General features: G+C 59.6%; 174 protein-coding genes, 1 tRNA gene, 2 other RNA genes and 3 riboswitches (2 of these 180 only partly in view). Of the genes, 92 read left to right on the top strand and 85 right to left on the bottom strand.

Annotation, left to right across the window (positions count from 1 at the left end; translation table 11 throughout):
- The 5 genes from K3G63_RS07640 to K3G63_RS07620 all read right to left on the bottom strand — a co-directional run.
- A protein-coding gene (locus K3G63_RS07640) for a glycoside hydrolase family 3 C-terminal domain-containing protein (protein ID WP_220613455.1) crosses the window boundary here: on the bottom strand, positions 1–309 show its beginning. Its footprint begins 1,971 nt before the window's first position; only the first 309 of its 2,280 coding nucleotides appear in the window; the start codon lies at positions 307–309; its stop codon lies beyond the left edge, outside the window.
- Positions 310–540: 231 nt separating this feature from the next.
- Positions 541–1,644 carry a glycosyltransferase gene (locus K3G63_RS07635; RefSeq protein ID WP_220613454.1) on the bottom strand — a complete coding sequence of 368 codons (1,104 nt, stop codon included), beginning with the start codon at positions 1,642–1,644 and terminating at the stop codon, positions 541–543.
- Between the two features lie 8 nt (positions 1,645–1,652).
- A complete protein-coding gene (locus tag K3G63_RS07630) occupies positions 1,653–2,282 on the bottom strand; it encodes a polysaccharide deacetylase family protein (RefSeq protein ID WP_259404301.1) in 630 nt (209 codons plus the stop codon).
- A gap of 68 nt (positions 2,283–2,350) precedes the next feature.
- On the bottom strand, positions 2,351–3,478 hold the full coding sequence (locus K3G63_RS07625) for a glycosyltransferase family 1 protein (RefSeq protein ID WP_220613453.1): 1,128 nt from the start codon (positions 3,476–3,478) through the stop codon (positions 2,351–2,353).
- Positions 3,479–3,552: 74 nt separating this feature from the next.
- Positions 3,553–5,043 (bottom strand): oligosaccharide flippase family protein, encoded by a 1,491-nt coding sequence (locus K3G63_RS07620; RefSeq protein WP_220613452.1) that lies wholly within the window; start codon positions 5,041–5,043, stop codon positions 3,553–3,555.
- A 141-nt stretch (positions 5,044–5,184) separates the two neighbouring features.
- Here K3G63_RS07620 and K3G63_RS07615 point away from each other — a divergent pair, with 141 nt between their 5' ends.
- The 7 genes from K3G63_RS07615 to K3G63_RS07585 all read left to right on the top strand — a co-directional run bounded on the left by K3G63_RS07615 (position 5,185) and on the right by K3G63_RS07585 (position 12,131).
- Positions 5,185–6,264 (top strand): hypothetical protein, encoded by a 1,080-nt coding sequence (locus K3G63_RS07615; RefSeq protein WP_220613451.1) that lies wholly within the window; start codon positions 5,185–5,187, stop codon positions 6,262–6,264.
- Complete coding sequence (locus K3G63_RS07610; protein ID WP_220613450.1) at positions 6,261–7,718, top strand: O-antigen ligase; 1,458 nt, start codon at positions 6,261–6,263, stop codon at positions 7,716–7,718. Before K3G63_RS07615 ends, K3G63_RS07610 begins: the two co-directional genes overlap by 4 nt.
- A gap of 50 nt (positions 7,719–7,768) precedes the next feature.
- Positions 7,769–8,545: a TatD family hydrolase gene (locus K3G63_RS07605; protein ID WP_220613449.1), complete on the top strand. Its 777-nt coding sequence runs from the start codon at positions 7,769–7,771 to the stop codon at positions 8,543–8,545.
- Positions 8,546–8,859: 314 nt separating this feature from the next.
- A complete protein-coding gene (locus K3G63_RS07600) occupies positions 8,860–9,915 on the top strand; it encodes an asparaginase (RefSeq protein ID WP_259404300.1) in 1,056 nt (351 codons plus the stop codon).
- Positions 9,916–9,984: 69 nt separating this feature from the next.
- Positions 9,985–10,072, top strand: a tRNA-Ser gene (locus tag K3G63_RS07595).
- A gap of 254 nt (positions 10,073–10,326) precedes the next feature.
- A complete protein-coding gene (locus tag K3G63_RS07590) occupies positions 10,327–10,890 on the top strand; it encodes a hypothetical protein (protein ID WP_220613448.1) in 564 nt (187 codons plus the stop codon).
- Between the two features lie 536 nt (positions 10,891–11,426).
- Positions 11,427–12,131: a RibD family protein gene (locus K3G63_RS07585; RefSeq protein ID WP_220613447.1), complete on the top strand. Its 705-nt coding sequence runs from the start codon at positions 11,427–11,429 to the stop codon at positions 12,129–12,131.
- Between the two features lie 243 nt (positions 12,132–12,374).
- Here the strand turns inward: K3G63_RS07585 and K3G63_RS07580 are convergent, their stop codons facing one another.
- Together K3G63_RS07580 and K3G63_RS07575 are read right to left on the bottom strand one after the other, a co-directional pair.
- Complete coding sequence (locus tag K3G63_RS07580; RefSeq protein ID WP_220613446.1) at positions 12,375–12,668, bottom strand: hypothetical protein; 294 nt, start codon at positions 12,666–12,668, stop codon at positions 12,375–12,377.
- Between the two features lie 237 nt (positions 12,669–12,905).
- Positions 12,906–13,457, bottom strand: coding sequence for a fasciclin domain-containing protein (locus K3G63_RS07575; protein ID WP_220613445.1), 552 nt, complete (start codon positions 13,455–13,457; stop codon positions 12,906–12,908).
- 194 nt (positions 13,458–13,651) lie between these two features.
- A riboswitch (Fluoride riboswitch) is annotated at positions 13,652–13,725 on the top strand.
- Between the two features lie 39 nt (positions 13,726–13,764).
- Here K3G63_RS07575 and K3G63_RS07570 point away from each other — a divergent pair.
- The gene (locus K3G63_RS07570) at positions 13,765–15,048 is read left to right on the top strand and encodes a voltage-gated chloride channel family protein (RefSeq protein ID WP_220613444.1); all 1,284 of its coding nucleotides are present in this window, start codon (positions 13,765–13,767) and stop codon (positions 15,046–15,048) included.
- 97 nt (positions 15,049–15,145) lie between these two features.
- Here the strand turns inward: K3G63_RS07570 and K3G63_RS07565 are convergent, their stop codons facing one another.
- Entirely contained in the window at positions 15,146–15,331 is a 186-nt protein-coding gene (locus tag K3G63_RS07565; protein ID WP_220613443.1) for a hypothetical protein, read from the bottom strand.
- A 269-nt stretch (positions 15,332–15,600) separates the two neighbouring features.
- Positions 15,601–17,688 carry an ExeM/NucH family extracellular endonuclease gene (locus tag K3G63_RS07560; protein ID WP_220613442.1) on the bottom strand — a complete coding sequence of 696 codons (2,088 nt, stop codon included), beginning with the start codon at positions 17,686–17,688 and terminating at the stop codon, positions 15,601–15,603.
- A 306-nt stretch (positions 17,689–17,994) separates the two neighbouring features.
- Here K3G63_RS07560 and K3G63_RS07555 point away from each other — a divergent pair, with 306 nt between their 5' ends.
- Positions 17,995–18,297, top strand: a complete 303-nt coding sequence (locus tag K3G63_RS07555) for a hypothetical protein (protein ID WP_220613441.1) — start codon at positions 17,995–17,997, stop codon at positions 18,295–18,297.
- 72 nt (positions 18,298–18,369) lie between these two features.
- Here the strand turns inward: K3G63_RS07555 and K3G63_RS07550 are convergent, their stop codons facing one another.
- Complete coding sequence (locus K3G63_RS07550; RefSeq protein WP_220613440.1) at positions 18,370–19,548, bottom strand: LacI family DNA-binding transcriptional regulator; 1,179 nt, start codon at positions 19,546–19,548, stop codon at positions 18,370–18,372.
- A 336-nt stretch (positions 19,549–19,884) separates the two neighbouring features.
- Here K3G63_RS07550 and uxuA point away from each other — a divergent pair, with 336 nt between their 5' ends.
- The 21 genes from uxuA to K3G63_RS07445 all read left to right on the top strand — a co-directional run bounded on the left by uxuA (position 19,885) and on the right by K3G63_RS07445 (position 55,816).
- The gene (uxuA, locus tag K3G63_RS07545; protein WP_220613439.1) at positions 19,885–21,138 is read left to right on the top strand and encodes a mannonate dehydratase; all 1,254 of its coding nucleotides are present in this window, start codon (positions 19,885–19,887) and stop codon (positions 21,136–21,138) included.
- A 41-nt stretch (positions 21,139–21,179) separates the two neighbouring features.
- The gene (locus K3G63_RS07540) at positions 21,180–23,288 is read left to right on the top strand and encodes an alpha-glucuronidase family glycosyl hydrolase (RefSeq protein ID WP_220613438.1); all 2,109 of its coding nucleotides are present in this window, start codon (positions 21,180–21,182) and stop codon (positions 23,286–23,288) included.
- A gap of 31 nt (positions 23,289–23,319) precedes the next feature.
- Entirely contained in the window at positions 23,320–24,132 is an 813-nt protein-coding gene (locus K3G63_RS07535) for an SDR family NAD(P)-dependent oxidoreductase (RefSeq protein ID WP_220613437.1), read from the top strand.
- A gap of 56 nt (positions 24,133–24,188) precedes the next feature.
- Positions 24,189–27,290: a TonB-dependent receptor gene (locus K3G63_RS07530; protein WP_220613436.1), complete on the top strand. Its 3,102-nt coding sequence runs from the start codon at positions 24,189–24,191 to the stop codon at positions 27,288–27,290.
- A gap of 12 nt (positions 27,291–27,302) precedes the next feature.
- Positions 27,303–29,252, top strand: a complete 1,950-nt coding sequence (locus K3G63_RS07525) for a RagB/SusD family nutrient uptake outer membrane protein (protein WP_220613435.1) — start codon at positions 27,303–27,305, stop codon at positions 29,250–29,252.
- Positions 29,253–29,452: 200 nt separating this feature from the next.
- Complete coding sequence (locus tag K3G63_RS07520; RefSeq protein WP_220613434.1) at positions 29,453–31,414, top strand: sialate O-acetylesterase; 1,962 nt, start codon at positions 29,453–29,455, stop codon at positions 31,412–31,414.
- Between the two features lie 171 nt (positions 31,415–31,585).
- Positions 31,586–33,772 carry a glycoside hydrolase family 3 N-terminal domain-containing protein gene (locus K3G63_RS07515; protein ID WP_220613433.1) on the top strand — a complete coding sequence of 729 codons (2,187 nt, stop codon included), beginning with the start codon at positions 31,586–31,588 and terminating at the stop codon, positions 33,770–33,772.
- 386 nt (positions 33,773–34,158) lie between these two features.
- Positions 34,159–35,799: a sodium:solute symporter gene (locus K3G63_RS07510; protein WP_220613432.1), complete on the top strand. Its 1,641-nt coding sequence runs from the start codon at positions 34,159–34,161 to the stop codon at positions 35,797–35,799.
- Between the two features lie 120 nt (positions 35,800–35,919).
- On the top strand, positions 35,920–37,794 hold the full coding sequence (locus tag K3G63_RS07505) for an endo-1,4-beta-xylanase (RefSeq protein ID WP_220613431.1): 1,875 nt from the start codon (positions 35,920–35,922) through the stop codon (positions 37,792–37,794).
- Positions 37,795–38,182: 388 nt separating this feature from the next.
- The gene (locus K3G63_RS07500) at positions 38,183–39,709 is read left to right on the top strand and encodes a xylulokinase (protein WP_220613430.1); all 1,527 of its coding nucleotides are present in this window, start codon (positions 38,183–38,185) and stop codon (positions 39,707–39,709) included.
- Positions 39,687–41,018 carry a xylose isomerase gene (xylA, locus tag K3G63_RS07495; protein WP_220613429.1) on the top strand — a complete coding sequence of 444 codons (1,332 nt, stop codon included), beginning with the start codon at positions 39,687–39,689 and terminating at the stop codon, positions 41,016–41,018. The genes K3G63_RS07500 and xylA overlap by 23 nt, the downstream gene beginning before the upstream one ends.
- Positions 41,019–41,277: 259 nt before the next feature.
- A complete protein-coding gene (locus tag K3G63_RS07490) occupies positions 41,278–42,873 on the top strand; it encodes an alpha-N-arabinofuranosidase (RefSeq protein ID WP_220613428.1) in 1,596 nt (531 codons plus the stop codon).
- Positions 42,874–42,931: 58 nt separating this feature from the next.
- Positions 42,932–44,047 carry an endo-1,4-beta-xylanase gene (locus K3G63_RS07485; protein WP_220613427.1) on the top strand — a complete coding sequence of 372 codons (1,116 nt, stop codon included), beginning with the start codon at positions 42,932–42,934 and terminating at the stop codon, positions 44,045–44,047.
- 106 nt (positions 44,048–44,153) lie between these two features.
- Entirely contained in the window at positions 44,154–46,799 is a 2,646-nt protein-coding gene (locus K3G63_RS07480) for a glycosyl hydrolase 115 family protein (RefSeq protein WP_220613426.1), read from the top strand.
- Between the two features lie 719 nt (positions 46,800–47,518).
- Positions 47,519–48,688 (top strand): poly(R)-hydroxyalkanoic acid synthase subunit PhaE, encoded by a 1,170-nt coding sequence (locus K3G63_RS07475; protein WP_220613425.1) that lies wholly within the window; start codon positions 47,519–47,521, stop codon positions 48,686–48,688.
- Positions 48,689–49,747 (top strand): class III poly(R)-hydroxyalkanoic acid synthase subunit PhaC, encoded by a 1,059-nt coding sequence (phaC, locus tag K3G63_RS07470; protein ID WP_220613424.1) that lies wholly within the window; start codon positions 48,689–48,691, stop codon positions 49,745–49,747.
- 62 nt (positions 49,748–49,809) lie between these two features.
- Positions 49,810–50,706: an alpha/beta fold hydrolase gene (locus K3G63_RS07465; protein WP_220613423.1), complete on the top strand. Its 897-nt coding sequence runs from the start codon at positions 49,810–49,812 to the stop codon at positions 50,704–50,706.
- Between the two features lie 22 nt (positions 50,707–50,728).
- Positions 50,729–51,475, top strand: coding sequence for an acetoacetyl-CoA reductase (phbB, locus tag K3G63_RS07460; protein WP_220613422.1), 747 nt, complete (start codon positions 50,729–50,731; stop codon positions 51,473–51,475).
- Between the two features lie 242 nt (positions 51,476–51,717).
- Positions 51,718–52,362 (top strand): (2Fe-2S)-binding protein, encoded by a 645-nt coding sequence (locus K3G63_RS07455; protein WP_110977375.1) that lies wholly within the window; start codon positions 51,718–51,720, stop codon positions 52,360–52,362.
- Positions 52,363–53,346 carry a xanthine dehydrogenase family protein subunit M gene (locus K3G63_RS07450; RefSeq protein ID WP_220613421.1) on the top strand — a complete coding sequence of 328 codons (984 nt, stop codon included), beginning with the start codon at positions 52,363–52,365 and terminating at the stop codon, positions 53,344–53,346.
- Positions 53,347–53,476: 130 nt separating this feature from the next.
- The gene (locus tag K3G63_RS07445) at positions 53,477–55,816 is read left to right on the top strand and encodes a xanthine dehydrogenase family protein molybdopterin-binding subunit (protein ID WP_220613420.1); all 2,340 of its coding nucleotides are present in this window, start codon (positions 53,477–53,479) and stop codon (positions 55,814–55,816) included.
- 90 nt (positions 55,817–55,906) lie between these two features.
- On the opposite strand, the gene K3G63_RS07440 is transcribed toward K3G63_RS07445, so the two are convergent.
- On the bottom strand, positions 55,907–57,409 hold the full coding sequence (locus K3G63_RS07440) for a S8 family serine peptidase (protein ID WP_220613419.1): 1,503 nt from the start codon (positions 57,407–57,409) through the stop codon (positions 55,907–55,909).
- 322 nt (positions 57,410–57,731) lie between these two features.
- On the opposite strand from K3G63_RS07440, the gene K3G63_RS07435 reads away from it, so the two are divergent.
- The 4 genes from K3G63_RS07435 to K3G63_RS07420 all read left to right on the top strand — a co-directional run bounded on the left by K3G63_RS07435 (position 57,732) and on the right by K3G63_RS07420 (position 61,728).
- Positions 57,732–58,922, top strand: coding sequence for an XdhC family protein (locus K3G63_RS07435; RefSeq protein ID WP_220613418.1), 1,191 nt, complete (start codon positions 57,732–57,734; stop codon positions 58,920–58,922).
- Positions 58,923–58,931: 9 nt separating this feature from the next.
- A complete protein-coding gene (locus tag K3G63_RS07430; protein WP_220613417.1) occupies positions 58,932–59,525 on the top strand; it encodes an NTP transferase domain-containing protein in 594 nt (197 codons plus the stop codon).
- Positions 59,526–59,621: 96 nt separating this feature from the next.
- On the top strand, positions 59,622–61,079 hold the full coding sequence (locus K3G63_RS07425; protein ID WP_220613416.1) for an MFS transporter: 1,458 nt from the start codon (positions 59,622–59,624) through the stop codon (positions 61,077–61,079).
- Positions 61,080–61,212: 133 nt separating this feature from the next.
- On the top strand, positions 61,213–61,728 hold the full coding sequence (locus K3G63_RS07420; RefSeq protein ID WP_220613415.1) for a DinB family protein: 516 nt from the start codon (positions 61,213–61,215) through the stop codon (positions 61,726–61,728).
- Positions 61,729–61,806: 78 nt separating this feature from the next.
- On the opposite strand, the gene K3G63_RS07415 is transcribed toward K3G63_RS07420, so the two are convergent.
- Both K3G63_RS07415 and K3G63_RS07410 read right to left on the bottom strand, forming a co-directional pair.
- On the bottom strand, positions 61,807–63,465 hold the full coding sequence (locus tag K3G63_RS07415; protein WP_220613414.1) for an amidohydrolase: 1,659 nt from the start codon (positions 63,463–63,465) through the stop codon (positions 61,807–61,809).
- 338 nt (positions 63,466–63,803) lie between these two features.
- Complete coding sequence (locus tag K3G63_RS07410) at positions 63,804–64,577, bottom strand: AMP nucleosidase (RefSeq protein ID WP_220613413.1); 774 nt, start codon at positions 64,575–64,577, stop codon at positions 63,804–63,806.
- 187 nt (positions 64,578–64,764) lie between these two features.
- On the opposite strand from K3G63_RS07410, the gene K3G63_RS07405 reads away from it, so the two are divergent.
- Entirely contained in the window at positions 64,765–65,223 is a 459-nt protein-coding gene (locus K3G63_RS07405; RefSeq protein WP_220613412.1) for a type I restriction enzyme HsdR N-terminal domain-containing protein, read from the top strand.
- Positions 65,224–65,378: 155 nt separating this feature from the next.
- On the opposite strand, the gene K3G63_RS07400 is transcribed toward K3G63_RS07405, so the two are convergent.
- The 4 genes from K3G63_RS07400 to K3G63_RS07385 form a co-directional block, all read right to left on the bottom strand.
- Positions 65,379–67,283 carry an LTA synthase family protein gene (locus K3G63_RS07400; protein ID WP_220613411.1) on the bottom strand — a complete coding sequence of 635 codons (1,905 nt, stop codon included), beginning with the start codon at positions 67,281–67,283 and terminating at the stop codon, positions 65,379–65,381.
- A 273-nt stretch (positions 67,284–67,556) separates the two neighbouring features.
- Positions 67,557–68,156, bottom strand: a complete 600-nt coding sequence (locus K3G63_RS07395; RefSeq protein ID WP_220613410.1) for an SMI1/KNR4 family protein — start codon at positions 68,154–68,156, stop codon at positions 67,557–67,559.
- A gap of 170 nt (positions 68,157–68,326) precedes the next feature.
- Complete coding sequence (gene ald, locus K3G63_RS07390) at positions 68,327–69,454, bottom strand: alanine dehydrogenase (protein ID WP_220613911.1); 1,128 nt, start codon at positions 69,452–69,454, stop codon at positions 68,327–68,329.
- Between the two features lie 282 nt (positions 69,455–69,736).
- Positions 69,737–70,510 carry a DUF1573 domain-containing protein gene (locus K3G63_RS07385; protein ID WP_220613409.1) on the bottom strand — a complete coding sequence of 258 codons (774 nt, stop codon included), beginning with the start codon at positions 70,508–70,510 and terminating at the stop codon, positions 69,737–69,739.
- A 225-nt stretch (positions 70,511–70,735) separates the two neighbouring features.
- Here K3G63_RS07385 and K3G63_RS07380 point away from each other — a divergent pair, with 225 nt between their 5' ends.
- Entirely contained in the window at positions 70,736–73,159 is a 2,424-nt protein-coding gene (locus K3G63_RS07380) for a thiamine pyrophosphate-dependent enzyme (RefSeq protein WP_220613408.1), read from the top strand.
- Between the two features lie 89 nt (positions 73,160–73,248).
- On the opposite strand, the gene K3G63_RS07375 is transcribed toward K3G63_RS07380, so the two are convergent.
- A complete protein-coding gene (locus K3G63_RS07375; RefSeq protein WP_220613407.1) occupies positions 73,249–73,830 on the bottom strand; it encodes a hypothetical protein in 582 nt (193 codons plus the stop codon).
- Positions 73,831–73,947: 117 nt separating this feature from the next.
- On the opposite strand from K3G63_RS07375, the gene K3G63_RS07370 reads away from it, so the two are divergent.
- Positions 73,948–74,949 (top strand): acyl transferase, encoded by a 1,002-nt coding sequence (locus tag K3G63_RS07370; RefSeq protein ID WP_220613406.1) that lies wholly within the window; start codon positions 73,948–73,950, stop codon positions 74,947–74,949.
- Between the two features lie 80 nt (positions 74,950–75,029).
- Here K3G63_RS07370 and K3G63_RS07365 read toward each other — a convergent pair whose 3' ends face one another.
- The 4 genes from K3G63_RS07365 to rnpB all read right to left on the bottom strand — a co-directional run bounded on the left by K3G63_RS07365 (position 75,030) and on the right by rnpB (position 81,971).
- The gene (locus K3G63_RS07365) at positions 75,030–76,208 is read right to left on the bottom strand and encodes a sigma-54 dependent transcriptional regulator (protein WP_220613405.1); all 1,179 of its coding nucleotides are present in this window, start codon (positions 76,206–76,208) and stop codon (positions 75,030–75,032) included.
- Between the two features lie 146 nt (positions 76,209–76,354).
- On the bottom strand, positions 76,355–78,778 hold the full coding sequence (locus K3G63_RS07360) for a glycoside hydrolase family 2 TIM barrel-domain containing protein (RefSeq protein WP_220613404.1): 2,424 nt from the start codon (positions 78,776–78,778) through the stop codon (positions 76,355–76,357).
- Positions 78,778–81,414, bottom strand: coding sequence for a cellulase family glycosylhydrolase (locus K3G63_RS07355; protein ID WP_220613403.1), 2,637 nt, complete (start codon positions 81,412–81,414; stop codon positions 78,778–78,780). Before K3G63_RS07355 ends, K3G63_RS07360 begins: the two co-directional genes overlap by 1 nt.
- Positions 81,415–81,496: 82 nt before the next feature.
- Positions 81,497–81,971, bottom strand: an RNA gene (gene rnpB / locus K3G63_RS07350) — RNase P RNA component class A.
- 91 nt (positions 81,972–82,062) lie between these two features.
- On the opposite strand from rnpB, the gene K3G63_RS07345 reads away from it, so the two are divergent.
- Positions 82,063–82,203, top strand: a complete 141-nt coding sequence (locus K3G63_RS07345; RefSeq protein WP_220613402.1) for a hypothetical protein — start codon at positions 82,063–82,065, stop codon at positions 82,201–82,203.
- A 138-nt stretch (positions 82,204–82,341) separates the two neighbouring features.
- Here the strand turns inward: K3G63_RS07345 and K3G63_RS07340 are convergent, their stop codons facing one another.
- Together K3G63_RS07340 and K3G63_RS07335 are read right to left on the bottom strand one after the other, a co-directional pair.
- Positions 82,342–82,842, bottom strand: coding sequence for a GAF domain-containing protein (locus K3G63_RS07340; RefSeq protein WP_220613401.1), 501 nt, complete (start codon positions 82,840–82,842; stop codon positions 82,342–82,344).
- Positions 82,843–83,219: 377 nt separating this feature from the next.
- Positions 83,220–84,305, bottom strand: a complete 1,086-nt coding sequence (locus tag K3G63_RS07335) for a PAS domain-containing sensor histidine kinase (protein ID WP_220613400.1) — start codon at positions 84,303–84,305, stop codon at positions 83,220–83,222.
- A gap of 139 nt (positions 84,306–84,444) precedes the next feature.
- Here K3G63_RS07335 and K3G63_RS07330 point away from each other — a divergent pair, with 139 nt between their 5' ends.
- Complete coding sequence (locus tag K3G63_RS07330; protein ID WP_220613399.1) at positions 84,445–85,086, top strand: BLUF domain-containing protein; 642 nt, start codon at positions 84,445–84,447, stop codon at positions 85,084–85,086.
- A gap of 367 nt (positions 85,087–85,453) precedes the next feature.
- Here the strand turns inward: K3G63_RS07330 and K3G63_RS07325 are convergent, their stop codons facing one another.
- From K3G63_RS07325 to K3G63_RS07305, 5 genes are all read right to left on the bottom strand, one after another.
- Positions 85,454–87,316, bottom strand: a complete 1,863-nt coding sequence (locus K3G63_RS07325) for a M1 family metallopeptidase (RefSeq protein ID WP_220613398.1) — start codon at positions 87,314–87,316, stop codon at positions 85,454–85,456.
- 105 nt (positions 87,317–87,421) lie between these two features.
- Positions 87,422–88,336: a metallophosphoesterase gene (locus K3G63_RS07320; RefSeq protein ID WP_220613397.1), complete on the bottom strand. Its 915-nt coding sequence runs from the start codon at positions 88,334–88,336 to the stop codon at positions 87,422–87,424.
- 88 nt (positions 88,337–88,424) lie between these two features.
- The gene (locus K3G63_RS07315; protein WP_220613396.1) at positions 88,425–88,856 is read right to left on the bottom strand and encodes a hypothetical protein; all 432 of its coding nucleotides are present in this window, start codon (positions 88,854–88,856) and stop codon (positions 88,425–88,427) included.
- A 97-nt stretch (positions 88,857–88,953) separates the two neighbouring features.
- A complete protein-coding gene (locus tag K3G63_RS07310; protein WP_220613395.1) occupies positions 88,954–90,063 on the bottom strand; it encodes a Smr/MutS family protein in 1,110 nt (369 codons plus the stop codon).
- A 127-nt stretch (positions 90,064–90,190) separates the two neighbouring features.
- Positions 90,191–91,189: a YfiM family protein gene (locus K3G63_RS07305; protein WP_259404296.1), complete on the bottom strand. Its 999-nt coding sequence runs from the start codon at positions 91,187–91,189 to the stop codon at positions 90,191–90,193.
- 185 nt (positions 91,190–91,374) lie between these two features.
- Between K3G63_RS07305 and K3G63_RS07300 the strand changes: the two genes are divergently transcribed.
- Positions 91,375–94,272, top strand: coding sequence for an alpha-amylase family glycosyl hydrolase (locus tag K3G63_RS07300; protein ID WP_259404295.1), 2,898 nt, complete (start codon positions 91,375–91,377; stop codon positions 94,270–94,272).
- 133 nt (positions 94,273–94,405) lie between these two features.
- Here the strand turns inward: K3G63_RS07300 and K3G63_RS07295 are convergent, their stop codons facing one another.
- The 4 genes from K3G63_RS07295 to K3G63_RS07280 form a co-directional block, all read right to left on the bottom strand.
- Positions 94,406–95,254, bottom strand: a complete 849-nt coding sequence (locus tag K3G63_RS07295; protein WP_220613394.1) for an N-acetylglucosamine kinase — start codon at positions 95,252–95,254, stop codon at positions 94,406–94,408.
- 546 nt (positions 95,255–95,800) lie between these two features.
- Positions 95,801–96,868: a SusE domain-containing protein gene (locus K3G63_RS07290; protein WP_220613393.1), complete on the bottom strand. Its 1,068-nt coding sequence runs from the start codon at positions 96,866–96,868 to the stop codon at positions 95,801–95,803.
- Positions 96,869–96,962: 94 nt separating this feature from the next.
- Positions 96,963–98,561, bottom strand: coding sequence for a RagB/SusD family nutrient uptake outer membrane protein (locus K3G63_RS07285; RefSeq protein WP_220613392.1), 1,599 nt, complete (start codon positions 98,559–98,561; stop codon positions 96,963–96,965).
- Positions 98,562–98,572: 11 nt separating this feature from the next.
- Entirely contained in the window at positions 98,573–101,590 is a 3,018-nt protein-coding gene (locus tag K3G63_RS07280; protein ID WP_220613391.1) for a SusC/RagA family TonB-linked outer membrane protein, read from the bottom strand.
- 959 nt (positions 101,591–102,549) lie between these two features.
- Here K3G63_RS07280 and K3G63_RS07275 point away from each other — a divergent pair.
- The 11 genes from K3G63_RS07275 (at position 102,550) to phhA (ending at position 114,726) form a co-directional block, all read left to right on the top strand.
- Positions 102,550–103,956, top strand: a complete 1,407-nt coding sequence (locus K3G63_RS07275) for an alpha/beta hydrolase (RefSeq protein WP_220613390.1) — start codon at positions 102,550–102,552, stop codon at positions 103,954–103,956.
- 281 nt (positions 103,957–104,237) lie between these two features.
- Complete coding sequence (locus K3G63_RS07270) at positions 104,238–105,653, top strand: anthranilate synthase component I family protein (protein WP_220613389.1); 1,416 nt, start codon at positions 104,238–104,240, stop codon at positions 105,651–105,653.
- 84 nt (positions 105,654–105,737) lie between these two features.
- A complete protein-coding gene (locus tag K3G63_RS07265) occupies positions 105,738–106,304 on the top strand; it encodes an aminodeoxychorismate/anthranilate synthase component II (protein ID WP_220613388.1) in 567 nt (188 codons plus the stop codon).
- 98 nt (positions 106,305–106,402) lie between these two features.
- The gene (gene trpD, locus K3G63_RS07260; protein WP_220613387.1) at positions 106,403–107,416 is read left to right on the top strand and encodes an anthranilate phosphoribosyltransferase; all 1,014 of its coding nucleotides are present in this window, start codon (positions 106,403–106,405) and stop codon (positions 107,414–107,416) included.
- Between the two features lie 141 nt (positions 107,417–107,557).
- Entirely contained in the window at positions 107,558–108,373 is an 816-nt protein-coding gene (trpC, locus tag K3G63_RS07255; protein WP_220613386.1) for an indole-3-glycerol phosphate synthase TrpC, read from the top strand.
- Positions 108,373–109,026, top strand: a complete 654-nt coding sequence (locus K3G63_RS07250) for a phosphoribosylanthranilate isomerase (RefSeq protein WP_220613385.1) — start codon at positions 108,373–108,375, stop codon at positions 109,024–109,026. Before trpC ends, K3G63_RS07250 begins: the two co-directional genes overlap by 1 nt.
- 87 nt (positions 109,027–109,113) lie before the next feature.
- Entirely contained in the window at positions 109,114–110,310 is a 1,197-nt protein-coding gene (gene trpB, locus K3G63_RS07245; protein ID WP_220613384.1) for a tryptophan synthase subunit beta, read from the top strand.
- Positions 110,311–110,410: 100 nt separating this feature from the next.
- Positions 110,411–111,190, top strand: a complete 780-nt coding sequence (gene trpA, locus K3G63_RS07240) for a tryptophan synthase subunit alpha (protein WP_220613383.1) — start codon at positions 110,411–110,413, stop codon at positions 111,188–111,190.
- 168 nt (positions 111,191–111,358) lie between these two features.
- On the top strand, positions 111,359–112,372 hold the full coding sequence (aroF, locus tag K3G63_RS07235) for a 3-deoxy-7-phosphoheptulonate synthase (protein WP_220613382.1): 1,014 nt from the start codon (positions 111,359–111,361) through the stop codon (positions 112,370–112,372).
- 445 nt (positions 112,373–112,817) lie between these two features.
- Entirely contained in the window at positions 112,818–113,552 is a 735-nt protein-coding gene (locus K3G63_RS07230) for a phenylalanine 4-monooxygenase (protein ID WP_220613381.1), read from the top strand.
- A 415-nt stretch (positions 113,553–113,967) separates the two neighbouring features.
- A complete protein-coding gene (gene phhA, locus K3G63_RS07225) occupies positions 113,968–114,726 on the top strand; it encodes a phenylalanine 4-monooxygenase (protein ID WP_259404294.1) in 759 nt (252 codons plus the stop codon).
- A 245-nt stretch (positions 114,727–114,971) separates the two neighbouring features.
- Here the strand turns inward: phhA and K3G63_RS07220 are convergent, their stop codons facing one another.
- The 6 genes from K3G63_RS07220 to K3G63_RS07195 all read right to left on the bottom strand — a co-directional run bounded on the left by K3G63_RS07220 (position 114,972) and on the right by K3G63_RS07195 (position 121,132).
- A complete protein-coding gene (locus K3G63_RS07220; RefSeq protein WP_220613380.1) occupies positions 114,972–115,457 on the bottom strand; it encodes a DUF962 domain-containing protein in 486 nt (161 codons plus the stop codon).
- Between the two features lie 217 nt (positions 115,458–115,674).
- A complete protein-coding gene (locus K3G63_RS07215; protein ID WP_259404293.1) occupies positions 115,675–116,535 on the bottom strand; it encodes a dienelactone hydrolase family protein in 861 nt (286 codons plus the stop codon).
- Positions 116,536–116,668: 133 nt separating this feature from the next.
- Positions 116,669–117,982 carry an AarF/ABC1/UbiB kinase family protein gene (locus K3G63_RS07210; protein WP_220613379.1) on the bottom strand — a complete coding sequence of 438 codons (1,314 nt, stop codon included), beginning with the start codon at positions 117,980–117,982 and terminating at the stop codon, positions 116,669–116,671.
- Between the two features lie 135 nt (positions 117,983–118,117).
- Complete coding sequence (locus K3G63_RS07205; protein ID WP_220613378.1) at positions 118,118–118,753, bottom strand: TetR family transcriptional regulator C-terminal domain-containing protein; 636 nt, start codon at positions 118,751–118,753, stop codon at positions 118,118–118,120.
- Positions 118,754–118,996: 243 nt separating this feature from the next.
- Positions 118,997–120,319, bottom strand: coding sequence for a deoxyribodipyrimidine photo-lyase (locus tag K3G63_RS07200; RefSeq protein ID WP_220613377.1), 1,323 nt, complete (start codon positions 120,317–120,319; stop codon positions 118,997–118,999).
- Between the two features lie 99 nt (positions 120,320–120,418).
- The gene (locus K3G63_RS07195) at positions 120,419–121,132 is read right to left on the bottom strand and encodes an SDR family NAD(P)-dependent oxidoreductase (protein ID WP_220613376.1); all 714 of its coding nucleotides are present in this window, start codon (positions 121,130–121,132) and stop codon (positions 120,419–120,421) included.
- 201 nt (positions 121,133–121,333) lie between these two features.
- On the opposite strand from K3G63_RS07195, the gene K3G63_RS07190 reads away from it, so the two are divergent.
- Entirely contained in the window at positions 121,334–124,783 is a 3,450-nt protein-coding gene (locus K3G63_RS07190) for a pyruvate carboxylase (RefSeq protein ID WP_220613375.1), read from the top strand.
- Positions 124,784–124,846: 63 nt separating this feature from the next.
- Entirely contained in the window at positions 124,847–125,584 is a 738-nt protein-coding gene (locus K3G63_RS07185) for a hypothetical protein (protein ID WP_220613374.1), read from the top strand.
- Between the two features lie 65 nt (positions 125,585–125,649).
- Here K3G63_RS07185 and K3G63_RS07180 read toward each other — a convergent pair whose 3' ends face one another.
- Positions 125,650–126,054 (bottom strand): META domain-containing protein, encoded by a 405-nt coding sequence (locus K3G63_RS07180; RefSeq protein WP_220613373.1) that lies wholly within the window; start codon positions 126,052–126,054, stop codon positions 125,650–125,652.
- Between the two features lie 144 nt (positions 126,055–126,198).
- Between K3G63_RS07180 and K3G63_RS07175 the strand changes: the two genes are divergently transcribed.
- Entirely contained in the window at positions 126,199–127,530 is a 1,332-nt protein-coding gene (locus tag K3G63_RS07175) for a M20/M25/M40 family metallo-hydrolase (RefSeq protein WP_220613372.1), read from the top strand.
- A 232-nt stretch (positions 127,531–127,762) separates the two neighbouring features.
- On the opposite strand, the gene K3G63_RS07170 is transcribed toward K3G63_RS07175, so the two are convergent.
- From K3G63_RS07170 to K3G63_RS07135, 8 genes are all read right to left on the bottom strand, one after another.
- Positions 127,763–128,617, bottom strand: a complete 855-nt coding sequence (locus tag K3G63_RS07170) for a transporter (protein WP_220613371.1) — start codon at positions 128,615–128,617, stop codon at positions 127,763–127,765.
- Between the two features lie 191 nt (positions 128,618–128,808).
- Positions 128,809–131,280, bottom strand: a complete 2,472-nt coding sequence (locus tag K3G63_RS07165; RefSeq protein ID WP_220613370.1) for a M1 family metallopeptidase — start codon at positions 131,278–131,280, stop codon at positions 128,809–128,811.
- 184 nt (positions 131,281–131,464) lie between these two features.
- Entirely contained in the window at positions 131,465–134,629 is a 3,165-nt protein-coding gene (locus tag K3G63_RS07160; RefSeq protein ID WP_220613369.1) for an efflux RND transporter permease subunit, read from the bottom strand.
- A 66-nt stretch (positions 134,630–134,695) separates the two neighbouring features.
- Complete coding sequence (locus tag K3G63_RS07155; protein ID WP_220613368.1) at positions 134,696–135,790, bottom strand: efflux RND transporter periplasmic adaptor subunit; 1,095 nt, start codon at positions 135,788–135,790, stop codon at positions 134,696–134,698.
- Positions 135,791–135,911: 121 nt separating this feature from the next.
- Positions 135,912–137,198: a TolC family protein gene (locus K3G63_RS07150; RefSeq protein ID WP_220613367.1), complete on the bottom strand. Its 1,287-nt coding sequence runs from the start codon at positions 137,196–137,198 to the stop codon at positions 135,912–135,914.
- 221 nt (positions 137,199–137,419) lie between these two features.
- Positions 137,420–138,769 carry an ATP-binding protein gene (locus K3G63_RS07145; RefSeq protein WP_220613366.1) on the bottom strand — a complete coding sequence of 450 codons (1,350 nt, stop codon included), beginning with the start codon at positions 138,767–138,769 and terminating at the stop codon, positions 137,420–137,422.
- Between the two features lie 102 nt (positions 138,770–138,871).
- Positions 138,872–139,549 carry a response regulator transcription factor gene (locus tag K3G63_RS07140; RefSeq protein ID WP_220613365.1) on the bottom strand — a complete coding sequence of 226 codons (678 nt, stop codon included), beginning with the start codon at positions 139,547–139,549 and terminating at the stop codon, positions 138,872–138,874.
- A gap of 175 nt (positions 139,550–139,724) precedes the next feature.
- Positions 139,725–140,066 carry a tetratricopeptide repeat protein gene (locus tag K3G63_RS07135; protein WP_220613364.1) on the bottom strand — a complete coding sequence of 114 codons (342 nt, stop codon included), beginning with the start codon at positions 140,064–140,066 and terminating at the stop codon, positions 139,725–139,727.
- A 74-nt stretch (positions 140,067–140,140) separates the two neighbouring features.
- Here K3G63_RS07135 and K3G63_RS07130 point away from each other — a divergent pair, with 74 nt between their 5' ends.
- The 4 genes from K3G63_RS07130 (at position 140,141) to K3G63_RS07115 (ending at position 143,560) form a co-directional block, all read left to right on the top strand.
- Positions 140,141–140,881 (top strand): electron transfer flavoprotein subunit beta/FixA family protein, encoded by a 741-nt coding sequence (locus K3G63_RS07130; protein ID WP_220613363.1) that lies wholly within the window; start codon positions 140,141–140,143, stop codon positions 140,879–140,881.
- 93 nt (positions 140,882–140,974) lie between these two features.
- A complete protein-coding gene (locus K3G63_RS07125) occupies positions 140,975–141,952 on the top strand; it encodes an electron transfer flavoprotein subunit alpha/FixB family protein (protein WP_220613362.1) in 978 nt (325 codons plus the stop codon).
- 200 nt (positions 141,953–142,152) lie between these two features.
- Positions 142,153–142,776 (top strand): bifunctional nuclease family protein, encoded by a 624-nt coding sequence (locus K3G63_RS07120; RefSeq protein ID WP_220613361.1) that lies wholly within the window; start codon positions 142,153–142,155, stop codon positions 142,774–142,776.
- Positions 142,777–143,014: 238 nt separating this feature from the next.
- Positions 143,015–143,560 (top strand): YfiT family bacillithiol transferase, encoded by a 546-nt coding sequence (locus K3G63_RS07115; protein WP_220613360.1) that lies wholly within the window; start codon positions 143,015–143,017, stop codon positions 143,558–143,560.
- A 177-nt stretch (positions 143,561–143,737) separates the two neighbouring features.
- Here the strand turns inward: K3G63_RS07115 and K3G63_RS07110 are convergent, their stop codons facing one another.
- Both K3G63_RS07110 and K3G63_RS07105 read right to left on the bottom strand, forming a co-directional pair.
- On the bottom strand, positions 143,738–144,547 hold the full coding sequence (locus K3G63_RS07110; protein WP_220613359.1) for an ABC transporter ATP-binding protein: 810 nt from the start codon (positions 144,545–144,547) through the stop codon (positions 143,738–143,740).
- A gap of 80 nt (positions 144,548–144,627) precedes the next feature.
- Positions 144,628–145,359 carry an ABC transporter permease gene (locus tag K3G63_RS07105; RefSeq protein WP_220613358.1) on the bottom strand — a complete coding sequence of 244 codons (732 nt, stop codon included), beginning with the start codon at positions 145,357–145,359 and terminating at the stop codon, positions 144,628–144,630.
- 105 nt (positions 145,360–145,464) lie between these two features.
- Here K3G63_RS07105 and K3G63_RS07100 point away from each other — a divergent pair, with 105 nt between their 5' ends.
- The gene (locus tag K3G63_RS07100; RefSeq protein ID WP_220613357.1) at positions 145,465–146,175 is read left to right on the top strand and encodes an SDR family oxidoreductase; all 711 of its coding nucleotides are present in this window, start codon (positions 145,465–145,467) and stop codon (positions 146,173–146,175) included.
- A 5-nt stretch (positions 146,176–146,180) separates the two neighbouring features.
- Here K3G63_RS07100 and K3G63_RS07095 read toward each other — a convergent pair whose 3' ends face one another.
- A complete protein-coding gene (locus K3G63_RS07095; RefSeq protein WP_220613356.1) occupies positions 146,181–146,906 on the bottom strand; it encodes a GIN domain-containing protein in 726 nt (241 codons plus the stop codon).
- Between the two features lie 67 nt (positions 146,907–146,973).
- Here K3G63_RS07095 and K3G63_RS07090 point away from each other — a divergent pair, with 67 nt between their 5' ends.
- The 8 genes from K3G63_RS07090 (at position 146,974) to K3G63_RS07055 (ending at position 155,649) form a co-directional block, all read left to right on the top strand.
- Positions 146,974–147,666, top strand: a complete 693-nt coding sequence (locus K3G63_RS07090; RefSeq protein ID WP_220613355.1) for an SDR family oxidoreductase — start codon at positions 146,974–146,976, stop codon at positions 147,664–147,666.
- A 109-nt stretch (positions 147,667–147,775) separates the two neighbouring features.
- A complete protein-coding gene (gldA, locus tag K3G63_RS07085; RefSeq protein ID WP_220613354.1) occupies positions 147,776–148,684 on the top strand; it encodes a gliding motility-associated ABC transporter ATP-binding subunit GldA in 909 nt (302 codons plus the stop codon).
- 98 nt (positions 148,685–148,782) lie between these two features.
- Positions 148,783–149,508: a gliding motility-associated ABC transporter permease subunit GldF gene (gldF, locus tag K3G63_RS07080; protein ID WP_220613353.1), complete on the top strand. Its 726-nt coding sequence runs from the start codon at positions 148,783–148,785 to the stop codon at positions 149,506–149,508.
- Between the two features lie 73 nt (positions 149,509–149,581).
- Entirely contained in the window at positions 149,582–151,300 is a 1,719-nt protein-coding gene (gldG, locus tag K3G63_RS07075; RefSeq protein WP_220613352.1) for a gliding motility-associated ABC transporter substrate-binding protein GldG, read from the top strand.
- 242 nt (positions 151,301–151,542) lie between these two features.
- Complete coding sequence (kaiC, locus tag K3G63_RS07070; RefSeq protein ID WP_220613351.1) at positions 151,543–153,252, top strand: circadian clock protein KaiC; 1,710 nt, start codon at positions 151,543–151,545, stop codon at positions 153,250–153,252.
- A 41-nt stretch (positions 153,253–153,293) separates the two neighbouring features.
- On the top strand, positions 153,294–153,611 hold the full coding sequence (locus K3G63_RS07065) for a circadian clock KaiB family protein (RefSeq protein ID WP_220613350.1): 318 nt from the start codon (positions 153,294–153,296) through the stop codon (positions 153,609–153,611).
- Between the two features lie 9 nt (positions 153,612–153,620).
- Positions 153,621–153,947, top strand: a complete 327-nt coding sequence (locus K3G63_RS07060; RefSeq protein ID WP_220613349.1) for a circadian clock KaiB family protein — start codon at positions 153,621–153,623, stop codon at positions 153,945–153,947.
- The gene (locus K3G63_RS07055; protein WP_220613348.1) at positions 153,940–155,649 is read left to right on the top strand and encodes an ATP-binding protein; all 1,710 of its coding nucleotides are present in this window, start codon (positions 153,940–153,942) and stop codon (positions 155,647–155,649) included. Before K3G63_RS07060 ends, K3G63_RS07055 begins: the two co-directional genes overlap by 8 nt.
- 26 nt (positions 155,650–155,675) lie before the next feature.
- Here the strand turns inward: K3G63_RS07055 and K3G63_RS07050 are convergent, their stop codons facing one another.
- Positions 155,676–156,122: a BLUF domain-containing protein gene (locus K3G63_RS07050; RefSeq protein ID WP_220613347.1), complete on the bottom strand. Its 447-nt coding sequence runs from the start codon at positions 156,120–156,122 to the stop codon at positions 155,676–155,678.
- A 283-nt stretch (positions 156,123–156,405) separates the two neighbouring features.
- On the opposite strand from K3G63_RS07050, the gene dnaN reads away from it, so the two are divergent.
- Positions 156,406–157,530, top strand: coding sequence for a DNA polymerase III subunit beta (gene dnaN, locus K3G63_RS07045; protein ID WP_220613346.1), 1,125 nt, complete (start codon positions 156,406–156,408; stop codon positions 157,528–157,530).
- 149 nt (positions 157,531–157,679) lie between these two features.
- A complete protein-coding gene (gldC, locus tag K3G63_RS07040; protein ID WP_220613345.1) occupies positions 157,680–158,018 on the top strand; it encodes a gliding motility protein GldC in 339 nt (112 codons plus the stop codon).
- A gap of 75 nt (positions 158,019–158,093) precedes the next feature.
- Here gldC and K3G63_RS07035 read toward each other — a convergent pair whose 3' ends face one another.
- The 5 genes from K3G63_RS07035 to K3G63_RS07015 all read right to left on the bottom strand — a co-directional run bounded on the left by K3G63_RS07035 (position 158,094) and on the right by K3G63_RS07015 (position 164,018).
- A complete protein-coding gene (locus tag K3G63_RS07035) occupies positions 158,094–158,612 on the bottom strand; it encodes a hypothetical protein (protein WP_220613344.1) in 519 nt (172 codons plus the stop codon).
- A 217-nt stretch (positions 158,613–158,829) separates the two neighbouring features.
- On the bottom strand, positions 158,830–159,366 hold the full coding sequence (dcd, locus tag K3G63_RS07030) for a dCTP deaminase (RefSeq protein ID WP_220613343.1): 537 nt from the start codon (positions 159,364–159,366) through the stop codon (positions 158,830–158,832).
- Between the two features lie 89 nt (positions 159,367–159,455).
- Positions 159,456–160,328: a hypothetical protein gene (locus tag K3G63_RS07025; RefSeq protein ID WP_220613342.1), complete on the bottom strand. Its 873-nt coding sequence runs from the start codon at positions 160,326–160,328 to the stop codon at positions 159,456–159,458.
- A gap of 245 nt (positions 160,329–160,573) precedes the next feature.
- Positions 160,574–161,902, bottom strand: a complete 1,329-nt coding sequence (gene hemL, locus K3G63_RS07020; protein ID WP_220613341.1) for a glutamate-1-semialdehyde 2,1-aminomutase — start codon at positions 161,900–161,902, stop codon at positions 160,574–160,576.
- Positions 161,903–162,020: 118 nt separating this feature from the next.
- Positions 162,021–164,018, bottom strand: a complete 1,998-nt coding sequence (locus tag K3G63_RS07015; RefSeq protein ID WP_220613340.1) for an ABC transporter substrate-binding protein — start codon at positions 164,016–164,018, stop codon at positions 162,021–162,023.
- Positions 164,019–164,339: 321 nt separating this feature from the next.
- Here K3G63_RS07015 and K3G63_RS07010 point away from each other — a divergent pair, with 321 nt between their 5' ends.
- From K3G63_RS07010 to dgt, 6 genes are all read left to right on the top strand, one after another.
- Positions 164,340–165,017 carry a TetR/AcrR family transcriptional regulator gene (locus K3G63_RS07010; RefSeq protein ID WP_220613339.1) on the top strand — a complete coding sequence of 226 codons (678 nt, stop codon included), beginning with the start codon at positions 164,340–164,342 and terminating at the stop codon, positions 165,015–165,017.
- Between the two features lie 76 nt (positions 165,018–165,093).
- On the top strand, positions 165,094–166,821 hold the full coding sequence (locus tag K3G63_RS07005; protein ID WP_220613338.1) for a peptidase domain-containing ABC transporter: 1,728 nt from the start codon (positions 165,094–165,096) through the stop codon (positions 166,819–166,821).
- Positions 166,822–166,913: 92 nt separating this feature from the next.
- Positions 166,914–168,314, top strand: a complete 1,401-nt coding sequence (locus tag K3G63_RS07000) for an HlyD family secretion protein (RefSeq protein WP_220613337.1) — start codon at positions 166,914–166,916, stop codon at positions 168,312–168,314.
- A gap of 128 nt (positions 168,315–168,442) precedes the next feature.
- Positions 168,443–169,825, top strand: a complete 1,383-nt coding sequence (locus tag K3G63_RS06995; protein WP_220613336.1) for a TolC family protein — start codon at positions 168,443–168,445, stop codon at positions 169,823–169,825.
- A 122-nt stretch (positions 169,826–169,947) separates the two neighbouring features.
- Positions 169,948–170,634 (top strand): DUF1361 domain-containing protein, encoded by a 687-nt coding sequence (locus K3G63_RS06990; RefSeq protein WP_220613335.1) that lies wholly within the window; start codon positions 169,948–169,950, stop codon positions 170,632–170,634.
- Between the two features lie 83 nt (positions 170,635–170,717).
- Positions 170,718–172,139 (top strand): dGTP triphosphohydrolase, encoded by a 1,422-nt coding sequence (gene dgt, locus K3G63_RS06985; protein WP_220613334.1) that lies wholly within the window; start codon positions 170,718–170,720, stop codon positions 172,137–172,139.
- A 50-nt stretch (positions 172,140–172,189) separates the two neighbouring features.
- Here the strand turns inward: dgt and K3G63_RS06980 are convergent, their stop codons facing one another.
- Positions 172,190–175,426 (bottom strand): AsmA-like C-terminal region-containing protein, encoded by a 3,237-nt coding sequence (locus tag K3G63_RS06980; RefSeq protein ID WP_220613333.1) that lies wholly within the window; start codon positions 175,424–175,426, stop codon positions 172,190–172,192.
- A gap of 321 nt (positions 175,427–175,747) precedes the next feature.
- Between K3G63_RS06980 and K3G63_RS06975 the strand changes: the two genes are divergently transcribed.
- The gene (locus K3G63_RS06975) at positions 175,748–176,062 is read left to right on the top strand and encodes a DUF6686 family protein (RefSeq protein ID WP_220613332.1); all 315 of its coding nucleotides are present in this window, start codon (positions 175,748–175,750) and stop codon (positions 176,060–176,062) included.
- Between the two features lie 753 nt (positions 176,063–176,815).
- Complete coding sequence (locus K3G63_RS06970; RefSeq protein ID WP_220613331.1) at positions 176,816–178,024, top strand: DUF4153 domain-containing protein; 1,209 nt, start codon at positions 176,816–176,818, stop codon at positions 178,022–178,024.
- A gap of 241 nt (positions 178,025–178,265) precedes the next feature.
- On the opposite strand, the gene guaA is transcribed toward K3G63_RS06970, so the two are convergent.
- The gene (gene guaA, locus K3G63_RS06965; protein ID WP_220613330.1) at positions 178,266–179,798 is read right to left on the bottom strand and encodes a glutamine-hydrolyzing GMP synthase; all 1,533 of its coding nucleotides are present in this window, start codon (positions 179,796–179,798) and stop codon (positions 178,266–178,268) included.
- Positions 179,799–180,277: 479 nt separating this feature from the next.
- On the opposite strand from guaA, the gene K3G63_RS22770 reads away from it, so the two are divergent.
- From K3G63_RS22770 to K3G63_RS06940, 6 genes are all read left to right on the top strand, one after another.
- Positions 180,278–180,409: a hypothetical protein gene (locus K3G63_RS22770; RefSeq protein ID WP_259404291.1), complete on the top strand. Its 132-nt coding sequence runs from the start codon at positions 180,278–180,280 to the stop codon at positions 180,407–180,409.
- Between the two features lie 250 nt (positions 180,410–180,659).
- An RNA gene (gene ffs / locus K3G63_RS06960) (signal recognition particle sRNA small type) lies at positions 180,660–180,757 on the top strand.
- A 202-nt stretch (positions 180,758–180,959) separates the two neighbouring features.
- Positions 180,960–181,616: a fructose-6-phosphate aldolase gene (fsa, locus tag K3G63_RS06955; protein ID WP_220613329.1), complete on the top strand. Its 657-nt coding sequence runs from the start codon at positions 180,960–180,962 to the stop codon at positions 181,614–181,616.
- Between the two features lie 104 nt (positions 181,617–181,720).
- Positions 181,721–181,924, top strand: coding sequence for a fructose-6-phosphate aldolase (locus K3G63_RS06950; RefSeq protein ID WP_220613328.1), 204 nt, complete (start codon positions 181,721–181,723; stop codon positions 181,922–181,924).
- Between the two features lie 111 nt (positions 181,925–182,035).
- Positions 182,036–182,743, top strand: a complete 708-nt coding sequence (locus K3G63_RS06945) for a cell division ATP-binding protein FtsE (RefSeq protein ID WP_220613327.1) — start codon at positions 182,036–182,038, stop codon at positions 182,741–182,743.
- A 208-nt stretch (positions 182,744–182,951) separates the two neighbouring features.
- Positions 182,952–183,842, top strand: coding sequence for a glycosyltransferase family 2 protein (locus K3G63_RS06940; RefSeq protein ID WP_220613326.1), 891 nt, complete (start codon positions 182,952–182,954; stop codon positions 183,840–183,842).
- A gap of 95 nt (positions 183,843–183,937) precedes the next feature.
- Here K3G63_RS06940 and K3G63_RS06935 read toward each other — a convergent pair whose 3' ends face one another.
- Complete coding sequence (locus tag K3G63_RS06935) at positions 183,938–184,861, bottom strand: hypothetical protein (protein WP_220613325.1); 924 nt, start codon at positions 184,859–184,861, stop codon at positions 183,938–183,940.
- 164 nt (positions 184,862–185,025) lie between these two features.
- Between K3G63_RS06935 and K3G63_RS06930 the strand changes: the two genes are divergently transcribed.
- The 3 genes from K3G63_RS06930 (at position 185,026) to K3G63_RS06920 (ending at position 188,288) form a co-directional block, all read left to right on the top strand.
- Entirely contained in the window at positions 185,026–186,183 is a 1,158-nt protein-coding gene (locus K3G63_RS06930; RefSeq protein WP_310794567.1) for a DegT/DnrJ/EryC1/StrS family aminotransferase, read from the top strand.
- A gap of 99 nt (positions 186,184–186,282) precedes the next feature.
- Positions 186,283–187,092 (top strand): M48 family metalloprotease, encoded by an 810-nt coding sequence (locus K3G63_RS06925; protein WP_220613324.1) that lies wholly within the window; start codon positions 186,283–186,285, stop codon positions 187,090–187,092.
- A gap of 170 nt (positions 187,093–187,262) precedes the next feature.
- Positions 187,263–188,288: a Gfo/Idh/MocA family protein gene (locus K3G63_RS06920; protein ID WP_259404290.1), complete on the top strand. Its 1,026-nt coding sequence runs from the start codon at positions 187,263–187,265 to the stop codon at positions 188,286–188,288.
- Positions 188,289–188,365: 77 nt separating this feature from the next.
- Here the strand turns inward: K3G63_RS06920 and K3G63_RS06915 are convergent, their stop codons facing one another.
- Positions 188,366–189,115 carry a LytTR family DNA-binding domain-containing protein gene (locus K3G63_RS06915; RefSeq protein ID WP_220613323.1) on the bottom strand — a complete coding sequence of 250 codons (750 nt, stop codon included), beginning with the start codon at positions 189,113–189,115 and terminating at the stop codon, positions 188,366–188,368.
- Positions 189,112–190,257 carry a sensor histidine kinase gene (locus K3G63_RS06910; protein ID WP_220613322.1) on the bottom strand — a complete coding sequence of 382 codons (1,146 nt, stop codon included), beginning with the start codon at positions 190,255–190,257 and terminating at the stop codon, positions 189,112–189,114. The genes K3G63_RS06915 and K3G63_RS06910 overlap by 4 nt, the downstream gene beginning before the upstream one ends.
- Positions 190,258–190,425: 168 nt before the next feature.
- Here K3G63_RS06910 and K3G63_RS06905 point away from each other — a divergent pair, with 168 nt between their 5' ends.
- Entirely contained in the window at positions 190,426–191,181 is a 756-nt protein-coding gene (locus K3G63_RS06905; protein ID WP_220613321.1) for an EcsC family protein, read from the top strand.
- An 88-nt stretch (positions 191,182–191,269) separates the two neighbouring features.
- Here K3G63_RS06905 and K3G63_RS06900 read toward each other — a convergent pair whose 3' ends face one another.
- Positions 191,270–191,701, bottom strand: a complete 432-nt coding sequence (locus tag K3G63_RS06900) for a DUF4890 domain-containing protein (RefSeq protein ID WP_220613320.1) — start codon at positions 191,699–191,701, stop codon at positions 191,270–191,272.
- 357 nt (positions 191,702–192,058) lie between these two features.
- Positions 192,059–192,151: riboswitch (SAM riboswitch) on the top strand.
- A 372-nt stretch (positions 192,152–192,523) separates the two neighbouring features.
- On the opposite strand from K3G63_RS06900, the gene K3G63_RS06895 reads away from it, so the two are divergent.
- Positions 192,524–193,978 (top strand): amino acid permease, encoded by a 1,455-nt coding sequence (locus K3G63_RS06895; RefSeq protein ID WP_220613319.1) that lies wholly within the window; start codon positions 192,524–192,526, stop codon positions 193,976–193,978.
- A gap of 81 nt (positions 193,979–194,059) precedes the next feature.
- Here the strand turns inward: K3G63_RS06895 and K3G63_RS23040 are convergent, their stop codons facing one another.
- The 17 genes from K3G63_RS23040 to pseB all read right to left on the bottom strand — a co-directional run bounded on the left by K3G63_RS23040 (position 194,060) and on the right by pseB (position 218,598).
- Positions 194,060–195,571 (bottom strand): TSUP family transporter, encoded by a 1,512-nt coding sequence (locus tag K3G63_RS23040; RefSeq protein WP_220613318.1) that lies wholly within the window; start codon positions 195,569–195,571, stop codon positions 194,060–194,062.
- 269 nt (positions 195,572–195,840) lie between these two features.
- A complete protein-coding gene (locus K3G63_RS06885; RefSeq protein WP_220613317.1) occupies positions 195,841–197,547 on the bottom strand; it encodes an NADPH-dependent assimilatory sulfite reductase hemoprotein subunit in 1,707 nt (568 codons plus the stop codon).
- Between the two features lie 4 nt (positions 197,548–197,551).
- Positions 197,552–198,325 (bottom strand): DUF2490 domain-containing protein, encoded by a 774-nt coding sequence (locus K3G63_RS06880; RefSeq protein WP_220613316.1) that lies wholly within the window; start codon positions 198,323–198,325, stop codon positions 197,552–197,554.
- Positions 198,326–198,336: 11 nt separating this feature from the next.
- Entirely contained in the window at positions 198,337–201,264 is a 2,928-nt protein-coding gene (locus K3G63_RS06875; protein ID WP_220613315.1) for a TonB-dependent receptor, read from the bottom strand.
- A 414-nt stretch (positions 201,265–201,678) separates the two neighbouring features.
- Entirely contained in the window at positions 201,679–203,517 is a 1,839-nt protein-coding gene (locus K3G63_RS06870) for an assimilatory sulfite reductase (NADPH) flavoprotein subunit (protein ID WP_220613314.1), read from the bottom strand.
- A gap of 50 nt (positions 203,518–203,567) precedes the next feature.
- Complete coding sequence (gene cobA / locus K3G63_RS06865; RefSeq protein ID WP_220613313.1) at positions 203,568–204,371, bottom strand: uroporphyrinogen-III C-methyltransferase; 804 nt, start codon at positions 204,369–204,371, stop codon at positions 203,568–203,570.
- A gap of 104 nt (positions 204,372–204,475) precedes the next feature.
- Positions 204,476–205,762 (bottom strand): sulfate adenylyltransferase subunit 1, encoded by a 1,287-nt coding sequence (locus K3G63_RS06860; RefSeq protein ID WP_220613312.1) that lies wholly within the window; start codon positions 205,760–205,762, stop codon positions 204,476–204,478.
- Between the two features lie 96 nt (positions 205,763–205,858).
- Positions 205,859–206,770 carry a sulfate adenylyltransferase subunit CysD gene (gene cysD / locus K3G63_RS06855; protein WP_220613311.1) on the bottom strand — a complete coding sequence of 304 codons (912 nt, stop codon included), beginning with the start codon at positions 206,768–206,770 and terminating at the stop codon, positions 205,859–205,861.
- 175 nt (positions 206,771–206,945) lie between these two features.
- On the bottom strand, positions 206,946–207,722 hold the full coding sequence (locus K3G63_RS06850) for a phosphoadenylyl-sulfate reductase (protein WP_220613310.1): 777 nt from the start codon (positions 207,720–207,722) through the stop codon (positions 206,946–206,948).
- Positions 207,723–208,034: 312 nt separating this feature from the next.
- A riboswitch (SAM riboswitch) is annotated at positions 208,035–208,126 on the bottom strand.
- A 304-nt stretch (positions 208,127–208,430) separates the two neighbouring features.
- Complete coding sequence (locus tag K3G63_RS06845) at positions 208,431–209,921, bottom strand: lipopolysaccharide biosynthesis protein (protein WP_220613309.1); 1,491 nt, start codon at positions 209,919–209,921, stop codon at positions 208,431–208,433.
- A 126-nt stretch (positions 209,922–210,047) separates the two neighbouring features.
- Entirely contained in the window at positions 210,048–211,493 is a 1,446-nt protein-coding gene (locus K3G63_RS06840) for a DUF7033 domain-containing protein (RefSeq protein WP_220613308.1), read from the bottom strand.
- 55 nt (positions 211,494–211,548) lie between these two features.
- Positions 211,549–212,841, bottom strand: a complete 1,293-nt coding sequence (locus tag K3G63_RS06835) for a hypothetical protein (protein ID WP_259404289.1) — start codon at positions 212,839–212,841, stop codon at positions 211,549–211,551.
- A gap of 64 nt (positions 212,842–212,905) precedes the next feature.
- Positions 212,906–213,946 (bottom strand): pseudaminic acid synthase, encoded by a 1,041-nt coding sequence (gene pseI, locus K3G63_RS06830; protein ID WP_220613307.1) that lies wholly within the window; start codon positions 213,944–213,946, stop codon positions 212,906–212,908.
- 46 nt (positions 213,947–213,992) lie between these two features.
- A complete protein-coding gene (gene pseG, locus K3G63_RS06825; RefSeq protein ID WP_220613306.1) occupies positions 213,993–215,525 on the bottom strand; it encodes a UDP-2,4-diacetamido-2,4,6-trideoxy-beta-L-altropyranose hydrolase in 1,533 nt (510 codons plus the stop codon).
- A 49-nt stretch (positions 215,526–215,574) separates the two neighbouring features.
- Complete coding sequence (locus tag K3G63_RS06820; protein WP_220613305.1) at positions 215,575–216,300, bottom strand: cytidylyltransferase domain-containing protein; 726 nt, start codon at positions 216,298–216,300, stop codon at positions 215,575–215,577.
- A 4-nt stretch (positions 216,301–216,304) separates the two neighbouring features.
- Positions 216,305–217,483 carry a UDP-4-amino-4,6-dideoxy-N-acetyl-beta-L-altrosamine transaminase gene (gene pseC / locus K3G63_RS06815; RefSeq protein WP_220613304.1) on the bottom strand — a complete coding sequence of 393 codons (1,179 nt, stop codon included), beginning with the start codon at positions 217,481–217,483 and terminating at the stop codon, positions 216,305–216,307.
- A gap of 95 nt (positions 217,484–217,578) precedes the next feature.
- Positions 217,579–218,598 carry a UDP-N-acetylglucosamine 4,6-dehydratase (inverting) gene (pseB, locus tag K3G63_RS06810; RefSeq protein WP_220613303.1) on the bottom strand — a complete coding sequence of 340 codons (1,020 nt, stop codon included), beginning with the start codon at positions 218,596–218,598 and terminating at the stop codon, positions 217,579–217,581.
- Between the two features lie 221 nt (positions 218,599–218,819).
- On the opposite strand from pseB, the gene K3G63_RS06805 reads away from it, so the two are divergent.
- Entirely contained in the window at positions 218,820–220,637 is a 1,818-nt protein-coding gene (locus tag K3G63_RS06805; RefSeq protein ID WP_220613302.1) for a hypothetical protein, read from the top strand.
- Between the two features lie 218 nt (positions 220,638–220,855).
- Here the strand turns inward: K3G63_RS06805 and K3G63_RS06800 are convergent, their stop codons facing one another.
- Complete coding sequence (locus tag K3G63_RS06800) at positions 220,856–222,190, bottom strand: glycosyltransferase family 4 protein (protein WP_310794566.1); 1,335 nt, start codon at positions 222,188–222,190, stop codon at positions 220,856–220,858.
- 177 nt (positions 222,191–222,367) lie between these two features.
- Here K3G63_RS06800 and ffh point away from each other — a divergent pair, with 177 nt between their 5' ends.
- Positions 222,368–223,717 carry a signal recognition particle protein gene (ffh, locus tag K3G63_RS06795; protein WP_220613301.1) on the top strand — a complete coding sequence of 450 codons (1,350 nt, stop codon included), beginning with the start codon at positions 222,368–222,370 and terminating at the stop codon, positions 223,715–223,717.
- Positions 223,718–223,811: 94 nt separating this feature from the next.
- On the opposite strand, the gene K3G63_RS06790 is transcribed toward ffh, so the two are convergent.
- Together K3G63_RS06790 and K3G63_RS06785 are read right to left on the bottom strand one after the other, a co-directional pair.
- The gene (locus K3G63_RS06790) at positions 223,812–226,475 is read right to left on the bottom strand and encodes a heparinase II/III family protein (protein WP_220613300.1); all 2,664 of its coding nucleotides are present in this window, start codon (positions 226,473–226,475) and stop codon (positions 223,812–223,814) included.
- Between the two features lie 493 nt (positions 226,476–226,968).
- Positions 226,969–227,445, bottom strand: a complete 477-nt coding sequence (locus K3G63_RS06785) for a nucleoside deaminase (RefSeq protein ID WP_220613299.1) — start codon at positions 227,443–227,445, stop codon at positions 226,969–226,971.
- A 548-nt stretch (positions 227,446–227,993) separates the two neighbouring features.
- Between K3G63_RS06785 and K3G63_RS06780 the strand changes: the two genes are divergently transcribed.
- Entirely contained in the window at positions 227,994–228,539 is a 546-nt protein-coding gene (locus tag K3G63_RS06780) for a hypothetical protein (RefSeq protein ID WP_220613298.1), read from the top strand.
- A 158-nt stretch (positions 228,540–228,697) separates the two neighbouring features.
- A complete protein-coding gene (locus tag K3G63_RS06775) occupies positions 228,698–229,309 on the top strand; it encodes a hypothetical protein (RefSeq protein ID WP_220613297.1) in 612 nt (203 codons plus the stop codon).
- A gap of 282 nt (positions 229,310–229,591) precedes the next feature.
- Here the strand turns inward: K3G63_RS06775 and K3G63_RS06770 are convergent, their stop codons facing one another.
- On the bottom strand, positions 229,592–229,921 hold the full coding sequence (locus K3G63_RS06770; protein ID WP_220613296.1) for a hypothetical protein: 330 nt from the start codon (positions 229,919–229,921) through the stop codon (positions 229,592–229,594).
- A gap of 477 nt (positions 229,922–230,398) precedes the next feature.
- A protein-coding gene (locus K3G63_RS06765) for a phage antirepressor KilAC domain-containing protein (RefSeq protein WP_220613295.1) crosses the window boundary here: on the bottom strand, positions 230,399–230,686 show its 3' portion. Its footprint extends 555 nt past the window's final position; 288 of the gene's 843 nt are visible here — the last part of the coding sequence; its start codon lies off the right edge, out of view — the gene reads right to left on this strand; the stop codon is at positions 230,399–230,401.

Raw genomic sequence — 230,686 nt, 5'->3', positions numbered from 1 at the left:
CTCGGGGCGTACGCCGTGGGGGCCGTCGGAGGTCATTACCTCCGGAATGCCCAGCCGCTTGATGCCGCCAGCCGCGAAGGCCGAGTTGGCGTGAATCATGGCAATCTTCTCCTCCAGGGTCAGCTGGCGCAGCAGCTGGTCGATTTTGGCTTCGTTGGCCAGCAGGGCCTGCTGGGCGTTGGCCGCCGCACCGGCGGCCGGGCGGGTGGTAGCAGAGGTTGATTTCGTTTGGGCGGAGGCCAGGGGGCTAGTGGCGCAGAACAGGGCGGCCATCAGCAGGGCCCGGGCCGAGGGTGGAATCAGGGACATAGCAGGAAGCAGTACGCGGTAAAACAGGCCGCTCCCGACCGGTGCCAGGCCCGGAGCGTAGCCAAAGGTATTGGACGGGGGTAGGAAAATCCAGGTTCGGAATATGGTTGCCAGGCTTCAAACCTAGTTTCCGAACTTAGCGCATACGCTTACGGCACACGTGCCCCGGCCTTGGCAGGCCCACGTTACTGCTCCCCTGCTAAACCCAGGCGGATAAAAAACAAGTAACTTTTAGCGGTACTGTCGGCCCTTCCAGGTAAAGGACAGCGGCAGCAGCCGGAACAGCACGAGGCTAGCGGCCAGAACCAAAGTATACACCTCGAACAGGGGTAGCAACTCCAGCGGGGGGCGGCGCCCCACCCGCCGAAAGCACACGGCTGCCAGCAGTCCCTGCAGCAGCAGCTTTCCCAGCCAGGCTCCCAGGGCCAGCTCTACCTGCCCCGTCAGGGCCAACCCTGCCAGCACCAGCGGAAACGAGCCGTACACGGCCAGGCACAGTTTCAGCCAGCCCGGTAGCTGCTCCACCCCACGCAGCCACCGCCGCCGCTGGTGCAGCAGCCCGCGCCAGTTGTACATGGGCAGCGACTCGGCCAGCACCTCGGGGCGAAACAGGTTGCGGGAGTGGTAGCCGCGGCCCAGCACGGCCCGGAACAGCTCGAAGTCCTCGGTGACGGAAAACGGCAGGGCCTCGTAGCCGCCCGTGGCCTCGTAGGCGGCGCGCGTGATGAGCATATTGTTGCCCATAGCCGTCACGGGCCGGCCCAAATCCGTCACTACCTGCACCAAACCCAGCGACATCAGCCAGTCGAGGCCCTGCAGGCGGTGGAACAGCCGGGGCCCGGTAACCAGCGTCAGGCCCGTGACGATGCCCACGTCCGGCCGGGCGTAGGCTAGCAGGCCCGATACCCAGGTGGAGGGCACGGCAATGTCAGCGTCGGTAATAAAGAAATAGTTGGTGGTAGCGGCGCGGGCCAGGTGGGCCAGCACGTTGGCCTTGCCCCGGGCCTGCCCGAGCGTATCTCGGATAGGTATCACCCGAAACGAGCCCTCGTAGCCCTGCATGGCAGCCGCGGCCACGGCGGCGGTGCGGTCCGTGGAGCCGTCGTCGCCGAGCAACACTTCCACCAGCGCCGGGGGGTAGTCCAGGGCCCGGATGGCCCCGAGGCAGCGGGCAATGGCCGCTTCTTCGTTGCGGGCGGCAATAAGAATGCTGACCCGGGGCAGAGGGGTAGGCGACGGGCTGGGCGTGGGGCCGGCGCGGCGTGCCAGCAGGGCCACGGCCAGGGCCAGCAGCCCCCCCCAGGTCAGCAAATACAGCAAAAGTAAGATGCTCATCCCCGGGCTTATAAGGCGGCGAACTGGTAGCCGCGCTCGGCAAAATGCTCCAGGTAGCGGGGCAGCACGTAGCGCAGGTTGCGGCTGGCTTTCAAGCTGTCATGAAACACTACAATGGAGCCCGGCCGCGACAGGCGCAGGGCCGTAGCCAGGCAGGCTTCAGGGGCGAAATCCGGGTCGTAGTCGCAGGTGAGTATGTCCCACATAATCAGCTGGTGGGTGCGGTTCAGCTCCCGGGCCAGGGGTGGGGTAATACGGCCGTAGGGCGGGCGCAGTAAGGGGCGGGCCTCGGGCTGCAAGGCACTGAGCAGCTCCTGGCACTGGGCCACGTCGCGGAGGTAGTGGGCGCGTGGGTGGCTCCAGCCGCTGATATGGTGGTAGGTGTGGTTGGCCAGTCGGTGCCCGGCCTCAAGCACCAGCCGGGCCACGGTGGGGTGGCGGCGCAGGTTGTCGCCCACGCAAAAAAAGGTGCCCTTGGCATTAAACCGGGCCAGCTGCTCCACCACAAACGGCGTTTCCTCCGGGATGGGGCCGTCGTCGAAGGTGAGGTAGAGGGTCGGCGGCGTGGTGGCCGGCATCTGCCAGCGGCACTCCGGGAACAGCTGCCGTACCAGGCCGGGCATTCGGTGTAGATGCATGAAAGCAAAAGGCAAAGAAACGGGCTAGGGCAGGGCACCGGGGGCCTTACCTGCCCGCAAGCTACGGCTTAGGCCACACATGCTTCGATTTCCAGCCACAGCCGGCTAGCACTTTCCTCCCACGAAAACCGCTCGGTGTTGCGGAGTCCGCGCGCCGTTAGCTCGGCCCGGTAGCTCTCGGAGGCCTGCACTGCCCCTAGTCCCGCCGCAATGGACGCCACCGAAAACGGGTCGACGAGGTGGGCGGCCCCGCCCGCTACCTCGGGCAGGGAGCTGCAGTTGGAGGTAATGACGGGCGAGCCGCAGGCCTGGGCCTCGATGACGGGAATGCCGAAGCCCTCGAAGTAGGGCACGTAGCAGGTGGCCAGGGCGGCGGCGTACAGCTCCGCCAGTTCGGCGTCGGTCACGCGGCCGGTCAGGTGCACGTCGTGGCGGTGGCGCAGCTGCTGGTACACGTCGAAGATGGGCCCGGCTTTCCAGGCGGTGCGGCCCACAATCAGGAGCTTGGTGGGCGCCTGGGTGGCGGTTTTAAACTCGTCGAAGGCGCGCAGCAGGTGCACCAGGTTCTTGCGCGGTTGCAGGGCTCCCACAAACAGAAAGTAGGGCCGGCCGGCGCTAAAGCGCGCCCGGGTGGCCTCCTGCACCGCCGCGGGCTGGGGCCGGAAATGGCGGTCGGCGGCGTTGTACACCACGCTTATCGAGTCGGGCGCCGCGCCGTACGTCTGCACAATATCCTGGCGCGTTGCCTCCGATACAGTTACCACCCGCTGCGAGGCCCGCACGTAACGGGGCGTAAAGTACTGGTAGTAGCGCAGCACCAGCCGGCCCACGTCCTGAGGGAAATGCTCGAAGGCCAAATCGTGAAACACCGTGACCCGGGGCACGCGGGTGCGCAGGGTGGTAAAGCCGTCGGGGCTGAGGAACACGGCGGGGCGGTGGCGGCGCAGCCACTGGGCCACGGCGCCCTCAAACCAGGCCAGCCACAGCAGCGGGTGCCGGGCCGGCGGGGCCAGCACGTGGGGCACCACGTTGGGCCCCAATACGTACCGCTCGTCGAAAGCCCGGTCGAAGAGGAAGTGGAAGGTGTGCTCCGGGTGCTGCCGCACCAGGCAGCGCAGCGTTTCCAGCGTGAAGCGCCCAATGCCTTCCAGCTTGTCGCCGGGGAGCAGAAAGCGGACGTTGACGGCTATTTCCAAGGGGGTGAGCTGGTGAAGTGCAGAAAGAGAGGCTTCCCGAAGAGAAAGGCAATCAGCCGATTTGCGTCGGCTGGCTACGCTGCGGGTGGCCGGCGCAGGTGCTGAAGTTCCGAAAGTTTCACTACTCCCAGCCCGACTACCAGTACGAGCAGCCACCCGCCCGCCAGGCCTGCTTCCAGCCACCAGGGCAGGCCGGCGTAAGTGAGCAGCGCGTACCAGCCGCAGCACAGGCCCCCGAACACCAACGCCAGCCGGAGCAGCATACTCCAGGGCGGCTGCACGCCCGTGCGGCGGGGCACTAGCCATAGGTAGCCGCCCGACACCAGCACGGCGCAGAGCAGGGTATTGGCCGCGCCGGCCAGGGCGCCGTAGCGGGGCATGAGCAGAAAGTTCAGGCCCACGTTCACGGCAATGCTGCCCGTCACGAGCCAGGAAACCGGCTTTTCGTGGTCGGTGCTGGTAAGCAGGGTGCTGTAGATGGCAAAGAAGGCGTGCACCAGCACGTTCAGAAACAGCAGCTGCAGGCACTGGGTCATGCGGGCTACCTCGGCGGGCGTGCTGTGCGCAAACTGAAAGAACAGCAGCTCGCCCCGAAACAGCCCGAAACCCACCACGAACAGCAGCGGTACCGTGACGACACGCTGGCCAAACCAGAGCAGCTCCTGCTGCTCGGCGGGGCGGCCCGTGGCGCGGGCAAACCGGGCAAAAAACAGGGGCAGCACCGTCCAGAGGTACATCATCACGGCATCAACCCAGCGGTAGGCCGCGGCGTAGTAGCTGGCCTCCTTGCCCGACACGAGCCGCTCTAGCATCAGCATGTCGATGCGCTCATTCAGGCCGTAAACCAGCGTAATCAGGGCCAGGGGCAAACTTTCAAGCAGTACCTGGCGGGCATGCTCCCACTGGGGGCGCAGGGCCACCCGGCCGTAGAAGCGCCGGATCAGGACCCCCAGCAGCAGAAACGTGAACCCCACGGCCACCGTGCGCGCCCCCACGTACCGGTCGAGGCTAAGGCCCACCGGCAGCAGGGCCAGCACCAGAGCTAGCAGCAGCAGCCGCTCCAGCACCGATAGTACCGCGTCAGTATTGAAGCGCTGGTGGGCCTGCAGCACTCCGCGCAGAAACAGGATGTACTGGGTCAGCAGTAGCCCCCCGGCCGTAACGGCCAGCAGCAGCAGCCAGTGGCCCCGGTAGCCCAGGCCCCAGCCCACGGCCAGCGTAGCCACCCAGAACCCCAGGCCCAGCCCCAGGCGCAGGGGCAGCAGCGTGGGGAAGTACTCCTGGAAAAAGCCTGGCGAAGCCGCTAGGCGCTTGGTAGTCAGCTGGGTAGTGCCCACGTCCGACACGGCTGCCATGATGGTAGCCAGGGTCAGCAGGGCCGTGAAGGTGCCGAACTGCTCGTGGCCCAGCCGGTCCTGCACTACGTTCTCCAGCACCACCCAACCCGGCTTGACCAGTAGGTTGAGCAGCACCACGAAGCTGATATTTCCTAAAAAGCGTTTGATGCCGTGGGGGTTAAAGCAAAGAAAATCCGTGCCCCGGACCAGGCCGGGTGGGGCGGGCAAGCAGGGCCGTTGCGTGCAAAACTAGGGAAAAAGCCGCCCCCGGCGGCACGCCATATGCGCATCCTGCGGCCATTTTTCCTCTATATTTGCTCGCCGCCCCCGCTTATCTTTCCCTTCCGGACGGGCGGCCTTGCTCGTATTATGTCAGAGTCGTATTCGCTGCTAGGGCTGTGGCCCATCATTAACCGTTGGAAAAAGCTAGTGGGCACGGCCCTGGTGCTGGCCCTGATTAGTAGCGCGGTGGTAGCCCTGGTGCTGCCCAATATCTATAAGTCTACGGCGGTTTTCTTTCCCACCAACCCCCAAACCACCGACCCCGACCGGATTGCCACCGAAGGCAGCAAGCTGGAGCTAGGTGGCCGCACCGAAGATCTGGACCGCATTATTACCATTGGCCAGTCGCAGCCCGTGGCGGAATTGATAATCAAGAAGTTCAAGCTGCACGCCCACTACGAGGTAGGGGAGCCCGGTACTGACGCCGCCGACGACGAGGCCCTGCGGGAGTTCAGCTCTAACCTCGATATTGTGCACAATGAGCGCGACGCTATTGAGCTGACCTTCCAGGACAAGGACAAGCAGCTGGCCGCCCGCATTGCCAACACCCTCGTGCAGGTAATTGACTCGGTGAACCAGCAGCTGACCCTGGAAAACCGCCGCAACGTGCTGGGTCTCTACCGCCAGCGCTACGAGTTTCTGGGCAATGAGTTTGAACGCTCCCGTCAGCAGCTGCTGCGGGCCCGCCGCCGCTACGGCATTTACGGCCTGGAGCAACAGTCGCGCTACCTGGCCCGCGAAATTATCAAGGTGGAAACCGACCTGCGCAAAGCCGAGGGTAGCGGGGCCGATGCCAGTAAGGTCGCCGGCCTGCGCCGCGCCTTGCGCGGGCTCACCGAGGCCGAACAGGGCAACGTCATCAACCTAGAGGACTACACTCAGGGCGTGGACTCATTGAACCTGTTTACCTCGCGCATGACCGACTTACAGGCCCGCCTGGTGAAGGCCCGTGGCGACTACGAAACCGCTGATGTAGCCCTGAAAGGCCGGCTTTCGTCCTTGTACCTGGTGCAGAAAGCCTACCCCGCTACCAAGAAAAGCAAGCCCGTGCGCTGGCTGATTGTGGTGGGCTCGGTATTCCTGACCCTAGCTCTGTCGGTGGTGGTGATTACGCTGCTAGAGCTGTGGCGGCGCACCCGTCGGCCCCTAGCCCCGCTGGGTTCATGAGCCAGCGCCTGGCCCAGTGGCTTCCCCGCTCCCCGGAGCAGCGGATATTTGCGGGCCTGATGGCGCTACTGCTGGGCGGGGGCGCGGCCATGCTGCTGCTGCGTACGCCCGTAGCCCTGCTGCCCTTGGCGGTCGGGCTAGGCCTGCTGCTCCTGCTCACGGAGTGGCGCCTGCTCTACTACCTGCTTTTCCTGACGCTGGCTTTCTCGCGGGAGCTGGCCCTGCCCGGGGGCCTGAGCATGGATGTGCCCTCGGAGCCCCTGCTGCTCGTGCTCACAGGCTGCGTTCTGGCCACCATACTCATGCGGCCCGCTGCCATTGCGGGTCGGGAGCTGCGGCACCCATTGGTAGTTATTCTGCTGCTGATGCTGCTGTGGTCGGCCGTGTCCACGGCATTTTCCGTGGATACCACTAAGTCCATTAAGTACCTGCTGGCCAAAACCTGGTACCTGGTGCCGTTCGGGCTGGGAACCTTGCTGCTGCTACGCCGCCCCACCGACGTGTGGCGGGTAGCCGGCATCTACACCGCCGGGGCCTGCCTGACGGTACTGATTGTGGCCGTGCGCCACGCGGCCCACGGCTTTAGCTTCGAGTCCATCAACGAGGCCGTGCAGCTGCTCTACCGCAACCACGTAATTTATGCCACGGTGCTGGCCCTGCTGCTGCCCTTTTGCCTGTACGGGGCCCGCAGTACCCGCGGGGCGGCCCGGCTGGGCTGGCGCGTGGCCATGGGCATTCTGCTTTTCGGCCTGATTACCTCCTACACCCGGGCTTCGGTGCTGTCGTTGCCCGTAGCGGGCCTGTTCTACGCCGTAGCCCGCCTGCGCCAGACGCGCCTGCTGCTGGCCGCGGTGGTAGCCCTGCTGGTGGCCGGCGCCACGTATTTTCTGAGTCAGAATAACTACATGCTCTACGCCCCCGACTTCGAGAAGACGGTGTTCAACGGGCAAAACTTCAGCAAGCACCTGGAGGCTACCTATAAGCTCCAGGATGTATCGGGCATGGAGCGGGTGTACCGCTGGGTGGCCGCCGGCCGCATGACGGCGGCCAAGCCCCTGGTGGGCAGCGGCCCGAGCACCTTCTACCCCGAATACAAGCGCTACACCGTGCGCAGCTTCCGCACCTACGTGAGCGAGAACCCGGAGAAATCTACCACTCACAACTACTTTCTGCTGGTGCTGGCCGAGCAGGGCTTTCCTGGGCTGCTGCTGTTCCTGATTTTGCTGGGCGCGGCCTTACTCACCTTTGAGCACCTCTACCACCGCACCCAGCCCGGCACCCAACCCCGCTACGTGCTACTGGCCTGTGGCATGAGCTTCGTGATTATTCTTTTCCACTTGCTGCTCAATGAGTTGGTGGAGGTAGACAAAATTGGCTCCTTCTTTTTCGTGAACCTCTTTCTGCTCATCCGGGTCGAAACCTGGAGCCGGGACGGCCTGCCCACCCCTGACTAGCGCGGCAGCGGGCCTGCGCTAGTCAGGGGCAATTTTACCACCTTTGCGCCATGCACCTCTCCGATTCGCACGCGCACGTTTATTCCGAGCAATTCAAGCCCGACCAGGACGCCATGCTGCTCCGGGCCTTTGAGGCCGGAGTCCGCACCATCTTCATGCCCAACATCGACCACACCAGCATCGACGCCATGCTGGAAGTGGAAGCCAAGTACCCCTCGCAGTGCTTTGCCCAGATGGGCCTGCACCCTTGCCACGTTACCCGGCAGTTTGAGAAGGAACTCTACGAAGTAGAAGCCTGGCTGAGCCGCCGGCCCTTCGCGGCGGTAGGGGAGTGCGGTATTGATTTGTATTGGGACAAAACCCACCTGGCCGAGCAGCAGGAAGCCCTGCGCATTCAGGTAAGCCTGGCCAAGCAGCACAACCTGCCCCTGGTGCTGCACACCCGCGAGGCCTTCCGCGAAGCCGCCGACATCATCACGGCGGCTCAGGATGGTTCGCTGCGGGGCGTGTTTCACTGCTTTTCCGGTACCCGGGCGGAAGCCGAGGAAGTAATCCGGCTAGGTTTCAAGCTCGGCATCGGGGGCGTAGCTACCTTTAAAAACGGCGGTCTAGACAAGGTTCTGCCGGGCCTGGAGCTGGAGCACCTGCTGCTCGAAACCGACTGCCCGTACCTGGCCCCAGTGCCCTACCGGGGCAAGCGCAATGAACCAGCCTACCTGCCCTTCGTGGCTCACCGCGTAGCCGAAATTATGGGCCAAGACCCCGAGGAAGTAGCCGAAGCAACCACCCGCAATACCTTGGCTCTGTTCGGGGAGGTAGCGAAATAGTGTGACTCAAGGGCCAGCTGCGTTGAACGGAACTGCCGCCCACCGGGGCTGGGGCACACCAAGGGCTGTTTTCTGCTTGGTTGGCCAGCGCTGCTGCCCGGGCAGCCTGGCTAGGGCAGCGGCGAAGCAGAAAGTTCTTGCGCGTTGCCTAGGGTAGCGAGTAGGGGAGACGCTGTTCGAAGGCGGCAGAGTCCGGAGCGACACCCGCGGCAACTCTCGGTCCGGTACTACTGTGGCCTGCTGCGCTTTTTCTAACTTGGCCGCCGCGCCGGCCCACCCCCGGCTGTTTCGTATCACGCTAATCCACCCTCCCGTTGCCCCCTGCTACCCTGCCCTCCGCCCCCGAAGCCGCCATTCTGGTTATTTACACCGGCGGTACCGTCGGGATGGCCTACAACCGCCGCGGCGAGTTGGTGCCGATGAACTTCGAGCAGATCCGCAAGAAGATGCCCGAGTTGCGCCAGCTGAACATGCGCGTGGAAGTTACCAACTTGGGCGAGCCCATCGACTCCAGCAACGTAACAGTGCAGGACTGGCTTCGGCTGGCCGCCCTCATTGAGGAAAACTATGCTCGCTACGACGGCTTTGTGGTGCTGCACGGCACCGATACTATGGCCTACTCGGCGGCGGCCCTCAGCTTCCTACTCGAAAACCTGGGCAAGGCGGTAGTATTTACCGGCGCTCAAGTGCCGGTAGGCCGCATCCGCACCGATGCCCGCCGTAACTTGGTAACAGCCCTGGAAATGGCCGCCGCCCGCCACCCCATGGCCGGGGCAGTGCGGGTGCCGGAGGTGTGCGTATTTTTCAACGACCTGCTGATTCGGGGCAACCGGGCCAAAAAGGTAGAAAGCCAGCAGTACAATGCGTTCCGGTCCGAAAACTACCCGCCCCTGGCCCGGGCCGGTATTGAGCTGGATTTCAATGACAAGCAGATCCGGCGCCTGCCTTCCGCCCCACTGCACGCCCACCAGCGCCTCGATGATCAGGTCACCATTCTGCGCCTGTTTCCGGGCCTGACCGAGCGCATGATGCGCGCCCAGCTCGACGCCGAGGAACTGCGGGGCTGCGTGCTGGAAACCTACGGCTCAGGCAATGCGCCCACGGCCCCCTGGTTTCTCAGGTGCCTGCGCGAGGCTACCGACCGGGGCGTACATCTGCTCAACGTCAGCCAATGCGAAGAGGGCCGCGTACTGCAGGGCCGCTACGAAACCAGCGCTTATTTTCGTGAGTTAGGCGTGCTTGGTGGGGATGATATTACGGTAGAAGCGGCCATTGCCAAACTCATGTTTGTGCTGGGCCTCAGGCAGAACCCCGCCGAAACCAGGCGCCTGCTTACCCAGGACCTGCGCGGCGAAATCACGATAATCTGACCCTCGGGGGCGCCGGGGCTTGCGTATTCCGAAAATCGGATGTTATTTTGCGCCACTTCCCCGCATCTTAGAGAGGTGTCCGAGTGGTCGAAGGAGCACGCCTGGAAAGTGTGTATGGGTCTCAAGCTCATCGAGGGTTCGAATCCCTTCCTCTCTGCACCACAGCCCGTTTCTGATTCAGAAACGGGCTGTTTGCTTTTTAAGGGTACGCGTAGGGGTACACCATATGGTCACGCTAGGCGCCTTTTTGCACCGGCTAGTTATCTTTAGTTTTCCCCGTTGGGTAAGTAGTTGCCAGCTCCTACCTACGGACAAGGGCCGCCGCATCATGTGTTGCAGCGGCCCTTTTCGTTTTCTGAATTCTGGATATTGACAATTCTAACCAGGGAGGAATCTCAATACATTTACCCTATGAAAGTATTTCATCTTAGCGGCAGCATTCTGTTTGCCTTCTTTTTCCTGAGTTCGTTTGTCTCAGACAAATGGATAAGGTATCCTATTGATACCCAATTGTCAGTTCAGCTGCCCGGCACGCCGGAGACAAGGGAAATAAATACCAAGGAGGTTGATTTTGAGCAGCACATCCGCGCCTTCACTCTACAGGATGGATCCGGCCAGTATACAATTATACGGGATGATATGACCCATGAATCAGACAACTATTTGACGCCAGTAGGACGGAGAGAATACTATCAAGCTGCCCCAATCGGCTGGCTTAGCACCGAGAAGGGAGAGTTGCTGAAACAATCTAAATTTTCAGTCTCGGGGGTAGAGGGGATAGAACTTACCTATAAGGTACCTGTAGCTGATAAAAGTCAGGTTCATATAAAATATGTTCGGATGCTGTTAGTGGGTAAAATAGCCTACGCTTTCCACTTCACCCCGTCTAACGTAAAAAGTCAGAAGAACAAAGAGCCGCGTAATACCTTCTTTGAATCAATTAGTTTGGAATCAGAGAAAGAGGCAAAGCAGTAGGTAGTTATTTACTGCTACCCAATGATTTACGGGCGTGGTGGGCGTTGCGCTTCCGTTGCTCCAGGGTACCGCCAATATGCAGGGTTACGTTGATGCGGCCGGTTTCCTGCTCGTCAGCAACAGTCAGGGCGGTGTGTTGCAGCTTGCAGGTACAAACTCCGCCTGCTTCCTGTAGGCAGCTATGAAATCCTTTCCGTCGAGGGCTTCCAGTTTGGCCTGGAGCAGATCGGTTTCAATGGCTCCTGGCACACCGGCAATCAGTTCGTGGGTTTGAGCTGTTATCTGGTTAGATTGGCCTTTGGCAGCGCACTTCTGTTGCTGGTATGCCTGCAGTTGCAGTTCGTGCCTCTCCCGTTCCTGCCAGCCGCGTAAGGCCAAATGAGGCGGTCAGGCCCAGCGGCGGGCTCAATCCCGCGTCTTCTTCCCCGCGGCCAGATTCTTCGCCTCTGCATGACGTTCCGCTAGGTGAAAACAACTTTTCAGACGGGCACTTCTGGTAAATATCCTAACGGCGTAATTTCCGTTGAAGGCCTACTATGAAACGACCCCACGTAATTTGCCACATGATGTCCTCGGTGGACGGAAAGATTCTGTCTGCTAACTGGAAGAACCAAGAGCTGACCGACACCTTTGCCGGCTACTTCGAGCAGTACCACGAAACCTTTACCAGCCAAGCCTGGATGTGTGGGCGCGTGACAATGGAGCGAGACTTTTCCGGCGGTGTGCAGCCCGACCTGCAACCCGCCCCGCAGCCTATTGCCCGTGAGGCCTTTATTGGGGATGCCAATGCCACTTCCTTTGCCGTAGCCGTGGATGCGCACGGCCGGCTTGGCTGGGATGCCAACACCACCGGCGGCGACCATATCGTGGAGGTTCTGACCGAGCAGGTTAGCGACGACTACCTGTACTATCTGCAGCGCCAACGCATTTCCTACCTCTTTGCGGGCGCGGAGGAAATAGATTTTAATGCCGCGCTGGAACAGTTGGCGGCCCTGTTTCCCATTAAAACGCTCATGCTCGAGGGTGGTGGCCACCTAAATGGTTCCTTGCTCAACGCAGGGCTGATTGACGAGTTGAGCCTGCTGCTGCTACCTATTGCCGACGGTACGCTGCAGTCGCCGACCACGTTTGAGGTGAGCGACTACCTGCGCAAAGGCCCGGCTACACGTTTGTACCTATCCGCAGTGCAGCAACTCGATAACGACGTAGTGTGGCTGAAATATAATTTCAAGGCGGCCTAAAAGCAGTAGCTGCCTTCTCGGGCGTCAGAGCCAGACCGGCCGGGCAGGAGGAAATACGCTGAGCCGTTCCGACGGGTGCCTTTGTGCGACTTGGCCGAAAGGGCGGTTCCGCAGGTAGAGCTTCTGTTTTGCCCTGAGTCCGGCCATTGTCTGACTACCGCGTAAAAAGCCCCGTCCAGATTCCTGAACGAGGCTTTTTGCATACTTTTTTGCAAACCAGAAGCCCAAACAGAATGGGTCTGCTCACACTGTCACGCTTTCTTCGATGGCCTCGCCAATGCTGATTTCTTCCAGCGGGGGCACCGGCGCAAAGCGCGACTCGTGGAAATTGGCTTCGGGGAAGCCGGGGGCTACCTCGGCATTATTGATTTCGTGGAGGGTGATGCCGTAGCCGCGGTGGGTATCGTAAATGCCGCGTACAGTGTAAATGGGCCCGCGCTTGGGCGTTTGGATGTTGGGGTTCTGGACCAGCAGCAGGGTAAAGTCGTCGTTGGTGCAGATAACTTCCTGCCCGATGTGGAATAGCGGCGGTTTCATGGCGGCAAAGATAAGGCAGTAACACTACCCGTTGGAAGACGCAGAACCGAGTACGTAGCATCGTGAATAGAAAGGATTAGGTAAGCCCGGCAAGTAGCAAGGCGCCCTGCCAACGTCATCGGCGTAATAGGGGTAGGCCAGTTCGGAGGAACGCGCGAAAAGCTCTTAAGCCGCGGCCTGCACACCCAAGCGCAGCCCCTCTGAAAAGCCTAAGTAGGAATACCTGACCTCTGGTGGCTACTTCGGGCCGGACGTGGAGGTAGGCAGCAGCACTGTGTCCACGGAATGAATTACGCCGTTTTCCGCTACGATGTCATCGTCAACGATAGTAGTGGTGTTGCCCTGGGCATCTTTGAGCACGATGGTGGCGCCCCGGCGCACAACGGTAAGGGTTTCGCCTTGCACCGTTTGCAGCTGCAGCCCGTCGGTGAGGTTGGCGGCCAAGTAGCTGCCGGGCACTACGTGGGCGGCAAGCAGCCGCGCCAGCTGCGACTTATTAGCGGGCCTTAGCAACTCGTTAAGGCGGCCGGCGGGCAGCTTGTCGAAGGCCGCATTGGTGGGTGCAAATACAGTGTATTTGGTGGTGCTGCGGGCCGCTTCTTCAAGACCGGCGGCCTTTACGGCTTTCAGCAGGGTAGTGTGCTGAGGTGAGAGCTTCGACATACCCAGAAGGTTGCCGTTGGCGGTAGCATTTACAGCCTCGCCGGTTTGAGCCCAAGCGTTAGTGGTGCCTAGCCCCAAGGTAAAGAGGGCGGCTATCAGGAAGGAAAAGCAGATTTTGTACGACATGCGGCCAGGGGGTAAGTGGGTAGAGAATAAGTTTTTACGAGAGACTACGGGCCTGGTTCCGTACGTCTGGTTGCACGGCTGCCCGCCCACCTGGCTTGTGCCGGGCTGCTGGGGTAGCTGATTGTCACTACCCCAGCAGCCCGAACAACTTACGCCGCGAGGGTACACCCGTAGCGGCCGCGCGTTATCTTTACCCTGCCTACGGTGATGGATTTCCACCGCGAACTGCCGGAGTTTCCCGCTCCGCGCTGATGATTCCTGCTAAACCGGCCGCGCGGCCGGCCTCATCGTCTTGTTCGCCCCTGCCATGTTCCGTCGTCCTGCCTTTCTGCGCCCGCTTCGCCCCCTCGATACCCCCGCTACCCTGTGGTTTGTGCTGCGCTGGCTGCTGCTCAGCGGCTTAGTGGGGGTAGCGGCTGGCTCGGCGTCGGCCCTGTTTCTGGTGGCGTTGGAGTGGGTGACGAACTGGCGCGAGCGGCACCCCTGGGGGCTGGTGCTGCTACCTGCGGCCGGCTTCCTGATGGGGTTGGCCTACCATCACTTCGGCAACCGGGTAGGGCGCGGCAACAACCTCATCCTCGATGAAATACACGCGCCTACGGCTCCCATTCCGCTCCGGCTGGTGCCCCTGGTGCTGGGTGGTACCTTGCTCACGCACTTGTTTGGGGGCTCGGCGGGCCGCGAGGGAACAGCCGTGCAAATGGGGGGCGCCCTCGCCGACCAACTCACCGGCCTGCTGCGCCTGCGCCCCCGCGACCGGCGCCTGCTGCTGATAGCCGGGATGAGCGCAGGGTTTGCCTCCGTGTTTGGAACGCCGCTGGCCGGAGCAGTCTTTGGGCTGGAGGTGTTTCTGCTGGGTACTATCCGCTACGAGGCCGTGCTGCCCGCTTTTCTGGCTGCCCTCAGCGCCGACTTCGTCACGCGGGCCTGGGGCGTGGGCCATACGCACTACCCCCAGCTGGCGGCGGCAGCCATTACCCCGCTGGGCCTAGCGTACACGCTGCTGGTAGGAGCATTGTTTGGATTGGCTGCCCGCAGCTTTGCTACCCTCACTCATTGGATAAGCCGCCAGTTTGCGCGCATTGCCTACCCACCGCTGCGGCCGGTGGCAGGCGGCGTGCTGGTAGTGGCCGCCGTGTGGGCTTTGGGTACCACCCGCTATAGTGGCCTGGGCGTGCCCGTTATTGTGGCGGCGTTTCAGGCCCCGCTGCCGCCCCACGATTTCCTGCTGAAGCTGGTGCTTACGGCTCTTACCCTGGGGTGTGGGTTTAAGGGCGGCGAGGTGACGCCGCTGTTTTTCATTGGGGCGGCGCTTGGCAGCGCGCTGGCCGTGGTGCTGCCGCTGCCGGTGGCCCTGCTGGCTGCTATGGGCTTTGTGGGAGTGTTTGCCGGCGCCGCTAATACGCCCCTGGCTTGCACCCTGATGGGCCTGGAGCTGTTTGGGGTGCAAGCTGCTGGGTATCTGGCCCTGGCTTGCGTGGTGGCCTACCTGTTCTCGGGCCACCGTGGTATCTACTCAGCCCAAATGATTGGGCAGGCCAAGCACCTGCGGCTGGGCCGGCAGCAGGGCAAGCGGTTGGGGGAGTTGTAGGGGGTAGCACGCACAGCCGAGTTGAATCCGCCGTGGCCTCCGGCTATTTGGCTTTGAATTTCACCGGATACGGCTTTAGGAGGTAGCATTTCGCCGGCTAAAACTCGTCGTCGGTGACGAGGAACTCATCCGCATGAGTTAGCTGCAGGACCATCAACACGGTGAATGACTGCTTATCGGCTGAGAACCCGGGCCCAGCTGTGATGGGCCCGGTTGCCTTACCCCCAGGGCTGTAGTCAATGGAGGTGTTCGGGCTCATGGGCTCAGCAGATTCTATCGTCAATTTTTTCAGGGTAGGGTCTACGGCCTACTGGCCGGCAGCTAGCCCAGAACTTCTTGCTATCAGTATCAGTCGGTAACTATCCGTGGGGCTTGCTGCTGCCCAACCGTGCCCGCCAGGAGCAAGCTAGCAGCAGAGCGTTCCCCCTCACTTCAGGGTGCATAGGAAAAGGTAGAGTATAGAGAAAAGCCACCACGGGCCGGCCTTCCGTCCAGGAAGGCTGGCCCGTGGTGGCTAAAGCACGGGATAGTGGGCGCTTAGTGCGGGCCCGCTTATTCTTTCATTACCCGTTGGGTGCGGTTGATGCCTTTGCCGCGCAGCCGCACCACGTAAAGGCCGGGCGGCAGGTGGGCCGTGTAGCGGTTCAGCTCGGCTTGCAACAGCCCCGCGGAGCCTTGCAGGTGCAGCATGGGCGGCCCTTGCGGCAGGGTTAGTTCCAGGGTGAGCGGCCCGGTGCCGGCAGGCATGGTTGGCAGTTGATATACCCGGTTGCCGGCGGTAGGAGCGGGGTACACAAACAACCGAGTGGTAGCTTCGTTGGCCGCCCGCACGCCCGCAAAGTTCAACCCGATCAGCACGGGGTCGTGGTCGGAGGAGCGGAAGGGGCTGGTAGCATCGGTAGCGGCGCCGGCCACGTCGTACTGCTGAAAAAGGGGCTCGAAGGAGTTAATGTTCCACTTGTGCACATCAATAAAGCCCACCAGGTTGGGCGTCACGATGCAATGGTCGAGGGAGCCGGTAAGGCCTTTGAACACGTAGGAGGCGCTGGTAGGCGGCGTAACAACCACCAGCTCAGCCGCCCGCATAATGTCAATGGGGTCTTCCTCATAGTTGGCGTTGTAGTCGCCGATGCAGAGCACGCGCTTGCTACCTGCCGGTATCACGGTGGTAGTAATAAAGTCGACCAAGCCCTGGGCCTGGACGCGGCGCCGGTCGTTGGAGCCGCCCTGGCCATCGTTCTGGTCGGCATTCGGCCCCGTACCGCTGCCTTTGGATTTGAAGTGGTTGATAACCACGGCTACTGTATCGGGGCGGGGCTTGCGGCGGGTAATGAACAGCTGGGCCAGCGGAGGGCGCTCAAACACGCCCTGGGCGGAGGCCACTAGCGCCGGCCCCAGCAGCCGCACTTCGGCGGGCTTATACAGAATGGCGCAGTGAATCTGGTCGGTGTTGTTGGGCTGCTGGGTGGCGCCGCCATCGTTCACGAAGGCGTAAGTGCCGGCGCCCATCGCCTGGTTTAGGCCGTTCACAAGGTCCTGAATAGCCGAAGCCGGTCCGGTCCCGTCGTTTTCAATTTCCGTTAGCCCTACCACATCCGCATTCATAGCAGTCAGGGCCGCAATGATTTTACTACGCTGGCGGGCAAAGTCAGGTAGGGTTTTGGCCCCGCGGGTGGTTGGGAAGCCGCCCCCAATTCCGTTGCCGTTAAAGTAATTGAGCACGTTGAAGCTGGCCAACTTCAGGTCGAGCGGCCCGAAGGCGGGCAGGCTCGGCCGTACTACCCTTACAACCGGCGCATCGGCTCCCGGCAGCGGCTGCACCCGCCACTGATTAAAGCCATAGCCCAGAATGCCGCTCAGCCGTTCCACTTTACTACCCACCCGCACCGTGCGAAACGTGGCATCGGTATAAGGAATGGGCTGGGGGGTAGAGGCTGAGCTGCCGTCATCGAGCAGAATGGAGCGGTCGAGGTTAGCGGCTTCGTAGGCCCGGATGGCGGCCAGGTTGCTGGTGCCGGTGCTGGTGGTGCCGGTAGCCGGATTGTCGTTGGGGTCAATAAACTGGGTAGGCTGGAACAGAGTGCCACCCGGCGTGAGCGTCAGTTCGCCGCGCCGCTGCAGGTTGTACACATCTGAAACCGTCAGCGGACCCGAAAACTGCACCCGCATGCCTTCGTACCGCTCCAGGCCCGCGGCCGAAAAGCTGGCATTCGGCAGCACGACAAAAGCAGGCAGCGGGTTTCCCGAAGACACTACCCTGACGGTTGGGTCCGTCAGCACGGCCTGGTCGAAAGAGGGTGCCGCGGCAGCTTCCTGCACCGTGCCCGTCACGCGCACCAGGTCGCCGGGTTTCACAGTAGGGTTGGCCTGCACTACAAACAACGCGTCGGAGGTGGCGGCAGAGGCATCGGAAGCGGCAGGGGCCTCCTGCACGTAAAATCCGCCCGGGTTCAGCCCCGTGTAGACGCCCGTCACAATGGCTTCAACGGTGTACGTGCCCGGCGTGGCTGCGGCCTTGCTTCCCTGAATCTGGCCGATGCGCGTAACCGCCGATTGCGCCGCGCCAGTTTGAGCACAGGCTACCCCCTGATTCCAGCCCAACCCAACCAACAGTAGCGCGAGTGATATACAATGCCTCATAGAAGAAGAACTAAGCAGGACGCCCTGAAAGCATCCAAATGGGGTATAAAAGTACTATTATTTATGGTGATAATTATATAATATTAAAAGAGTACGTTGGCTTTCTGTTGTAAGGAAGCCGCCACGGCACCATTTAGGCGCAAATCAGCCAGTAGGAAGGGTTTTGCTGGCCGCATGGGGTAGCAGACTCAAGGCATATTTGCATTATATAGACTTATTTGTTGACGTTTTATAATAAATCCCGTATAGGCAGTATGAAAGGTTGATTACCTGCCATACCGTATCCTTCAACCCAACTTTCTACCTATGAAACTGTCACGCACTTCCACCTGGTCGGCTCGCGCTTTTGCTTTGCTTTTCTTCGCTGGCGCAGCTCTTTCGTCCTGCTCTAGCACCAGCACCGATTCTCCATCTGGCACCGATGGCACTACCTCGGGCTCCACGAGCGGCTCTACTTCGGGCTCTACCAGCGGCTCTACTACCACCGGCACTAGCACTTCGGGCTCTACCACCACTGGTACTACCTCGGGTTCAACTACTTCCGGCACTACCTCAGGTACTACCTCCGGCTCCACTACTTCGGGCACTACCTCTGGTACTACGCGCTAAGCCCCGGCTACCCCCACCACTAGCTGCCTTGAGGCCGGAATGCATGCATAGCATGCGTTCCGGCCTCTTCCTTTATATATCTAGCTTGAAAAACTCGCTTTTAGCTTTCAACGAGGACTGCCGGATAACCAGGTCGCCGGTGATAACGAAGGTGCGGGGCTGGAAAGCCTCTTTTTCGCGCACCTGCTCCAGAAATAAGCGAGCCGCCTGCTGCCCAATGCGGTACGGGTGCAGGTTAACCGTCGTCAGGCCGGGCTCAATCATGGAGGCCATGAACTCGTCGCCGAAGCCTACCACCGCCATGTCTTCGGGCACGCGCAAGCCGCGGGCTTTCAGCGTTACCAGTAAATCGAAGGCGTTGGTGTAGTTGATGGCGAAAATGGCATCGGGCGGGTGGGGGAGGGCCAGCCAGGTATCCAGGGCTGCTACCGCCTGCTCAGGCTTGAAGTTGATGTGAATGCGCATCTCATCGCGCACGGGCAAGCCGTATTTCTGCAGGGCACTGACGTAGCCCGCCAGGCGGTTGCGGCTGATCAGCAGGCCCTCGGGCCCGGCCAGAATGGCAATGCGCCGGGCTCCTTGCTGAATCAGGTGCTCCGTTACGTTGAAAGCCCCGTTCCAGTCATCCAGAATCACCTTGGCCGTATCTACCTCGTTGCACACCCGGTCGAAGTGCACAATGGGGATGCCCCGAGTGGCCGGCTGCTTTACGTGGTCGAAATTCTCCGTTTCGCGGGAGTGGCAGATCAGCAGCCCATCGACGCGGCTGGCAATAAGCGCCTGCACGTTGCTGACCTCCATCTCATACGACTCCTTCGACTGGCAGATCATCACGCGGTAACCCGCCTCGGCCACTACCTGCTGAATGCCGCTGACGGCCGTGGCAAAAAACGGCCGCTCAATGTCCGGAATCACCACCCCAATAGTTTTGGTTTCGCTGCTTTTCAGGCTCTGGGCCAGCAGGTTAGGCTGGTAGTCAAGCTGGCGTGCTACTTCCAGAATAGCCTGGCGGGTGTTGGCATTGATATCCGAATGGCCATTCAGGGCCCGCGAAACCGTGGAGGGGGCTACCCCCAATTCCCGCGCCACGTCGCTGATGGTAGTCTGGCGGCGTTTTTTCTCGGGGAGGGGCAGGGTTTTCTCGTCGGTAAAGTGGTAGTTGCACGCCTTGCAGTGGTAGCGCTGCCGGCCCCGGATGAAGCCCGCCCGCATTACCGCATCGGCCGAGCGGCACTTAGTGCATTTAATCATGGAAAGGAATTGAATTATTCCAAAATTGGGCAGATGATCTGAAAAACCAAGAGCAAAACCCTTCTTTTTAATTCAAGGATAATCTACAGAATTTTTTTTACTGCATCCGTACTTGTTATTACCTATCGGAAACGTTTTCGAAAACGTTTCCGATATTTTTATTTAGAAATCAAGCATTTAGGCGGGTTTTGTGGTTGTTTTTCCTCTGGATTGTTCTTCTATCTTCGGTAGTAAGTACTCCCTAACTGCTGTGCTGGCCGAAAACTTGAACAGATAGGTTAGGGAAGCCGGATTGATTCAATAATTGCACTTTTTAGCTATAAGAGCGCGCATCTTATGCTGCACACTATGCGGTGGTTCGGGCCCCAAGACCCGGTTTCTCTTTTCGCACTTCGGCAGGCGGGCTGCTCCGGCGTCGTTACGGCTCTGCACCAGCTGCCCGTGGGCACAGTCTGGAGCCAGGACGACATTCGGGCGCGGCAGCAGCTGATAGAAGCCGACAACAACCGGTACTCGCCCCTGCACTGGGCCGTGGTGGAAAGCCTGCCCGTGCACGAGGATATCAAGAAAGGCCGTCCGGCCCGCGCCGAATACATCCGGAATTACCAGGAAAGCCTGCGTAATCTGGCGGCTTGCGGGATTAGCACGGTGTGCTACAACTTCATGCCTGTGCTGGACTGGTCGCGCACCAACCTGAACTACGAAATGCCTGATGGCTCGCGGGCCCTGCGTTTCGTGTGGGAAGATTTCGCCTTGTTCGACCTGTGCATTCTGCGCCGCCCCGGTGCCGAAAACGATTACGAAGAAGAGGTGGCTGCCGCCGCCCGCGCCAAATTTGCTACCCTAACGCCTGAGGAAGTAACTACCCTTACCAACGTAGTTTTGCTGGGCCTGCCTGGGTCCGAAGAAGCGTTTGAGCTGGAAGGCTTCCAGGAGTTGCTGAATGAGTACGCGGCTATTGATGCCGACGCGCTGCGCGAAAACCTCTACTACTTCCTGCGGGAGGTAGGGCCGGTAGCCGAAGAAGTAGGCATCAACCTCTGCATCCACCCCGACGACCCACCGTTTCCGCTGCTGGGTTTGCCCCGGGTGGTCAGCACCGAAGCCGACCTGGTGGGCCTGCTGCAAGCCTACGACTCGCCGGCCAACGGCCTGACGTTCTGTACTGGTTCCCTGGGCGTGCGGCCCGATAATGATCTGCCCGGCATCGTGCGGCGCCTGGGAAACCGCATTCACTTTATCCACCTGCGCGCCACCAAGCGCGAGGAAAACCCCCGCAACTTCCACGAGGCCGACCACCTGGAAGGCGACGTGGACATGTACGCCGTGGTGCAGGAGCTGGTGCGCGAGGAGCTGCGCCGGGCGCGCACCGGCGAAGGCAACCCCAGCCTGCCCATGCGCCCCGACCACGGCCACCAGATGCTCGACGACCTGGAAAAGCGCACCTACCCCGGCTACTCGGCCATCGGGCGCCTGCGCGGACTGGCCGAGCTGCGGGGGCTGGAGTTGGGTATCCGCCGCAGCCTGCAGGCCTCCACGGATGCTACCCCTGCGCTTGCCGCCGACTCCCACGCTACCCGCTTCGTTTAGCCAACCGCCTCACCCGACCTCCTTTCTACCCGTTCCCACCTATGCTACCCCGTTTTTACCTGCTGCTCGCGTTGCTCTGCCTTGGCCTTGCCCTCCCAGGGCGCGCCGATGACGGCTACCGCCTGTGGCTGAAGTATGATGAGCTGCCCGAGGCTGGCCTGCGCAAGGCCTGGCTGGCGCAGGCACGGGGTATTGTAGTAGAAAGCAACACAACTCCCACCTTGCAAACCGCTGCCCACGAGCTGCAACTCGGGCTCCAAGGCTTGCTGGGGCGCCCGGTGCCGGTAGGGGCGGCGCCGGGCGGCAGGGGCAGCATCCGGCTGCGCGTGGCCCCGGACCCCACGCTGGGTCGGGAAGGCTACCGCATCACGAGCCAGAAAAACGGGCTGGAAATTATGGGCCCCACCGATGCGGCCGTGCTCTACGGCTGCTTTGCACTGCTTCGGCAGGTGCAAACCGGCCAGATGCCCGAAAAGCTGAGCCTGAGCAGCCAGCCCCGCATTCAGTACCGCCTGCTCAACCACTGGGACAACCCCAACGGCACTGTGGAGCGCGGCTACGCGGGCTCTTCCATCTGGAAGTGGCTGGAACTGCCCGACCGCCTCGACCCGCGCTACCAGGACTACGCCCGCGCCAACGCCTCCATCGGTATTAATGGGGTAGTACTCAACAACGTAAACGCCAGCGCCCGCTTTCTCACCCCGGAGTACCTGCAGAAAGTGGCCGCTTTGGCCGGTGTGATGCGGCCTTACGGCATCCGGGTATACCTCTCGGTGTTCTGGGCCGCGCCCAAAGTCATTGGCGGCCTACCCACTTCCGACCCCCTGGACCCCAAGGTGGCGCAGTGGTGGAAAGCCAAGACCGACGAGATTTATAAGACCATTCCTGACTTCGGGGGCTTTCTGGTGAAGGCCAACTCCGAAGGCGAGCCGGGCCCCCAGGACTACGGCCGCCACCACGCCGATGGCGCCAACATGCTGGCTGGGGCCTTGGGCTCCCACGATGGGGTAGTAATGTGGCGGGCCTTCGTGTACAAGGCCAACTCCAAGGGTGACCGGTTCAAGGAAGCCTACGAGGAGTTCCAGCCCCTCGACGGCAAGTTCAGTCCCAAGGTGCTGGTGCAGGTGAAAAACGGGCCGATTGACTTCCAGGCCCGGGAGCCGTTTCACCCGCTGTTTGGGGCCATGCCGCGCACCCCGCTGGTGCTGGAAGTGCAGCTGACGCAGGAGTACCTGGGCTTTGCTACCCACCTCGTGTACCTGGGGCCGCTCATCAAGGAATGCCTCGAAGCCGATACCCATTCCCAAGGTCCCGGCTCTACCGTGGCCAAGGTAGTCGATGGCTCCCTGGAAAAGCACAGCCTCAGCGGCATTGCGGGGGTAGCGAATATTGGTTCTGACCGCAACTGGACTGGGCACCCGGTGGGCCAAGCCAACTGGTATGCCTACGGCCGCCTGGCCTGGGACCACACGCTCAGCTCGGCCGCTATTGCTGAGGAGTGGACCAAGATGACCCTGACGCGCGAGCCCAAAGCCCTAGCCAGCGTAACGCAGGTGCTGAATCAGTCGCGGGATATTTACGTGCGCTACACCACGCCGCTGGGTCTGCACCACATCATGGGCCAGAGCATTCACTACGGCCCCGAGCCCTGGCTGGAGAAAAGCGCCCGCCCCGACTGGACCTCGGTGTACTACCACAAGGCCGATGCCGAAGGCCTGGGCTTCAACCGCACCGCCAGCGGCTCCAACGCCCTGAGCCTCTACGCCCCCGGTGCCCGCCAGGTGTGGAGCAACCCCGCCACCTGCCCGCCCGACTACCTGCTCTGGTTTCACCACGTGGGCTGGGGGCAGCAGCTGAGCACCGGCCGCACTCTCTGGGACGAGCTGACCACCCGCTACTACACCGGCGCCGACTCGGTGCTCTGGATGCAGCAGCAGTGGGAGCAAGCCAAGCCCGCCCTGGACCCCGAGCTGCACGCCGATGTAGCCGCCCGCCTGCGCATTCAGCACCGCGAGGCCCTGTGGTGGCGCGATGCCTGCGTGCTCTACTTCCAGACCTACGCCAAGCGGCCCCTGCCCCCCACGCTTACCCCACCAACCCGCCCCCTGGCCGAGGTCAAGGAGCTGGTCGACATCTACCAACTGCGCTAAAACTTCTTCGCACAGCCTCATTTTTTCTCGCATGGCACACATCGAGCTCTTCGTTTCTCCGCATACCCAGCCCAACGGCCAGCATCAGCCCAATCCGTTTTCTTTGGAAGGTAAGCTGGCCCTCATCACCGGTGGCGGCACCGGCATCGGGCTGGAAATAGCCCGTTGCATGGCTACCGCTGGCGCTACCGTCATCATCACGGGCCGCCGCGAGTCCGTGCTCCAGGAAGCCGTGGCCGACTTGGGCGCTTCCGTGCACTACCTCACCAACGATGTGTGCGAGCTGGATACCCTGGAAGACCTAGTGGAGCAAATTGAAGTTACCCACGGCCCCCTGGATATTCTGGTCAACAACGCCGGCATCAACATGAAAAAACCGGCCCTGGACGTGACCGACGAGGAATTCAGTCGCATTATCCACACCAACCTGAACGCCGTGTTTGCCCTGACCCGGGTGTGTGCCCGCCGCATGGTGGAGCGCCAAAGCGGCGTGATTCTGATGATTTCCTCCATGGCGGCCTACTACGGCATCGATAGGGTAGTGGCCTACGCCGCTTCCAAGTCGGCGGTAGAGGGCATGGTGAAGGTGCTGGCCTCGGAGTTCTCCAAGCACAACGTGCGCGTGAATGCCATTGCCCCCGGCTTCATCGAAACCGAAATGAGCCGCACGGCTATGAACTCCGACCCCGACCGCCGCGACCGGGCCATGCGCCGCACGCCCATGGGCAAGTTCGGCCAGCCTTCTGATATCGGCCACGCAGCTGTGTTCCTGGCCTCCGAGGCCGCCCGCTACATTACCGGGGCCTCCCTGCCCGTGGACGGCGGCAATTCCATTGGCTTTTAGCGCCCGCTCCACCGGGCTACCTGCAACATCCCACAATTTTAAAGTTCCCACTCCTCATGCAATCAACTATACGAAAATCGGCCCTTGGGCTGGGTTGGCCGCTGCTTGCTGCTGGCCTGCCCCTGGCTGGCGCGCTGCTGGCCCCTACGCAAGCGCAGGCGCAATCGGCCCGCACCATCACGGGCCGCGTTACGGATCAGGCTACCGGCGAGGGTATCCCGGGCGTGACGGTGCTGGTGAAAGGCACCTCCGCGGGAGCTTCTACCGGCACCGACGGCTCCTTCTCGGTGCAGGCACCGGCTGGCGGCACTACCCTGGTGTTCTCGGCCATTGGCTACACGCCGGTAGAGCGGCCCATCGGCGCCAACACCACGTTCGACGTAGCGCTTGCCACCGATGCCAAGGCCCTGAACGAGGTAGTGGTGGTAGGCTACGGCACGCAGAAAGCAGAAGCCGTAACGGGCTCCGTGGCTTCTATTAATGGAGAAGCCCTGCGCGAAGTGCCATCGGCTAACATCACCCAGGCCTTGCAAGGCCGTTTGCCAGGGGTACAGTTTTCGCAGTCCTCCTCCCAGCCAGGCGCTACCACGCAAATTCGGATCCGCGGTACCCGCTCGCTTTCGGCCAGCAATGATCCGTTGGTAGTACTGGATGGGATTCCGTTCCCGGGGTCAATCGGTGACATCAACCCCAATGATATTCAGAGTGTGGACATCCTGAAGGATGCGTCTGCCACGGCTATCTACGGGTCTCGGGGGGCGAACGGCGTTATCCTGATAACCACTAAGGGGGGTAAAACCGGCCAGAAGCCACAAATCACCTATGATGGGTTTGTGGGCGCTAAAACCCTTTTCGCCAAGTACCCCATGATGAGCGGGCCCGAGTTTGTGGCGCTTCGAAAAGCGGCGGGCGTGTATACCAACGCCCTGGACGAGGCCGACGACGTGAATACCGATTGGCAGGATATGTTATACCGCACCGGCATCCAGTCGAACCACAACCTGGGGGTTTCTGGCGGTACTGAGAACGGCCGGTATAATTTCAACGCGGGCTATTACCAGGAAGAGGGCGTAATCCCTACCCAGCAGTACACCCGCTATTCCATGCGCGGCACCCTGGACCAGGGAGTGGGCAAGTACATCCGGTTGGGCTTCACGACCAATAACAGCTACAGCTTGTCGGAAGGCTCCAACGTGGGGCTGTACGGGGTGCTGAACTCCTCGCCAATTGCCAACCCGTACAACGCCGATGGCACGCTGAAAAGAACCATCCGGATGCCGCTGGATGAGCAGTGGGTGTACAACAGAGATGTGGTGGAGGCCAATAAAGACAGATGGTTGAGTGAAACCCGGTCGTTGGCCACCTACAATACTATCTTCGGCGAAGCTCAAATTCCGGGAGTGGATGGGCTGAAGTACCGGATTAACCTGGGCGTAAACTATCGGCAGAGCCAGGGTGGTGCGTATACCGGGCAGGGTATCAACTCGGCTACCCCCACTACGGCTTCTACGGCCTCCGTAAGCAACCAGGTCACTACCGACTGGACCGTTGAGAACATCCTGTCCTATGACCGCACCTTTGCGGAGAAGCACACGATAAACGTGGTAGGTCTGTACTCGGCCTCCGACACAAAATTCAACCGGTCGCGCATTGCAGCCCGCGATATTCCCTCCGACGACTTCCAGTACTACAACCTGGGGCTGGCCGCTGGCGAAATAATTGTAGCGCCTGGTGATCAGCAGTACACCAAAAGCGGACTGATATCCTACATGGGCCGGGTGATGTACTCCTACGACGACCGGTATCTGCTGACGGCCACGGTTCGTTCCGACGGGTCCTCGCGCCTAGCGCCGGGTCACAAGTGGAATACCTACCCTGCCGTGTCGGTGGGCTGGAACATAGCCAGAGAGTCGTTTATGCAGAATATTTCAGCCGTGAACATGCTGAAGCTGCGGGCCGGTTACGGCAGAACCTCAAACCAGTCTATCAACCCGTATTCTACGCTTGGACTGCTGGCCACCCGACCGTACAATTTCGGTCCTACTAACTACCAGACGGGTCTGTTTGTGAGCCAGCTGCCTAACCCCAACCTGGGGTGGGAGTACTCTAAAACCTGGAACTACGGCCTGGATTTCGCGGTCCTGAAAAACCGTCTGTCCGGTACCGTTGAATACTACATCACCGACACCGAGGATATTTTGCTTGGGCTGCCGCTGCCTCCCACTTCGGGCGTGGATAGCTACACGGCCAACATCGGTGCTACCCAGAACAAAGGCATAGAGCTTTCTCTGAACGGCACCATCCTGGAAAACCTCAATGGCTGGACCTGGGAAGCTGGGTTCAACATCTACGCCAACCGTAACAAGATTGTGTCGCTGGCCGGAACGCAGGACCGGGACGAAAACAACTGGTGGTTTGTGGGCAAACCCATCAACGTAATCTATGATTACGAGAAAATAGGGTTGTGGCAGGAAGAAGATCCGTACCGGAACATTCTGGAGCCCGGCGGCAACGTGGGGATGATTAAGGTGAAATACACGGGCGGATACAACGCCGATGGTACCCCTACCCGAGCCATTGGTCCCCAGGACCGTCAGATTCTGGACGTAAACCCCAACTTCCAGGGTGGTTTCAACACCCGGGTAGCCTACAAAGGGTTTGATTTAAGTGCCGTAGGTGCCTTTCAGAACGGCGGCCTGCTCAACAGCACCCTCTACGGCTCCTCCGGTTACCTCAACATGCTGAACGGCCGGCGCGGGAACGTGAAAGTAGACTACTGGACGCCCGATAACCGGGATGCCAAGTACCCGAAACCCGGTGGCCTGGCCAGCGGCGACAACCCGAAATACGGCTCTACCCTGGGCTACTTTGATGCTTCCTACCTGAAGGTACGCACCATCTCCCTGGGCTATAACTTCGACAACAACGCGTGGCTGAAGAACGCCGGGGTAAGCCGCTTGCGGCTGTACGTAACGGCCCAGAACCCCTTCGTAGTGTTCTCCCCTTACAAGAAGGAGTCGGGCATGGACCCGGAGACCAACTCATTCGGCGACGAAAATGCGGCCGTTACCACGTCGTACCCACGGCGCATCCTCACGCTGGGCACCAACGCCCCGGCAACCCGTACCTACCTGGCCGGTCTGAATCTTACTTTCTAAGCAAACAGGACAATGAAAAGTCTTAACATAAAATTCTTGATTGGAGCGGCCGTCGTCTCGATGTCTACGGCGGGGTGCTCAGATATTTTGGATGAAGAGCCCCGGAGTATCTACGAGCCGGGCTTCTTCCAGACGGAAAGAGGCGTTAGTGGGGGACTGACCTCCATGTACGCGCACTTGCGCTACATCTACGGGGATGCCTACTTCTATAACACTACCCTCACGGGCACGGATGAAGTAACCTACGGCCGGGACGCGGACGAGAACTTCCTGGCCATGGACTTCTCGGGCCGGGCGGCGCTGAATGCCAACAACAGCCGGGCCGACCGGCTGTGGACGGCGGCTTTCCCCAACATCAACACGGCTAGCGGCATTATCAAGAATGCCAGTGCAGTAGGCACTATCTCACCGGCGCTGGTTGCCGAAGCCCGGTTTTTCCGCGCCTTCGACTACTTCATGCTGGTGCAGACGTTTGGCGGGGTTCCGCTGGACCTGGGAGCCGGCGAGCTGGAGTTCAACACCAACCCCATCAGAACCTCGGTTCGCAATACCGTACCCGAGGTGTACACCAAAGCTATTTTCCCGGATCTGCTGCAGGCTGTTACCGACTTGCCGGCGAATCCGCGGGTGATAGGGGGGGCTACGAAAACGCTGGCCCGCCTGTACCTGGCCAAAGCCTACCTTACCTACGCCTGGTGGCTTGAAAACCCGAACAACATCCCAACCTTCCCGCAGGCGCAACGAACCGATCCGGCCGGCCGCACCCCCCAGTATTACTACCAGCAGGCGTACGATGTGGCCATAGCCGGCATTGAGAACCCCGGTCAGTTCCGGTTGCAGCCAACGTACTACGATGTAAACCTGGCGACCAATGACCGCAACGCGGAAATGATGCTGTTCGCGGACCACACCGAATCGAGCGAGCTGTACAATGGCGGCAGCCTGACCTTCGGTAACGGCGGGGCCCCGGACAACTTTGCGGGCTGGATGATGACCTGGAACTATACCAACATCCGCAGCGCCACCAATGCCAACGGAACCGGCCCGGTATCTTCCGTTCAGCGGGAAGCCGTGCAGCCCCTGGGCCGCCCCTGGACCCGTATGGCTCCTACCATCAACGCCATCGAGAACACCTTTGCCGACAAAACGAACGACTCTCGTTTCGATGGCACCTTTACCACGGTGTACCGCGGGAACTGGCCCAAGGGCGGAGTAGCTGCGCAAACCCTGTACAACGCCAACAACCTACCCGTAACCCCGGGTAGCCCCATCCTGACCTTCCTGCCTGCAGAGCCTACCACTGCTATTACCTACCCGACTGGGGCCGGTACGAGCAACATAGGCGCCGGAACGCTTCCCGGCCGGGCCGACTATGTGATTTCGCCGAGTGGCATCAGCAGAATTGTGTATCCGGGCCTTTGGAAGCTCGGCCCGTATCGTACGGACAATGGCACTGGTCTGGGGCAGCCCAACGCCGCCAGCACCCGCCCGTTCAACATTGCCAAATTCTCGGAGCTGTACTTTGTAGCCGCTGAGGCCGCAGTGAAAGGCGCAACGCCCAAAGCAGGCCAGGGGGCCAGAGAGCTGATCAACGTTATCCGGGCCCGGGCTGGCAAGTGGCGTTTCGACAACAACGGCAACGTGGCCAAGGTGCAGGACAACAGCGCGGCGATGGTAGCGGCCACGCCGGCCACTATCGACATCAACTACATCCTGGCGGAACGCTCGCGCGAGTACTACGGCGAAGGCTACCGCTGGTATGATCTGGTGCGCACCCAGAAGTGGAATGAGCTGGCTTCTACCTACCGCATCGGGGGCAACAACTACGGCGACCATACCCCCACTACCGTGACGCGCACCATTCAGCCCTACCACTACCTGCGCCCCATTCCGCAGGTCCAGCTTGACCGCATGGACGTATCGGCCGAAGTGAAAGCCGCCTACCAAAACCCGGGCTATTAATAGCCCGATGGAAAAGGGCTGAAAAGACAGGATGCTCCATACGCGCAGCCAATCTTTTCAGCCTTCTTTTCTGGCGATGCACCGCTTGCACAGCCAGAAAGACTACGTAAAGTAAGCCGTGATTTCACTCTGAAATCACGGCTTATTTATGAGGGGGTACTGCATCCCGGCCTGATTTACCCAATGACCCTGCTACCAGTATGATACATAATTCATTAAAGGCTTTGTTGCTGTTGGGTATAGTTGCCGCGCAGCCCGCCGCCGCGCAGGTGCGCCTGCCGCGCCTGGTGAGCGACGGGATGGTGCTGCAGCGCGAACAGCCGGTGCGTATTTGGGGCTGGGCCGCGAAAGGGGAGAAGGTGAGCGTGGCTTTTCAGGGCAAAACCTACCAGGCTACCACCGGCCCCGATGGGCAGTGGCGCGTGACACTGCCGGCCATGAAAGCGGGCGGACCCTACCAGTTAGACATAAAGGCCAGCAATGCACTGAGCGTGAAGGATATTCTGGTCGGGGATGTATGGCTCTTGTCGGGGCAGTCGAACATGGAGACGCCCATGAGCCGCCTGCGCGACAAGTACCCCACCGTTATTGCCGAGGCGGCCAACCCCCGCATCCGGCAGTACGAGGTGCCCCTGACCTACGCCTTCCAGAAGCCCCGTACCGATGTAACCGGGGGCAAGTGGATTGCCGCCGACCCGCAAACCGTGCTGCAGTTCTCGGGCGTGGGCTACTTCTTCGCCAAGGAAATCAACGCCAAGTACCAGGTGCCGGTGGGCCTAATCAAGGATGCCGTGGGCGGCTCCCCGGCCGAAGCCTGGCTGAGCGCCGACGCCCTGCGCCAATTCCCCGCCTACGAGCAGCAGGGCGCCAAGTACAAGGACAGCGCAATGGTAGCCAGCATCAAGCAGCGCGAAAGCGCCGCCGTAGCCGACTGGTACCGGCGCCTCTACCAGGCCGACCAGGGGGAAGCCCGGGGCCAGCAGAAATGGTCGGCGCCCGGGTACGATGCCAGCGGCTGGGCCACCATGAGCGTGCCCGGCTACTGGGCCTCGCAAACACCCCTGGGCCCGGTGAACGGGGTAGTGTGGTTTCGGAAGGAAGTGGAGGTGCCCGCCGGCATGGTAGGGCAGCCTGCCCGCCTGGAGCTGGGCACCCTGGTGGATGCCGACTCTACCTACATCAACGGGCAGCTGGTGGGCACCACGGGCTACCAGTACCCGCCCCGCAAGTACGAGGTGAAGCCCGGCGTACTGAAAAGCGGGAAGAACGTGATTACCGTGCGCCTGATCAACAACGGCGGGCGCGGCGGCTTTACCCTCGATAAGCAGTACCAGCTCACGGCCGGCGGCCAGACCCTGGATTTGCGCGGGCCCTGGCAGTACAAGCTGGGCGCTACCCTGCCGCCCACGCCGGGCACTACCACGTTCCAGTACCAGCCCGGCGGCCTGTTCAACGGCATGATTGCGCCGGTGCTGCCCTACGCCATCAAGGGCGTGCTCTGGTACCAGGGCGAATCGAACGCCGGGCGCCCCCAGGACTACGAAGCCCTGATGACCAGCCTGATTCAGGACTGGCGCAAGCAGTTTCAGCAGCCCGCGTTGCCTTTCCTGTACGTGCAGCTGGCCAACTTTATGGCCGTGAAGCCGGAGCCCGGTGAGAGTGGCTGGGCCGCCGTGCGCGACGCCCAGCGCCGCACCCTGGCCGTGCCGTACACCGGCATGGCCGTTATTACCGACGCCGGCGAGTGGAACGACATCCACCCCCTGGACAAGCAAACGCCCGGTCATCGCCTGGCCCTGGCCGCCCAAAAAGTGGCCTACGGCGAGAAAAAGGTAGTGGCCTCGGGGCCGCTCTACCAAACCATGCAAGTCAATGGCAACAAGGCTACGCTACGCTTCTCCAGCGTGGGTAGCGGCCTGGTAGCCAAGGGAGGCGAACCGCTGAAATATTTTGCCGTAGCCGGGCCCGACAAGAAGTTTGTGTGGGCCCAGGCCCGGATTGAAGGCAACACCGTGGTGGTCTGGAACGAGGCCGTGCCTACGCCCGTAACCGTGCGCTACGCCTGGGCCGATAACCCCGAGGGCGCCAACCTCTACAACAAAGAAGGCCTGCCCGCCTCCCCATTTCAGGCCAACGCATCGGCCGCGGCACCGGCCCAATAAGCCCTGCTCCTCACTCCCGCTGCTACCCTATTTGCCAGTTTAAACCGCGCTTTTAGTGCCCCGGCGAAAGTCCGGGTCGGCTTTCTTTCCTGGCTCCGCGAAGCCCTGGTATTCCGGTGGCCCTGCCACCGCTTTGCGCCATCGGCTCCTCCTTTCCACCCTTCCCACCGCATGAAAAAACGTCTACTCGTATCGGGTTTGCTGGCCTGCCTGGGCCTGCCCACGGTACAGGCCCAACAAGCCCCGGCCGCCTACCTCGACCCTCGCCAGCCCATCAACGTGCGGGTGCGGGACCTGATTTCGCGCCTTACCCTGGAGGAAAAGGCCGATCAGATGATGTACAACAGCAAGGCCATCGAGCGGCTCAACATCCCGGCGTACAACTGGTGGAACGAGGCCCTGCACGGGGTAGGGCGGGCCGGCGCCGCCACGGTGTTCCCGCAGGCCATCGGGCTGGGCGCTACCTTCGATGATGACCTAGCCCTGCGCGTTTCCACGGCCATTTCCGACGAAGCCCGGGCCATGTACAACGCCGCCGTGGCCAAGGGCTACCGCCAGCAGTACAGCGGCCTCACGTTCTGGACGCCCAACATCAACATCTTCCGCGACCCGCGCTGGGGTAGGGGGCAGGAAACCTACGGCGAAGACCCCACCCTCACGGGCCGCCTGGGGGTAGCCTTTGTAAAGGGCCTGCAGGGCCCCGACCCCCAGCACCTGAAAGTGGCGGCCTGCGCCAAGCACTTTGCCGTGCACAGCGGCCCCGAGAAGCTGCGCCACGAGTTCAACGCCGTAGCCTCGCCCCAGGATTTGCAGGAAACCTACCTGCCTGCTTTCAAGCAACTGGTTGATGCCAACGTGGAGGCTGTGATGTGCGCCTACAACGCCACCAACGGGGAGCCCTGCTGTGGCAACCAGTACCTGCTTCAGGACGTGCTGCGCAAGCAGTGGGGCTTCAAGGGCCACATCGTGTCGGACTGCTGGGCGCTGGTGGACTTTTACAAGGGACACAACGTGGTAAAAACGCCCGCCGAAGCCGCCGCCCTGGCCCTGGAGCGGGGCGTGAACCTGAACTGCGGCAGCGTGTACCCGTCTTTGCCCGAAGCGGTGCAGAAAGGCCTCACTACCGAAGCCAAAATGGACAGCTCCCTGGCCATTCTGCTGCGCACCAAGTTCAAGCTGGGCCTGTTTGATGCCCCCGGCAGCAGCCCCTACGATAAGCTTTCCGCCGACGTCATCAACAGCCCCCAGCACCGCGCCCTGGCCCGCGAGGCAGCCCAGAAGTCCATTGTGCTGCTGAAAAATAACGGTGTGCTACCCCTGCGCAAGGACCTGGCCAAGTACTTCGTGACGGGCCCTAACGCCGCCAACCTCGATGCCCTGCTGGGCAATTACTACGGCGTAAACCCCGAGATGAAAACCATTCTGGAAGGCTTGGTAGCCGGCGTAAGCCCCGCCAGCCAGATGCAGTACCGCCCCGGCGCCCTGCTCGACCGGCCCAACCAGAACGGCGTGGACTGGGTCAGTGGCACGGCCCGCACCTCCGACGCTACATTTGTGGTGCTGGGCATCAATGGGTTGCTGGAAGGGGAGGAGGGCGAGTCCATTGCCTCGCCCTCGTTCGGCGACCGGCTTGATTACAACCTGCCCCAAAACCAGATTGATTTCCTGCGCGGCCTGCGCAAAAACAACACTCAGCCCCTGGTGGCCATCATCACCGGCGGCAGCCCCATGAACCTGGCCGAGGTGCACGAGCTCTGCGATGCCGTGGTGCTGGCCTGGTACCCCGGCGAGGAAGGCGGCAACGCCATTGCCGACATCGTGTTCGGCAAGGTCTCGCCCTCCGGTAAGCTGCCCATCACCTTCCCCAAGAGCCTCGACCAGCTGCCCGCCTACGAAAGCTATGGCATGCTGGGCCGCACCTACCGCTACATGAACGCTGAGCCGATGTATCCCTTTGGTTACGGCCTGAGCTACGCCAAATTCGAGTACAGTGGCTTGAAACTGCCGAAGCGGGTAGCGAAAAACAAGCCCGTGGAAGTGGAAGCCACTGTGCGCAACACCGGTAAAATGGCCGGCGAGGAAGTGGTGCAGCTCTACCTCACGCACACCCCGCGCCAGGGCCAGCAGATTCCGCGCTACGCCCTCAAAAACTTCCGCCGCGTGCAGCTTCAGCCCGGCGCCAGCACCACCGTCAAGTTTACCCTCACGCCTGCTCAGCTTGCCCTTATTGATGCCCAAGGTAGAAGCGTAGCGCCCACCGCCCCCGTAACCATTGCCGTGGGCGGCGCCCTCCCCTCGGCCCGCAGCCAAACCCTGGGGGCCAGCCCACCTGCTACGGGCACGCTAGCCGTGCGGTAAGTGCCCGTTAACATCGGTCATCAGGCAGAGACGCAGCCGAACCACAGGTCGCCGCAGGCAAGCATCTCGCCCGGTAGAACAGCACTATCGGAAGTCGTACTCCATACCCAGAACGTGTCCTGCTTGATCTAGCGTCCGCGCAGCCGAAGAATTCAGCCTCTGGCTAATCAAAGAGGGTAGCAACGGAGCGGTAACGCTGCTTCGGCTACGGCTGCACCCCCTGGCTTCATGCGCCACATGCTCAGCAGGCCAACGGACCTGCCCTGGCAACCAGGCCAGAAAGATGCGGCCAGCAGCACCGTCGCGCAGTCTGATTCCTCTGCGCTACCCCTATTCAATGCCCCTTCTCCTCAACCACTTCACTCTTTTCCTTTCTCTTCCTCTCCGTGCAATTCGAACTAAGTTTTCTGGACTACGCCATCATCGTCGGGTACTTCCTGATTGTGTTTGCTATTGGCTTCTACTTCGCCCGCAAGGAGCGCACCAGCACCGAGTATTTCCTGGCCGGGCGGCACGTGGGCTGGTTTGCGGTGGGCGCTTCGCTGTTTGCTTCCAACATCTCCACGGAGCACTTCATTGGGCTGTCGGGCACGGGGTACGCCTCGGGTTTGGCGGTGGGCAACTTTGAGTGGTCGGCCAGTATCTGCCTCCTGATTCTGGGGTGGGTGTTCGTGCCGTTCTACCTGAAATCGGGGGTGTTCACCATGCCCGAGTTTCTGGAGCGGCGCTACAGCTCCACCAGCCGCTGGTACCTGAGCACGGTGTCCATCATTGCCTATGTGATGACCAAGATTTCTGTGCACTTGTTTGCGGCCGGCATTCTGCTCAAGCAGGTAATGGGCTGGGATATGTACACCTCCAGCATTCTGCTGGTGGTAGCCACGGGCATCTACACTATTGCCGGCGGCATGAGCGCCGTTATCTACACCGAGCTGATTCAAACGTTTATCCTGCTCATCGGGGCCATTGCCCTGACGTGGCTGGGCCTCGACAAGGTAGGCGGCTGGCAGGAGCTGGTGGCCTCGGTGCCGGCCGGGCACATGGAGATGTTCAAGCCCATGTCGGACCCCGAGTTTCCCTGGACCGGTGTCATCATTACGCCCTACATCGTGGGCATCTGGTACTGGTGCACCGACCAGAGCATTGTGCAGCGCGTGCTGGCCGCCAAGAACATCGACCAGGCCAAGTCGGGCACCGTATTCGCCGGCTTCCTCAAGATTCTGCCCGTGTTCATCCTCATCCTGCCCGGCCTAATTGCTTACGCCCTCCAGCACAAGGGCCTGCTCCTGCCCGGCCAAACCATTCAGCCCAACGACGTGTACCCGGTGCTGGTAAAAGCCCTGCTGCCGGTGGGCTTCCGCGGCCTGATTGTGGCTTCCTTGCTGGCCGCCCTGATGGCCTCGCTGGCCGCCTGCTTCAACTCGGCCTCCACGCTGATGACCATTGACATCTACCAGAAGTTTGTGCCCCAGGCCCCCGAAAAAAAGCTGGTGCGTTTTGGGCAGTATTCCACGGTAGCGCTGGTGTTTATCAGCCTGTTGTGGGTGCCCATCGTGAACAAGCTTTCCAGCCAGCTTTTCCTCTACCTGCAAAGCGTGCAGAGCTACATTTCGCCGCCCATTGCCTGCGTGTTCCTGGTGGGCCTGCTCTGGCCGAAAGCCAATGCCAAGGGCTCAGCGGTGGTGCTCTGGACGGGGTTTGCCCTGGGCATGGCCCGCTTCATCCTCGAAATCATTCATAAGAGCAGCCCTTTCACCAACCCCGTGTTGCGCAGCCTTATCGAGATGAACTTCATGCACTTCGCCATTCTGCTCTTCCTCGTGTCCATCTTCCTGCTGATTGTGGTGAGCTTGGCCACGGCCCCGCCGCCGGCCGAGAAGGTGAACGGCCTCACGTTCAAGTACGCCGGCAACGTGGGCGAAATGCAGGAATACCAGATTGAGCGCCCGGCCCACCGCCGCCGCAATGTGGTGGCCTCTGTGCTGCTGCTGCTCATGCTAGCGGTGCTCTGGCTCGTTTTCTCGTAACCCAACTGCTTACCCGGTGGCAGCCCCCAACTGCCACCGGCTCTTTTTCTGCCTGCCAGCACCACGGGCCTCACACTACCCGCGGATGCTGTTTCCAAACACCCACTTTTCTCTTTTATCATGTTCAACACCTCTACTCTTTTTGCCGGAACGCTGCTGGCCTTGCTCAGCAGCCAGGCCGCCTGGGCGCAGAACGCACCCGTGGTGCAGCAAGCCGAAACGGGCACCCTGGGCGCCGACTGGACCAGCCCCACCCAAGCGGGCGTGCAGTACGTGACCGTGACGCCCACGGCCACCATCAACGCCCAGAACCCCGGCACGGCAGCCCGCATCATTACCTACTCCGTGACGTTTCCGGGGGCCGGCTCCTACGACCTGTACGCCCGCGTGCGGGTAGGGGCCGCCGCCGCCAACGACGACAGCTTCTACTACGGCAACGGCTTTGGAACCAAGCTGCCCGCCGACGATACCAACTGGATTACCGTCAACCAGTTGAACTCCGTGGGCTATACCAGCGGCAACGTAGCCGTGGACGGAGCGGGCGGAGCCACGAACAACGTGTGGAAGTGGATCAACCTCTCGAAGTTTAACGGGGGCGAAGCGCCTATTAACTTCACGGTGGCGGCCGGCAGCCTCACCCAGACGTTCCAGATAGGAGCCCGGGAAGACGGCCTGGACATTGATAAGCTGGTGTTTGGCGCTACCGGGCTCTACTTCACCGTGGCCAACCTCGATGCCGGAACCCAGGGCTCCACCACGCCGCCCGTCACGTTTACGCCTACCGGTCCGGCGTTGGCAGCAGGCAAATCTAAGTTTCTGGGCGGAGTGTACAGCCAGCCGCAGAAGCCTTTCTTCAACGCCTACTTCAACCAGGTGACGCCCGAAAATGCCGGCAAATGGGGTAGTGTGGAAGGCACCCGCAACCAGATGAACTGGACCGAGCTGGACTCGGCCTATGCCCTGGCCAAAACGAAAGGCTACCCCTTCAAGATGCACACTCTCATCTGGGGGCAGCAACAGCCCGTCTGGATTGAAACCCTGCCTCCTGCCGAGCAGCTGGCCGAAATTACGGAGTGGTTTGCCGCCGTGGCCCAGCGTTACCCCAACCTCGACCAGATTGAGGTTGTAAACGAAGCGACCAACGACCTGCCCTTAAACGGCTCCACCGGCCCCAACGGCCCGAACACGCCCGGCAGCGGCGCCGGCAACTACTACGAAGCCCTGGGCGGTGCCGGTACCACCGGCTGGGACTGGGTCATCAAGTCGTTTCAGCTGGCCCGGCAGTATTTCCCCAACGCTCAGCTCTTAATCAATGATTATGGCGTAATCACCAGCAACGCCAACGCCCAGCGCTACCTGGGCATCATCAACCTGCTCAAAGACCGCAACCTGGTGGATGGGGTAGGAATTCAGGGCCACGCCTTCGAAACCCGCAACATTCCGGCTGCTACCCTACAGGCCAACCTCGATGTATTGGCTTCAGCCGGTAAGCCGCTCTACATCACGGAGCTGGATATTGATGGCGTGAACTCCTCCAACCAGCTCGACGATGCCGTGCAGCTGGCCGAGTATCAGCGCGTATTTCCTACCCTCTGGACGCACCCGGCCGTGAAAGGTATTACCCTGTGGGGTTACCGGCCCGGCCACTGGCGCACGGCCCAGGGCGCCTACCTCGCCAATGCCGACAATACGGAGCGCTCGGCCCTGGCCTGGCTGCGTACTTACGTGCGGGCCACTGTGCTTAGCAGCAAAGCCGCGCAGGCCTCCAACGTGCGGGTGTACCCCAACCCCGCCACCGATGGCCGCGTTACCCTCAGCGGCCTGACGCAAGCTGCCCAGGTACGGGTACTGGATCTGCAGGGCCGGGTAGTGCAGCAGTTCAGCGCCAAAGCTTCGCCTTATCAAGAACTGCACCTTGCCGTGGCACCCGGGTTGTACATAGTGCAGGTAGGGGAAAGTGGGCAATTACTTTCCTATAAAGTGCTGCTACAGTAAATTTTCGATAAATAGAACTATGTTTAAAAGAGGGCGGGAAGTAGCAAGCTACACCTGCCCTCTCTTATTTTACCTATTCAAAGATAATCTGCGAAAATAAAATTATCGACTATTGCCTATCGAAACCGTTTTCGGAAACGTTTTCGGTATTTTTATTTGGAAATAAGCCTGTTACAAGGGTTTTGGTAGTGGTTTTCGGAAAAGGCATTGGTGTATATTCGAGAGCGAAACGATAAACAAGCCCTAAATGCGCTACCGTGGTTGCCCTATAGATAGGTGATTTCGGTAGCTGATATAATAGGATTTTTTAAAGTGAGCTTACCGGTTTTGCCGCCGGCTGTTGCCTCCCACGCTGCTACCTAGGTAGCCCTCCTGAACTCCCACTCGCATGAACTACCTGCTCGGGTACGATATCGGCAGCTCCTCTATTAAAGTAGCCCTGCTCGATGCCGATTCTGGCCGCTGCCTGGCCAGCGTCACCTCTCCTAAAAAGGAAATGGAAATACTGGCGCCGCTGGCAAGTTGGGCCGAGCAGCGTCCGGAGCGGTGGTGGCAGGAGGTAGTGAATGCGACCCACGAGCTAAAGCAGGCCTATGGTTTCGATGCCACGCAGGTAGCCGGCATTGGCATTACTTACCAGATGCACGGCCTTGTACTGGTAGACAAGAACGGCCATGTGCTGCGGCCCGCCATTATTTGGTGCGACAGCCGCGCCGTGGAGTACGGCAACCAAGCGTTTGAGGGGCTGGGGGAGGAGTACTGCCTGCAAAACCTGCTGAACTCGCCCGGCAACTTCACAGCCTCCAAGCTCAAGTGGGTAAAGGAAAACGAGCCCGCCATTTTCGAGCAGATCCACAAAATTCAGCTGCCCGGCGACTTTATTGCCTTCCAGATGACCGGTCGCCTGTGCACCACGGTGTCGGGTTTGTCGGAAGGGGTGTTCTGGAATTTCCGGGAGCAGGCCATTGCCCAGGACTTGCTGGACTTCTACGGCATCAGCCGCGACTTGCTGCCCGAGGTAGTTGATACCTTCGCCGAGCAGGGTCGCCTGACGCCCGAAGCGGCTCAGGAGCTGGGCCTGCACGCCGGGACGCCTATTGCCTACCGCGCCGGCGACCAACCCAACAACGCCTTCTCCCTTAATGTGCTACAGCCCGGCGAAATTGCCGCTACGGCCGGTACCTCGGGGGTAGTATATGGCATCAGCGACCAGCCGGTGGTAGATGCCCGCTCCCGCGTGAATGCCTTTGTGCACGTGAACAGCACCCCAGCCCAGCCCCGCAACGGCATGCTGCTGTGCGTAAACGGCACCGGCATTCTGAACAGCTGGCTCCGCAAGGTAGTGGGCGAGCTTCCCTACGACGAGATGAACCAGCTGGCAGCGCAAGCCCCGGTAGGGGCGGAGGGGCTGCAATTCCTGCCCTTCGGCAACGGCGCCGAGCGGGTGCTGGAAAATCGCCCCACCACCGCTGAGCTGCGCGGCCTCAGCTTCAACATTCACGGCCGAAGCCATGTGCTGCGCGCCGCCCAGGAAGGCATCGTCTTCGCCCTGAACTACGGCATGGACATCATGCGCGAGTCGGGGGTGCAGGTGCGCAAGGTGCGCGCCGGTAACGCCAACATGTTCCTGAGCCCGGTGTTCCGCGAGGCCTTCGTGAACAGCGGCAACGTGGAGCTGGAGCTCTACAACACCGATGCGGCTCAGGGCGCGGCTCGCGGCGCCGGCATCGGGGTAGGCCTCTACGCCAGCCCCACCGAAGCATTTAGCGGCCTGGAGCGCATCCTGACCCTGGAGCCTACCCCTGCCCTGCAGGAGCAATACCACTCGGCTTATGCCCGCTGGCATGAGGCCCTCACCCAACAAATTCTTTCACCTACCACTACTTCCCACCATGTCGCTCAGCACGCTTTCTAAGACGGAGTACTTCAAGGGCATCGATACCATCAAGTTTGAAGGCCGTGAGTCGGACAACCCGCTGGCATTCAAATGGTACGATGAGAACCGCATGGTAGCCGGCAAGACGATGAAGGAGCACCTGCGCTTCGCCATCTCGTACTGGCACACCTTCACCGGCACCGGCGGCGACCCATTTGGCCCCGGTACTAAGCAGTTTTCCTGGGATGCTCAGGGCGACATTCTGGGCCGCGCCCACGACAAGATGGACGCTGCGTTCGAGTTCTTCACCAAGCTCGGCACGCCCTACTACTGCTTCCACGACATCGACCTGGTAGACGAAGGCTCCTCCTTGCGCGAGTACGAAAGCAACCTGCAGCGCATTGTAGAGTACGCCAAGCAGAAGCAGCAGGAAACCGGCATTAAGCTGCTGTGGGGCACGGCCAACGTGTTTTCGAACCCGCGCTATATGAACGGCGCTTCTACCAACCCCGATTTCGCGGTGGTAGCCCACGCCGGTACTCAGGTGCTGAATGCGCTGGACGCGACGATTGCCCTGAACGGCGAAAACTACGTGTTCTGGGGTGGCCGCGAAGGCTACATGACCCTGCTCAACACCAACATGAAGCGCGAGCTGGAGCACATGGGCCGCTTCCTGACCATGGCCCGCGACTATGCCCGCAAGCAGGGCTTCCAGGGCAAGTTCTTCATTGAGCCCAAGCCCGCCGAGCCTACCAAGCACCAGTACGACTTCGACGCTGCTACTGTAATTGGCTTCCTGAAGGAGTACGGCCTGCAGGACGACTTCATGCTGAACCTGGAAGTAAACCACGCCACCCTGGCCGGCCATACCTTCGAGCACGAGCTACAGGTAGCCTACAACGCCAACATGCTGGGCAGCATCGATGCTAACCGCGGCGACTACCAGAACGGCTGGGACACCGACCAGTTCCCCAACAACATCAACGAGCTGACCGAAGCCATGCTCATCATTCTGGAGAATGGTGGCATTACCCCCGGCGGCATCAACTTCGACGCAAAAACGCGCCGCAACTCCACCGACCTGGAGGACATCTTCGTGGCCCACATCGGCGGCATGGATACCTTCGCCCGTGCCTTGGTGGTAGCCAACGACATCCTGGAGAAATCGGCCTACCGCAAGTTCCGCACCGAGCGCTACGCCTCGTTTGACTCGGGTGAGGGTGCTGCCTTCGAGAAAGGCCAGCTAACCCTGGAAGACCTGCGCCGCATTGCCCACGAGCACGGCGAGCCGACCCTGCGCAGCGGCAAGCAGGAGTGGCTGGAAAACATCATTAACCAGTACATCTAAGCGACCTTACAAACGAAACTGGCCGGCCTTCCTAAGGGCGTGGGAACCCAAGGGGGAAAGGTCGGCCAGGATCGTTTGTTGCTTGTACCGGAAAATACAGAACGTCATGCTGAGCTTGTCGAACCGAAGGTCGGCATAGCCAAGCATCTCTACCACTTCGCTGGGGTGTATCCTAACGAAGCCGGTAGAGATGCTTCGGCAAGCTCAGCATGACGTTTTTTTGTGCCTGATCTTTCCCACGGTTTCCTACCTCCCGCCCATGTTCCAACCTTTCTCTCAACCTTTCTCCCTACCCCGCCTGTTGCGCCAAACCCTCGGCCTGGCTACTGGCCTGGTCCTGATAACGGCTGCTCCAACAGAGGCCCAAACCATCCCCGTAACCGTGCAGCCCGGCGACCCGAAAGTCGTCATCAGCAAGCACATTTACGGGCACTTTGCCGAGCACCTGGGCCGGTGTATTTACGACGGCTTTTGGGTGGACGAAAAGCTGAACGTACCCAAGCAGGGCCGCATTCGGATGGATATTGTGGAGGCCCTGCGCAAGATTAAGGTGCCTAACCTGCGCTGGCCCGGCGGCTGCTTTGCCGATACCTACCACTGGCGCGACGGGGTAGGGCCCGTGGCCCAGCGCCCCAAAATGCTGAACATGTGGTGGGGCAACAACCTGGAGGACAATTCCTTCGGTACCCACGAGTTTCTGGAGCTGTGCAAGCTGCTGAATACCGAGCCCTACCTGGCGGCTAACGTGGGCAGCGGCACAGTGCAGGAAATGGCCGGCTGGATGGAGTACCTCAACTCCAACGACGACACCCCGCTAGTACTGGAGCGCCGCAAAAACGGACATGCGGAGCCCTACGGCGTGTCGTGGTGGGGCATTGGCAACGAAAGCTGGGGCTGCGGCGGCAACATGACAGCCGAGTACTATACCGACGTGTACAAGCGCTACGCCACCTTCGCCCACAGCTACCCTGCCTCGCCGCCCCTCAAGAAAATCGTGAGCGGGGCCAACGGCGACGATGCCCACTGGACGGAGACGTGCATGAAGAACATCCCGCTCAATCAGATGTGGGGCCTGACCCTGCACCAGTACACCCTGCCCACCGGTAGCTGGACGGGCAGCAAGGGCAAGGCCACTGGCTTCGATGAGCAGCAGTACTTTAACACCTTGCGCAACTGCCTGAAAATGGATGCCGTGGTAACCAAGCACGCCGCCATCATGGACAAGTACGACAAGGACAAGAAGGTAGCGCTGCTGGTGGATGAGTGGGGCGTATGGACCGACGTGGAACCGGGCACTAACCCGGGTCACCTATACCAGCAAAACACCCTCCGCGACGCCCTGGTGGCAGGTACTACCCTCAACATTTTCAACAACCACGCCGACCGGGTGCGCGGCGCCAACTTGGCCCAGGCCGTGAACGTGTTGCAGGCCCTCGTCCTGACCGACAAGGAGCGGATGCTGCTCACGCCCACCTACCACGTCTTCGATCTGTACCAGGTGCACCAGGATGCCCAGCTGCTGCCCCTGCAGTTTACCAGCCCTGACTACGTGCTGAATGGCGAAAAACTGCCAGCCCTGAACGCTTCGGCCTCACGCGCCGCCAACGGTGCTGTGCACATTTCCCTGGTAAACCTCGATACAAGAAAGAGCCAGAAGCTGGAAACCACCCTACCCGGCGTCAGCTGGAAAACCGTGTCGGGCCGCATCCTCACCTCTGGTAACGTAGCCGACCACAACACCTTCGACAAGCCCAACAACGTGAAGCTGGCCGCCTTCAATGGCGCCCGCAAGCGCGGCGACAAGCTGAGCGTGGAAGTACCCCCGCAGTCGGTGCTGGTGCTGGAAGTAAAGTAAGTATTCTTTGAGGCAGCGGCGGCGTGCGCCCGGCTGCCAAATCACTCAGAACCGATTTATGAAACCTCAGAAAGCACTCGTGTGCCTTGTGCTAGCCGGCCTTGGTCTCGGCTTTGGGCCCAAAGCGGACCAGCCTTTGAAGGATGCCTTCAAAAAGGATTTCTACGTGGGCGCTGCCCTCAACTACCGCCAGATAAGCGGTCAGGACGCCAAGTCGATGACGTTGGTTAAGCAGCAGTTCAACACCATTAGCCCTGAAAATCTGCTTAAGTGGGAAGCCGTGCACCCGAAACCGGACACGTACAACTTCAAGCCCGCCGATGACTACGTGGCCTTTGGGCAGCAAAACAAGATGTTCACCATTGGCCACACCCTGATGTGGCACCAGCAAACCCCTAAGTGGGTGTTCGAGGATGCTGAGGGCAAACCCGCCAGCCGGGAGCTGCTGCTGAAGCGGCTGGAGGAGCATATCAACACGGTGGTGGGGCGCTACAAAGGCAAAATTGCCGGCTGGGACGTGGTGAACGAAGCCATCGACGACCAGCAGGGTGACCTGCGCAAAACCAAGTGGCTGGAAATCCTCGGGGAGGATTTTGCCGCCAAGGCCTTTGAGTATGCCCACAAGGCTGACCCCAAAGCGCAACTCTACTACAACGACTACAGCCTCTACCGTCCCGAAAAGCGGGCGGGCGTCATCAAGCTGGTCAAGAGCCTGCAGGCGAAAGGCATCAAGGTGGACGCCATTGGTATGCAGGGGCACTACGGTCTAACCAAGCCCAGCCTGGAGCAAGTGGAAGCCAGCATCGTGGCCTTCTCGCAGTTAGGATGTAAGGTCAATTTCACGGAGCTGGACATCGACGTGCTGCCCAACCCCAGCCGCCGCCAGGGCGCCGACATTGCCGAAACCTTCGCGGCCGATGCCAAATACAACGTGTACACCAACGGCCTGCCTGATTCGGTGCAGCAGCAACTGACCAAACGCTACGCCGACCTGTTTGCCCTGTTTCACAAGCACCGCGACGTTATCGACCGGGTTACGTTATGGGGCGTGACCGACGCCGACTCCTGGCTAAACGACTGGCCTATCCGTGGCCGTACGAGCTACCCTTTGCTGTTTGACCGCAATTTCCAGCCAAAGCCAGCGGTTAAGGCAGTGCTACAGGCGAGCAAGTAAGCTAGAATCAGAGGCGCTACCGGTTGCTGACGCGGCAGAATGTTGAACACTCGCTGCCGTAGCCACAGTTGCCGGATCAGTTTAATTTCATCTTCCAGATTATTCGATGTCGTTTCCATCCATCAATAGGTTGACCCGCTTCCCGCTCGCCCTACTGCTGCTCTTACTGGCCTACACGCAAAGCTGGGCCGACACCCCGACTGGCTTAGGTGAGCAATATGTTTCTGCTAGGAAGAGCAAAGGCAGCTTTGCCTTGGCCGCTTCCGGCAAGGTAGCGCCACTCTACGCCAGCGCCCAGGATTGGCCCGGCGTGTTGCGCGCCGCCCGGGATTTGCAGGCTGACGTGCAGCGGGTTACCAAAAATCAGCCTACCCTAACGACTGACCAGGCCCCCAAAGGCAAAGAAGTAGTACTGATTGGCACCCTGGGCAAAAGTCCGCTGATTGATGGGCTGGTGAAAGCCGGCAAGCTTGATGCCTCAGCCCTGACGGGCAAGTGGGAAACGTTTGTGGTGCAGACCGTGGACAAGCCGATGGCGGGCGTGGACCGGGCCTTGGTAATTGCTGGCAGTGACAAGCGCGGCACCATCTACGGCATCTATGATGTGTCGCAGCAGATGGGGGTGTCGCCGTGGTACTGGTGGGCCGATGTGCCGGTGAAGGAGCAGAAGTCGCTGTATGTAGCGGCGGGTCGCCATTCGCAGGGTGAGCCGAAGGTGAAATACCGGGGCATCTTCCTCAACGATGAGGCACCGGCCCTGAGCGGCTGGGCCAAGGAGAAGTTCGGGGGTATCAACTCGAAGATGTACGTGCATGTGTTTGAGCTGATTCTGCGCCTGAAGGGTAACTACCTGTGGCCTGCTATGTGGGGCAACGCCTTCAACGACGACGATAAGCAAAGCCCCGTGCTGGCCGACGAGTACGGCGTGGTGATGGGTACTTCTCACCACGAGCCCATGGTGCGCGCTCAGCAGGAGTGGAAGCGCTTCGGCTCGGGCCCCTGGAACTACCAGACCAACCAGAAAACGCTGGAAAATTTCTGGCGCCAGGGCATCGTGAACATGGGTACCAAGGAAAGCATTGTGACCATTGGCATGCGCGGTGACGGCGACGAGCCCATGAGTGAGGAAAGCAACATCTCGTTGCTGGAGCGCATCGTGGCCGACCAGCGCAAGATTCTGGCCGAAGCCACCGGCAAGCCCGCCGACCAGACGCCTCAGCTTTGGGCCCTCTACAAGGAAGTGCAGGACTACTACGACCGGGGCATGCGCGTGCCCGACGACGTGACGCTGCTTCTGTGCGATGATAACTGGGGCAACGTCCGCAAGCTGCCCAAGCTTGGCGAGAAGCCCCGTAGCGGCGGCTACGGCATCTACTACCACTTCGATTACGTAGGTGGCCCGCGTAACTACAAGTGGCTGAACACGAATCCGCTACCCCGCATCTGGGAGCAAATGCACCTGGCCCACGAGTACGGCGCCAACCAGATCTGGATTGTGAACGTGGGCGACCTCAAGCCCATGGAGTTGCCCATCAGCTTCTTCCTGGATTATGCCTGGAACCCCGACCAGATTAAGGCTACCGACGTGGCCGCCTACACCCAACGCTGGGCCGCGGAGCAGTTCGGGGAGAAATACTCCGCCGATATTGCCGACATCCTGGCCAAGTACGCCAAGTACAACGCCCGCCGCAAGCCCGAGCTGCTCGACCAGAAAACCTACAGCCTGGCTACCGGCGAGTGGGCCACCGTGGTAGCCGACTATAACCAACTGCTCACCCGCGCCGAAGCCATCAACCAGAAGATTCCGGCCGCCTCCCGCGACGCCTACTACCAACTGGTGCTGCACCCGGTGCAGGCCTGCGCCAACCTCAACGAGTTGTACTACACCGTGGCCCTGAACCACGATGCCGCCCAGAAAGGCCAGGCCAACACCAAAGAGCTGGCCGAAAAAGCCCGAGCCCTCTACGCCAAGGATGCGGAAATTACGAAGCGCTACCATGCCCTGGCCGGGGGTAAGTGGAACCACATGATGGACCAGACCCACATCGGCTACACGTACTGGCAGCAGCCCAACGAGCAAAAAATGCCCGAGGTGAAAACTCTGGCTACTACCACTGCGGCCGCCGCCCCTGCGCCTACCCCCGCCGCCACGCCCAAGCCTGCCGCAGTATCCGGGGTGGGTTTTGTGGAGACGGATGGCTACGTGAGCATGGAGGCCGAGCACTACACCAAGGCTGTAAACGCCGGCTCCGTTACCTGGCAGCACCTGCCCGACCTGGGCCGAACCCTGGGCGCCATGACCACTTTCCCGGTAACGGCCACCGCGCAGGCCGCCCCCGGCGGTGAGTCGCCGCGGCTGGAGTACCAGATTACCCTGCAACAGGCTGGCCCCATCACGGTACACGCCTACCTGGCGCCTACCCTGAATTTTACCGGCGGGCCAGGCTTGCAGTACGCCGTGTCCATTGATGATGAAGCGCCCCAGCTCATTAACCTCCACACTGGCATGGTGGCCGATAATGGCAACCGCCCCTGGGAAAAGGCCGTGGCCGAGAGTATCATCATCAAAACCTCTCAGCACAACGTAACCGCCGCGGGCCCCCACACCGTGAAGTTTTGGCGCGTGGACCCTGGCGTGGTGCTGGAAAAGCTCGTCATCAGTCGGGGCACGCTGCCGGCCACCTACCTCGGCCCGCCGGAAAGTCCGGCGGCCGGGCCCGCCGCGGGCAAAGGCAGCGTAGGCCGCCGCTAGCATCTGTCCGTATCTTCTTCAACCCTGTTCGGCCCCGTGCCGGGCAGGGTTGTTTTTTACTACATACGACGTATTTCACTTGGTCGTCATACGGAGGGTGGCCGAACCACCTGTGTCAGGGCAGTTATTGCGTTGTGCACAGGTAGTTCGGCCACCCTCCGTATGACGCTCTTTTTATTTTGGCTTACAGCTCCTGCACCTTGCTACCTCTGCCTACTTCTCTTACAAGTGCCTGCCTCAACTTGACCCTGTGGAGTTGCAAAACAACGATGCTACCTCCGGCCGCAAGGGCGTAGAGAATATAGAGTAGCGTTGTTGTAGTACGTGAGTTGGATTAACTCTCTAGCACGGATATTTATTTTTGATCAGCACAATTTTGCAGTTGCATGCTGGGCAATAGAGTGAGTGTTGTGTTCGAAGAAAATCGTGTGTTTTAATTTTTTATAGAGTTTAATAACTGACGAGGTTGATTATTAAGCTTTGATTAAATAGTTAGTGCCCTACGTGTTTATACGAAGTGTAAATCAGGATTTATTTCAGTAAACCAAGTATAAACATCTTCGCGGCTGAGCGTAAACAAATTACCGGTTTGTACACTCTGTACACGCTCTGGTATTACGGTTTAGCAAGCTCAAGTGTGTGCATTTGTGGTGTACATAATTTAAGTAAGTACGGCTGAGCTGCTATTTTAATTTCTGCAAAATCATTTTGCTCAACATATGGAACAGACGGCAACGTTTTTCGACACTTGGTATAACAGTACGACAAAGCTCGTCAATGACTGGCGCGAGGCAGCTGAAAAGCTAAGCGGTGAGCAAAAAAATATGTGGGATGAAACCGAGAAAATGCAGCAGAACTGGATGCATTCCTTTCAATCCATGCTGCAGAATATGCACCTGCCATTCATGGGAGGCGCAAGCGGTGCCAACCCATTTGCGCACACCGGTATGCAGGATGCCTTTTTCAGCATGCTGAAAAGCACCGATGTGTATACCCGCCTATTTCAGCTCTGGCAGCCCGTATTGCAGGCCATGCAAAACAACAGCTTTCAGAGCCAGGACTTCTGGAAACTCATTGATCAGCAAGGGTTCAAAACATTTGTAGACAAGCTCTTTGGCTTTGATGCCGTTACGCCGGTGCGCACCTTCATGGACCAGTCGACCCAGATGATGAAGCTGTGGATGAACTCGGCTACCGAGGCCGGGAAAAACTTCGGGCCGATGTTCGGCAACGGGCTGCCCTTCTTCGGCGCCCTGACGCAGCTGAACCCTCAGTCGCTGACGCAGTGGTATATGCAAATGGCCCAAACCGCCCAGCGGAGCCTGGCGCCTTTCTGGGGCTCTACCAACACGGGCCAGATGCCTTCCATGCAGTCGGCAGTGGGCATGATGGAGCAGTGGGGCAACTACATGACTAAGCTGAACCAGCTGCAAACCATGCTGTACAAGCACAGCGTTTCGGCCTGGGAGAAAGTCATGCAAACCATGGCTGACCGCGCCAAGGAAGGAAATGTGCCTACTGATTTTAATCAGTTTTATAACGAATGGTCGGCTATTAATGAGGCAGAATTTGTAACGCTGTTTAATACAGACGAGTATGCGGCCTTGCAGGGCGAATTAATTAAGCTCAACTCTGAAATGAACCAGGCCTACGAAAAACAAATGGAAGTTTTTCTGCAGCCCTATCCGGTGGTGTTACGCTCGCAGTTAGACGAGGTATATAAGGTAAACCATGAGCTTCGGGGTAGAATAAATAGCTTGGAAAAGCTGGTCAGTGAATTTCAGAATACTCAACTTAATAAGCCGGAAAATCAGGCTCAGCAAACCCCAGTAGAAATAAAAACGCCTAACGCGGAAGAAAATAAGCCCGGCAGAAAGGAGAATAAGTAAATGGATTTCCTGTCTCCGCAACGAGTACTGGAAGAGTTTGCTGCTACCACCACGAAGCTGGCCAAAGGCTTTGACGCGCTTAAGCAATTAGATGAGGTAGCGGTGGGGGTAGCGCCCAAGCAAGCCGTCTGGAAAAAGGACAAGGTGCAGTTGCTGCAGTACGTGCGCGAAACGCCTGCTACCGCCCGCACGCCCATCCTGATTGTGTACGCGCTGGTAAACCGGCACGACATGATGGATATTCAGGCCGACCGCAGCTTCATCCGCAACCTGCAGGCCGCCGGACTGGACTTGTACCTCATCGATTGGGGCTACCCCACGCCGGAGGACCGGTACTTCACCATGGACGAGTACATCAACGGCTACCTCGACGATGCCGTGAATGTTATTCGGGCCCGGACGGGGCAGCCGGCTATTACCCTGATGGGTATTTGCCAGGGCGGCACCTTCAGCGTTATTTACTCGGCCCTGCACCCGCAGAAGGTCAAGAACCTGGTGACGCTGGTAACGCCCATTGACTTTGCTACCCCCCGCGACCTGCTCTCGAAGTGGGCCCAGCACCTGGACGTGGATGCCCTAGTGGATGCCCACGGCAACGTGCCCGGCGAGCTGCTCAACGCCGGTTTTGCCTTGCTCAAGCCCCTGCTCAAAACCACCAAGTACGTTTCCATTCTCAATGCCGTGGACAAGCCGGAGCAACTGCTCAACTTTCTGCGCATGGAGCAGTGGATTGCCGACAGCCCCAGCCAGGCGGGGGAGTGTTTTCGGCAGTTTGTCAAGGAGCTATACCAGCAGAATAGGCTCATCAAAGGCACCCTAGAGTTGGGTGGTCGCACCGTGCGGCTGGCCGATATCACCATGCCTCTGCTCAACATTTATGCGCAGGAAGACCATTTGGTGCCCCCGGAGGCCTCTATTCCCCTCAACGACCTAGTAGGCAGCCTCGACAAGAGCCTGACCCGGTTTGCGGGCGGGCATATCGGGGTGTTTGTGGGCTCTCGGTCCCAAAAAGAATTAGCGCCTGGCATCGCGCACTGGCTACACGAAAGAGATACCTGATGTTTGATTTCATCCATGCATGGAAATCGTTCTGGCACCCCGCCAGCGAACCAGCCGCCCGAATGCCACTCACCGAAAACGACCCCGGTGAACAGATTCCCTACCCATACCCTGTAAAGAAGGTGCGGCTGCCCCAGCCAGAACTGGAAATTGCCTACATCGAGGAAGGTCCGCAGGATGCTGAGGTGCTGGTACTCGTTCATGGCATGGGCGGCGGCATTCCTACCTGGCGGAAGAACATAGAAGTGCTGAAAAAGCAGTTCCGCTGCATCGCCCTCGATTTGCCCGGGCACGGCTACTCCTCCAAAGGCGACTTCGCCTACACGATATCGTTCTACACCGACGTGGTGCTGGGCTTTATCAACGCGTTGGGGGTAGGGCCGGTCACGTTGGTCGGTCATTCCATGGGGGGCCAAACTGCTATTATGGCGGGCCTGCGGGAGCCGAACCTTATTCAAAAGCTGATTCTGGTGTCGCCGGCGGGTGTTGAGCCCTACACTTCGGTAGAAAAGCAGCTGCTGATCAATATGTCGGCCGGTGTGGTAGCAACGGGCAATGCCTTCACCAAAAACCGCCTCAACTTCCTGATTGGCTTCTGCAATAATGCCGAGCTGGCCGGCGACCTGGCCAAGCGGCTGGCCTTCTTCAAGGAAGATGCCGCAATGTTTAGCCGGGCCTTGCAGCGCTCAGTAGAAGGCATGCTGCTGGAATCCCTGAACCACTCCCTGACGGAAATCCGGCAGCCCTGCCTGCTGCTGGTGGGCAAAGAAGATAAGCTGAGCCCTTACCAATACCTGCGGGGCCAGGAGTATTACCAGATAGTAGAGCGTGAAGCCACCAAGATACCGCGTGGGCAGGTGGTAGTAGTGCCGCAGTGCGGGCACTTTGTGCAGTACCAATGCCCGGACGTCTTTAACACGGAAGTGCTGGAGTATTTGAAGGAAAAGAAAGCCGCGTAAAGAAATCTAACGAGCCCATCTCATGAGAAATCCCACTGGAAGAGTTGCCTTAATTACGGGAAGTACGGGAGGCATCGGAACGGCGCTGTGCAAGAAACTATGTGAGGAAGGCTTCCGGGTAGTCGGAAATTTTCGCTGCTGGGAGAAGGCGCAGGCCATGCAAAGCACCTTGCAGGAAGTAGGCTGTGAGGTAGATATGCGCCAGGGTGACGTAGCCGACTTTGATTCGGTGGGCCGCATGGTGCAGGCGGTGGAAAGCGAAATTGGCCCCATCGATATCCTCATTAACAATGCGGGTATTGCGAAAGACGTGCGCTTCACCAAGATGGAAAAAGCAGACTGGGACGACGTGATGAACACCAACCTCAACGGGGTGTTCAACTGCACCCGCCACGTCATCAATGGGATGATAGAACGCCGATACGGCCGCATTATCAATATCTCGTCTATCAATGGGCAGAAGGGCCAGTTTGGGCAAACCAACTACTCGGCCGCTAAAGCAGGTATCCACGGCTTCACTAAATCCCTGGCCCTGGAGGTAGCCAAGTACGGCGTCACGGTGAATACTATTTCGCCGGGCTACATTGAGACGGAAATGGTCATGGCCGTGCCGGAAAACATCCGGGAGCAGATTGTAGCGCAGATTCCGGTAGGCCGGATGGGCTACATTGAGGAGGTAGCCGATGCCGTTTCTTATCTGGTTTCCGAGAAATCCGGGTTTATTACGGGCTCGAATCTGAGCATAAACGGCGGCCAGCACATGTACTAGGCTCCGGTTACATAAGCGTACGCATAGCCAAAAAGCCACAACTGAGTTAATCGGTTGTGGCTTTTTGACTTGGCAAGCAACGCAGGCAACACGCTGTTTCACAGGTGCTCCACTGCTAGCAGTGGCTTCAATGACAAGATTTTATGAGCGTTTTAAGCTAACCTGCCCCGACAGTACGTAGTTGTAGTTGTGTTTGAAACAGGGTTCGGTACGTGGTGCGGGCTTTTCAACTTTCTACTTCTATGTCGACATTTCCTTCTCCCGATAACGAGGGCGAAAAGCCGGAGCCGCGCCCCGAGGACGGCACGCGCCGTTCCTTCATGAAACAGGCCGGCGGCATCCTGGGGCTGGCCCTGGCGCCGCCCTTCGTCAGCCAGGCCGAGCGCCTGGCGGCCTACTCCAAAACGGTGGAGGGCGTCACGACCATGCAGCTGAAAGTAAACGGCGCCGTGCGTACGTTTCAGGCTGAGCCCCGGGTAAGCCTGCTCGACGCCCTGCGCGAGTATCTCGACCTAACCGGCACCAAAAAAGGCTGCGACCATGGTCAGTGCGGCGCCTGCACCGTGCACGTAGATGGCCGCCGCATCACGAGCTGCCTGACCCTGGCCGTGATGAACCAGGGCAAGGAAATCACCACCATTGAGGGCTTGGCGAAAGGGGAGGAGCTACACCCCATGCAAGAAGCCTTTATTAAGCACGACGGCTTCCAGTGCGGCTACTGTACGCCCGGCCAGATTATGTCGGCGGTGGCGTGTGTGCGTGAGGGCCACGCCGGCTCCGATGCCGAAATTCGGGAGTACATGAGCGGCAACCTGTGCCGCTGCGGGGCCTACCCCAACATTGTAGCCGCCGTGCGCGAGGTGCAGCAAAAAGGAGGAAAAGTCTAGATGAACAACTTCAGCTACACCCAGGCCGGTTCGGCCAAGGAAGCCACTGGCATCCGCAAAGACAAGCCCCAGGCCGCCTACATTGCCGGCGGTACTACCCTGCTCGACTTGATGAAGGCCAACCTGGAGGAACACCCGCTGCTGGTTGACATCAACGTGCTACCCTTCAAAGGCCTTGAGCAAACCAAAGACGGATTGCGTATCGGGGCCCTGGAGCGCATGAGCGACGTAGGCGAAAACGCGCTGGTGAAGCAGCAGTTTCCGGCCATTTCCGAGTCGCTGCTACTGGCCGCCTCGCCCCAACTGCGCAACATGGCCAGCATTGGGGGCAACATTCTGCAGCGCACCCGCTGCGGCTACTTCCGCGACGCCGCATTTCCCTGCAACAAGCGCGTGCCCGGCTCCGGCTGCCCCGCCCAGCAGGGCGACAATCACAACCTGGCTATTCTGGGCGTGAGCGAAGCCTGCATTGCCACCAGCTACCCCGGCGACTTGTCGGTGGCCCTGGCCGCGTTTGATGCCGTGCTGACCCTGGAAAATGCCAAAGGCAAGCAGCGCCGTGTGCCCATCACAGAGTTTTATTTGCTGCCCGGCAAAACCCCGCACATTGAAACCGTGCTGGAGCCCGGCGAGCTAATCGTGTCTATTCTGGTACCCGCGGGAGCCTACACCCAGCGCTCTACCTACCTGAAAGTGCGCGAGCGGAGCAGCTACGCTTACGCCCTGACCTCGGCCGCCGTGGGCCTTGACGTGCAAGGTGGCTCCATTCGCTCAGCGCGTGTGGCCCTGGGTGGGGTAGGGGCCCAGCCCTGGCGTTCCCGCGAGGCCGAGCAGATTCTGACCGGTGCCCCCGCCACCGAAGCCACCTTCCGGGCGGCGGCGGCGGCGGCTCTGCGCGGAGCCCAGCCCCGGGAGCACAACCGCTTCAAGGTAGAGCTGGCCCAGAACACGCTGGTGCAGGCCTTGCAGAAAGTGGCAGGGTAGGGTGCCTTTTGAATAGGTAGGCGCCTGCTTCCAAGCGCAGTGGTTGCCTACCCCCAACTTCCTGCTGAACCCCGTGCCCGCGAGGCCGGAGCAGGCAGTTGTTCTCTTCGCTTTACGTCTAGACTTCCTCATGGATACCGAACCCGCATTCTTTGAAACCAACCCCAAGGCCGGCTCCGTGGGCCAGCCGCTGGACCGGGTCGATGGCCGGGCCAAAGTGACCGGGCAGGCCCGCTACTCGGCCGAGTTCAACAGCCTGCCCGGCTTAGTGCACGCGGTGCTGAAAACCAGCGAGGTAGCTAAAGGCCGCATTCAGAGTATTGATACCAGCCTGGCCCTGAAGGAGCCGGGGGTGGTAGCCATTCTTACCCACCAGAACCTGCCCCAACTGGCCAAAACGCCCAATAGTCCCGAGGGCAAAAAGGCCATTGGCGCCCCCATGGGTTTCCTACCCCTCACCACCGACCAAGTGCACTACGCCGGGCAGCCGGTAGCCATTGTGCTGGCTAACACCCTAGAACGAGCCCAACACGCGGCTGCCCTGGTGCGCGTGAGTATTGCCGCTGAAAAGCCCTTGGCTTCCTACGCCGACCCGCGCGCCGAACTGTTCGATCCGCAGAAGGTGCAGGATGGCAAAACTGAAGGCCATACGGTGCGCGGCAACCCCAAGGCGGCCTTCGCGGCGGCACCGGTGCAGCTCACCCACACCTACGAGCACGCCATCAACCACCACAACCCCATGGAGCCGGGCTCCACTACGGCCCACTGGGAAGCCCCGGACCGGGTAACGGTGTACGAATCGACGCAGGGAGTGACGCGCACGCAGAAGGCCCTGAGTGCCATGCTGGGCCTGCCTACTGAACAGGTGCGCGTAGTTACGAAGTACCTCGGCGGTGGCTTTGGCTGCAAGGGCTCTACTTGGCCCCACACCGTGCTGACGGTGCAGGCAGCTAAGGCGGTCGGTCGGCCCGTGAAGCTGGCCCTCACGCGCCCGCAGATGTTCACCAGCATGGGCCACCGTGAAGATCAGACCCAGACTCTGAAAGTGGGGGCAACCAAAGACGGTAAGCTCCTGGCCCTCCTCCACGAGAAAACCTCTACTACCTCGCCCTGGGACAACTACGCGGAACCCAACAGCCGGATTATCAATCTGCTCTACAATTGCCCCACGTTTGAATCAACGTACCAGCTGGCCCGCGCCGACGTGATGACCTCCACGTTTATGCGCGCCCCCGGCGAGGCGCCCGGCTCATTCGCCATCGAGTGCTCCTTAGATGATTTGGCCTACCAGTTAGGTATTGATCCTCTGGAAATCAGGCTCCGCAACTACGCTGAGAAGGACCCCAGCAACGGCAAACCCTGGAGCAGTAAAAGCCTGAAGCAGTGCTATGCCCGCGGGGCCGAACTGTTCGGCTGGAGCAAGCGCAACCCCCAGGCCGGCGCCACCCGCGACGGCCGCCTGTTGGTAGGCTGGGGCATGGCCACCGCTTCCTACCCCGTGCATAACAACCAAGGCACCGCCCGCGTGCGCCTCTACGCCGATGGGCACGCCGTGGTGCAAACCGGCGCCACCGACCTGGGCACTGGCACCTACACCGTCATGACCCAGGTAGCCGCCGATGCGCTGTGGCTTACTCCTGACAAAATCCGCTTTGAGCTGGGCGACACCAAGCTGCCTACCGCCCCCAACTCGGGCGGCTCGGTGGCAGCGGGTACGGTATCGTCGTCTATCTACATGGCGGCCCAAGATGTGTGGCAAAAGCTTATCAAGCTGGCTACCCAGGATAAGAAGTCGCCGCTGTACCGGGCCAAAGCGGCTGATGTAGTAGTAGAAAACGGCCGCATGGTGCTCAAGGCCAACAAAGCCAAGGGCGAAGACTTTGCGACCCTGATGAAGCGCAACGAAACCACCGACATTGAGGGCACCGGCAACGGTAAGTACGGCGCCGGCTACGAATCGGGCCTGGCCGCCGGCCCCGCCGACTCGGGCCACCAGGACGACATGGCTGGCCACTCCATGCACTCCTTTGGCGTGCACTTCTGCGAGGTGAAAGTGGACCCCGACCTGGGCACCGTGCGCGTTTCGCGCTGGGTGAGCGTGCACGCCGCTGGCCGCATCCTCAACGCCAAAACCGCCCGCTCCCAGATTATCGGGGGTAGCATTTTCGGTATTGGCAACGCTCTGATGGAAGGCACCTTCCGCGACCCGAACTTCGCGCGCTACACCAACTCCAACCTCGCCGACTACCACGTACCCGTCTGCGCCGACATACCGGACATGACCGTGGAGTTCATTGAGGAACACGACCCTTATATCAACGCCATGGGCGTGAAAGGCATTGGCGAAATTTCAATGGTAGGCGTGTCGGCGGCCGTGGCCAATGCCGTATTCCATGCCACTGGTAAGCGCATTCGCAGCCTGCCCATCACGCCGGATAAAGTTCTGGAAACGAAAAGGGTGCAAGCCTAAGCTGGCCAGCCCCAAGCAACAAAGCGCCCGTTCCCAGACCTGGGAACGGGCGCTTTGTTGAAAAGCAGTAGTATCTAATATGGCTACCAGTTAGAACGCCTGCGACACGGCGCGGTAGGCATTCACGCGGCCGTAGCCGTAGTAGGGGTCACGGCCGGGCTTGCCCAGGTCGTCGGCCGAGGCGCGCAGGGCGGCTCGTACCTGCGTGGGGTCCATCTGGCCTCCGTTCTTGCCCACGATTAGCGCGGCTACGCCCGCGGCGTGCGGTCCGGCCATGCTCGTACCCGCCGACCAGGTGTAGCGGCCCTGGCTGCTGCAGCTAAACACCATATCGAAGGCGTAGGTGTACTGGCGCACACCGGCTACGGTGCTGATGTCGTTGCCGGGGTAGGTAGCGTCGCCGCCCGGGGCGGCGAAGGTCACGTCGGAGGTGCCGTAGTTAGTGTAGGAAGCCACCCGGTCCAGATTAACACCCAGCGGGTTCAGCGCCCAACCCTCGGGGCCGGTAGCCGAAATCGAAATAACGTTGGTCGCGCCCGACGGAATGTGCACCAGGTCCTGGTCGCGCTGGCCGTTGTTGGCATCATTACCCGCGGAGGCAATAACCGTTACCCCCTGTTTGGTGGCGTAGGTAGTGGCTTTGTTGATGGCTACCAGCAACTCCTGAATTTCCTTGGTTTCGTTAACCCACTTATCATCGGAGGTATTCTCCGGCGTGCCGTTGTCGTCGCGGAACTTGCTGTTGCGCGGAATAGCAGCGCCCAGGCTCATGTTAATGACATCGGCCTTCTGGGACACGGCGTAGTAAATGCCCTGAATCATCCAGGAAAACGAGCCCGAGCCGCCGTCGGCCAGCACTTTCACCAGCAGCAGCTTGGCGTCGGGGGCTACCCCAATCACGCCAATGTTGTTGTCGACGGCGGCAATGGTGCCGGCCGTGTGGGTGCCGTGGCTGAAGCCCGCGCCCACAAACTGAGCCTTCTCGGTGGGCACAAATGAGGCCGCGCCCACAATATTCGCCTTCAGGTCGGGGTGGGTTAAATCAAAACCGCCATCCAATACGGCTACCAGCGCACCCTGGCCCCGGGCCCCGGTGTTCCAGGCTTCCGGAGCCTGAATAGCGGTGTGCCCCCACTGCAGCGGGAAGTACCGGTCGTTGTCGCCGCTGCTGGCGGGGTTGGTGTTATCGGCCTCTGCTACAGCTTCCGTCTCGCGCGAGGTAGGCGTATAGCCTTGATAGGAGAAATCGTGAATTACGGAGCGTACGCCGCTGATGCGCGCTGCTTTAGCGGCAAAGTTGGGGTCAGTGGAGGTAGCCAGGGCCAGGCCAGCACCCGGCAATTCCTGCGTGATAGTGCCATTGGCAGCCTGCGTTTGACTGGCCAGGTTAGCAGGCAATTCGTCCGTTGCGGAAAGGATGATGTAATTCTGACCCCGGCGTACTACGGCATCATTGGTAGCGGTGGCCTGGCTGCTGAGGCTGCTGGCGGCCGGTTCAGCCACTTTAATATCTTCTTTGGCGCAGCCAGCTAACAAAACCAGACCCAGGCTCATGAGTGAAAATGAGCGAAGCGTAAAGGATGATTTTAACATGCAGTAGAAGTTTAATGAGTGTCTAAGTTGCACAGAGGTAAGTAGAATGTTTGCACTGAAAAGAGAATAAATAAAATTTTACACATAGAATATGGACTATTTTAGATGCGTAAACTCCGCTTGGACTTTGTGGTTGTATGTACACCTCGTTCCGCGGGAGCTTTCCGGGTAGTAGCTACTAAAACGGCTACCCTTCAACTTACCCGGCTCCTGTCCCGTATTTTCTCTGCCCGCATACCTTCGGGTAGGCTGGATATTTCTCGCATTTGCATTCTGCACCTCGCGGCGGCTTGTCCGAAGCAGCAGGTGGCCCTCTTAACTTATGACCGAACTTCAGCGCCTCTTGCGTGCCTATGACGAACACCGCGCCGCCGGGCGGGCCTGTGCTCTGGCCTCGGTGGTGGATGTGGCCGGCTCGGCCTACCGCCGACCCGGCGCCCGTATGCTGGTAACCGACGAAGGACAACTCACCGGCGCAATCAGCGGCGGCTGCCTGGAGGGCGATGCTCGCCAGCGGGCCCGCCGTACCATTCAGCAAGGCCGCCCCACAGTCGTCACCTACGACTCTACCGACCCTGATGACGACCTACAGTTTGGGGCCGCGCTGGGCTGCCAGGGCATCGTGCAGATTCTACTGGAACCGCTTGATTTCCAAAATTCTGATAACCCCGTGGAGTTGCTGCGCCGCTGGGCCGAGGGGGTAGAGAAACCCGCTGTAGTAGCCACAGTGTTTGGGGTGGCTGGTTCAAGCTCCGAAGTGGGGGTAGGGCAGCGCCTGCTGCTCACGCACGACCATACCGCTCAAGGCACTCTGCCGGAACAGGCGGCGCTGTACCCGCAGATTCTGGCCGATGCCCGTGCTGCCCTGGCCGCCGGACAGCCGGCCACCCGCCACTACCCGGTGCAGGCCGGCACGGTGCGGGTAAGTCTGGAAATTCTGCGGCCCCCGGTGCGCCTCACGGTGTACGGAGCGGGCAACGATGTGCAACCCCTGGTGCGGCTGGCTGCGGGCCTGGGCTGGCGCGTGCAGGTAGTAGATGGCCGCCCAGCTCAGGCGCAGTCCAGCCGCTTTCCGGAGGCTGACGTGGTGCGGGTGCTACCCCTGGCTCAGGTGGAAACCGAGCCATACGACGGCAGCTTCGCCCTGCTGATGACCCACAACTATTACTACGACCTGGCCGTGCTGCGTCATTTGCTGCCCGATGCCAGCACCACCTACATTGGGCTGCTAGGACCACGCAAGAAGTACGAGCGGCTGCTCGACGACCTGCGCCAGCAGACGCCCGATGTCGCCGAGCAACTGCAGGGCCGCATTCATAGCCCCGTGGGCTTAAATCTGGGAGCTGAAACCCCCGAGGAAATAGCCCTGTCTGTTATAGCCGAAATTCAGGCGGTGCTTACGGGCCGCCCGGCTGGGTTCCTGCGCGACTCTCCGCATCCCATTCATCCGCCCCTGCGCGCCGACGGGCCATTGGTGGCCGATGGCCGCGTAGATGCCGTGTGCGGCTTGTAGCTTCCGCAGATGCACGCCGTTCTTTTGCTTGCTGCCGGGGCTTCCACCCGACTTGGGCGTCCTAAGCAACTCCTGCGGTATCAGGGCCAAACTCTGCTGCGCCGGGCGGCAGAAACGGCCGTAGCAGTGGCGGCGGGCAGCCCGGTAGTCGTCGTGACGGGTGCTCAGCACGAGGCGTTGCTGCCCGAGTTAGTTGGCTTGCCAGTGGTGGCCGCGCATTGCGCCGCGTGGCAACTGGGGATGGGAGCGTCGTTGAAATGTGGCTTGGCAATGCTAGATACCCTAGTGCCTTCCCCAACCAGCATCATCGTGCTGCTCTGCGACCAGCCCCACGTAACCCCGGCTTTGCTTCGGGAGTTCGTTGCAACACAGGCGGCAACTCGTCAGCCAATCGTTGCCTCTGCATACGGGGGCGTGCAAGGAGTGCCCGTACTTTTTGGGGCCGAGGCCGTGCCCTTGCTGCGCCAGTTACCCGAGGCCGCCGGGGCTGCTCAACTCTTGAAACGCCACCCGGAGCTAGTGGCCACCGTACCCTTTCCGGCCGGAGCCGTTGATGTGGATACGCCAGAGCAGTATCAGGCCTTGCTGGCCAGCAGCAAGTAGGAGCCGAGAGGGAAACGTAGAGGTAAACTGGGGCTGGCAACCGCAACCATAAAATCCCGTTATCTTGGCCGGTACCACACTCTGCCCTCCTTACGTATGAGCACTACCCCGGCCCCCACGGCGGACCCCTCCCTCGATACCATTCCCAAGGACGACAAGCGCATCACCCGCGGCTGGACGTTCTACGACTGGGCCAACTCGGTGTATCCACTGGTTATTACCAGCTCTATCTTTCCAATTTATTGGTCTAGTGTCGTTAAGGAAGTGACCCATACCGACAGCGGTAAAACGCCAGTTGATTTCCTGGGCTTTAGCATTCCCGGCACTTCGCTGCAAAACTATTCGGTATCGGCTGCCTTCCTGATTATTGCTCTCATCAGCCCGCTGCTCACGTCCCTGGCTGATTACTCTGGCCGTAAAAAGCTGTTTTTGCAAATTTTCTGCTACCTCGGGGCCGCGGCTTGTGCCGGTCTGTACTTTTTTGAGGCCAGCACTTTTACCCTGGGCGTCTTCACTTTTATTCTGGCCACCATCGGGTTTTCAGGCTCCATTGTCTTTTACAACTCCTACTTGCCGGTTATTTCCTCAGAAGAAAAGTTTGACTCCCTGTCGGCGCGTGGCTTCTCTATGGGCTACATCGGGTCTGTGCTACTCTTGATTATCTGCCTGGCCCTGATTCAGGGACCGGAGCTGCTGGGTGGACCTAAGGGCGTAGCTATGTTCGGTCTGAGCGTAGGGGAAGCCACCCGCCTAAGTTTCCTGCTAACCGGCATTTGGTGGGCTGGCTTTGCACAGATTCCGTTCTTCACCCTTCCCGCTGATCCTGGGCGGCCGGCCGGAGCGGCTACTGAATCCGGCTGGTTATTGAACGGCTTCCGGGAACTGGCAAAAGTCTGGAATGAACTCAAGGCCCAACCAAACTTAAAACGGTTTCTGCTGGCCTATTTCACCTATAATATGGGCGTACAAACCGTGATGTACGTGGCTACCCTGTTCGGTGATGAAGAGTTACACCTGGAAACGTCGGCCCTGATTTTTACCATTCTGTTGCTGCAACTGGTTGGTATCCTAGGGGCTTATCTTTTCTCTAAGCTTTCGGAACGCATTGGCAACACGCGGGCCTTAAGCTGGGCCGTCTTTATCTGGATGCTGATTTGCATAGCTGGCTACTTTGTGCAAGCTGGCTGGTCGTTCTATGCGCTGGCTGCCGTTATTGGCCTCACAATGGGAGCCGTGCAAAGCCTTTCCCGCTCGACCTATTCCAAAATTATTCCGGAGAATACGCCTAATCCTGCCGCGTACTTCAGCTTTTTCGATGTAACTGAAAAGGTAGGAATTGTAATTGGGCTAGTAGTATTCGGGGGCATTTCTCAGATGATGGATGGCAACATGCGCTACAGTATTCTGGCCCTCATTGTATTCTTCATCCTGGGCCTGCTTTTCCTGCTAACTCTGCGCGGCAAAAAGCTACGCGACGCCTCAACTACGGGAGCTGCACCGCTAGGTCCGCCGCCTGCTACTCCCAACGTGGGCATGCCGGCCTCGGCCCGGTAGCTACCTGCCCATCAGAGCCAAGAAACCCTCGCCGGATAATCTGGTGAGGGTTTTCTTTTGCTCAAGACCTTAACTATTCAAAGGCGTAGCGGTTACTGTGGCGCACGTTTTCTTACTTTCTAGCTCAACCAACATGACCGACACCCAGCCTACCCTGCAAGCAGCGCTAAGCCAGGAGCTCCAACAAGAACTGAAGCTAACCCGCCGGCTGCTGGAGCGCATTCCTACGGAGCAGTTTGCTTGGCAGCCTCATCCTAAGTCTATGAAGCTGGGCACGCTGGCTTCGCACATAGCCAACTTGGTGGGTTTCCTGGAAATGTCGTTGCAAGGCCCGGCCACCGACCTCCTGACGGTAACCATGCCCGATTCGCCAACTACCACAGACGAAGTGCTGCGCCGCTTCGACGTGAATGGAGAGAATATTCATAAAGCCCTGGGCCAGGTAGACGATGCTACATTCTATGGTTCCTGGTCGTTGCAGCGGGGCGAGCAGGTGCTGATGAGCATGCCCCGCGCGGCTGTAGCCCGCGTGATGGTGCTCAATCACCTGATTCATCACCGCGGCCAGCTCTCGGTGTATCTGCGCTTGCTGGATATTCCCGTTCCCGCTATCTACGGCGGCTCCGCCGACGAAGCTCCGCAGCGGTAGCCAGCTGTAAAGCAAACCCAAAAAAGCCCGTTTTCCAGCGTCAGGAAAACGGGCTTTTCGTTTTGTTTAGCGCTACTTTTATTTTCCGCCGAAAACTTGCTCGCCCGCAATCCAGGTTTGCTGCACTTTGGCTCCGCGCAGCTTTTCCTTGGGTGCTTGCAGCAAGTCGGTGTCGAGGATGACAAAATCGGCAGCCATGCCGGGGCGGATGCTACCCTTCTGCTTTTCCTCGAAGGCGGCGTGGGCGGCCCAGGTGGTCATGCCCCGCAGGGCATCTTCGCGGCTCAGGGCGTTTTCCATTTGGAAGCCCTGGGCGGGGTAGTTCTTGGCATCCTGGCGGGCTACGGCGCTGTGAAAGCCGAAGAGAGGATTAATGTCTTCCACCGGAAAATCGGAGCCCAGCGCTACCTGCCCGTATTGCTTGCGCAGGTCGTTGAAAGCGTAGGCGGTTTTGAGGCGCTCAGCACCCAGTCGCTCCCCGGCCCAGTACATATCGGAGGTAGCGTGAGTGGGCTGCACCGAGGGCACAATGCCGTACTGCCCAAACTTGGCTACATCTTCTTGGCTTACTACCTGCGCATGCTCGATGCGCCAGCGCCGGTCCTTCTGGCCTTGCAACGCCTCACCGTAAATATCCAGCAGCAGGCGGTTGCTGGAGTCCCCAATGGCGTGGGTGTTCATTTGAAACTTGCTGGCCGCCAGCTCTTTTGCCAGCTTGCGGAAATCGGCTACGGAGGAAAGCAGAAAGCCCGTTTCCTTCGGCCGGTCGGAGTACGGATGGATCAGGCAGGCCCCGCGGGAGCCCAGGGCTCCGTCGGCGTACACCTTAAAGGAGCACACCGTGAGCCTGTCTTTGAATACGGGGCCGTTTTTGAGGTAGTAGTCCTTGTTTTCCTTAGTGGGCGCGAGCATGGTGTAGAGGCGCACCTTCAGCTTTCCTTGCTGTTGCAGGGCATCAATGCGGTCTACGTTGGCTTTTTCCAGGCCGGCATCGGCCATGCTGGTAAGACCCACGGCCACACAGCGTTTCTGGGCATCCAGCAGGGCCACTTCGGCCTCCGCGGCCGTAGGCTCCGGAATCTTGCCCGACACCAGGCGCACGGCATTATCTACCAGCAACCCCGTGAGCTTGCCCGTGGCATCTTTCGTGATGGTACCGCCGCTGATGGGCGTGCGGGCCGTAACGCCGGCCAGGTCCAAGGCTTTCTGGTTGACGAGGGCCGCATGCCCATCGACCCGCGTGATGAAAACCGGCGTGTTCGGGAACAGGGCGTCCAGGGTATCCTTGGTCGGGAACTGCTTGCCGGGCCAGTCGTTTTGGTCCCAGCCGCGGCCCGTGAGCCAGGCCGCCTGGGGGTACTGCTGGCGCTGCTGCTGCAGTTTTTGCACTACCTCTTTCCAGGAGCCGGTACCTACTAAGTCAGCGTCGCGCAGGCCCAGGGCGTACCGGTAGAAGTGGCAGTGGGCATCATAAAAACCGGGGTAGATAAATTGACCTTTCGCGTCTACCTCCTGCTCGGCCTGAAACTTTCCGCGCAGCTCGTCCGCCGTGCCTACCCCCACAAACTTGCCATCCTTCACGGCAAACGCCTGAGCCTTGCTGAAGGCCGAATCGACGGTGTATACGGTGGCATTGTACACCAGCACATCGGCGGCCTGGCGGGAGGTAGTCTGGCAGGCCGTGAAGCCCCCAAGCAGCAGGGGCAATGCCAGCAACGGGCGGAAACGTAAGGTCATATATTGGGGAGTGGTTGTGGTGAGGCAGAGCCGGGGTTAGTCCGCCGCAGGCTGCAAGTTGAGGCAGAATTTCTAATGTTGGGCAGTCAGCAGAGCGCGTACACAGAATGTCCTGCTGAGTTTGTTTCATGCAGCATCTTTACCACCGCGTGTAGTCACTAGCCCAGGAGTAAGTTCTAAGCTATGGCGCGGTTCTCGTTGCTACCCTCGGGGAGTAGCCAAAAGGTGGAATGCTCGACAAGCGCAGCAGGAGGCGTATAGCCACCGGGGTGTGCACAAAAGAAAAGCCCCAATGCCCGAAGCAGGCATTGGGGCTTCTCGGAGAGTAGCGAAACCGCTTACTCGAAGCGCATGTGCTTCACCGATTCGCCGGAGTTTTTCAGCTCCAGCAAGGACTCGATGCCAATTTGCAGGTGCGAGTTCACGAAATCGGCGGTTACTTTTTTGTCGCTTTCCGAGGTTTTCACGCCTTCGGGCGTCATGGGGTTGTCGGATACCAGCAGCAGGGCGCCGTGTGGTATTTCGTTCACGAAGCCCACGGTGAAGATGGTAGCCGTTTCCATATCCACGGCCATGGCCCGGATCTGACGCAGGTACTCCTTGAAATTCTCGTCGTGCTCCCACACGCGGCGGTTGGTGGTGTACACCGTGCCGGTCCAGTAGTCTTTCTCGTGCTTCTTGATCATGGAAGACACGGCGCGCTGCAGGCGGAAGGACGGCAGGGCCGGAATTTCGGCGGGCAGGTAGTCATCCGACGTACCCTCGCCGCGAATAGCCGCGATGGGCAGAATCAGGTCGCCGAGTTTGGTTTTGTTTTTCAGGCCTCCGCATTTGCCCAGAAACAGCGCCGCTTTGGGCTTAACAGCCGAGAGCAGGTCCATGACAGTGGCCGCCATGGGGGAGCCCATACCAAAGTTGATAATGGTGATGCCGTTGGCCGTAGCGGTTTGCATGGGCTTATCTAGGCCGCGTACCTGCACGCCGAACTGCTCGGCAAACATATGCACGTAGTTGATAAAGTTGGTCAGCAGAATGTACTGGCCAAACTCATCCAGGGGTACGCCAGTGTAGCGGGGCAGCCAGTTCTCAACAATGTCGGATTTGGTCTTCATAGGGTATGGTAAATATGTGTTGCGTCAGGTGGGCTGCGCTGGTGGTGGCAGCAGCAGAAGGGCCGTTGCCGACTACGCACAGCCGGAAAATTGGGGTACAAAAAAACCGTCGGAACCCGCAAAAAGGGGTGCGACGGTACGGGGCGAAAAGCGGGAGTGAAAACCCAGGGCCGTACCTTTGGAGGTGATGCAAGAGTTGAACCTGCCGCCTTTCGAGTACAAAGTTACAAAATCCAGCGAAAATTTGCTAATCTGGGACGTTCTGCGCCGCCGCAACGTGGTGCTCACGCCCGAGGAATGGGTGCGCCAGCACGTAGTACATTACCTGATTAACCACCGGGGCTACCCCAAGGGCCTGCTGAGCCTGGAGCGAGGCCACCGCTACAACCAACGCCAAAAGCGCACCGACCTAGTGGCACTGGACGCTACCGGCAAACCCTTGCTGCTGGTAGAGTGCAAAGCCCCTTCCGTGCCCATTACCGCGGCTGTGGCGCTCCAGGCCGCCACCTATAACCAAACGATTGGCGCCCCGCTGCTACTGCTCTCCAATGGCCTCAGCCACTTTTGCTGGCGGGTAAACTTCGAAGCGCGCACCAACGAGCGGCTGCTGGAAGTGCCGATGTATGGGGAGGTAGTGAATGAGTGAGAGAAGGAGCTGAAGCGTCATGGACAGGAGACTCGTCAGTTCATTCTTCCTCTGCCTTGTGACAAATTTAAAGAACAGCCCAGCCCTTACTGCCAGCACAGGCGGCAAGGGCTGGGCTGTTTTCAGGGCGCGCCTTGTGCCCTCTTCATAACACGTTACCTCGCTGGGTTCTTGTACAAGCTGTTGTCAGCCAGGCCGTTTAGGAAGAACTGCACGCAGGCTTTCAGCTCGTCGCCGTACTGCTGCAGCTTTTGGGGGTTCGGGCTGGCTAAGGGGGTAGGGGGAAGCTGATGGTTTTGGTAGGGGTAGAGGCGGACCCGATTATCTACCGTTAGCTCCGTCACGAAATCAGCGTGAACCAGAAAATAGCTGCCCCCACTCAGGAACAGGGCGCGGCCAGTGGTGGTGGAATCAAATGCGGAGTAGCCGAAGGGAAGCAAATGGCCCTGCGCCGGCACACCGAGGTAGTCTAGCACGGTGGCTGGTATGTCGGCGTGCTGGGTGATGCGCTGAACATTGGCCGCCGGCAGTTTCCGGCCAGGGTGGAAGAGCAGCAGCGGGGTTTTGTAGCTGCCAAGCGTATTCTGATAGTCGGGCCGCAGGGTTTGGGAAGTGTGGTCGGCGAGCAGGATAAACAGCGTGTTGCGGTACCAGGGCTGTTTGGCAGCCGTCCTGAAGAACTGACGAAGCGCGAAATCAGTGTAGCGAATGGAGGCGTGAATGGGCAGCTGACCCGGCGCGAAACGGCTTTTGTACTGGGCTGGCACCGGAAAAGGCTCGTGGGAGGTAAGCGTGAACACCGTTGAGAAAAACGGTTGCGGCTGCCGGCTGAGCTGTTGGGCAAAATACTGGAGGTAGGGCTCATCGAAAATGCCCCAGTGGCCGTCGTAGTCGGGGCTTTGGGCGCCGCCGGGGTACTCCTGTAGGCCGTAGTACTGCTGCATGCCCGTAATGCCCGCAAACGTGTTGAAGCCCATGGTGCCGTTCTGGGCTCCATGAAACACGGAGGTAGCGTAGCCGTGGCGCCCCAGTATCTCACCCAGGCCATGCAGCTCATCGGTCTGGAAATTAGAGGTGATAAACGGACTCTCCATCAGGGAGGGCAACCCGGCCAGTACCGCCGGCAGGGCTTCAATGGAGCGGCGTCCGTTAGCGTAGTGCTGGCGGAAAAACAGCCCCTGCGTAGCCAGAGAATCGAAGAAGGGCGTGTAGCCTTGCCCCCCGTTCTCGATGCCGTTATACTCCGACGCGAAACTTTCTACCAGCAACACCACCACATTCTCAGGCCGCGTAGTAGCTCGGGCGGGCGGCTGGTGCGCAGCCAGGGCCGCCTGCAATGCCGCAGGGGTGGCAAAGTACAGGCGGCGCTCTGGCGGCTGGTAGCCCAGACTTTTCAGGAAAGTAAACGTGCTGTTCAGGGTGACGTGGCCCAGGATAGGCGGGGTCTGCACAAAGGCATGGCCCGTGCGCAGAGGCTTCAGCTGAAGGCCGCCCCGAATGCCTAGCACCGTCAGCCCGGCCACAAGCACAAATTCCAACCCCGGCCGCAGCCACCGGCGCGGGGTAGGCGGCTGGGGTTGGGCCGGGGCTTCAGGCCGGGGCATGGGGTAGCAGTACCACAGCAGCCCGAACAACAGCACAAAGGGAATCAGTAGAAACCAGTAGTGTCCGGCAAGTTGGCCCGCTTGGCGTTGGATGTCGCCGGTAATGGTAAACAGCTCGTTGCTGGTGCGGCGCCCGATAAACTTAAAATACTGCGTGTCAATCAGGTTCAGGGCAATGCCGGTTGCATTGAGGGTCAGGTACACGCCGCGCACAAGGCCTTGCCAGCCGCGTTCCGCCGACGGCACCACCGAGAGCAGCACAAACGGCAGATTCAGCAGCAGCAAACCGGCTATGTCAAACCGCAGGCCGTACACGAATGACCACACTGCCTGCCCCGTAGTAGATTCCTGAAATACGGCGTAGTTGGCCCAGTAAAAGCCCAGCCGCAGTATCGTGTACAGACCAAGCAGCAGAGCAAACCGCCGCAGAAGCAGGCGTAGAAACAGAGAAGGCATAAAAGGCACTAAACGAAGAGCAAAGGAACGCGAGAGAAACCTCATTCCTCTTGATTCAACATTCTACGGAGCCCCGTGCAGGCAGCTGCCCAGTAAGTAATGTCATCCTAAGCGGGAGCAAAGAGCCTTGGCCGGGTTGGTGGGGTAGTGAAAGCCGCCCTCGGCAAAGGTCCTTTGCTGTACCTCAGAACAACACTACCCGCTGAGTGCAGCCCGCAGGATGCTTCCCGCTGTTCTCAAAAGCAACGGGAAATTCCGGGCAGTTCTCCGCGACTAGAGAGGCTTCAGGCGCACCTGCTGCCCATCCGGCAGGTTCTTGATTTGCTGGTAAAAATCGGCCAGCCAAGCTAGGCGCGCGGTGGCTGCCACGGGCTTGGCGGCTGGCTTGTTCTTGCTGCTGGTAGCAATGCACACGGGCGGGTGCAGGCTCAGCAGCTGCTCCGGCTTCAGGACGCCGCCGCCCTGCTGAAACGTGCGGAGGGGCTCCATACCCAAGGCATCCAGCGGAAACTTCTCGGCCCCGAACAGGAAATGCTTAAAATCGACCTCCAAGTCAGCCAGCTCGCCGGTTTCCGTGTCCAGGAACAGCACGGCGTCGCCGCGAAGCAGAAACTGGTTGCCCACGCAGTCCTGGGCGAAGGGGATGTCGGTTTCCTGCACTTCGTCGTAGGTGCGCCAGAAGGCCAGCTCACCCTGCCAGGCGTCGGCCAGCGAATGCCAGGCAGGCTCCTCTACGCAGCCCCGGATATGCAGCCCGCCAAAGTAAGCGACTACCCCATTTTGCTCCCGCAGAAAGGTTTGAAGGTAGGAGGGAAGGCGGGCAAAGCTCACGAGGTCCGTCAGCTCGCCGCCAGTATATAAGATGCCTCTCATTGCTAGTGGCACGAAGCTCCAGCTTCGCGTATCATTGGGCGTTGGTAGTTGACCGGAGCGTAAGCCGGCCGTTCATCGAGGCGCGAAGCTGGAGCTTCGCGCTACAGAAAAAGCCTTTCCGACCAGCCGGCCGGAAAGGCTTTCCTACGTATTTCGGATAGATTACCGTTTTAGGCAACGGCTACTTCCATCACCGACTCCACCGTTTCCAGGGGTAGGCCCCAGGCTTCGGCTACGCCTTTGTAGACTACTTTGCCATTCACCACGTTCAGGCCGAGGCGCAAGGCCTCGTCGCGGCGGCAGGCTTCCTGCCAGCCCAGGTTCGCCAGCTTCACGGCGTAGGGCAGGGTAGCGTTGGTGAGGGCCAGGGTAGAGGTGTACGGCACGGCGCCCGGCATGTTGGCCACGCAGTAGTGCACAATATCGTCGATGATGAAGGTAGGGTCTTCGTGGGTGGTGGGCTTGCAGGTTTCGATGCAGCCCCCCTGGTCCACGGCCACGTCCACGAGCACGGTGCCGGGCTTCATGGTCTTGAGCATCTCGCGGGTGATGAGGTGCGGAGCCTTCGCCCCGGGAATCAGCACGGCGCCCACAATCAGGTCGGCGGTTTTGATGGCTTCGCGGATGTTGTACTCGTTGGAGTACTGGGTTACCACGTTCTTGGGCATGATGTCGTCCAGCTCGCGCAGACGGGTCAGGCTGATGTCCATGATGGTTACGCGGGCGCCCAGGCCAGCGGCAATTTTAGCCGCCTGGGTTCCTACGATGCCACCACCCAGCACCAGCACTTCAGCCGGCTTCACACCGGGTACGCCGCCCAGCAGAATGCCCCGGCCTTTCAGGGGCTTCTCCAGGTACTTAGCACCTTCCTGCGGGGCCATGCGGCCGGCTACCTCGCTCATGGGGATGAGCAGGGGTAGGGCGCGGGTAGGCAGCTCCACCGTTTCGTACGCCAGGCACACGGCCTTGCGCTCAACCATGGCGTGGGTCAGCTCCTCGCTCGAAGCGAAGTGGAAGTAAGTGAACAGCAGCTGGTTTTCCTTGATGAGCGGGTACTCCTGCGCAATCGGCTCCTTTACCTTCACAATCATTTCAGCCTTGCCATATACCTCCTCAATGGTAGGCAGAATGGTAGCACCGGCTTGCTCGTACTCGGCGTCGGCGAAGCCGCTGCCATTACCGGCGGTGGCTTGCACGAACACTTGGTGACCATGCTTGCGGAATTCAGCTACGCCCGCAGGGGTCAGGCCCACGCGGTTTTCGTTGTTCTTAATTTCTTTCGGTACGCCGATAATCATGGCTCGAAACAAGGTGAAGGTGGGGTGGATGAGGAATGCCCAGAAAAGGCGGGGCAAAGATAAGGTGAAAACTGACAGGTGAAGAGGTAAAAGGTAACAGGGGTAGGGCAGCATCCTCGGGGCGACAAATCAGCAGATCAGTAGCAGATAAAAACCTGACAGCCTCAGCCAAGTGGCTTCTAATCGGTTAACAATTAGAAGCCACTTGGCTGAGGCTGTACAGGCGTGAGGAATACTCGGCTAGTGAGGGGCTATGCTGCCAGAGTCAGCCGCACAGCAACCTTACTTAAAGGGCACCGAAGCGCCGCTTTCCTTTACCATGCTGCCAGCGTTCAAGTCCTGCACCACGGTGGCTTTCAGGGTCAGTTTAGCGTCGCCGGTAACGTCGTTGCTGGTAATGACCACGGGTTCGGCCTGGGCTCCGATTTTGCGCTGGCTGTACACCAACTCTATCACGGCGCTTTGACCGGGCTTAATGGGGGAGGGCACGTTTTTGTAGCCTACACAGTAGCATTGCGAGGTAATAGCGCCCAGCACTAGCTCCTGCTTGCCGGTATTTTTCACCGTAAAGCGAGCCACCGGCGACTGACCGGCTTCCATCTTGCCGAAGTCGTGGGTGGTGCGGTCCAGCGTTAGGCGCGCCGACTGGGCCAGCTGGGCGGGCGTCAGGGTAGCTTTTACCTGCTCCTTGTTCAGCACGTTGCCTTTGATGGTGAGCACCGTGCTAGGGGTAGTGGCGTTGCTGGTTACGGTTACGGTTTTGTTGAAGATGCCGGGGCGGCCAGCGCTGCTGTACACGGCCTTCACAATACCGGTTTTGCCGGGCAGCACCGGGGTCTTAGTCCAGTCGGGGGTAGTGCAGCCACAACTAGCCTGCACGTTGGCAATGATAACGGGCTGGTTGCCCACGTTCTTAAAGCGAAACTCGTGGGTAGCCATGGTACCCTCGGGCACGTTGCCGAAATCATGCAGTTCTTGCTCGAACTTGAGCACACCCTGGGCCTGAGCCGCGGCGGCTACCAGCAGAGCCACCAGAAAAGTGAATACGTGTTTCATAGAGGTAGAAGCTAGAAGTCGGGGGCTAGGCGGCGATACTGCGAAGGCGTCAGACGGTGTTCTAACTCCTGGCTTCCAGCGCCTAGCTTATCCCAAAGATAGCCACAAAAACGCCTACCCCTGCATCAGCCGTAAATCCGTACTTTTGGGGGCCTGCTTTCCGGGCGGCAGCTTCCCACCCACACTAGTGTCCGGCTCCTAACTCCACCCGCCTCTATTCTTTCTATGTCCACTGCCGAAACCGCCGCCGACGTGTACACCAGCGTCGCCTCCCTCAGCAAAGAAGACCTGCTCCACGACTATCGCCTGGGCTGGGAAAGCCGCCAGGCTTCCCTGGCCGGTCGTAAGGAAGTATTCATGGGTAAAGCCAAGTTCGGCATCTTCGGCGACGGCAAAGAAGTGCCCCAGCTGGCTATGGCCCGCGCTTTCCGGGCCGGCGACTGGCGCTCGGGCTACTACCGCGACCAGACGTTTATGTTCGCCATTGGCGAGCTGACCCTGCAGCAGTATTTCGCCCAGCTCTACGCCCACCCCGATGTAGAAGCCGAGCCCTCCACGGCTGGCCGCGCCATGAACGGCCACTTCGGCACCCGTCACCTCGACGAGGATGGTAACTTCAAAAACCTGGCGCAAAGCAAGAACTCCTCGGCCGATATTTCCCCCACCGGCGGCCAGATGCCCCGCCTCGTGGGCCTGGCTTACGCCTCTAAGCTCTACCGCCAAAACCCCGAGCTGCATCAGTTTTCGCAGTTTTCGGTGAACGGCAACGAGGTAGCTTTTGGTACCATTGGTAACGCCAGCACCTCGGAGGGCATGTTTTTCGAGGCCATTAATGCCGCCGGCGTGCTGCAGATTCCCATGCTCGTCAGCGTCTGGGATGACCACTACGGCATTTCGGTTCCCGCTGAGTATCAGACCACCAAGCAGAACATCAGCGAAATCCTGAAAGGCTTCCAGCGCGAAGGCGAGGGCCAGGAAGGCTTCGAGATTTTCCGGGTGAAAGGCTGGGACTACGCCGGTCTGGTAGATACCTACCAGCGCGCCGCTGAGGTGTGCCGCACCCAGCACGTGCCCGTGCTCATTCACGTACAGGAAGTTACCCAGCCCCAGGGCCACAGCACTTCCGGCTCGCACGAGCGCTACAAAAGCAAAGACCGGCTGTCGTGGGAGGAAGAACACGACTGCCTGCGCAAAATGCGCGAGTGGCTGCTGCAGGAAGGCCACGCCTCCGTCGAAGAACTCGACCGCATTGAAAATGAGGCCAAGGAAACCGTAAAAGTGGCCCGTGCCGCCGCCTGGAACGAATTCTTCAACCCCATCAAGCAGGAGCGCGACGAGGTAGTGCAGCTGCTTAATAAGCTGGTGGCTGAAACTGGCCGCGAAAACAGCCTGCACGAGCTGGTGGAAACTCTGGAACACAACTCGGCGCCTATCCGCGCCGATTTGGTTCGTAGTGTGCGCCGCGCTCTGCGTCAGGTGAGAGGCCAGCGTAGTGCTGCCCGCCGCGACTTGCAGAACTGGCTGGAGCAGGCCCTGGCCGAAAACGCCGACCGTTACAATTCCTACCTCTTCAGCCAGAGCGAAGAAGCCGCCCTCAACATCGAAGAAGTAAAGGCCCAATTCGACGCCAACGCCCCTCAGGTAGACGCCCGCGAAGTGCTGCAGGCCTGCTTCGATGCCAACTTCCAGCGCGACCCGCGCATCTTCGCCATTGGGGAGGACGTAGGCCGCATCGGCGATGTAAACCAGGCTTTTGCGGGCTTGCAGGAGAAATTCGGCGAGCTGCGCGTAACGGATACCGGCATTCGGGAGTGCACTATTGTGGGGCAGGGCATTGGCGCGGCCATGCGCGGTCTGCGGCCCATTACTGAAATCCAGTACCTTGACTACCTGCTCTACGCCATCCAGATTCTCAGTGACGACGTGGCGCCGTTGCAGTACCGCACCAAGGGCGGCCAGAAAGCTCCGCTGATAGTGCGTACCCGTGGCCACCGGCTAGAAGGCATCTGGCACTCGGGCTCCCCTATTCAAATGATTCTGGGCTCTATCCGGGGCATACACCTGTGCGTACCGCGCAACATGACCCAAGCCGCCGGCTTCTACAATACCCTGCTGCGTAGTGATGAGCCGGCCATCGTGATTGAGTGCCTGAATGGGTACCGCCTCAAGGAGCGCATCCCGTCCAACGTGGGCGAGTTTACCCTACCCCTCGGCCAGCCCGAAACCCTGAAAAAGGGCCAGGACATCACCATTGTGACCTACGGCTCCATGTGCCGCATCGTGCTGGATGCCGCCAAGCAACTGGAAGAAGTAGGCATTAACGTGGAAATCATCGACGTGCAGACCCTGCTGCCCTTCGACGTGGACCACGTTATTGCGGATAGCCTGCAGCGCACCAACCGCGTACTATTTGCCGACGAAGATGTGCCCGGCGGCGCTACTGCCTACATGATGCAGCAGGTGCTGGATGAGCAGCAGGCCTACCGCTTCCTCGACTCGCAGCCGCGCTGCCTTTCGGCCCAAGCTCACCGCCCGCCCTACGGCTCCGATGGCGACTACTTCTCGAAGCCCAACGCCGAGGACGTATTCGACGCCGTGTACGAAATCATGCAGGAAGCCGACCCCAAGCGTTTTCCGGCCATCTACTAATCTACTAGGTAGTAAAACGCCAGGCTCCCTGACCAGGGGCTACGTAGCAACCTGATTCAGGGAGCCTGGCGTTTATAAGAGCCCTGTGCCTAGCGAATGGTGATAGGGGACGTCAGGACGGTGTTGCTTTCGTGCAGGGCGCGGTCCACGATGTAAACCTTGAACCGAACCGAAAGAGGCATGGGTAGATCCGGGCGAAAGGACTGAATAGAGCCCTGGAAAATTTTCAGACCGAGGGTAAGGTCGCCTTTCAGGGGCGCTTTCCGGTCGCCCTGGCTTTCCGGAGTCAGCAGGGGGTAGCGGCTATTGAAGTTCAGGCCCGTCAGCGGCAGGTCGGAATAGGTGCCGTCAGTCTCCTGCACCTGCAAGGACATAAAGTAGTTGTTGTAGTACTTGTTCGGGATGGTGTCCCGGCCTACTATATTAAATTCATTAAACGGCGGGCTCGTTTCCCCGTTGTTCAGCCCCAGGTCTCCGTCGCCATCCTTAAACGCTACGGTTACTGCAACCGAGTCGTAGGTGCCAATAGCCCTGTCAAAGCGCTGCGTATAAATGTTCTTGAACTCAATCTCCGGGGTGTCGGAGTAATCAGGTGGGCTGATGCAGGAAACGGCCCCGGCCCCTGTGAAACCGAACAGGGCTACGCAGCAAAGAGTACGGAGTATGGTCATAGTAAAACAGGAAAGGGCGTGGAGGCAACAGGTACTGCCGTTGGGAAGGTACAACATCTCAACGAACGAAGTGCCGCCCGCATTGTTCTAGTTTTTTGCTAACCCCATGCTTCGCGAATGAGTTTCCGCGCCGATTATCTCCTGCAGCTTCCACACCTCACCGACGCTACCGCCCCTGCCGCGGCTCTGCGCCTGTTTCACTACCAGGCCCAGCACTGCCCGCCCTACCGCGAGTTCTTGGCGGCCCTGGGCTGCACTCCGGCCTCAGTGCAGCAGGTAGAGGCTATCCCATTTTTGCCCATTGAGTTTTTCAAAACCCACCAGGTGCGCACCGATGCCACGGAGTGGGAGCCGCAGGAGGTGTTCCTGAGTAGCGGTACCACCCAGCAGCAGCGCAGCCACCATTACGTCCGCGACCCGCAGTTGTACCGCCAGCACGCGGCCCGCATTTTTGAGCAGTATTACGGGCCGCTCACGGGCTGGACGGTGCTGGCGCTGCTGCCCTCGTACCTGGAGCAAGGCCAGTCGTCGTTGGTGGCCATGGTTGATTATTTCGCCCAGGTATCGGGGCAGCGGCAGGCTGCTTTCTTTCTGCACGACCATGCCGCCTTATTATCCGCGCTGCGCGAAGCCAAGCAAGACCCCAGCCGACGCGTGCTGCTGATCGGGGTGAGCTACGCCCTGCTGGATCTGGCGGCGGCCCATGCCGGCGACCCGGCCCTGCACGACCTCACGGTGCTGGAAACGGGTGGGATGAAAGGTCGCCGCCGCGAAATGATTCGGGAAGAGCTGCACGCGGAGTTGCAGCAAGCCTTTGGTCCGCGAGGCATTCACTCTGAGTACGGCATGACGGAGCTGCTGGGCCAAGCCTATAGCTTTGGCGACGGCCGGTTTCACGCTCCGCCCCAGCTGCGCGTGCTGCTGCGCGACCCCAGCGACCCTTTTTCGGTGTCAGATACCAGAAGCAGCGGGGCCATTAACGTTATCGACTTAGCCAATGTGGATTCCTGCGCTTTCATCGAAACCAAGGACCTGGCCCGTATGCATCCTGACGGCTCCTTTGAAGTACTGGGCCGCCTAGACAACTCCGACATTCGCGGGTGCAACCAACTGGTGTGACCCTTGAAAATACTTACACAAAAAGCGGCGTCAGAATCAAGTGATTCTGACGCCGCTTTTTGCTGCCAAAAACGGAGTGCCTATTTTCCCGCAAAAGCGCGGGCGTCGGCTTCCGAAATGGTGTCGTCGCTCATGATGACGAGGCGCTCGACCACGTTGCGCAGCTCCCGGATGTTGCCGCGCCAATCCAACGCCTGGAGGTAGGAGAGGGCGGCATCTTCGATGCGCTTGGGCTTAGTGCCGTAGTCGGCGGCAATGTCCTTGAGAAATTTCTCAATGAGGGCCGGAATGTCCTCGCGCCGGTCGTTAAGGGCCGGAACCTGGATGAGGATAACGGAGAGGCGGTGATACAAGTCTTCGCGGAAGTTGCGGTCGGCAATTTCCTGCAGCAGGTCTTTGTTGGTGGCCGCCAGCACGCGCACGTTCACCGAAATTTCCTTCTCGCCGCCCACCCGCGTAATTTTATTTTCCTGCAAGGCCCGCAGCACCTTGGCCTGGGCCGACAGGCTCATGTCGCCGATTTCATCCAGGAACAGCGTACCGCCATCGGCCTGCTCGAACTTGCCGATGCGCTGCTTTACCGCCGAGGTGAAGGAGCCTTTTTCGTGGCCAAACAGCTCGGATTCAATCAGCTCCGACGGAATTGCCGCGCAGTTTACCTCAATTAGGGGGCCGCTGCTACGGTTGCTGAGCTCGTGCAGCTGGCGGGCCACCATTTCTTTGCCCGCGCCGTTGGGGCCCGTGATGAGCACGCGGGCATCAGTGGGGGCTACTTTCTCGATGGCCTTGCGCACGGCCGTAAGAGCCGCCGAGTCGCCAATCATTTCCGAGTTTTTGGCCAGCTTCTTCTTGAGCGTTTTGTTCTCGGTAGCCAGCTTGGTGGTTTCCGCCGTGAGCTTGGTGCGGTCCAGGGCGTTGCGCACCGTCACGAGCAAGCGGTTCAGGTCTGGCGGCTTCTGCAGGAAGTCGAAGGCACCTTTCTTGGTGGCATCCACGGCCATTTCCACGTTGCCGTGGGCCGATACCATGATGAACGCTGCATTAGGTGCCACAATTCGGGCGCGCTCCAGCACCTCAATGCCATCCATCTTGGGCATTTTGATGTCGCAGAGCACCACGTCGTACTTGTCGCGGATCAGCATATCGAGGCCGGTAGGACCGTCCTCGGCCTGGTCGACCTGGTAGTTTTCGTATTCGAGAATTTCCTTCAGCGTGTGCCGAATGGCTTTTTCGTCGTCAATAATTAAGATGCGGGGCATGAGCTTGGGAAAGGGCGAATGGCAGAAACCAAAGTAACGAAAAGCCACCAGCACTCGGATGAAGCCAACTTGAAAACCTTGAGTGAAAGCAAGGATACGTCTGCCAGTCAGGAGCTTGTGATGAAGGCTTAGATTCTGACAACCAGTTAGGGTTTAACGCTACGCACGGAAAGAGTAGCTGCTGGCAGCCCCTCAGCAGTAGCCGTGAGCTGCACCGTGCCCGGCGTCCGGCCCGCCCGTAGCAGAGCCGTAGCAATACCAGCCTCAGCTGCCACGGGATTGTCGCCGAGCAGTTCGGCGTCGCCGCTGGTTACGGCAAAGCGAATGGGGGTAGCGGCGTCCGGTACGGGCGTGCCCTCGGCATCTACCACCGTAGCGTACACGAATACGGCATCCTGGCGGCCCGCGGTCAGCTCACGGCCACTGCGGTCGAAGGTGAGTTGCACGTGGTGGGCGGGGCCGGGTGTGCGGCGGGTGTGTTCGGCCGCTACCTGGCCGTTCAGGTAAGCCACGGCCCGCAGGGTGCCGGTGCTGAAGGGCGGCACGGTGAACGTATACGACGGATGAGCAAGGTGGTTAGAGTAGCGGTCCTGGTCGGGGCGCTGGCGGGCAAGAGGCTTGCCATCGAGTTGCAGCTCTACCTCTTCGCAGTTGCTGTACACGCGCACTTGGCGCGGGGTAGTGCTGGCCTGGGCGTAGGTAGCAACGTAGGCCATGGGCTTGCCAAAGCCTTGCGCATCGGGAGCAGGGCCGTACTGGCTTTGGTAGAAGTAGAACGCAACTTTGGGCAGGCGGTAAATATCCATAATGCCCGATGATTCAATATCGGGGGCATAGCCGCGCTTGTAGTCAAACTGCAGCCAGTTGGCGTCGCCGATGGCCGGGCCAATGAAATTATCGTTGTGGGCCTCCTGGAAGTTGAGGGCTTGTTGCACCAGGGCCCGCTCGCCTTGTCCGCGCAGCTGGCGCGAGGTTCGCTCGGCTTCCTTCAGGCCAGCGTAGGCCGTTTGGTTGAAGCCAGCGTTCTGGGCGTAGTACTCCCAGTCGCCGTACTCGCAGAGCAGGATGGGCTTGGGCTTGTTATACTTGTGCCAGTAGTCGGGAGCTTTGGCGTGCTGGCGGGCCGGAATGAACACATCGTAGGCGTAATCCAGCCAGCCGCAGGTGTACACATCGGTTGGGAAAGGCAGCTCCTCGTGCACGGCCTGGTGGGCCTGGTCCATGAACGACTTGCTCATGTCGGTTTCGTTGAGGGCCGCTTCCCAGAGCACAATGCTGGGGTGGTTTCGGTCGCGGCGCACCATGTCGCGCACGTTCTGGAGGCTGTTGCGCTGGAATGCTTCGCCCCCGAAAAACTGCCAGCCGGGAATGGAGTTCATCACCAGAATGCCCAGTTCGTCGCAGGCCTGCAAAAAGGCCGGGGAAGGCGGGTAGTGGGAGCAGCGCACAAAGTTGAAGCCCGCTTCCTTGATTTTCCAGGCGTCGCGGTACTGCATTTCATCCGACAAGGCGTAGCCCAGGTAAGGATATTCCTGGTGGCGGTTCGTGCCGCGCAGGCGCAGTTGCTGGCCGTTGAGGTAGAAGCCTTCCGGAGCGAAGCGAATAGTGCGCACGCCCGTAGTCAGCTCCTGACGGTCAACGGGGCGGCCTTTATCATCCAGTACTTCTACTTGCAATCGGTAGAGGTAGGGCTTGGCGGGCGACCATAGCTGGGGCTGGGCGAGGGCCAGCGTCTGGCGCACCGAAGTAGCGCCGCCGGGCGTGAGCAGGGGCGCATCGGTGAGGGCACGGGCAACTTCCTTTCCGTTGGCATCGAGCAATACGGTTCGGAGGCGGGAAGCGCGGGCCGTGCGGTGGTCGTTGCGGACTTCGGTTTGCACCTGTAACGTCGCTTTCTGCTCGCTCACGTTTTCATAATGCAGCAAGATGCCGCCACCGGCTACCCGCCCCGACTCTACGGCATCCGTGATGCGCAGCCGGTCCTGCACCAGCAGTTGCACCGGGCGGTAGAGGCCGCCGTAGTAATTAAAGTCGAGGTCCTTGAGGGGCTTGCCGGGCGGAATGCTGGGATTGTCCTGATTGTTGAGCTTAACCAACAGGCAGTTTTCAGCGCCGGGGCGGAGGTAGGAGGTTAGGTCAACCGTGAAGGGTAGGTAGCCGCCGAGGTGGCGCCCAATGCGGCGGCCGTTCAGGTACACGTCGGCTTCGTGCATGGCGCCTTCAAACCGGATAGCTACGCGGCGGCTCGTATCGGCGGGAGCAACCCGGAAGAAACGCCGGTAGAAACAGGTGCCCTGCCACTGGCGGCCAGTCGTCAGTACCGGCTCTAGGCGTGGCGTGTGAGGTAGCGCCACGGATGCCCACGGCTTGGAAGGATCGGTGCGGGCGAAGAAGGTAGGGCCCACCGTCGTATCCACGTCCCGCACAAATTCCCAGTCGGTGATAAAGGTTTCCGCGGGTAGCCGACTAGCCGTATTGGAGGAAGCGCCCGGGCGGGTGCAGGCGGCCAGGGCGAGTGCTCCACCTACTGCCAGCAGCGCAGCACGAAAAGGAAAGCGAGAAAACAGCATTAGCGCAGATAGATGGATTCGAGGTCGAGGAAGGGGCGGGCGTCAGGGGCGGGGGTAGCAGACGGCTCCAGCAGTACCTGCAGAACTTCAACCTGGGACAGGGGTAGGGTAGCCGCTCCAGGAGCCTGAAAGGTTAAGGGCAGAAAGCTGGGGTAGGGCCGGGGTAAGAGCATCTGAGCACCGGGCCGGAATGCCGACAGCGGCACGCGTATTTCCTGCAGGTCGGTGCCTAGCTCAACTTCCGCCACGTAAGCGGCGGCATCACGGGTTGTCAGTACCAGGCGCACCCGGCCGGCTCCGGCCCCGCGGCGGCCCCGAATTACTAGTTCCCGGAAGTTGCTGGCGTCAGTAGCCCGCTCAGCTAGCCGGTCGCCGAAGTAGGCGCGCAGGAAAGCAACGGGTGCCGTGGCATCGGCAAACGGAATAGGGGTAGGGGAAGGCGGGGCTTGGAGCAGGCGCAGGGCCAATTGGCCGTTGCTGGTAGTCACGTAATCGGCCCAGCCGGCTCCGTTCACGCCCCCTACTTCTACCCGCTGCTGGTCCTGCGCGGCCGAGAACAAGGGCAGAGCTGAGCCTGAGGCCACAATAGCAGCTTCCCAATGTTCCCGTGGGGCGTAATCCCAGTTAAGAGGGCTGCCGGCAAACCCGCCGGGGAACGTGGTAGTGCTGGTGTTGTGCTTTACTACCATCCAGTAGCGCAGCAAGCCGGGGTACAGCAGGTCGGCGGGTACGGTAGCTTCCGCAGTGGTGAGGGTAAGGCGGCGCATAGGTACCGTGCGGGTGCGGCCGTAGTAATGCTGCACCACTAGCAAGACCGAGTCGGAAGGCTCGGCCCCGGCCACAGTGGCCCGCAAGGTGGCCGGCTGGCCAGCTACCAGCTGCGTGGGGGCCGTGTGCACTACCTGAGTGGGCAGGGCAGAGGCAGCAGGAGCCACAAACTCTCCGAGCTTGATAGCACCCAGTTGGGTTTCGGGAGTATAGGCGGCGGTATTTTTGCCGCGGGCCGCTACCAGGTACACGCCGGGCTGCAGGCGCACGGTTCCATTCGTAGCCTGTCCCTGGAAAGTATTTCCTGTATTGAGGCCTCGCACGGCAAAGTCCGCGCCTAGCTCGGGTAGGGTAAGGCGCATGGGCTGAGTGTTCCAGGCTATGCGCGTAACGGGCTGGCGCAAAGAGGTAGTCGCAAAAGGGTCGCGCACCTGAATGGCGTCGGGCATTACCTCCAGGCGCCACACGCCCGCAGCCAGCCGGTCAAGGAAATAGGCGCCGGTACCCTCGTAAGAAACTACGGGCGAGGAGCCGGTGCCGGCCAGGCGGCGCAGGGCAGTCGGTTTGCGTGGCGGGCTGGAGGTAGTGCTGGTGTAGTAGAATTCCTCGGGGGTGTTCAGCTCACTTACGCCGCCCCGGTAGCTGATGCGAAAGTTGTTGAAGGCAGAGTCAGCAGGGTAGGTGCGGAACGGCTGGCCGCGCTTCACGTCGCGGAATACGTTGCCGGCAATCAGCAGGCTTACAGCCTTGGCCGGGGTGTAAGCTAGGTTTAGGTAATGCGTCTGGTATTCGGTGTTGGCGAAGGCAATGGCCAGCGGATCGTAGGCAAACTGGGTGGCCCACTGAAAGCCGGCGCTCCGGAAGCTGCGGGCCATCAGCGGGTACATAACCGGCTGCAGAATATCGGCCGATTCAAACTCGTACACCATGCGCGGCTTGCTGCTAAAGCGCGGGTCTTGGGCATACGGAATGGGGTAGGCATCTACCAGGGGCAGCAAGTTGCCGTGCAGGGTGTGGCCGCCCACCAGCGCCGAAGGATACCACTGAAAGGTAAACCCTTGCACGGGGCTGCTCAGAATGGCATTGGCCACCACGGGGCTTTCGGCCAGGTTGTAGAAAATGGGTTTCTTATACCCCGTAGCCCGCATGGCCTGCACCATGCGCTCCACAAAACGGCTGACTTCGGCCTCCGGCTGGCGGTAGTGCGGCTCGTTGCAGACTTCGTAGGCAATGATGTCGGGGTCTTCGCGGTTAAGCTGGCCGGTGTACTGGTTGCGGTGGTTCAGAAACTGACCCAGGTACTTCTCCTGGGCCCGCACGGCGCGCTCATTGTTGTAGGCGCGGCCCTTGGGGTAAACTGCGGAGAAGCCTGTCTGGGCCGTGTCCTTTTCGGGGTAGCCATTGCCCCAGTAAGCAATGGGGGTCAGAATGATCTTGATGCGGCGGGCTTTTAGCTGCTGCACCAGGTAGTCGAGCAGGCGCAGGTGTTCGTTCTGGAGCAGGTTGCCCAGCGTATCGGTAATCTCCACGTCCCAGACGTGCACCCGAAAGGCATCTACCCCCAGGCGCGAGAGGTGGTACACATCCTGGTCGATGGCTTCTTCCAGCTTGCGTCCTAGCTTCTGATGGGCCCGGTAGGAGTAGGCGAAAGGAGCAGTATAGTTAACTCCGAACAAAGCTACCTCCTGTTTGCTGCCCTGCCAGCGCAGCACGCCCTTGGCATCCACGTACACGTCGGCCCGGGCCGGGGGAGCCTTCTGGGCGAGGGCGGCCGGGCCTGCGGTAAGCAACAGCAGCCCGGTAAGGGCGGCCAAAATAAGCCACCAGGCGCGGCGAGTGGCAACAAGATCAAGCAGGGAACTAGACATTACGCAAACGTTTGACTTCGCGAAGTAACACATACCAGTACAAAAACGGCCGCCGCACCCGAAGCTGCGGCGGCCGTTTGATGGCGGTGATGAGTCTGTAAGCCGGGTTTTGTCCGTGTTGCCACGGCCCCACCATTTATCTAGGCCAGTCCTCGCGGAAAGGCTCCATCAACCTACCCGCTGGCGCCGGACGAGCCGCCCGGTGCCGGCCCCGAAAGGCCTGCGTGCCAGCTTATTTGGTCTTTCAACCCCTGAGGTTTACCCAGCCGGCGTGGTTGCCCAGCCGCTGGTGCGCTCTTACCGCACCTTTTCACCCTTACCAAAGGTGAAGTTGTGAATGAGTGATTAAGTGAGTTGATCTTTCCGCTTGCGCAGATTGAACTATACCTCACTCATTCACTCAATTACTCATTCACCGCCTGGCGGTAGTTTTCTGTGGCACTGGCTGTCCTGAGAAGCTTTACGCCGCCCAGTCCTTCCCGTTAGGAAGCAGGGTGCTCTGTGTTGCCCGGACTTTCCTCGTCGCCTTGCGGCGCCGCGGTGGGGCGACCCATCACTAGAGGCAAAGGTAAGCCTAATTGGTAGTAGGTCTGTTTAAAAGACGTTTTTTATCAAAAAAGGTATCTAGTTGTTCAACCTCCTTTTTTCATGTGGACGCCCGAGCACTACCATAAGCAGCACGACCGGCGGCCGGCGGAACTGCTGGTAGGCCCGCGGAAAGCCCTGTTTTTCCTTGCGCCACAGGGCCAGCAGTACTACCCCCGGGGACAGGCGGCGGGGCGCACCTAGTCGATCTGCTGCCAGTTGGTCACTACCTCCAGCTGTCGGGCAGCTCCACACGGCAGCTGCAGGTATTGCTGCAGAAAGCGCCCGGTTTCGTTACTGCTGATTAACACACCCTTAATGAAGCTGCTCCCCACAAGATACTTAGGGCTGAGGAAGGGAGACGAGCTCGGAGGGCATCTGCACGGCGCGGTAGAGCAAGGGGGCCACCGTTTCCAGCAGAGGGACGTGCTGGATCATCTCCTGACAAAGCTCCAGGTCATAGTGGCACAAGGTGCCGTAGAGCTGGCCCTGCTCGTCGCGGATTGGCACGCCGCAGTAGGACACGACCAGCGTGTTCACTTGCCGGGCCCGGGGGTCGAGTGTGGCGTCCACCAACTGCAACGGAGCCTGCTGGCGGCCCACCAGCGAACAAAACGCCTCGGCTAAGGGCACGTCTTCCCCTTGCCGTACCTGCGGCTTGTAGCGGTCAAAGAGCACCACATTGCGGCTGAAGCCCCCGCAGAAGCGGTAGATACCCGTGTACCGGTGGGGCGTGTACCGGTTTAAATACCCCAGGGCGGCATGCACGCCCTGCTGGCGCAGCACTTGCACGAAAGCGTCCAGGGTGGGAGCGGAAACAGGGTTCGGAGCACGGGGGGGCATGAGCGCAAGGTCAGACGAGTGGTTCTGGGTGGGGCCAACGCCTTCTCCGCGGGGTGAGTTCCCGCCGGCCGCCGAAGCAAGTGGCCCATTGCGTAGTTCCACCTACCGGCCCCTGTGCGAAGCGGCCTCCTCTCCACCGTCGGTACATAGTGACTTGTATTCTTATGGTACCGAGCTGCCCCTGCTCATCGCCCAGCCCGATGGCTCGCTGCGGCAGATGTACTTCGTGGTTCCGGGCAGCGGCCAGCGTGAGTTTCCTCGGGGAGCATGTACAAACTTCCAATCCGCTGCACGGGGCCTGGGCTGACTCTGAATCAGTTGCTCCGCTTTCTTGAGAACTATGCGTTGGCGCTGGTCTGCGGCATCTGGGCCACCGCTTAGACCAGGAATGCCGGCAGCATAATGCTAAAGCAAGTGCCTTCTCCTTCGCGGCTGGCAACCTGAATCGTGCCCTCGTGCAGCCCAACGATGGTCTGGATGATGGACATACCCAGGCCCGTCGCTTTTTCCCCCCGCAGGCCGGGGCGCCGGGCCCGAGTAAACTTGTCGAAGAGCAGGGGTTGCAGCTTCTCCGGAATACCTACCCCCGTATCGGCTACTTGCACCAGGACCTGCTGCTCTCCCGGCTCCAGGCTCACCCTAATACGGCCCCCGTCGGGGGTGAACTTGATGGCATTGGAAATGAGGTTGTTAATCACCTGCTGGAACTTGTTCACGTCCAGGCTCACGTATACCGCCTGCCTGGGCACGAGCAACTCAAACTGCAGGTGAGTGTGCCGCTCCGAGAGCTGGTACTCTTCTATAATCGTGGCTAGCCAGCCTCCCAGGTCGGTGCGCTCGCGCTGGAGTTCTACATTGACCGACTCCATAAACTCGTTGTCGACAAAGTCGCGGATCAGGCTTACTCCCTCGCGGCAAGTGCGCTCCATCAGCCCCAGCACCTGCTGTACCGACGCGCTTACCTCTCCTGCTTCTACCCGTAAGTGCTCGGTCAGCTGTTGTAAGAGCACCAGCGGGGCCGCCAGGTCGTGGGAGAGAATCTCTAGCGTGGCGTTTTTCTTGGTGTTGAATTTCTCGGCGTGGATCCGGTTCTCCGTCGAGCGGGTCACGTCCATTACGCTTCCACTCAGGTAGTACTCCTCGTCGGCCAGTTGCTGAAGGCAGGCCGTCAGGCAGAGCCACTGTACCTGGCCATCGGCCTGCTCCACGCGCAGGCGTACGTCCTGCACCAGCTCGCCCCGCAAAGCCCGGCGCATGCACTGGCGCAGGTGCAGCAAATCTGGGGGGTGAATACGGCCCAGCCACCCGGGTAGTTCTTCATTGGCGTCGGCCAGGCGCCCGCCTAGCACCTGCTCATAGGCCGGGCTCACGTACACGAGCCGGCGCTGGGCCACATGGTAGGCAAAGTGCACTGCCTTGCTACGGTCTAGGAAGGAGCGAAAGTACTTGGGGTAGTCGGGCATACGGAAGAAAAGCTACCGGTAAAGATACAGGACTCGGTTGGCTAGAAGGCACCAGCGCTAGCTGATTCCGTTGCCTATGCCGTGCGTTACCGGCTCAACTCCGAAAAAGGTGGGGCTTTTGCTTGTATTCCAGTATACTATGGTGGAAGATTCCGTACAACAGTCCATGAATGAGGAAAACACGGAAGAGTATCGCCGGCGCGCTATCGCCTGGGCCCTGGCCTTTGCCCGGGGCACTCGGCTAGAGCCCACGGACCAGGAGCGCCTGCTCCTGGAACGCTTTGCACGCGGCGAACTAGCGCTGACGCAAATAGAGGACATGCTCACTACCCCGGTGCACCACCTCCTATACTGCAGTCAGGCGCGGCCCGGGCTTACTCACGCCGACGTAGAGGATATTCTGAAGGAATCTCAGCTCTACAACGTAAAAGCCGGCATCACGGGCCTGCTCTGCTACAGCGAGGGCGGGTTTGTACAGTTGCTGGAAGGGGCGCAGGAGGCCGTGCATACACTCTACGCCAAGATAAAGCGCGATGCGCGTCATCACGGCGTCACTACCCTGCGGGACGCAGCGGGTACCGAGCGGTGGTTTGCCCAGTGGAGCATGGCCTTCACCGAGGCCTCTCCCCTGGAATACTTCTGGCTGGTTAGCCATCTTTCCCCGCGCGGCAGCGCCCTCAGCCTGCCGCAGGTGCCCATCACGGATCCGCAGCTGCTGACTTTGCTGCACGCCTTCCGTCATGTGCACGTGCCCGACAACCCCAACACCTGCACAAACTAACACAAAAGCCTACCACCTTTTCTACGCGAGGTTGCCCCATGCTCACGCTAGCTCCAACTACCCCGCAACAGAGAGAGGAAGCCGGCCAACCGCCAGTGAATCAATCTGGCGGTGGGTACACGGGTGCCACAGCACGGCACGGTTCCGGTTGGAAAGCGTACGCCTGGTAGGGTAGCCAAAAGGTGGCGTGGCGCGAGTCGCTGTTGGATGTAAAGATGTTGGAAATGACCAAGAGGTGCTCAAAGCGCGGGTTTATCGTATTGGGCCAAACTTCTGCCCCCACCGTACCCGGAGAGTAGCTTTACTCTTGTAGTGATGCTCAGAGCCTGCCGTTGTACCCCTGCTGGCAAGCGTAGAAGGTACCGTACTACTTCCCGCCCCACACGTTATCCTTGGGGTAGCTGTCGGGTACCAGGGTAGCGCCTAGCCTCACCTGCTTCACGGCTTTGGTGGTGGCTACGGGTACCGTAACGGTGCGGGCGCCCTGTTCCCAGACGGCAATGGTGCGGTGGAGCTTCTGGATGGAGTTGTCCTGGTAAGTAATGGTGAGGTCTACGGGCACAGGCTTGGTGCCTTTGGATTCTACTACTACATCGTAGCCGGGGCCGGTTTTCGTGACGGTTTGGATGGCAAGGTCGGGGTAGCCGCCGTCGAAAAACCAGCGCTGCCAGAACCAGTTGAGGTTGCGGCCGGCCCCGGCGTTCATGGAGTTGAAAAAGTCGTAGGGCATGGGGTGCTTGCCGTTCCAGTTGCGGATGTAGGTGTGCAGGGCCTTGGTGAACAGCTCGTCGCCCAGTAAGTCCTTCACGTAGAGGTAGCCCAGGCCCGGCTTGGGGTAGGAGTTAAGGAACAGAGCCGTGCCGGTTTGCTGGGTGCTCAGCGTAACGATGGGCAGATCTACCTCGGTAGCCGCGGCGGCGGCGTAGGGCGCAATGCCGTAGTCGTCGTCGAGCTTGGGGTCGATGAGGCCCGAAATCAGCCACTCGCCAATGGTAGCCCAGCCCTCATCCATCCAGCCGTACTTGGTTTCATTGATGCCCATGTAGAACGGGAACATCGTGTGGAAGATTTCGTGGTCGGTGAGGGTAATGGCATCCTCGCGGGTTTCCGTGGGGTTGTCGTTCACCATCATGGGGTACTCCATCTGGTCGAGGCCATCGAAAATGGTTTCGTGGGAGTAGGGAAAGGGCCACTTGGGGAAGGTGTATGACATGGCCTCTACCGTCTGGCGGGCAAAGTGAATGACCTCCTCGTAGTCCTTGTGGCGAGGGTTGTATACGGCGTCTACGCGGGTGCGGCGCTTGGTGGCGGGGTCCACTACCAGGCTGCTCGACTGCCAGACGTAATGGTCGGAGGTGGCAAACACAAAGTCCGTCACGTTCTTGGCCTCAAAGTGCCAGGTGCTCTGGGCATTTGGGGCGGTGATGTCCTTGGCTTTCAGATCGGCGTCGGTGATGATGCTGGTGATGCCGTCCTTCTTCTCCGCGTCCTGCAGGCGCTGGGCGTACTTTTTGGTCAGAACTTTGTCGGCGTTGGTTAGGTCGCCGGTGGCCCACACCACGAAGTTGCGGGGCACGGTAACGTCCGCGGAGAAGTTGGCGAAGTCGTTGTAGAACTCCTGGGAGCCGAGGTAGGGGTTGCGGTTCCAGCCGTCGATGTCATCGTACACGGCAATGCGCGGGAAGAAGTAGGCTACAAAATCCGCGTTGGGCTCTATCTCGCCGGTGCGGCTATGGGAGCCTTTATTGAGCACGTAGGAGTAGGTGACTGAGACCTGGGCCGTTTGCTTGGGCCCAATGGCCCGGCGCACCGGCACCGCAAGGTTGGTTGCATCGGTACGGAGCCGGGCCACATCTACTGCCTGCCCGTTGATGGTAAGCCGCGTAATCTGGACGCCCTCGTTCACGTCCTCCGGGCTCATGGCGGTAGCGCGGGGGGCGCCTTTCTGGTAGAGGTTGGGGTAGAGCTTAAACCAAAGCTGCCGCAGCGAATCGGGGCTTTGGTTGTGGTAGGCAATGTCCACGGTGCCCGCCACGCGCCGGGTGGCGGGGTCAAAGGAAACGCTTAGCTTGTAGTCGGCGGAGTTCTGCCAGTAGCTCGGGCCAGGCTGGCCCGATTCGGAGCGGGTACCTTTGGCGTAGGTAGCCTGCAGGTTGCGGGGCACGGGCAGGCGCTGGGCCGAAACGGAAAGGGCGAGGAGGGAAGCGGCGAGAAGCGCGGGCAGTTTCATGCGGAAGAAATAGTTGTGCCGCAAAGTAACGGATACGTCCCGACGGTTGCCTGCCAGGCTGCCTGGAGCATCCCCATGTGCCGGTGCAAGCAGCGCGCTACTCCCTCAGGCCCTCACTAACCCGGCCGCCGCCAGCTCCTGCTCGCCGTGCCAGCGGTAGGCCACCAGCTCGCCGCCTTTGGCCACGCTGTAGTCAAGGCATACCGCGTGCGGGCTAAGCAGCTGGGGCGTACCGCGCAGCCAGTAGTGGCCGAAGAACACGGGCACGGCATCCTGGTAGTGCCACCCATCGGCCAGTTCCTCCACGGCTACCCGCAGCGGGTTCAGCGCCTCAATGGGTTCCAGGTAATAGTCCTGGTAGGTGCAGGCGCGCGGGTCAGTCCACCAGCGGGTGCGCATTTTGGTGCGGGGGTTGCCATCCTTGTCGTGAAACTGCACCCCGGTGGGCAGGGCTATTTCCTTTCCTTTAAGGGTTTCTTCGACGGCCAGGTATTCTGGGGTGCCGCGCTGGGCGCTACGCAGGAGAAAATCGGGCGTGATCCGGGCGTCAGGCAGCTGGGTGCGCAGAAACGCAATATGGCGCGGGTCCCAGCAGGCGTGCACGGCCCGAAGACCCGGCAGTTCCAGGAATAGGGGGAGCGTTTTAAACCACCCAATGTAGTCCTGCCACTCGGCCCAGCCTTCCCGACTTGAAAACTCCTCCAGGGTGCGCAGGTGCTGGAAGATAGTGCGCGGAATATGGGGCCGCAGGTGGCCGCCCTGGGGGTGCTCGTCGTGGAAGCAGATGGCGTTATACTCGTGGTTCCCCAGTACGGCCAGCGCCGTGCCGTCGTCTACCATGGCCCGCACGAGTTGTAGCGTCTGGCGTATTTGCGGGCCCCGGTCGATAAAGTCGCCCAGGAAAATAGCCCGCCGGCTCGGGTGCCGGTAGGTGCCGTGCTGCTCGGTATAGCCCAGTTTCTGGAGCAACTGCCGCAGTTCCGCGGCGTGGCCGTGAATGTCGCCGATAATGTCGTACATATATGGTAGATACTATACGTCTAGAAATCGAAAGCGCTAGTTGGAGCGCCGCAAGGCGCTTGCGTGCACAAGCAGGGGTAGGCCGCCCTTACTCCAGCTGCCGCAGCCGGTGAAGCCACCACGTCCACAGCAGATTCAGGGCATTATAGCGCAGCTCCAGGGAAGAGCCGCCCTTAAGAGAGAACCCGAAGCCAAGCAGCAGCCGAAAGCACTGCGTGGCATCCCAGCCCACAGCATGGCCCGTAGCTGGCTCAGAATACACGAGGTAAGGAGCCTGCGCCGCGGCCCAGACCGCAAAAATTGTGTAGGCAAGGTGCACCGAGCGGCGCTGCTGCCGGTTGCGAAAATAGAGGGCCGTGCCAGCTAAACCCGTCAGGGAAGTTAAGATACCGGGAACAGCAAACAGCCCATTGATTTCACTTAGGCAATTGATTAAGCTAAGAAGGCTCACGAGTGCTACTACCACGGGAAGGGTCCCGAAAAAGCGGCCGGCTTTACGTCGGTGCGGTGGTTCAGGCATAGCCGATTGGGGCAGGTTGAACAAAAAAAGAGGCACACGGCCGGGTGCTACCCACCGTGCGCCTCCAAAGTAAGAGAGAATTTAGACCACTACAGAGTTACTTCAACCGCACCAGGGTAGCGCCGTAGCCGAACTTCTCCTTCTGCGAATCCTCAAAGAACTTGATGTCGCGGTTGCGGCTCAGCAGCTTGTGCAACTCCTTGCGCAGGGTGCCGTTGCCGGAACCGTGGATGAAGATGATTTCGTGCATGTTGGTAGCCAGGGCCCGGCTCAGGGCATCTTCAAAGGCTTCCAGCTGGAGCTTGAGAATAGCCGTGTTGCTTAGGCCCGCCGTGCCGCCTTCCGGCATCAGGGCTTCCAGGTGCAAGTCTACCTCGTGGGGAGGGGCCACAATGGCTTTGGCCGGCTCGGGGGCAGGGGCCACGGCGGCGGGCTTAGCCGGGGCGTTGCCAGTGAGCTGAGCCTTCAGGGTTTCGGCCAGCTTCTCGGGGGCTACCACGGCGGGCGCGGCGGGCTTTTCGTCGAGCTGGAAGAGGTAGGCCTCGCGCTGGAGCACGGGCACATTGGGCTGGCGGCTGGTGTAGAAGCTGGCCGCCTTAAACTGCAGGCGCTTGGTCAGCAGCTCGTAGGCCGTGGTACCGTTCAGCTGGAAGGGCAGCAGCTGCACCACCGCGGCCGGCCACTGGTCGAAGTCCTTGAGATGCCAGTGCCCCAGAGCCGGGCTGGCCGACTTCGCCGCCAGCTTCTCGGCGCGCAGGCCGCGGTACTGCCCGCCTCGCTCCTCCCCGAAGGTGTAGAGCACGTCCCGGTCGGTGTGGTTGACAATCTGCAGGGCCAGCAGCTCCGGCGACTGATGGGTGAGGGCCAGGTACAGGCCTTTCTGCACGGTGGGGGGTGCCGTTTTAGCGGCGGGTACTGGCGCAGGCCCTTCCGCTTTTAGGGGGGCCGCCGCGGGTGGGGCAACCCCAGCGGCTTTGGCGGCCCGGGTGGCGCCCGTGGTAGCGGCTTTTTTCTCAGCCGCTACGGCCGCGGCGCTTTGCCCGAAGGCCTTGGTTTCTTCGGCGGCTACTACCACTACCTCGCGGCGCAGCACCGGAATGGTAAAGTCGTTATCAATGGCAACCTCCACCAGCTCGTCGCTGAGCAGGCGGGTGATGATGCCTTCTTCGCGCCCGGTAAGCAGGCGTACTCGGTCTCCTACATTCATATGATCAGAAAGAAAAGGCGGGTGGAATAGTTGTAACAAAGGTAACCGGCGAAACGAGCCAGCTCCGACTGGGCTTTACGAGTGCCGGGCGCTCATCGGTTTACTCCCCTTGCCGGTTTGGATTAGGTCAGTAGTACAGGCCATGTGCCACCAGGCCGCGCCGCCGGTTCCACTCCAGGGCCGGGGCCGGCAGGTGAAATATGCTGGCTACGTAGAACACCCGCCGCAGCAGCTTGGAGCGGGTCGGGATGCGGCGCAGGTCTACGTCGAGCGAGAGGTAGTACTGGCGGTAAGGGTATAGGCCCAGGGCCGCGTTGGCCGCTTGGTCGTTGTAGACCAGTTGCTGGGCACCGTAGCCCACGGCTGGCTGTAGCCACCGGGGCCAGCGGGAGGCGGCCGGCAGCCAGGCCCCAACATCAACGCACAGCCAGTAGGTGTGGCCGTTGTAATCCTTCAGGTACTGCTCGCCTAAGCTTTTGCCTAGTACGTTGGGGCGCAAGGCGGCGTAGCGGGTAGTGTGGAAAGAGTATTTGGGCATGATGCGCACCTCGTTCCAGGCCAACTGCTGACCAATCAGGCCCGCGGAGCCTAGAAAGTTAGCTGCCAGGTCGGTGGCGGAAGCGCCGTACTGCGGGTCGCGGCCATCCAGCAACTCAATGGGGCTTTGCAGCAGAAACCCCACGAAGCCCCCGTACCAGAGCGCCTTGCGGTCGGGCACGCCGGCCCAGCGCAGCATGTCCACCGCGCCCCGGCTTTCGTGAAACGCCCCCCAGAAGTGACCAGCCTTGTCCAGTTGCTTCCACTCCGGAAAGTCGTTGAACCAGTGCAGGCGCGTCCGCTCCCCGGTGTACCAGCCCTGGCTCAGCAGGTACAGGGCTGCCGAGTAGGAGAGGGCCAGCCCCCCGGCCAGCACGGGCAGGCGCCGACTTAGGCGGGGGGGAGCGGGTAGGGTATCGGGCGGAGCTAGGGTCGCGGTCGGCAGCGAACCGGACGAGGGCTGACCCGTAGCTAGGGTGTCCGCGGCTTGCCCCCTTGCCTCTTCCAGGGTCGGCATCAGCAAAACCAGCGCGGCGGCCCAGCGTCGGAGGAAGCGACTAGGGCCAGAGAGCAAGGAAGCGCTGAACATACGGAAGGAGGCAGTTAAAAAGAGTGGAAAGCTACAACAAATGCAGTTATTGACTTGGTGAGTGAGGCCTTGCTGCCCTATCTTTAATGCCCCCTTGCGCCATCTCAGGGCTATGAACAGCCGTTGAGGTCAATGTAGTACCAGTGTTGCCTTTCTTTTTTCAAAATTCCCAACCCTCCTTTTTCATGAAAACACTTCGACTTATTCTAAGTCTGGTGCTTCTACTAGCTGGAATGCCCGTCTTACGGGCTCAGGTAGTAACCACCCAGCCCGCCGTTTTTCAGGCGTACACACCCGTTACTATTCTGTTTGATGCTACGCAGGGCAATGCAGCATTAGCCAATTATACTGGCGACGTCTACATCTGGACTGGGGTAGTAACCGACAGCCCCACCGGTACGCAGTGGTCCAACGTCAAAAGCCCGTCGTTCAACCAGCCCGACCCCGCCGCCAAAATGACGCGCGTGAGTGCTAATACGTACAGCATTACGTTTACCCCCAACACGTTCTACCCCATTCCGGCCGGTACTACCATCTACCGCCTGGCCATGATTTTTAAGAATGCCGATGGCAGCCTGGTGGGCCGCGGCCCCGCTGGCGACATCTACGTGAACGTGGCCCAGGATGCCTTTAACCTACGCTTTACCAGCCCTAGCGGGCCCGGTGCTACCTACGTGCCCCTGAACACGGCTACCACCGTGACCGGTACCTCAGCCGTAGCTACTAACCTGGCGCTGTTTCTCGACGGTGCTAAGATTGCAGAGCAGGCCAACGCTACCACCATCAGCGGCAACGTTACCCTCACCCAGGCCGGCAGCCACACCCTCCGGCTCACCGCCACCAGCGGCACTACTACCGCCTCCACCGAGCTGGCCCTGCAAACCCGAGACGTAGTAACGGTAGCAGCCCTGCCCACCGGCGCCAAGCGCGACGGCGTGACCTACCTCAACAACGGCACCTCGGCGGTGCTTAGCCTGACGGCTCCCAACAAACAGTTCGTGCACGTTATCGGGGAGTTTAACAACTGGACTACCTCGGCCTCCAGCTACCTCAAGCGGACGCCCAACGCCAGCGGCGCCGCCGACAACTCCGTGGATGGCCGCTGGTGGGTGCAGATTGATGGCCTTACGCCGGGCCAGGAGTATGCCTACCAGTTCCTGGTGGATGGGGAACTGCGCGTAGCTGACCCCTACACCGAGAAAGTGCTGGACCCCAGCAACGACCAGTCCATCAATACGGCGTCCTACACCGTGTACCCGGGTCTGAAAGCCTACCCCACTGGCCGCACCACTGGCATCGTTTCGGTGCTGCAAAGCAACGCCCCTGCCTATACCTGGCAAACGGCTACCTTCCAGCGTCCCGCCCGGACCGACATGGTGATTTACGAGCTGCTGCCCCGCGACTTTGTGAGCCGCCACGATTACAAGACGCTGACCGACACGCTCACCTACCTCAAGCGGCTGGGCGTGAACGTGATTGAGCTGATGCCGCCCACCGAGTTTGAAGGCAACGAAAGCTGGGGCTACAACGTGTCGTTCTACTTTGCTCCCGATAAGTACTACGGTCCGAAAAACGAGCTGAAACGCTTCATCGACGAGTGCCACAAGCGTGGTATTGCCGTGGTACTGGATATTGTGCTGAACCAGTCGTTTGGCCAGAGCCCCATGGTGCAGATGTACTTCGACAATGGCAAGCCCGCGGCGAATAACCCTTGGTTTAATACCGACGCCAAGCACCTGGCCAACGTAGGCTACGATTTCAACCACGAAAGCCCCTTCACCCGCTACTTCTCCAAGCGCGTCATTGAGCACTGGTTGCGCGAGTACCATGTAGACGGCTACCGCTTCGACCTGAGCAAAGGCTTCACCCAGAAAGCCACGACTACCTACGAGGAGTGGGCCGTGTACGACCAGAGCCGCGTGGATATCTGGAAAGACTACCACGATTTCCAGGTGAGCGTGGATGCCACCTCGTATCCTATCCTGGAGCACTTCGGGGGCAACGACGAGGAAAAAGTTCTGTCGGATATGGGCATGATGCTGTGGGGCGAAATGACTTACAACTACAACGAGGCCACTATGGGCTATGTAGGCAACTCGAACTTCAGCTACGGCTACTATGGTAGCACCACGCAGGGCGGCCGCGGATGGAGCCAACCTAATCTGGTGACTTTCATGGAAAGCCACGACAAGGAGCGCCTGACTTACAAGAACGAGGCCTTTGGTAACGCTGCTGGCTCCTATAACATTAAGGACATACCCACCGCGTTGGCCCGTCAGGAGTTGGCTGCGGCCTTCTTCTTCCCGGTTCCCGGCCCGAAAATGATCTGGCAGTTTGGCGAGCTAGGCTACGACAAATCCATCATGCAGTGCCCCGATGGGACCATTCCTACTCCTTACCCCGATAATGAAAGCTGCAAGCTCAGCAACAAGCCTATCCTGTGGAACTACTATCAGGATGCTAACCGCCGCCATCTCTACGATGTGTACCGCAGCCTGATTGCGCTGAAAGTACAGGAGCCAGCCTTTGAAAACCCCGCCAGCTTCACCCAGAGCCTGAACGGAGCCGTAAAAACTATGCACCTCACCGACCCGCGCCTGAACGTAACGGTAGTAGGTAACTTCGACGTGCAGTCGGCGACGGTAGTCCCGAATTTCCAGGCCGCTGGCACGTGGTACAACTACCTCACCGGCGAAGCCATTACCGTGACCAACCCCGCCGCGCCCCTCACGCTGGCTCCCGGTCAGTACGCCGTGTATACCTCGCGCAAGATTACCGTGCCGGCGGGTACCGTGCTGGCCACTAAGGCCCAACGGGCGGCCGCAGCCTTGCAGCTAGTGGCCCTGCCTAACCCGGCCGGCAACTCGGCGCAGCTACGCTACACCTTGCCCCAGGCTACTACCGTGCAGGTAACTATTACCAACTTGCTTGGCGCTACCGTGCAAACCCTGCCCGCCGCCCGCCAGGCGGCCGGCGCTCAGGAAGTGGCCCTGCCTCTGCACAACTTAGCCAGCGGTGTTTACATCGTGCAGCTTACCACTGGGCAGCAGCAGCAGTCCGTGCGGCTGGTTGTGCAGAAGTAAGTACAACCACTACTCGCTACCGGGTTGCTGCCTTTCGCAACTCGGTAGCATACTACCAAGCAAAAAGGCCACCCTGCTAACAGGGTGGCCTTTTTGCTTGGTAGTATCTTCTCCAGCGGCGCGTAGGATACGCTTAGCGCAGAGCCGTTTCATGGTACGACACGAGGTCGTCGATGGGGGAACGGATAATTTTCCCAACCTCCATATTGTGGCTGCGCGCTACCTGGGTCAGAGCATCCCGGAAGTTGTAGCCTACCGAGCCCACGCAATTGAAGGTGTAGTCCTGGTAGTTAGGATAATGGCTTACTATGTTGGCAAAAAACGTTTCAAAACCCTGCCGCACAATCTCGCGGCAGTAGCTGATATTGTTATGATCGTACGTGAACTTGGCGAAACTGGCCAGAAACCGGTTGGGCAGGGGCTGGTTGTAGAGCCGGTCCAGAATCTCGTCGCGGGTGAGTTTGAACTCCTCCTGGAAGATGTCTTGCAGCCCATCGGGCAGTAAGCCGCGCAGGTAGTCGCGCAGTAAGCGTTTGCCAATGAATGATCCGGAACCTTCATCGCCGAGGAAATAGCCTAGCGAATCCACATTGTACGTGATTTTCTCGCCGTCGTAGAGGCAGGAGTTGGTGCCCGTGCCCAAGATGGCGGCAAAGCCGGGCTTGTCGCCGAGTAAGGCGTGAGCCGCGGCCAGCAAATCTTCCGCTACAAAGGCGTTGGCGTTCGGGAAAATCTGGCGCATAGCAGCCGCTACCCGCTCGGCCTTTTCTGCATTGTGTACGCCTGCTCCGTAGTAGTACACCTTGCTTACTTCCTGCCGGGGTAGCGTGTCCGGAAGGTTTTTATCCAAGGAAGCCGCAATGGCAGCGGTACCCATGAAATCAGGGTTGTATCCCTCAGTGTTGAAGTACACCCGGTTGCCAGCATTATCAAGCTGGCACCAGTTGCTCTTGGTCGAGCCGCCGTCGGCAATAAGAATCATATTCAATTGGAAAGATGAGGAAAAACGTACGGTGCTACACCCGGCTGGCCTATTCGGACAAAAAGCCAAAGTTCAGGCGTATGAAAGGCGAAACACGGAAAAGATTCTGGTAGAAAAAAATGGGCTGCCCAAATCCTAAAAAGCCACCTCTATTCAGGTAATCGTCCTCTGGCAGCCACCGGAGACGGATGTGTGCCCCTCACGACTAAAATACTGTCTATACGGAATCGGTGGCTTTGTAAGTGATTGATCAACAGAGTTATCCTGATGGGTGATTGCCGGGCCAGCTACAAGCCCCTAGTTGCTACTCTCTCCGCAGCTGTTAGAGAAACATTCTTGTTTTTTATAGTAGGAGTGATGGGTGGGCTTATGATGCTACAGGCTTCTACAGGCTTTGCCAAGGTGCCTAGTTACGAAGCGCTCATTATGACTCCCCTACGACCTTAAAAGAACTCCTGTGAGCAAGCGCGTGGTAGCTTCTTGCCATCAAAAAAGCCCCCGTCCAGACAGGAGCGGGGGCTTTTTGAGCTAGAAGGATTTGCTACCCTATTTGATAGAGTAGGTGTAATTACCGGGCTTGCTCAAATCGAGCGTGACGGTGAATGTACCGGCAGTAGGTACCATAATATCGTCAGCGCCATACTCCAGAATGCCGTCAGCGGGCGCTGCTGGCGTGGCCTTGGCATTGCCGTCACCGAAGTTAATGACCCAGTCGTTGTTGGCGCGGAACTTAATAGGACCTGCCGTCAGGGTCATTTTTGCGCTCCAGGTGCCGGTAGCAGCGTCATACACCAGCGGGGTATCGGTAGTCCAGCCACCGGGAGTAGCGGCTCCAATAACCGACCAAGAGGTTTTCACGGTTTCCAGGGTCAAAGCTCCCAGATCAGCCTTCAAACGATAGTAACCCGGAGTAGCCACTTTCAGATTACCTGCGCCGCCATCGGCTGAGAGCTTGCCACCGCTACCATCCCCGTAGTTGGTACCACCCCACGAAGGCAGGGAAGTGATTTTAAACTCCGGCGCGGCGTCGGTCATGTTCACGAAGCCCTCGTAGAGTTGGTTGTTGTTGCTGTTGAATGCCGAAAGCTTAGGTGCCGTAGCCGGAGCCCAGCCTTGGTGGTTTCCTGGTACGTATACCGAGGGGTACTCAATTACTACCAGGTACGGCGTCACCGTGAGGGTGGTAGTGGGGGAGTACGTAGCCGCTACTTTGTTGGTAATCATGCTCTTCACGCGCACTTCCAACTCCGTGGCCGAGCCCGGAGTAGCTTTAGCGCGCAGAGCCAGCGCATTCAGCTCTGACACCGTGAAGGACATAGTGTTGGCAGCTCCTGCCGGGATTTCAATGGGATTAGCAAATTTGCTACCCTTCTTATCAATCTGAATAGTGTTGGTAACGGCGGCCTGGTACCCATAGGAAATGGGCTGCCAAGTAAGCGTGGTAGCCTGCGCCGAGGCGTTAGCGCTGCTCAAGACCAAGGTGCTGGAGGAGGCAGTCAGAGCGGCCGTGCCACTTTGCTGTAGAGTGACCTGGTCGCCTTCCTTCTCGCAAGAAGTCAGCAGTACCGCAGCCGATAGGCAAAGCCCGGAAACGCGAGTAAGCCAGTGTGACATAGGGGAGAAATTAAAATGGTGGGAAAAGTGGGTTCCGGTTACGTGAGTGAACCGGAAACTTCGCTAGGCAGCTTCCGGTTCACTAGCACAAAATTTAGTAACCTGGGTTTTGCTTCAGGTTCGGATTAGCCGTTAGGTCCGTGGTCGGAATGGGGAACAGCGTCCGGGTGGCGGCCACATCCGTACCGGTGCGCACGTTGCCTTTAAAGGGCCAGTTGTACCCGGTCGTGTATTTCCCGAAGCGGATCAGGTCGGTGCGGCGGTGGCCTTCCCAGTATAGTTCCCGAGCCCGCTCATCCAGCAGGAAATTCAGGTTCAGATCAGCGGCCGTGATGTTACCACTGGTGTTGCCGTAGGCCCGCTGGCGCAGGGCGTTTACGTAACCCAGGGCCGTGCCGGCATCACCGCCCGTACCGCCCCGCAGTACCGCCTCGGCGTACATCAGGTACACATCGGCCAAGCGGAACATGGGGAAGTCGGTGTCAGGAAAAGTTTTGTCGGAACCCGCGGCATTGGCAGACGACACGTTGCGAAACTTTGTGATGCCGTAGCCATCGGTGAACGTGGCAGGGTCATTAATCTCCAGCGACTGTCCGGCGGAATAGAACATGGAGCGCTTGTCCGTAACGGTAGCAGCCGTTGGGAACAGGTTCACCAGGTTCTTCTTGGTGCGCGTGCCACCCCAGCCAAAATCAATACCGAAGTCGTTCACGGCCATGCTTCCACCTACCGAAGCATGGATGATAAAGGTCATGCCGCCGAACGTTTTGGTGCGTACGCCATCGAAGCGGACCGGAAGAATGATTTCCGAGCGGGACGTGCTGCTGTTATCAGTGCGGAACAGGTTTGCGTAGCTCGGTGCCAGCGTGTAGCCAGCCCCAATAATCTTCTTGGTGTAGGTAACCGCATCGGTGTAGTGGTTCGAACCGTTGTACACATTTGCGTTCAAGTAGAGCTTAGCCAGTACCATCCAAGCAGCTGCTTGGTCGGCCCGTCCAAACTCGTTGGTACGGGGAGCAGGCAGTTCCGTCTCCATCTCTTTTAACTCCTTTTCCACGTAGTCGAAAAGAGCGGCGCGCTCAATGCGCTGGGGAGCCTTGATACCAACCTCCGACGTCTCCGTGGCGAAAGGTACGTTGCCGAACATGTCCAGGGCATGGTAGTAGCTCAGGGCGCGCAGGAAGCGCGCTTCGCCCCGGTAGGCCCGGAAGTTCCCTTTATCGGTGTCAGACAGGCCGTAGCTATCGAGTTTAGAATCCGTGGTTTGACGGATAAACTCGTTACACAGCGAAATCTGATAGAAGATACGGTCGTACATAGCCCGCACGAAGGGGTGGGAGGCGTTCCAGGTCAGGCGGTTATATTCCGGCACCCCTAGGTCGCTTTCCCAGGCCAAGATGGCTTCGTCGGTGGTAAGCTCCTGGGCCATCCAGTACTGGCGCAGGTAGTTTGAAAAGCCCTCGTCGATGCCCTGAATATCCGGCTGACCCGCTGGTCCCTGCTGACCGCTAACGGCCATGGTAGCGTAGAGGCGAGCCAGCGCCTGCTTGGCTAGGGTAGGATCTTTGTAGACGTTCTCAGTTGTCGGTTCGTAGGAAGGCGTCTGATCTAAGTCGCCAACACACGAGGTGAAGGGAGCCAAGCTAAACGCTAGTAGTGCGGTAGCCAGCGTACGCGAGAATTTATTCTTCATGGAGGTGGGAATTAGAAACCGATGTTCAGCCCGAGGGTGAAGGTGCGGGGACGGGGATAGATGTTGTTGTCGATACCGCCAAATATTTCAGGATCAAGTCCTTTATAGTCGGTGATTACAAACAGGTTCTGAACAGCGAAGGACAGGTTCACGTTCGCTTTGTCATTATAAATACTGCCCAGGTTGTACCCCAGCGTCAGGTTCTCCATGCGCAGGAACGAGGCATTCTCGATGTAGTAATCCGACTGGAGCTGTGACGTAGTGAAATTAGACACCAGCAACTCCCGGTTGAAGTTGCTCAGGATCCCGTTAGAGGCACCTGCCGGGAAGAAAGCCTGCGAACGAACGTTGTTATAGATATAGTTACCAATGTTCGAACGCAGTGTAAATGCCAGGCTGGCCTTACCATAGTTCAGGTTAGAGCCGAAGCCCAGGCTTACCCGCGGGGCCGGCGACTGATACCGGTACCGGTCGTTGGCATTCACCACACCGTCTCCATTGCGGTCCACGTACACTCCTTCCAGTGGTTTGCCATCGGCGCCGTATACCTGCTGGAACACATAGAAGGCATTAGGCTGGTAGCCCACCGAGTTGATTTGGATGTTGTTGCCCACACCACCCGAAATGCCGCCGGTTTCGTCGCCCAGGTAGGAGGGGTCCGAGGCGTTGGTCAGCTGGGTGATTTTTACGCGGTAGGCCGTAGCGTTGGCGTTCAGGGTCCAGTTAAGCTTTTCGCCCCGCACAACATCTACGTTTACTGAGCCCTCAATACCGTTGTTCTCCAGCGAACCAACGTTGGTTGTCAGCTTATTAGAGAGGTTGGCCAGAGCCGGAATAAATACGTTGTTGAGCAGGTCATCGGTTTTGCGGTGGTACACATCAATGGCACCCGAGATCCGGCCGTCCAGGAAGCCGTAGTCCAGACCGGCGTTGTAGGTCGTGGAGGTTTCCCATTTGATGTTGCGGTCATAGGCCGCGGCCCGCAGCGTGTTCGTAAACTCATCGGCAAACTGGTACTGTGCCGTTGCTTCGCTGGGCGTGTAGCGAGCCAAGTAGGGGTAGATATCCCCGATGTCCTGCTGGCCGGTCTGTCCGTAGCCCACGCGCAGCTTCAGTTCTGAAATAGCCGTGGAGTTTTTCAGGAAGTCTTCGCCTTTGATACGCCACGCGGCAGCGGCGGAGGGGAAGTAGCCCCAGCGGTTGCCTTCCAGAAAGCGCGAAGAGCCGTCGGCGCGCATGGTAGCCGTCAGCAGGTATTTGTCGTTGATGTTGTAGTTGGCCCGGCCGAAGAACGATACCAGCACGTAGCGCGGGTCGCGGTAGTTTTGGCCGTTGAGCAGGGTAGGAGCCGCGGTGTACACGTCGCCGCTGGCAATCCGGTCGGCAAACACGTAGTTTTTATCCTCGAAGCTCTGGTAGGAATGGCCCGCCAGCAGGTCCAGGCGGCCGATGCCGAGCTGACGGCCGTAGCTCAGGTAGGCTTCCAGCAGTTTGTTGTTTTTGTCCTGCGCGTACTCGTTGTTTACCCCTCCCTGGCCAATGGTCGCCCCATTGACGGTAACTACCCGGTTGTAATCGGAGGCAGCCTGCGCCGGCACGAAAACGGTGCCCCGGCCCCGCTGAATGTCGTAGCCCAGGTTCACGTTGGCGCTTAGGCCCTCCAGGAAGGGCAGCTTGTAGTCCAGCTGAATGTTACCAATGCTCCGCTTTACGGTGCTTCGGTCACGGCGCTGGTAAATCAGACCCAATGGGTTGCGGGTGGCCAGCGTGTTCAGGTTGCTGGGGTTGTTGGGGTCCAGTACCTCCGTGTAGCCACCGTAAATGCTACCATTATAGATGGGAAGCGTAGGGTTGGCATATACGGCCGCGCCCACAGCACCCTGGTTCGAGAAGTTGTTGTCGACCAGGGAGCCCTTCACGTTTACGTTCACGCGCAGGTTGCCGTCGAGCAGTACTGGGTTCAGGCCAATAGAGCCCGTGTAGCGCTTCAGGTCGTTGCGCAGCAGCAAGCCTTCCTGGTCCAGGTAGCCCCCGGAAACCCGGAACGGCACTTTGCCTGCCGAGCCCGAAATGCTGACGTTGTTATCAGTGGTTTGGGCCGTGCGGAAGATTTCGTTCTGCCAGTTGGTGCTGGCGTTGCCTACCAGGGTTTTCTGCTGGGCGTTGCCCATGGCCGCCACTACGCCGCGCAGCTCGGAGGCGTTCAGCACGTCTACCTCATTGCGGGCCTTCGAAACAGAGTTCTGCGAGCTAACATTTACGCGCAGCTTTTCTCCTTGCAGGCCTTTCTTGGTTGTAATCAGAATAACCCCGTTCGAAGCCCGTGAGCCGTAGATGGCCGTGGACGAGGCATCTTTCAGGACCGAGATACTCTCAATATCGTTGGGGTTGATCAGCGACAAGGGGTTAGACGTACCGGAAAGCCCCCGGTTGTCTACGGGCACCCCGTCAATTACAATCAGCGGATCGTTGGAAGCCGTCAGCGACGAGCCCCCGCGGATGCGGATGCTGGAGCCAGCGCCCGGGGCACCACCACCAGTGGTTACTTGCAAGCCCGCTACTTTACCTTGCACTAGCTGCTCGGGGTTCGTTACCTGGCCCTTTACAAACTGACGCTCCGATACCTGCTCAACTGCGCCCGTTAGGTCCTGTTTCCGCTGGGTGCCGTAGCCAATTACCACGGCCTCATTTAGCAGAGTCGTGTTTTCGGCCAACGACAGGCTTTCCACGGCCGTGTTCTGCCCGGCCGTTACATTGATGGGCTGCCGCTTGGTAGTGTAGCCTACGAAAGACAGAACCAGCGTGTGCGGACCTGACGGAACGTTTTGAATAGAGAAGGTGCCGTCCGAGTTAGTGGACCCACCCAGAGACGTGCCTTCAATCAGGACCGTCACGCCGGGCATGCCTTCACCTTTCTCATCGAGTACGCGGCCACTTACCGTCCCGATTCCCTGTGCGTATGCGCTGCTCACGCTTACACCTGCGCACAGCAGAGGCAGCGCCAGTTTCGCTAGATAGGGGTGTTTCATTTAAAAAAAGTTAGGGGTTGAAATGGATTTTTCCGGAAAACCGGAGTGGGAATTTAGTGGTCCGGCCAACAGAACGAAGAAGAGCAAAGGCAGGGGCTAGCGCCTGTTTTACGCTCCCAATCGACCGGGTTCAACATCACCAAATCATTAAGAAACAGCGCAAGTTAAAGTGTTGCTACTAACAAAAACAATGGCGGCAGGGTAGGAAGCAGGTATAGTGATAATTGGACTTTGCGTTCCAAAAAAGAGCCGAGAAAAAAAGATAGTGCCTACCCGCAGTTCGGGAACTAATTTTCTCCATCTTTCCACCCTGAGCGGCAAGGGTAGGATCCTGAGTAAACAGCCATTTTAGTGCATTTATCCTGCCTTCGCAGGCGTGTTGCTAGCCTTGTGCTGTGTTGACAAAACCAGATGTTGTATTGACAAAGGCAAGAGAAAGGATAAGACTATCTGTTCTGATACATAAATTAAAGAGATTGAATAAGCCTTAAATAATAAGGGTGTTTTTTAACAAAAATCGAATTTTAAGGCAGTATAAGCTCGTATAAAAGGCGTATTGGTAAAAATAATTGCGCATTTCTTGATGACTGGGGTGTTGAGGATGCTGGACCAGGTTTATCAATACAGGCTTGTGTCTTAAGGGAGGGTTTGGAGGGGAATTCGAGCTGAATTTTGTATATATTTTAGGCCGATGACAGCCCTGTTGGCTTTGGCTGGCAGTGTAGGACTTTCCGCGTTCCACTATCAGGTAGTGCTCTGCCGGGTGAGGGCTTACTTACTGAAGCCAGCGGAGCAAAGCAATGGCTTGCGGATAAGATTCTAGGAAAAATACAGGTTGGGTTTATCCGATACTCCGCGCTGTGCGCGTGGTTTCCTTCAACTACTGCCGGGTAGCACACCGCTGCCCGGGCCGCGCTCAGAAATATGGTAGCTTGCGGTCCTGATTAGTTGCCCTATTCATGAAGCAAATTATCCTCTGGGGGCTGAGTCTGCTGCTGGTAAGCAGCAGTTCTGCTCAATCAGTTTTTCGAATTGCCCGACTGCCAGCGGCTACACCGCCGGGGGCCGCTCTCTACCTCGCCGGCTCCTTCAATAACTGGCAGCCGGCCAGCCCCGCCTTCCAGTTCGTGCGTGCTGCCAATGGCTACTATCACCTGACGCTGCCCGCTACGGTGCAAGGCCCTATTGCCTGTAAAGTAACCCGCGGCTCCTGGGAAACGGTAGAAACAGATGCCCAAAACCAGGACATACCCAACCGGGAATACACCGTGAAAGGCACAGGGGGCATAACAGAGTTGACGGTACGCAATTGGAAGGATGGAGCAGCTACCACTCCGGTCAGCTGCCAAAGCACTGCCCAGCAACCCAACGTGCAGATTGTCAGCAACACGTTTCAGATGCCGCAGTTGGGGCGCACCCGCCGCGTTTGGGTGTATCTGCCCTCCGACTACCCCTCCGCAACCAATAAACGCTACCCCGTGCTGTACATGCACGATGGCCAGAACGTATTCGATGCCTGCACCAGCTTCTCGGGGGAGTGGGGCGTCGATGAAACCCTGAGCCACCTGCAGCACCAGGGCCTCGACGCGGCCGGCTGCATTGTAGTAGCCGTGGACAATGGGGGGCCGGAGCGGCTGAATGAACTCTCGCCCTGGAAAAACCCCGAGTACGGCGGCGGACAGGGCAATCAGTACGTGGATTTCATGGCTGAGACGCTTAAACCCTACATTGATCTGCACTACCGCACGCTCAGCGGCCGGGAGTTTACGGGCATTGCCGGCAGCAGCATGGGCGGGCTGATTTCCACCTACGCGGCCCTGAAATACCCGCAGGTGTACAGCAAGGTAGGCGTGTTCTCGCCGGCCTTCTGGTTTGCCAAGGACTCCCTGTTTGCCTACCTGCAGCGGCACCGCCCGCAGCCCGGCACGCAGTTCTACTTTGTGAGCGGCACCACGGAAAGCGAAACCATGGTGCCCCTGATGAAGGCTGTGCACGATACGCTGGCGCGCGCCAAAGTAAGCGTGCAGTACGCTACTCCCACCGATGGTAAACATTCCGAGTGGTTCTGGAAGCGGGAGTTTCCGGCGGCTTACCACTGGCTGTACGGACAGCAAGGCGGCGCAAACCCGGAGCCGCTGGCTTATAGCGCCTATTTGAATCCAGAGCAGAACCGACTGGAGGTGTACTTGCCTCAGGGCCACGACAGGGGTAGGGTAGAGGTACTGAACCAGCAGAAGCAGGTAGTGCTGGCGAAGAAGGTGAAAAACCGCCGCGCCGTGGATGTGCGTCGCCTACCCCCCGGCAGCTACGAAGTGCTGGTTAATGCCGGCGGAAAGCAGGGTCGGCAGTACCTACGGAAGCAATGAATTCGGGGCACACTGGCTGATGAATAAAAAATTCGGGCCGGTGCTTGCGAAAAATTCAACTCAGCTTACCTTTGCCCCGTTCAACGCCCAAACCTATTTGAATGACCTTCTCAATGACGCAGCAAGCATGGTGGTGGCCCTACGGAAATTCCGGACGGGACAGCATGTGCGTGCGCTAAGGTCAACTGAACCACTACCTTCGCAAAAGCTCAAAAGCCCGGCCGCCCCGCCGGGCTTTTTTATTTCCGGCGCTGGCCTACTTCCATCACCACAACCAGCCCATGAAAACCTTCCAACTGCATACCCGCTTCCTGCGCGTTCTGGCCGATACAGTAACCCCCGTGGGCCTCTATCTCCGCCTGCGCGACCGGTATGCCAACTGCCTGTTGCTGGAAAGCTCCGACTACCACGGCCAGCAAAACGCCTTCAGCTACCTCGCCTTCGACCCCCTGGCCCGCTTCGAGCTGAGCGGCCGCGAGCTGACCCTGACCTACCCCGACGATACCTCGGAAACCGAAACCCTGACCGAGCCCCGGCTGGCTCTGGCCCGCCTGCAGGAGTTTGCCGGCTGCTTCCAGACCCAGGATACTGGCCACGAGTTCATCACGGGCGGGCTGTTTGGCTACCTGGGCTACGAGGCCGTGCAGTACTTCGAGGACCTGGAGCTAAACTCTGAAAAGGCTGCTGCCGGCCAGATTCCGGACATCCTGTACAGCACCTACCGCTACGTTATTGCCGTCAACCACTTCCGCAACGAGCTGTATGTGTTCGAGCACACGCTGGCCGGACAAACCGTTGATGAAGATGGTCTTACGCGCTTGGTGAATCTGATCCGGAACCCCTCTCTACCCGATTTCAAATTCAAAACAGTAGGTGAAGAGCAGACCAACCAGACCGATGAGGAGTTCCTAAAAGTGCTGGCCGAAGGGCAGCAGCACTGCCGCCGCGGCAATGTGTTCCAGATTGTACTGTCGCGGCGGTTTCAGCAGGGCTTCAGCGGCGACGAGTTCAATGTGTACCGGGCGCTACGCTCCATCAACCCCTCGCCCTACCTGTTTTACTTCGATTACGGCTCGTTCAAGATTTTCGGCTCCTCGCCCGAAACCCAGCTGCTGATCAAAGGGCGCCAGGCCAGCCTGTACCCCATTGCCGGCACCTTCCGCCGCACCGGCCACGATGCCGAGGATGCTGCCCTGGCCCAGAAACTAGCCGACGACCCCAAGGAAAACGCCGAGCACGTCATGCTCGTGGACTTGGCTCGCAACGACCTGGCCCGCCACGGCGACGAGGTGAAAGTGAAGGTGTTCCGCGAAATCCAGTACTACTCCCACGTGATCCATTTGGTCAGTGAGGTGACGGCCCGCCTGGCCCCGCAGGCCAGCCCCCTGCAGGTAGTGGCCGATACGTTCCCGGCTGGTACGCTTTCCGGTGCCCCCAAGCACCGCGCCATGCAGATTATTGACTCGCTGGAGCCCACCGCCCGCGGCTACTACGGCGGGGCCATCGGCCACCTGGGCTTCAACGGCGACTTCAACCACGCCATCATGATTCGCTCCTTCCTGAGCACGGCCGGCCAGCTCTACTTCCAGGCCGGCGCGGGGGTAGTAGCCGCCTCCGATATCAACTCCGAACTCAACGAAGTACACCACAAACTAGCTGCTCTGCGCAAGGCCCTGAAAGAAGCCGAGTTAGTGTAGAGAGAAAAGAGACACTGTTATGCTAAGCGCAGCCGAAGCATGATAGTCTGACCAGAAATTCAACCCACCCGAGTACCACCCAAAATGAAAATTCTCGTCATTGATAACTACGACTCCTTCACCTACAACCTTGTGCAGGTGCTGCGGGAACTGGGTCATACCGATAACGTCACGGTGATTCGCAACGACAAGCTGGCGGTGGAAGACGTGGCCGGCTACGATGCCGTGCTGCTGTCCCCTGGTCCGGGTGTACCAGCTGATGCCGGGCTGATGCCGGAAATCATTCGCCAATACGCCCCCAGCAAGCGCATGTTGGGTGTGTGCCTGGGCCACCAGGGCTTGGCCGAAAGCTTCGGCGGCGAGCTATACAATATGCCTGATGTGCTCCACGGTTTGGCTACCGATGCCCAGGTAACGGCTGAGGACCGCCTGTTTGCCGGCTTGCCCCCACAATTCAAGGTAGGGCGCTACCACTCCTGGAGCGTGCTGCCGGAGTCGGTGCCGGCGGCGCTGGAAGTAACGGCTGTGGATGCTAATGGGCAGGTGTTAGCCTTCCGCCACCGCGAGTACGACGTGCGCGGCGTGCAGTTCCACCCCGAGTCCATCCTGACCGAGCACGGCCACCAGATGCTGGCCAACTGGTTGGCCTAACCCATGGGGGTAGGCGCTTGCCCGACCCCCGCCGCTGCTCTTCTTTCGATTCCCACCCAAACAGCTGGACGCTCCTGGCCGCCAGCTACCCCTCTTACGTGAAACAGATCCTGAATCAACTATTCGACCAGCAGCAGCTCACCCACGCCGAGGCGCACGAGGCCATGCTGCGCATCGGGCAGGGCGAGGCCAACGCCTCGGAAATGGCGGCCTTCATGACGGTGTATCGCATGCGGCCCATCGCCGTGCCGGAGTTGGCGGGCTTCCGCGAGGCCCTGCTGAGCCTGAGCCGCGACCCGGAGCTGGGCACCCATGACACGGTAGATATCGTGGGCACCGGCGGCGACGGCAAAGACACGCTCAACATCAGCACGCTGGCTTGCTTTGTGGTGGCGGGCGCCGGCTACAAGGTGACCAAGCACGGTAACATTGGGGTGTCGTCGGTGTGTGGGTCGTCGGATGTGCTGGCGCAGTTGGGGGTTGATTTTGGGGTAGGAAACGACGTGCTGAAGCAGCAGTTGGAGCAGGCCAACATCTGCTTTCTGCACGCTCCGTCCTTCCACCCGGCCATGCGCTACGCCGGGCCAGTGCGGCGCGAGCTGGGGGTGCGCACCTTCTTTAACATCCTGGGCCCCTTGATTAACCCCGCCCGCCCGAAATACCAAGTAGCCGGCACGTTCAGCCTGGAGCTGCTGCGCCTCTACCACTACCTGCTGCAGCAAACCGAAACCCGCTATGCCGTGGTGCACGCCCTCGATGGCTACGACGAACTCTCCCTGACCGGGGCCGCCAAGCTGGCTACGCCCGCCGGCGAGCAGCTCCTCTCGGCCACTGACCTGGGCCTTACTGCCACCCGCCCCGAAGAGCTGGCAGGCGGCCGCACCCCGCAGGAATCGGCTAAGCTGTTCCTGGAGGTGCTAGAAGGCCGCGCCACCCGCGCCCAGCGCGACGTAGTAACGGCCAACGCGGCCCTGGCTATTGGTTGCCTGGAGCCCACGTTCAGCTTTGCCGAGGCCCTGGCCGCCGCCCAGGAATCTTTGGATTCCGGTTGGGCCCGGCAGGCCCTGCGCAAGCTGGTGGCCGTCACGCACAGCCACGCTACTACCTTATAAGTCTTAACGAGGGGTAGCCGCTAAGCCACCGAAATACGTGGTAGCTGGCTCTCTTTTCTCCTGAATACTGTTCACCCAATTCCAAGCCGCTAGGCAGGAATTCACCTTCAAACCCCGCCGCAATCCATCGGCGGCCCGCCAATGCCTACGATTCTCGACCAAATCATTGCCTACAAGCGCCAGGAAGTAGCCGACCGCCAAAGCCTGGTGCCGGTAAAGCTGCTGGAAAAAAGCCTCTACATGCCGGCCCAGCCCCTGAGCCTGCGTCGCTACCTGCTGCGCGACGACCTAAGCGGCATCATTGCTGAGTTCAAGCGCAAGTCGCCGAGCAAGGGCTTCATCAACCCCCACGCCCCGGTAGAGCGCACTACGCTGGGCTACATGCAGGCCGGCGCCTCGGCCCTATCGGTGCTGACGGATACCGAGTTTTTCGGCGGTAAGAATGAGGACCTGATTACGGCTCGCCGCTTCAATTTCTGCCCCATTCTGCGCAAGGATTTCGTGGTGGATGAGTACCAGATTCTGGAAGCTAAGAGCATTGGCGCCGATGCCGTGCTGCTGATTGCGGCCGTACTGTCGGGGGAGGAAGTGCTGCGCCTGGGTCGCCTGGCCAAGAGCCTGGGCCTGGAAGTGTTGCTCGAAATCCATAACGTCGAGGAGCTCGACAAAACCCTGCACCCCGACGCGGTGAGCTTGGTGGGCGTCAACAACCGCAACTTGCACGACTTCAGTGTGAGCCTGGATACTTCCGGCGAGCTGGCCCAGCGCATCCCCGATGAGTTCGTGAAAGTGACGGAAAGCGGCCTGACCTCGGCTGCCGACATTGAGGCCCTGCGCCAGGTAGGCTACCGCGGCTTCCTGATCGGCGAGACGTTTATGCGCCACTCCCGCCCCGAGAAAGCCTGTGCCGCCCTCGTACAGCAGCTCCGCGCCACCGAAGCCGTAACCCTACTCTAATGAGCGTGCGCCTGAAAGTCTGCGGCATGGCCCGGCCCGACAACCTGCGGGCGGTAGCCGCCCTGCGCCCCGACTTTCTGGGCTTCATCTTCTACCCGAAGTCCCGGCGCTATGCTGCCCCCACACTCACGCCCGCCGCTGCCGCTGCGGTGCCAGCCGGTATTCAAAAGGTAGGCGTGTTCGTGGATGAAGACACGGCCGTCATTCAGGAGCGCATCACCGAGTACGGCCTGCAGACCGTGCAGCTCCACGGCTCCGAAACGCCCGAAACCTGCGGGTTGCTGCGCGCCACGGGGGTAGCAGTTATCAAGGCGTTTGCGGTGGGGGAGCAGTTCGACTTCGAGCGGTTGCGGCCCTACCTGGGGGTAGTCGACTACTTCCTCTTCGACACGGCCGGCGCCCAGCCCGGCGGCAACGGCACCGCCTTCGACTGGCAACTGCTGCAGAATTACGCCTTGCCAGTGCCTTATTTCCTGGCTGGTGGGTTGGCCCTGGAACACGCTGACACGCTACGCAACCTGCAGCTCCCTGGCCTGTTTGCCCTAGACCTGAACAGCAAATTTGAAACGGAGCCCGGCCTGAAAGACGCCGATTTACTGCGTCAGATGTTTACTGCTTTGCGCAGCTCTCTATCCTCCGGCTCCCAGGGCTAAACCCCTGGGCTAGATAGAGCCCTCACCCAATTCGCTACGTAGCCCAAGGCTTCAGCCCTGGAAACCTCAACGAAAGCCAACCACCCCATGCCTACTACCTATCAACAACCCACGGAACGCGGCTACTACGGCCCGTTCGGCGGCGCCTTCATCCCGGAAATGCTCTACCCCAACGTGGAAGAGCTACGCCAGCAGTACCTCGACATCCTGGCTGACCCCGCGTTTCAGCAGGAGTACCAGCAACTGCTCCGCGACTACGTGGGTCGGCCTACCCCCTTGTTCGAGGCCAAGCGCCTGTCGGAGAAGTATAACACCCGCGTGTACCTCAAGCGCGAGGACCTCTGCCACACCGGGGCGCACAAGGTAAACAACACCGTGGGGCAGATTCTGCTGGCCAAGCGCCTGGGCAAAACCCGCATCATTGCCGAAACCGGCGCCGGCCAGCATGGTGTAGCCACGGCCACGGTGTGCGCCCTCATGGGCATGCAGTGCATCGTGTACATGGGCGAAATCGATATGGAGCGCCAGAAGCCAAACGTGTACCGCATGCGCCTGTTGGGGGCCGAAGTACGGGCGGCCATGAGCGGCAGCCGCACCCTCAAAGATGCCACCAACGAGGCCATCCGGGACTGGATTTCCAACCCCGTCGATACCCACTACATCATCGGCTCGGTAGTTGGCCCGCACCCGTACCCCGATCTGGTGGCGCGGTTGCAGGCGGTTATCAGTGAGGAGATGCGCAAGCAGCTGCTGGAAAAAACCGGCTCCGAGCTACCTAACTACGTGGTAGCCTGCGTGGGTGGTGGCTCCAACGCGGCCGGCGCGTTCTACCACTTCCTGGAAGAGCCGTCGGTGAAGCTGGTGGCCGTGGAAGCGGCCGGGCACGGTGTCAACTCGGGGCACTCGGCGGCTACGTCGGTGCTGGGCAAGCCGGGCATTATTCACGGTTCGCGTACCCTGCTCATGCAGGACGAAGACGGCCAGATTACCGAGCCCTACTCCCTGTCGGCCGGCCTCGACTACCCCGGCATTGGCCCCTTGCACGCCTACCTCGCCGATTCGGGCCGGGCCCGGTTTATCAGCATTGAGGACGAGGACGCGCTGAAGGCGGTAGCCGAACTGAGTCGCCTGGAAGGCATCATCCCGGCCCTGGAAACCGCTCACGCCCTGGCCGCACTCGGCCAGTTGGGCGCCGGCCCCGACGACGTGGTAGTAGTAAACCTCTCGGGCCGCGGCGACAAAGACTTGGAAACCTACCTCAAGTACGCCGATACCATCCTGTAAAGCGCAAACCGTCTGTCATCCTGAGCCCAGCAAAGGACCTCTACCTCTGGCTAACTCAATAGAGGTCCTTTGCTGGGCTCAGGATGACAGGATTGATGATATGAACCGAATCAAAAACGTTTTTGAGAAAAAGCAGAAAGGCCTGCTCAACGTGTACTTCACCGCCGGCTACCCCAGCCTGCACGACACGGTGCCACTCATTAAGTCGCTGACCCAGGCCGGCGCCGACCTCATTGAAATAGGAATGCCGTTTTCTGACCCGCTGGCCGATGGTCCTGTGATTCAGGCCAGCAGCACGGCGGCTTTGCAGAACGGCATGAACATGCGGGTGCTGTTTCGGCAACTGGAAGGCATCCGCAGCGAGGTACCCGAAACGCCCATTCTGCTCATGGGCTACCTCAACCCCGTCATGCAGTTCGGGGTGGAGAACTTCTGCCGCGAAGCTGCCGCTGCTGGCGTAGATGGCGTGATTTTGCCCGACCTACCCCTGGACGACTACGTGGCCGAATACCAGGAAATGTTCCGCCGCTACAACCTGCGGCCCGTGTTCCTTATCACGCCCCAAACGGCCCCGGAGCGCATCCGCCGCATCGATGAGCTGACGGATTCCTTTCTCTACCTCGTGTCGGGCCCCGGAACCACGGGCGGCGCCAACACCCAGGCCGAAGGGGTGCAGGAAGCATATTTCGAGCGCATTGAAGCCATGAACCTGCGCAACCCCCGCCTCATCGGTTTCGGCATCGGCGACAAAGCTTCTTTCCAGCGCGCCTGCGAGTACGCCGAGGGCGCCATCATCGGCTCAGCTCTGATCCGGGCTTTGGAAGGCACCGACGATGCGCCCGCCGCCGCCGCCCGGTTTGTGCAGTCGGTGCTTAAATAAAACTGAACTAAGAGGTTATCTGATTAGCCTCCTACCACTTGTCATCCTGAGCATGTCGCGCATCAAGCGAGGACGAAGGACCTCTACCTCTGGCTAACCTAATCGTTGGGACGAAGCGAAATAGGTCCTCCGCTCTGCTCAGATGACAACCGATATTTTCTCCTGAACATGATCATCCAACTCGATTCCCATATCTCCGAGGCTGCCCAGCAGGCCATCGAAGACCACATTAAGGCTCTCAAATACAAAGTCACGGACGTTAAAACCCAACGGGCTCACTACCTCGTGGCCATCGGCAAAGCCGACGTAGACCTGCGCACCATTGGGCAACTGCCGGGCATTCTGGACATTCATCAGGTATCCGACGACTACCAACTGGTGTCGCGGAAGTGGCGGGTGCGCCCCACCGTGCTCGACCTCGGCGACGGGGTGCGGGTAGGGGAGGGCAGCCTCACGCTGGCCGCCGGGCCCTGCAGCATCGAGAATGAGCAGCAGATGGAGCTGATTATGCAGCACCTCGTAGACAACGACGTGCGTATCATGCGCGGAGGCGTGTTCAAGCCGCGCTCCTCTCCGTACTCCTTCCGCGGCCTGGGCATGGAAGGCCTGAAGCTGTTCCACCAAATGGCGCGGGCGCGGGGCATTAAAATCATAACAGAGGTGATGCAGGTGTCGCAGGTGGAGGAAATGCACGACTACGTGGACGTGTTCCAGGTAGGGGCGCGCAACACCCAGAACTTTAACCTGCTCGACGCCCTGGGCGGGGTAGATAAGCCGGTGATGATTAAGCGCGGCATTTCCGGCACCATTGAGGAACTGCTTTCGTCGGCGGAGTACGTGTTTTCGGGAGGTAATGAGAAGCTGATTCTCTGCGAGCGGGGCATCCGCACCTTTGAAACGGCCTCACGCAATACGCTGGATCTGAATGCGGTGCCCATCCTGAAGGAAAAAACCCACCTGCCCGTCATCGTGGACCCCTCCCACGGCATCGGTATCCGCGACTACGTACCCTCTATGGCCCTGGCCGCCGTAATGGCCGGTGCCGACGGCATCATCTACGAAGCGCATGAGAAGCCCGAAGAAGCTGCCTCCGACGGTGCCCAAACCCTAAACTTCCAGGAGTCGGCCCGCCTGATTCGCAACCTGCGCAAGGTGTATGCCCTACGGCAAGAACTGGAATAACTACACGTGCTACGTCTCCGCACTACCAGTCAGGCGTGCTTAAAGCAGTGCGGTTTTTCCTGTAAAGGCATGATGGTTTGTTGTTATACCCCTGTTTTTATAGGGGGCATACCTATTTTGAACCAAATTTCTCGGTGAATACCCCTGTTTGTGAAGGGGCGTTTGCTTGAATTTGTAGTTTGCTAACGCGTAAGACATAAAAAAATATACCCCCTTGGTATACAATCTATTTTTCAAATAATATATATTTGTGTCATCATGCTACAGCTCACCGCGAAATGTGTCTACCTGATTAATAACCGCCCTATGCAGGGCGGGGTCGGGCTCCTTTGCGGATACGGAAGTTAGAAGTACAGCATGATGCTTCTCCTCTGAAAACCACACAAGAGCCCGACCCCGACAAGGAGCCGGGCTTTTTTTCTGCCCAATTAGCTGCTTAATACGCATGGTACAGCAACAGTATGACCGGTACACGACCCAAGATCAGTTGGTCTGGAAAGTATTGTTCGACCGCCAGACCGCCCTGCTCCACAAGCGGGCCTGCTCGGCTTTCGGACAGGGTCTGGCGGCAGTAGGCTTTCACCGTAACGCTATTCCTAACTTCGAGGAAGTAAACAAGCGGCTGCAAAAGGCTACGGGCTGGCAGCTGGAACCCGTGTTGGGCATGCTAAACGATGCGGAGTTCTTTGGGCTACTGGCCCAGCGCAAGTTCCCGGCTACCGTCTGGATTCGCTCCATGAAGCAATTCGACTTCATTGAGGAGCCCGATTTGTTCCACGGCGTATTCGGGCACGTGCCCCTGCTGATGGACCAAGCCTTTGCCGACTTTTTGCATTTCCTAGGGCACGTAGCGGCGCAGCATCTGCACGATGCCACCGCGCTGGCTCGCCTGGAGCGGCTGTATGGCTTTACGGTGCAGTTTGGGCTAGTAGAGGAGAAGGGAGAAACCCGGATGTACGGCGCCGGCTTGCTCTCGTCGTCGGGTGAAATCCACCATTGTATCGGCGATGTTACCCGCCGCTACCCCTTCGATTTGGCTACTGTGCTGCATACGCCCTACAGCGAGGCACATGTGCAGGAACAGTACTTCGTGCTCAACAGCTGGGAGCAGCTTACGGAAAGCGTGGCCGAATTAGCCGCGCTGCTTTCCACGGGCTGGGAGCTGCAACCCGTTGAATAAGGTAAGATAAAGACTGCCTTTAGGCAGCAGTGCTTACTTAACAAGAAACGCAACGCAGCAACAAACCAAAGCATAGAAACCCGTTTCGGATTGGTTCGGGGCGGCCAGTATAGACGGCAGGTGGGGGTGGGATACTATTCTGCTGCTACTGCTCCGGCCCGAAATTCCGCCTATGCGGCCCACGGAATGGGTTTCTATGCTTCTGGCTTGTTGGCTATCTTTAGCTGATTACTTTTGTTCATCATGCTGCTCACCTCCCGCTATTACGCCTATGCTTATTACGTTCCCTACCGGAGCGGAGCGGCCACGGCGTGTTGCAGAGGATAGCCACTTTCTCTACCGACACTTTTCAAAAGCCTGCTTCCGCTTCGTGCGGAGGCAGGCTTTTTCTTTTTCACCCCTTTCTTCTTTTCAGATGATGACTTCTCTGATTGCTCCCGTTGTTTCCGCCGCCCTGCCCCTCCCGACCCAAGATTATAGCCGCTACACCGCCGCCGATCAGCACGTGTGGCAGCTGCTCTTCGACCGCCAGATGACTTTGCTACCCGGTCGCGCCGCCGATGCCTTTCTGGAGGGGGTAAAGCAAATCGGCTTTACCCGCGACACCATCCCGGATTTCCGAGAGGTAAACCCGCGCCTGCAGGAGCTGACGGGCTGGGAGCTGGTAGTGGTGCCCGGCCTAGTGGACGACGCGGAGTTTTTTTGGCTGCTGGCCCAGCGCAAGTTTCCGGCTACTACCTGGCTGCGCAAGCTGGAGCAGCTCGATTACCTGGAAGAACCCGACATGTTTCATGATGTATTCGGGCACGTACCCTTGCTGACCAATCCGGGGTTTGCGCAGTTTTTGCAGCAACTGGGTGAGGCGGCCCAGCACCACGCCAACCGCTGGCCCGGTACCCTGGAGCTGTTCACGCGTCTGTACTGGTTTACGGCCGAGTTCGGGCTGGTGCAGCAACCCGAGGGCCTGCGCATTTACGGGGCCGGCTTGTTGTCCTCGCACGGAGAAGTGAAGTTCAGCCTGGGTGAACAGCCTACCCGTCTGCCGTTCACGCTGGACGGGGTGCTCAACACGGCCTTCGAGAAGGATAAATTTCAGGAGCTATACTTCGTGCTCGACAATATGCAGCAGCTACCCCAAGCTCTACAGCAACTCCTGGCCCGGCTGGCGGAATAGGTGAATGGGTAAGTGAGTAGATGAGTGAAGTGAGGAGATGTCATGGCGAGGTTACCGAAGCCATCTTTCCTTTATTCTGTGACAAGCCTGATAAACAGACAAGCCCTTGACGCTAGCACAGTCGTCAAGGGCTTGTCACATTTCAGGGGGTAGGGAGTGGTTAGGAAGGATGGCTTCGACACTGGCTTGATGCGCCACATGCTCGCCATGACACACTTCACTCATCTACTCATTCACCACTTCACCTAATAACGCCAGCCCAGGCGACGGTAGATGAAGTGCAGTAGCCAGAGCGGGCCGATGAGCAGAAATTGTACGTCTTTCAGGAAGGAAGGCTTCTTGCCCTCTACCTTGTGGCCCCAGAACTGCCCAATCCAGGCCAGCACGAACACCAGCAGGCACACGGCCCAGAGAGGTAGCACGGCCGCCGCATCCACTACCCGAAGAGTAGCCGCCATTGCCACCCATACCAGCACCATACCCACCGCCAATCGGCCGGAAAGGCGTAGGTAGTATGCCACGGCCAGCACCATTACCACGGTAGCCCAGTTCAGCCACGGACTTACCGCCCGCAACGCCTCCGGCACCGGAATCGACCAGAGCAGCCCCAGAATCGAGAACATAATCAGGGGCACGCACACCCAATGCACCATTTTGTTGGTGGGGTTCTGGTGGCTTTCGCCGTACTCATCGAGCAGGTTTTGGACGGGAGAGGAGGTAGGAATTTCCATAGGACAGGCGGGAAGATTGAGCAGGTAAAAGATACAGATTTGGCTGGGTTTACATACTTTGCCTACCCATCATTCCGAGCAAGAGCGAGGAACATAAGTTACTCATGTGACTGACCCGGATTCCTCGCTCCCGCTCGGAAGGACATAAAAAAGGCGACCTGTGCAGGCCGCCTTTCTCACGCTGAATGAAATCAGCGCAATCCGCTTAATCCGCGGTTCACTTGAGTTTGAGGTTTTTCTTGAGGTAGGCTACGGAGGCGGCGTGAGCGTCTTCGGCGAAGGGCTTGTTATACTTGGGGTTGGAGGGGTTGGCGAAGGCGTGGTCAGCGTCGTAGGCTTTCACTGTCAGGCCTTTTTTGGCGGCCGCCATGTCCTTTTCGAACTGGGTTACTACCTCTTGGTTGATCCACTTGTCCTGCTTCGCGAAGACGAATAGCACGTCGGTGTTCAGGGTTTTGAGCTTCGCTACGTCTTTTTCAGGCATGCCATAGTAAGCCACGCAGCCCTTGGCCTTCGGGCCGGCCAGCAGCGCCGTCTGGATGCTCCAGCCCCCGCCGAAGCACCACCCAATGCTGGCTACCTGCGCTTTCGGGCCGGCGTAGAGCAAAGCACCTTTGATGATGGCTTGGGCGCGCTCGGTCTTGACGCCCTGCATGAGCTTGCCAGCCTGGTCGGCATCGGTGGCTACCTGGCCGTCGTATAGGTCCAGGGCAATGACATTAACGCCGGGCATTTCCTTGGCAAAGCGGGCTGCTTCCTGCTTGATGTAGTCGTTGAGGCCCCACCACTCATGTATCACCAACAGATACTTATCAGAGCGGATGTTGCTCTTGATTTCGAAGGCCTTGCTGCTTTGGCCGTCGGTGGTTTTGAACTCCACCATTTCGCCGGTTCCTTGGTAGGTGAAGGGTAGGGGCGCATCGTGGCCACCCGAGAAGTCTTCATCAGAAGCCAGCATGGCGAATACCTCGGTGGCGTTTGGGCCGGCAGTGGGTTTAGCGCAGCAGCTCAGGGTTTGGGCCGAAGCCATGGACACCACGCTTAGCAGCGCGGCACAAAGAGTCCAAAGTTTTTTCATGAATGAGGGGAAGGAAATTGTAATAAAAAAGCAGTCCGGCGGCACTTATGTAACTACATAAGTGCCGCCGGACTGCTTAAACTGCTACGGAGCCGTTTGGTTTCGGAATGATAAGCAGGTTATCGGACTCTATTCAAGCCGTTCGTACGAAAGCGCGCAGTTCGGTTAGCAAAGCGTAGAGGCCTACGTAAGTGCGGTTGAGGTAGATGAAGTGCTCGGAGCCGCGGGGCTCGCGCTGCTGGCGTAGCTCGGGCTGCTGCATGAGGTCGTCGCCGAGGGCGTAGAGGCTCTGCAAATACCCAGGGTCGCCGAAGTCGAAGGTGGGCTGGCGGAACGGGCGACCCACTAGCTCCAAGGATGCCTGCATGGTACGTACGTAAAACGTGCGTTGCGCTTCCGGGTCCTGGGGTTTTACTACCCCCGCTTCGGTCAGCAAAGCGGTTAGCCGGGTTTCGTCAGCTAGGGTTTCGGGGGCAAGCAGGGCCGTGAACAGGTCGTGTACGTCGGCCGGAATTTCCTTGACGCAGCCAAAATCCAGCACGCCTACCGTGCCCCCGTTATCAGACTGTAGCAGGAAGTTACCGGGGTGAGGGTCGGCGTGCACCTGGAGCAGGGTGTTCAGCTGGAACATGTAGAAGTCCCAGAGGGCCTGGCCCAGTTGGTTGCGCACCTCCTGGCTGGGGTTGGTGGCCAGAAACTCCTTGAGGTGCTGGCCGGGCAGCCAGTCCATAGTCAGGATGCGTTGGGCAGACAGCTCGGGGTAGTACGCAGGGAACTGCAGATTAGCCAGGCTGGCGCAGGCGGCCGCAATCTGCTGGCCGCGCCGCAGCTCCAGGGCATAGTCGGTTTCCTCAATCAGCCGGGTTTCTACTTCCTGCATGTAAGGGCGCACGGTGGCTTCATCGAGGCCTAATACGCGCAGGGCAATGGGCTTCACCAGCCGGATATCGGAGCGGATGCTGTCGGCCACGCCGGGGTACTGCACCTTCACGGCCAGGGTGCGGCCGTCTTTTTCTGCCCGATGCACCTGCCCAATGCTGGCGGCTTGCCGGGCGTTCAGGTCAAAGGTGTCAAACACCTCAAACGGCGACTTCCCGAAGGCATCCCGAAACGCCTTCACCACCAGCGGCCCCGACAGTGGTGGCGTCTGGTACTGGGCCTGGGCAAACTGCTCGGCGTAGGCCGTGGGCAGAATGTTCTTCTCCATGGCCAGCATCTGGGCCACTTTCAGCACCGAGCCTTTCATCTCACTCAGAGCGCCGTAGAGTTCCGCCGCGTTGGCCTGGTGCAGGTCCGCCGTGGAGCTGTCGGCCCCCACGGCGCGCTTGGCGTAGTGCTTCACATAGTTGGCGCCCACATTCAGGCCAGTTTTGGCGAAACGGGCCGCCCGGGCGACTTTAGTAGTAGGAAGGGAGTTGAGCGGGGTGTTCTCGGCGGAATCAGCCATAGAAAAGCGGCCAGTGGATAGCTGGCAGGCAGGAAGTCAGACTGAAAAAGGATCTTCTCAGTCAAGAATTCCTCAACAGTCCGATGAAACAAGGAAAAGAAAACGGGGCCAGCCGTGTTAGGTACTGGCTTTTAATTAGCGACGGCTCTGCACCAGAAAGCGCACAAAATCGGTGGCCGAATCGAAGGTGTTGCGGCCCACTAAATCGAAGCTTAGCGTAACGGCCTTCTCAATGGCGGCATCCGTGCGCTCAAAGTTCACGGACTCGTCGCGGGCGAAGAAGCCCAGCACGAACAGCAACTGCTGCCAAAAGAAGCGTGGGTAAGCGTTTTCGATAAGCGGGCGGGTAGCAATTTCCCCGCTCTGCCGTCCTTCCCGCAGGATATTTGTTACGAACTCCTCAAACTCCTGGCGCAACCCATCGAGCACGCGTGGAGTGAGGCCGGGCATCCGGTGCAGGGAGCGGCGCAGGGCCTGCAGGGCAAAGCTGCGGTTGCGCTTTAGCACCTCAAGCAGAGTGTAGTAAAAGCCCAGCAGCTTCTCACGGGCGCCGTACTCTGCCCACACCGGTTCTTTGGAGGCAATGTCGTAGGCTTCGCGGCCGAAATCAGCCCACAGCTCTCTGTCGAGCACGTCGAAGTTGGCGTAGTAGCGGTAGAATTCCTGCTCCGGCAGGCCCAGCTTTTTGGTCAGCTTGAACACCGACGCTGGGGGTGTACCCTTGCGCAACACGTAATCGAGGTAGCCTTGTTTAATGCGGTCCTTTTCCATGCCCTTATAACCGGCAGAAGGGGTAGGAAGTTGCTGGGCTATGAGTACTTAGTTGGATATGTTAGAGTAATTCAGATTTACGTCTGTATCATATTATACTGTCATCCTGAGCGGAGCGAAGGACCTCTACCTTTGGCTAATCAAGCAGAATTACCCTCGGTAGAGGTCCTTCGCTCCGCTCAGGATGACAGATGGCTGGCGAGCCATCTAGAGCAACACGACTTCGCTTAACAGAATTACCCTTTACTCTCCCGCCGCCCGGTAAGCGGTGCGCAGCGTTTCGATGGCCCGCTCCCGGGCAAACTTGTGGTCGACGATGGGTTTGGGATAGTCGCAGGTGCCGAACTCGGGTACCCATTGCCACACATATGCGAAGGTAGGGTCGTACTGCTCCTGCTGGCTCTGGGGGCTGTACACCCGAAACCAGGGGGCGGCCACTACCCCGGTGCCAGCCATCCACTGCCAGTTACCCACGTTCTGGGCCATATCGTAGTCCAGCAGCTTGTCGGCGAAGTACCGGTCGCCCCAGCGCCAGTCGATGAGCAGGTGCTTCACCAGAAAGCCCGCGGCGGCAATCCGGGCCCGGTTAGGCATGTAGCCGGTTTGGTTTAGCTCACGCATGCCAGCATCTACCAGGGGGTAGCCCGTGCGGCCTTCGCACCACGCCTGAAACTCCGCCTCGTTGTTACGGTAGGGCACCTGGCGCAGGCGGGGCTCGAAGCTTTCGGTGGCCATAAAGGGGTAGTGCCAGAGCAGCATCATGAAGTAGTCGCGCCAGATGAGCTCGGCCAGCAGCTTGGGGTTCAGGTCGCGGGCTTGGCGCATTAGCTCCCGCACGCTCAGAGTGCCGAAGCGCAGGTGCACCGAGCGGCGGGTGCTGCTGTCCACCCGGCCCGGCGAGTCGCGGGTAAGGTGGTAGTTGCGCACCAACTCCTCGGGCGGCAGCTCGTTGGCCGGTACTTCCTGTCGAAACTCCTGGAACCCCATGCTCTCCAGAGTCGGGCGCGGCGGGGCCTGGGGCAACTGGGCCAGGTGCTGGGCGGTATAGAGCCCAGCGGAGGGGTAGGGCTGTAGGTCCTCGTCGCGCAGAGCTTCTAGCCAGGCCTTGCGGTAAGCCCCAAACACCCGCGCCGGCTTCCCCGACTTGCCCAGTAGCTCATTCTTAGCGAAAATGACCTGGTCCTTGAGCGCATGAAACGCTACCCCATGGCGGGCCGCCAACTCGGCCACGGCCGTGTCCCGCTCGGTAGCGTAGGGCTCGTAGTCCTCGTTGGTGTAGATGGCCGCTACCTCGTGCTGGGTCAGCAACTGCTCGAAAACCTCCAGCGGCCGCCCGAAAAACGCCAGAAAAGCGCCGCCTTGCTGCTCGGTCTGGTGGGCCAGGCGCTCTACTTCGTCATAAATAAAGGTCACGCGGGCGTCGCGGCGGGAGGGCAGCAAATCCAGAATTTCCCGGTCGTAGATGAACAGCGGCACCACCGGATGCCCGCTTTGCAGGGCCGCCGCGAGGCCGGCATTATCGTGCTGGCGCAGGTCGCGCCGGTGCCAGAACAAGGTAATCGGCATAGAGTTGAGCGTGATAGTAGAAGTTAAAGCGCCGGTTTGTGGTCCAGAGCACGGGTAGGAAGCGCCGGTAGAAATAACATTCCGGGCTATTCCAGAAATTTATTTCAGCCGCCCCATACCACCATCTACAGCGTGCACCTGCCCAGTGATAAAGGAGCTGTGGTCGGAGAGTAGGAAGCTCGTCATATACGCTAGGTCCTGTGGCTCACCGATGCGCTGCAGGGGGTGGCGCTTGGCCCCTGCTTCTACTTTCTCGGGCGTGCTGAGCAGAGCGGCGGCCAGGGGCGTATTGGTAAGGGAAGGGGCCACGGCATTGACCCGGATGCCGCTGGCGGCGTACTCGGTGGCCAGAGCGCGGGTGAGACCTTCTACGGCAGCTTTGGCTGTGGCAATGCTAGCGTGAAAGGCCATGCCGGTTTCGGCGGCCACGGTGCTAAACAGCACCACGGAGGCGCCATTAGCCTTTTTCAGCCGCTTCATAGTAGCCTGCAGGATTTGCACTGCTCCCAGTACGTTCAGCTCAAAGTCGGCCCGAAAGTCATCAGCCGGAATCCGTTCGAAGGGACGCAGTTTGATGCTGCCGGGGCAGTACACTACCCCGTGCAATACCTCAGGCAAGCCATCGAGGGCAGTGCCTAAGGGCTGGGTTACATCCAGCTCTAAGAAGGTAGTGTTCAGCTCAGCAAGCTCCGGAGACAGGTGCCGCGAGGCCGTGAACAGGCTGGCGTTCAGCTTTTGAAGCAGCTGAGCCGTAGCCAGCCCGATACCTGAGGAAGCCCCCACGAGGAGGATGTTTTTGTTCGCAAATTCCATGCGCAGGTAGGGAGTAGATGTTGTAGCAGAACTGAACTGTGGCATGAAGGTTTAGGAATATTTTCCTTTCTTATGGCGACAGCCACAAAAGTGCATGACAGCGAAAATTTTACTTTTAGCAAAAATTCGCTGAATATTCCAGTGTTCGTTCCGTAGCTTGCACCACGCCTTCCACTTCTACTCCTTACACCGCTTTCCACGATGAACATCCGCAAACTGCTGGTCGCCAACCGGGGCGAAATTGCCATTCGCGTTATGCGCGCCGCTACCGAGTTGGGCATTACAACGGTTGCTGTCTACACCTACGAAGACCGGTATTCCCTGCACCGCTACAAAGCCGACGAAGCCTACCAGATTGGGCGCGATGATGAGCCGCTGAAGCCCTACCTCGACATTGAAGGGCTAATTCGCACGGCCAAGGAAAACGGCGTCGATGCCATTCACCCCGGCTATGGCTTCCTGAGTGAAAACGCTACCCTGGCTCGGCGTTGCCGCGAGGAAGGCATCATCTTCGTGGGGCCACGGCCGGAAGTCATGGAAGCCCTCGGCGATAAGGTGGCGGCCAAGAAAGTGGCCGTGGAGTGCCAGGTGCCCATCATCGAAAGCAGCCAGCAGGACCTCACCGACTTCGAGGTGGCCCGCACGGAAGCCCACCGCATTGGCTACCCCGTGATGCTGAAGGCGGCGGCCGGCGGTGGGGGTAGGGGCATGCGCGTGATTCGGGATGATGAGCAGTTGGAAAAAGGCTTCTTCGAGGCCCGCAACGAAGCTCTGAAAGCCTTCGGCGACGACACGGTGTTTCTGGAGAAGTTTGTGGAGCAGCCCAAGCATATTGAGGTGCAGCTGGTGGCCGACAACTACGGGGGCCTGACCCACCTCTACGAGCGGGACTGCTCGGTGCAGCGGCGGTACCAGAAGGTAGTAGAGGTAGCGCCCTCGCTCAATTTGCCCGACCACATGCGCCACCTCTTATATGAGTACGCGCTGCGCCTGGGCCGGGCCGTGAACTACAACAACGTGGGCACCGTGGAATTCCTGGTGAACCCCGAGCACGACCGGATTTACTTTATTGAGGTGAACCCGCGCATTCAGGTTGAGCACACGGTCACGGAAATGATTACCGGCGTGGATTTGATTAAAACCCAACTCCACGTAGCCGATGGCCGCCGTCTCACCGACCCCGAAATCGGGCTGGGGCCCGACGTAAAGCCGCCCAAAATAGGGGTAGCCATTCAGTGCCGCATCACCACCGAGGACCCCGAGCAAGACTTCAAGCCCGACTACGGAACCATCACGGCCTACCGTTCGGCCGGCGGCTTCGGGATTCGGCTGGACCAAGGCTCGGTGTACACGGGGGTGCGGATTTCACCGTTTTTCGATTCCCTACTGGTGAAGGTGTCGACTCAGGCGCCTACCCTGGAAGGTGCCGCCACCAAGATGGCCCGTACGCTCGACGAGTTCCGGGTGCGCGGGGTGAGCACCAACATCCAGTTCCTGCAGAACATCATTGCCCACCCCGTGTTCATGGCCGGCGAGGCCAACGTAGACTTCATCAAGGACCATCCCGAGCTGTTCAAGTTCAAAACCCGCCAGGACCGCGCTACCAAAGTCCTTAACTTCCTCGGCAACGTCATCGTGAACGGCAACCCCGACGTGAAGGGCCAAGTGGACTCCAAGCGCGAGCCGCGTAAGCCCCTGCTGCCGGAAGCCGACCTGACAACACCGCCGCCCCCCGGCACCAAGCAAAAGCTCACGGAGCTGGGCCCCGACGGCTTTGCCCAGTGGCTGCGTCAGGAGAAGCAGATTCACTACACCGACACGACTCTGCGCGACGCCCACCAGAGCCTGCTGGCTACCCGCATGCGTACCTACGACATGCTGAAAGTGGCCGACCGCTACGCCCGCCAGCATCCGCAAACCTTTTCCCTGGAGTGCTGGGGCGGCGCTACCTTCGATGTGGCCCTGCGCTTTCTGCATGAGGACCCCTGGGAACGGCTGGCTAAGCTGCGTGCCGCCGTGCCCAACATCTTACTCCAGATGCTCATCCGGGGGGCCAACGGGGTGGGCTACAAAGCCTACCCCGACAACCTCACCGAACGCTTCGTGCAGCAGGCCGCCGAAACCGGCATCGACGTGTTCCGCATCTTCGATTCCCTGAACTGGATGCCCGGCATGGAAGCCTGCATTGGCTTCGTGCGCAACAAAACGGACCGCTTGGCCGAAGCTGCCATCTGCTACACCGGCGACATTCTGGACCCCAAGCGCAACCAGAAGTACAACTTGGACTACTACCTGCGCCTGGCCAAGCAGATTGAGGAGGCCGGCGCCCACATCCTCTGCATCAAGGACATGGCGGGCCTCTTGAAGCCCTACGCCGCCACCGAGCTGATTACCGCCCTGCGCGACACCATCAGCCTGCCCATTCACTTGCACACTCACGACACCAGCAGTTTGCAGGCTGCTACCTATCTGAAAGCCGTAGAGGCCGGCGTCGATGTAATTGACGTGGCCCTAGGTAGCCTCTCAGGCCTGACTTCCCAGCCCAACTTCAACTCCATCGTGGAAATGCTGCGGGGGCAGGAGCGCCACCGCGAGTTCGAACAGGAGTCACTCAACGAGTTCAGCAACTACTGGGACACGGTGCGCGAACAGTACTACCCCTTCGAATCGGGCCTGAAGGCGGGAACCTCGGAGGTGTTCCAGCACGAAATTCCGGGCGGACAGTACTCCAACCTGCGGCCCCAGGCGGCGGCCCTGGGCCTGCTGGATAAGTTCGAAACCATCAAGCACACGTTTGCTGATGTAAACCAACTGTTCGGCGACATTGTGAAGGTGACGCCTTCCTCGAAGGTGGTCGGCGACATGGCCCTGTTCCTGGTCTCCAACAACCTGACCACGGCCGATGTGCTGGAAAAAGGCCCCACGCTGAACTTCCCCGAATCGGTGCGGGAACTGTTCCGCGGCGACATCGGGCAGCCCGAAGGTGGCTGGCCCCAGCAGGTGCAGAAAGCCATTCTGAAAGACGAGCAGCCCTTCACTGACCGGCCCAACGAGCACCTCGCGCCCATCAACTTCGACCAGGAATGGCAGCGCTTCGAGGAAAAGTTCGGGCAGCGGGGCAAGTTCACCGATGTGCTGTCCTGGCTGCTCTACCCCAAGGTGTTCGAGCAATACTGGCAGCACCAGCAGCAGTACGGCGACGTATCGGTGGTACCTACCCCGGTGTTCTTCTACGGCCTACAGTTGGGCGAGGAAACCATCATCAACATTGCCCGCGGCAAGAGCGTTATCGTGGGCTTGCAGAGCGTGGGGCCGGTAAACGAAGACGGCTGCCGCACCCTGTTCTTCACCCTCAACGGCCAGGGTCGCAACCTGGAAATCCGCGACAACTCGGTGGAGGTGAAGAAGGTACAGAACCCGAAAATCGACAAGGCCAATCAGAAGCAGATCGGGGCTCCTTTGCAAGGCCTGCTCTCCAAAGTGCTGGTCGAGTCGGGGCAGCAGGTGCGCAAGAATTCACCCCTGTTCATCATCGAAGCCATGAAGATGGAAACCACCATCACGGCTCAGGACGACACCACCGTGCAGGCCGTAAACCTGCCCGAAGGCACCCTCGTCAATGCCGACGATTTGGTCTTGACGCTGGACTAGGTGGAAATATGACGGCTAACCAGTAGCTTAGGGAAAAGAACTCTCCCTCTTTTCTTCGTGTCCATGTCATTTCGTTTTTCCACAATCCTGCTGGCGCTGGCATTGCCCGTGGCCGCCGTTGAAACGGCACACGCCCAGCAGCCGAACATCGAGCAGGTAGGCGCCGCCGCCCAGGCCAACCTCAATGCGCTGGTAAGCGGCTCCCCTACGGTGGTGCCGCGTGGTGGGTCGGAGGCTACCAAAGGCTCGCCCTACGCCGACAACCGGTGGCTGCCGGCCCGCCTGCGCATGACCAACAACGTGCCGCTGGCGCCCGTACCCTTGAAGTATGACGTGCTCAACCAGCGGCTGCTCATGCGTCCTGTGAACCGGCCTAACGACTCTCTGCAGCTGGATGACCGGCTATTGGCCAGCTTTGAGCTGGAAGAATCGACCCTCGTGGGTACCCGCAAACGCACTTTTCGGCGGTTTACTGAGGCACCCGTGCCTGCCCAGCGGGCTGAGTACGTGGAGGTTTTGCACCAAGGCAAGTACGCGCTGCTGAAACGCTACGGTAAAGCCCTGCGCAAAGCCGACTACCAGGGGGCCTACAGTACTGACCGGCGCTACGATGAAATAGAGGACAAGCCTACCTACTATCTGCGCCGCCCCGATGGCTCCGTGGAGCCGGTGAAGCTCACCCTTAAGGCCATGCAGGCAGCGGCGCCCGAACTGGCCAGCGCCCTGAAAGCTGCCCCCAAATCTTCCTCGGCCAAGACTGATGCGGAGTGGGCCGCTGTGTTGGCGGCGGCCGATAAGTAAAATTTAAGGCCCTAAAAATCGGTGCGGGCTACTCCAGCAGATGCTGGAGTAGCCCGCACCGATTTTTAGGGCCTTTGCGCCTGCAGGGTGGCCAGCGCCGTGGAAGTTGATTCTCCGTGCAGGTAAAGCGTATCGGCGCTGATGCGGTAGCTGCGAGTAGTGCGCAGGGCCGCGAGGAAAGCCGTTTCGGTGGCCAAATCGGGGCAAGCCATTTTGGTGGACAGTAGCGGCCCAAACTGCAGCTGGCTTTCCGCCGGCAGCGTGAAGCCGCCGCGGAAACGGTTGCAGCCCGCCTGGCCTTCAGCTTGCTGTTCAGTAGCGCTGAGCTGCAGGTATACTTCGTTGCCGGAGGTAGGGGTAACGCTCTGGCCGTCAAGCCGGCGCAAAACCCAATGCGTGCCACGCAATGCTGCCGAGGCAGTCGTGGCAGCGGAGGCAGCTGGGGTGGGGGTAGTAGCAGAAGGAACCATGTGAGCCTGGCAAGAAAAAAGCAGCAAACCAACGCAGCCCAGCAGGGCAGGAGATACAGCAGATCGAAGCATACGTGCTTTCAGTGAACGTGGAAGGGTAGGGAGGGTGTACCTATGGATAAAACAAAATGGCTACTTTGGGCCATGAGAAACATTCTTTTACTCTCCTTTTTACTTTACAGTGCGCACGCCGCACTGGGTCAGAAAAAGCCGAGTGCCAGCACCAAAGCTAGCGTAGCCCCCGCTACCGTAGAGCGAGTAGTACGGGCGCTGGCCGCCGATGATATGCAGGGCCGGGCTTCGGGTAAGCCGGGTGGGCAAAAAGCGGCCCAGTTTCTGGCGGCGGAGTTTAAACGCATCGGGTTAAAGCCTCTGCCGGGCCTGAAAGGGTTCGAACAAAGCTTCTCTACCTACGACGTGCGCACCGCCGCGGCTGCCGTATCCATCAACGGTACCACCCTCAGCCCCGATAAGCTGCTGCTGGTATCAGGCCAGGAACAGCTGAACTGGACGGAAGAAGGACCCGCGCCGCGTATCGTGACCATTGCCGCCGGTGGCAACCTGCTGCGCGAAGTACGCCCTTTGCTGGAGCCCCGCGAAAACACCATTGTGTTCGTTGATCCAACTCAGGCTACGGCCTTTACGCGGCTGGCCGGCTACCTGCAGCGGGGCGGGCTGCGGCCCGAAAAGCCGGCGCCGTTTACTACCCTGTTTGTGCTGGGCGCTACCCCACCTGCGCCCCTAAAGGTACGTGTGACGGCTACTACCACCATCCGAACAGTGGAGCTGCGCAACATTGTAGGGATGCTGCCGGGTAAAAACAAAGCCCACGCAGCCGAGCAGGTGGTGTTCAGCGGCCACTACGACCACATCGGGATTCTGCCGGCCGTGCAGGGCGACTCCATTGCCAACGGTGCCGACGACGACGCCAGCGGCACTTCGGCCGTAGTGGCGCTGGCCGAGTACTTCAAGAAGAAAAACGACAACGCCCGCTCCCTGCTTTTCGTGGCGTTTGTGGCCGAGGAAATTGGTGGTTTCGGCGCGCGCTACTTCTCCCAGCAGCTCGACCCCAAGCAGGTGGTAGCTATGTTCAACATCGAAATGATTGGCAAGGAGGCGAAGTTCGGCCCGAATTCGGCCTTCATTACGGGCTTTGATAAGTCGGACTTTGGCAAAATACTGCAGGAAGGGGCCAAGGGTACTACTTTCCGCTTCGAGCCCGACCCCTACCCCGAGCAAAACCTGTTCTACCGCTCTGATAACGCCACCCTGGCCCGCCTGGGCGTACCCGCCCACACCATCAGCACCGACCAGATTCCGGACGACAAACGCTACCACAGCGTGGACGACGAAGTGGACAGCCTGGACCTCACCAACATGACCAACGTTATTACCGCCATCGGGCGTAGCGCCGCCGGTATCATCAGCGGCCAGCAAACCCCCACGCGCATCGCGCCAGAATCGGTGAAGCAGTAATCCGGTGAATGAGTAAGTGAGTGACTGAATGAGGTAAGTCATAACGAGGCACGAAACCATCCGTCCTCCCCTTTGCTCATAGTTTACTAACGTAACAAGCCCTTGACGCTACCATGCGTCAAGGGCTTGTTACATTTCACGGGGTAGCATGTTGGCCAATACGGATGGCTTCGTCGTGCCTCCTTGCCACTCACGACAGCACGGCAACTCACTCAGTCACTCCTTCACTAGCTCACTTGCCCAGGCGCATGCTCAAGCCGGCTCCTACGTTGAAGCCGCCGGCGGCGGGCGTCAGGCCGTGAGCTGCCGTAACGTCCAGGCGCAGGCCGGGGGTAGGGCGGAAGTAAACGCCGGAGGTGAGGCCCGGCTTCCAGCCCTGCTGACGCTGCCAGGTGGCGTAGGTTTCGGCGAAAAAGCCGACGTGATTGTTGGCAGTGAGGGGGCCATTAAGGGCGAGGGTCGTCAGGTACTGGCCTTGCTTAGTGCCTTCAGCCTTGAAACCCTGCTGCCGAAAACCCAGGTTGCCTTCCAGGCCAAACCGCTGCCCTAGTTGCTGCGAGATGAGCAGGCGCGCGCCCGGCTCAAACTGCTTGTTCTGGAAGCTGGCGTCGCCGTTGCGCAGGTTCATATCGAAAAGCACCACCACCTGAGAGCGAGCATTCTGGACGGTAGAGGCCAGAAACTTGGCTCCTACGTTGAGGGGCGCAAATCCGGCGGGGCCGCCGAACGAAGGAGCCGGAGTACCTTCCGGAGAAAAAGTGCGGGTAGCGGGCGTGAGCAGGTAATTTTGGGTGGCCCGTAGCTCAATGTGGTTGAAAAAGCCCACTCGTAGGGTATTGCCCCAGGCCGTGCGACCGGCGTAGCCCGTGCTGCTACCCCCGTCGTAGCGGGTAAGGCCGGTTTCGAGCTGAAACTGGCCCGGATAGAGCATGTTGGTGGTGATGGTCTGGCCCGGCCGATCGGGGCGAATGAGGCGCACAAAGGGCGACTCTTCATTGCCGAGGTTGGGGTCAGTGGTTTGGGCCAGGGTGCAGGCCGGGCCGGCGAGAAGCAGGGCGCCAGCGGTCAGCAGAGTGGTCTTTCGCATGCTCTCCCGACGCCAGCCGCGCCGGAATAGTTCGATTTTCTTAAGATGCTGTAACCCTACCTGGAAATTTACGTGTGAAACATAAGTCCCGGAAATTAGCCAAACAAGCCCAGCAGGCCGGAAAAGAGGACAAGCAAAAGGCTGGAAAAAATATTCCAGCCTTTTTGAAAAAAACAAGAAAATACGTGGGTTTACTGGGCCTGTTTGATAGCCTGCATAGCCGCCTGCACCGTAGCTTTCTGGTCGGCCGGCTTATTTTGCTGAATCTTATCCAGCATGGCCAGAATAGGCTCATCAAAGCCATATTTTTTGTACTGCACGGCCAGCTTTTGCAGGCGCTCTACCCCTTCGCTGAGCACAGTGGCATCAGGTAGGCGCGAGATGAGGCTCACCAGGCTCCCCAGCATCTGAAACTTCTCCTGGGTGCCAGCTGCATCAAACTGGTCACGTACATAAACCCAGGTGCCAGCATCGCCGTGCTCAGCGTACACGGCAGCTACTGCAGTAACCAAGCCACCGCGAGCATCTTTTTGCAACGCCTGGGCGCGGGTCAGCGCCTGTTGGGGCTGCACACTCGCCAGGCCTTGCAAAGCAGCCCCTTGCACCGCGTATGACTGGCTATTGAGAGCTTGCGTGTAAGCCTTCTGGTCTTTTTTATCCTTTAGTTCACCCAACGCCAGCAGCAAGGCTGCTTGGTTATTAGTATTTTTCTCTTGGGCCAACTGTTTGCGGATAGCTGGCGCGGCGGCTTTCTGCACGGCCTTATCATCGAGCTTCAAGCCCGAGAGGGCCGAGAGGCGCAGGCCGGCGTACTTGTCGCTGAGGGCGGAGAGCAGAAGCTGGCGGGCTGCCGCATCGGTAGGAGGTAGCTGAGCGGCGGCCGCTACGGCCTCGCGGCGGTCCACGAAGCGCGGGGCATTCTTGTACTGGTAAGCGTACTCGGCGAAGGGCTTATTGTCGGTTTTCTGCCAGAGCAGCACCTTATCGGCATCCACGTTTACCAAATTAGGCTTGCTGGCGGCCGGGAAGCGGAACGTTTGGGTGGCCTGGCGCATCACTACCTGGTGGCGCTGGGCCTTGCCGTTCACGTACACATCTACGGCCATGGGCAGCTGAAACACCTGGCCGGGCTGGGTTTGCTTGATGGTAACCGTCTGCTCCTTGCGGCCGGCGTCGTAGGCGTAGTCGATGGTAACTACCGGGTGGCCGGAGTTGAAATACCACTGATTGAAAAACCAGTTCAGATCCTGACCCGATACTGCTTCCAGGGCCAGGCGCAGCTGATGCGCTTCGCCGTTGCCGAACTTGTTGTCGGTGAGGTACTTTTTCAGGCCGGCGAAGAACACGTCGTCGGTGAGGTAGTTGCGCAGCATGTTCAGGATCTGGCCGCCTTTCTGGTAGCTCACCAAATCAAACATGTCCTCCTTGTCGGCGTAGTGGAAGCGCACGAGGTGCTTCTGGGCATCCTGGGGGCTGCGCAGGTAGTTGCGCATGTTCATGTAGGCGTGGGCGTCGCCGGCATCCTGGCCGTACTTGTACTCGGCCCACAAGGCTTCCGAGAAGTCGGCAAAGGACTCATTTACCGTCAGGTTGCTCCAGCTTTCGGCCGTTACCAGGTCGCCGAACCACTGGTGGAACAGCTCGTGGGCAATAACCGACTCGCCGTTGGCGTACTCAGCGTCGAGCAGCTCGCGGGCGTCTTTCTGCAAAAACTCGCCGTGCAGGGTGGCCGAGGTGTTTTCCATGGCCCCGCTTACGTAGTCGCGCACCACTACCTGGGCGTACTTATTCCAGGCGTAGTCCACGCCCAGGCGCTGGGAGAAAAACTCCAGCATTTCGGGCGTGTTGCCGAAAATCTGCTTGGCGAAGGGCGCGTACTTGGGTTCGAGGTAGTAGCTTACTTCCTTGCCCCGCCAGGTATCCTTGGTAATCTTGAAGTCGCCCACGGCCATCATGAAGAGGTAGGGCGAGTGGGGCAGCTCCTGCTTCCAGGTGTCGGTGCGGGTGCCGTCGGGGTTGTTTTTCTGGCTGGTCAGGGCCCCGTTGCTGAGCGTAACGTAGCGGGCCGGCACCGTCATGCTGATTTCGGCCGTCGTCTTCTGGTTGGGCTTGTCGATGGTGGGGAACCACGCCGAGGAGGCTTCCGTCTCGCCCTGGGTCCAGATCTGGCGGGGCTTGCCGGCCTCGGTGCTGTCGGGGTTGATGAAGTAGAGGCCTTTGGCGTCGGTAATGGCCTGGCTGCCTTTGGTTTTCAGCTCGTCGGGCTTGGCTACGTACTCAATGTACACGGTGTACTGCTGGCCCGGCGTATAGAGCTTATCCAGGTGCACCAGCATCTGCTCCTGGTTGTAGTCGAACTTCAGCGTTTTGGTGTCGGTGCCATTTACCATGGTCACCGATTTGATGTCCATGCCTTTGGCGTCGAGGCGCAACGAGTCGGTGGCGTAGGCTACGGGCTGCAAGGTGACCCATTCGCGCCCCAACAGTTGGCGCTTGGTATAGTCGAAGCGCACATCCAGCTTGGTGTGCACCAGAGCATTGACTTTGCGGACCGTTTCGCGGTAGGGGAGGGTAGCGGCGGAGTCGGGCCGGGCCATCGGCGACTGGGCCAGGGCCGGGGCGGCACCCAGCAGGCCGAGGCTCAGCAGGAAAGCTTTCGTCATGAAATAAGAAGCAAGAATTGGGCTGCTAGTTGCAAACATTTCCGCACAGATGCGCCGTTTGGCGGCCTGGTTGCACGCTGGCCGGACTAGTAAGTGGTTTTCTCCGGGAAGAACCCTACCCCCTTGAAACAAACAAAAGCCGGCCAACAGCCGACTCTTGTTTATCCACTAAACCAATTACCCTTTAATGCACCAGCACTGCTGGCTGGTGCCGCTCGGGGTGGGGCGTAAGGTCGTCGGCGTACCGGGAATGCTCGGCGCGGTAGGCTTTCTCGAAGATGAGCGGGAAGATGAACAGGGTTAGCAGAGTGCCGGTAATCAGGCCCCCAATCACCACAATAGCCAGGGGCTTGGAGGTTTCGGAGCCGATGCCGGTGCTCAGGGCCGCGGGCAGCAGCCCGATGGTTGCCATCAGGGCCGTCATCACCACGGGTCGGACGCGGCTGGTGACACCCTCGTGGATGCTCCGGTCGAGGCTCAGCTTGCGGGCCATGTTCTGCTTGAACACCGAAATCAGAATTACCCCGTTCTGAATGCAGATGCCAAACAAGGCAATAAACCCAATGCCGGCCGAGATGCTGAAGTTGGTGTGCGTAAGCAGCAGGGCCGCAATACCGCCGATGATGGCAAACGGCACGTTCAGCAGCACCAGCCCTGCGTCTTTGAGGTTGCCGAACAAAATGAACAGGATAAAGAAAATCAGGGCCAGGGATACGGGCACTACCTGGGCCAGGCGCTCGGTGGCGCGGCGCTGGTTTTCAAAGTCGCCGGTCCATTTCATGCTGTAGCCTTTGGGCAAGCTAACCACTTGTTCCACCTTCTTCTGGGCTTCCTCGATGGTGCTACCCATGTCGCGGCCCCGAATACTGAACTTCACGGCGGCAAAGCGCTGGTTGTCGTCGCGGTAGATGAGGCTGGGGCCGTTTACGGTGCCGATGGTAGCAATTTCGGAGAGCGGAATGGTTTTGCCGCTTTGGGTGGGCACCATTAGGGCTGCAATGCGCTCCGGGGTTTGGCGGAACTGCTCCTGGTAGCGCACCCGAATGGGGAATTTCCGCTCGCCTTCGTACATCTGGGAGGCCTGCTTACCACCCACAGCCATTTCCAGCACCGCGTTAGCGTCGGCTTTACTTACGCCGTAGCTGGCCATGCGCTGCTCATCCAGCTCTACATGTAGCTCCGGCTGGCCAATGTTGCGCAGCACGCCCAGGTCGTCGATGCCTTTGATGTTCCGCAGCACCCCGTACACTTGCCGGGCCTTTTCTTCCATCAGCTTCAGGTCAGTCCCGTAGATTTTCACGGCAATGGAGCCTTTCACGCCCGAGGCGGCTTCCTCCACGTTATCGGTGATAGGCTGAGAGAAGTTGAAGTTCACGCCGGGGAAGCGGGCCAACTTTTCCTTCATGTGCTCAATCAGGGCCTCGCGCTTGTCTTTGTGCTTCATCTCGGCCTGCACTTCGGGCGTGTGCTTGAGCTGCACCAGAAACTCGTTGTTGTAGAAGCCTGTCGGGTCGGTGCCGTCGTTGGGGCGGCCGGTTTGGCTTACCACGTCGCCTACCTGCGGAAACGACAGGAACACCCGGCGCATCTCGTTGCAGAGCTTGTTGCTTTCATCCAGGGAAATGCTCAGCGGCAGCTGAGCCCGCACGTAAATGGAGCCTTCGTTCAGCTCCGGCAGGAACTCGGAACCCAGGAAGTGGAAGCAGCCCAGCCCCAGCACTACCGTGACGGTAGCAAACAGCAGGCTGGCCGTTTTGCGGGCGTAGGTAAAGGAAAAGAACCGCTCGGAGCCCCGATTGATGCCGCGCACAAAGAAGTTATCCTTCTCCACCACGTTCTTCTTCAGCAGAATGCTCGTGAGCACTGGCACCAATGTGAGCGTGAAGATGAGCGCCCCCAGCAAGGCAAAACCCAGTGTCCAGGCCAGAGGCGAGAATACCTTGCCTTCTACCTTTTCAAAGGAGAAGATGGGTAGCAGGGCCGTGATGATGATGGCCTTGGAGAAGAAAATGGCCTTGCCCATGTCGCGGCCGGTTTTCTTGATCAGGCCCAGCTTGGCGAGCTTGTTGAACTTCTCCATACCCAGGCGGTGGGCCTTGTGGTCGAGGGCCACAAATAGCCCTTCCACCATCACCACGGCCCCATCGATGATGATGCCGAAGTCGATGGCGCCCATGCTGAGCAGGTTGGCCGACATACCCTTGAGGCGCAGACAGATGAAGGCAAACAGCAGGGCCAGCGGAATAATCACCGACACAATAACCGTGGTGCGCCAGTCGGCCATGAATACAAACACGATAACCGTCACCAGAATAATGCCTTCCAGCAGGTTGTGAATAACGGTTTCGGTGGAGAAGTCGATGAGCTGCTGCCGGTCGTAGAAGCTCTGAATTTTCACATCAGAAGGCAGAATCTTGTCGTTGAGCAGGGCCACTTTCTCCTGGAGGCGGGCAATAACTTCCGAGGGGTTTTCGCCCTTGCGCATTACCACAATGCCTTCCAGTACGTCGTCGTTCAGGCCCCGCCCTACCTTGCCCAGGCGCGGCAATGCCGACTCATGCACCAGGGCCACATCTTTCACCAGAATGGGGGCGCCGTTCACGTTCTTAATGACCGTATTGTTGATGTCGCCGATGTTGTTGAGCAGGCCGATGCCGCGCACCACATAGTTCTGCTGACCCGCGTTTATCACGTCGCCGCCCACGTTGATGTTGCTGCGCTGAATGGCATTGTACAGGTCTAGGGGGGTAAGGCTCAGGGCCTGGAGCTTGCCGGGGTTCACCGATATTTCGTAGTCCTTCACCTCGCCCCCAAAGCTATTCACGTCGGCCACGCCGGGCACTGCTTTCAGGTTGCGCTCCACCACCCAATCCTGCAAGGTTTTTAGCTCGCGGGTGGTTTTGTTCTTGCTTTTGAGGGTATAGCGAAAAATCTCGCCGGTGGGGCCGTAGGGCGGCTGCACGTCGGGGTCGGCACCCTCGGGCAGGTCAGCCTGGTCGAGCAAATTGTTGACCTGCACGCGGGCAAAAGCATCGTCCACGCCGTCATCGAAAATTACCTTCACTACCGACAGCCCGAAAAGGGTAGTGCTCCGGATGCTGGTTTTCTTCTGAACCGGGTTCAGGGCAATTTCAATGGGAGCCGTCACGAACTTCTCAATCTCCTCGGCCGAGCGGCCGGGCCACTGCGTGATGATGGTGATTTCGGTGTTCGTGACGTCGGGGAAGGCTTCAATGGGCGTGTTCCGGTAGCTCATGACTCCGGCCACAATCACGACCAACGTCATCAGGAACACAAAGCCCCGGTTCTTGAGCGAAAAGGCAATAATGCCCTGGATGAATTTATTCATGGCTTTGGAAAAGCTGGGAAGCAGTAGCTAGAAGCTGGATTTTGACAAGGAGAGCTAGCGCTGACGCTAGTCGTTCAGCTCGTCGTACACCAGCAGTTGGTTTCGGGAGATGATACGCTCCCCGTCGCGCAGGCCCGAGGCCACGTAGCTCACGTCGCCGACGGTTTTGGCCACCTGCACCTCGCGGGTTTCGATGTGCTGGCGGTCCTTGAAAACCATTACAAAGTGCCGGTCTTTGGCAAACACCACGCTTTTGGCGGGTACGGCCAGCATCTTTTGGTCTTCAGTGTTCCTGATTTTGATTTGGGCGTACATCTCGGGCTTTAGCTGGTAGCCCGGGTTGGGCAGGCGCACCCGCACTTTCATTACCCTGCTTTCGGGGTCAAGCACGTTGAAAATCTTGTCGATGCGGCCTTGGAAGTGCTTGTCGGGGTAGGAGAGGGTCGTTACGTCGGCGGCGTAGCCTTCCTTCACTTTGCTGATATCCGACTCGAAGACGTTGGCCATAATCCACACATCTTCGAGGTTTGACACGGTGAACAGGTTGCCCACATTATCAGCGTTGAACTGCATGTGGTCAGTCACATTTTTCTCCGTGATAAAGCCCGAAATAGGGGCGCGCAACGTGTAGGTGCCATCAGCCGATACGCCGTACACGTTCATCTGCTTGCGGGTTTTGCCCACGTTGCCGGCGGCTTTTTGCAGCTCCTTGCGGGCCAGGGTTACATCGCGCTCCGAGGCCAGCCCCGCGGCGTATTGTTCTTCCAGCACCTGTAGGTTCTTGCGAGCAATGTCGAGGTCGGTGCCAGCGGTACTGTTCTGGTTTTGTAGATCGGCAATTTCCCCACTCCGAATCACGGCCAGCACTTGTCCTTTGGTAACGTGGTCGCCGAGCTCTACCGTGAGCTGTTCCACCACGCCGCCCACCAGCGGGTACACCTTCACGGTTTTGTCGCCGTTGGTGGCAATCTGGCCCGAAAGAGTCAGCTCGTTGCGCACGGGCTCATTGCGTACCGTGTCAATTTTCAGCTCCCGCAGCATCTGATCGGAAAGCGAAAAGCTGGCTTTGGCTTGCTGGGGTTCAGCGGCATCTTCTGATTTCGAGCAGCCCAGCAGGGTTGCGCTCAGGGCCAGGGGTAGGAAAGCGGCAATGCGGTTCATATTGGTTGAGTGCGTAAAGGCTTGCGGAGGCCCAGGCAGCAGGCCAAGGCTAGCGTATTAGGTAAGGCAGGGGGCTTTGGGTGCGGCAGGCTTCAGCCCGGCAGCAGGGGTAGCAGGTGACCTATTCGGCGTTGAACACCGGGCGGCCTACAGCGTAATTCAGCTGCTCAAAGGCGCGCAAGCGGCTAGCCCGGAGGCTGTTGAGCTGCACGAGGTTGTTTTTGTAGCTCTCGTAGAAATCCAGGAATTCCACTACCGTGAGGTTGCGCTTGGCGTAGCTTTCATCAATGCCTTGCATCAGGCGGTCGAAGTCGGAGGTGCCGTAGTCGGTGCTTTGGTAAAGAGCATCCGTCTGGCCAGCCAGGCGCCAGGCTTCCTGTACATCGTTTTGCACCTGTAGCCGCTGCTGGCCCAGCAGTGCCTTGCTGACTTCCACCTGGTTTTGGGCCGTGCGTATGTTGCCTTGGTTGCGGTTGAAAATGGGCACGGCAATGCCCAGCGTGACGGCGTTATAGTTCTGGATGTAGTTGCCGGCGCGGTCGTAGGTGTAGCCCACGGCCAGGTCGGGGGTAGCCAGGGCCCGCTGCAGCCGCAGGTTCTGGGCTTGTGCCTGCACGGCGGCCTGGCGGGCCTTCAGGTCGGCGCGGTTGGCCTGGGCTGAGTCAATCAGCTGCTGCTCGGTGCGGCCACTCAGGTTCAGGGCGCGGAGCCGGTTAGGGTCGGCGGTGGGCAGGTAGTAGGTGCCGGTGGTGTCGCGCATCAGCGTGCGCAAATCGGTTTGCTGGGCGGCAATGTTGCTGAGCAGGGCCTGGCGCTCGTTGCGCAACTGAAACAGAAACGCCTTCAGCCGGACTACTTCCTTTAATGCAATATTGCCGCGCTGGTACTGGCCCTGGTATAAGTTTACGGTGCGCTGAAAGCTGGCTACTTCCATGTCGTACACGCCCACGCTCTGCTGCTTGAAGTAGAGGTCGTAGAACGTGGTGCGCAGCTGAAAGCGCAGGGTGCGCAGCATGTCCTCGAAGGTAAACTGCTCTACCAGCGCATTCTGCTGGGCCGCGTTGGTAGCCGCTTTGCGCCGGCCAGCCAGGGCAAACAGCTGCTCTACCTGCACAATGGAGTTGCCGGTTTTTGTTACATCCAGCACCTTGCGCGTGTACTGGTTATAGGCGTTCTGCTCCAGCGAAATGGTAGGGTTGTCCCAGAGGCGGGCCTGGGTAATCTGGGCTTCCGCCGCCGATACGTTGTAGCGCTGAGCCAGCAGGCTCAGGTTGTTGCTGACGAAGCGCTGTTCGGCTTCCGAAAGAGTTAGGCGAACCGTATCGGCGCCAAGCGGGGCAGCCGAAGCGGTATGAGCGGAAAAGCTGAGCAGCCAGGCGGCCAGCAGCAGGAAAAAAGGACGTTGCATATCCGGTGAGGGGTAAGGATATGCAAGAGTACGCCCCCCGTATTAGGCCTGAATTAGAGGTAGATTAGAAACGGATTAGAGCAGAAATTTTTTCCGGAAAGGCGCAATCAGGCTTGCTGCGAAGCGCAAGAGATGCTTCGGCCAGCTCAGCGTAACATCCTACCACTTATGGCTCAACGCCTGCCCGCTTGCTTCGCTAGCTCGTAATGTGGACCGTGTTGCTACAAGATAACTTCGGCCACGGTGCCCTTTCCCAAGTGAGAGGTAATGCGCAGCTCACCGCCGTGCAACTGAATAATTTTGCGGGCCAGTGGCAGCCCAATGCCGTGGCCCACCACGTTGCGGGCGTTGTCGGCACGGAAGAAAGGCTGGAAAATCTGGGGTAAGGCTTTGTCGTGGATGCCAATGCCGTGGTCCTGCACCCGAATGTGGCGGCGGCCCTGGTGGTAGTCCAGGCGCACCTCTACGGGTTGCTCGGGCGCGGAGTACTTCAGGGCATTGTCCAGCAGGTTGGTTAGGGCGCGGCTGAGTAGCTGGCGGTTGCCCCTGATTTCCAGCTGCTCAGCCTCCTCGGGTAGGTTGCCCAACGTAATGTGCAGGCGGGGCCGCTGGGCGGGCGCAACAGCTTCGCGGGCTTCCCACAGCAGCTCATCCAGCCGAACATCGTCGGTAGCGCCGGGGTTGGTTTGGGTTAGCTCCAGGAGGTTATTGATCAGGAGCTTGAGCTGTTGCAGCTCGTGCAGCACCGAGGCTACCCCCTCGCGGTAGGCCGCCGGTTCCCGCTCCCGGTTCAGCAGCACCTGCAGCTCGCCAATGGTGGCGGTGAGGGGCGTGCGAAGCTCGTGGGAAGCATTGCTGACAAAGGTACGCTGGGTTTCGAAGCCCTCCTCCAGGCGCTCCAGCATGCGGTTGAAGGTGCGGGCCAGGCGGGTAATTTCGTCCTGCTCGTGGCTACTGCCTTCCGTCACGCGCAGGTGCAGGTCCTGGGTCGTGATGCGGTCCACCTGGTCGTTCACGGCCGCAATGGGGGCCAGGGCCTTGCCCGCAAACACCCGCCCGGCCACGTAAATCAGCAGCAGGCTTCCCACAAAAATGCAGACCAGAATCAGGCCCAGATACTCCAGCCGGGCCGCTCCCGAACGGTTCTGGGCGGCCGCCACAATAATGAATTTGCCCTGGTTGTCGCTGTAGAAAATGCCGACTGCCTGGCGCGGCCCAATCTCAAAATACACTTCCTTCTCCGTCAGAATTTGGGCCAGAATCCGGTCGGAAATCCTGATTCGCACATCATGCTCGATAAAGCGGGGCTGCAGGTTGCCATCATAAATCTGGAGCACTTCCTCCGTGAGCGTGCGCATGTAGCGGCGCTGGAAGTCGCGGAAGGCTTCGGCCCGTAGCTCATCCTGCTCCAGAAATACGTAGCCCGCTACCTCGGCCCGGTCGCGCAGGCGCTGCCGGAATTCTTCGTGGGTATAATCGGCCTGCAGAATGTATACCGTCGTCATGGCCGCCAGCAGAATCACGGCCACCAGCCCCAGAAAAAGCCACGTCAGACGGTTGCGAATGGTCATTAGAAGAAAGGGGTGAGATGGTAAAATAGGGAGCCTGACATTCCGCTAGTGCAAGTGGGGTAGGTAGTGTGGTCCGAACCCTAAGCCGACCGTTTCACCACCTCACGCCTCACTTCGCAGCACGTAGCCCATGCCCACCACGGTTTGAATCAGCTTCCGGCTGAAAGCCTTATCTACCTTGTTGCGCAGGTAGTTGATATACACATCCACTACATTGGAGCCGGCGTCGAAGGAATCTTCCCAGACGTCGGCGGCTAGCTCGGCGCGGCTGAGGACGCGGCCAGGGTGGCGCATGAGCAGTTCCAGCAGGCCAAACTCACGAGCCGTTAGCTTGATGGGCTGCCCGGCCCGGGTTACGGTTTTGGCGGTGGTATCCAGCGTCAGATCTTCAAAAGAAAGCACGGCGCCTTTGGCCTGCTGCCCCCGGCGGCGGGTAAGGGCCCGCACCCGCGCTACCAATTCCGGAAAGTCGAAGGGCTTAACCAGGTAATCATCGGCCCCACTGCTAAAGCCCAGGAGCTTATCCTGGGTAGTACCCAGGGCTGTGAGCATGAGCACGGGCGTTTCCTGGTCCTGAGCGCGTAGGGCCCCGAGTATTTCCAGACCGCTAAAGTAGGGCAGAATAACGTCCAGAATAATCAGGTCGTAGGCATGAGCCAGGGCCAGCTGCCGGCCAAAGCGCCCATCGTAGGCCACCTCTACCTCAAAGCCCTCTTCCTCCAGTCCGCGCCGGATGAAGGCAGATACCTTCGGCTCATCTTCTACCAGCAGTATTTTCATAATGGCAAGAGCTTTAGTAGTAGCCTCTTTGGGCAGCTTGTGCCTCAAGCCGGCCTGAAAATGCTCCGGCCAGCTTTCCTAAAAAAGCAGGCCGGAGCCAGGAGGTGATTAATTACTTAGCGGCAGAGGTAGCCCAATAAAGAAGGGGTAGTACCTGTAGCGTACTACCCCCATTTTAGTCTTCATCTTCGTAGTCGAGGCCGAGTAACTGGTTAAGGGCCTGCTGAATCTCGCTGGCGGCGTGCAGCTGTCCGGCCCGACGCGCTACCGTAAGGCCCGTACGGTAAACTTTTTCGGCTTCTTCCGGCTTTCCTAGTTGCTGAAGCATCTTGCCGGCATGGTAGTACGTACCCACGTACTCTGGATGCTCCTCCAGCAGCTTTTGGTAATACTCCATGGCCCGCACGGGCTCCGTGGTCCGGTACTCGGTAGCTAAGGCATAAATCGTGAACGGATCAGTGGGGTCATCCTGGTAGAAGGCCAGGAGTTGCTGTAAGCGGCTTGGTGTGGTTTCCATGGGGCGTCAGATTTAAGTATCTTCGCCCCAAATTTGGGACTTTCCCCGTGTTCTTCTCATATAAGTAGCCGTAGATGAAGTTTCTCGTTTGCATAAGCAACGTGCCCGACACGACCACCAAAATCACCTTCACGCCTGATAATAAGGAGTTTAATAAGGCGGGTGTGCAATTTGTGATTAATCCTTGGGATGAGTATGCACTCACTCGCGCCATCGAATTGAAAGAAGCCCAGGGCGGCGGTACCGTTACGGTACTGAACGTAGGGGAGGCCGACACGGAGCCTAACATCCGGAAGGCCCTGGCCATTGGCGCCGACGACGCTATCCGGGTAAACGCCTTCCCGAAGGATGCGTTTTTCGTAGCCCAGCAGATTGCCAACATCGCCAAAGACGGCGGGTACGACGTAATTCTGATGGGTAAGGAAAGCATCGACTACAACGGCTTCCAGGTGCACGGTATGGTAGGCGAGCTGCTCGGCATCCCGACGGTAGCCCCGGCCATGAAGCTGGATATGAGCGGCAACACCGCTACTCTGGAGCGCGAAATTGAGGGCGGCAAGGAAATCGTGGAAGTAAGCACGCCCTTCGTGGCGTCGTGCCAGCAGCCCATGTGTGAGCCCCGCATCCCGAACATGCGCGGCATCATGACGGCCCGTACCAAGCCGCTGAAAGTGGTGGAGCCCGTTGGTGAAGGCGCCCGTACTGAAGTTGCCTCCTACGCGCTACCCCCGGCAAAGCAAGGCGTAAAGCTCATTCCGGCCGAAAGCGCTGGCGAGCTGATCAAGCTGCTCCGCAACGAAGCCAAGGTTATTTAATTAAGAAAGAAGAATGAGGAGTGAAGAAATGCTTCGGCTGTTTCCTTCACACTAATTTCTCATTCTTCATTCCTCATTCTTCATTTGCAGAAAATGTCAGTATTAGTAGTTGTTGAATGTGATGGTGGCGAGGTAAAAAAATCCTCGCTGGAAGTAGCTTCCTACGGCAGCCAGGTAGCGCAGCTGCTCGGCACCTCGGCCACGGCCATAGCGGTGGGTGAGGCTACCGAAGCCAACCTGGCCAAGCTGGGCGAGCAGGGCATTGCCAAAGTGCTCTACGACAATGAGCCCCGGCTGAAAGATTTCGTGAACGGTGCCTACACCAAGCTGATTGCTGCTGCGGCTCAGCAGGAAGATGCCAAGGTGATTGTGCTGGCTAACTCCAACATTGGTGCCGCCGTCGGCTCGCGCCTGTCGGTGCGCCTGCAAGCCAGCCTGGCTACCAACGTAGTAGAGCTGCCCAAAACCGAGGGTGGCTCGTTCACGGTGAAGCGTGGCGCTTTCTCGGGTAAGGCTTTCGCTGATATGAAGCTGGAAGGCGAGCGGAAGATTATTGCCGTAAAAAAGAACTCTATCGAAGCGCTGCACGAGGCGGGCAAAACCGCCGAGGTAGTATCCTTCTCGGCCCAACTGACGGATGCTGACTTTGCTGATGCTCCCAAGCAGGTAGTAATGCAGGATCAGGCCGGTGGCATTCTGCTGCCCGAAGCCGACAAGGTGGTGTCGGGTGGCCGCGGCATGAAAGGCCCCGAAAACTGGAACCTCATCGAGGACCTAGCCAAGGCCTTGGGGGCAGCTACCGCCTGCTCCAAGCCGGTGTCGGACGTGGACTGGCGCCCTCACCACGAGCACGTAGGCCAGACGGGCATCACCGTTTCGCCGAACCTGTACATTGCCTGCGGTATTTCGGGCGCTATTCAGCACCTGGCCGGCGTGAACTCCTCGAAGGTAATTGTGGTCATCAACAAAGACCCCGAGGCTCCGTTCTTCAAGGCGGCTGATTATGGCATCGTGGGCGACGTGTTTGATGTGTTGCCCAAACTGACCCAGGCCGTTAAAGAACTCAGCTAGGACTTAGGACTTAGGGTCTCAGGAAACGACTCGGCTCCGGCCGACGAAAATTTCCTGAGACCCTAAGTCTTTTTTGGCCGTATGCAGGTGGAGTTGCTGGCATTGGTTTCTTTTGCATCCGATTCCACTGCCTCTCTAACCCATTCATGCGGTCTGGCGCTACCCCTCCCGATCGTAAGAACCTAAGTCCTTTAGTTCCTTTGAAAAAGATACCGCTCGAAATTCTGGGCCTCTCGTCCAGCCAGTCGCAGTCGGGCTCCTTTGCCCTGATTCTGGGCGAAAAGACCGGCAACCGGCGCTTACCAATCATCATTGGTATGTTTGAGGCGCAGAGTATCGCCATCCAGATAGAGAAAATTAATCCGAACCGGCCGCTCACTCACGACCTGTTCAAGTCCTTTGCCGAGCAGGTACACGTAGCTGTGCTGGAAGTACTGATTTCGGATCTGAAGGAAGGCGTATTCTACTCCAAAATTGTGTGCTCCGATGGTGCCAGCACGTTCGAGCTGGATGCCCGCCCCTCCGATGCTATTGCCATTGGCCTGCGTTTCGGGGTGCCCATCTTCACGGTAGAAAGCGTACTCAGCGAAGCCGGTATTATTCTCTCGGACCTCGACGAAAATGCCGATGAGGACGAAGACGATACCGATGACGATGAGGACGAGGACAACGACCAGCCGGCGCCCAAGCCGGTAGAGCCGCGCGAGCCCAGCGGACAGGTTTCGCTGGATGAGCTGACCAAAATGCTGGCCCAGGCCCTCGAACGAGAAGACTACGAGAAAGCCGCCAAAATCCGCGACGAACTCAATAAGCGAAACGGCTAACCAACCAGCCCAAAAACTGCTGGGAAAAATATGAATGCGTGGAGTTGCTTATTAGGATAGTAAACAGCGTTTTCGGTTTGTGCGAAGACGTTGCCTAAACCAGGCTACTCCTGACACCGCCCACCGGCTGCCCTACGTAGCCAGTGGGCGGTGCTTTTTTCGCGGTTCAACGGCCTGCTGCCCGACTCGCTCGAGGCCAGTACCTAACTTGCCGGCCCGACACACCTCCCAACCTCGCATGGAACCTACTGCTACTCCCGATTTGCGCTACCCCATCGGCCACCCCGTACTGCCCGACGAACCGCTGGACCGGGGCGGCCGTACGGCTTACATGGCCCAAATTGCTACCCTGCCCGACCTCGTAAGGTCTGCCGTGCTGGGCCTCAAACCCGAGCAGCTCGACACGCCCTACCGCCCAGACGGCTGGACGGTGCGCCAGGTTATTCATCACTTGCCCGATTCGCACCTGAATAGCTACACGCGCTTTAAGCTGGCCCTGACCGAGGATAACCCTATCGTGCGCCCATACGAGGAACAGTTGTGGGCCGAGCTTCCCGATAACGAAGCCACTCCGGTAGCCGTGTCGCTGGCGCTGCTGGAGGCCCTGCACATTCGGTGGGTGAAGCTGCTGCGTAACCTCACCGACGCCCAGTGGCAGCGCACCTTCTTCCACCCCGGCTCCCAGCGTACCTTCACCCTCGACCAGGCTCTGGTGCTCTACGCCTGGCACGGCCGGCATCATCTGGCCCATATCACGGAGCTGCGCAAGCGGCAGCAGTGGTAGAAGACGCAGCTACTCTGTTGGGGCGAACTGCCGGATCCAGCCTCCCTGACTAGTATCCTACCCCTCTGAAAAGCGACAAGCCCGGGTTTCCAGGAGTGGAAGCCGGGGCTTGCTACATTACTAGGGCGCGGCCGAAAGAAGAGCTGGATAGCTCCGCGCTGCTTGCGTTGGGAGGGGCTAAATGTTGATGGCCTCGTCGGTGGTAGCGGCTGCCAAGCCGCCTTCCGTTTCATCGTCCACTTTCTTGGCGGCCCGAACCAGGCTGCTGCTGAAAATGAATTCCTTAAGCTCGGGCACCTGGGCATTCAGGATTTCATCTTTGTTGCCGTCCCAGAGTTTGAGCCCTTTGTAGAGGAAGATGATATGGTCCCCGATTTCCACCACCGAGTTCATATCGTGGGTTACGACTACGGTGGTGATGCCGTACTCATGGGTGATTTCGTGGATAAGTTCGTCGATTTTGATACTGGTAAGTGGGTCGAGACCGGAGTTAGGCTCGTCGCAGAAGAGGTAGGTACAGTTGGGAGCAATAGCCCGGGCAATGCCCACCCGTTTCTTCATACCCCCCGAAATTTCGGAAGGCATCTTGACGCCGGCATTTTCAAGCCCCACACGCTTCAGGCAAAACTCTACCCGGTCGCGGCGCTCTTCCCGGCTCATTTCGGGCGTGAGCATCTTGAGGGGAAACTCCACGTTCTCGTACACCGTCATGGAGTCGAACAAGGCCGAGCCCTGGAACAGCATCCCGATTTTGCGGCGGATTTCCTGCCGGATGTTCACTTTGTTATTGGTGAACATGGTTCCATCGAAGGTGATGCTACCCAAGTCGGGCTTCATCAACCCCACAATGCACTGCAGCAGCACCGATTTACCCGTGCCGGAGCCACCCAGCAGCAGGTTGCACTTCCCCGTTTCGAAGGTGCACGTAATGCCTTTCAGCACTTGGTTACCATCGAAGGACTTTTGAACGTTATGGACTTCAATCATGAGTTGAAAAGCTAGGAGCCAGGAGCGAAAACCCGATAGGGCATCAGCACATACGCTATTTTCCGCCTGGCTTCTTCCAGTTACAGAAGAATGGCGGCCAGAGCGAAGTCGGCTACCAGGATAGCAATGATGGAGTTATTTACGGCCGTCGTGCTGGCCGCGCCTACTTCCAGGGCCCCGCCGTGGGTGTAAAACCCCTTAAACGAAGAAATGGCCGAAACCAGGAAGGCAAATACCACCGACTTGATCAGGGCAAAGACGATGTTGTACGGAATAAAGTCGGTGCGAATGCCCTCAATGTATTCCTGCGCCGAAAGGGCCCCCGTGAGCGAACCAGCCAGGTAGCCCCCAATGATGGACAAGGCCATGGCCAGAATTACCAGCAGCGGGAACATGAGCATGGACGCCAGAATGCGCGGCAGGACCAGGTAGGAGGCCGAGTTGATGCCCATAACTTCCAAGGCCGATACTTGCTCCGTGATGCGCATAGTCCCCAACCCCCCGGCAATGCTGGAGCCTACCTTGCCCGCCAGCACAATGCTGGTGATGGTAGGCGCCAGCTCCAGAATCGTCATTTCGCGCACCATGTAGCCAATAGTGCTTTTCGGAATCAGGGGGTTCGTAAGGTTATAGGCAATCTGTACGCAGGTTACGGCCCCGATAAAGGCCGATACGATGGCGACAATGAAAATAGAGTTGATGCCAATGATAACGCACTCATCAAGAGTGCGTTGCCAGAGCACGGCTGCCCGTTCTTTCCGCGTGAGCATGCTCTGAATAAAGAGCAGAAATTCACCGAAGGATTTGACCATAAAAGGAGAAAAAGAAAAGAAAAGGGGAAACTTGCGGCGGCAGGCAGTAGCGGCAGAATGCCGAGCTGACTTTCCTACGTAAAAACCGATTCAGGAATCAAAGGAATGCAAAAAAATATCGTTGTTACGGGCGGCAGCAAAGGAATAGGACGGGCCCTGGTGCTACGCTTCCTGCAAGCCGGCTACCCGGTTATTACCTGCGCCCGCTCGGCCACCGACCTGCAGGAGCTGCAAGCCACTGCTACGCAGCAAATTCCTGGGGCCGTACTCCATTTCCTACCCGCCGACCTGAGCCAACGAGAAGAAACCATCCGGTTTACGGACTTTGTGCGCGGTCAAGGGGAAGTAGGTGTGCTCATTAACAACACGGGCTCGTTTATTCCGGGCCGCCTGCAAGACGAGCCCCAGGATGGCTCCCAATTGCGGCGGATGCTGGAGGTAAACCTGCTGAGTGCCTACGATGTTACTTTGGCGCTGCTACCAGGGCTGCTGGCGCAAGGGGAGGGCCACATTTTCAACATCTGCTCTACGGCCAGCCTGATGGCCTACCCCAACGGTGGCTCCTATGGCATTGCCAAACACGCCTTGCTGGGCATGACCCGAAATCTGCGGGAAGAGTTGAAAACTTCCGGCATCCGGGTTACGGCTGTGCTGCCGGGCGCTACCCTCACCGCCAGCTGGGAAGGCGTAGACCTGCCCGCCGAACGGTTCATTAAAGCCGAGGACGTAGCCGAAGCCGTGTTTGCTACTTATTCGCTCTCACCCCAGGCCGTAGTAGAAGAACTGCTGATCCGGCCCCAGCTGGGCGACTTGTAAGCAGGCTATTCCCGCACCAGGTTGCCCTTGCCGCTAATGCGCAGCTGCGTGACGCTACCAGCACCCGTGTAATAAACCGTACCCGTACCGGCGTGGGTGCCGGCCAGTCCGCGGCTTACCCGGAAGTGTCCGTTGCCATTGCTGCTGGCATTGGTTTGCAGGTAAACATCCGACGTGAGCAGGCCAGTAGCATACAGGCTGCCGTTGCCCCCCAGGGTGTGGTGCAGCTCCTGGGTTGTGCCGCTGAGGTACATATCGCCGAGCTCATACTGGCTCGTTCCCAGATACGTGCTGGCTAGTGTGAGGTGAAAGTCGCCGGCGCCGATAAGGTGCGCAAAAAGAGTATCGGCCTGGAAAGTGCCCGCGGTGCGGATGTCGGCCTGGCCGCGCAGAAAAACGTCGGTGAGGCGAGGGGTGTGTAGGGTTACTTCGCGCGGAGTATCGTAGCGGCGCACCCAGTTGCAGCGGCTGGTGTTGCGGATGGTAAGTTGCCCGTCTCTCACTTCCAGCCGGATATCTTCCAGCAGGTTTTTGCCCGCGCGCACCTCCGCATACGTTACCGAGTCCTGCACTAGAGTTACCGCCACGTTATCATAGGTAGTCAGTACGCGGAAGGCGGGCAGGCTGCGGCGCTCCGTAGTAATGCTGCCCTTGCTGGTAAAACAGCCGGCCTCATTTTCCTTCTGGCAGCCCGATAGTGTTAGGAGGGTGCCACCCAGGGCGGAACTCACGCGTAAAAGCCGTTTCAGGGCGCTAACTTGCGGCCGTATCTCGTACCCGAACATCAAATCTACTACTATGGACCTAAGCGGCAAGGTAGCTATTATCACAGGCGTCAGCAAAGGCATTGGACTGGCTACGGCCCAGGCGTTGCTCCAGCGCGGAGCCATAGTAGCGGGCTGGGGCCGAACCGCCCCGGAGAACATTGTGCACGAGCGGTTTCAGTTTTTCGAGTGCGACATTCGCAACGAGGTAGCCGTGCAGGAGGCCTACACTAATACGCAGCGCGAACTAGGCCAGGAAATCCATGTTCTGGTGAACAATGCCGGAATCGGCAATTTTGGCCCCGTCGATGGCTTTTCGTCGGAAGACTGGCACGCCATGTTCGATACCAACGTGCACGGGCTGTTCTACTGCACCAAAGCCGTGCTGCCCCAAATGAAAAAGCAGCGCCAGGGGCACATCATCAACGTAGCCTCGCTGGCCGGCACGGCTGGCACCGCTAATCTGGCCGGCTACTGCGCTGCGAAGTACGCCGTGCGCGGCTTCTCCGACGCGCTGTTCAAAGAGGTGCGGCCCGACGGGGTCCGGGTAACGTGCGTGATGCCCGGCTCGGTGGAAACCCACTTCAACGGGGCTACCCCCGGTCAGGAGCCCGACCCGCACAAGATGCAACCCGAAGACATTGCCGCCGCCATTCTCCACGCCCTGGAGGCCCCACAAACCGTCATGATTTCGGAGCTGCAGATGCGGCCTACTCAGCCCAAGTAAGCAGTGGCGCGTAGCTCCCGCTGCGCGCTTCGTAGAGCGAAAGAATACACTTTCATTCACGATCTTATCGTTTAACGATGCGCGCAGCGGGAGCCTCGCGCTACAGCATATGGTAGAAGTTCAACAGCTAACCAAAACCTTCGGCACCCAGGCGGCGGTGAATAATATCAGCTTCACGGCGGGCAAGGGCGAAATCCTGGGCTTTCTGGGGCCGAATGGAGCCGGGAAATCTACCACCATGAAAATTGCTACCGGCTACCTGCCGCCTTCCGCGGGTACGGTGGTCATAGATGGCTACGATGTGCAAACGGCTCCGCTGGAGGTGCGGCGTCGTGTGGGCTACCTACCCGAGCACAACCCTCTGTACCTGGATATGTACGTGCACGAGTACCTCGAATTCATCGGCTCGGTGCACGGCCTGAAGGGCAGCCAGCGGCGCCAGCGCGTGCAGCAGATGGTGGATAGGGTAGGGTTGGGCCGCGAACAGAACAAGCAGATTGGGGCGCTTTCCAAGGGCTACCGCCAACGGGTGGGCCTGGCGCAGGCTCTCATCCATGACCCCGGCGTGCTCATCCTTGATGAGCCTACCACCGGCCTCGACCCCAACCAGATTGGTGAAATCCGCAACCTGATCCGGGAGCTGGGCCAGGATAAGACGGTAATCTTTTCGACCCATATTCTGCCCGAAGTAGCCGCCCTGTGCAGCCGGGCCGTCATCATCAACCGCGGGCAGCTGGTGGCCGATTCGCCGGTTGCGGAGCTTGGAGCGCGGGCAGCAGGTGAAACGGTTATCCGCGCCGAGTTTGAGCAGCCGATTGATGTAGCGCCTCTGCGCGCCCTGCCGGGCATTAACCAGGTAGAAGCTGAAGCCGGCAATACGTACCGCATCCGGGCGGCCGGGGGCACCGACCAGCGCGGTGCCATTTCGCGCCTGGCAGCCCAGCAAGGTTGGGTGCTGCTGGGGCTGCGGCAGGAAGCACAGTCTCTGGAGCAAGTGTTCCAGTCCTTGACGAAGTAAGTTAGCCAGAGGAAGAGAGGCTTCGGTAAGCGGACGCCAGATTAAGCAGGATTGCCGTTCACCAGTCTCCATGTCCCTCATCACCACCTCATTACCCGATGTATTCTATTCTTCGCAAAGAATTTAACTCCTTCCTCAACTCCCCGGTAGCCTACGTGGTCATTGGGGTGTTTCTGGTGGCTACGGGCCTGTTTGTGTGGGTGTTCCCAGACAGTTCGGTGCTCGACTACGGGTATGCAGATTTGCAAACCCTCTTTAATATGGCCCCCTGGATTTTTCTGTTCCTGATTCCGGCCCTGACCATGCGCACCTTCGCCGAGGAGAAGAAGGCCGGCACCATGGAGCTGCTGCTCACCCGCCCGCTTACCGATGGGCAGATTATCGGCGGGAAGTACCTGGCTTGCCTGCTGCTGGCCTTGCTGGCCCTGCTGCCCACGCTGCTTTATTACTACTCGGTATACCAGCTGGGCAACCCCAAAGGCAACATCGACTCGGCGGCTACCGTGGGCTCCTACCTGGGGCTGGCCTTGCTGGCAGCCGTGTTTGCCGCCATCGGCATCTTCGCCTCGGCCATTACCCGCGACCAGATTATTGCCTTCCTGGTAGCCGTGGTGGGCTGTTTTCTGGTGTATTCAGGGTTCGATTCGCTGGCCTCGGTGTTCGATGGCGCCCCGGCTTACTATATCGGGCAACTGGGCATTGCAGCGCACTACCGCGACATCAGCAAAGGCCTTATCGACTCCCGCGACCTGCTTTATTTCGGTAGCCTGATTGCCGGCCTGCTGCTGGGTACCCGCCTGGTGCTGCAAAGCCGCAACTGGTAACCGTTTTCCTACTCCTCATTCGGCGCCAAAAAGGGTGCTGAATCCTATTATCTGATCTGCAATCTGCCACTTTATGGCTTCACCTGCGCCCGAACCTACTACCCCGGTAACCACCCGCAAACGCCGTGACCTCACGCGCTTTGGTGTGGCCCTGCTGGGGCTCTTGCTGCTGAATTTTCTGGGCGGTTTGTTTTTCTTCCGGCTTGATCTGACGGAGGAGAAGCGCTATACCATGTCGGGTGCTACCAAGCAGCTGTTGGAGAATCTGAAGCAGCCCGTCACCGTGACGGTATACCTGGATGGCGACTTCCCGCCGGCTTTTCGGCGCTTGCAACAGTCGGTGCGGGAAACCCTGAACGAAATGCAGGTGTACGGCGGAGCGAACCTTCACTACGTCTTCGTCGACCCCTCGGCCGCCGGCACCGAAAAAGCCCGCAACGAGTACTACGCTACCCTCTTGAAGAAAGGCCTGCGCCCTACCAACCTGGGAGCCAATGAGAACGGGAAACGGGTAGAGAAAATTATCTTTCCGTGGGCCACGGTGGCGGCCGGGGGCAAAGAGCAGCAGGTGCTGCTGCTGCGCGGCAACCAGGCTGCCCCCTCCGATGTGCGCCTTAACCAAAGCATCGAAGGGCTGGAGTATGAGCTGGCCAGCGCCATCCGTAAGCTCAACCCCGGCCAGCGCAAGCGGATTGGGGTGCTGGAGGGCCACGGCGAGCTGTCGAACCTGGAAGCTGGCGACCTGATTGGCTCCCTGCAGCAGTACTACGATGTATTTCGGGTAAACCTGAACCAGGCCCGCCCCCAGGACCTGAAAACGCTGAGCGCCATCATCGTGGCCAAGCCGGCTACGGCGTATTCGGAGCCGGAAAAATTCAAGCTCGACCAGTTCATTACCCAGGGCGGCAATGCGCTGTTCTTTGTGGATGCCATGCGCGTGAATCTCGACAGCGCCAACCGCGGCGGCATGCTCTCCTTCCCCCTCCAGCTCAACCTCGACGACCTGCTGTTCAAGTATGGGGTGCGCGTCAACCCCGATCTGCTGCTGGATCTGAACTCCGGGGTGATTCCCTTGGTCACGGGCAGCCTCGGCGACAAGCCCAAGGTAGAGCCCATGCCCTGGCAGTTTTATCCGCTCATCAACAACTTCAGCCAGCACCCCGTCACGCGCAACCTCGATGCGGTGTACACCAAATTTGTGAGCAGCGTGGATACGGTGAAGGCCGTAGGTATCCGCAAAACGCCGCTGCTCTTTACCTCGCGCTACTCGCGGGTACTACCCTCCCCAGTGCCCGTAAACCTCAACGATGCCCGCCTGGAGCCTAACCCCAAGCTCTATACGTCGCAGTTCAAGCCCGTTGGGTATTTGCTGGAAGGGCAGTTCCGGTCTTTGTTTGCCAACCGCGCCGAGCCCGGTACTACCCGCTTCCAGCCCGCAACCTCGCCCCAGGCCCGCCCCGCGAAAGTGCTGGTCATTTCCGATGGCGACTTTGTGCGCAACGAGGTAGACCCCAAGACCGGCCGGCCTTTCCGCCTCGGCTTCGACCGCCTCGCCAACACCGAATTTGCCAACCGCGAGCTGGTCCTGAACGCCGTGGATTACATGCTGGACGAATCGGGCCTGATTGCCGTGCGCGGCAAGCAAATTACGCTGCGCCCCCTGGATAAGCTGCGCGCCATTGCCGAGCGCCGCCAGTGGCAGCTGCTGAACCTGGTGGCTCCGCTGGTGCTGCTGGGCTTGTTCGGGCTGGTGCGGACCTGGCGCCGGAAGCGGCGGTACGCCTCGTTCTAGGGCTTTTTATTTGGCTGAAAACTGCTGAATCGTCCTTCCGGGTTGAAGCAAGCGACGGGGGGTAGGCACATGAGGCCTGCGCCCGTTGCTTGCTTTACCCGGAAGGACGCGTATGTTTAGGGGCTTTGGGCTGGAAAGCGGGGTAGGCCGAAGCCCCATCCAAGCGCTGGTAGAGCAGCAAGAGGAGGTCAAAAGAGAAGTGTCTGCTATTCGGGTATCTTTGTTGGAAACGCTGGTACTATATGCACGACGCCCTCACTTCTTTCACTCCTCACGGGCCGCAGCTGCCTAAAACTCCTACGGGCATCGATGGTCTGGATGAGATTACGGAAGGAGGCCTGCCGCAGGGTCGCCCCACCTTGGTTTGTGGTAGCGCCGGCTGCGGCAAAACCCTGATGGGCGTCGAGTTTCTGGTGCGCGGTATTCTGGACTACGACGAGCCGGGCGTGCTGATGGCCTTCGAGGAAACCGCCGATGAGCTGGCCGCCAACGTTACCTCCCTGGGCTTCGACCTCCAGGCCCTGCAGGACGGCGGCAAGCTCCGGCTCGACCATGTGCACGTCGACCGCTCGGAAATCGAAGAAACCGGCGAGTACGATCTGGAAGGCCTGTTCATTCGGCTGGGCTACGCCATTGATTCCATCGGGGCCAAGCGGGTAGTGCTGGATACCATTGAGGCCCTGTTTTCAGGCTTTCCCAACCAGGCCGTGCTCCGCTCAGAAATTCGGCGGCTGTTTCGCTGGCTGAAGGATAAAGGCGTAACTACCATCATTACGGCCGAGCGGGGCGAGGGCTCCCTTACCCGCCAGGGCCTAGAAGAGTACGTCTCGGACTGCGTTATTCTGCTCGATAATCGGGTAATTGAACAGATTACCACCCGCCGCCTGCGCATTGTAAAGTACCGCGGCAGCACCCACGGCACCAACGAGTATCCTTACCTTATTACCGAGGAAGGCATTTCGGTGCTACCCGTCACCAGCCTCAAGCTCGATCATGAGGTGTCCGATGATATTGTTTCTTCCGGAGTACCAGCTCTGGATGAAATGTTCGGGCGTCATGGGTTTTACAAAGGCAGCAGCATCCTGATTACCGGCACGGCCGGCACGGCCAAAACCACCTTGGCGGCGGCCTTTGCAGAGGAAATATGCCGCACGGGCAAACGCTGCCTGTTCTTCGCTTTTGAAGAGTCGCCCCAGCAGTTGGTGCGCAACATGCGCTCCGTGAATATTGATTTGGGCAAGCATCAGGAGCAGGGCCTGCTGCACATTGAGGCTTCGCGGCCTACCCTCAACGGCCTCGAAAAGCACCTAGTCACGGTGCACAGACTCATTAAAGACTGGCAGCCGGAAGCGGTGGTAATTGACCCCATCAGCAACCTGATTACGGTGGGCAACATTGCCGAAGTGCGCAGCATGCTCACCCGCCTCATCGACTTCCTGAAGGTCAACAACATTACGGCTTTATTTACCTCGCTTATCAGTGGCCGCACCATTCAGCAGGAAATGACGGAGGAAGGCGTTTCTTCCCTCGTGGATACCTGGCTGAGTGTGCGCGACCTGGAGGGGGTAGGCGAGCGAAACCGCGGCATCAGTATTCTGAAATCTCGCGGCATGGCGCATTCTAACCAAGTACGCGAGTTCCTCGTTACCGACAAAGGTATCCGCCTGCTGGACGTCGTGATTGGACCTGCCGGCATTGTCACGGGCGCCAGCCGCCTGACGCAGCAGGTAAAAGAGCAGGCCGAAGCCCTGGCCAACCAGCAGGAGCTGGAGCGCAAAGACCGGGAGCTGGAACGCAAACGGCGGGTGCTGGAAGCTACCATCACCAACCTGCGCACGGAATTTGAATCGGTGGAAGAAGAGCTGCGGCAAATCAACCACGATGAGCTGATGCGTCAGCAGGCCCTGCGCTATAACCGGCCAAGTAGTGCGGGTACCTCCACGCCTGAATAAGGCTCCACTACTTCCTTTACCACCTACACCGTTCCCAGAGTATGGAGACCCCGCTTCCAACCGCCGCCGCTGAAGATGAAACCTGGGAACTGCGCCTGTACGTGGCCGGCCAGACGGTGAAGTCCGTTACTGCGCTGGCTAATCTGAAGTCTTATTGTGAGCAGCACCTGAAAGGGCGCTACAAGCTGGAAGTGATTGACTTGCTGGTGCACCCGCAGCTGGCCGCCGGCGACCAAATTCTGGCCATCCCGACGCTGGTACGCAAAGTGCCCGTCCCGATTCGTAAAATAATTGGCGACCTGTCTAATCAGGAACGCGTACTGGTTGGATTAGACATCCGGGCGGTTGAGTGTAAGTAAGCCCCACGGATGGAATCAGATGATCAGAGTGAAGATGCTGCCAACTACGTACTGCATCTTTATATTACCGGGGCTACCCCCAACTCCACGCGAGCCGTTCAGAACATCAAGGCCCTCTGCGAAAAACATTTGAGAAGCCGCTATGAATTGCTGATCATTGATATCTATCAGCGGCCTGAGCTGGCCAAGCAGGATCAGATTATAGCGGCGCCCACCCTGATTAAAAAAATGCCCCTCCCGGCCCGTCGTCTGATTGGGGACCTTTCGGAACATAATAAGGTGCTGCTGGCTCTCGGCCTGTCGCCACCGCCCGGCCCAGATAGCACCCATGAGTGATAAAGAGCAGCCCTGCGCCGCCGACCTACTCCGCCAAAATGAGGAGCTGCGTCAGCAACTGCTGGAGGCAGAAGAGCTGATAACGGCTATTCGCACGGGGGCCGTTGATGCGCTGGCCGTGCAGAGCGCCGAGGGGCCCCGCATCTTTACGCTGCAAAGCGCCGACCAAGGCTACCGCACCCTCATTGAGCAGATGAACGAAGGGGCGCTGCTGCTAAGCCGGGATGCTACGGTGCTCTACGGCAACGCTTGCCTGGCCGGGCTGCTTGGGCTACTGCTGGAAGAAGTAATAGGATGCTCCTTTCTGCGCTTTGTGCCGGCGGAGTTTCAGGCCTACTGGAACGCGTTGTTGGAAAAAGGCTGGGAGGGTAAAAGCCGCGGTGAAATGCCGTTGCAAGTACAATCGGGCTTACTGCAGCCGTTCTCCGTATCGATGAACGTGCTGGAATTTGATGGCATGCCGGTGCTGGCAGTTATCATCACCGACCTGTCGGCTCAGCAGGAAATCAAGGACATTCGGGCGCAGGTGCTGCAGCAAAATAACCTACTGGAGCGCCAGCAGCAGGAGCTGCAGCAACAGCAGCAGGCCCAGGCTGCCATTGCGCAGGCTGCGGCCGAGGCCAGCCGCATGCTGGAGGGCATTCCGCAGATTGCCTGGACGGCCAGCCCCCGCGGTAGCAATACCTACCTGAACCGCCAGTGGTTTTACTATACCGGCCATGACAACGGCTCTCCATCCGCCAACGACATAAAAGGCCAAATCCATCCCGATGATCTGCCGATGGCCATGGCCCGTTGGCGGAACAGCCTGACGATGGGCACGGCGCTGGAGGTAGAATGCCGGATTAAAAATCACCTAGGCCAGTACCGCTGGATGCTGGGGCGGGCGCTACCCTCCCGCAACGAGCAAGGCGAAATCATTCAGTGGATTGGTACCTACACCGATATCCACGAGCACCGCCTGGCCCAGGAGCGCATCGACCGGGCCCAGCGCGAGCTTCAGGAAAATAATGAGCGCCTCACCCGCGTCAATGCCGACCTGGACAACTTCATCTACACCGCCTCCCACGACCTGAAAGCGCCCATCAACAACATTGAGGGGCTCTTGCATGCGTTGCTGTCGGAACTTGAAACGCCGTGTGAAGAGCAGGTAGAATTGCTGCTGGACATGATGCAGGACTCCGTGGACCGCTTCAAGCGCACCATTGAGCACCTGACCGAAGTAACCAAGCTGCAGAAGGAAAACGACCAGCCCGTGGCGACGGTAGATTTGGCTACCCTTATCCGGGAGGTCAGCCTGGATTTGGCGCCCCTGGTGCAGGAGGCCGGTGGCGCGCTGGAGGTAACCGTGAGCAGTTGCCCCACCATTTCGTTTGCCGAAAAAAACCTGCGCAGCATTATCTACAATCTGCTCAGCAACGCCTTTAAGTACCGCTCGCCGGAGCGGGTAAGCCAAGTGCACATCCGAAGCACCAAGCTGGAGAAGTACTTATTGCTGGAAGTTCAGGACAACGGCCTGGGCCTGAAGGAGGAAAGCGCCCACAAAATGTTTTCCATGTTTCAGCGGTTTCACGACCATGTAGAGGGTAGCGGAATTGGGCTGTACATGGTCAAGAAAATCGTGGATAATGCCGGCGGGCGCATTGAGGTGCAAAGCCAGGAAGGGCAGGGGACTACCTTCTCCGTGTACTTTAAGCACTAACAAAGCAAGGCGCTTAGTAAGTCTGCCTACCAATACACCTCGTCCTGCCGGCTAAAAGAACACAGGAGCCCGTAGAGGGAGAGGTTATCATTCTCGGAGTAGGTAGCTAAGTGGGCCGCCGGATTTTCCGGGTCCTGGTAGCCTGCCAACTGCCCGAACGCTTCAGGATTCACTGCCCGAAAGCCCATAGACCACTGGAAGAAGTTGCGGCCGTGAATAGGGCCATCGGAAAGCTTCGTGACCCCAAAATGCCGCTGGTCAAGCTCTATTCTGCTGAAGATGTAGTGCACTTCCTCCTGCGTTCCTTCCAGCACCTGCATAATATTGCCGTTGCTGTACAAGAGTAGGCCCGTGAGGCCGTGCGCCTCGTTCCAGGCGCGCGACTGCGTGAGCAGCATTTCAAGTTCGGGCTCCGTCATGGGGGTAGTAGCAACGCTCTGATACACCAGATGATGTAGGGCCTGTGACGACATAAATGTGACTATTGGTAGGGATACAGGGAAGGAGAGAAGAGGCTAATTAAGTTTTTTACTGCTACAAGGCAATAGCGGTGCTTGCTGGTTTTATGGCCTACCCCCTTATCCGACTACTACCCCACACGGAACCCAGAACCCGGAATGGGGCAGAAACTGCTCTAGAGGCAGAATTCAGGCCGCTCGGGCCGGGGCACTCTGATTGTGGCAAGCCGTTTCCAAACCCGCTGTCGTTCCCTATCTTTGTCCTCTTCGAAAAAACAGCCGAAACCCGCCCTACTATATGAAATTTATCGTCTCGTCTTCCGCCCTGCTCAAGCAGCTCCAGAGCATCAACGGCGTGGTCACGAACAACCCCGTGGTGCCGATTCTGGAGAACTTCCTCTTTGAAATCGAGGACGGCAAGCTGACGATTACGGCCTCCGACCTGGAGACCAGCATGATGACGGAGCTGCCGGTAGAAGCCCGGGAAAGCGGCCGCATTGCTGCCCCCGCCCGCATCTTGCTGGATACCCTGAAAAACCTGCCCGATCAGCCCGTGACTTTCACGCTGGACGAGGAAACCTACACCATTGAAATTGCCAGCAGCAACGGCCGTTACAAGCTGGCCGGCGAAAACGCCACCGACTTCCCCCGCGTGCCAGTCGTAAAAGGCTCGTCTCCGGTGGAAATTCCATCGTCGTCGTTGTCGCGGGCCATCAACAAAACCATCTTCGCGGTAAGCACCGACGAGCTGCGCCCCGCCATGACGGGTATTCTGGTGCAGCTGGCCGACAACCAGGTGACGTTTGTGGCTACCGATGGCCACCGCCTGCTTCGCTACCGCCGCTCCGATGTAGGAGCCGGCCAGACCGCAAACCTGATCATTCCGCGCAAAGCCTTTAATCTGCTGAAAGGCGCGCTGCCTTCGGAAGCTACCCCCGTGCGAGTAGAGTTCAATAACTCCAATGCTTTCTTCAGCTTCAACCAGATGCGCCTCGTGTGCCGCCTGATTGATGAGCGCTACCCCGATTACGAAAACGTAATTCCGGTGAGCAACCCCAACAAGCTCATTATCAGTCGCCAGGAGTTCCTAAACTCGGTGAAGCGCATCAGCATCTACTCCAACAAGACCACGCACCAGGTACGCCTGCGCTTGGCTGGCTCGGAGCTGACCGTATCGGCCGAGGACCTCGACTTCTCGAACGAAGCCAACGAAAAGCTGGCCTGCCAGTACGACGGCGAGGACATGGAAATCGGCTTCAACGCCAAGTTCCTGACTGAAATGCTCAGCAACATCGACTCCGAGGAAATCACGCTGGAGTTGAGCACGCCCAATCGCGCTGGCCTGCTCATGCCTACTACCCCCGACGACAATGAAAGCATCCTGATGCTGGTAATGCCAGTGATGCTGAACAACTACGTGTAAGGCCGGTTACTTCTGCCAGCAAGCTTTGAATTCTCTGTCATCCTAAGCGCCGCGAAGGGCCTTTACAGAAGGTAATTATACGTGATTACTAAGGGTAGAGGTCCTTCGCTCTGCTCGGGATGACACTCTTTTATTAGCATTTTCTCCTCATGAAAAAATCTGAAATCCGCTTCAGCATCGCCCTCGACGATCAGAAAGTGCCCGAGGCCATCAGCTGGTCGGCTACTGACGCGGGCCCCGATATTCACTTCGCAAAGGCCATCAACATTGCCCTCTGGGACCGGGATGAGCGGGGCACGATGAAAATCGACCTCTGGACCAAGGAAATGCCTGTGGATGAAATGAAGCGCTTTTACGTGGATACCATGGGGGCCATGGCCGAAAGCTTAGTAACTGCCACCAACGACACCGTAATGGCCACCAAAATGCGCGACCTGTGCCGCCAACTGATGGACCACATCGAGGAAGAAGAGCGCAAGCAGCGCTAATTCTCAGACGAGTATAATAGCAAAAAAGCCGCGTCAGATTGATCTGACGCGGCTTTTTCTATAAAGAAGGAGTACTTACTGTCGGGTGCGGGTAGCAGGGGTAGCGGAACGGGCCGGACCAATGGTGGCCCCATTGCTGCTGGCCGGCAAGGGGTTCTGCACGGAATTTACAAAGATGGCGTCGGCCGCTTTGTTATAGTTCATGCTGAACGTGTTGTACTGACGGCGTGCGTCGTAGTAGCTGCTGTACTGGTCAGTGCTAAGTACGGCTTGCAGCTCCTTGTCGCGCTCCTTGCACACGGCATCGCATTGCTGCTGGATCAGCTTATCGTTGCCCGCGTTCTTCTGGTTGATGGCCACGATTTTCGCCTGCTTTTCTTCGTTAATAGCCTGCAAACGGGTTTTCTGATACCCATTGAGGCGCAGGTCGCGCGCCATCTGGTCGGAAAGCTGACGGGCGTGAGCTTGCACGGGGTTCAAGCGGATAGAAGCCTGCGACGGTTTATCCTGCGAGGCCGGGGTAGGCTTCTGCTGGGCGTGGGCCCCAAGCGAAGCAACAACCAAGGCAGCCGCAGCGGCAAATTTCTTTTTCATTGGGAAAGAATATCGTGAACAGGTCGGATCAACAAAACCAGCAAGTTTCATCAGCCGCGAAGCCTGCCGGATGTCCTTTCTTAACGAAAAACTATGCCAGGTAGTTTACTCCGAAAGAGATTAGTAAGGAGGAGTTAAGTAAAAAAAGTTGTCCGTCCGAGTATTCTGTCTATCAGGCAGAAGACTCGGACGGACAGTACAGAGCAAGCGTGAAACGCTAGAACTTATTCTTCCACATCATCGACTCCACGGGCTTCACGGTGCGCTCGTTGTACTTAGCGTTGGCTTTGTGGTTGTAGAGCGTCTCGACGGTGCCCTGCACCGCGAAGTAGATTAGCTGGCCTACCGGCATGAGGTGGTACACGCGCACCGGCATCGACACGCTAATTTCCAGAGTCCAGGTGTTGCAGAATCCGATGTCGCCTTTGCCGGCGGTAGCATGTATATCAATGCCCAGGCGGCCTACGCTGCTCTTGCCCTCCAGAAACGGAACGTGGGCGTGGCTTTCGGTGTACTCCTCGGTTACGCCCAGGTACAACGTGCCGGGTTGGAGCACAAACCCTTCCTCGGGAATTTCAAAAACGTCGATTTCATTGTGTTTGCGGGCGTCCAGCACAGCGTCGCGGTAGGTAGCCAGGTAGCGGCCCAGGTGCACGTCGTAGGAGTTGGTGCCCAGGCAGCCTCGCTCAAAGGGTTCAATAACAATGTTGCCCCGCTCCATTTCGGCGAGAATCTGCTGGTCGGTGAGAATCATGGGTTCAAGTAAGAAATCTAGGGTAGAAGAAAGACAGGCCGTATGCCTTGGCTTTCTTGCCGGAAGGCTAAGCAGGGCCTCGTCAGCTTCTAGTTGGTATCGTCATCGTCGTAGCGGTCTTCCGGCAAGGAAGCCGAACGGCGGCGAGAACGGGTTGTGGTGGTTGGCTCCTGCTCGTCTGCCAGCGCATCCAGGCGGGTGCGGAGGTCGGGCAGCACGCTGGTAACCAGGTAGAGCAGCAGCAGCAGGGAACTGCCGGAGAGCAGCAAGGTGAGGTAGTCCATCCAGTCGTGGCGCGGCGCCGAATCGAGGGACCGGGGGCCCGCGTAACCCGTGGCTGGAGTAGCCAGGGCTACCTCGGGTTCAGGCTGCGGATCTTCGGCGGCTACATCGGGGGTAGCGGGAGCAGCTGAAGCCGAGGCCGCGTCGATATCGGCGGGTGGCACGGCGGCCCCATCGGCGGCCAGGTCTTCGGGGGCAGGGTCTTCCGAGGCGTTGAACCGGGCGGCGCCCTGCTTGATAACGCGCTGCAAACTCCGGATGAGGGCTACTCGTTCGTCGCGGGGTAGCACCCGGATGAAGAACTCGAAGTTGCGGTCAACCAGAATGCTGTTCAGCTGCTTTTCAAACTCAACCAGGTCGGTGCGTCCCCTGCCGAAGCGGCTCTTAAACCGGTCGGATACGCCATTATAATTCTGAAATAGCTTCTTTAAATCGTCGCGGCCGGGGAAGTTGTCAAACTCCTTGCGCGCCTTGGCAGAGCGCAACGATTCTGGAAACTTGCCCCGCGCGAAAGACTTATCGTACACGGTCTCCATCGTGCGGAAATTCAGCTCGTCGACGGTGCGGTCGAAGAGGCGCTTGTTAGCCGCCGCGGGCGCTTCAGTTTGGGCCAGCAGCACGGCCGGTACAGCAAGCCACAGCAGGACAAACAGCAGTAGCAACTGACGAAATCGGAACATAGTGCAGGATTAATTTGGGGCAAAGGTCGGGAATTTGAGAATGTGCTGAGGGGGAAAGTGCACGGAAGCCGCAAAAATCTGGACAGGCTATCCGAGTTCTTCTCGCGCTGTGCGATGATTCCTAAAGCCAACAAGCCCTGGCTTCGTGTTAAAAGCCAGGGCTTGCTGGGAGCCAGGGGTAGGCCAGTAGTCAGAGCGGATAGTGGGGGCGGCCCTTCGTAGCACGCCCTACCCCAGGATAGTGGTTACAATCCGTGGGCTTCTTTCATCGACTCGCGGCAGGCAGTGAGGTAGTGGTCTACCAGGTCATCGGTAATGGCCGTGCTGACAAATAGGGCTTCATACTGAGCCGGGGCCAGGTAGATGCCGCGGTGCAGCATGGCCCGGAAGTAGCGCCCAAAGGCTTCCGTGTCCGAAGTCTTAGCCGATTCCAGGTCCGTGACGGGCTGGCTGGTGAAAAACACGCTGAACATGGAGCCTACCTGGTTAACGGTGTAGTTCAGGCCCAGGTCGGCGCAAATCTGGCGGGTGCCATCGGCAATGCGTGTGGTGATGCGGTTCAGCTCGTCGTAGAGTTCGGGGTGCTCGTTGAGGTAGGAAAGCTGGGCAATGCCGGCCGCCGTGGCAATGGGGTTGCCGGAGAGCGTGCCAGCCTGATACACCTTACCTGCAGGAGCCACGTTGTCCATGATGTCTTGGCGGCCTCCGTAGGCACCTACCGGCATCCCGCCCCCAATGATTTTGCCTAAGGTCGTCATATCGGGCGTGATGCCGTAGAGCTCCTGCGCGCCGCCCCGGGCGAGGCGGAAGCCGGTCATCACCTCATCGAAAATAAGCACGATGCCATGCTGGGTGCACAGTGCACGCAAGCCCTGGAGGTAGCCCTCCTGCGGGGCAACCAGGCCCATATTGCCCACTACAGGCTCCAGAATCAGGGCCGCTACCTGGCCTTCGTTGGCTGCAAGTATCGTTTCTACGGCAGCCAGGTCGTTGTAAGGAACCGTGAGGGTATCCTGGGCAACGCCCTGGGTTACGCCCGGCGAGTCGGGGGCCCCCAGGGTTAGGGCACCCGAGCCGGCAGCAATCAGGAAGGAGTCGCCGTGGCCGTGGTAGCAGCCTTCGAATTTGATGAGTTTGTTGCGGCCGGTGTAGCCGCGCGCCACCCGGATAGCCGACATAGTGGCCTCCGTGCCCGAGTTTACCAGGCGCACTTTTTCGATGCTGGGCACCATCTGCTTAATAAGCTCCGCCATTTCCACCTCACGGCGCGTGGGCGCCCCGAACGACAACGAACCCTGCACCGCTTGCTGCACGGCATCCAGCACCAGCTGCGGGGCATGGCCCAGAATCATTGGGCCCCAGGAGTTGATGAAATCAAGGTAGCGGTTGCCGTCCACGTCGGTTAGCCAGGCCCCGTTGGCCGACTGCATAAACACGGGGTGGCCGCCTACCGCCCGAAACGCCCGTACCGGCGAGTTAACCCCGCCCGGAATGTGGTTTTTGGCGCGGGTAAACAGCTCGTCGCTGGTCGTCAGGGTCAGCTCGGAGGTAGTAGTAAGATGGGAGGATTCCATAAAAGCAGAATGTAGTGCGAAGCTCCAGCTTCGCATATCAGTGAACGGTACTCGAAGAACAGCTCAAAAAGGCGGTTCAGCAGGGCGCAAAGTTGGAGCTTCGCGCTAGTAGTAAAACCTATCGAATCCCGACTGGGTTCAAGACTTCCACCTCCAACCGCTCTAGTTTTGTGAGCGGAACGTACTGGTTGTCGTGGCTGCCGCCGGGGTAGCCGATGCCCTGGAACACCGCCCCCGAAACTGGCCCGCCATTGGCCAGCGGCTGCTGAAACGACGGACCGTAGAGGTGGAGCTGGTTGGCGAAGAAGTACAGCAACTCGAAGCCGGAAAGGGCAAACACAGAAGGGGGCAGGTTCTGGCGCTGGGTGTAGAGCTGGCGCACTCGCCGCACGCCTGGGCTGGTCCGGTCCACAAACTTGGGATGCACGAAATACACGTCGCGGGCATCAAGCTGGCCCAGCCCGATACGGTTGTTGTCAAGCCAGGAAGCGTAGGTGATAAGCGGCACGCGGGCATCCTGGGCCTTGAGGACGCCCAGGGTGTAGGGACCTGCCTTTTTTCCATCGGAAGCTACTACCAAATGCCCCACGGTTTTCAGATCAATTCCGGCGAAGCCTGCCGCCAGAGATTCTTCCACATCGGAGTTGATGCGGCGCAGCTGAAGCACGCGGCCTCCCAGGGCTTCGTAGGCTTGCTTGTAGGCCTGGCCAAAGGCGGTTTCATCTTTCGTGTCCTCGTAGAGCACCACGGCCGTGCGCGCTCCGCCGAGGCGGGAATAGGCAAACTGAGCGGCCTGGCGGGCCTGCGTAGCAGTGCTGGGCTCAAAGAGGTAGTGCCAGGGATTATCGAGCACCAAGTCGCCGTCCTGCGACAAGGGGTTGACCACCACAATCTGTTTTTGCTGGGCGTAGCGGGCCAGAATCTTACTGCCTGATTTATACACCGGGCCGATAATCAGGTCCATGCCCGCTAGCTCGGGTAGGGCCAGCACTTGCTTCAGCTGGAGGGTGTCGGCGCCGGTATCGTAGGCAAATAGCTGCACCGGCCGGCCTTCACGCTGCAACGAGTCCTGGGCCAGACGCATGCCTGCGTACAGGTCAGTAACGAACTGATTTTTGCGCCGCGTTTCCCAGCTGGTATCGTCAAACTCGAAGGGGAGGAGGACCCCAATGTTATAGGTGCTCTTTTTGAGCGCCCGCGGGCGAGGAGTATACCGGCTCCGGTCGAGGGCAAACTGGGTAATCAGCTGATCGAGCTGGGGCTTATCGGCTTCGGTGTACCAGCCGCCGTTGGCAAGCTTATCGGCATAGGCGCGGGCCAGGGTTGCATCCTGGGGGTAGGCTTTCAGCAGGTTCTGGAAGGTAGCCTTGTCTTTGATGCGGGGCAGGTACGCTGCCTTCATATTCTCACGCTCCGTGGCCAAACGGTCGGGCGGAAGTTGGCTGAGCACGCGCAGGGCGTTGTCGAAGTCGCCTTGCTCGAAGGAAACCTGCCCCTGCAGAAAGAAAGCCTCCGGCAGCGCAGACCACTGCGAGTACTCCGTGCGGAGCAAGTTGAGCATCTGCTCTGCCTCGGCCCATTTTTTAGCCCGGCTGGCGGCTACGGCGTAGAGGTAAGCCGCTTCAGGAGCCTGCTGAAACTTGCTGGTAGCCGCCGTAATGGGCAGCAGCTCCTGCATGGCCAGGTCGTAGCGGGTTTGGTCGAGCAGGGTTTTGCCGTTTTTGTAGCGGGTGGCTGGGTCGCTGGAGCCCATGTTGGCGGGCAGCGGCGGGCCCGTAGGCTTCGGCGCGGCCGTTACAGTAGGCTTGGAGGTAGTAGGTGAGGTAGCAGGCTTGGTTGCCGGTGCGGCCGCCTTGCTGGTGGCAGGAGCCGCGGCCTTAGTAGCCGTAGTGGTTGTAGCAGCTGGCTTGGCCGGGGCTAGTTTGGCAGTGGCACCCGGAGCGGGCTTGGTGGGGCTGGTAGGAGCCGGACGGGTAGGAGCTGGCGTAGTGACCTTGCTGGCAGGAGTGGGGGTAGGAGCCGGCTTCTTAGCGGGCGCTTGCTGGGCCCACGCAGGAGCTGACAGCGCAACACTGCTGCAGAATACGGTAACAAACAGGAGAGAGTACGACCTCATATACCGAGGAGCCAAATCAGGTAGGCGGGAGAAACTGCGAGGCCGCAACGCTACGGCTCGCCCGGCAAAGGTACGCAGATACGCTGGGGAAGATATGCCGGAAGCTAAAGGCGGCTTAGGGGCGCATTTTTAATGAAAACTTAAGTTCCATTTAATCCGGTCTTAAGCTGAGCGGTATGGCAACAGAGTACCTTTGCAGAGAAGTTTGGAGAACAGGAAACGTGGGCTCACCAGGTCGCGGGCTACTCGCATGCGGCGCGTAGGAAAGTAAAGCTATCATGCGTAATAGTGTTTACTCCAGGGCCACATAGCATATCTAGTATGAATACGTCGCTGCGCATAGACATTCCCCACCGCCTATACCTGCGCGACCCCCAAGAAACCGAGCTGGGTCGGCGCATGATAGCGGAGAGTATCCGGCTGATGGATGAAATCGGCCTGGAGCAGTTCACCTTCCGCAAGCTGGCCCAGCGCATGGCTTCCACGGAGGCCTCCCTGTACCGCTATTTCGAAAACAAGCACCGCCTGCTGGGCTACCTGGTCTCCTGGCACTGGGCCTGGCTCCGGTTCCGGATTCGGTTTCACATCCATAACATACCCAGCGCGGCCCAGCGGCTGCACCTGATTTTGAGCATTCTGACCCAGGCCCACCGCGACGACCCTACCACCACCGACCTGGACGAGGCGGCCCTGTACCGGCTGGTGGTAAGCGAGGCATCCAAAGCCTACCTGATTCGCTGCGTCGACGAGGACCACCGCGCGGGCCTGTTCCGGGAATACCACTGCCTGGTGGCAGATATAGCCGGCGTGCTGCGCGAATTAAACCCCGACTACGCCTACCCCCAGGCGCTGGCCAGCACCCTCCTGGAAGAGGCGCGGAAGCAGTTGTTTTTTTCCCAGCACCTGCCTACCCTGACCGAAACCACCGAAAATACTCTGTACGATTTCCTGCACGGGCTTTTGTTCGGAACCCTCAGCCAGCCCCCGCCGGCTACCTAAGTACCCGGGCGAAATGCCCCTGCACAACGATCTTCTTACCCTCTGACGCTTACGCTTTCAACCTTCTATTGCATTCATGGCCGATCATCAAGAACCTGCGCTTACGCCGGGCCAGCGCCTGCTGCGCCTGCTTTCTGCCGAGCGCCGCGACATTGTGTATCTCTACGTGTACGCGGCCCTGGCAGGCCTAATTAGCCTGACGCTGCCGCTGGGCGTGCAGTCCGTTATTGGCTTCGTGAGCAGCGGCGACGTGAGTACCTCCCTGATTGTACTCATTGGCTTTATTGTCTTCGGGACGTTCCTGGTAGGGGCCTTGCAGGTAATGCAGCTCTACTTGGTTGAGTTTATCCAGCAGCGCCTGTTTGCCCGGGTTAGCTTCGATTTTGCCGTGCGCCTGCCGCGGGTCCGCACCGAGTCGCTGGACGGCCAGTACCTGCCTGAGCTGGTCAACCGCCTGCTGGATACGCCCACCCTGCAAAAAGGCCTGTCCACGCTGCTGATTGAGTTTTCAGCGGCAGCGCTGCAAATTCTCTTCGGTCTGATTCTGCTGTCCTTTTACCACTACATCTTCATTGCCTTCGGCGTGCTGTTGGTTGCGCTGCTGGCCCTGATGGTGCGCTTCACCGGTCCGAATGGCCTTAAAACCAGCCTCGCCGAGTCGAAATACAAGTACCGGGTAGTGGCCTGGCTGGAAGACGTAGCCCGCACGGTGCACACCTTCCGCCACGCGCCGCGCCAGCAAATGGCCCTCAACCGCACCGATACGCTGGTGGAAGGCTACCTCGGCGCCCGCCAGAGCCATTTCCGCGTACTGCTCACCCAGTTCTGGGGCTTTGTGGCCTTTAAAACCCTAATTACTGCCTCCCTGCTCATTCTGGGTTGCTGGCTGCTGATCAACAAGCAAATTAACATCGGGCAGTTTGTGGCTGCCGAAATCATCATTATTCTCACCATATCGGCGGTGGAAAAGGTGCTGCTCAAGCTCGACGTGGTGTACGACGCCCTTACCTCGCTCGATAAAATCGGGCACGTGCTGGACCTGCCCGTGGTGGCCGCCCGGCAGGGGGTAAATCTGCCCTTGCCCAGCACCCCGACGGGGCTGCGGGTAGAAGTGCGCAACCTGACCTACCAGTACCCCGGCGGGCACAAGCTGCCCGTGCAGGATGTCAGCCTGACCCTGGCACCCGGGGAACACCTGGGGTTGGCCGGTTCCGATGGCTCGGGCAAAACCACGCTGCTACGAATCCTGGCTGGCCTGCTGGATGGCTACACGGGGGTAGTTGCCTACGATGGTCTGGCTCTGCAGGACATATCCAGCGAGGCGCTGGGCAACCACGTCGGCGACAATGTCTCGTACCAAAACCTCTTCGAGGGTACGCTGCTGCAGAACCTGACCCTCGACCAGGCCAGCATCAGCCCGGAAGATGTGGCCTGGGCTCTGGACTTGGTGGGGCTGCGCGACGACCTTTACGCCCGGCAGCAGGGCCTTAACTCGCCCATTGGGGTAGGCACTCCGCTCTCCGATAGTGTGCGCCAGAAGCTGCTGCTGGCCCGGGCCCTGGTGCGCCGCCCCCGCCTGCTGCTCCTGGATACCTTCCTGCCCGGGGTGGAGCCGGCAGAGCGCCTGCGCGTGCTTAGCCGGGTGCTGGAGCCCAGTAATTCCTGGACCGTTATTGTGGCCTCCAACGACCTACGGGTACTCGGGCTGTGCCCCCGCCTGGCCCTGCTGCGCGGCGGCCGTGTGGTAGCCGACGGCACATTTGCTACCCTCTCGCAGCAGCCCGAGCTGCAGGACCTGCTGTAGAGGCGCTGCCCCGGCTAACGGCCGCCTCATTTCTGCCCGGCCCCTTGTGGCCGCACTTACTTCTCATTCATCTTCATCAGCACTCGTTTTATATGCCTTTTGCTGAACATCCGCTGGAAGAAACCAACCCCCTGACGGCGCGTTTCCGCTCTTTTGCGCGCGTGCAGACGCCGACCGCCGGCCGCACCCTTGCCCGTTGGCTGGGGGGGCTCGGAATAGGAATTTTCCTAATGGGGTTTTTGCCCTGGACCCAGAACATCCGCTCTACCGGCCGCCTGACTACGCTACGCCCTCAAGACCGGCCCCAAACCGTACCCAGCACCATTGCCGGCCGTATCCAGCAGTGGCGAGTGCGCGAGGGCCAGCAGGTGAAAAAAGGGGACACCCTGGTCGACATTGCCGAAATCAAAGACAAGTACTTTGATCCGCAGCTGTTGCAGCGCACCCGCGAGCAGCTGGAAGCCAAAATTGCGGCCCTGGAGGAAAACCGTGGCAAAACCGTGGCGCTAAGCTCCCAGCAGGAAGCCCTGCGCCAGGGGCTACGCGTAAGCCTCGATAAGGCCCGCAACAAAGTAACCCAGACCCGCCTGAAGGTCAACAGCGACGAGGCCGAGCTGCGCGCCGCCACCAACGACTTTGATATTGCCCGCCAGCAGCTGGCCCGCCAGGAAGCTCTCTACCAACAGGGCCTCAAAAGCCTGACCGAGCTGGAGCAGCGCCGCCTGAAGTTTCAGGAAAGCACGGCCAAGCGCCAGGCCGTGGAAAACAAGCTGGGAGCCTCCCGCCAGGAGCTGGTGAATGCGCAGCTGGAGCTTTCTTCGTTGCAGGCCGAGTACCAAGACAAGATAGCCAAATCGGAGTCGGACCGGCGCTCGGCTACGGCCTACCAGTTTGACTCCGAAGGCCAAATTGCCAAGATGCGCAACGAGCTGGCCAACCTCAGCATCCGCTCGGGCTACTACCACATTACGGCCCCGCAGGATGGCTACGTAGTGCGGGCCCTGAAGGAAGGGCTAGGCGAAATTGTAAAGGAAGGGGAGGCCGTCGTAACGGTTATGCCGCATACCACGGCCCTGGCTGCCGAGCTGTACGTGAAGCCCATGGATATTCCGCTCCTGAGCGTGGGCCGCAAGGTGCGCCTGCAGTTTGATGGCTGGCCGGCCCTGGTGTTCAGCGGCTGGCCCGGCACCAGCTTCGGTACCTTCGGGGGCCGCGTCGCCGTCATCGATAACATCGACTCTCAGGGCCAGTACCGCATTCTGGTTACCCCCGACCCTGAGCTGGAAGCCTGGCCGAAGCCCCTGCGGGTAGGCTCCGGAGTGTACGGCTGGGCCTTGCTGGATAACGTGCCCATCTGGTACGAGCTCTGGCGCCAGCTGAACGGCTTCCCCCCCAATTTCGTGGGTAATCCAACTGATGCCGGCAAAGGCGGGAAAGAAGCCAAGAAAGCCGATAAGTCCGCGGACAGCGGAGGAGAGGAGGAAGCGAAATGAAGCGCATAGGATTAGGGGCCACCCGTTGCATGGGGCGCTTGCGGCTTGGGCCTGCCGGACGGGGTAGGGCCTTGCTGCTCTTGGTGCTCTGGCTTGCCTGGGTCCCCGTGTGGGCTCAGCCTACCCCTGTGGCGGCAGCTCCCCCCGATTCGGGGCAGGTGTTCACGCTGGCCGACCTGCTGAATTACGTGGCCCTGCGCCACCCGGTGGCCCGGCAGGCTGGCCTGCTACCCGAGCGCGCCCAGCAAGAGGTGCGCTATGCCCGCGGCCTGTTCGACCCCGCAGCTACCAGCAAGTACTATGGCAAGACATTCAAAGGCAAAGAGTACTTCCACGACTGGGACACCCAGCTGCGCATTCCGGTGTGGTACGGCCTCGATGTAAAAGCGGGCTTCGAGCGAGGCGTGGGCACGTACGTGAACCCCGAAAACTACACCTCGCCGGCCGGCCTGAGCTACGTAGGCATATCGGTGCCGCTGGCGCAGGGCTTGCTGATTGATGAGCGCCGGGCCGCCGTGCGCCAGGCCCAGGCCCTGCGCGGACTGGCAGAAGCGGAGCGGCGCAGTGCCCTGAATAAGCTGCTGCTCCAGGCGGCCAAAGATTACTGGGAGTGGAGCCTGAACTACCAGCGCCTGCAACTGCTGGATCGGAATGCGGGCCTGGCCAACGTGCGCTTTCGGGCGGTGCGCCAGCGCGTGCTGCTCGGTGACCTGGCCGCCATCGACTCAGTGGAGGCCCTCACGGAAATGCAGAACCGCCAGGCTACGCTTAGCCAGGCGCGGGTGCAGTTCCGCAATGCTACCCTCCTGCTGAGCAACTACCTCTGGGACGACCAGCAGCAACCCCTCGACCTACCCCCGGCGGCCGTGCCCCAGCCCTTGCCCGGCCCCACCGACTGGCGCACCCTCGCCCCCGACTCGGTAGCCGCCCTGGCCCGGCAGGCCCAGCAGATTCATCCGGACTTGCAGAAGAACCGCGCCAAGCTTAGCCAACTCGGGGTGGAGCAGCGCCTGCTGACTAATAAGCTGCTGCCCAAGCTCACCCTCGATTACAACCTGCTGCAGGCCGGTCAGCCCTTCAACCCCGAAAAAGCCGCCAGCCTGAGCGGCAGCTACCTCGAAAATAACTACAAGCTGGGTGTGAGCTTCGCCTACCCCTTGCTGCTGCGGCAAGAGCGGGCCAAGCTGCAGCTCAACCGTCTGAAAGTGCGCGAAGCCGAGCTGGACCTGCAGCAGGACACCCGCGAGGTGCAGACTACCGTGCGCACCGTAGCCAACGACTGGGAAGCCCTGCGCGAGCAGTTGGCCTTGCAGGAGCAGGTAGTACGCAACGCTGAGCAGCTGCGCAATGGCGAGCAAATCCGTTTCGAAAACGGGGAAAGCTCCGTGTTCCTGATCAACTCCCGCGAGGCCAGTCTGGTGTCGGCGCGGGTAAAGCTGGCGGAGCTGCAGAGCAAGTACGCCCAAACCCAGGCTACCCTGCGCTGGGCAGCCGGCGGAACGGCTAACTAGTTGGCAGTCGGACATTCTGTACATTTCAGCCCCGCCCAGCGCCTGATTTTGTGGCGCGCCGTGCAATGCGCGGCCGCAACAATCCGTTACTGGCAGCGGTTAAAAATATCTACCCAGTGAGTATGTCGATGTCCGTTGCTACCTTATCGGTACCCCAGTTGCGCCAGCGCCTGAATCTGCTGCTGATTTTGGGCGCCTCGCTGGCCTTGAGCGTTTTGCTCATCACCTTCCGGGTATTCATCACCCACAAGATTTCCTTTGTCTTTCTGCTCTGGAATCTGTTTCTGGCGCTTATTCCGTTTGGACTAAGCACCATGCTGGGGCTTTCGGCAGGACGGCTAAAAGCCCGGGTGCTGCTGCCGGTAGGGGTGGTGTGGCTGCTGTTCTTCCCCAACGCGCCCTACATTCTCACCGATTTATTTCACCTGGAACCCCGCCCCGACGCGCCCTACTGGTATGACTTGGCGTTGATTCTGAGTTGCGCCTGGAACGGGCTGATGCTGGCGTACGCTTCCCTGACCGACATGCAGGTGCTCGTGACGCGCCGCCTGGGCTGGTGGGCCGGCTGGGTGTTTGCCACCGTGGCGCTGCTGCTGAGTAGCTTCGGGGTGTACCTGGGCCGCTACCTGCGCTTTAACAGCTGGGACGTGCTAACCAACCCGCTCGCTCTCTTTTACGACATCATTTCCCGGGTGCTGCACCCCACGGTGCACCGGGATACCTGGGGCGTAACCTTGCTGTACGGGGTCTTTCTGCTGCTGGGCTACGCCACGGTGCGGCTGCTGGGCCGCCCGCACCACACCGAGTAGTCCGGAGTTTCGGCGCTGGGGCACCACAGTCGCTTATCGGGGCTGGCAGATGATTTACCCGAGCATCGTACCTTGTCTCTCCGATGATGCACCTCCAAACCGATTCGTCCGACGCGCCGACCATGAGCTGGGAGCGGCTGCTGAGCCGCCGCCGCTACCCCGAGCAGCCCCAGCTACACGTGGTAACCGATGCTCCCCCCGTACGCGGGGCTTTCGTGCAGGACTACGACCGGGTAGTCTTCAGCACGGCGTTCCGGCGGCTGCAGCGCCAGACGCAGGTGCTGCCCCTGCCCGAAACCGACTTCGTGCACACCCGCCTGACGCACTCTCTGGAAACGGCTTGCGTGGGCCGCTCACTCGGCCGACTCGGGGGCCGGCTGCTACTCGAAGAAACCCCCGACCTTGGCCGGCGCCTGCCCCACCTCGACAGTGACTTCGGCGACATTGTGGCCGCCGCCTGCCTGGCCCACGACATTGGCAACCCACCCTTCGGGCACGCCGGCGAAGACGCCATTTCGGCCTACTTCCGCAGCGCCGCCGCCGAACCGTTCGTGCGGGTGCTGAACCCCGCCCAGCGGACTGACCTGCAGCAGTTTGGGGGCAACGCGGCCGGGTTTCGGGTCCTGACGCATACCTACGCGGCCCACAGCAGCGGCTCGGCCGGGCTGGGGCTGACCTATGCTACCCTCGGAGCCTTTACCAAGTATCCGCGGCCCTCTATCGTGGAAGAAGCCGGCCTGACCCGCGGCACCAGCGAAAAAAAGTACGGCTACTTTCAAACCGAAGCCGCCCGCTTTCAAGAGGTAGCCCGGGAGCTGGGCCTGCTGCCCAAGCCGCCGGGTACCGACCTGGGCGGCTTCTACCACCGCCACCCGCTGGCCTTTCTGGTGGAAGCCGCCGATGATTTGTGCTTCCGCATTATCGACTTTGAGGATGGCCTGAAGCTGGGCCTGATTCCCTGCCAGACGGGGCTGGCCCTGTTACGCGAGCTGCTGGGCGACGCGCCCGGCCGTCGTGGCACGGTAGAGTGGCGCGACTGGCGCGAGGAGCTGGGCTACCTGCGCGCCCGGCTGATTAACCGCCTGGTGCAGCAAACCGCCCGCCTGTTCGCCGATCGGGCCGCTGACCTGCTCCGGGGCCGTTCCGATGAGCCCCTGGTACAGCAGCTCGACTGCTGGGAGCAGCTCCAGCACATGCACCACTTGACGGTCGAGCACCTCTACCACAGCCGGCCGGTGCTGGAAACCGAGGCCGCCGGCTTCGAGGTGCTGGCGGGCCTGCTCGATGCGTTTCTGCACGCCATCTTCGATCCGCAGGAAACAGCCCGCTCCCGCAAGGTAGTGCAGCTGCTGCCCGAGCAGTTCCGGGCTACCGGCCACCAGCAGCAGGCCTCTGCCTACGAGCAGATTGTGCTGCTGACGGACTACATCGGGGGGCTGACGGACCATAACGCCAGCAGCCTGTTCCGGGCCATCCGCGGCATTGAGCTGCCCCGGCGGTTTTAAGCGGCTGAATATCGGCCTGGCTCTGCGGATGGCCTGCCGGCAGACCAGCGTTACTGCAGCAGGCGTAGGGTAGTATCCAGTGGCTGCCGCTGCAGGAGGTGCTGGTACTGCTGCTGCAGGGCGCGCTGCTGGGCCTGCTGCTCCTGCTTTTGGAAAAGCCGCACTTTGTAGCGGGAGCCCGGCTCCCGCTGCAGGTTCACGTATAGTAGGCCGCGGTTGGGCCGCTCGGCCGCTTCGCCGCTCTGGATGCGGGCAATGCGTTTGCGGTTGTTGCCCAGCAGGGCCTGCAACGGGCTCAGGCCCACGTACAGGTCGGCTTTGCCGGTAAGGTAGTACTCGCCGCTGATGGTCATGTCGGTGAGGTTGCTGCTCAGGCCCAGGTGCGGAATCAGCAGGCGGCTGCCATCCAGTACAAACCGGGGCTGTACCGGCTCGAAGTAGAGGTGGCTGGTGCGCTTTTCACTCAGCATTTTCAGGGCTTGGGTAACAGCTTCGACATCCATCAGCTCCAGTTCACGGAGGTCGGTGCGCAGAAAGGCACGGGTAACGGCCAGCTGTGGCAGAAAAGAATTGTCCAGGTCCGTGTGCACGTCGGCCCCGCACTGCATGGTGCCCCGGATATTCTCGGGACCCAGCACTTCAAAGCCCAGGGCCGTGGCCAGTTTAAACAGCTCGGGCAGCTGAATGGCGCGCAGCTGCAGTTGGGCGTGCAGGGGGTGGTGGCCGCTACCCGCGTTGGTTTGCATAGTGCCACGCAGCCGTAGCGTACCCCCAAATGCCTGCATCGAGCACTCTTCCACGCGGGCCTGCCCCGCCAGCAACTGGCTGCGGAGCTGAAACTGCTGCCCTTGCAGCGCCCCATACTGCACTTCCTGTGCCCTGACGTGGACCCGCCCGGTAATGGTGCCGTCGAGGAAGGGAGAAGGCGAGCCGGCGGACTTACGGGCGCGGGGCCCTACCTCCGAGGTAGACGGTGGTACCGTACTCAGGGCCGCTAATAGTTGCAGCAAGTGCTGCACATCCAGGGTCTGGTAGCGCAAATCAAGGTCGGCGCGGGCATGGGTCAGGTGGGTGCCCGCCAACTGAGCCGTAGCACTAATGCGGCCGGTTCCGCCTGCCTTGGTGGCAAAAGTCAGGGCTGGAATAAGGAAGACGGGGCCTTTCTTGTCGATCAGCAGCCGCACTGTACTCAGGTAGTCGGACCCAGGTAACACCAGGCGGTCAATAGTGGCCGTGGCCTGGCCGTTAGCTGCCAGGAGCACTTCGCGCAGGGTTGCGTCGGTGGGGGCGGTGGGCCCTTTGCGCGAGGGTTGCGTCAGGCGGGCCAGGAGCTGATCGTAGCGCAGCAGTGGGAAGTGCACGGCAAGGCGGGCCGCAACCGGCTGCAGGTTCAGCGTATCGGTAGGCCAGCTGATGGCGCCGGTTATCTGCCCACCCCACACCTGTCCCTGCAGCTGGTGCAGCCGCACGAGGTGGCCATTGTGGCGCACTGTGGCGGCCAGCTGGTAGAGCGTATCGGCGGCCAGCACCAGCCGGCCGCAGCGCAGGCGCACATTCAGGCGCAGCCCGGGGGGAAGTAAATTCAGGGCCCGCGAAGCCAGCTCCTGGTTACGGGTGTAACCGGGGCGAGAAGCCTGAGGGTGGGATTTCACGGCCCGGCCTCCGGGCGGAGCCAGCAGGCGGCGCAGTTCCCCCAGCGCCAGGTCGTCGACGGTAAACGTGCCCGCAATGCTGGTGGTAGGATGCTGGCCGCTGAAGTACGCCAGCAGGTGCGTGGTGGTGGCGTTGGCTTGCACCCGCATGCGGTTGAGCTGCCCCGTCAGGTTTTCCAAGACCCACAAGCTGTCAAGCAGGCGGACGCGCACGGTCAGGTTGCGCATGGTGGCCTGGCGGCTCGGGATGTCGAAGGCCGCCTGTTCCAGCTCCACCGTGCCGCGGGCCGCAATGGGCGGCAGCAGCGAATCGGGGTGTAAGGTGCGGCGCGTGGTGCGGTCCGGAATTTCCGGCAGGGTACCATTGAGGTCCAGATTTAGGGAGGCCCGCCCGCTGCGCGCCCGCCACAGGTGGGGCGCTACAACTGCGGCCAGGGTTTGCAGCTCGGTGCGCCCCCGCACGTGGCCGTGCAGGCGGGGGCGGGTGAAGTCGCGCACGGCCAGGGCCGCATCCAGTTCCCCCGCCTCGGAATACAGGCGGCACCTCTCAAACACAAGGGAGGTAGTACGCGGCGAGTGGCTACGGCCATTGTCGAATACTCCGCGCGCATCCCAGCGCCGGATGCGCCGCGTCGAGTCGGCCCACCGCACCTGGGCATTGTGGAGGGCAAAGCGCAGCACCGTGCGCGGGCGCGTAGTGGGGCCGCTTAGGCCGCGGATGGTGTAGGCAATGCGGGCGTGGCTAGGGCTGCGGGCGCCCGCCAGAAACCGGTCGAGGCTGGGGGGCAGGGCCACGTGCAGCACCTCCAGCAGCGGCTGGTTGCCCCGAAAATGCAGGTTCAGGTACGTCCCCCGCGGCTCGCCGGGCGCCGCCCCGCGGTGGGTGCCGCTCACCAGCACCGTGTCGCCGTTGAGGGTAGCTTTGGTTTGCAGAAACGTGCCCTGGCGCCGCCGGAAATCATACTGGTAGCGAATCAGGGCCTGAATGGGCTCCTGCTCAAACAGGTTACCCCGGCCGCTGCGTAAAAACTCCAGTTGCCCCTGCAGGTGGCCTCCTACGTGCGCCTGGCCCCGGCGCACCTGAGCCCGGAGCCGGCCCAGCCGGACGTAGGCGGAGAACCCACTCCGGTGCAGCTCATTGTGGTCCAGCACCCGCAAATTGAAAACTACCAGCGAATCCAGGTCGAAGTCGGGTGGTGGGGTAGGGGTAGTGTTGCGCGGTCCTTTGCCCCGTAGGCCCCAGTCGTGCCCCCGCGAATCGGTGAACTGCTGAAACTCCACGTTGCGCAGTGTCAGATGGCTAACTCGGAACTGCCCGCGCCAAGCCTGCCCCAGTTCCAGCCGCATATCTGCCTGCCCAACCCGCAACACGGGTACCGCGCGGTGGTAGGAGGTGTCCGTGAGAACCAGATGCCGCAGTGAAGCCGTCAGGTGCGGAAAATCGGGCAGCAGAGAAATTCGCACGTCGAAGGGGGCCAGCACCAGGTCGGATTGCTGGGCCAGCCGCTGCCGGATCAGGTGCTCCAGCTGCCGTTGCCCCCAGCGCGTGCCTACCAGCCATGCGCCCGTTACGCCCGCTATCAGCAGCGCCAGCACCGTAAAAGCCAGCAGCCGGAGGACGGAAGGACGTTTCATGGAGGGGAAGTGAGCAGAACAGTTAGGGCAACGCGGGCTTCTACGCAGAAAAACCCGGCTGGTCTGGGGCAGAGTCAGAGCAGAAGCAACTCCAGCCCCCGGCGGCCCCGTTCTCTCTTAGGAACGGTCCTGAGCAAGTCGGGTTTCTGAAATAAGTTGCCGCCGACGGGTTGCCAGGGCCTGAAAGGGAGGTAGTGCGGCGGTACACTATCTGGGCTGGCAGGGCAAGCTGGGCACGTCGGGGCGAAATACAAACGGCTGGTTATTTGTTTAGACATTTTCTAAATAGTTATACTTGCGGTTCTACTTCACCATTCCATCATGGCTCAGTTCTTTCATCATAACGAGTTTGGGTACTGCGCCCGGTGCCCCCGCACGCGCCACCTGCACCTGTGCTTCGGCAACGTGGCCCTGGCCGCTACCACCGCCGAGTTCCAGGAGTTTCGGGAGGTAGTAAGCAGCAGCTGGCAGCATCATTGCCTCCGCACCCAGGACCCCGAGGCGCGCTGTATTGCTTTGCGCACGCCTGCGCCCCGACTGGCCCTGGTGTTCACCCTGATTGAGCTGACCCAGTTGCGCGACATTGTAGAAAACACGGCGTTGCTGCTGGAAGTGGAAGAGCTGCTGCAGAAATGAAAACGAATAAGCCCGGCCTTGCGCGCCGGAAGCTCAACGGAAAAGCTGTTTCTTGGCGCACTTATCCGGCGTGACTCATGAAACTTCCTTCCCTGCAGCATCTGCTCACCGAAGCCGCCACGGTGCTTCGGCGCTTTCCTTTACCTCTGCTTTGCGCTTTTATTCTGTGCGGCGTGGGCATTTACGTGCAGCGCCTGCCTTATGCTGAGGAAGCCAAGCTTGACTGGCTGTTTCCCGTGCTTTCTACGGCAGTGCTGGGGCTCACGCTCGCGCTGACCGTAGCCCTGGCAGCTGAGCGGTATCGGTGGCCTAGGTGGGGGCGGCTGGCCGCCTCGGTGGGGGTAGTGCTGGTGCTGGGAGGCTGGTCTGTGGCCTGCCCCGCCGAGCCCGATAGTGTGTGGAGGCTGCGGCTGTTTGTGTTGCTGGTGGCTTCGCACCTGCTGGTAGCCGTGGTGCCCTACCTGCCCGAACTGCGCCGCGAGGCCGATACGGCGGGTTTCTGGCGCTACAACGAAACATTGTTTCTGCGCATTCTCACGGCCGGACTATACTCCGGAGTGCTGTTTGCGGGGTGCGCCCTGGCCCTGCTCGCCATCGAGAACCTGTTTGAGGTGAAGCTGGACCGGTACGTGTACCAGCACCTGTTCACGGTGCTGGGTACGGTGTTTAACACCTGGTTTTTCCTGGCCGGAGTGCCTGCCTCAGCATTTTGCCGCCCTGGAGCAGGAGGCTACCTATCCCAAGGGCCTCAAGGTGTTTACTCAGTTTGTGCTGCTGCCGCTGGTGGTGCTGTACCTAGGCATTCTGTACGCCTATATGGGGCGTATTCTGGTACAGTGGGAGCTGCCGGAGGGCTGGGTATCTGTGCTGGTGCTGGCCCTTTCGGTGGCCGGCATCCTGGCCCTGCTCCTGATTCACCCCATCCGCAATGCGGCTGAAAACACCTGGATTCGCACGTTTGCGCGCTGGTTTTACCTGGCGCTATTTCCCTTGCTAGGGCTGCTGGCTGTGGCTATTAGTACCCGCATCCGGGCCTACGGCATCACGGAGGAGCGCTACTTTGTGCTGATCCTGGCCGCTTGGCTGCTGGTAATGGCTACCTACTTTCTGGTGCGCAAAGGCCAGGGCATCATCTGGATTCCGGCTTCGCTGGCTCTGGTAGCTTTGTTGTCGGCTGCCGGCCCCTGGGGCGCATTTGCTACGGCCGAGCGCAGCCAACTCGGCCAGCTGCGCGAAATCAGCGCCCAGTACACTCTGCTGCAGAACGGTAAGCTGGACGGCGCCGGTCAGCGCGTGCCTAAACTACCCTTGGTGGTGCGGCAGCGGCTCACATCCATTTTCGAGTTTTTTGCCGAGCGGCAGGCGCTGGACCAGCTGCAACCTCTTTTTGCCGGCTCCCTGCAACTGCCCGATTCCTTGCTCCAAGACACGCCGTGGGAGAAAAGGCACTGGCAGTCTGACCGTCTGTTCGCGCTTAGTAACCTGGAGCGCACCAGCCGCTATGCCACTGAGGCCGATGAGGAAATTTCTGCCTCGTTCGGCGTCAAAAATCCCGATGTACTACCCCTGGGCAACGGCCGTTACCTACTCAACAACGTGAGCGTGTACCAGTATTATGTACCTGATAAGGATACGCTGGCGAACGTAAGCGTGCCGGAAGGCTCGTTCCGGCTACGTACCCGTCGGCGCGGCTATGACCTGCAACTGGAGCAGATGCGGGCCGATGGCAGCTGGCAGCCCCAGCTCATTCTTGCCCCCGGCGCCATTGCCGATTCCCTGACCCGCGTCCATGGGCGCAACCCTGCCGTCGGGGTTGAGTTGCCCAACTCCGCCCTCACCCTGCACGCCACCGCCAAGAACCTGCATCTGCAACTGCTGTTGCGCGGCCTGAACCGCCACCAACGCCAGGACAGCATCTGGTACAGCTTCGAGGGCCAGGCCTTGCTGGAAGTAAAACGGTGAATGCGTGAGCTTGCCGCTTAACGGGTTCCGCAAGGGATGGCCTATGGGTAGAGAAACTCGGAGCAGAAACGTAAAGCCCCAGCGGAGCGACACCCGTTGTGGAACGGTTTGTGTCGCCCCGCTGGGGCTTTGAAAGGGTAAGAGGGGGTAGGGTGGCTGCCGAGATGCTGCCCTTCCGGGGCTACCTCTCGGAGCCTGTTAAGCGGCAAGCTCACGCATTCACCGTTTCATCACCCCTCCGCTATTCCCATTCAATGGTTGCCGGGGGTTTGGAGCTAATATCGTACACCACGCGGTTGATGCCACGCACCTGGTTGATGATGCGGTTTGAGACGTCGGCGAGGAACTCGTAGGGCAGGTGAGCCCAGTCGGCAGTCATGCCGTCTACGCTGGTTACGGCACGTAGGGCCACTACCCGCTCATAGGTGCGCTCATCGCCCATCACGCCCACGCTTTGCACCGGCAGCAGCATCACGCCGGCCTGCCATACCTTATCGTAGAGGCCGTGCTCTTTCAGGCCGTTGATGAAGATGGCGTCGGCGCGCTGCAGAATGTCGACCTTTTCGGGGGTGATGTCGCCGAGGATGCGGATGCCCAGGCCGGGACCGGGGAAGGGGTGGCGGTGCAGGATGTGCTCGGGCAGCTCCAGGGTGTGGCCTACTTCGCGCACCTCGTCTTTGAACAAGGCCCGTAGCGGCTCCACAATCCGCAGGTTCATTTTCTCGGGCAGGCCGCCCACGTTGTGGTGGCTCTTGATGGTTACGGCCGGGCCCTTCACCGACACCGACTCAATCACATCGGGGTAAATAGTGCCCTGAGCCAGCCAGCGGGCGCCCTCTACTTTCTGCGCTTCCCGGTCGAACACCTCAATAAACGTGCGGCCGATGGCCTTGCGCTTCTGCTCCGGATCGGTGAGGCCCTGCAGGGCGGCGTAAAACTCCTGGGAAGCATCTACCCCCCGCACATTCAGGCCCAGACCCTGGTAGGAGTGCAGCACGTCTTCGTACTCGTTTTTGCGCAGCAACCCGTTGTTGACGAAGATGCCGTGCAGGCGCTTGCCAATGGCCTTGTGCAGCAGTAGCGCTGCCACCGAGGAATCTACCCCGCCGGAAAGTCCCAGAATCACCTGGTCTTCCTCGCCAATGGTCCGTTGCAGGGTACCCACCATGCTGTCTACGAAGTGCTCCGGGGTCCAGCTCTGATCCAGCCCGCAGATGTTCACCACAAAGTTCTGGAGCAGGGTTTTGCCGTCGGTGGAGTGCGTTACCTCGGGGTGGAACTGGATGCCGTAGGTTGGCTGGCCCTGAATCTGGTAGGCGGCCACGGCCACCTCCGGGGTGCTGGCAATAATGTCGAAGCCCGCTGGCAGCGTCTTAATCGTGTCGCCGTGCGACATCCACACCTGCGAATCGGTGGGTACGCCGTGCAGCAAGGGCGAATCGTGGTGGACGCGGGCCAGGCGGGCGCGGCCGTACTCCCGGATAGTGGCCGGCAGCACTTCGCCGCCCCGCTGGTGAGCCAGCAGCTGCGCACCATAGCAGACGCCGAGTACCGGCACCCGGCCCAGGTAGCGGGACAAGTCCGGGTTGGGCGAGTCGGCGTCGCGCACGGAACAGGGTGAGCCCGAAAGCACCACGCCCCGGATGTCCTCAGTGAGGTCCGGGGCGTGCGTATACGGGTGAATTTCGCAGTAAACGTTTAATTCCCGGATGCGCCGGGCAATAAGCTGCGTGTACTGCGACCCAAAATCAAGAATGAGAATCTGTTGAGGCATGGGCAAAAATACGGCGCAGATTTCAGACCTAAAGCACGGAGTTGCGCCGGCGCCGGCTTTTTCTTTGCTTTCGCTAGTCGTACTGGTCGTTAGCCCACGGGCCGGGACTGGCAGCAGTGGGTTGCCGTTGACCGCGGGCGGGGCAGCAGGTAGGGGCCCTGCTGGCTACGCTCCTCGGGCGCCACGTGGTGCTAATCTGCTCGCGCGTGAGGGCCCGAAAAAGTGCGTAGGCGCAGCAGCCGGTGTAGAGAACAGGGCAAGACCAGGGCGAATGCTGGTCACAAACAAAATGATTTATGCTGGCTACCCAGTCAGTACATGCCAGTAACAAGCAGGTAGCTGCTATTTCCTTCGCACAATCCTACTGTTTTCTCTAACAAATGCTAGTCACAAATCGGAGCTTCTATGCCTTTTCCTCCGCGCAGTTACGCCTGACCTTTACGGTGGAATTATGCTAGGACTTTTCGCACCTGCCTCTAATGAATTCATCCCTACCCTTGCTCGCCTTGTCTTTGCTTGGCGCCCTGACGCTTCCCGAGTCTGGTTTACCTCAGCCAGCTACCGACTCCAACCTGCTGGCGCCCAGACCGGAAGCTCCGGGGCAGGGCTAGAGGGGGCGGCATCCGACCCGCTGGCCGGTTATGCTCAGGACCACCCGAGCTGCCCGCTGTACCCCAGAAAATTCTTAACCTACAGGGCTAGGCGGAAAATATGCTCCGGTACTACCGGGGCCGGGGAATAGTTGGTAAAGCGAGGTGTTTGCATAAAAAAACGGGCTGATACTCTTGTACATACCGGCCTACACATAAAAAATATCTGCCGGGAGTATGCATTGTGCTGAAATAGCTGCGTACCTTTGCACCGGCGAGTCAGAACGACCAGCTCCTGTTGAACTCCCCCAGGACCGGAAGGTAGCAAGGGTAAACGGTTGTAGCGGTGCGATTTTGGCTCGCTTTTTTTTGCCCAAAACTTCCACGGACAGTACCAGGTAAAGTGGACTAGCTGATACTTGAAAAGCGACTCATACGAGTCGCTTTTCGTGTTTTTACCCACCAAAGCGGCAGCACTTCACCAGTCGGTACCTACAAAATCCGGCTCATCCGGCAAATCCGATAAATCAGTGCTTAGCTTTGTACGCATTGTTGTTTTCAATCTACCCGCATGAAATTTTTCATTGATACCGCCAACCTGAAGGAAATTCAGGAAGCTGTGGAGCTGGGCGTGCTCGACGGCGTGACCACCAACCCCTCGCTGATGGCCAAAGAAGGCATCAAAGGCACTGACGCCGTGATGGCCCATTACCAGCAGATCTGCGAAATCGTGGATGGCGACGTGTCTGCCGAAGTAATTGCTACCGATTACGAAGGTATCATCCGGGAAGGCGAGGCCCTGGCTGAGCTGCACCCCAACATTGTGGTGAAGGTGCCCATGATTCGCGAGGGCGTGAAGGCCATCCGCTATTTCTCCGACAAAGGCATCAAAACCAACTGCACCCTGATTTTCTCGGCCGGGCAGGCGTTGCTGGCCGCGAAGGCTGGCGCTACTTATGTATCACCTTTCGTAGGCCGCCTCGACGACATCGGGCACGATGGACTGCAGCTGATTCAGCAGATCGTGGACATTTTCTCGAACTACGGCTACCCCACCCAAGTGCTGGCAGCTTCCGTGCGCCACGTACCGCACCTGATTCAGTGCGCCGAGCTGGGCGCTGACGTGGTAACGTGCCCGCTTAACGTTATCACGGGCCTGCTTAACCACCCCCTCACCGACAAAGGTCTTGCTACCTTCCTGGCCGACCACAAAAAGGTGAACGGGTAGTGAGTAGAGGTTAGATTGTGGAGCGTAGAACGCAGCAACCGCACCAAGTACGCAACGGCCTTTAGGTTCTACGCTCTAAGCATTCCCATCTACGCTCTCCTCTTATGTACATCATCAAAGTAAAAGGCAAGGCCAAGATTCCGGATTATATCCAGCTGCGCGACGAGCATTTCGTGCTTATTGCCTACTTCCGCGCCGACCGGCCTCTGAAGGATTTGCACCGCTACGGGCTGGAGGGCAAGGAAACCGAGCTGGCTACCCTTATTGAAGCCTTGGAGTTCGGGAAGCTGCAAAAACTGGAAGTTTGACCGTTTCGGTACCTCACGTTCCGGGCTTATCGGGAAGTTTAGCGTATAAATTTCCTGATGAGCCCGGAATGAGTGTTTCTGAAACCCGCTCTGCCCTTTACCTTCGTTGTTATGCCTACCTCGTCTGCCCCCGTTATTGAACTGCACGATGCGTACATTATGCAGGATGTAAACACTGTGCTGCAGAAGGTTACGTTTACGCTGGAGAAGGGCGAGTTTGCGTACCTGGTGGGGCGTACGGGGTCGGGAAAAAGCTCCCTGCTCAAGACCCTTTACGCCGACTTGCCCTTGCCCGCCGGCTCAGGCACAGTAGCCGGCTTTCCATTGCCTAAGCTAGCCGGCAGCGACAAAGTGCCGTTTTTGCGCCGCAAACTCGGTATCATCTTTCAGGATTTTCAGCTGCTGTTTGACCGCTCTGTGGCCGATAACCTACTGTTTGTGCTCAACGCTACGGGCTGGTCGGGGAAGGCTCGTAAGCAGCAGCGGATTTCGGAGGTACTGATGCGGGTTGGCCTTGCCAATGCCGCCGCCAAAATGCCCCATCAGCTCTCCGGAGGCGAGCAGCAACGCGTAGTGATTGCCCGGGCCTTGCTCAACGAGCCCTTGCTGCTGCTGGCCGACGAGCCTACCGGCAACCTCGACCCCGACGTAGCCGACAGCATTATGCGCCTGTTTGTGGAGATTAACAACGCGGGAACAGCCGTACTCATGGCTACCCACAACTACCAGATTATCCGGCAGTATCCGCAACGGGTGCTCAAGTGTGAGCAAGGACAGCTTATAGATTCGGCCAAGACGCCTTTCGAACTGGCTATGTAGCCCGCAGGCACCAGCTAGTGGTCTGAGGGTGTAGGATTGGCCCGGAGGGGTTTGAAGCGGGGGGAGGGGTAGGCAGCAGAACAGCAAAAAAGTAAGTGGGCAGGCTGGCAACCTTTGAAGGGTGGATTAGCTCTTGTAGTAAGAGGGCCTCGTACGGAATATTTCGGCGCTTTCAGCATTTTTGCTTTCCAACCCTTCTGTAGTAAGCATGGCAGGCCTTTCAGTGCTGATTCCGGTGTTCAACCACGATGTGCGGCCATTGGTGCACGCATTGTTGGCGCAGGCGTCCGACTGGCCCGGTTTGGTTGAAATCCATTGCCTGGATGATGGCTCGCAGGAAGTATACCGCCGGAAAAACCGGGAGCTTGCCCTCCAGCCAGGTGTACGCTACCGCGAGCTGGAACAAAATGTAGGGCGCGCCGCCATCCGAAACCAGTTGGCGGCAGAGGCCGGGCACGAGTGGCTGCTCCTTCTCGATAACGACAGCCTGCTCCCCGATGCTCACTTCTTAGCTCGCTATGCCGCCGCCTGCTCCCAAGCCCCGGTACTTTCCGGAGGCACCGCCTACGAGGCAGTGCCCCCCCACGAAGAAGCCTTACGGCTGCGCTGGCTTTATGGCCGCCGCCGCGAAGCCCGGCCGGCAGCGGTGCGCCAACGGGCGCCGCACCGGCAACTTACCCTGAACAACCTGCTCATTCGGGCCGATGTGTTTTGCCGCCTCGGCCTAGACGAAAGCCTGACCCGCTACGGACACGAGGACACGAAATTTGGATGGCTGCTGCGGCGCGCAGGGGCTACTGTCGTCCACCTAGATAATCCGGTGCTGCATAATGGCCTAGATCCGGCCCCAATTTTCCTGCAGAAAACCCACGATGCCGTACGCAACCTGGTGCAGCTCTACCGATCTGAGGGGCTGGGGGCAGATACCAAGCTCCTGCAGGCCGCACTACGCTTGCAGCGCTGGGGGTTGAGCAAGGCCGTGCGGGTAGCTTTTGGCCTGCGCCGGGAACAGGTGCGCCGCAATTTGCTGTCAAACCGTCCCAGCCTGCGTCAGCTTGATGCGCTCAAGCTTTATTGGTTGCTTAACGAGCTTCGCTAGCTTCCCGGGCAGTAATCGAGGCGTTGACTAGGCACAAAGAAAAAGCGCCGGCGCTTCTGCAGAAGCGCCGGCGCCAGGCCCAGAAAAAGACAGGGTTAATCGTTGTCGGTGTTCTTTACTTCCGACTTCACTTCCTTGTAGGCGCCTTTCACAGCACTGCCTACCTTTTTACCAACCTTAGCGGCACCCTGGCCCACATCTTTACCGGCTTCTTTTACATCGGAAGCGGTGTTGCTGGCGGCGCGGCCTACGGCGGAGCGCTCATCCTGGGTTTCGGCGGCTACGTTTTCCGCGCCTTGCTCGGTAGCATCGGCGCCCTGGGCCACGCGGGCCTCTGCTTTATCGTACGATTTAAAGGCGGCGTACTTCAGCTTCTCTTTCTGAATTTCAGCTAGGTCGCGGGCCGGAATGTCCTTTTTTACCTTGTCGTAGGCCTCGTCGAGGGCGCGCCATTCGGCGTTGATGTTACGCCAGTCGTCGATGTCGTACTTGTCTTCATTCACCTTGATGTCGCGCACGAAGGCCTCGTAGGTCTGGCGGGCGTTGGCAGCCGTAAGCTGAGCAGCCGGGTTAGTTGGCTTGTAGGACTTGCCCATTTTCGTGCTGCCGGTAGCCGTGCCCGCTGTGCCCGACATAGCGCTGGTAACGCCAGGACGGTTTTTCCAGGCCATTTCGCGCTTGTCGTAGGCGGTGGTGTAGCGCGTGCGAAGGGCTTCAATTTCCTGCCGGCGGGCATCATCGTAGCTGTCGGCGTACTTATCTACGGCGGCTACCTTGGCGTCGAAGTCAGACTTCAACTGAGCGGTTTCCTGCTCGTAATCGGCTTCCGCCTCTGAGGCTACAGCATCCGTCTTGGCTTCCGTGTCAGACACAAAGGTTTTGAAGTCGTTATACGCCTGGTCGGCTTCGGCAGAGGCTTCGTTCTGCTGGTTCTGGCTGCAGCTGGAGGTAGTAAACGTAGCGCCGCCCAACAGCAGAAGCGCAGACAGCGCGTGCAGGGTGAGGGTTTTCCTGAACATGGCAAGTAGGTAAAAGGAGGGAGAGAATATAGAGCTGCTACGATGTAGCGGTTAGCTCGCTTAACGCAACACCTCCTTGCCTGGTTGCGCCCTGCTTTTTCACGGGTGGTTCTGATGAGGCGTCTATCTTTGGTGCCGCTTTTCACTGCGCTTACTTCTTAGCTGTGCCGGTTTCTTCTGCTTCGCCACTTCCCATTCAATTGCTTGATCTGGCCGGCCAGCACGCGCCCCTTCAGGCCGAGCTGGACGCGGCCGTGCGTCATACCCTGCACGAGGCAGCCTTTATTCAGGGGCCCGCCGTGGCCACGTTTGCTCAGGAGCTGGGGGCCTACCTGGGTCAGGCGCACGTAGTGCCCTGCGCCAATGGCACCGACGCCCTGCAGCTGGCCCTGATGAGCCTACGGCTGCCGGCCGGTACCGAGGTGATTGTGCCGGCCTTTACCTATGTGGCAACGTTAGAAGCCGCCGCGGTGCTGGGGCTGCAGCCGGTGCCCGCCGATGTGCTGCCCGGCACCTTTAACCTCGACCCCGCCGCCGTAGAAGCCGCCCTGACGTCACGCACGGGGGCTATAGTGGCAGTACACCTGTTTGGGCAGTGTGCCGATTTAGAAGCTCTGCGCACCCTGGCCGACCGCCGCGGGGTAGCGCTGCTTGAAGACAATGCCCAGGCCATAGGGGCCCAGTTTACCACCAGCCGGGGCGAAACGTGGTGGGCTGGCACGGTCGGAGAGGTAGGCACTACCTCCTTCTTCCCTAGTAAAAACCTGGGCGGTTTCGGGGATGGTGGCGCCTTGTTTACCCGCGACGCGGCCCGGGCTGCTACCCTACGCCAGCTCGCCAACCACGGCCAAACCCGCAAATACTACCACGAGCATATTGGCCTTAACTCCCGCCTCGATACCCTGCAGGCTGCCTTGCTGCAAGTAAAGCTGCGCTACCTGCCCGCCTGGACGCAAGCCCGCCAGCAGGTTGCGGCCCAGTATGATGCGGCGTTGGCCGCAGTGCATGGCCTCACAGTGCCGGAGCGTGACCCGCGCAGTACCCATGTGTTTCATCAGTATACCATTACCGTAGCCGATGAGCCTGGTTGCCGCGAGGCCCTGCAGCAGCACTTGGCGGCCCACGGCGTGCCCAGCGCGGTGTATTACCCAATGCCCGTTCATGCCCAGCCGGCCTATGCTTACCTGGGGTACCGGGCCGGGCAGTTTCCGGTGGCCGAGCGCCTGTGCCGTACCGTGCTGTCGTTGCCCATCCACCCTACGCTAACTGCCGAGCAGGTGAGCTACGTGGCTGCCACGCTGGCGGCGTGGGCCGGCGTGTAGTGCTTTTCCTGCAAAGCCTTCGGGGAGGACCGTGCTTTTGCTGGCACTGTTTTTTCTTTTCCTCGTACTATCTCCGTCATATTTCCCCCTCTTTGTACCATGCGCCATCCGTTGCTAACCTTTCTTCTTCCGCTGGCCGTAGTGGCGGGGCTGACCACCGCGGCCATCACTAAGCCTCAGCAAGGCATCAACCTGTTCTCCATCAACCAGGATATTGCCCTGGGGGCTCAGGTTGCTAAGCAAACCGACTCTCTCTACCGTGCCAAAGGGCAACTGCTCGAACGCTCCCGTAACCCTCGGGCCTATCAGCTCCTGGATGGGGTAGTAAAGCGCGTGCTTGATAATGGCAATATCAAGTACCGCACGCAGTTTCCGTGGGATGTGCAAATCATCAAGGACGACCAGACCCAAAACGCTTTTGCTACCCCTGGCGGCCACATCTACGTCTTTTCGGGCCTGATTAAGTTTCTGGACAATGAAAACCAGCTGGCCGGCGTGCTGGGCCACGAAATTGCCCACGCCGACCGCCGCCACAGCACCCAGCAGCTGCAGCAGCAGTATGGCACCAGCCTGCTGTTAGGGCTAGTGTTGGGTAACCGTTCCTCCAACCAGTTGGTGCAGATTGCCGCCGGGCTGGGGCAGCTCAAGTTTAGCCGCAGCTTCGAAACGGAGGCCGACAAGTATTCTACCATTTACCTCAATGGCACCCGCTATTACTCCTGCGACGGGGCCGCGGGCTTCTTTATTAAAGCCGAGAAGCAGGGCGCAGCAGGTACGCCCGAATTCCTGAGCACACACCCTAACCCCGGCTCCCGCATTCAGAATATTCAGCGCAGTGCCCAGCAGCTTGGCTGCACGGGCAAATCGGTGAGCAACTCCAACTTCGAGGAATTGAAGCGGCTGCTGTAGGACGAATAGTCAGCCCGGAGTAAAGATAAAATCCCCAACCCGGTAAGCGCAGGCTGCCGGGTTGGGGATTTTGCATTGCGGCAAGTAGCCAAACATAGCCCTAGCCCCCGACTGAAAGACCAAGTTTCAGTAGTTTTTTTGCAGCTTGCCACCACTTAGCGCAGTACTCCTTGGCCGATTTATTTCCTGCTGTTCGTTTTGTCATCTGTGGCGTGGGCCATATTGGGCACCGCCATGCCACCCTGGTAGCCCGCCACCATGGCGCCGAACTAGTTGCCCTTATCGATACGCGCGCCGAATTGGCTTCTGAGCTGGCCGCCGAATTTCCTGGTGTGCCTTTTTTTTCGTCGTTGGAAGCGTACCTGGCGGCAGGACTGGATGCAGATGTAGTAACTATAGCTACACCAAATTACCAGCATGCGCCGCAAGCTATAGCTGGGTTGCAGCACGGCCTGCACGTAGTAATTGAGAAACCAATTGCCCTGCGCAAGACCGATGCGGAAGCCATAGTACACACGGCTTTGCAGACGGGCCGTCTGGTTTTTGGAGTGATGCAGAACCGCTACTCCCCGCCGGCCGCCTGGCTCAAGCAAATCTATGGGGAAGGGCGGTTGGGCCAGGTGTACCTGGTGCAATTTAACTGCTTCTGGAACCGGGATGCCCGCTATTACCAGCCCGGTAGCTGGCGGGGTAGCCAAGCCCAGGATGGTGGCACGCTCTTCACTCAGTTCAGCCACTTCGTAGACCTGCTGTACTGGGTGTTCGGCGACATTACCAATATTACGGCCCGCTTCCGCGACTTCAACCACCAGGAGCTAACCGAATTTGAGGATAGTGGCCTGGTGACGTTTGACCTAGTGCGGGGGGGGAGTGGCACCCTCCAGTACAGCACTGCCGTGTGGGACCGGAACCTGGAAAGCTCGCTGACGGTAGTGGCTGAACATGGCAGCCTCCGCCTCGGCGGTCAATACCTCGATAAAGTAGAGTATTGCCACCTGCGCGACTACCAGTTGCCCGAGCTGCCGCCAACCAATCCGGCCAACAATTACGGGGCGTACCAAGGCAGCGCCGCTAACCACGTACAGCTCATCGAAAACGTGGTGGACACTATTCAGAACCGCAGCTACGCCACTACCAATGCCCTGGAAGGCCTGAAAGTGGTAGACATCATTGAGCGAATCTATAGCCTGCGCTAGGGGCAGGTTTATGGCAACTCAAGGGGGTAGGAGCCAGTCGCTTGCTTTAGCACCAGGCTGAAGCATCCTGAAGCTACTTATTTCCAACGGCGCATGTAGTGGTCGAAAGCTTCGCGGTAGCCCTCACTAACCGGAATGGTGGCAGTACCGATTTGCACAGTACCCCGGCCCACGGAACTGATCTGGTTGAGAGCCACAATATAGGAGCGGTGGATGCGCATAAACTGCCGGGGTAGGCGCTCTTCCAGGGCCTTCAGGCTCTGCAACGAAAGCAAGGGCCGCGGCTCGCTGCGCCGGTACACTTTAATATAATCCTTGAGGCCTTCGATGTAAAGGATGTCGTCGTAGGGTACGCGCACCAGCTGGTACTCAACTTTCAGGTAGAGAAAATCTTCCTCAGGCTCCGGGGTTGGAAGCGGCGAGGGGGGAGGTAGGGCCGGGCTCTGTTGCAGCTCAGCGTAGCGTTGGGCTTTTTGGGCGGCGCGCAAAAACTCCTCATAGGAAAAGGGCTTAAGCAGATAATCCAGCGCATCAACTTTGTAGCCTTCCAGGGCATACTGGTTGAAGGCCGTGGTAAAGATGACGCGCGGCCCCCGGCCGGGCCCCCGGTCCAGCACCCGCGCCAGCTCCAGCCCGTTGAGGTCGGGCATCTGAATATCCAGAAACAGCAAGTCGATGGGCTCCGATGCCTGCTGCAGTCCTTTCAGGGCTGCTACGGCGCTGCTGTAGCTTCCTGTTAGCTGCAGGAAAGGCGTTTGCTCAATAAAGCTGGCCACCATCCGGAGAGCCAGCGGTTCATCATCAACGGCAATGCAGTTCAGCATCATGGCAGCAGGGTAAGGGTCAGATGGACGTGGTATTCGTTTGTGGGCGTGCGCTCGGTAACAGTGAGCGTGTAGCGGCCCGGATAAAGTAAATCGAGGCGGCGCCGGGTGTTTACGAGCCCAATGCCGTGGTTGTCATCCAAGGCTACGGGCCGGTCCTGAAATACCGTGTTGCGCACGTCAACGGCAACGGAGTGGGGGGTAGGGTGCTGCACGATAATCTGAATATGACTTGGCTCAACGGTGCTGACGCCGTGCTTAAAGGCGTTTTCTACGAAGGTGAGCAAAATCATGGGGGCAATGGGAGCGTCGTGCAGGGGCTCGGGCGTTTGGAACTCTACGCGCACGTTGTCGGTCAGGCGCAGCTGCATCAGGTCGATGTAGTCGCGCACGAATAGCAGCTCCTGGCTTAGTGGCGCCGTGCCGGTTTGGGTTTCGTAGAGTACGTAGCGCATCATCCGCGAGAGTCGATGCAGAGCCTCGCGGGCCTTGTTTCCATCCAGCAGAGTAAGGGCGTAAATGTTGTTGAGGGTGTTGAAAAAGAAGTGCGGATTGATCTGGGCTTTCAGCCACGACAGCTCAGTGCTTAGCTTTTCCTGCTCCAGGGCCTGCCGCAGTTCCCCCTCGCGCTGTCCGTGCTGAACGGCGGCCACACTAGTGCCCAAGCCCAGGGCCAGCAGGGTAATGAGAAAAACAGGTGGGTTAAACAAGCCAAATCGGTGGTTACCGTCGCGCCTAGGCGGGCCATCAGGGCCGGCCGGCGGCGGGCCACCAGGGTAGGGCCGCGGAGGACCAGGGCCGGGCGGCGGTGGTGTAGGATACGAGAAAGGCCCGGCGCTGGCGGGGGAGGAGGCCAACGCCCGCTCCACTTGGCGGTGTAACGCCAACACGCCCACCACGGCCACCACCAGAAAAGCAGCGTAGCCAAGCCAACGCCGCCGGTACAACAGGCGCGGTACGGCTACCTGCACATTTACGTAAAACACCAGGGCCAGCAAGCCTAACAAAGACGCCTGTAAAACCAGGTAGGAAGTGCCCGTTGCCCGGTTGGCCGGCTGCATGGCCAGCAACATAAGCAGCAAGCCCCACACCAACCCATGCAACAAAAGCGGAAGCAACGTCCGGCGAAGCGTAGAAGATACCATGCGCAGAAAGCTAGGAAACAGCGGCAAGCTACTCGCTTGGCTGCGGCAGGCCATACGTAATCCATAGGCCCGCCAACTTCGCCGACGAGTCCGGCCGGTTTGCCGCCGGCCTACCCCCGGCTTTTACCCAAAGATATTCGTACCTATGCCCGCGAATCGCCTTACTCTATGGCATCCCTCGACGAAGAAGCCCTGGCCGAACTGCGCACCTGGCAGCGCCGCATGCAGCAGAAGCCCAGCTTGCTGGGCCACCTCACGCGGCGTATTCAAACGCGGCTGAATGCGCTGCTGCCGGAGAAGCTGCACCTCGCGCTTACTACGGCTATCAAGCAAATGGTGCGCGGGGTACTGTTTGGCTCTACCCATACTACCCGCCGCCCCGAAATGGCCGCCTCGCTGGCCGAGCGGGAAGCCGCCGTGAGGAATACGCTCCGCTACTACCGCACCACGGCGGCGGCCGAAGGTGCCGTAACCGGGGCCGGGGGCTTCTTGCTGGGCCTAGCCGATTTTCCGCTGCTGCTGGGCCTCAAGCTCAAGTTCCTGTTCGACGTAGCAACGCTGTATGGCTACGATGTGCGCGACTACACCGAGCGCCTGTTTTTGCTGCACATCTTTCAGCTCGCGTTCAGCAGCCAGCATACCCGCAACCAGGTGTACCAGCGCGTGGCCACCTGGGACACCTACCGCCGCAGCCTCCCCGCCGACGTGCACGAGTTCGACTGGCGCACCTTTCAGCAGGAATACCGCGACTATATTGACCTGGCCAAAATGGCCCAACTTATACCTGTCATTGGGGCCGCTGTAGGAGCCGTAGCTAACTACCGGTTGCTGGAGCAACTCGGCGACACGGCCATGAACTGCTACCGTTTGCGGTGGCTACATACACCCGAAGAAAACCACGGCGTGCTGCCCTCTTCTCCTTGAGCGCAGGCCCTAGGCCGGACTACCCGCCCTAACAAACAAAAAGCCTCGTTCCGGCTGGAACGAGGCTTTTTGTCTAGTAAATGCAGCCTTAGCTTCTGGCCTTGCGCGGCTGGTGCTGGCCTTTGTGCTTGGCTTGCTTTTCGGCCTGCAGTTGGGCGTATTTGGTGTACTGCTCGGCGCTCAGAATTTGCTTGAGCTGGGCTTCATAGCGGTCCTTGCTGGCTTTCATTTCCTGATGGCGCTGTTGCTTATTGGCTGCAGTGGCCACTTGGGTGCGCTTGGCCTGCATTTCCTGGAAGCGGGCCAGGTTCAGCTGACGAACCTGCTCGGTTTGGGAGGCCGAAAGGCCAAGCTTCTGGCTTAGGCTTTTGGCTTTTTGCTCGGCGCGTTGCTCGGGCGTTTTAGCGGTTTTGGTGCCCTTTTGGTGCTGGGCGTGCGGCGCTTTTACGGGCGTGGTCTGGGCTGAAGCAGCGGCCGCGGAAAAGGAGAAAGCAGCGAAAAGAACGAGGAGCTTTTTCATGACTATGTTGGAGGGCTTAAATTCAGAGAAAGAAGCTGGCCGTGGTCCGGAACAGGCGTTTGTGCTTCTGTCAGGTCAATAGGCAACTCAAATGCCAACTTTGGCCAAAAGACAGGGGTAGCGGGGGATGGAAAAATTTAAATTTTCAGGTTAAACCTTGACGGGTAAACTGTGTCGCTGGTGTATGCATCTGATAACCAGGCAATGAACGAGGTGGCCGTCGGGCTGTGCTACCCGTCTGCAGACGTGAAGGGTGAAGCACCCCGCCGGCAAGGGCCCGCTGCCCATGGGGTGTTTGCAGAGGCAGAATTCCGGTTCTACCTTTGCGCTATCAATTCTTTCTAGCCCAAAGGATTGTTTTTATACAGAGGCGCTGAGAGACAGGCTCTAAGACGCGTCGGCAACCATCCGCAACTGCTGGAACGGTGCCAATTCCTGACCATATAAAAACAACAAGCCGTGGACTTTTGCCCCTGCCGTAGTACCCGTTCCGTCGTTTCTGCTGTCCGCTTGCGGGCGTCTGCCCAAGCGCAGGCCTGTTGGCCCGGAGGGTGTTGTTGCTGCTGAAGCCAAACAGGCTGCCTCAAGCAGTAGCTGCGTAGCCGTACGGTATGGCAGCAGGAGTACTTTTTCGTTTCTCTTTTTCGGCCCCGCTTCCAGCTTGATGCAGCTAGCCTACTACCCCTTAGCATGTCCGGACGGGGTGTAGCTAGCCGAGTATCAATGGGTTGCGCTGCAGCAGACTTTCTGCGCGCCACTGGGGTAGCAAGGGCGCCGAGCTATTTTACTTACCAGCCAACTTCAGCGTTGGCGCATGCATGTATGCTTAAAAAATCACTGGAACTGCTACGGCAGGAGGCGGCCGAAACCGGCGCCCACACCCTAAAACGAAGTCTGGGCGGCTTCAGCCTGATTGCCATTGGCATCGGGGTAATTATTGGCGCGGGCCTGTTCTCGCTTACCGGTATTGCGGCCGCCAACAATGCCGGTCCGGCGGTTACCCTCTCGTTTGTGGTGGCAGCCGTAGGCTGCGCCTTCTCGGCCCTGTGCTACGCCGAGTTTGCCTCCATGGTGCCGGTAGCCGGCTCCGCCTACACCTACGCTTATGCCACCATGGGCGAGTTGTTCGCCTGGATTATCGGCTGGGACTTGGTGCTCGAGTATTCCGTAGGGGCTGCTACGGTAGCCATCAGCTGGTCGCAGTACCTGCTCAAGTTCCTGAGCAAATATGGCATTAATCTGCCCCCGCAGCTAGTGATGTCGCCGTTTGAAACGGCCACGCTGGCCGATGGTACTGCCGTGCACGGCCTGGTCAATATTCCGGCTATGCTCGTTGTGCTGGCCATTACCCTCATTATTATCCGCGGTACGTCGGGCTCGGCCTGGTTTAATGCGCTGGTGGTTACGCTGAAAGTGGCCGTAGTGCTGGTGTTCATTGCCCTGGGGTGGCAATACATCGACCCGGCTAACTACCAACCCTATATCCCGGAGAATACAGGCGTATTTGGCGAGTTTGGCTGGAGCGGTATTCTGCGCGGGGCGGGGGTAGTGTTTTTCGTGTTCATCGGCTTCGATATTGTGGCGACGATGGCCCAGGAAACCAAGAATCCGCAGAAAAACATGCCCATCGGCATCATTGGCTCCTTGCTGATTTGCACCGTGCTGTTCGTGCTGTTCGGCCACGTTATGACGGGCCTGGCCAACTATACCGAGTTCAAGAACAGCGCCGCGCCGGTAGCTATTGCCATCGAAAAAACGCCCTATGCCTGGCTTTCCTCGGCCGTGATTCTGGCTATTATCATCGGCTACACCTCCGTGATTTTGGTGGATTTGCTGGGTCAGAGCCGGGTGTTTTTCTCCATGGCGAAAGACGGTTTGCTACCCCCCGTGTTTGCCCGCATCCACGGCCGCTTCCATACGCCCCTGCAGTCCAATCTGCTGCTGGGCGTGTTTATTGCCCTATTTGCCGGCTTCGTTCCGATTTCGGTGGTAGGCGAAATGACGTCGATTGGCACCCTGCTGGCTTTCGTGATGGTGTGTATCGGCGTGCTCATTATGCGCAAAAAAGAACCCAATGCCCCCCGCGGGTTCCGCACTCCGCTGGTGCCGCTGGTACCTATTCTGGGTATTCTAACCTGCCTGGTGATGATGGTGTCCCTGCCCTGGGAAACCTGGCTGCGCCTGGCCGTATGGCTGGCCATTGGCTTGGCTATTTATTATGGCTACGGGCGCAAGCACAGCAAGCTGGGCCAGGAAGCCCAACGGCAGGTAGCGTAAAACCTACGCCTAGTCCAACAAAAAAGCCCCGCTGGCTCGCCAGCGGGGCTTTTCTGTTGGACATCTTTCTGCTGCGCCACACTACATAAACACCTTGCGCAACGCCCACAGGCTCCAGACAATCACCATCAGGCCCACGCCCACAAACATCCAGCGCACCGGAATGCGGCCGGCTAGGCGAGCAGCCAGGGGCGAGGCGGCCACGCCGCCCACAATCAGCCCCAGGATAATCTGCCAGTGCGAGATGCCCAGGGTCGCGAAGAAGGTAACAGCGCTGGCAAACGTGACGAAAAACTCCGTGACGCTCACCGAGCCAATAACATACTGCGGGGTGCGGCCACCGGCAATGAGGGTGCTGGTTACTAAGGGGCCCCAGCCGCCGCCGCCAAAGGAGTCGAGGAAGCCGCCGGCTGCGGCCAGCAACCCCAGCTTCTTGTGCTTTTGGCGCGGGCCGGGCTTGGAAAACGCTTTGGATATGATGCGGATGCCCAGCAGCAGCAGGTAGGCCGCCAGAAACGGCTTCACGTAGCCGGCATAGGTTTCGCCGAACTTAGAGAGCAGGTAGGCCCCCGTAACGGCGCCCAGCACCCCCGGGATCAGCAGCACTTTGAACAGCTTCTTGTTCACGTTGCCGAAGCGGTAGTGATGGTAGCCCGATGCGCCGCTGGCAAACATTTCAGCAGTATGAATGCTGGCACTCACCGCTGCCGGCGCTATGTTCAAACTCATCAGGCTGATGGCCGTGACTACCCCGTAGCCCATGCCCAACAGTCCGTCAACCAACTGAGCGCCGAAGCCAATGGCCACGAACAGCCAGAACATTTCGGCGTGCGTGGCGGCCCCCCACACCTGCTGCCAGGTGAAGTAGTAGGAAAGAATGTTGAAGATCAACATGGCCGCAAAGGCCAGCAACGAGGCCGTGGCAATGCGCCGCCACCGCGCCGCCGCCGGCGACTCGTAGGCCGGGCCACCCGTCAGCTCGGCCGTCACGGCATTCAAGGACTTTACCTTGTGGGCGAAGTCGCCGCCGACTTTCTCCCGGATGATGGACATGCGCTGGAGCACGTCGTGGAGTTCGTTGGGGAGGGCCTGGGTAAGCATTTCACGCAGGCGCTTGGCAATGGTAGGCGACTTGCCGTTGGTGCTGATGGCAATTTTCAGGTCGCCTTTCTGCACTATGGAGCCCAGGTAAAAGTCGCACGCCTCGGGCGTGTCGGCCACGTTGCAAAGCAGGCGCTGGCGCGTAGCATCGGCCTTAATGCGCAGATTCAACGCCTTGTCGTTGGTTGCCACAATCACGAGGTCGTGGCCGACGAGGTCGGTGGTTTGGTAGGGCTGCTCGCGCAGCTGCACCAGGGGGTAGCGGGCAGCCAGGGCTTTCAACTCGGGCGAAAACCAGGTGGCTACTACCGTTATGCTTGCCGCCGGGCTGTTTGAGAGCAGCGCCGAGAGTTTTTCAACGCCCACATTTCCCCCGCCCACCAGCAGCACGTGCAGCTGCTCCAGCTTCAGGAAAACGGGAAACAGCCGATTGCTTTCCGAATAAGGCGGCGGCTCCGGCTGAGGCAGAACTTCGTTGGAAGAAAGAGGCATGGATTGGTGTTGGTTGGAACGGTAGGGGTAGGGCAGGAAGGAGAGGAAGCTCCTTCAGAAATGGCAGGCCTCATCTAAGCCGACCAGCAAGGAAAGCAAGAAAACTTTCCTCAGGAACTCTGTCATCGGGAGCTAAGAGCGACGAGCCTCTGGCGGTGGCTACTGTAGAAAGTTGCCTTTCGTAGAGTTTCCTCGCTTCCGCTCCCGATGAACGCTAAAAGATAGGCAGCCCAGTGCAGCAAACCGCTTACTGGCAGCAAGCGCATGCTTTACTCGTGGAAATTCAGGCCACTCGTGGTGGCTTGAACGTAGCCCTGGCGAATCATGAAATCACCGAAGTGCTCCTGGGGGTGGCGGTTTTGGGCGTAGTCGGCGAAGAGCGGGGTGAGCTCCGCCACGATGCCGTCTTCGTCCAACATTTCTTTGTAGAGCTTGTTCATCCGCTCCCCGTTGAAAGCGGCCCCGAGGTAGAGGTTGTAGCGGCCAACTGCCCGGCCTACCAACCCAATTTCGCCGAGGTAGGGGCGGGCGCAGCCGTTGGGGCAGCCCGTCATCCGAATCAGGATATCATCGTTGGTGAGGTTGTAAGCGGCCAGGATAGGCTCCAATCTATCAATAAGTTGCGGAATGTAGCGTTCGGCTTCGGCAAAAGCCAGCGAGCAGGTATTCAGGGCCACGCACGCCAGAGCACCCCGCCGCAGCCCCGAGGAAGTTTCAACGGCTACCCCGTACTTGGCCAGAATCGTCTCGATGGTGAGCCGGTCTGCAGGCGCTACATTGGCCAGAATCAGGTTCTGGTTGCCGGTCAGGCGGAAGTCACCGCGGTGGAAGGCTGCTATTTCGCGCAGGGCGGTTTTGAGCTGGCTGCCGGGCCGATCGGCCACGCGGCCGCCTTCTACAAACAGGGTGAGGTGGTGGGCGCCGTCGGGGCCCTGGCTCCACCCGAAGGCGTCGCCGGAGCTTTTGAACTCATAGGCCCGCACGGGTTCCAGGACAAAGCCTAGCCGTTGGTCTAGTTCCGCCTTGAACACGTCGAGACCCACGCGGTCCAGTGTATACTTGAGGCGGCTAAACTTGCGGTTTTCCCGGTTGCCCCAGTCGCGCTGAATGGTGACTACTTTCTCGCACACGTCCACTACTTTCTCAGCGGGCACAAACCCAATGAGACTGCCCAGGCGCGGGTAGGTTTCGGGCATCCCGAAGGTCATGCCCATGCCGCCGCCCACGGCCACGTTGAAGCCCAGCAGTTGGCCGTTTTCTTCAATGGCAATCAGGCCCAGGTCGTTAGCAAAGATGTCAGTGTCGTTGTGGGGCGGCACGGCCAGCGCAATCTTAAACTTGCGGGGTAGGTAGGTTTTGCCGTAAATCGGCTCGGCATCTTCCTCGCCCTCGTTCGGCGCGCTGCTGTACTTTGATTCCCCATCCAGCCACAACTCCCAGTAAGCCGAGGTGCGGGGCGTGAGGTGGGCGCTGATCTGCCGGGACACCTCATACACTTCTTCGTGTACGCGGCTTTGGTGGGGGTTGGGGTTGAACATCACGTTGCGGTTCACGTCGCCGCAGCCCGCAATGCTGTCCAACAGGGCCTCGTTGAAGCCCTGAATGGTTTTTTTGAGGTTGCGCTTGAGCACGCCGTGCAGCTGAAACGCTTGGCGGGTAGTGAGCTTGAGCGTGCCGTTGCCGTACTGATCGGCCAGCTCATCCATGCGCGTCCACTGGGCCGCGGAGGCCACGCCGCCGGGCACCCGCACCCGAATCATGAGGGAGTACAGGGGCTCCAGCTTCTGGCGCTTTCGCTCACTGTCCAGGTCACGGTCCGTTTGCTGGTAGGAGCCGTGAAACTTGATTAGGTGGGTATCATCGGGGTAGAGGGCGCCGGTAATGGGGTTCAGGAGGCTTTCGGCCAGGGTGCCGCGCAGGTAGTTGCTGGCGTCCTTGACGTGCTCGACTTCGGAAAGCTTTTGAATATCAGCCATGAGGTTACGGGGCAGAAGTAGGGGTAGGCGGGACGGGCGGCGGGGTAGGCCGCAGGTCGAAGTTGTGGAAGTAAAACACCCGAATGGTGTGCTGATTGCGGTAGGTGCTACCGGCCGGCAGTTGCTGAAACAGGTGCATGTAGCCCCCGTGCAGCTGGGCGTGCGGGTTGAGCTGGTACACCAAGCCGGCAAACAGCCGGTTCTGGTCGAAGTAGTTGAGGCGAATCTCCCGGCCGAAATTCATCATCACCTCGTTGTTGAGCAGAAACTGCAGCCCGCCGGGGGTAAAGCCCTTTTTGGTCAGGGGCAGAAACAGGGCGGCGTTGTAGCGGGTGCGGTAGTTGAAGTCGAACTCGTCGGTGCGCTCATTGCGTTGGATGGTGCGCCGGAACCGCTCTTCCAGCCGCACCCACTGCATGAGGCGGGCCTTCGGGAACTTGGTAAACCACTGCACCTGCTGCCAGGGCCGGTGCTCCGGCTGCCCGATGGTGCGGGCGCCATCGGGGAAGTGGTGCACGTAGGCGTAGCCCCCGGTCAGGCGCACGTCGTCGGTGAGGTAGTAGGTCAGGCCTACCCGCGCCACGCCCTGAAACAGGTCCTGCACGTAGTGGTCGTGGAGGCGCAGGTGCAGGTCGGTCCAGGTGCCCCAGCGGTCCGAGAAGCGGGTTTGATTGAACATGCCCAGCCAAGTTTGCTGCTCGCGCACGTATTGCTTCTGGGCTGTTGCGTGCTGGCTTAGAAGCAGCAATAGGACGAGGGGAAATAGCAGCCGTTTCATCTTGCAGAGAATCAGCGGAGCACCGTGTTATCAAACGTCAGGGCCACGTAGTACAGCCCCCCGATGGTGGGGCCGGCGGCGTACTGGTAGTAGCGGTTGTTGAAGAGGTTGGCGCCGCCTACCTTAATGGTCGACTTGAGACTAGGTACGCGCACGTTCACCTGGGCATCCACGGTTTGGTAGGCGGGCACGCGGCCGTTAGCCAGGGGGCTTTCCCAGTAGAAGGTGCTCTGGTGGCGCCACACCACATTGAAGCCCACGTTGCGCACGATTTCGCGGTTGCCGAAGTTCACGTTGGTTACCCAGTGCGGGGTGTTGAAGCCGGTCACGAAGATGTCGGCCTCCTTGTTGTCAGACAGAGCGTTGTAGTTGACGTTGCCGCCTACCGTGAACTTCTGGTAGAAGTTGTAGGTCAGGCCCAGGGTAGAGCCGTAGCTGTGGTAGTTGTTGCGGGCGTTGGTGTACACGCGGTAGCGGTCCTGGCGGGCCGAGCGGTTGCTGTTGAGGGCGGCCAGCACGGCATCATCGGAGCCAACCGGTACCTGCTGGCCGCTGGCGTTCTTGGGTACGCTTACTTCTACCTGCCCCAGGAAGCCGGAATAGATATTGTAATACGCATCCACATCAACTGACAGGCGGTTGTCGAGCAGCACGCTCCGGTAACCGACCTCGTAAGCGTTAATCTGCTCCGGCTGCTCGGTGGGCAGGTTACCCACTTGCAGTAACCCCCGGATTTCCGGGCGCAGGGCCGCCTGCGAAGCCGTGGTGCCGGAGTTGGCCGCCACGTAGGCATTCACAGCCGCGTTGAAGGTAGAAATGGAGGCCAGCGTGTAGGAGTTGTCGAGGTAGTTGAGGCCTTCGTTCACGCGGGCCAGGCCGCCCACCCGGCGCACATTGCCGTTGTTCACGAAGGACAGGGCCTCGAACAGGGACGGGAAGCGCCAGCCGTTTTGGTACGAAGCCCGGAAGTTATGCTTGGCGGCCAGGGTGTACACGGCCGCTACCCGCGGGTTCAGCTTAGGGTCAAACTCAGGGTTGTAGTCGAGGCGAAGGGACGCGGTGAGCTTCAGGCGGTCCTGGAGGAGCAGCTTGGTAGCCTGCCCAAAGCCGCCTACCTTCTTATAATACTGGTAGTTGCCGCCGGGGGTAGTGCGCTGGTCGAGCGGGCGGCCGAAGTCCACGAAGTTGTTGCCGTCGGGAATTACTTCGTACACGCGGGCATCAGCCCCCACTACCACGTCGGCAAACTTCACCCGCTCGCCCAGGTTCCAGAGCACGTCGGCGTGGTAGGTGTGGCTGCGCTGGGTGAGGGCGGCTCCGCCGGGAATAGGCGCGCCCTTCACGTTCACGCCGCTGTCCCAGTTATTGGTGTGCACAATCTGGTTTTTGAGGGCGTCGAAGGCGGCGGTGCCTGGCACGGCGCGGCCCGCATCGGCGGCGGTGCGGGCCTGCTGCATGGCCGTGGCCAGGTCGACGCCCTGGTTCACCTGGGCTTGCAGGCTCTGCTGAAACTTGTCGCCCCAAGTGTTGCGCACGGTGGCATTGGCCGGCGAAAGCGCGGTAGCGCCGTTCTGCAGGTCCAGGTTCAGGGCCAGGGGGTTGAGGTTGTAGGAGTCGCCGGTGTTTTCCACCAGCATGTAGGCGCGAGCCGTGAAGTCCTGGCCGCGCAGCTCCAGCTTGTGGTTCTGCACCGTCACGCCATCGAGCTGAATTTTATTGCCCCGCTGAAACACGCCGTCCATGAGCCCGAACCGGTAGCCGTAGCTCAGCTCCAGCTTGTCGGTAAGCTTGTAGTGCAGACTGGCGTCGGCCTTGATGTTGCGCACGATGGGGTTGGTGAGGTCCCGCTCGTAATAGCCTGTGCGCCGGATATTAAAGGTTTCGGTGCGGCCCTTGTAGGTAATCGGGATGGACACGTTACCGGCGTTGTCGTCGCCGTAGCGGTTCCAGAGGTCGGCGGCCGGGTTGTTGGCCCCGCTCAGCTCCGGAAAGCGCGGGTTGGCCGACGACAGGTTCTGCGGGTTCTGGTCGATTTGGGTATTGGCCAGCCAGTCGGTGCCGCGCAGGTAGCTCAGGTTCACCTTGTAGGCCCAGCGCTGCGAGGAGCCCAGGGCCTGAGCCCAGCGCAGGGCCGTTTCGGTCAGTACGCTCGGGTCGCGGTCCTTGCCATCCACGTGGTTGACGCCTACCTTCTGGTACACGCTCAATCCCTGGTAGCTGAAAGGACTTTTGGTGGTGAGGTTGGCCATGCCGTTGATGGCGTTCATGCCATACAGGGCCGAGGCCGCGCCAGGCGTAATTTCCACGCTGGCAATATCCAGCTCCGTAGGCCCAATGGCGTTGCCCAGGGGTACGCCAAGGGTAGCGGCCTGCATATCTACCCCGTCCACCAGCTGCATAAAGCGGAAGTTGTTCGGGATGTTGAAGCCGCGGGTGTTGGGCACTTTGAACGTGAGCGAGGAGGTAGTCATCTGCACGCCCTTCACGTTTTCCAGCGCGTCATAAAAGCTGGGCGCAGGCGTTTCCTTGATGGCCCGGATATCCAGCTTCTCAATGGCTACCGGCGACTTCAGCCGGCTTTCCTCCACCCGCGACGCCGACACGACCACCTCATTCATGGCCACCGCCTTCGACTCCAACTGGATGGCAATGGGCTGGCTGCCACTGGCAATTTCCAGCTCCCGGGCCTCGTAGCCGAGAATGTTGAACACCAGCGTGAACGGAAAGCGCAGCTTGGCTTTAAGGGCAAATTGCCCGTTGCCGTCGCTGAGCGTACCGGCCGAGCCGCCTTTTACGCTAATACTCACGCCCGGCAGCGGCTCCTGGGTGTTCTTTTCGCGGACGGTACCGCTCACGGAAATTAATGCATCTTGAGCGTGCAGGGAGGTAGCGCTGGCCAGCACCAGGGCCGGCAGCAGAGAAGCGTATGCGTGCTTCATGACAAATCAGATGAGGTTCTGGAAGGAAGAAGGGGTAGGGAACAGGTCCTCGCTCGAAAAGAGCTGACCCAGATAGAGGCCACGAAAGGCACGAAACGGAGGAAGCTACTCGCGTCAGGCCGCGCGGCAGCAGTTACCGGCTACAACAACATCGTCTTGGCAGAAGGCGCATCATCGGATTAGAGGGGGGAGAAAGCTAGAGTTAGACTCCCCTCCTCAGATGAGGAGGGGTTGGGGGTGGTTGATGAGAGTAGGGCGGTTTTTAGAACTAGTATCCCTTGCCCAGAGGAAAGGGGTAGGACGGTATTTGGAGCTAGACTTACTAGGGTGTTAAGTCGCTCCGGTCAACCACCCCCAACCCCTCCTCATCTGAGGAGGGGAGCTAGTGTCTAGCTCTAGGTTTAGTGGAATAGACTAATACACGTCCTCGAGGTAGCGGCGGGACTTGCGGAGCTGCTTGAGGTAGTCGGCGGCGTAGGCCTCGCCCTGGCCGCTTTCCTGAGCAATGACGGTGAGCAGGGCGCGCTGCACGTCGGCGGCCATGCGGTTTTTGTCGCCGCAGACGTAGAAGGTAGCGCCGTTTTCGAGTTGGTCGTAGAGGCGGCGGCTTTGCTGGAGCAGGCGGTGCTGGATGTATATTTTCTCCTGCTGGTCGCGGGAGAAGGCTACGTCGAGCTGGTGGAGGGTGCCGCGCTTGAGGTGCTGCAGCCACTCGGTTTGGTAGAGGAAGTCGGTGGTGAAGTGGGGGTTACCAAACACCAGCCAGTTCTGACCGGTAGCGCCAGTTTCGGCCCGTTCCTCCACAAAGGCCCGGAACGGCGCCACGCCGGTGCCCGCGCCCACCATAATGATGTCGGTGCTCGGGTCCTGGGGCAGCTTGAAGTACTCGTTGCGGTCCACCCACACCCGGGCCGTGTCGCCGATATGCAGCTGATCGGCCTGGAAGCTGGAGCAGGCCCCGTGCTTGTGGCGGCCGTTGCTTTGGTAGCGCACCGCGCCCACCGTCAGGTGCACTTCCTCGGGGTGGGCCAGCAGGGAAGAAGCAATGGAATACGCCCGGGCCGGCAGAGGCCGCAGCACCGCCGCCAGCTGCTGCCCCGACAGCTCCACGGGAAACTCCTGGAGCAAATCGGCTACGTCGCGGCCGTAGAGGTAGGCGGGTAGCTGGGCTTTGTCGGCCAGGATTTGGCGCAGCTTGGGGTACTGCGGGGCCAGGGCGGCGTAGCGCTCCAGCACGTCGCGGGTGACGACCGACAGCTCCAGGCGCTCCGTAAGCGCGGTGGTTAGGTCTAGCTCCGAGGTTTCCAGGCGCACGGGGGCAGTAGCGTCCAGGCGGGCGGCAGCCAGCACTTCCTGCACCAGGCCGGGGCGGTTGTGGGGCTGCACCATCAGGGCGTCGCCGGCTTCGTACTGAATGCCCGAGCCGGCCAGGGAAAACTCCAGGTGGTACGTTTCCTTGGTAGAGCCGCGGCCGTTGAGCTGAATTTTCTCCAGCAGTTCGGCTTCGAAGGGGTTCCGGCTGCTGTATTCTACCTGCTCTTCCAGCTCCACTTCCGCACCGCCCACCAGGGCCTGAAGGGCAACCGGCTTACCCTGCGCATTGGCTGCTACCGGGGCCGGAGCCACTACCTGGGGCGCCGATTCGGCAATCAGGCTTAGCACTTGCTCGGCCCAGTGGCGGGCTTCGGCTTCAAACTCTACGTCGCAGTCTACGCGCTCCAGGAGGCGCTTGGCGCCCAGCTCGGCCAGGCGCTGGTCGAACTCAAAGCCGGTCTGGCAGAACTGTAGGTAGCTTTTATCCCCGAGGGCCAGCACCGCGAAGCGCAGTTCCGGCAGCTTGGGGGCGCGGGTGCTGAGCAAGAACTGGTGGAGCTCCTCGGCGGCAATGGGTGGGTCGCCTTCTCCCTGGGTGCTCACCACTACCAGCAGTTGCTGCTCGGTTTTGAGGTCCTTGGTGGGGTAGTCGTTCATGTCCCGCACCGTGGCCGTAAGGCCGCGTTTCCGGGCTGCTTCGGCCACAATACCGGCCGCTTTCTTGCTGTTGCCGGTTTGGGAGCCGTAAAGAATGGTGAGGGTAGGAGCGGAGGCCGTAGCCGCCGGGTTGGGGGCCGCGGCCGGGGTAGCATCTGTGCCCACCCGACCATAGAGGTAGCCGCTCAGCCAGAGCAGCTGGCGGTCGGTAAGGCCAGCCGTCAGTTGCTGCAACGTGGCTTCATCAAAGCCAATAGGAAGGGTGGTGGAAGGGAAAGACATGATGAGAGTGGTTCTGGCTGTAAAAAGCGTTAGGCGGCGCGAACAGGCAATCAGGCTACCTTGGCGTAAGAAGCAGGGGTAGCAACCGCAAAAGCCGCGGGCGGCAGTGTGGCCGCCAGGCTGGCCGGAGTAGCCAGTTTGGCTACCTCCCCAATAATGATGATGGCCGGGGCTCCAATGCCTGCTGCCGCGGCCAGCGCCGGCAGCGCCGCTACCGACCCCGTTACTACCTGGGCGTGGGGTAGGGTCCCGTTCTGCACAATGGCGGCCGGGGTATCGGCCTGCCCAAACTGGCGGAACACGGCTACAATGTTTTCCAGCTCGCTTAAGCCCATCAGGATAACCGTGGTAGCGCGGGATTGGGCCGCCTCCGCCACGCTGCCCGACAGCTCGCCGGTGGCCGTGGTGGCCGTAATTACCCGGAAGCCTTCGCTCAGGCCCCGGTGCGTTACCGGAATGCCCACGCTGCCCGCCGCTGCCACGGCACTGCTGATGCCCGGCACGTAGTCGGTAGCTAGGCCATGCGCCTCGGCGTAGAGCATTTCCTCCCGGCCTCGCCCAAACACAAACGGGTCGCCACCTTTGAGGCGCACGACGTGGCCGTAGCGGTGGGCGTACTCTACAATCAGAGCGTTGATTTCGTCCTGCCCGTGGCTGCGCATGCCCCGGCGCTTGCCCACGGGCACGGTCAGGGCATCGGGGCGGGCGTGTTGCAGCAGGGCGTGGTTAGCCAGCGCATCATAGAGAATCACGTCGGCCTCGGCCAGCACCCGCGCGCCCTTGAGCGTGAGTAGCTCCGGGTCGCCAGGACCAGCGCCGAGCACCGTCAGGCGTGGTAATTTGGTGGTGGGCATGGGGGTAGGGCTTGAATAAGAGCTTAGATACTAGAGCTTAGAATGCAGAAGTGTGCTAGCAGGGACCGTATCGGTTCTGAGCTCTCAGCTCTCACTTCTGAGCTCTAAATGGAAAAAGTCACCGGCGGGCCAACGGGCAGGGTGAAGTACTCCGAGTTGGCCGCTTCCACGAGGCCGGCCGCCACCGTGTCGCCGGTCAGCTCATCGACGAGGATAAAGGAGCCAGTGGCGCGGTTTTCCAGGTAGTTGTCCACGGCCAGGGGTAGCGCCGTTTTCAGCCGCACCCGCACAATGTCGTTGAGTTGGGCCGAGTTGGCAGCGCCGCGGGCGAAGGTGTGCACGTTCACCTTGTAGAGGATGGCCGGAATGGCCGCCTTCACCAGGGCCGAATGATGCTGCACCAGCAGCTTGCGGCCCGGCCACAGAGGCTGCTCGCTCATCCAGCAGAGGGTAGCTTCCAGTTCGCGGGTGAGGGTAGGCACCTCGGCCACCGGCACGATGGAGTCGCCGCGGCTCACGTCCACATCGTCGCGCAGGCGCAGCACCACGGCCTGCGGGGCCGAAGCCGATTCTACTTCCTGCTGATTGACTTCAATGGCTTCAATTTCCGATTCCAGGCCCGAGGGTAGCACCGATACCCGGTCGCCGCGGCGGTACTGGCCGCTCTGGATCTGGCCGGCGTAGCCACGGTAGTCGGGCAGCTCGGCGGTTTGGGGCCGGATGACGTACTGGACCTGGAAGCGGGCCGGAGCGGCCGTTTCCGAAGCGCCAGGTACGCTTTCCAGGTGTTCCAGCAGGCTGGGGCCCGTGTACCAGGGTAGGTGCGCCGACTTCTTCACCACGTTGTCGCCGTTGAGGGCGCTGAGTGGAATAGCCGTGGCCGTAGGCAGGTTGAAGTGGTTGGTCAGCTCGGCGTAGTCGGTAGCAATCCGGGCAAAAACTGCCTCGTCGTAGCCGACCAGGTCCATCTTGTTCACGGCCAGCACAAAGTGCCGGATGCCCAGCAGGGCGGCAATGAGGGTGTGGCGGCGGGTTTGTTCAATCACGCCCTGGCGGGCATCAACCAACACAATGGCCAGGTCGGCGTTGCTGGCGCCGGTTACCATGTTGCGGGTGTACTGCACGTGGCCCGGTGCATCGGTAATGATGAACTTGCGGCGGGGGGTAGTGAAATACTTGTACGCCACATCAATGGTGATGCCCTGCTCGCGCTCGGCCCGCAGGCCGTCGGTCAGTAGGGCCAAATCCACGGTGCCATTGGAAGCCTGGCGCTTTTCCAGGGCCGCCAGCACATCCAGCGACACGGATTCGGAATCGTAGAGCAAGCGGCCAATCAGGGTGCTTTTGCCGTCGTCCACGCTGCCGCAGGTGATAAATCGGAGTAAGTCCACTTTATAAGACGTTAGAAATGAGAGCTTAGAACTTAGAAATTGAATTGAAAGCCAGAACATCCTCTAGGTTCTGGGCTCTTGGTTCTAAGCTCTAAATCAGAAATACCCGTTGCGTTTGCGGTCTTCCATGCCGGCTTCGGAGATATTGTCGTCGAGGCGGGTGGCGCCCCGTTCGCTTACTTTGGCCAGCAGCAAATCCTGAATGATGTCCTCCACGGTAGCGGCGTCGCTTTCCACGGCGGCGGTGCAGGTAGAGTCGCCCACGGTGCGGAAGCGCACCTGCCGGGTCACGATTTCATCGTCCTCATCGAGGCGCAGGTGTTCCGAAAGGCCCAGCAGCTGGCCGGTGGGGAGCACCACGCACGTGCGCTCGTGGCCGAAGTAGATGTCGGGCAGGGCAATATTTTCGCGCTGGATGTAGCGCCACACGTCTAGCTCCGTCCAGTTGGAAATGGGGAATACGCGCACGTTTTCGCCCTTCTGAATGCGGCCGTTGTAGATGTTCCAGAGCTCCGGGCGCTGGCGCTTGGGGTCCCACTGGCCAAACTCGTCGCGGACGGAGAAGATGCGCTCCTTGGCGCGGGCCTTTTCCTCATCACGGCGGGCCCCGCCAATGCAGGCGTCAAACTCAAACTCCTCGATTACCTCCAGCAGCGTGTACGTCTGCAGCGGGTTGCGGCTGGGGAACTTGCCGCCCGGCTCGCGCAGCCGCTGGCGCTTGATGGTGTCTTCCACCTTCCGGACAATGAGCTTTTCGCCCAGACTTTCGGCCAGCTGGTCGCGGTAGGCCAGCACCTCGGGGAAGTTGTGGCCGGTATCCACGTGCACCAGCGGAAAGGGAAAGCGGCCGGGACGGAAGGCTTTTTCGGCCAAGCGCGTCAGCACGATGGAGTCTTTGCCACCGGAAAAGAGAAGGGCCGGGCGCTCAAACTGGCCGGCCACCTCCCGCAGGATGTGGATGGCTTCGGCTTCGAGCCGGTCGAGGTAATCGAAAGAAGGGGTACTCATATAATTCTGAGTTCAGTTTTGCATTGGGACGTCATTCCGAGCCTGCGAGGAATCTGGCTCGGGCTCGTTCTGGCGGGGTGCCTCACCCTGTAGCCCCTCTTCAGGGGAGCCGAAAGATTGGAGTCGCTTCTAATGGGACGCTTCCTTCGTCAGTATGCCGTTCTTTCTTATTGTGCTAACCTGCGGGCACCGGCTCCACTACTGGGTCGGGGCCGTTGTGGTGGGCGGTGGCGTGCAGGCCGCACTCCTTGGCCGAAAGGTTCTCCCACCACCAGCGGCCGGCGCGGAAGTCCTCGCCCGGCCGGATGGCGCGGGTGCAAGGGGCGCACCCAATGCTCACGAAGCCCTGCTGATGCAGGGTGTTCACGGGTACATGGTGCTCTTTGGTGAAGGCCACAGCCTGGTCCCAGGTCCAGTCGAACAGGGGATGGACTTTCACCAGGTTATGGGCCGCGTCCCATTCCACCGGATCCATGGTCTGCCGGTTCTGCGACTGCTCGGCGCGGATGCCCGTCACCCAGGCGGCTCTCCCAGCCAGTGCCCGGTTCAGGGGCTCTACCTTGCGGATAAAGCAGCACTCCTTCCGGTTGTCCACGCTCTCGTAGAAGGAGTTAGGGCCCTTCGCCAGCATGAGCTGCTCCACGCTTTCCCGCTGGGGGTAGTACACCGCAATGGGCTGCTCGTACTTGAGCAGGGTTTTATTCCAGGTGGCGTAGGTTTCCTGAAAATTGCGACCTGTATCGAGGGTGAAAACCTGGATGGGCAGCTGGTGGGTGAAAATCAGATGGCTGATAATCTGGTCTTCCAGGCCAAAAGAGGTTGAGAAGACGGCCTGTGAGGGAAAGTGCTCCGCCACGAGGCGCAGCCGCTCCAGCGCGGAAGCCTGAATCAGCCGGGGGCGCAGGTCGTTCAGCAAGGCATAAACGGCCGGCGCAGCAGTTGCTGCGGACATAACAAAGAAAGAAGGGAGGAAAACCGGCCCGTAGGCGCAGGTTTCGGCCAAACGAAGGCCCTAGCACAGAGGAGTGGCGCTGCTACAGAAAGCGCCACCGACAGCAGTCGGGCGAAAAGTTGGGCGTACGCAATGGCAACTCGCACGAGAAACCGTGTTAGCCGAGCTGCTTAGTCGTACAAACCAGAAAAAGGAGGAGGTGAGTGGCTAACAACAACACGGCATACCCATCATAGCACAACACCCATGCTGTAGAGCAGAGGGAGTGGCGGATGCGGCGGCGGAGTTGGACAAGCGGTTCACGGCTAGTTGTTTTTATATGGTCAGGAGTTGGCACCGTTTCGGATGGTCCGCTGGTTGCCGGCGTTTCGTCGAGCCTGTCTCTCCACGCCTCTGTATAAAAACAATCCTTTGTGGGGAAAGAATTGGTAGGGCAAAAGTAGTGGTCAGAATTTTACACTACCAAATTTTATTTTTTCAGCAGTAGGGCACTAATGGTACTACCTGGTGCTTGGCGCCCTACTGCCGATGGTGCCAATAGTTTCTGGTGAAGTTGGAAAAGTTGAAGTTTGCCAGTGAGCTTACTGGGTACTATAGCGTACTGGTAGCTTTGGTTAAACCCTTTAGTTTTATTCGGGAGGATGCAAAACTGCAGCCCGCGACAAAAAATCGTTGAGGCTATATGGTGGGGTAGTTTATTCGTATTGTTTAATTTTTCTTCCTGCTGAAACGCTCCCACAGCTTGCGTAAAAAGGCAGTTGCTTCGGGCGCAGAATTTGTCAGGAGAATAAGCCCGCCATACACCAACGTCAGCACGGTAGAGCGCAGCAGCATGGTCAGCAGGGCCGAGCTGAGGGTGGGCATCAGCCAGCCGGCTACCCCGGCCACGGCCGCAATGCCCAATATTAGTGGGATTCGCCAAGTGAAGGGCTGCATGCGGTAGCTGTGCCACACAAACCAGGTGCGGGCCACATTGATGCTTACCTGTGCTACGCAGGCCGCCACCGCCGCCCCCACCATGCCCAGGCGCGGAATCAGCAGCCCATTCAGCACAATAGTGAGCAGTGCCAGAGACACGTTGAAAATCAAATCAAAGCGGTAGCGCGGGGACGTCACTACCATCAGGCCATTGACGCCCGTGATGCCATCGAAAAGCTTACTGCCCAGCAGAAGCACCACCACCACTGTGCCTTCGGCGTAGCGGGCATTGCGCATCAGGGAGTAAATAAAGTCCAGGTTCAAACTGATGCCCAGGAACAGCAGGCAGCCGATGAGTGTGTTGAGTCGGGTAGCGCGGCGGTAGAAATCGGCCATGCGCGGCAGGTCCTGCTGCTTCCAGTAATCGGCCAGCAGGGGAAAGGCCACTTTGTTAAGGGAGCGGGCCGGAATGGCCAGGGCCGTGCTGATGTTGCCGGCTACCACGTAAATGCCGGCTGCCGCCACGCTCACCTGGGCGCCTACCATCAGGGTATCAATGAACATAATGATGCTGCCCGACAGGCTGCCGAGCAGGGTAAAAGCGCCCATGCCCAGCATCTCGCGCAGGGGCCGCACCGTGAGCACCTGCCGCGTGGGCCGCCAGTGCAGCTCCCCAATGGCCGCCACGTAGGCCGTTAGCAGCAGGGCAATGGCGCTGTTAACTCCTACAAACCACAGCACGTAACCCGAGAAGGACAGGAAGCCAAAGCCAAATAGCAAGGCGCCCGCCACAATCAGAACCCGCAGCAGAATATCCTGCACGAAGGAAGAAAAGGCCGTGTGGTACAGCGCCTTCAGGTAGGCATCCTGCACCGAGTAGAGCATGGTAAACAGCGCCAGCACGGCGCCCCAGGCGTAGTATGGGGCCAGCAGGGGCGCATCCCGCCCGTACCAGGTCAGCAGCAGCGGTTCGCCCAGGAAATACAGGGTAGTCACCACCGCAAACCCCAGCAGCGGCACACCCACTAGCAGCGGCAGAAACCCCCGGTGGCCCGACTCCGGGTGGCGGAAGTAGGGAAAAAACCGGATGCCCACGCTAGCAAAGCCGAAGGCCGCCACCTGGGCGTAGAGTGTGGCCACCGAAGAGAGAGTAGCCGTAACGCCCAACTGCTCCGGCTGCAGAAAGTTGGGCAGCACGAGGGCCGTACTCACAAAGCCCAGCGCCAGCCCGATGTAGGAAATAATGGTGTTGCGCAGCCCCTGCCGCTGAACGATACCCAAACGGTAAATGCGTAATTGAGTGAATGAGCGAATGAACTAGCAATGTCATTCCGAGCGGAGCGAGGAATCTAGGTTTCCCATCCAACGCAGTAACTCAGATTCCTCGCTCCGCTCGGAATGACGTTGCTAGCCCATTTGCTCACAAATTTCCTGGCCGTTGACGAAGGCCACGTTGCGGCTGCGAAGGTACTCCATGATTTCGGCGAACTGGCGGGGACCGGTATTCTCGTTGGCCGGGTCGAAGTTTTCGTTGTGCCAAAGCACCGTGCACACTCCCCCGAACCGCTCCATCTCCTGGAACATCGGCATCAGGGCCGGCAGGATTTCCTGGGGTGCCAGCTGGAGGTAGCGCGGGTGGTGCAGGGTAGCATCCATCACGTTGAGCGGGATTTCGAGAAATTTAGATGTCTGAATAGAGTTTTTTGGTCCCAGGGTAAAGAAAGCTGGTGCTTCTGATGGTAGCGTATAAAGCCTCATTTGCGGAGGATTAACGATAAAAGGATCAGCATTAAAATTGAAAGGATAGAACGGCCGGCAGTAGGAATTTCGAAAGCCAAAGTGCTCGGCGAAGCCCAGTGTCGAGTCATAAGTGAAATTATTCATACTGAGCAAGGTGGGAGTAATGCGTGGCTCCCAACCCAGATAATGGAATCGGATACCGCTACACGGTATCGGAATTTTAAGCCAATCGGTTTTTAGCTTTCCTCCATGCGTTGCCGTGCCCAGACCTGCGTGCAGACCTACTTCCGCATCTTGGATAGCGGCTGCGGCTTCAGGCCACACCTTCCGCAGCTTGTAATCCGCGTTAGGCGTGCCATTGGCGGCTTTTCTGTGCTCGGGCAGGAAGAAAAACGTGCTTTTGGCGCCATAGCTAGCCACCGTTTTTTGCACTAGTTGAAGGTTGTCCCAGGCATCGGGGGAAGTGAGGTGCCGCCACAGCTGCCGCCCGAAGCGCAGGAGCCGGCCCTGGCGCAGGGCGGCCTTGGCAGGGGCTTTCCAGGCGCTGTACAGGTTGTCGATGTCGTGGGTGATGAAGGCGGCCCAGGCGGCACCGTTTTCCCAGCGGCGCGGGGGTAGGGGCTGGCCCGTAACGTGCTCCACGGCCGTTTTCAGTACATCGAAATAGTAGTTTACCACCGGCACCGGCACGAAGCCGTAGCGGTGCTGCACGCTGGCCGAGTAAGGAAAACGGCCGTGCTGGTCGCGCTCCTCCGAAAAGTACTCCTGCCAGCCGCTGAGCAGGTAGAAAGCCCCTGAAATGATATCGGCGTGAACGAGGGCGCGGCCACCAGGGAGCAGCTCCAGCAAGGGCTTTTGCGGCTCGGGGTCGAAGAAAAACGGGATGGTGCGCCCTAGCCACTGCCTTTGGGTGGGTGCCGGGGGGTAGGGCTGCTGCGCGCTGAAAAACAGACCAGCCGCGTCGGCTACCTCCACCTGCGGCTGCAAATCAGCGTACCCGATGGAAACATCCGGCACAGCCTCATAAGCCATACGAAAGTGCCGAAGCACGTAGGCTAAGCGAACTTCAGCAGAAATAGGGTGCGGCACAGCGGGAAAAGGAGGAGCAGTCATGGATGGCAAAGTAAGCCCTATCGAATTATTCCGCGCCCCTCGGCGGGCATCACTTTCAGCGAGCTTGTTGCCCTAGCCACTCCCGTAGCAGCCGGACGGCCCGTTCCTGGCTGTGGCCTTCATCAGGGGTGCCCAGGGTGGCGTTGTAGTAGGCCGCGCGATGGTACAAATCGGTGGGCTTATGGTGCTGGTAGCGCCGCAGTAGCCCGCTCAGCTCAGGTAGGGTGGGGGCGCGCGCTACCAGGCCATGAGCCACGTACCCGTAGTAATCTTCGGCCACGCCGTGGGTGCCAAACCGGAAATAAATGCTGGCCAAATTCAGCAGGGTAGCCTCCAAGTGGGTGCTGGTATCGGCGGCAATCAGAGCATCGTGCTCGGCCAGAAACTCGAAAATGGTTTGCTGGCGGGCATCCGAGAAATGCAGCTGCGGGTGGCGCTGGTGCAGAAACGAAAAGTCGCGGGTGTCGCCGGGGTGGGGCCGAAACGTGAAGGTAAGGTCCGGAAACTCCCGCAGCAGGTGGGCGAGGGTAGCGGCTACGGCCTCCGTTTCATCGAGCGTGTTGATGGCCACGGCCACGCGCCGTACAGTAGGGTTCTGGTTTTTACGCGCTAAAAACGCATCAGCCTTGGGCATGCCTACCAGCTCTACCCGGCCCGCCACGGGGCCGCACTGCCGGTACTTGTCCAGGGCGTCCTGGCCTTCCAGTAAGCTGAAATCGAAGCCCAGGGGTGGGAAGTTGGTGCTGACGCTGGCATGCTGCACGTAGGCCGTGGGCACGCCACAAGCGCGGGCTGCCAGCAGCAAGGCCCGGGCATCGTCGTTGTGGTCGTTGGCGAAGATGACGGCGCGGGGCTGATAATGACGCAAGGCCCGGCAGTACACTTCATAGTAGCCAATGGCATTGAAAATCAAGTCGAAGAACCGCCAGGCCCGTGTGCCTTCCGTGCGCTTCAGGCCCTGGTATACGGTAGGCAATTGACCGTAGTACAGTAGCTTACGGCGCAGGGAAAGGCGGTTTACTACCCCGTTGTAGCGGCCAATCTGCTTACTCTGGCCGGCTACCAGCACCGTGTTCGGCAGGCTTTCCCGCAGAAAGTGCAGGGAGTCATAGTTGTTCTGGCTGACCACGTACAGCCACACCGCGCCGCGTAGTTGCTCCCGGTTGCGCACCGGCTTACACAGATTGCCCACCAGCCGCAGCCCCGCGTAGCCGGCCACCTTGGCAAGGCGCTTCCAGGGGCTGGCCGGGGAAATGGCCTCCAGCATGTGGGCCGGTAGCGAAGCAAACAGGTCGGTAAAACGCAGTTGCAGAATGTCGCGCAGGCGGGCGGTGGCAGAATCGGGCATAGGGCACAAAAATAGCGCGCTACCCGGGAGTAGCGCGCTATCAGGAAGCGAGGTCTATCGAGTTCTAAAGGGCATCCCAGGTGAGCGGTGTCCCGGCGCGCAGGGGTTGGCGGGCCGGTTTGCCTAGGAGCTGATCGTAGTAGCGCGGGGGCAGACCGTCGCCGGGGCGCACTACCCGTAGATTTTCCTTGGTAAATACCTCGCCGGCCGCAATATCCTGGGCTATATACAAGGAGCGTTTGTAAAGCCGACTTTTTTCTTCGGCGCGCTGTACGCCGTACTGCACCTGCCCCAGGGCTTGCCAGGCACGCTCGGTTTCTGTCACCAACTGGGCTACCTCTTCCGGCTCCAGGGAGAAAGCCGAGTCCACGCCCCCGTCGGCGCGGCGCAGGGTGACGTGCTTTTCTACCACGCAGGCTCCCAGGGCCACGGCCGCTACGGCCGCGCCTACCCCCATGGTGTGGTCGGAGAGGCCCACCAGGGCATCGGGGAAGAGCTGCTGGAAGTGGGGCAGGGTGCGCAGGTTGGTGTTCTGGGGTGTGGCGGGGTAGGTGCTGGTGCACTTCAGTAGCACCAGCTCGCGGCAGCCAGCTTCGCGCAGCACCTGCACGGCTTCGGCTACCTCAGAGAGTTGACTGGCGCCGGTGCTCATAATCACGGGCTTGCCGGTGGCGGCTACCCGGCGCAGCAAGGGCCAGTCGGTGTTTTCGAAGGAGGCAATTTTGTAAGCCGGCACGTCGAGGGTTTCCAGGAAATCGACGGCAGTTTCATCGAAGGGCGAGCTAAAGGCCAGCATGCCGTGCTGCCGGGCCCGGTCAAAGAGGGGCTTGTGCCACTCCCAGGGCGTGTGGGCCTCCTGGTACAGCTCGTGCAGCTCGCGGCCGTACCACAGGGAGTTCGGGTCGTCGATGCGGTAGGCGCCGGGCAGCGTCATCGTATCGGCGGTGTAGGTTTGGAGCTTGATGGCGTGGGCCCCGGCGGCGGCCATGGCATCCACAATGGCCAGGCCGCGGTTGAGGTCCTGGTTGTGGTTGCCGCTGAGCTCAGCAATGATGAGCGGGGGCTGATCGGGGCCGATGAGGCGGGAGCCAAGAGAGAAATTCATGCGGCAAAAGTACAAGGTAAGGGCCGAAATCAGGCGTACAGCTCGCTTAGGCCGTGCCTGCAGTGTGCCAGCCGAAAGTAAGAACTCCATCGGTGGAAGCTTCCGGCAACTGCTGAAACCCGGCCCGCTCAAAAGCCCGCACCGACGGTACATTGGCTCCCTGCACATAGCCCACCACTTGCCGCACCTGCGGGAAATGCTCCGCCAGCCGCCGCGTACCGGCCAGCAGCAGCAGCGGCGCCAGCCCCCGGCCCCGGAACGCGGCATCCAGCAGGTAGCTCAGGGTAGCCTTTTCCTCTTCAATGGCAAACCGGATGAGCCCGGCCGGGCGGCCTGTAGCGGCATCCTGGGCTAGTAGCAGCAGGGCATTCGGGTCTTGCAGGCGCGCGGCCAGCCACTGCTCATGGTTCGAGCGGGAAACGGGGGTAGGGGTGAAGGAGAATTGCCGCACGGCCGGCTCGTTGGTCCAGGCCAGGAGCTGGTCCGAGTCGGTGGCGACAACCGGCCGGAGGTAAAACGGCGGTGGCGGCAGCTGCAACGCCCGAAACTCCTGGCGCAGGCGCACGGGGGCCAGCCCATCGAATACCTGGCGCTGCTGGTGGCGCAGGCGCTGGGCCACGCGCTCCGCTTCCGGCGAGGTAAGCACGTTAGCTGCCGAAGGGTAGGGTAGGGCCATGCCTTGCTGGCGGAGGTAGTGGTCAATGTCGTGCTGATTGTCGGCGGTGGGCAGCAGAAACAGTAGGCCGCCCCCGGCTGCCGCGTATTCGTAGCTGACAGTGCTGGCCGAGCACACGGCAGCCCCACATTGGCCCATCAGAGCGGCCAAGTCGGGGCCCGAAAGGTGGCGGTGGAGCAAGAGTCGGGGTTGTTCCTCGGCCCAGGCGCTCAGGGTTTCCCAGCCTGGGTAGGCGCTGCCCACCACGGCGTGCACCTGCCGCACCGAAGGCAGCGCCAGCAGCTCGGCGGCCACTCGCTGGGTTTGGTGGGTTGGGTCGGCCCCGCCCAGGCAAACGAGCACGGTATCAGGTAAGGCTAGCGGCTTAGAGGCCTCGCGGGAGCGGAAAGCAGCGCGCAAAGGGGCGAAGGCCGGTCCGCTCAGCAGGCGGGCACCGGGCTGACGCAGCTCGTACTGGCGGGGCGTGAGGCCGCCGGCCGGGTTCAGAATTAGGTCGGCGGCGAGGGGGTAGGCGTGCAGATCGTCGAGGTAGACCAGCCGTGCTATGGCGCCGCGCACGGTATTCTGGTACTCGTAGCGAAAGTCGTAGCCATCTAGCACCAGCACGTCGGTAGGCCGCAAGATGTGGCGCACTAGAGTAGCGGCTTCTTCCGGCAGGGGCTGGCCTGCGGGTAGCTGCTCTACTCGCAGGCCAGCCGCCAGGAGCTGCTCAATCAGCGCCGCATCCGGCTCCCGAATCAGGAAAAGCTGCTCCGCAAAATCGGGGCGCAGGATTTCTGCCAAGGCCAGCAGCCGCATCACGTGCCCGAGGCCAATGCGGGAGTTTCCATCGGCTCGTAGTACCAAGCGAGGCGAAGCGGCAGAGTTGGGGCGAGCAGCGGGGGTAGGCACCGAAGATTGCATGGCCCGAAGGTAGATACTCGCTCCGAGCCTGGCGTTCAAAAGAAGAGAATCAAACCTTTTTCTGCTCTACGTGGGCGTTCAGAGCCACGAGGGCAGGATGCGCGTCCAGGACCGCAATTAGCTCATCCGCTGCTAAGTCAGCCGCCCGGTACTCTTCAATCAAGGTCCGAATCAGGGTGAAATCATCGGGCGTGTCCACGGTAAGGCGGTAGCTGCTGCGGTCCACCGTGCGGCGCACATGCCGGAAGTCCACGCGGCCGGAGCGGTTCTGGTGGATGTAGGGCGTTACGTGCTCCCGGTCGGCAGGCAGGGTAGCATGCGCGTGAGCTTCTTCCAGTAACTCCCGCGAAAATACCTCAAAATCGAAGCCGCGGGGAAAGGTTCGCTCTAGCACGTTAGACAGATAAAGGCGGGGGTTGGCGGCGGCTACATAGTCCGCTACGGCCCCCGCAATCAGGCTTCCGTCCAGCAGGGGGCAGTCAGAGGTAACCCGCACAATCACATCGAGGTTGTGCTGCTGGGCGCACTGCTGAAACCGGGCCAGTACATCTTCTTCCGACCCACGGGTGCAGGGCAGGTGGTGGGCCGCGGCGTAGGTGGCCAGCACATCATCGGGCGTGTTAGTGGTAATGGCCAGATACAGCGGCAGGTTGCTCCAGCGCAGGCGCGCTACGTGGTAGTCCAGCAGAGGCCGGCCGGCGGCGTGGTGCAGCACCTTGCCGGGCAGGCGGGTGCTGGTCATACGGGCCTGAGAAATAATGCCGATGTTGGTCACGGAGTTAGGCTTGCATGAATTCCCGGATGCAGTCAAGTACGTACAGCTGTTCCCCATCCGTAAGGCTCGGAAACAGTGGAATGCTAAGGCAATGAGCGTAATAGTTTTCGGCCCGCGGGAAGTCGCCGGGTTGCCAGCCTAGCTGCTGGTAGTACGGCATGGTGTGCACCGGGATGTAGTGCACCTGGGCAAATATTTCCTTGGTGCGCAGGAAATCATAGAGCCCTTTGCGGTCAGCAACCTGAATGACGTAGAGGTGGTAGGCGTGGCCCGCCGCAGGCGTGAGGGGTTGCACGCCAGGCATATCGGCGAAAGCAGCATCATAGCGGGCGGCCAGTTCGCGGCGGCGCTGTAGGCCCTCTTCGGCGCGGGTGAGCTGGCTGATGCCGAGGGCGCAGAGCATGTCGGGCATACGGTAGTTGTAGCCCAGCTCCTGCATTTCCATGTACCAGCCTCCGTCGGAGGGGCGTTGCAGCTGCGTGGGCTCTTTCGTGATGCCGTGGGTGCGCAGGCGCAGCAGGTGCTCGTAGAGGTCTTGCCGGTTGGTGGTAATCATGCCGCCCTCGCCGGTGGCAATGTGCTTGACGGGGTGGAAGCTGAAAATAGCCAGCTCCGCAAACTGCCCGTTGCCGCAGCGCTGCTCCCGGCCCTGGCTGTCGGTAAAAGAACCGCCGGGCGCGTGGCAGGCGTCCTCAATCAGCCAGAGGCCAAACTCATCGGCCAGCTGACGGGCCTCCTCCAAGTTCACCGGCAGACCCGCGAAATCCACCGGAATCAGGCCGTGGAAGTAGCCTTGTGGGTGGCTTTCCAGCAGGCGCCGCACGGCCTTCAGGTCAATGAGGGCGGTAGCGGGGTCGATATCGGCGAAGTGCACCTCGCCGCCGCAGTAGCGCACGCAGTTGGCCGAGGCCGAGAAGGTGATGGGGGTAGTAATGACGCGCTGGCCCGGCTGCACGCCCAGCGCCATAGCGCACAGGTGCAGCGCCGCCGTGCCATTGGCTACCGCCACCGCATAGTTTGCCCCCACGTAAGCCGCGAACTTCTGCTCAAACTCCGCCACTTTGGGGCCTTGGGTGAGGTAGTCAGAATACAGGGTTTCCGTCACGGCCTGCACATCTTCAGGCGTGATTTGCTGGCGGCCGTAGGCAATGGGGCGAGTAGGGGAGAAGGGAGAGGCTGGCATAGGTACCTCAAAGGTAACCGCTGCTGAAACAACTTGGAAAGCAAAAAAGGCCGCTTTCCTCGGAAAACGGCCTTTTGGTTCGGATTAGCGTGCTTTTACGCCTCAAATCCTGCGTCCACATGCAGGCGAATTTCCTCGCGGATCTGGGCAGCGTCGAGCCACTCGGTGTTGTTGCTGGAATCGTAGTGGAAGCCGGGTTCTACGCGGCGGCCACCGAAGTGCTTGATGAAGTCGTCAACATCCCAACGGGGGGTGAAGGGCAAAATCACGTAGTACTTATCCAGCTCCACGGTGCTCAGGGCGTCGGTTTCGGTAATCATTTCCTCGTGCAGCTTCTCGCCCGGCCGGATGCCCACAATTTCCTGGCGGCAGTCGGGGCCGATGGCTTTGGCTACCTCCGTAATCTTGTAGCTCGGAATCTTGGGCACGAAAATCTCCCCGCCCCAGCTGTGCTCCAAGGCATACAGCACCAGGTCCACGCCTTCTTCCAGGGAAATGTTGAAGCGGGTCATGTCGGGGTGGGTGATGGGCAGCACGCCGGTGTGGCGGCGCTGCAGGAAAAACGGCACCACCGAGCCACGCGAGCCGATTACGTTGCCGTAGCGCACCACCGAAAAACGCAGGTCGCGGGAGCCCTTCATGTTGTTGGCCGCCACGAACAGCTTGTCGGAGCAGAGCTTGGTGGCCCCGTAAAGGTTGATGGGCGCGGCGGCTTTGTCGGTGCTCAGGGCTACCACATCCTTCACACCGCAGTCCAGGGCCGCGTTAATCACGTTTTCAGCCCCAAAAATGTTGGTTTTGATGCACTCCATCGGGTTGTACTCGGCGGCCGGCACCTGCTTGAGGGCGGCGGCGTGCACAATAATATCAATCCCCTCACAGGCCCGTTTCATGCGCTCGGCATCGCGCACGTCGCCAATGAAATAGCGAATGGCGGGGTACTTGGAGTGGGGAAAAATCTGCGACATCTCGAATTGCTTCAGCTCGTCGCGCGAGTACACCACCAGGCGCCTTACCTGGGGATATTTCTCGAACACGGTCTGCACGAACTGCTTGCCGAACGAACCGGTGCCGCCGGTTACCAGAATGGATTTATGATTGAGGTCGAGGGCCATGATGGGAAAACAAGCCCGTGGCTAGGGTGCCGCCGGGGTAAGGGAAGCAAAAGTAGGCATTCCGCCGGGAGCTTACGTACTTTTGCTAGCGTTACCAAGTCCCCGCTGTCATCCTGCACTTGCGCCAGGGACTTCCCTCGCTTTGATGGGGTAGTAGCCATTCCTCCCCTGAGCAGCCCTTCGCGCAGACGCAGGATGACAGCCTCTTTTTTACTTTTCCTATGGCCGCCGCTACCCCCACCCAACCCATCAAAGTCATCATCTGGGACCTGGACGATACATTCTGGAAGGGCACGCTCTCAGAAGGAGCAGTAGAGGCGCTGGAGGATAATCTGCAGCTGGTGCGCGACACGGCGGCCCGCGGCATCGTGCACACCATTGTCAGCAAGAACGATTTCGCGCTGGCTGAAGCCAAGCTGCTGGAGCTGGGCATCCGCGACCTGTTCGTGTTCCCGCAAATCAGCTGGCAACCCAAGGGCCCCATTATCAAGCAGCTGCTGGAGCAGATGCAGCTGCGGGCCCCCAACGCCCTGTTTCTGGATGATAACTCCATGAACCGGGCGGAAGCGCAATACTACAACCCCGAGCTGCAGGTAGCCGACCCCGCCGAGCTGCCCAAGCTGGCTCCGCAGCTGCGCGCCAGCGGCAAGCCGGACCCCACATTTTCGCGCCTGGAGCAGTACAAATTGCTGGAGCGCCAGCAACAGGCCCGCGCCGCCTACGATGATAACCTGGCCTTTCTGCGCGACGCCCAGGTGCGCATCGAGTTCCGCGAAGGAGCAGGGGTAGGGCCCGATCTGGACCGCATCGAGGAACTGATCAACCGCTCTAACCAACTCAATTTTACTAAGCGCCGCGTTACCAAAGACGAACTGCAGGTCAGCTTCGCGGATGCTACCCGCCGCTGGGGCACCGTGCGGGTGCGCGACCGGTTCGGGGACTATGGACTGGTAGGAATTTACTGCCTGAACACAACTAGTAATCAGCTGGAACAGCTGGTGTTTTCCTGCCGGATTCTGCACTTGGGCGTAGAGCAGTTCACCTACGCCCACCTTGGTTTTCCGACGTTGGAGGTACAGGGCGAGGTAGCCACTACCCTCAACAACACAGACAAACCCGACTGGATTACCATCGAAACCGAAAACCCGGTTGCGGCAGCCTCTGCCCCGGCCGGGGAACGGCTGCGTGTGCTGCTGAAAGGCGGCTGCGACCTGGGCCAACTCACACCTTTCCTGCAGGCATTCGACTTGGCGGTGGTCGAAGAATTCAACTACAACAACGAGCATCAGATTCCGGTCCACCTGGAGCATACGGCCTTGTTGCGCGCCGGGCGCGAGTGGCCTGCCCAGGAGCAGCAGCGCCTAGCTGCCACGCTACCCTTCCTCGGCCGCGAAGCCTTCGAAACGCAGCTTTGGAGCGGCAATTACGACGTGCTGGTGTACAGCCCCCTCATGGATTACACCCAGGAGTTGTACCGCGAAAAATCCTCTGGCTTAGAAATTCCGTTCGGTGGCTACCAGAACCTCACAGCCGTGGACCCCGCCACGCAGGCAGCCAAGTACGCCCAGCGCCGTTTTCAGGGTATGGATGAAGCCTTCTTGCGCCGATTTCAGCAGGAGTTTGAGTTCGTCGGGCAGATTTCGCCCGAGCAGTTCACGAAAAACCTGCGGTGGCTGCGGGCTCAGGTGCCGGTTCAGGTGCCCATTTTCCTGCTGAACGGAGCCGAAATAGAGGTGCCCGGCTCGGGCGAAACTGGCGCCAAAGAGAGGCACCACCTAATGAACCAGGCTCTGATGGATTTTGCAGCTTCCGCCGAAAACTGCCAGGTAGTAGATGTTCGCGACTTCGTGCAGACGCCCGCCGACGTGACCAACAACCTCCGCCACTACCACCGCCAGCACTACCGCACCCTGGCCCAGCGCCTAGCCGCCGCCATCGGCCAGTGGCACGGCCACCATCTCGACCATTCCACTTGGACCGACCTGAAAGCCCGCGCCGCCAGCCTGGTGCCCGGCAAGCTGCGCGGCTTGTTTAAGTAAAGTGATGAGTTGAAGTGTGATAAGGTGACAAGTAACAGGTTACAAACAGAACGTCATTCCGAGCTTGTCGAGGAATCTCGCGTGGGCAACCTCACCCCCCGACTCCCCCTCCTTAGAGAGAGGTAGAGTAAATAGTACTGCAACGTCAGCACGCGAGATGCTTCGGCTGCGCCTCTGCATGACAGACGATTCACCTACCACCCTTCACTTCCGACCATTTACTTGTCACTTGTCACCTCTTCACCTACCCTCACCAACTTCGCCAGCCGCTCGGTAAGGGCGCGGCGGGAGTAGGCGGTGGCGCGGCCGGTGGACAGATCAAGGTTAGGGTTGGTGCGCCACTGCGCGGCCAGGGCTTCCAGGTGCGCCAGCATGGTTTCATAGTCGGCGTAGGGTAGGGCCTGGCCCGCGCCGCACTCGCGCAGCAGCAGGTCGGCGTCGGAGCCGGCAGGGCCCACGCATAGGATGGGCTTGTCGGCGGCCAAGTACTCGAACACCTTGCCCGGTAGAATACCCAGGTTGTTGGCCACGTCGGGAATGGCCATTAGCAGCACCGTGCTCCGCAGCAGGTAGCCCACCGACTCGTCGTGCGGCACGAAGGGAATAAACTCCGTCTGTTCACCAAGCCCCGCCGCCACTACCTGCTGCCGTACTCCGTCGGATACTTTCCCCACGAAGCGCAGGCGCAATGGCACCTCAGGGTGGCGGCGGGCGCACTCGGCGCAGGCGGCCAGCAACTGCTCAATGTGGTAGGTTTCGGAGATGGTGCCGGTGTGAGTGATGAGCAATGCATCCGGGGGCGGCGTGCTTACTGCCCGGAAATCATCTTCATCGTAGCCGTTGGGGACTACCTGAATTTTGTCGGCCGCAATTTGCTCTGATTTGCCCAGGAATAGCCGTTTGGTGTGGGGGCTGGTCACCAGTACGGCGTCGGCCTGCTCCAGCACCTGGCGCTCGTAACGGGCATCGAGCCAACGGGCCAGGGGGGTGTGGTTCAGTTCTTTATAGTAGTAAATATCGGTCCAGGGGTCGCGCATGTCGGCCAGCCAGCGCAGGCCGAAGCGGCGTTTTAGCTCCAGGCCTATCAGTTGGGTAGAGTGGGGTGGGGAAGAAGTCAGCACGGCGTCGAACTCCTCGCCGGCCGCTAGTAAATCGGCCACGGCCCGGAGGGCGTAGCGGTTCCAGCCGCGGCGGGCATCGGGAATGAACAGGTTGCCGCGCACGAACTTGAACAGGCGCTGCGCGAGGCTGGTTTTGCTTTCGCCCACGAAGCCGCCGTAGGGAACTTGCTTGCCGGTCAGGCGTTTATAACTGTCGAAGGGCTCGAAGGTGCTCGTGCGAATCACGCGCACCTGCGGCGGCACGTCGGCAGCGAGCGAGTGGTCGAGCACGGGGTAGGCTCCCTGGCTGGGGTCTACGGTAATGACCGTCGGCTCAACCCCGAACTGGGGCAGGTGCTTCACAAACTTCAGGCTGCGCTGCACGCCAGCCCCGCCGGAAGGCGGCCAGTAGTACGTTAGAACAAGCAGGCGAAGCGGGCGAGCAGCAGACACGGGCACAAAGAGAGGGTAGCAAGGAAACCGCGAAGGTAAGCACCTGCGGCCTTTCGGGGTTTTCTGGTTACTTTTGGAGGCTGAACCACCGACGCCTCCCGGCATTCCGGTGCCGCGCTTACGCAGCACGAGTATACTTCAGCCAAATCAGGAAAATCTGCGCAAATCTGCGACTCCATGTTCGATAACCTTAGTACCAAACTAGACCGCGCCTTTAAAACCCTTAAGGGCCAGGGTAGTATCACCGAAATCAACGTTGCCGCCACCGTAAAGGAAATCCGTCGGGCCCTCGTGGACGCCGACGTGAACTACAAGGTGGCCAAAGAGGTAACCGACAAAATCAAGGACGAGGCCATGGGCCGCGACGTGCTCATCAGCGTGTCGCCGGGCCAGCTGATGACCAAAATCGTCTACGATGAGCTGACCCAGCTCATGGGCGGCGAAAAGCAGGACATCGTTATCAAAGGCGAGCCGGCCGTGGTGCTGCTCTCGGGCCTGCAGGGCTCGGGCAAGACCACGTTTGCCGGTAAGCTGGCCAGCTACATCAAGAAGCAAGGCCGCAACGTGCTGCTGGTGGCTTGCGACGTGTACCGCCCCGCCGCTATCGACCAGCTGAAAGTGCTGGGCGAGCAGATTGGCGTGGAAGTGTACTCGGAGCCGGAAAACAAAAACCCGGTGGAGATTTCGCAGAACGCCATTGATTTTGCCCGCAAGAACAACAAGAAGGTAGTCATCATTGACACCGCCGGCCGCTTGGCCGTGGACGAGCAGATGATGAAAGAGATTGAGGCCGTAAAGCGCGCCATCAATCCTTCGGAAACGCTGTTCGTGGTGGACTCCATGACGGGTCAGGACGCCGTAAACACGGCCAAGACCTTCAACGACCGCCTGAACTTTGACGGGGTAGTACTCACCAAGCTCGACGGTGACTCGCGCGGTGGTGCGGCCCTCTCCATCCGGGCCGTGGTGGAGAAGCCCATCAAGTTCATCTCGACGGGTGAGAAGATGGAAGCCCTCGATCTGTTCTACCCCGACCGGATGGCCCAGCGTATTCTGGGCATGGGCGACGTGATTTCGCTGGTAGAGCGCGCCCAGCAACAGTTCGACGAGGAAGAGGCCAAGCGCATCAACCAGAAGATCCGCAAAAACCAGTTCAACTTCGACGACTTCCTCTCCCAGCTGGAGCAGATCAAGAAGATGGGCAACCTGAAGGATCTGGTAGGCATGATTCCCGGCATGGGCAAGGCCCTGAAGGACGTGGAAATCGACGATGATGCCTTCAAGCCGATTGAGGCCATCATCAAGAGCATGACCCCGCAGGAGCGGGCCCAGCCCGAGCTGCTAAACGGCTCGCGCCGCCGCCGCCTGGCCAAAGGGTCCGGCACCGACATCCAGCAGGTAAACAACCTGATGAAGCAGTTCGAGGACATGCGCAAAGTGATGCGCACCATGAACAAGATGAGCCAGACCAAAGGTGGTATGCAGCAAATGGCCCGCATGATGGGCATGAAAGGTCCCCTGCGCTAAGCGACTAAAAGCTACGTAGCCTTTAAAAGCCAAAAAAGCCCGAACGCTAGAGCGTTCGGGCTTTTTTGGCTTTGGCGTAGTATAAACGTCAACCCTACCTTTCAATCAACACTTTGACCGGGGTGGCTACCATCTGGCCGGTTGAATTCAGGGCCCGGAGATAATACAGACCCGGCACTAAATTCTGCACATTGAGCTGGGTTTGCTGCTGAAACTGTTCCCGCAACACTACCCGCCCGTTGCGGTCCAGCACCTGCAAGTCGATGCGCTGCTGTGGATCGGGGTAGGAAACCGTCAGAAAGTCGCGGGCCGGCACGGGGGCGGCCGTTAGCATGACGGCCGTAGCTGCGGCGGCTACCTGCACCACAGCGGAGTACTGCACCGAGCCATCTAAGTCCTGCTGCTGCAGGCGGTAGTAGCTTTGGCCGGTAGCGGCAGCAGCATCGGTGAAGTGGTAGGTAGTAGCCTGGGCGCTGGTGCCCCGGCCCGACACAAACCCGATATCTTGGAAGGTGCGGCCGCCGTCGAGGCTACGCTGCACTGAAAAGCCGCGGTTCTGCAGCTCCGTAGCAGTGTGCCAGGCAAGGGCTACGGAAGAAGGGGTAGCACGCTGGGCGGAAAAATCCGTCAGCACCACCGGCAGCGGCCGGTTAGCTACCTGCACCTCAAACGCCGACGCCTGGGTCAGCTCAATGCGCAGCTGGCCGGTAGCCGCATCGAAGGTGGTGTGGGCCACGCCCGGACCCGTCACCGTGACGGCGGCCGAGGACACGGGCAGGGTGAGCGTAGTAGCCCGGCTCACGTAGCCGGCAAACCCCGTGGCGCCCACCCGCTGCCAGCTGATAGTGGCCCGGCGCGACGACGCCAGCACCAGCTCCGTGCCGTAGCGAAGCTGCGTGCCCTGGTCCAGAAAGGCCTGCACGGGCACATCCACGTCATTTACCGATAAAAAAGTCAGCAGAGCATCGGAGCTGAGCCCGCGCCGCAGGCTGGGGCTGGAAGTCAGTACGGTATCCGTTTGGGTGAATGCAGCATCCTGGTAGCCATCGGCGGTGGCGGCCAGGGCAGCGGTAGTAGCCGTGCTGGTGGTGGTTATCTGGGCAGGGGTAGCGGCCAGTTCCGAGGGGTAGAGCGCGGCCAGAAACTGTGTCTGGGCGGCCCCGGCTTGTTCTACCCGGAGGGTGGTGTGGTTTTCAGTGGTGTTATAGGTCAGCTCGTGCGCACTGGTGGTTGTGCTGTAGGTGGCACCCGCGCCGGGAGTGGCTACGTGCGTGGTCAATCGGGCTCCGTTTTTCTCCCAGGTTCCTTCGTGCTGGAGCAGGGCCCCGTGAAACAGTCCCGTTTGAGAAGTACCCCCAGCCAAGCCGTAGCCGTGCAGCTGCCAGGTGTAGCGCCGGGGCCCCGCAGATTGCACGAAGTCGGCCAGCAGGTAGTAGCGGCCCCGCACGAACAGCGCCTTGCGAGTAACGGTAGCATTCTGGTAGGTAGTGCGGGCTTCGCCAAAGGCCAGCCCGGCTGCCTCGAAGGCGCGAGGTAAGGAAGCCGCCGCTTCGTTCGCAGCTCCTGCGTTACCAATTGCCGGCCCAGCTCCGTCAACCAGCACCATATTATGGTTAGCCGCTTGCCCTACCTCGCCCCGGCGGTTGTAGCTGAGGTAACCGGCATCCAGGGCCAGCAGTTGCCCGTAGGCGTGCAGAATAAAGCTGGTGGCATCGGCTTGGTTATGGCCACCCGAGTTGGTTTGTGCCGCTCCGCCCTTACCGTAAAGGTGCAGGTAGGTAGCGGTTGAATCAGGACCGGATTGCAGGATAAGGTTGCCGCTGTGGGCCAAGTGGGTAAGCTTTGGGCGAGACCGGGGGGTAGGCGTTAGCTGGGCGGCAAGGTAAGCGGCCCGCATGTCAACGGTTACATCGCGCAGCTGAGCCGTAAGCGAGTTCAACTGGCCCGGCGCTAAGCGCTGCACGTGTAGCGGCACCACGTACTGGCTTTTGCCCGTAAGGGCCAGCTCCGGCATACCCATGTCTACGTACGAATCTTCGAGGGCCGGAAAACGGCCGTCGGGCATCATAATGGCCGTTATCCAGTCGTAGAGCCGGTCGTAGCGCGGGTCATAGAAAGGGTTACGAATGCTGCGGGTAGTGCCGTTGTAGGAGCAGGAAAAGCTAGCGTCCGGCGCAAAGTTGCCCAAGGCCCGAAAAAACGGCAGGCAGTTGAGAAACGCATACTTAAAGTAGTATGGGCCTTCGGCGTAACCGGCCACCGCAGTCGGGTCCGACTGCCGCTGAGCGTCTTCCCAAAGCACATTATCGATGTGGTACAGCCCGGCGTTGATCCAGTTAACCGGCTGCTGATTGAGGTCGGTACTGGTAACATCGTTGAGCACCACGGCCGCCATGCCCAGGGCGGCGGCTGTCATCAGAGTGTGGTTATTCTTGACCTGGCGATAGAAATACACGCCCAGAAACGGACGGTTCGACTCGCGGTACAGATTGCCGGCGAACTGCTGGAGCCGGGTTTTACTAGCGGCTAGCGCAATTTCTGGCACTCCCGCACCCCGTAGCAAATCGTAGGCAATCATGTAGTCAATTACCTCTTTAGAACGCCATTGCCATTCGGTGTAGGTGGCGCCCGAAAAGCTAGTAAATGCCTCCACCGCCGGATTAAGGCTTTCCAGCACTTGTACCACTTGCTGCTGGTAAGTACTACGTTCCTGCGGCGACAGGCTACTCAGGGAGGCGCCGGCCGGCTTGCGGTCCATTACTAGCACAAAGGCAGCGTTTTTGGCAAACGTGGCCCGTGCCCGCCGCCCATCACTTGAGGTATTTTCGCTGGCTGGGCCTGCCAAAATACTAGTATAGACGCCGCTATAAAGGCCCAAGTTGGCCGGTTGAGCTAGAAAGTCGCGCCCCGATGGGAGAGCGGCGGCTGTAAGTAAAGTGCGAGGATAAGAGAACGTGGCGCCCGCCGGATTCCAACTGCCCGTTTGGCCCTTAACAGAAAAGACAGCGAACCAAAGAGAAAGAAGAAGTAAAAGTTCTTTTTTCAAAATGTAATATTGTTTTTGTTATAAAATTATAGGGCCCTGTATGGCATTGTGCTGGTTTAATACTTTGTGTATGAAAATAGTTTCATCCAATTTCATGGCTTGAAATGGCCAGTAAAAAGCCAAAAAATAAAAACCCGTCCTATTCCAATAATAGGACGGGTGAATCTCCAAAAGAGAAAGCTGGAATAATATACCTAAATAAAGTTTAATAGTCGGTTCGGGCTTCCTGCTGCTCCCAGGCCCGGAAGCCTGCCGCTGCTTCGTCACGAAGAAGTTCCACCATTGGGATATGGCGCGCCCTCAATGGTTTTTCCAGTTCTTCGTAAATAAACTGATCATCGAAGCCAATAGCTGCGGCATCCTGCTTGGTGTTGCCGTAATACACACGGCGCGGCCGGGCCCAATAAATAGCGCCTAGGCACATGGGACAAGGCTCGCAACTGGTGTATAAGTCACACCCATCAAGTTGAAACGTGCCTAGCGCGGCGCAGGCTTTGCGAATAGCATCAACTTCGGCGTGACAGGTTGGATCGTGGGTGCTGGTTACTTGGTTGAAGCCGCGGGCAATAATCTGTCCGTCCTTTACAACTACAGCCCCAAACGGGCCGCCATAGCCAGCCTGCATTTTTTCGATTGACAGGCGAATTGCTTCGCGCATGAATTCGGGGTTAGGTGCTTCCATACGGTAGGGGGTAGAGGAAAAAAGAATGAAGCCGGCTTTCCGGGCAAAAACTGCGCAAAATACGGCTTCGTGAGTGCTTTACCGTGGAGGCAGGCGAGTAGACGCAAGTGGCGCGCTGCCTCTGAAAGGTAGAGAGCTGACGAATAACAGGTTAAGAAATTTTTTCAAGCCGGTGCAACCTTTATTCCTTTGCCTCGACTCTATTTCGTGTAGACACTATGAATACTGTTCATCGGTAGGGTAGCGGATTCGGAACAGAAAAGTCTGGCCCGATATTTGATTATCCAGAATCGAAAGAATAGTTTTTTAGGTGTTTTGGTTGTGGAAAAGGGGGCGGCTACTAGTCGCCCTTTTTTTATATTGCTTAAACGAGTTAGAAATGCTGCTTTTGTAGTTAATAAGGCCATTAGTGGGTACAAGTCTGTACCACTATTTCGAGTAACTCTGTACCACTCTACCCTGAAAGTGGGTACAGACTTTTTACTAAGTGGTACAGAGTAGATACTTAGAAAGTTGCTTGTACTAAGACCAACATCCATCTTTGTAGGATGTCTACTAAAGAGATATTCGACTACGTTATCAAATATTGGGCACAGATAATTGCTTTATCTGGTATCCCTCTGGCGCTACTGAAAATTCTTCTTGATAGGAAAAGCAAACGCGATGAACTGCGCTACGGTGGCTTAGTCTCTATCCGGAACGGCGAAATCAAAAGTTACTCACAAGCTGTGGGCGTACTCTTCGCCAGAGTGAATGTTCTTACCGTCGTTATCAATAATGACCCCGAGGAGCTGAAGCGGTTGTTGAACGGCTTGCTGGCTGTTCAGGAAGAACTGATGAAATCGTACGTTACTCTAGGTTTCCTGCTGCCCCAAAAGGACAAAGACGGCCTCGAAGCGTTTAATAGGACTATACTAAATATTTCTATGGAGTACGTCCAACTTATAAGCGGTTACCTCAACAATCGAATCACGTTAGCAGTGCTTGATTCTTCGTTACGTCAGCTCAAACCGAAAATGGAGAAAGCAGCTAAAGAGATAGATAACTCTTCTCCATTCGTTGAAAAGATGGTAAGAAAGCATCTAGGTATCTAGATTTTCCGGATGCAGAGAAAGAGCAATTGAATTATAGCAAAAATTAATTATATTATTAACTGAGACTGGCGCTTGAGTGCCTGTTTCACAGTGCGTTGTGGAATATATCCTAATCGTTAAAACCTGATGACATGCGCTTCCTAATGCTAATGCTAGCCATGCTGTTGTCCTCCTTCGTTCGCGAGGAGCCAGCCTTTCCTGTATTCAAAGTAGAAAGCAATATGGATGAAGGCCAGTATAACAACAGCCAAATTCATCCTATGAATAACCCAGTAGATAGGAAGAAACGAATGGAATTGATAGTTAAGGCCTTTGAAAGTGTCATGAATGATAAGGACTTTCAGAAAGAGTTACTCCAGCAAAAGTTCGTTTATGATGTTGATGACGACCCGAACAAAAAACTAACAACAGCAGAGGTAGCCGAGAAAATTTACGCCGCCGTGGAGAGTTATACCAAGGAGGGCTACGAACCCAAAGTTGATAATACAGCGAACATTTACTGGGATATTAAGAGAAGACCCCATAGGCCGGACGGAGACCATGCTACTTTAGGGTATGGTTTTTCAGGAGGCTATACTATCTATACATATTCATGGTACTTCAGAGGTAAGGACATAGATGAGCGGGTTGGGCATCTAGCACATGAATGGTCTCATAAGTTAGGGTTCAGACATCGCTCAGATTTTCACAAAACACGAGACGAAACTGTACCGTACGCTTTCGGGTATCTAGTCAGAAAACATGCTAAAAAGTACCTGCCTGAGGAGTAACCATCCTAACGGGTGAGGTTTAGCACAGATAGTAAGCGAATTGAAGGCTGCTGCACACAGAGTTTAAGGAACTAGTCCAGTAGGTTGACGACGATGCAACCTGAACTGGACATGTAGATGCAAAACTCATTGAAATGGTCGCATACGAATGTGACTGCCTGGAAGCTTCCTGCTTGCTGATAGAATATTTCCAGCAGCTCGGCCAAGTTGCTTTCTGCGTGATGGACTAGATGTATGCTCTGCTGTAGTACTGGGGGAATGTGAGCAAATATCCTATCCATGCTAGGCAGCATCTAAGGATAAAGCCTTGAGGCGTAGTAAATCCTCTTTTCGCACATTAAGTGCTAAGCATTCGCCGTTGCCGCCTTGAAGCTCGATGTCGTGGAAAAGCTGTTCTGGCTCGATATTCCAGATTTTAGCAATCATCATGAATTGAGCATCGTTTATCAACTCAAAAATTCTATTTTTCTGGGTAACCCTATTTAAGCTGGCGAATACAAGTGAACCACGGATATAACCTAGTCGAACCACCTTTAATCTTTTAAGTCTTGAGAGAAGGAGATTCAGAAACTCCTTGTTGTTCAAGAGTTGGTTGGTTATCATGTTTTCCATTTTCGTGTTTTTTGGTGGTGGTATTTTAGAGCGGTACAAATGAAACAATGTTGATTAATAAATCGACACTACGAAGGTATTGTGCTTCTTTTGCGTTTGTCAATGCCTAGTGTTGTCTTCGATGAAACTAACAACTTGGGGCGCAGCCGCTTTTTATTTGTTATCTGTGTGTAAATCTTCGTTTGCAAGTAATGTAGTAGTAAATTATTTGTTATCTTCGAATGCATTACTGCAGCATTCTTTGTAAGATATGTGCGCTGATTATTAGAACATTTATATTCGCTCGTTATTATTGACCAATGCGAGTGCGATTTTTAACAATTCGGCGTTTATTTCTATCAATTTATTCGTATTGCCTTGCGACTGCTCCAGCAGCGTTTCCCCTTTATTATTCATATCAAACTCATTTTTAATGAGTTAGTGTATTAAGATATTCCCACCAGCAGGAATTGTTACCTGCTGGCTATTTGGGAATTATTACAGTATGCATCGCAGTTTGGCGCGGTTAACGATAAATTCCTGACCTTTTGTGTTTACCAATACCTCGTACGAAGTACGTGGAATACCATTTCTATCCTCGACAGTGTGTGGAGTCACCTTGAAGTATTCGATATAGTTGGAGTAAGGATAGTTCTGCTTGCTGCCTTTGTCTTTCATCAGTATCTGTTCGTCACGCAGGAACTTCAGCATCTTATTCTTGCCAAATTTTGGATTTGCAATGTTCTTCGCTAGCGTCTCGAAGTCCACGTGTTCGTTCGCAGCGAT

The sequence above is a fragment of the Hymenobacter sp. HSC-4F20 genome, from assembly GCF_019599275.1.
GTDB lineage: Bacteria > Bacteroidota > Bacteroidia > Cytophagales > Hymenobacteraceae > Hymenobacter.
Note: the sequence above shows the minus strand (reverse complement) of the source record. Positions and strands in the feature narration are given on the sequence as shown.

What these genes read in the sequence shown, in the direction of transcription:
- K3G63_RS07635 (WP_220613454.1), bottom strand. Translation starts at nt 1,644, where the DNA reads ATGAGCATCTTACTTTTGCTGTATTTGCTGACCTGGGGGGGGCTGCTG.
- K3G63_RS07630 (WP_259404301.1), bottom strand. Translation starts at nt 2,282, where the DNA reads ATGCATCTACACCGAATGCCCGGCCTGGTACGGCAGCTGTTCCCGGAG.
- K3G63_RS07615 (WP_220613451.1), top strand. Translation starts at nt 5,185, where the DNA reads ATGTCAGAGTCGTATTCGCTGCTAGGGCTGTGGCCCATCATTAACCGT.
- K3G63_RS07610 (WP_220613450.1), top strand. Translation starts at nt 6,261, where the DNA reads ATGAGCCAGCGCCTGGCCCAGTGGCTTCCCCGCTCCCCGGAGCAGCGG.
- K3G63_RS07605 (WP_220613449.1), top strand. Translation starts at nt 7,769, where the DNA reads ATGCACCTCTCCGATTCGCACGCGCACGTTTATTCCGAGCAATTCAAG.
- K3G63_RS07590 (WP_220613448.1), top strand. Translation starts at nt 10,327, where the DNA reads ATGAAAGTATTTCATCTTAGCGGCAGCATTCTGTTTGCCTTCTTTTTC.
- K3G63_RS07585 (WP_220613447.1), top strand. Translation starts at nt 11,427, where the DNA reads ATGAAACGACCCCACGTAATTTGCCACATGATGTCCTCGGTGGACGGA.
- K3G63_RS07580 (WP_220613446.1), bottom strand. Translation starts at nt 12,668, where the DNA reads ATGAAACCGCCGCTATTCCACATCGGGCAGGAAGTTATCTGCACCAAC.
- K3G63_RS07575 (WP_220613445.1), bottom strand. Translation starts at nt 13,457, where the DNA reads ATGTCGTACAAAATCTGCTTTTCCTTCCTGATAGCCGCCCTCTTTACC.
- K3G63_RS07570 (WP_220613444.1), top strand. Translation starts at nt 13,765, where the DNA reads ATGTTCCGTCGTCCTGCCTTTCTGCGCCCGCTTCGCCCCCTCGATACC.
- K3G63_RS07560 (WP_220613442.1), bottom strand. Translation starts at nt 17,688, where the DNA reads ATGAGGCATTGTATATCACTCGCGCTACTGTTGGTTGGGTTGGGCTGG.
- K3G63_RS07555 (WP_220613441.1), top strand. Translation starts at nt 17,995, where the DNA reads ATGAAACTGTCACGCACTTCCACCTGGTCGGCTCGCGCTTTTGCTTTG.
- K3G63_RS07550 (WP_220613440.1), bottom strand. Translation starts at nt 19,548, where the DNA reads ATGATTAAATGCACTAAGTGCCGCTCGGCCGATGCGGTAATGCGGGCG.
- uxuA (WP_220613439.1), top strand. Translation starts at nt 19,885, where the DNA reads ATGCTGCACACTATGCGGTGGTTCGGGCCCCAAGACCCGGTTTCTCTT.
- K3G63_RS07540 (WP_220613438.1), top strand. Translation starts at nt 21,180, where the DNA reads ATGCTACCCCGTTTTTACCTGCTGCTCGCGTTGCTCTGCCTTGGCCTT.
- K3G63_RS07535 (WP_220613437.1), top strand. Translation starts at nt 23,320, where the DNA reads ATGGCACACATCGAGCTCTTCGTTTCTCCGCATACCCAGCCCAACGGC.
- K3G63_RS07530 (WP_220613436.1), top strand. Translation starts at nt 24,189, where the DNA reads ATGCAATCAACTATACGAAAATCGGCCCTTGGGCTGGGTTGGCCGCTG.
- K3G63_RS07525 (WP_220613435.1), top strand. Translation starts at nt 27,303, where the DNA reads ATGAAAAGTCTTAACATAAAATTCTTGATTGGAGCGGCCGTCGTCTCG.
- K3G63_RS07520 (WP_220613434.1), top strand. Translation starts at nt 29,453, where the DNA reads ATGATACATAATTCATTAAAGGCTTTGTTGCTGTTGGGTATAGTTGCC.
- K3G63_RS07515 (WP_220613433.1), top strand. Translation starts at nt 31,586, where the DNA reads ATGAAAAAACGTCTACTCGTATCGGGTTTGCTGGCCTGCCTGGGCCTG.
- K3G63_RS07505 (WP_220613431.1), top strand. Translation starts at nt 35,920, where the DNA reads ATGTTCAACACCTCTACTCTTTTTGCCGGAACGCTGCTGGCCTTGCTC.
- K3G63_RS07500 (WP_220613430.1), top strand. Translation starts at nt 38,183, where the DNA reads ATGAACTACCTGCTCGGGTACGATATCGGCAGCTCCTCTATTAAAGTA.
- xylA (WP_220613429.1), top strand. Translation starts at nt 39,687, where the DNA reads ATGTCGCTCAGCACGCTTTCTAAGACGGAGTACTTCAAGGGCATCGAT.
- K3G63_RS07490 (WP_220613428.1), top strand. Translation starts at nt 41,278, where the DNA reads ATGTTCCAACCTTTCTCTCAACCTTTCTCCCTACCCCGCCTGTTGCGC.
- K3G63_RS07485 (WP_220613427.1), top strand. Translation starts at nt 42,932, where the DNA reads ATGAAACCTCAGAAAGCACTCGTGTGCCTTGTGCTAGCCGGCCTTGGT.
- K3G63_RS07480 (WP_220613426.1), top strand. Translation starts at nt 44,154, where the DNA reads ATGTCGTTTCCATCCATCAATAGGTTGACCCGCTTCCCGCTCGCCCTA.
- K3G63_RS07475 (WP_220613425.1), top strand. Translation starts at nt 47,519, where the DNA reads ATGGAACAGACGGCAACGTTTTTCGACACTTGGTATAACAGTACGACA.
- phaC (WP_220613424.1), top strand. Translation starts at nt 48,689, where the DNA reads ATGGATTTCCTGTCTCCGCAACGAGTACTGGAAGAGTTTGCTGCTACC.
- K3G63_RS07465 (WP_220613423.1), top strand. Translation starts at nt 49,810, where the DNA reads ATGCCACTCACCGAAAACGACCCCGGTGAACAGATTCCCTACCCATAC.
- phbB (WP_220613422.1), top strand. Translation starts at nt 50,729, where the DNA reads ATGAGAAATCCCACTGGAAGAGTTGCCTTAATTACGGGAAGTACGGGA.
- K3G63_RS07455 (WP_110977375.1), top strand. Translation starts at nt 51,718, where the DNA reads ATGTCGACATTTCCTTCTCCCGATAACGAGGGCGAAAAGCCGGAGCCG.
- K3G63_RS07450 (WP_220613421.1), top strand. Translation starts at nt 52,363, where the DNA reads ATGAACAACTTCAGCTACACCCAGGCCGGTTCGGCCAAGGAAGCCACT.
- K3G63_RS07445 (WP_220613420.1), top strand. Translation starts at nt 53,477, where the DNA reads ATGGATACCGAACCCGCATTCTTTGAAACCAACCCCAAGGCCGGCTCC.
- K3G63_RS07440 (WP_220613419.1), bottom strand. Translation starts at nt 57,409, where the DNA reads ATGTTAAAATCATCCTTTACGCTTCGCTCATTTTCACTCATGAGCCTG.
- K3G63_RS07435 (WP_220613418.1), top strand. Translation starts at nt 57,732, where the DNA reads ATGACCGAACTTCAGCGCCTCTTGCGTGCCTATGACGAACACCGCGCC.
- K3G63_RS07430 (WP_220613417.1), top strand. Translation starts at nt 58,932, where the DNA reads ATGCACGCCGTTCTTTTGCTTGCTGCCGGGGCTTCCACCCGACTTGGG.
- K3G63_RS07425 (WP_220613416.1), top strand. Translation starts at nt 59,622, where the DNA reads ATGAGCACTACCCCGGCCCCCACGGCGGACCCCTCCCTCGATACCATT.
- K3G63_RS07420 (WP_220613415.1), top strand. Translation starts at nt 61,213, where the DNA reads ATGACCGACACCCAGCCTACCCTGCAAGCAGCGCTAAGCCAGGAGCTC.
- K3G63_RS07415 (WP_220613414.1), bottom strand. Translation starts at nt 63,465, where the DNA reads ATGACCTTACGTTTCCGCCCGTTGCTGGCATTGCCCCTGCTGCTTGGG.
- K3G63_RS07410 (WP_220613413.1), bottom strand. Translation starts at nt 64,577, where the DNA reads ATGAAGACCAAATCCGACATTGTTGAGAACTGGCTGCCCCGCTACACT.
- K3G63_RS07405 (WP_220613412.1), top strand. Translation starts at nt 64,765, where the DNA reads ATGCAAGAGTTGAACCTGCCGCCTTTCGAGTACAAAGTTACAAAATCC.
- K3G63_RS07400 (WP_220613411.1), bottom strand. Translation starts at nt 67,283, where the DNA reads ATGCCTTCTCTGTTTCTACGCCTGCTTCTGCGGCGGTTTGCTCTGCTG.
- K3G63_RS07395 (WP_220613410.1), bottom strand. Translation starts at nt 68,156, where the DNA reads ATGAGAGGCATCTTATATACTGGCGGCGAGCTGACGGACCTCGTGAGC.
- ald (WP_220613911.1), bottom strand. Translation starts at nt 69,454, where the DNA reads ATGATTATCGGCGTACCGAAAGAAATTAAGAACAACGAAAACCGCGTG.
- K3G63_RS07385 (WP_220613409.1), bottom strand. Translation starts at nt 70,510, where the DNA reads ATGAAACACGTATTCACTTTTCTGGTGGCTCTGCTGGTAGCCGCCGCG.
- K3G63_RS07380 (WP_220613408.1), top strand. Translation starts at nt 70,736, where the DNA reads ATGTCCACTGCCGAAACCGCCGCCGACGTGTACACCAGCGTCGCCTCC.
- K3G63_RS07375 (WP_220613407.1), bottom strand. Translation starts at nt 73,830, where the DNA reads ATGACCATACTCCGTACTCTTTGCTGCGTAGCCCTGTTCGGTTTCACA.
- K3G63_RS07370 (WP_220613406.1), top strand. Translation starts at nt 73,948, where the DNA reads ATGAGTTTCCGCGCCGATTATCTCCTGCAGCTTCCACACCTCACCGAC.
- K3G63_RS07365 (WP_220613405.1), bottom strand. Translation starts at nt 76,208, where the DNA reads ATGCCCCGCATCTTAATTATTGACGACGAAAAAGCCATTCGGCACACG.
- K3G63_RS07360 (WP_220613404.1), bottom strand. Translation starts at nt 78,778, where the DNA reads ATGCTGTTTTCTCGCTTTCCTTTTCGTGCTGCGCTGCTGGCAGTAGGT.
- K3G63_RS07355 (WP_220613403.1), bottom strand. Translation starts at nt 81,414, where the DNA reads ATGTCTAGTTCCCTGCTTGATCTTGTTGCCACTCGCCGCGCCTGGTGG.
- K3G63_RS07345 (WP_220613402.1), top strand. Translation starts at nt 82,063, where the DNA reads ATGTGGACGCCCGAGCACTACCATAAGCAGCACGACCGGCGGCCGGCG.
- K3G63_RS07340 (WP_220613401.1), bottom strand. Translation starts at nt 82,842, where the DNA reads ATGCCCCCCCGTGCTCCGAACCCTGTTTCCGCTCCCACCCTGGACGCT.
- K3G63_RS07335 (WP_220613400.1), bottom strand. Translation starts at nt 84,305, where the DNA reads ATGCCCGACTACCCCAAGTACTTTCGCTCCTTCCTAGACCGTAGCAAG.
- K3G63_RS07330 (WP_220613399.1), top strand. Translation starts at nt 84,445, where the DNA reads ATGGTGGAAGATTCCGTACAACAGTCCATGAATGAGGAAAACACGGAA.
- K3G63_RS07325 (WP_220613398.1), bottom strand. Translation starts at nt 87,316, where the DNA reads ATGAAACTGCCCGCGCTTCTCGCCGCTTCCCTCCTCGCCCTTTCCGTT.
- K3G63_RS07320 (WP_220613397.1), bottom strand. Translation starts at nt 88,336, where the DNA reads ATGTACGACATTATCGGCGACATTCACGGCCACGCCGCGGAACTGCGG.
- K3G63_RS07315 (WP_220613396.1), bottom strand. Translation starts at nt 88,856, where the DNA reads ATGCCTGAACCACCGCACCGACGTAAAGCCGGCCGCTTTTTCGGGACC.
- K3G63_RS07310 (WP_220613395.1), bottom strand. Translation starts at nt 90,063, where the DNA reads ATGAATGTAGGAGACCGAGTACGCCTGCTTACCGGGCGCGAAGAAGGC.
- K3G63_RS07305 (WP_259404296.1), bottom strand. Translation starts at nt 91,189, where the DNA reads ATGTTCAGCGCTTCCTTGCTCTCTGGCCCTAGTCGCTTCCTCCGACGC.
- K3G63_RS07300 (WP_259404295.1), top strand. Translation starts at nt 91,375, where the DNA reads ATGAAAACACTTCGACTTATTCTAAGTCTGGTGCTTCTACTAGCTGGA.
- K3G63_RS07295 (WP_220613394.1), bottom strand. Translation starts at nt 95,254, where the DNA reads ATGATTCTTATTGCCGACGGCGGCTCGACCAAGAGCAACTGGTGCCAG.
- K3G63_RS07290 (WP_220613393.1), bottom strand. Translation starts at nt 96,868, where the DNA reads ATGTCACACTGGCTTACTCGCGTTTCCGGGCTTTGCCTATCGGCTGCG.
- K3G63_RS07285 (WP_220613392.1), bottom strand. Translation starts at nt 98,561, where the DNA reads ATGAAGAATAAATTCTCGCGTACGCTGGCTACCGCACTACTAGCGTTT.
- K3G63_RS07280 (WP_220613391.1), bottom strand. Translation starts at nt 101,590, where the DNA reads ATGAAACACCCCTATCTAGCGAAACTGGCGCTGCCTCTGCTGTGCGCA.
- K3G63_RS07275 (WP_220613390.1), top strand. Translation starts at nt 102,550, where the DNA reads ATGAAGCAAATTATCCTCTGGGGGCTGAGTCTGCTGCTGGTAAGCAGC.
- K3G63_RS07270 (WP_220613389.1), top strand. Translation starts at nt 104,238, where the DNA reads ATGAAAACCTTCCAACTGCATACCCGCTTCCTGCGCGTTCTGGCCGAT.
- K3G63_RS07265 (WP_220613388.1), top strand. Translation starts at nt 105,738, where the DNA reads ATGAAAATTCTCGTCATTGATAACTACGACTCCTTCACCTACAACCTT.
- trpC (WP_220613386.1), top strand. Translation starts at nt 107,558, where the DNA reads ATGCCTACGATTCTCGACCAAATCATTGCCTACAAGCGCCAGGAAGTA.
- K3G63_RS07250 (WP_220613385.1), top strand. Translation starts at nt 108,373, where the DNA reads ATGAGCGTGCGCCTGAAAGTCTGCGGCATGGCCCGGCCCGACAACCTG.
- trpB (WP_220613384.1), top strand. Translation starts at nt 109,114, where the DNA reads ATGCCTACTACCTATCAACAACCCACGGAACGCGGCTACTACGGCCCG.
- trpA (WP_220613383.1), top strand. Translation starts at nt 110,411, where the DNA reads ATGAACCGAATCAAAAACGTTTTTGAGAAAAAGCAGAAAGGCCTGCTC.
- aroF (WP_220613382.1), top strand. Translation starts at nt 111,359, where the DNA reads ATGATCATCCAACTCGATTCCCATATCTCCGAGGCTGCCCAGCAGGCC.
- K3G63_RS07230 (WP_220613381.1), top strand. Translation starts at nt 112,818, where the DNA reads ATGGTACAGCAACAGTATGACCGGTACACGACCCAAGATCAGTTGGTC.
- phhA (WP_259404294.1), top strand. Translation starts at nt 113,968, where the DNA reads ATGATGACTTCTCTGATTGCTCCCGTTGTTTCCGCCGCCCTGCCCCTC.
- K3G63_RS07220 (WP_220613380.1), bottom strand. Translation starts at nt 115,457, where the DNA reads ATGGAAATTCCTACCTCCTCTCCCGTCCAAAACCTGCTCGATGAGTAC.
- K3G63_RS07215 (WP_259404293.1), bottom strand. Translation starts at nt 116,535, where the DNA reads ATGAAAAAACTTTGGACTCTTTGTGCCGCGCTGCTAAGCGTGGTGTCC.
- K3G63_RS07210 (WP_220613379.1), bottom strand. Translation starts at nt 117,982, where the DNA reads ATGGCTGATTCCGCCGAGAACACCCCGCTCAACTCCCTTCCTACTACT.
- K3G63_RS07205 (WP_220613378.1), bottom strand. Translation starts at nt 118,753, where the DNA reads ATGGAAAAGGACCGCATTAAACAAGGCTACCTCGATTACGTGTTGCGC.
- K3G63_RS07200 (WP_220613377.1), bottom strand. Translation starts at nt 120,319, where the DNA reads ATGCCGATTACCTTGTTCTGGCACCGGCGCGACCTGCGCCAGCACGAT.
- K3G63_RS07195 (WP_220613376.1), bottom strand. Translation starts at nt 121,132, where the DNA reads ATGGAATTTGCGAACAAAAACATCCTCCTCGTGGGGGCTTCCTCAGGT.
- K3G63_RS07190 (WP_220613375.1), top strand. Translation starts at nt 121,334, where the DNA reads ATGAACATCCGCAAACTGCTGGTCGCCAACCGGGGCGAAATTGCCATT.
- K3G63_RS07185 (WP_220613374.1), top strand. Translation starts at nt 124,847, where the DNA reads ATGTCATTTCGTTTTTCCACAATCCTGCTGGCGCTGGCATTGCCCGTG.
- K3G63_RS07180 (WP_220613373.1), bottom strand. Translation starts at nt 126,054, where the DNA reads ATGGTTCCTTCTGCTACTACCCCCACCCCAGCTGCCTCCGCTGCCACG.
- K3G63_RS07175 (WP_220613372.1), top strand. Translation starts at nt 126,199, where the DNA reads ATGAGAAACATTCTTTTACTCTCCTTTTTACTTTACAGTGCGCACGCC.
- K3G63_RS07170 (WP_220613371.1), bottom strand. Translation starts at nt 128,617, where the DNA reads ATGCGAAAGACCACTCTGCTGACCGCTGGCGCCCTGCTTCTCGCCGGC.
- K3G63_RS07165 (WP_220613370.1), bottom strand. Translation starts at nt 131,280, where the DNA reads ATGACGAAAGCTTTCCTGCTGAGCCTCGGCCTGCTGGGTGCCGCCCCG.
- K3G63_RS07160 (WP_220613369.1), bottom strand. Translation starts at nt 134,629, where the DNA reads ATGAATAAATTCATCCAGGGCATTATTGCCTTTTCGCTCAAGAACCGG.
- K3G63_RS07155 (WP_220613368.1), bottom strand. Translation starts at nt 135,790, where the DNA reads ATGAACCGCATTGCCGCTTTCCTACCCCTGGCCCTGAGCGCAACCCTG.
- K3G63_RS07150 (WP_220613367.1), bottom strand. Translation starts at nt 137,198, where the DNA reads ATGCAACGTCCTTTTTTCCTGCTGCTGGCCGCCTGGCTGCTCAGCTTT.
- K3G63_RS07145 (WP_220613366.1), bottom strand. Translation starts at nt 138,769, where the DNA reads ATGACCATTCGCAACCGTCTGACGTGGCTTTTTCTGGGGCTGGTGGCC.
- K3G63_RS07140 (WP_220613365.1), bottom strand. Translation starts at nt 139,549, where the DNA reads ATGAAAATACTGCTGGTAGAAGATGAGCCGAAGGTATCTGCCTTCATC.
- K3G63_RS07135 (WP_220613364.1), bottom strand. Translation starts at nt 140,066, where the DNA reads ATGGAAACCACACCAAGCCGCTTACAGCAACTCCTGGCCTTCTACCAG.
- K3G63_RS07130 (WP_220613363.1), top strand. Translation starts at nt 140,141, where the DNA reads ATGAAGTTTCTCGTTTGCATAAGCAACGTGCCCGACACGACCACCAAA.
- K3G63_RS07125 (WP_220613362.1), top strand. Translation starts at nt 140,975, where the DNA reads ATGTCAGTATTAGTAGTTGTTGAATGTGATGGTGGCGAGGTAAAAAAA.
- K3G63_RS07115 (WP_220613360.1), top strand. Translation starts at nt 143,015, where the DNA reads ATGGAACCTACTGCTACTCCCGATTTGCGCTACCCCATCGGCCACCCC.
- K3G63_RS07110 (WP_220613359.1), bottom strand. Translation starts at nt 144,547, where the DNA reads ATGATTGAAGTCCATAACGTTCAAAAGTCCTTCGATGGTAACCAAGTG.
- K3G63_RS07105 (WP_220613358.1), bottom strand. Translation starts at nt 145,359, where the DNA reads ATGGTCAAATCCTTCGGTGAATTTCTGCTCTTTATTCAGAGCATGCTC.
- K3G63_RS07100 (WP_220613357.1), top strand. Translation starts at nt 145,465, where the DNA reads ATGCAAAAAAATATCGTTGTTACGGGCGGCAGCAAAGGAATAGGACGG.
- K3G63_RS07090 (WP_220613355.1), top strand. Translation starts at nt 146,974, where the DNA reads ATGGACCTAAGCGGCAAGGTAGCTATTATCACAGGCGTCAGCAAAGGC.
- gldA (WP_220613354.1), top strand. Translation starts at nt 147,776, where the DNA reads ATGGTAGAAGTTCAACAGCTAACCAAAACCTTCGGCACCCAGGCGGCG.
- gldF (WP_220613353.1), top strand. Translation starts at nt 148,783, where the DNA reads ATGTATTCTATTCTTCGCAAAGAATTTAACTCCTTCCTCAACTCCCCG.
- gldG (WP_220613352.1), top strand. Translation starts at nt 149,582, where the DNA reads ATGGCTTCACCTGCGCCCGAACCTACTACCCCGGTAACCACCCGCAAA.
- kaiC (WP_220613351.1), top strand. Translation starts at nt 151,543, where the DNA reads ATGCACGACGCCCTCACTTCTTTCACTCCTCACGGGCCGCAGCTGCCT.
- K3G63_RS07065 (WP_220613350.1), top strand. Translation starts at nt 153,294, where the DNA reads ATGGAGACCCCGCTTCCAACCGCCGCCGCTGAAGATGAAACCTGGGAA.
- K3G63_RS07060 (WP_220613349.1), top strand. Translation starts at nt 153,621, where the DNA reads ATGGAATCAGATGATCAGAGTGAAGATGCTGCCAACTACGTACTGCAT.
- K3G63_RS07055 (WP_220613348.1), top strand. Translation starts at nt 153,940, where the DNA reads ATGAGTGATAAAGAGCAGCCCTGCGCCGCCGACCTACTCCGCCAAAAT.
- K3G63_RS07050 (WP_220613347.1), bottom strand. Translation starts at nt 156,122, where the DNA reads ATGTCGTCACAGGCCCTACATCATCTGGTGTATCAGAGCGTTGCTACT.
- dnaN (WP_220613346.1), top strand. Translation starts at nt 156,406, where the DNA reads ATGAAATTTATCGTCTCGTCTTCCGCCCTGCTCAAGCAGCTCCAGAGC.
- gldC (WP_220613345.1), top strand. Translation starts at nt 157,680, where the DNA reads ATGAAAAAATCTGAAATCCGCTTCAGCATCGCCCTCGACGATCAGAAA.
- K3G63_RS07035 (WP_220613344.1), bottom strand. Translation starts at nt 158,612, where the DNA reads ATGAAAAAGAAATTTGCCGCTGCGGCTGCCTTGGTTGTTGCTTCGCTT.
- dcd (WP_220613343.1), bottom strand. Translation starts at nt 159,366, where the DNA reads ATGATTCTCACCGACCAGCAGATTCTCGCCGAAATGGAGCGGGGCAAC.
- K3G63_RS07025 (WP_220613342.1), bottom strand. Translation starts at nt 160,328, where the DNA reads ATGTTCCGATTTCGTCAGTTGCTACTGCTGTTTGTCCTGCTGTGGCTT.
- hemL (WP_220613341.1), bottom strand. Translation starts at nt 161,902, where the DNA reads ATGGAATCCTCCCATCTTACTACTACCTCCGAGCTGACCCTGACGACC.
- K3G63_RS07015 (WP_220613340.1), bottom strand. Translation starts at nt 164,018, where the DNA reads ATGAGGTCGTACTCTCTCCTGTTTGTTACCGTATTCTGCAGCAGTGTT.
- K3G63_RS07010 (WP_220613339.1), top strand. Translation starts at nt 164,340, where the DNA reads ATGAATACGTCGCTGCGCATAGACATTCCCCACCGCCTATACCTGCGC.
- K3G63_RS07005 (WP_220613338.1), top strand. Translation starts at nt 165,094, where the DNA reads ATGGCCGATCATCAAGAACCTGCGCTTACGCCGGGCCAGCGCCTGCTG.
- K3G63_RS07000 (WP_220613337.1), top strand. Translation starts at nt 166,914, where the DNA reads ATGCCTTTTGCTGAACATCCGCTGGAAGAAACCAACCCCCTGACGGCG.
- K3G63_RS06990 (WP_220613335.1), top strand. Translation starts at nt 169,948, where the DNA reads ATGTCGATGTCCGTTGCTACCTTATCGGTACCCCAGTTGCGCCAGCGC.
- dgt (WP_220613334.1), top strand. Translation starts at nt 170,718, where the DNA reads ATGATGCACCTCCAAACCGATTCGTCCGACGCGCCGACCATGAGCTGG.
- K3G63_RS06980 (WP_220613333.1), bottom strand. Translation starts at nt 175,426, where the DNA reads ATGAAACGTCCTTCCGTCCTCCGGCTGCTGGCTTTTACGGTGCTGGCG.
- K3G63_RS06975 (WP_220613332.1), top strand. Translation starts at nt 175,748, where the DNA reads ATGGCTCAGTTCTTTCATCATAACGAGTTTGGGTACTGCGCCCGGTGC.
- guaA (WP_220613330.1), bottom strand. Translation starts at nt 179,798, where the DNA reads ATGCCTCAACAGATTCTCATTCTTGATTTTGGGTCGCAGTACACGCAG.
- K3G63_RS22770 (WP_259404291.1), top strand. Translation starts at nt 180,278, where the DNA reads ATGAATTCATCCCTACCCTTGCTCGCCTTGTCTTTGCTTGGCGCCCTG.
- fsa (WP_220613329.1), top strand. Translation starts at nt 180,960, where the DNA reads ATGAAATTTTTCATTGATACCGCCAACCTGAAGGAAATTCAGGAAGCT.
- K3G63_RS06950 (WP_220613328.1), top strand. Translation starts at nt 181,721, where the DNA reads ATGTACATCATCAAAGTAAAAGGCAAGGCCAAGATTCCGGATTATATC.
- K3G63_RS06945 (WP_220613327.1), top strand. Translation starts at nt 182,036, where the DNA reads ATGCCTACCTCGTCTGCCCCCGTTATTGAACTGCACGATGCGTACATT.
- K3G63_RS06940 (WP_220613326.1), top strand. Translation starts at nt 182,952, where the DNA reads ATGGCAGGCCTTTCAGTGCTGATTCCGGTGTTCAACCACGATGTGCGG.
- K3G63_RS06935 (WP_220613325.1), bottom strand. Translation starts at nt 184,861, where the DNA reads ATGTTCAGGAAAACCCTCACCCTGCACGCGCTGTCTGCGCTTCTGCTG.
- K3G63_RS06925 (WP_220613324.1), top strand. Translation starts at nt 186,283, where the DNA reads ATGCGCCATCCGTTGCTAACCTTTCTTCTTCCGCTGGCCGTAGTGGCG.
- K3G63_RS06915 (WP_220613323.1), bottom strand. Translation starts at nt 189,115, where the DNA reads ATGATGCTGAACTGCATTGCCGTTGATGATGAACCGCTGGCTCTCCGG.
- K3G63_RS06910 (WP_220613322.1), bottom strand. Translation starts at nt 190,257, where the DNA reads ATGGTATCTTCTACGCTTCGCCGGACGTTGCTTCCGCTTTTGTTGCAT.
- K3G63_RS06905 (WP_220613321.1), top strand. Translation starts at nt 190,426, where the DNA reads ATGGCATCCCTCGACGAAGAAGCCCTGGCCGAACTGCGCACCTGGCAG.
- K3G63_RS06900 (WP_220613320.1), bottom strand. Translation starts at nt 191,701, where the DNA reads ATGAAAAAGCTCCTCGTTCTTTTCGCTGCTTTCTCCTTTTCCGCGGCC.
- K3G63_RS06895 (WP_220613319.1), top strand. Translation starts at nt 192,524, where the DNA reads ATGCTTAAAAAATCACTGGAACTGCTACGGCAGGAGGCGGCCGAAACC.
- K3G63_RS23040 (WP_220613318.1), bottom strand. Translation starts at nt 195,571, where the DNA reads ATGCCTCTTTCTTCCAACGAAGTTCTGCCTCAGCCGGAGCCGCCGCCT.
- K3G63_RS06885 (WP_220613317.1), bottom strand. Translation starts at nt 197,547, where the DNA reads ATGGCTGATATTCAAAAGCTTTCCGAAGTCGAGCACGTCAAGGACGCC.
- K3G63_RS06880 (WP_220613316.1), bottom strand. Translation starts at nt 198,325, where the DNA reads ATGAAACGGCTGCTATTTCCCCTCGTCCTATTGCTGCTTCTAAGCCAG.
- K3G63_RS06875 (WP_220613315.1), bottom strand. Translation starts at nt 201,264, where the DNA reads ATGAAGCACGCATACGCTTCTCTGCTGCCGGCCCTGGTGCTGGCCAGC.
- K3G63_RS06870 (WP_220613314.1), bottom strand. Translation starts at nt 203,517, where the DNA reads ATGTCTTTCCCTTCCACCACCCTTCCTATTGGCTTTGATGAAGCCACG.
- cobA (WP_220613313.1), bottom strand. Translation starts at nt 204,371, where the DNA reads ATGCCCACCACCAAATTACCACGCCTGACGGTGCTCGGCGCTGGTCCT.
- cysD (WP_220613311.1), bottom strand. Translation starts at nt 206,770, where the DNA reads ATGAGTACCCCTTCTTTCGATTACCTCGACCGGCTCGAAGCCGAAGCC.
- K3G63_RS06850 (WP_220613310.1), bottom strand. Translation starts at nt 207,722, where the DNA reads ATGTCCGCAGCAACTGCTGCGCCGGCCGTTTATGCCTTGCTGAACGAC.
- K3G63_RS06840 (WP_220613308.1), bottom strand. Translation starts at nt 211,493, where the DNA reads ATGACTGCTCCTCCTTTTCCCGCTGTGCCGCACCCTATTTCTGCTGAA.
- K3G63_RS06835 (WP_259404289.1), bottom strand. Translation starts at nt 212,841, where the DNA reads ATGCCCGATTCTGCCACCGCCCGCCTGCGCGACATTCTGCAACTGCGT.
- pseI (WP_220613307.1), bottom strand. Translation starts at nt 213,946, where the DNA reads ATGAATTTCTCTCTTGGCTCCCGCCTCATCGGCCCCGATCAGCCCCCG.
- pseG (WP_220613306.1), bottom strand. Translation starts at nt 215,525, where the DNA reads ATGCAATCTTCGGTGCCTACCCCCGCTGCTCGCCCCAACTCTGCCGCT.
- pseC (WP_220613304.1), bottom strand. Translation starts at nt 217,483, where the DNA reads ATGCCAGCCTCTCCCTTCTCCCCTACTCGCCCCATTGCCTACGGCCGC.
- pseB (WP_220613303.1), bottom strand. Translation starts at nt 218,598, where the DNA reads ATGGCCCTCGACCTCAATCATAAATCCATTCTGGTAACCGGCGGCACC.
- K3G63_RS06805 (WP_220613302.1), top strand. Translation starts at nt 218,820, where the DNA reads ATGGCCGCCGCTACCCCCACCCAACCCATCAAAGTCATCATCTGGGAC.
- ffh (WP_220613301.1), top strand. Translation starts at nt 222,368, where the DNA reads ATGTTCGATAACCTTAGTACCAAACTAGACCGCGCCTTTAAAACCCTT.
- K3G63_RS06790 (WP_220613300.1), bottom strand. Translation starts at nt 226,475, where the DNA reads ATGGACCGCAAGCCGGCCGGCGCCTCCCTGAGTAGCCTGTCGCCGCAG.
- K3G63_RS06785 (WP_220613299.1), bottom strand. Translation starts at nt 227,445, where the DNA reads ATGGAAGCACCTAACCCCGAATTCATGCGCGAAGCAATTCGCCTGTCA.
- K3G63_RS06780 (WP_220613298.1), top strand. Translation starts at nt 227,994, where the DNA reads ATGTCTACTAAAGAGATATTCGACTACGTTATCAAATATTGGGCACAG.
- K3G63_RS06775 (WP_220613297.1), top strand. Translation starts at nt 228,698, where the DNA reads ATGCTGTTGTCCTCCTTCGTTCGCGAGGAGCCAGCCTTTCCTGTATTC.
- K3G63_RS06770 (WP_220613296.1), bottom strand. Translation starts at nt 229,921, where the DNA reads ATGGAAAACATGATAACCAACCAACTCTTGAACAACAAGGAGTTTCTG.